Raw genomic sequence first — 194,349 nt, 5'->3', positions numbered from 1 at the left:
GTAAATTAAAGGGGGATTTGTCCCCCTTTTTTAATGACTTTTGTGATTTTAATTATTTTTGTCATAAATATTCATGATTTTTTTAGTACTTTATAAAATTATAAATAATTGTTAGACAGACTCACGTACGGTTTGATAAGGGGGAAGCCTTGAGAGAGGTTTCCCTACTTTATTGCTAAACAGAGAAAGGGAGTATTAATATGAACGAAGCCATTACTACTATGTTAAATCACCGATCAATCCGTCATTTTAAGGACGAGCAGCTAAGTGATGATCAAATAAAAACCATCGTTGCTTGTGCACAAGCTGCATCTACATCTAGTTTTATCCAGGCATATTCGATTATTGGCATTAAAGATAAGGAAAAAAAGCGAAAGCTTGCGGAGATAGCAGGAAACCAGGAATATGTTGCTCGGAATGGTCATCTATTTGTGTTTTGTGCCGATTTAAGCAGACATGAATACATTGGAAAGATGGAAGGGAAAGATGTACTAGCATCGATTGAAAGTACAGAGAAATTTATGGTGGCGCTCATCGATGCGACGTTGGCAGCTCAAAATGCTGCAATTGCTGCGGAATCGATGGGGCTTGGCATTTGTTACATAGGTGGAATTCGAAATAACCTTGAGGGTGTAAAAGAATTATTAAAAACTCCAGAAAGGGTCATCCCGCTCTTTGGCATGACGGTAGGCTATCCTGAGAAAATAAATGACCAAAAGCCAAGACTGCCATTTGAGCATCTTTATCATGAGGAAGAATATGAGCAAGATCAAGAAGTTTATTTGCGGCAGCTGCAAGAATATAATCAACTGATCTCCAACTATTATGTAGAAAGAACAAGTGGGAAAAGGAAGGATACCTGGACGGAGCAAATGGGAAACATGCTTGAAAAGCAAACTCGGATGTATATGAAGGAATTTGTTCAAAAAAATAAGATGGATTTACGATAAAGGGTGTGGTTTTGCTGAGAAGTGTACAGCTTCTACATAAATAGAAAAGGCTGCCCTCATGGCAGCCTATTTTTGTGGAGAAATATTATTTACTGGATCCTGGCTTATCATTATAACCTGCTGTAAAGATAGCTGCTAGAAACGCTACCATAACTAAAACAATTAGAAAAGTTCCCATGCTTATGTAAAGCCTCCTTATTTTTTAAGATATTTCTTAGCTTAGACACATATACATTTATTATAGCCTATCTTAAAAAAATGAAAAGAGCAATATTCCAATCTTTTCATAAAAGAAAAAAGATAGGCAGGAATACTTCAACGTTACGCATGTTCAAGTTCTTTGGTGCATAGAGTATATTAATCGTCTCTGATAACTCTACAGGGGGAGGGCCTTATGGATATCCTAAAAAAAATTGAGATGTTTCGAGAAGAGGAAGAAAAGCTACGTTGGGAAGGGTCATTTGGAGATTACTTATTGTTGTTAAAAGAGAAGCCATGGGTAGCACAATCTGCACATTCACGAGTATACAATATGATCAAAGACGCTGGCATTGAGGAAGTCAAAGGGACTAAGAATTACAATTTCTTTGGGAATCAATTATTTGGTTTAGAAGAGTCATTGGAAAGACTTGTCGAGGAATACTTCCATCCTGCGGCTAAAAGGCTGGATGTAAGAAAGCGGATATTATTGCTGATGGGTCCAGTCAGCGGCGGTAAATCTACTCTTGTTACCATGCTGAAACGTGGATTAGAGGCCTATTCCCATACGGATAGAGGCTCTGTATTCGCCATTAAAGGCTGCCCGATGCATGAAGATCCGCTTCATTTAATCCCACATCATTTACGTCGAGATTTTTATGAAGAGTATGGTATTCGAATTGAAGGAAATCTTTCACCATTGAATATGATGCGCCTGGAGCAGGAGTACGGTGGAAGAATTGAAGATGTGTTGGTTGAAAGAATCTTTTTCTCAGAGGATAAGCGAACTGGAATCGGAACCTTTAGCCCATCAGATCCAAAATCACAGGATATTGCCGATTTAACAGGAAGTATTGACTTCTCTACTATTGCTGAATTTGGTTCAGAATCAGATCCACGAGCCTACCGCTTTGATGGTGAACTGAATAAAGCGAACCGCGGAATGATGGAATTCCAGGAAATGTTGAAGTGCGATGAAAAGTTTTTATGGCACCTGCTATCTTTAACGCAAGAAGGAAACTTTAAAGCTGGAAGGTTTGCGTTAATAAGTGCGGATGAACTCATCGTAGCTCACACAAACGAAACAGAATACCGTTCATTTATTTCGAACAAGAAGAATGAAGCCTTGCATTCCAGGATTATCGTTATGCCTATACCGTACAATTTAAAAGTTTCACAGGAAGAACGAATCTATGAAAAGATGATTAATGAAAGTGACGTATCTGATGTGCATATTGCACCGCATACGTTACGGGTTGCAGCAATGTTTACAATTCTAACCCGTTTGAAGGAACCAAAGAAAGGCGATATTGACTTAGTTAAGAAAATGCGCCTGTACGATGGAGAAAATGTGGAAGGCTTTAATGCCGTTGATGTCAGTGAACTAAAGAAAGAATATCCAGATGAAGGCATGAGTGGAATTGATCCACGTTACGTGATTAACCGAATATCATCAACTATCATCCGTAAAGAAGTACCATCCATTAATGCTTTAGATGTGTTAAGATCCTTAAAAGACGGATTAGATCAACATCCATCTATCACAGCTGAACTACGTGAGCGTTATATGAATTATATCTCGGTTGCGCGGAAAGAGTATGATAATATTGCCAAGAATGAAGTTCAAAAGGCTTTTGTTTATTCCTATGAAGAGTCAGCTAAAACATTAATGGATAATTACCTTGATAATGTTGAGGCATATTGCAACAAAGCAAAACTGCGTGACGTGTTAACAGGTGAGGAAATTAATCCTGATGAAAAATTAATGCGTTCCATTGAAGAACAAATTGGTATATCTGAAAATGCGAAAAAAGCATTTAGAGAAGAAATCCTAATTAGAATTTCTGCCTTTGCCAGAAAAGGTAAACGCTTTGACTACAACTCACATGACAGACTTCGTGAAGCGATCCAAAAGAAATTATTTGCAGACCTTAAAGATGTTGTCAAGATAACCACTTCTTCCAAAACACCTGATGAACAGCAATTAAAGAAAATCAATGATGTTGTTGCCAGATTAATTGATGAACACGGCTATAATTCTACATCCGCAAATGAACTATTACGATATGTAGGAAGTTTATTAAACCGGTAATTGAAATAGGAGGGACTGGCGGAAGGAATCTGCCAGTCTGTTTTTTTCAATAATGGGTTGATAAGTTTTATTTAATAATTAGGCAACACAACAAAGCTCGTCCATTTTTAAAGGTGTAAGCCTAATTGTCAAAATAATTTGTAAATTATTTGCGGCTTCTGCATAGGATAAAGTAATCAACATTATCTGCATTTTTACACTCGGGTTATAGTATGTTTTTTCAAAAAAAATGTGACTCATTAAAATCAATAAAAATTAATAAGGAGGGGTTTACATTGTCTGACAATAACCATCAATATGTAATTTCAAGAGAAGATTGGTCCCTCCACCGTAAAGGCCACGATGATCAGCAACGACATCAAGAAAAAGTCCAGGAGGCAATTAAAAATAATCTTCCCGACTTAATTACAGAAGAAAGCATTATTATGTCCAATGGACGTGATGTGGTGAAAATCCCAATTCGTTCATTAGACGAATATAAAATCCGCTACAATTATGACAAAAACAAACACGTGGGCCAAGGTGACGGTGAAAGCCAAGTAGGTGACGTAGTTGCTCGTGACGGGTCAAGTCAGCAAAAGGGACCAGGAAAAGGGCAGGGCGCTGGGGACCAAGCTGGTGAGGATTACTTTGAAGCAGAGGTTTCATTAATGGAATTAGAGGAAGCTTTGTTTAAACAACTAGAGCTTCCAAATCTAAAAAGAAAAGAAGACCAGGAACATTTAGTCGAAAATATTGAATTCAATGATATCCGCAAAACAGGATTAATGGGTAATATTGATAAAAAGCGGACCATGATGTCTGCATTTAAGAGAAATGCGATGACGGGGAAACCTGCATTTCATCCTATTTATAAGGAAGATTTGAAATTTAAGACTTGGAATGAAGTAATAAAACCAGATTCAAAGGCAGTTGTTATTGCCATGATGGATACCAGTGGAAGTATGGGAATTTGGGAAAAATATATGGCTAGAAGCTTCTTCTTCTGGATGACCCGATTCTTACGGACGAAATATGAAACGGTTGAAATTGAATTTATTGCGCATCATACAGAAGCTAAGGTTGTTACGGAGGAGGACTTCTTCTCAAAGGGTGAAAGTGGGGGAACCATCTGTTCTTCGGCTTACCGAAAAGCCTTAGAAATCATTGATGCAAAGTACAATCCACGTAAATTCAACATTTATCCATTCCACTTTTCTGATGGTGATAATTTAACATCTGATAATGCTCGATGCGTCAAGCTTGTTGAAGAACTAATGAAGGTTTCAAACATGTTTGGTTATGGGGAAGTGAATCAGTATAATCGTCATTCCACATTAATGTCAGCCTACAAGAATATCAAGGATGAGCAGTTCCGGTATTATATTCTTAAGCAAAAAGCGGATGTATTCCATGCGATGAAAAGCTTCTTCCAAAAGGAAGAAAATAAGATGTATGCTTAATATAAAAAGGCAGGCCGCCGAGAGCCTGCCTTTTTATGTTGTATAAGATCCCTCATGATTTGGTAAATAAAATCTCCATCTAAATATCCCTATATACAGGAAAAAATGATAATATTATTCTAATAGACTGAAAATACAGAGTAGTGAGGGAAATATGAATAAGGAAAAATTATATTCTTCAAAGAAATTAATTAAAGAATTAATAGAATCCTTGGAAACTAAGATGCCTAATTCTTCGATTCGAACGGAGATGGAATCAGATTTAAAAAGAGTTTGCAAGGAGCTGGATGTATTAGACGAGGCCATTGATTATAAAAAAATATGTGATGAAATTTATGATGGGATTTATATATCCGATGGGGAAGGAAAAACCTTATATGTTAATCAATCTTATAGCAAAATAACTGGCTTGCCAGCAAATCTTGTTTTGAATAAATATGTTAGTAATCTAATGGAGGAAGGTTTTTTTAAAAATGCCATTACGCCTGACATAATTAGAACTAAAAAACCAATTAATGCCATGGCAGAGATTCGTACGGGAGTAAAGGTATTAATTTCTGGAACTCCCATATTTGATGAGGATGGAAATGTTAAAAAGGTTGTTGTTATCAATCGGGATATGTCAGATTTATTGGAAATGCAAGAAAAGCTGGTTTCTACACAAAATGAAATTGAACACCTGCGAAATCTGCATATTTCTAATAATTTAATTGGTAAGAGTGAGGAAATACAATCCCTTATTCGAATGATCCATCAAGTAGCGAGTTTAGATGTGACCGTACTCATAACGGGAGAGACGGGGACAGGGAAAGAAGTGGTATCTAATGAAATATACATGAATAGCAACAGAAAAGGAAAACCATTTATTAAGGTCAATTGTGCGGCCATTCCTTCAAGTCTCTTAGAAGCAGAATTGTTCGGCTATGAAGCAGGATCTTTTACCGGAGCCTCAAGTAAAGGGAAAGTCGGAATGTTTGAACTTGCCGATAAGGGAACATTGCTATTGGATGAAATTGGAGAAATGCCTCTTGAATTACAATCGAAACTTCTTAGGATTATACAGGAAAAAGAGGTAATACGTGTAGGTGGAACGAAATCTATTAAATTTGATGTCCGCATTCTCGCTGCTACCAATTGCAATTTATATGATCTAGTGAAAAAGGGGAAATTCAGGGAAGATCTTTACTATAGGTTAAATGTATTTCCATTTAGTATCCCGCCGCTAAGAGACCGCACTACGGACATTGAAATGCTGACGAAGCATTACTTGGACTTTTATAACTCAAAGTATAAAAAGCAAGTAGTGCTGGATCATGAGGTATATGACGTATTTAAAGTCTACACATGGCCAGGAAACATTCGTGAGCTGCGAAATATAGTTGAGAGAATGGTTATCGTTTCTGAAAAAAACAGAAATATTCAAGTTGGATTAGCAAAAAAACTATTAAATATACATACTGAAAGCATAGAAAAACCAAACATTGAACTGGGTCTTAAAGAAATTGTGGCAAAAGTAGAAAAAGAGACGATTGAAAAAGCATTGGCGGACTATGGAAGCACAAGAAAAGCTGCGGCAGTCTTAAAAATCAGCCAATCGTCAGTAGTAAAAAAAGCCAAGAAATTAGGGATTCAGATGAGTGAGTAAAAAAGGAATCAAAAGCGATTCTTTTTTTACTCACTCGTTATTTGTGTAAATAATCGGAAAATTTTGTTTTTACATAAAAACCGATGAATTATTTCATCGACTCAATTTAAGGTATATAAAGAAAATCTTTATTCTTGTACATATTTATCAATTGGCACAGAAATTGCATCTATATAAACTGAAATTTAAAAAGTATAGAATGTGAGGGAAAAAATGATGGAAAAATTAATCATTACTGTAGCACCGACAGGAGCAGCAACGACTCGAGAACATACGCCTTATGTACCATTATCGCCAAAAGAAATTGCAGATTCTGTCTATGAATCATGGAAAGAAGGAGCAGCCATTGCCCATATTCATGTTAGGGATCATAAGGGGGATAATACGCTAGAACTTGATACATATAAAGAAGTCATTGACCGCGTTCAAGACAAATGTGACATTATATTAAACTTAACCACTGCCGGTGGAATAGGGATGGATGATGAAGCTAGATTAAGAGTTTGCGAATTAAATCCAGAAATGGCCACCTTTGATGCTGGGACTATGAACTTTGGTCAAGGTGTTTTTCATAATACACCAGTGTTTTTGGAACAACTGGCAGCGATTACAAAGGAACGTCAGATTAAGCCGGAAATTGAAATTTTCGATGTAGGAATGATCCATAACACCTTAAGAATTGCGAAAAAGGGATTAATTGAAACACCATTACACTTCCAATTTGTACTTGGTATTCATGGTGGAATGCCGGCCACACCGAAAAACTTAATGTTTTTAATAGACAGTATTCCTGAGGGATCGACATGGTCAGCCATTGGGGCAAGCAAGGATCAATTAACCATCAATACGATGAGTATCCTATTAGGTGGTCACGTTCGAGTTGGTATGGAAGATAGCGTTTATTACCGCAAAGGAGAACTTGCCACTTCAAACGCGCAGTTTGTTAAGAGAATTACAGAATTGTCCACTGCCTTAGGAAGAGAAGTAGCCACTCCTAATGAGGCAAGAAAGATTTTAGGATTAGATAAATTGAAAAGAAATACTCTGCTAACTAGTGTATCAAATATCCAAAGTCAGAACCTTGTATAAATAACTAAACTTATATTAGGGAGAATAGGGGGATTTATTTTGAATATTGCCATAATGGGGGCGGGTTCTTTAGGAACAATCATTGGAGCATTAATGACAGAGGGCGGGGAAAAGATAGATTTAATTGATATCAATGAAGATCATGTTAATCGGTTAAATCAGTCTGGTGCAAAGCTGACGGGTTTTATCAATAAAACGATTCCTGTTAACGCAATAACACCAATGAATATCAATAAAACATATGACTTGGTCTTTTTATTAACAAAACAGGTCTACAATTATGAATCTTTAAATCAATTAATCCCACATCTTCATGAAAATAGTATTGTCTGTACCCTTCAAAATGGAGTCCCTGAAGAATACGTGGCTTCAATTATTGGTGCAAAAAGGACGGTTGGCGGAGTAGTTGGATTTGGGGCTACATGGAAAGGTCCTGGTGAATCTGAACTAACTACAGAATGGGAGACGGTAAAAAAATATGCATTCGATATTGGTGAGATAGATGGAGAAATTACATCTCGATTATCAAAGATTAAGGCAGTTTTAGAACATGTTGGCTATTGTGAAATTTCATCCAATATTCTAGGTATTAAATGGTCGAAGGTACTAATGAATGCAACCTTTAGCGGGATGTCAGCGGCACTAGGCTGTACTTTTGAAGAAGTTCTCGATAATCAAAGTGCTATGACTAGTTTGGCTCATATTGCCGATGAAACCATTAAGGTAGCACGTGCACATGGTATTGAGTTAGCCAAGATGCAAGGAAAAGATATGGAGTTTTTGGAACTAAAAGATGGACAAACTGTTGCTGAAAAAATGGATTTTTATGAAGAGGTTTGGGGACCGCATAGAAAATTAAAAGCAAGTATGCTTCAAGATCTAGAAAAGCAGAGAAAATCTGAGATTGATTATATCAATGGTTTTGTTAGTAAAAAGGGGAAAGAAGTGGGTGTAGAAACTCCGTTTAACGATTTGGTTGTTCAACTAGTAAAAGAAGCGGAGAATACTAAAAAGGTTCCGGATTTTACAACGAACCTCGTACGATTTGAATCTTTTGGAACTGTATTAAAATAATCTTTTATTAATTTAATAGGAGTGATTATTATGATAGTAGCATTTTCTATCTGGTTGTTTACGATATTATTTTCAATTGGATTTGGAACGTACCTTTGTTATCGTATTGAAAAGTCAGGTGTAAAGCGCTGGGGTGCTTCAGGAAAACTATTTAAATAATAGGGGGGAAGAGAAATGACTTGGTATATAGCTGTTTTTGGCTTTTATATGGTATTTTTGATTTGGTCCTGTTTGCAGAGTTTAAAGAACGTTGAATCGATGTCTGACTTTACAACAGGAGGACACCGGATGGGGCTGTGGATAGGGGTTGGGACCTCTGTTGCGACCTGGGTGAGTGTTGCTTCGGTAATGGGTGTACCGGGATATCTTTATAGCTCAGGAGTAGCGGCGGTCATTGGCTGGGTAGCCGGATGGTTCTTTGGAACAGCATTAATTCCGCTTGTTGCCTATAAAGTCAGAAGACCAAAAACACCTGCTAGGACTTTTCCTGAATACGTTCAAATGAGATATGAGCCTTTTAAGAAAAGCAGTCATTTAAGAACACTGGTTGCTGCATTAATGCTAATTGGTTACTTCGTATTTACCCATTTACAAGTTGTAGGTTTCGGGATTGTATTTTCAACCATAACAGGGATAGATTATAAAATTGCTATTTTCGTATTTCTACTCTTTTTACTCTTTACTAGTATTGGCGGATTCTGGTCTGTTGCCGTTACGGACACTGTAAATACAGTCTTAATCGTTTTAGGGGTAGTTTTGGGAGCAGGAGCTGTGTTAGCAGCAACAGGAGGATTAGAGAATATCTATCACACGCTTTCTACTACAACAAGTCCGACGATTGAAGGGGGAGAAAGTTTAAGTTCAGGTGTCCTTTTATCTCCTGTTGGTACATTCGGATTGGGTGCACTTTTTTCAATCTTTATCTCTAATTCAATGGGAGCAGCTGTATCGCCTCACTGGGTAACGAGGATGTTAGCGCCAAAAAGTGTAAAAGTGGCAATTATGCAAATGGTGTTATCAGTAGTTGTTTTAATTGCTATCTTCCTTCCATTAATTGTAATAGGATTAGGAGCTAAAACGCTCATTCCTAGTATTCCGGCAGGGCAAACTACTGACTATATCATGCCAATCGTAATAATGGAGTACGCACACCCATTAGTTGGTGCTTTAACCTTGGTAGCATTATGTGCTGCGGCAGTTTCTACTGCGAATTCTATGCTGCTGCATTGCGGTACTTCACTCTACAATGATATTTATAAAAACATTTTTCCTGATAAGAAAATAAGCGAAAATACGGAAAGAAAACAACTTAGATATTGTATTTTTGCCCTTGGTATCCTAGCTGTAATCAGTGCAATTAATCCACCAGTATTATTAGCTATGGGATTCACCTATGTTTATGGCGGGTTTGGTGCAGCATTCTTTTTTGTCGTATATTTAGGATTGTATTGGAAGCGTATGAATCGTTTAGGTGCCTATGCAAACATTGTCCTTGGTTCTATCGTTTATGTTGCCGCCAAGGTAATGGGTGCCACTAATCCATTTATTATTGCTTTAGCTGTTGCGTTTGTTGGTGTTATCATTGCTGTCTTTGCAACCAAAAAGCCGCCAGTGGAAGCTTACGAACCATATTTTGAAGTTGACATTAGTCCTTCTACAAAAAAGGTAATCGCAAGGATTCAAAATAGTGGAATGGATCAGGAGGATTACTCAAAACCAACAGCTGTTGGAGAATTTCAAAATAGAACAAATAGGTAAAGTTATGGATATGTACCTATATAAATTTAATTGTTTTGAAAGTGTATGAACGATATATATAGAAAAAATCGACAGGTACAATACCTGTCGATTTTCTATTGTACCTGTGAATTTTCATTTTTGATAAACGAGGTGATAGTTGGAAATTTTATGTGAAAAGTGGTGCCTGCGTTCAATTCACTTTCGACTCGAATAAAACCATTCATAGCACGGACAATACTATAAACGACCATCATTCCGAGACCTGTACCATTCTTCCCTTTCGTTGAATAATAAGGCTCACCGAGTCGCTCAAGCTGTTCAGAGGTCATACCAATTCCTGTGTCCCTGATGCAGATGGTTACATAATCCTTGTTAAAATGAGTTTCAACATATAGATGGCCGCCATTCGGCATCGCTTCAACTGAATTTTTGAGGATATTAATGAAGCATTGACGAAATCTTTGTTTATCCCCTTTAATGAATCCAATTACCGAAAAATCAGTGATAATTTCCACGGAATTTTGATTGGCCATCGGAGTTAAGATGTTAATAATTTGCCTAAGTTCATTTTTAACATTTAGTTCTTCAATAGATACTAAAGAAGGCTTAGCAAATGTTAAATAATCTTCAATGACTCGTTCAGCGGAATTAAGTTCATCCTTTACAATTGAAAGGTATTCTCTACGTTTATGTCTAGGGAGGTAGTCATCATTGAGTAACTGGACAAACCCGCTGGCAGCAGTTAACGGATTTCGAATCTCATGTGAGATGGCAGCACCCATTTGTTCAACGGCTTTTAGTTTTTCCACTTTAATTAATTGATGTTTAATTTCTACACTTTTTTTGATAAATTCAATCGAATAGGCTATAAGACCAATCCCAAGCGGGGGGAGTACCAGGTAGGAAAACAACACATCATACCATGGGCTGCCTGTGTCTTTAAGTAATTCCCCAGCGGTGCTCAGAATACCAAGTATCATACCTAAACAAATGGCAGTGTAAATTCGTCGTTCGGAAGATTGTTTCCAAAACCAAGGTGATAACCGAAAAAAAACAATAGCCAGTGGTACATAAAGTAGGATTGTTCCGAAGAACCCTGAGTCAAGGCCATATAGGCTTCTAATAATTATCAATCCTGCGACAAGGATAAGACCGATTCCGAAGTATAAACCGCCAATGACGATTGGAATGATACGCAAATCGTATCGTGCATAGGGAACAGGAGTATAGGCGAATTGGAGACATATCCATAATAATAGGACAGAAATAATGATGATAGTCGTTTTAGAAAAAGGAAGTGTTCTGCTTCGGTCAAGCCAAATTAAGCAAAAAAGGAGCAATATTATTAAAATAGAAAGATTTAAAAAAAGGTGTTTAGTAATTTCCATCTATTTCACCATCCAATGTGCTTATAGGAAAATTTTACATTCTTCTTCGTATTTATACAACAGAATTTACTAATTATTTAGAATAAATGAATGATATAAGAAGGAAATTGTAGAAATTTGTATAAAAACGGAAGGAATAAACCCCTTCCGTTTTATATTTACAAGGTTGAAATGGTATTCCTTCCGTTCGTTTTGGAAGTATACAAGGAAGTATCGGCTAAATGAATTAAATCTTTTGGCTGCACTTCCGAATTCGGAATGATTGTGGCAATCCCTATACTAATTGTAACGATATCTGATATTTCCGAATTTCTATGTTCAATATTAAGAGACTGAATCTTCTTTTGAAGTAATTTTGCGATATCTATTGCCTTATCCAACTTTGTTTTGGATAAGATTAGGGCAAATTCTTCACCGCCGTATCGACAAAATGTTGAGTATGGATTATTCGCGACAAGATTGTTTATGGCGGAAGAAATGGTTTGCAGACATTGGTCACCAGCAGGGTGACCGTAGGTATCGTTATACTTTTTAAAAAAGTCAATATCAAACATGAGCAGAGTTAATGGTGATTGTATTGAAATTAAGCTAGTCCATTCCTTGTTAAGAATTTCATCAAAATGCCGGCGATTACCTATGCCTGTCAGCCCGTCCATATAAGAAAGCTCACTTAGAAGTTCATTTGCTTTATGCAGTTTCTGTTCACTTTCCTGTAATTTTAGTAGACTAAGGTTTAGTTCTCTTTCAGCTGCATTAGTATTAACAATGTATACCGATAAATGAAAAGCAAAAAATCCACCAATTAAAGAAATAAGATAATGCAGCATTAAAACATTTAAAAGGGTCTTTGAGTCTTCAATATAAATGGCAAAGACAATTGAAATAAAAAATAAACCAATAATATTCATAGAAAATGCTTTTAAGGTTAGTTTGATGTTTAATTTAGAAAACCAGCCACACACGATTCCGGTCAGGAGTGCACTAATGGCTGCAACAAAAGCGGTGTCCGTGATACCGAAGAGAGTAAGCCTTCCTAAAGCAATGATTATAGAAGCAATGATTGCAGGAACACCCCCCCCAAAGGCAGCAGCAACGACAATGGCAAGGTGCCGTAAATCAGCAATAGTAGTAGAATTAATTTGAAAACTAAATACCATTAAGATATTTCCAAGAACCCCATAGCAAATTCCCCAATAAAGCTTTGAAGAATGTGGTGATGAGGGAGATAATGGCATATTTTTAAAAATTTGACCCATCACTGTAAATGATGCTATCAAGATTGTTGCATTGGAAACAAAATCTTTTATCATTCATGTTCTCCTATAATTTGATAAGCTTTATATTACTTTTTTCCTATTTTATTATCCATTTATTATAGAAGAAAAACATTCTCCTGTGAATTGACATATGTATATTTTCTTCAAATAGAATATTTATGCTAGTAACCGAAAACGATATAGATGAATACTTTTAGGGAGGATCTGATGAAAAATAGAGGTAAAGTCATCATCTTATTAGTTTTGATTATTGTTTGTACACCACTTTTTGTAGACGCTCATGTAAAGTGGTTTACAGAAGTTACACCAGAAAAAGAAGAAATTGAACATATCTTATCGCCACTTTTCATGACCATTACCTTATTGGTTGCTGCTTTGCTTGCTGTACTGACTCAGTTATTGCCGCTGCTAGATAAAGTTCCAATTACTAAAAAGATTGATGGGGTACTGGACAGATACCGTACATCCTCTAGGTATATTTTAAAATATGGTACAGCGATTGCATTAATAATTCAGGTTTTAGCGGGGACGATATTTGCACCAGAATTTGCTATCACAAATCAAAACATAAGAATATTGATGTGGATAACGATTATCCTTTTATTAATCCCTATTCATTATGCGACAAAAGCCGGTGCCCTTATTTTATTGGGATTATTTGTTTATCAACTCATCCACTCCGGCTTGTTTCATATGCTAGATTATGGCTTTTATCTTGCTATTATTGGTGTATTATTAGTCGGGAAAACGAAGCTTGAAGATTGGGGATTTCCGTTTCTTTATTTAGGTACTGGATTATCTTTGTGCTGGGTAGCCGTAGAGAAATGGGTCTATCCTGCAATGAGTATGGATATTATTCATCAGCATGCTGTGCCGACCTTTGGTTTTCCTCCGGCAACCTTTGTGGTACTTGCTGCTTTTATTGAATTTGTCGTGGGGTATTTACTAATAGTAGGGATCTTAAATCGCCTCCTGGCCGTTGTACTAACGTTGATTTTTATTTCCACCACCATGCTGTTTGGTGTCACGGAGATTATTGGACACCTGATGATTCATATCGTGTTAATTATCTTTATCATTGAAGGAGTTTCTTTTTACGATCCCCCAATAAAAATACATCGGACAAAAATAGCTCAAATGGTATTTGTATTTTTAAATTTTGTTTTTACATTAGCCACTTTTCTTCTCATTTACTATCGTTTTGCATAGAGAAAAAGCTTCCGTTAAAGGAAGCTTTTCTTTATGCTATCACATAAGAACAGGCACTTTTATCATTTTCTTGGCAGCTTGAATCGCTTCCTTTTTTGCTTTTTCAACAATTTCCGGTACCTTTTGCGGATATAGATCTAAAGCTTCTGCAATGATGGTGTCCATTACCTCAATACCTAGGAATTCAAGCGCAATTCTTAAATAACGATCTCCACATTCTAATTCCTTCATCGGTGTACCTGTGTAAAGGCCACCGCGTGTATTGATATGAATGGCTTTTTTTCCAGCTAGAAGTCCTTTGGGACCATTTGAAGTATGAGCAAAGGTTTTACCAGCAATAAATAAGTTATCTAAGTATGCTTTTAGCACCGCTGGAGAGCTTAAATTCCAAATAGGAGAAACGAAAACATAATAGTCATAAGATAGAAATTCATCAGCAAGGGCATGCATTTTTAGAATTTTCTCTCGTTCACCATCTGTTAACTGATCTAATGTATAACCATATCCAGCTAGTTTGCCTCTTGCAGACACCAATTCTGCATCCATATGTGCAATATCAAATGAAAATAAATCAATTGTTTTTATTTCCATCTCTGGGCATTCTTCCTTGATTGTATTGATAAATACTTCACCGATTTTCAGACCTTTTGATTTTTCAAGTCCTTTTGGATTTGCTGTAATATATAATAATTTTCCCATATAGACACATCCAATCATTTTAGTAACTCTCATACCTTTTATTATAAGAAAAATAACTTGCTTAACTTTTGTAAAAAAGGTGAAGTTCGTGAACATTAAGTGTCGAAACATGGCCATTATTTTTATAAAAATAGGCTGTGTTAAACTAGGCTGTTGATTTGCGCTCCATGGCGCTATGCTTTCCGCGGGCTCGCCCGTGAGCCTCCTCGCAGCTTCGCTCCTGCGGGGTCTCACTCAGCTCGTGCATCCCGCTGGAGTCAAGCGCCCTTCCGCTCCAATCAACAGTATCAATTAACACAGCACAAAAATAAAAAAGAATCGAAAATCACCTTTTGAGTGAATTCGATTCTTTTTTTCTACCTTAACTCTAATAAATAATAAACAGTATAACAAAATAAAAGGCCATAGTTATAAGTCCAACGGGAACGCCAAAGCTTGCCCATTCTTTACTGGTAATATTGAGTTTTCCTGCTGCGATAATATTAGGAATATTACCAGGTATTAACATACCTCCGCTAATAATTAGCCCCATTAAAACTGCCTGAATGGTTGCTTGGTCCATTGCTGGACTAACTTCAGCAGCTGCCAAGGTAGCGTTATCTAAAATAGCGGAAATCATATTTATCCAGTATAGAAGCATTGGGTGAAGACCTAGAATATACTCATTAATTAAAGGTTCAAATCCATGTCCTAGGAAGGTTAGTCCCATTACAAACAAGTAAATTTTAGCGGATCGAATTAATATCTCTTTATAGCTTTCTACCTTTTGGTCAGATGTTAGACCATCAGAGCTTTCTCGTGGTTTAACCAAAAAGATGGTCAATAATCCAAAGAGGACTACCGCAGGAATAACTTCAGGGCCAATCAATTTCAATAAGTAGAAGAAGTCTTCATTTAACTTACTAATTGTAATCGTTGCTAATGGCTCGCCAATCGGTGTTAGGGCTGCACCAAGGCCAATCGAAAAACAGGCTAAAACAGTAAAGCGGATTTCAGATTTACGATCAAGTGGAAGGACATTGATAATAATAACCAGCACAATTGCTGCAATAATTGCCGTAATGATGCTTGAGGCCAGTCCTAGAATAATGACGGTTAATCCGAAGAAAACTCGAGGAGTTAGTAATTTACTTAACCATAGTATTGATTTTTCGAGCTGAGCCTGTCCCCATTTACAAACTAATCCTGCAATCAAGACAGCTAGGGTAATATTAATTGGATCAACTAGAGCTTTTTCAATCAAATGAAGATTCATCATGCCGCTTAACGAAGCAGCTGCAATCCCCATTACAAATAAGAATATTTCTAAATTGTGTTCGACCTTTTTTACTGAAAAGGGTAAAAATAAAACCAAAATTAAGATAATTACTAATCCAATCATTCACACCAAATCCCTTGTCTTTATTGTTTAATTATGTACATAAATCTATTATAAACTTTTATGAATCAGTTTTGGCAGAATATTTGGGGTTTAATTAGTGAATTATCTTAAATTTTCACACAAAGGTCTGTATTTATTTGTCCAGCCTATCAAAATTCGTTAAACTATAGGAGGATCATGTGAAAATATATGTAGGGGTGAGCGCACAATGAATAAAAGAGTAGTAATTACAGGTGTTGGAGCAGTCACTCCTTTGGGAAATGATGCACATACAACATGGAAGCAAATTAAAAGTGGTGTTTCCGGTATTGGTCCTGCAACCCTTTTTGATGTAGAAAAGGTTGACGTTAAGATTGCAGCAGAAGTTAAAGGCTTTGCACCAGAAGAGTTTATGGATAAAAAAGAAGCGAGAAGGATGGGGCGGTATAGCCAGTTTGCTATTGCAGCAAGTCAAATGGCTGTTAAGGATGCAGGGATACAAATAGGAGAAGAGATTCAGCCAGAACGGGTTGGTGTTTGGATTGGGTCAGGAATTGGCGGATTGGCTGAATTCGAGGAACAACATCGGAAGTTTCTTGAAAAAGGTCAAAGAAGGGTTAACCCGTTTACGATACCTATGTTTATTCCGGATATGGCGGCAGGGCAAGTATCCATTACACTAGGTGTTAAAGGGATCAACAATTGTTCGGTTACAGCATGTGCCTCTGGCGCTAATTCTATTGGTGATGCATTCCGCGTGATTCAAAAGGGGGATGTGGATGTAATGATTGCGGGTGGAACGGAAGCCACCATTACCGGGATGACGGTCGCAGGATTTTCAAATATGACCGCACTTTCAAAAAATCCAGACCCGGCCACAGCAAGCAGGCCCTTTGATAAGAATCGCGATGGATTTGTCATTGGTGAAGGCGCGGGTATCTTGGTCTTAGAAGAATTAGAACACGCTTTAGCCCGTGGTGCAGACATTTATGGAGAATTAGCAGGGTACGGAGCTACAGGCGACGCCCACCATATTACGACTCCAGCACCTGAGGGAGAAGGGGCTGCAAGAGCAATGAAATTAGCATTAGCTGACGCTGGAATCAAACCAGAACATGTTGACTATATCAATGCACATGGCACCTCAACGTATTATAATGATTTGTATGAAACGTTAGCCATCAAGGAAGTTTTCAAAGACCATGCCTATAAATTATCTGTCAGTTCCACGAAATCAATGACTGGCCACTTGTTGGGCGCAACTGGGGCAATAGAAGCCATTTTTTCTCTTTTAGCAATCAAGGATGGAATCATCCCGCCAACAATTAATTATGAAACACCTGATGAACAACTGGATTTAGATTATGTCCCTAACGAAGCAAAGAAAAAGGATGTTCAAGTGGTTCTATCCAACTCATTAGGATTTGGCGGTCATAATGCTACTTTGGTATTTAAAAAATTTAGCGATTAAAATTTGCAACCATATCAAAATCCCCAAAAAAAGCTGGAGCTACGATTACTATAATGGCTCCAGCTTTTTTTCTTATAAACCAAGCTTTTTTAAGAAATCGACGGTTTCCTGATGCGCAGGTTTAATCAGTTTTAATAAATTTTTATCTGTTTTTACAAGAGATTTTCCGTTCTCATCTGCAATTGCCCTTGTAAATGAACTACTTTTTTTCACTGTCCACTTTCCTTCTTGAACCTCTAGGCTCAGGTCAATAATGCCAAGCCGGCTGCCAAAGGCCCCTGCCATGACAACTGGTTTTCCTTTGACTTTTCCCTCATCAATATTAACCTTAGGCAATTCCTTGTAAGCGCGCCCCGGAAAAATGCCATGTGAATGTCCGGCTAGAATGGCATCAATTTCTTGAATCTCACTAAGGTAATAGACTGCATTTTCTGTTTCAGGATGGTATGGTTCACTATCAATACCTGTATGCGCGAGAGCGATAATTATATCTGCGCCTTCAGCCTTCATCTTCGGTACGAATTCCTTCGCGGCTTCCACTATCGGCCGCGCAATCACTTTGCCCTCTAGATTTGCTTTATCCCATCGCATAATTTGAGGCGGCATAAATCCTATGACGCCAATATGTAATTCATGACTTTGTCCCTGATTGTCAAGAACATTCCTTTTTAAAATGACATAAGGCTTAAAGTAAGGTTTAATGGCTTTCGCTTTATAGACGGTTGCATTGACAACAGGCATTTTTGGACCCTTTAGTGCACTTTTTAGAAATTTTAGACCATAATTTAGTTCGTGATTTCCGATAGCAATCGCATCATACTTCAGATAATTAAAAGCACTGTATACAGGATGTATTTTTCCTTTTTGAATACCTTTGATTCTCACCAGGTATTCACCAAGAGGGTTGCCTTTTAAATGGTCTCCATTGTCAAACAGAAGGGAATTTACTGCCTCTTTTCTCGCTTGATGAATTAGGCTTGCGGTCTTGACAAGCCCAATCGTATTGTCTGTTTTCGTCTGGTAATAATCATAATTCACTAAAGCAGCATGTAAATCAGTAGTCTCGAGGATTCGTAAATCAACGATTCCATTGTTTTCTGCATGCATGTTAGAAGGAAATAGTGCTTGAGTGATTGCAAACAGAAAGAGTAAAAGGAATAACTTTTTATTATTCATAAACGTCAGCCTCCTCTAAATGATGATTTATGTGTTATTATTTGGCAGATTACAGCTGTTGATACATGAGATTATCCATTAAAAGTACATGCTCGTGTTCATTAAACTGTGACATTGGTCAACGCAGATATGTGAAAAGGTACTTTATAATAAAGTATATAATCGTTATTTATAGAAATGTAATCGTTTACAAAAGAACTCCGTTCAAAGGGGGGCCCTACATTGAATAGAATCACCATCCTAACCGGTCACTTTGGGAGTGGCAAAACAGAGATTGCGATAAATATGGCATTGAATGAGAAAAAGATACATAACAAAACAGCTATTAATGACTTAGATATCATTAACCCCTATTTTCGTTCAAGGGATGTTTCCAATCTTTTCGAGCTGCAGGATATTGAATTAATAGCTCCTGCCAACCGTCTGGCAACCTCAGATTTACCCATTGTTTCGGGAGAAATCTATCGTGTATTACATGATCACCGCTATCGAGTGATTATTGATGCCGGCGGCGATAAAGATGGAGCCATGGCATTAGGGCAGTATTATCATGAATGGAAGCATTTAGAGCCAGAACTTTTATTTGTCTTAAATGCGAACCGTCCATATGTTAGTACCTTAGAAGGAGCGAGGTACTGTATTGAGGAGATTGAAAAGGCGGCACGATTAAAGGTAACGGGAATCATCAACAATTCAAATATCGGCAACGAGACGGGTATGGCTGACATCTTGAGCGGGTATGAATTATGCTCGAAGCTGTCAAAGATGCTTTCAATCCCGCTGCTATACACAACCATCTCTGTGGATTTAAAAAATGAGGCCAATAGTTTTGCAAAAAGCCATCAGGTAAGGTTCATCAAGCGCTATATGAAATTACCTTGGGAAGGATAGGAGTGGTAAAAGGTGGATAAGAGAATTGTTTTTAATGAGGATATTTGTAAATCGTGCGGACTTTGTGTTCAGGTATGCCCAACGAATGTTATTTTTCTAGCAGATTATTTAAATGGAAAAGGCTATCGTCCAGCGGCTGTAACTGATCAGGGCAATTGTATAAGCTGTGCGAAATGTGCTCAAATATGCCCGGATTGTGTCATATCGGTGTATAGACCAGTAAAGGTGCTGCAAACTGTTTAATTTGAAAGGGGCTTATGTATGGGAAAAGTATTAATGAAGGGTAATGAAGTCATCGCGGAAGCGGCGGTCCAGGCAGGCTGTAAATACTTTTTTGGCTATCCGATTACTCCGCAAAGTGAGCTAGTAGCTTATATGGCAAGAAGACTTCCTGAGGTAGGCGGATTATTTCTTCAAGCGGAAAGTGAAATCGCTGCAATCAATATGGTATATGGTGCTGCTGGGACAGGAGTCCGGGTTATGACCTCCTCTTCAAGTCCTGGATTCAGTTTAAAACAGGAGGGAATTTCCTATTTAGTAGGTTCAGAGTTACCTGCTGTTGTAGTTAATATCGTTCGGGGCGGTCCGGGTTTAGGGAATATCCAGCCTGCACAGTCGGATTACTTCCAAGTAACAAAAGGCGGCGGACATGGTGACTATAATATCCCCGTGTTAGCACCCGCCTCATTACAAGAAATTGTTGAATTAACAAATGAAGCATTTGATATCGCCGACCGCTACCGGACACCAGTCATTCTTATGGGAGATGGGATGCTTGGTCAAATGATGGAGCCTGTTGAGTTTGGTGAACGTACACACTCAGAACTTCCAGAAAAGAATTGGGCAACGACCGGAACCCGTGGAGACGGCCCGCGAAGAATTATCACCTCGCTGGAGCTAAATGCGCAAAGCTTGGAAACACGAAATGCAGCTTTGCAGAAAAAGTTTGCGAGAATAAAAGAAAATGAGGTTCGTTACGAAACCTATCAAACGGACGATGCTGACTATATTATGGTAGCTTTTGGCACGGTTGCCCGAATTACGATGAATGCCATTAGTAAAGCAAGGCAGGAAGGTATTAAAGTAGGATTAATACGTCCGATTTCGCTTTGGCCTTTCCCTGAAAAACCGTTCCTAGAAACGAGAGATGTAGTTAAAGGATATATTTCTGTAGAAATGAGTGCAGGGCAGATGGTTGAGGATGTAAGATTAGCTGTTAACGGCCATGCAGAGGTAGACTTTTATGGACGGACAGGTGGAGTAGTTCCAACACAAGAAGAAATTTATCAAAAGATTTTATCTGTAGCGGGGGGATCACGGTATGAGCATGAAAACAGTTTTTAAGAAAACGACCGGTTTGACTGATAACCCTACACATTACTGTCCGGGCTGTACACACGGCATCATCCACCGGCTCGTCGGTGAGGTATTAGAAGAAATGGATATATTAGAGGAAACAATTGGGGTCGCTTCTGTCGGCTGTTCGGTTTTATCCTATGAATATTTTAATTGTGATATGACTCAGGCCGCCCACGGTCGTGCTCCCGCTGTTGCAACAGGTGTGAAAAGGGTGCTGCCTGACCGCTTTGTATTTACTTATCAAGGTGATGGGGACCTTGCGTCCATCGGTATTAGCGAAGTTATTCATGCTGCAGCTAGAGGGGAAAAAATAACGGTTATTTTTGTAAATAACGCTATCTATGGAATGACGGGTGGACAGATGGCACCGACCACGTTAATCGGCCAAAAAACAGCTACTACCCCTTTTGGACGTGATGAAAGTATTCAGGGTTTGCCGATAAAGGTCTGTGAAATGCTGTCTACGTTAGACGGAGCAGCCTACATTGAAAGGGTTTCAGCACATGATGTGCAACATATACAAAAGGCAAAACGTGCGATTCGTAGGGCATTTGAAACACAAAAGAAGGGGCTTGGCTTTTCTATGGTTGAGATATTATCAACCTGCCCGACCAACTGGGGACTTGATCCCTACGAATCCCTTGAGTGGATAAAAGACAATATGATTCCAGCCTATCCTCTAGGCGTTTACAAAAATAAAGAGGGGGCTGAGTAAACATGTTGGAGGAAATCATTATCGCAGGGTTTGGCGGGCAAGGTGTTATGTCGATGGGTCAACTGATAGCATATGCAGGCATGCTTGAGGGAAAAGGTGTTTCATGGCTGCCATCCTATGGTCCTGAGCAACGCGGGGGAACAGCAAATTGTGCGGTGGTTGTATCCGATGAACCCGTAGGTTCCCCGCTAGTCACAAATCCTTCGACAGCTATTGTTCTAAATAACCCTTCCTTTGAGAAATTCGAGCCGCTCGTACGACCAGGAGGAATATTAATGATTAATTCCTCATTAGTGACAAGAGCTTCCAACCGCAGTGATATCGAAATTATTGAATTAACTGCAACTGATATGGCAGCTGACCTAGGAAATGCGAAGGTAGCGAACATGATTTTATTGGGTGCCTTTATCGAACTAACAAAGGTGGTTTCGTGTGACTCCATTATCGAATCATTGAAAAAAGTACTGTCAGAAGAAAAACACCATTTAATTGAGGTTAACAAACAAGCTCTCAATAAGGGGCTTAGTTTAGTAAAAACAGCCTGATTATCATTCAGGCTGTTTTTACATTTGTCAATTAGCTTCAGGTTGTTTTTCCAACCATCCATGTTTAACCATTATATTGTAAGAGATCGCACCTGCCTCCATAGCATGGGTAAATACTTTACTATAGTTTACAATTATATCGGACCTGTAGCTTGAACCTAATGATGCACCATAATAAGTAAGAGCCGCATTTACTAAAAACCCGGCATGAAACATAATCAATTTATCAGAAAATGGACTTACGGTAGAATCTGTAATCTCGTCATCCCATTTCTCGGGTATTGGTAAATGATCCTGTTGTAATAAAGTGTCAAAACTTTCAGCATCTTTCCCTGCTAATTTAACGTTTTTTAACATAAAGTTACGAACATCCTCACGCACCGCCACCTGACTAAAAGCTAAACTTAACGAACTGATGAATCCAGTTTTCGTAGAATTAAAGAAAAGAGTGCTGATTTCCGAACTATTTAGTGCTCTTTTGTCTCCAATTAAATTAGAAATGAATCCTGTCGATTCCATAAACTCCACTCCATTAGGTGAAGGAATGGAAGGAACACTTGTATATTTTGGTTGATTTTTTGCCAATTCCACTATTTTTTGGAACAACTCTTTAGAGGATACTGTGCAATCAAAAAAGTGATCTTGAATGTCTTGACGCTCCGTGTTTGTAACCGCTAAGCCATATGCGGTTATCCCATGGATGGTCATAATATAGGAGTAAAATAGTAGAAATTGGTCAGAAAATAGACGAGGTGCATTAACATTCACGTCATTCTCTGTAAATCCTATAGGGATTTGGAAATTTGCTTTATCTAAGAATTCGGTAATTCTCGTAATATGGCTCTCAGCTAACTGTAATGCAAATTCTAAAATAGGTTTTATCTCATCATTTTCAACGATGTTAAGAAAATATTTGTAAACACATATTGCCATACTATCACCCAAATATTGAAGCCAAAGGGCGGATACTTCTGCAGCGGTCAAGGTATTGGCCTTTGATTTCCTGAAAATTCCCATAGGAAATACCTCCAATTTTACTCATTTTCTATTCTAAGATTAGTTTGTGGTATTGGTATTGAAGTATACAGTTTCCTTATTTTTATTTTAATCTTGAGGAACTCGATTTTCATAATCAGACAAATTATTGTAAACTTAATTCACATAAGCTATTAAGGGGGAAATGAACATGACAAACAGTAATGAAGTCAGCATTAAAAAGGAGTTGTCACTAGAACACCCTGAAGAATTACTCAGCGTATTAAAAGCCCGTTTTGAGAAAAACATGCACCGCCATGAAGGTCTTGAATGGGCTAAAGTCCAAGCAAAGCTGGATGCTAATACTGAAAAACTGTGGTCGCTCATAGAAATGGAAAGAACTGGCGGTGAACCGGATGTTGTTGGTTATGATGAAAAGAAGGATGAATACATTTTTTGTGATTGTTCAGCGGAAAGTCCTATAGGACGCAGAAGTGTTTGTTACGACCATGAAGCGCTAGAGGCAAGGAAAAAACATAAACCAGAAAATAGCGCAATGAATATGGCAGTTGAAATGGGCATTGAAGTTTTAACGGAAGGACAATATCGTGCCTTGCAGAAACTTGAAAGTTTTGATTTGAAAACGTCGAGTTGGGTGCAAACACCTTCTGATATTCGAAAACTCGGCGGTGCCCTTTTTTGCGATTGTCGCTTCGGTCACGTCTTCTTGTATCACAACGGTGCAGACTCCTACTATGGTGCCAGAGGTTTCCGTGGCTCATTAAGGGTCTAAATTTTACACAGATAGATAAATTTGATATTACCTAGAGAAAGTCTTTAATTTCATTCTTCAACTATCGGCGTATTAATGAAAAATTCTTAGCCTAATTCCTCACTTAAAATGTTGAGGGATTAGGCTTTTTATCTATTTATCTATGTAAGTGTTGTTATGTGGATAAGGCATCTCTAGATTATAATAAAAATGTAATTGAGTTACCATTCTAAGGAGGGAAAACAGTATGAAGATAATTGTTACCAGTTTATTTGTACAAGATCAAGAAAGGGCACTGGAGTTTTATACCGAAAAGCTAGGATTTGTAAAAAAGCATGACGTTCCCACCGGAGAATATAGGTGGATAACACTTGTTTCACCAGATGAACAAAACGGTACTGAACTTTTGCTCGAACCGAATGTTCATCCTGCCGCAAAGGAGTATCAAAAGAAGATATCTTCTGAAGGCATCCCAGCAACAATGTTTGGCGTTGCGGATATTCATAAAGAGTACCAGCGATTATTGGAAAAAGGCGTAAAGTTCACTATGGAACCGACAACAATGGGCAATGTCACAATAGCTGTCTTCGACGATACATGCGGCAACCTTATTCAGATAATACAGCAGTAACTAAATGTTATAACTCTTTTTATGGGTTTTTCCTGAAACGATTAGAAATAATAAACAGTGATACGTTTCACTTAATTGAAAATGATTTTCAGTTAAGATATAGGTAAGATGTTACTAGGAGGGAACAAGGATGGAGAAAAATTCAGTTAAAGCCTATCAAGAGTTCAGCGAAGAAAGATTTACAAAACGTATTATTTACAAAAAAGGTGAAACGACAGCGTTTGTGTTAAATTTCATGCCAGGACAACAGCTTCCCGTACATAAGCATCCTGGTGCAGAAGTTTATCTTTACGTAGTCACTGGGACTGGAACCTTCATCATTGATGGTCAGGAAACCCCTGTATCAGAAGCAGATTTAGTTCATGTGGGCGGCGAAGAAGAGCTTGCCTTTAACAATAATGGCAGTGAACCTGTCAGCTTATATGTCGTGTTAAGTAAAGTACCTAGCGAACAATACGCAAAAAATATCTAATGACCAATTATACAAGTGAAGCCAGCCTAATAATCTAAGTAGTTCAGTATTTTGTTCCCCAAAAAGAGGAAAAAGTGTTTTAGCGGAATCATTCATGAGGAATGATTCCCGTAGAAGAGGAAAAAGAGCTTGAGCGGTAATCATTTAAGGGGAATGCTTCCCGGAAAAGGAGAAAGGACTTTAGCGGGGCACAATAAATAACAACCAAATATATATATGAAAAACGAGTATGAAAACATTGCGATTTCACACTCGTTTCTCTATTTTCTCCACGTTATCTGAACAATTTATGATACTAGGCTGGCTTCCTTTTTACCTTCTGTTGAGCTTTATTCTTAAGTCCAAAAAACCACCAGTTCCAATCACCAAACAACTTCATTAAAGCTGGAACCAGAACCATTCGTACGATGGTAGCATCAATGAAAATTGCAATCGCGATGCCGACACCAAGCTGCTTAATCGGCATGACGCCTGTAAAGGCAAAAGCACCTGTCACTACAATCATAATCGCCGCAGCAGAGGTAATGATTTTACTTGTGTATGTTAGCCCCGATATCGTAGCCTCGGTATTATCTCCTGTTTGTAAATAAAACTCCTGAATCCTCGATATCAAAAACACTTCGTAATCCATTGATAGCCCAAAGACGAGGGTAAATACAAAAACAGGTAGGATTAAGGCAATATCTGCAGGCTCTACTCCTAAATGCCCCTGCTGGAATATCCAGACGACAATTCCGAACGTACAGCTAAGGCTTAATATATTCATTATTATGGCTTTAAGTGGAATAAGGATTGAGCGAAAAGCAGCCATTAGAATGAAGAAGGTTGAAACAACAATTAGTAACAATCCATAAGGAGCCTTTTCAAATATCTCATCAAAGATTTCTTGCTCAAACTTTATTGCTCCTCCAAAATGGGTGGTTAAACCCAATTCCCTGTTCGACCAATCAGTAATCCATTCCCTTGCTTTTGAGGAATGGTCCGTAGTTTTTAAATATACCTCAATCAGCATTTTATTATCTCGAATAAAGTAGTCAAGAATAGGAGCTGTCTGTTGCTTTTGTCCAAATAGTAGCAGTTGAGACAATGTTTCCTCGTCCTGAATACCTGTAGCAGAGAATGGAGAATCAACTGTATCAACAAGTTTATCATTTGATAGTTGATCAAGAAAGCTGCTTACTTTCAAAAGATTATTTGGTTCTAATATATTTCCTTTCGTATCAAGCACAATGGATACTTTCTTTTCATTGCGTTTATCTTTTGGAATAAAATGCTCCTCAAAGGTTTCAAATGCAACTCTTGACGGATACTTAGCCGGGAGAGATTCAGTCCCTGGAATCGTCATTGTCATTTGTGCAACGGGTATAAGTCCAGCTAGAAGTATGGCCAGGGCAGCCCCTGCCATGAGGATTGGACGGCGCATCACAAATTTTGCAAACCGATGCCAAATGCTAGTTTTGGTATCCTTTAATCGCAGGATGCTAAATTTATTTATTCTAGTCCCTATCACAGCCAATAAGGCAGGAAGGAAGGTCAAAGCACAAAGGGCAGAAATAAATACAACGGCCATACCGCCTAGAGCAACATTTTGAAAAATATCAATTTTGATAAACCATAAAGCTGACAAGCCAATAAAAACACAAAGCCCAGAAAAAATAATTGACCGTCCGGCCGTTGCAACGCTGATTTCAATTGCTTCCTTAATAGATTTTGTATGTAACTCTTCTTTGTAACGGTTTATTAGTAATAAGGCAAAGTCAATGCTTAAAGCGAGTCCAATCATCGGGACAATATTTAAAATAAAGATGGTCAAATCCGTCCCGTAACTAAAAAAGAACACAGCGCCCATCGTGGTTAGTATCGATACAACCCCGATTACAATCGGAATGGAGGCAGCAATTAGCCCCCCGAAAGCAAGGACTAAGACGAGTAACGCAATCGGTAGTCCAATCATTTCAGCTTTGGCTAAGTCCTCTTGGCTGGCAATATTAAGGTCTTGAACAATAATTGGCTCCCCCGTCATAGTAACGGTTAATCCCGGTTTATTTTTAAGAATCTTATTTAATTGATTAATCTCCGTACTAAGATCCTCTGCTTTTTTATCAAATGCCAATAGACCATAGGCAACTTCGTCCTTTATCATTCCTTCTCTTTCAAAAGGACTTGTTATGCTTTTGGCACCGTCGAAGTCTCTTAAATCTTCAAAGGTCTCTTTGATATATTGATTCCAGTCACCACCATTTACCGTAGGCTCTCTTTCAAATACAAGGATAATGGATGATTTTGCATGTCCAAATTCCTTTTCAAGCAGCATTCTTGTTTCATTATATTCACCTTCGTATTCAAAGCCGTTACCGCTTAATACGGAAGGTAATTTTAAGGCGAAGACCACTGATAGTGCAATGATAAGCAGCCAAAGTGCAAGCACCGTTTTCCGGTGACGGTATATGAGTCCCCCAAGTTTCCCCATTTTGAGACCTCCTTTTTTATAGGTAATTTATCCCTGAACTTAGTATAGCAGAACAGACCAAGAGCAGTGGTTGACTATTTCGTGTCGACGATATTGGACATAGTAATATGATAAGAATCATTCCCTCTTTTAAGAATGAAAATGCAAAAAGGTAAGGGCTGAAAAATGTTCAACACGGATTTTACAAATGTAAAGTTATTTGGGGATTTTCCTCACTTCTTGCTATAATAATAGAAAAATCGGATAAAAGGTGATGAAAAGTGGACCAAGAGAAACTAAGTAAGGTGATTGAAGCAGCAAAACTATATTACTTATTGGATTATAATCAAAACGAAATTGCGAAGAAAATGGGTATTTCGCGCCCTACAGTGTCCCGTTTATTACAGCAGGCAAAGAGTGAAGGAATCGTCCAAATAACGATTATGGACCCAACTGAGGATATTGAAAATTTGGCTTTTCAGTTAGAAAAAAGGTTCAACTTAAAAAAAGTAATTGTTGCATCGATTCCACAATTTGAAAACCATATTATCAAAAATTACCTTGGTGAAAAAGCGGCCATATATTTACATGAGATTGTAAAGGATCATGACATTATCGGAGTAACCTGGGGAACCACGTTATACCATATTGCCGTTGAATTAAAACAGAAATTTGTCAAGGATGTTAAGGTTGTTCAGCTTAAAGGAGGGGTAAGCCATGCAGAAACGAATACATACGCATCTGAAATTCTCTACCTTTTTGGAAAAGCATACAATACTACACCACATAATCTTCCGTTGCCGGCGATAGTGGACCATGTTGTCGTCAAGCAGGCAATGGAGGCCGACCGGCATATTCATAAAATCCTAGAACTTGGCAAACAGGCAAATATCGCAGTGTTCACCATGGGTTCAATTAAAAAGGATTCTTTATTGTTTCAGATGGGATATTTTACAGAAAGTGATCAAAAGGCACTAAATGAAAAAGCGGTTGGAGACATTTGTTCACGTTTCTTTGATAAAAATGGTGAAGTATGTAATGAAAGTCTGAACGAACGAACACTTGGAGTTAAATTAGAGGATTTACGGAACAAAGAATACTCGATACTTGTGGCAGGTGGACCGAATAAAATTGAAGGCATCTATGGTGCATTAAAGGGGAATTATGCCAATGTGTTAATAACGGACCAATTCTCTGCAAAGTTCCTTCTCGATAAAAAATAGATTTTTCTTGAAAAATATTTTACATTTGTTCAAAATGATATTTACAAATGTTCAAAAGTTTTGTTATAGTTAGCTTGTGAAAAGTAACAATAAATGAAATGCTTTTTATATTTAAGGAGGTAACATCTGATGACTAAAAATGTAACTAAAATGATTGATCATACATTATTAAAAGCCGATGCTACAAAGGAAGAAATCGTGAAGTTAGTGGAAGAAGCTAAGAAATATTCCTTCGCTTCCGTATGTGTAAACCCGACTTGGGTAAAAATATCAGCAGATATGCTTAAAGATACCCCAGATGTAAAAGTATGTACGGTAATTGGATTTCCATTAGGAGCGTCTACACCAGAAACAAAAGCATTCGAAACCAAAAATGCGATTGAAAATGGGGCAAATGAAATCGATATGGTGATCAATATCGGTGCACTTAAAGATAAACAAGATGATTTAGTTGAAAAAGATATCAAAGCGGTGGTTGAAGCTGCGAAAGGTAAAGCAATTACAAAGGTAATCATCGAGACCTGTCTATTAACGAAAGAGGAAAAAGTAAGAGCATGTGAACTCTCTGTTAAGGCTGGAGCAGATTTTGTAAAAACCTCTACAGGATTTTCAACCGGCGGAGCAACAGTTGAAGATATCACTTTAATGCGTGAAACAGTTGGACCTGAAATAGGAGTTAAAGCTTCTGGAGGCGTTCGCAGCCGTGAGGATGCACTTGCAATGATTGAAGCAGGAGCTACTCGTATTGGTGCAAGTTCTGGAGTGTCTATCAGTAAAGGTGAAATTTCTCAAAGCAATTACTAATCTTTAGATCTGAGGGATAAAATTGAGAGAAACAGTTTTAGCATTAATTGCTGGTTTAATTGTAGGTGTCATATTTAAATTTATGAAGCTGCCATTACCCGCACCTCCAGTATTTTCTGCAGTAGTTGGCGTTTTCGGTGTTTATTTTGGTGGAGTTATTGCCAGTTGGATGGTTAAATTTTTCCAAGGATAAAGAGGACTATGGAGAGTGAAAATACGATGGATGAAAAACAGCTTATGGAAGAAGCGGTAAAAGCAAGAGAGTTTGCCTATGTGCCGTATTCAAAATTTCAGGTCGGAGCTGCTCTTATTGCAAAGGACGGAAAAGTATTTCGTGGATGTAATATTGAAAATGCATCATATGGAATGACGAACTGTGCCGAAAGAACGGCTTTATTTAAGGCATATTCTGAAGGTGTTACTCAGTTTGACACATTAGTAGTTGTGGCGGATACGGATCGCCCTGTTCCGCCTTGTGGTGCCTGCAGGCAAGTAATTTCAGAGCTATGTGACGCTGAGATGGAGGTTGTCCTTACGAATTTAAAAGGTGATGTTCAAAGAATCCTAGTGAAAGACCTTCTTCCCGGTGCCTTTTCCCCTCAGGATTTAAAATAAAAAGTTGAGACAGGATAAACTATTCTGTCTCTTTTTTCATCCATCTTTAAAAAAAGGAAAAATCTAACCTATCACGAAGGATAATAAGCGTATGATATCATTAAAAGAATTTATGGAGAGGTGAGTGTGGGTAAGTGGAAAAAAAGATTGGCTTTATTGGAGCAGGGAAAATGGCTCAAGCAATGATTGAGGGGATTTTAAAAACAAATCTAATAAAAACAGAAAACATGATGGCTAGTGCAATTTCGGAAAAAACAATTGATAGAATTCAAACCACCTATCGAATAGGAGTTACCAATGATAATAAGGAAGTTGCCAGGTTTTCAGATATCCTATTTCTTGCAGTAAAACCTGACTTGCATTCAAAAATCATTGAAGAGATAAAAAGTGAGATTAGCCAAGATGTAATCATAATAACCATTGCTGCTGGTGTTACATTAGCCGACATTGAACGGGATTTTGGTTATAAAATCAAGAGTGTTCGGACAATGCCAAATACCCCTTCATTAGTGGGGGAAGGCATGAGTGCGATTTGTCCTAATGAAAGTATGAGTGAAAATGAAATCTTGGAGGTAGAGAAGCTTTTCCGTACGTTTAGTAAGACCGAAAGAATGGATGAAAAATTAATGGACGCTATACCGGCAATAAGTGGATCATCACCTGCATATGTGTATATGTTCATTGAAGCGCTGGCAGATGGAGGTGTTAGTCAGGGAATTCCAAGGGATAAAGCCTATCGTTTGGCAGCGCAGGCGGTCCTTGGTGCTGCTAAAATGGTACTAGAAACAGAAAGTCATCCTGGAGTACTTAAGGATAATGTTTGTACTCCTGGGGGAGCAACAATCGAAGCCATATCTACTCTGGAGAAAAACCAGTTTCGCGGGGCAGTTCTTGCAGCGATGGAAAGCTGCACAAAAAAGGTGAAATCGTTAGGTTAATATGTTGTCATGAAAAAGAACCTGCAATGGATTGTAGGTTCTTTCAATTTGGTTCTGGTCTTCTAATAACGGTTATCGATGTCATCAATCCAACAAAAATAATGGTTAATAAAGAGTAGAAGAATTTTTCTAAACCCACTACCTGAATTCCACTAGTAATGACGAGTCCATCAATGAGGAAAATGATGATCCCTATATTAACAGATGTAAACTTGGTGATAATTTGGGCTAGTAAATCTGTTCCACCCGTACTTGTTTCATAGCGGAGCATTAGCCCAATCCCCACTCCGACCAGTATCCCCCCAAGGATCGTACTTGGAAATATGCCAACCTGAATTTTCCCATTCATAAAGGACAGTAAGTCAATACAAAAGGAAGAAATAATAAGCCCATGCAGGCTGTAGTAGAAATAACGCCTTTCAAAGAACCATGCCAGGATATAGAGAGGGAGACTTAAAACAATCATACTAAGACCAGTAGGCCAGCCGTAAAAGTAGTGAATGATTAACCCTAAACCAATCACGCCTCCATCAAGCAGATGATAGGGGACGAGAAACCCATTAACACCGAGGCTTAATAATAAACTACCAATCAGCATCGCAATAACTTTTTGTTTCAATAAAATCACTCCAAACTTGTCCCTACATAAAAAGTATGAAAATGATTATGATTTAAGAAGTGGTGCAAATAAAAAAGAGGATGGAATAACCATCCTCTTGAATCTCCTATTTAAAAGAAAAGATCTAAAATGAAAAAACAGATTGCAGCGATTCCAGCAGAGATAGGAAGGGTTATTACCCAAGTAATCAGCATACGTTGTGCTGTATCCCATTTTACTCCTTTTAATCGGTGTGAGGCACCAACCCCTAAAATACCGGAAGAAATAACGTGAGTTGTACTAACAGGAACATGTAAGAATGTAGCACCAAAGATAACAGCTGCACCAGTCAAATCTGCTGCCACCCCGTTAATTGGTCTAATTTTCATGATTTTACCGCCAACGGTTTTAATGATTTTCCATCCTCCAACAGATGTCCCTAATCCCATTGCCAGCGCACAGGAGAATTGTACCCAAAACGGAACTTCTGCATTCGCACCTAGATACCCATTTGCAATGAGAGCCATCGTGATAATACCCATTGCTTTTTGGGCGTCATTCGTTCCATGTGAATAAGATTGTAAGGCTGCAGTAGCGATTTGCATATAACGAAAATTTCGATTCGTCTTTGCTAAATTTGCATTCTTAAACACTACTTTAAAAATACTGTAAACAATAAACCCAACGACGAATGCTAAGATTGGTGAAAGAAGGAGAGCTTGAATAATCTTCATAAATCCACCGTAATTAAGGGCACCGAACCCAGCTGATGCAAGAGCGGCACCGGCAATGGACCCAATAATTGCATGTGATGAACTGCTCGGAATTCCGTAATACCATGTTAATAAGTTCCAAAAAATGGCTGAAATTAGTGCTGCTAGAATAACTACCGATCCATTTTCAAGCGTAAATGGGTCAACAATATCCTTGGAAATTGATTTGGCTACACCAGTAAACGTCATTGCGCCTACAAAATTCATAATTGCAGCTAACAGAATGGCATGACGTGGTCTTAGTGCCTTTGTAGAAACAGAAGTTGCAATCGAGTTAGCCGTATCATGGAACCCATTAATAAAGTCAAATGCAAGGGCACCAACGACAACTAAGATAATTAATATTTCCATTTGTTTGCTCCTTATGCATTTTTCATAATAATGGTTTCAAGTGTATTCGCAACTGATTGACAGCTGTCAGCAATATCCTCGAGATTTTCGTATATTTCTTTGTATTGAATAATTCGAATTGGATCCTTTTCAACTGTGAATAAATGCTTAATAGACTGACGAAGAATATTATCGCATTTTGATTCATAATCTTTAATTTTGATTGCATGTTCTCTCATTTGAGGGAGTTTCTTATTCGCTAACAATCCCATCGAATCATCGATTTCATGAACACTGGATTTTATCGCATCAACAAACTGAAGCATAAAGTCATCTGCCTGTGTGATTGAATACATCTCAAATAATGCAGCTGTTGCTTCGAGTCCGTCTAATACATCATCCATACTGTTTGCTAGGTGAAGAATATCTTCACGTTCAATAGGAGTAATAAATGCATCATTTAACTGTTTAATGACTTCATGAACAAAGGTATCTCCCTTTGTTTCAATCTCTTTCATCTTCTCTGAGAAAATCTTCAAATCACTAATATTTTTTAATTTATAATCAGCAAAGTAATTTGCACCTTCCTTTAAGTTTGAAGAAATGTTACTTAATAGAGCAGAAAATTTATCAACCTTTTTTGCCATCTTTTAATCCCCCTAAAAATTATGTAAAAAGTTTTTACACTAACGGACAACATTTTACAGAAAATAAACCAAAAAAACATAAAAATTTGACGTAATTTACAAAAACTTAACAAAAGAAAATTCTGAATTTTATCTTGTGGAATTAGCTTTATATATTTTTTTTAATGTTTCCTGTAGAACAATTAATATGTATTAACTGAAATGAGTAAATTTCCTTAGTATGTAAAGTTATAAAATGGGTATTTTAATGGTACAAGACAGTATTGAAAAAATTAATACTGCTTGTTAAGTAAGTGTGATCCTTAAAGAAAGACTAAAAAAGGAGTGTTCTAATGAGTTTCATTTGGGCATTAATCGTCGGTGGAGTAATTGGCTGGTTAGCTGGTCTAATTGTTGGTAGAGATGTTCCAGGTGGTATTATAGGTAATATAATAGCAGGGTTTGTCGGCGCATGGCTTGGTACTTTACTATTAGGAGATTGGGGACCAAATGTTGCCGATTTTGCGATTATCCCTGCCATCATCGGATCAGTTGCACTGGTCTTCTTGTTATCACTTGTAATGAGGGCATTTAGAAAAACAGACAGATAATTGGAAGAGAGGCCGCCCAAAAATGGGCGGCCTCCTTATTTTTGGCATTATAATTGATTTACGTCAATTTCCCTAAAGATAGGTGGAGTATCTATAAATGGAGCATAACAAATGATTTCCTCCCCAGTAATTGGGTGAGTGAATTCTAATTTTGCTGCGTGTAATGCCTGTCGATCGAATAGCGGCTTTCCTCCATATAAAATATCGCCCAGCAATGGGTGACCAATGTGACTGAAATGCACGCGTATTTGATGCGTTCTCCCCGTTTCAAGCCAACACTTTACATAAGAAAAACCGTTTACCTCTTTAACAAGTTGATAATTTGTTGTAGCCTCTTGACCAGTTGGAGAAACTCTTCTCCTAGTTGCATGATGACGATCACGTCCAATTGGCTCCTGTATAGTCCCTCTCTTCTTTTTCAAAGGTCCTTGAACAATAGCAAGGTACGTTCTCTTTAATTCATGTTTTTCGAGCATTCTGTCCAAAATCGCTCCTGCTAAGGCGTGTTTAGCAAAGAGGATAGCGCCTGTAGTGTCCCTATCTAACCGATGTACATGGCGGATTTCAACTTTTTCACCTTTGGAATGCAGATAAAATTGTGCTGCTTGTAAAAGTGTGTTTTTATCGTTTTCGTCATTTGGATGTGTGTTCATAAAAGCAGGTTTATTAAAAACAATCACATGGTCGTCTTCAAATAGCACCTGTATATCATAGAAGAAAGCAGGAATATTCATTCGTTCCCCCTCTTCAAATAATCTAATGAGCACCTTATCTCCTAAATGAAGAGGGGATGTCCAAGAGGCTTTATTTCCATTAACAATCACTCTGTGTTCCATTCGGAATAGATGAGTAAGTTTCTTTGAGACACCCCATTCATCTCGAAAAATTTTCTCTAGGGTTTTTCCTTTCCAGCTTTTGGATGTATTAATTTCCATCCAATTCCCTTTACGTGTCGTTTTTAGCATTTGAACTCCTTATATCATGAGATTTCTCTAAAGTAATGGCGTGGTTATAATTACCACCGAAATTCAGACTTATTTATGCTATCCTTATGTATATATATTACGATAGATTATAGTTATCGCAAAGGTGGGTTACAAGTGAAAATTGTTTTTGCCTCGACACCAGGTCAGGAAGAAGAAATTTGTGGACTTGTGAGGTACATCTATTCCACTGTTTTTCCACTCTATTTTACGGATAAGGAAATTAGTGAGTTTGAACAATTAAAAGTATTGCATACTCCAGATGACTTTAATACATTAAAGGATGCTTTTCAAGTGATGGCAAGTATGCAAACAGTGATTTCCATACTTGAGTCTCCTACTCTTGATGAGCAATATGCAGTTCTATTTAATAAAAATGTTTCAAACCTGCAAGAATTTGGTCTTTTCTTTCCGTTTGAGTATGAACAATTCGTAGAAGCTAAAAATATGAAGAACAGTGTGTTTAGTGTTTATATCAAAGCCGCAAATGAACTCCTTGTATAATTTTTAGAGAAAATGTCTGCAAATGCAGACATTTTTTTTATTATCCTTGAACTTACAGAGAAAAAATATAAAATAAATAGAAGGTGTAAGTTTATTGGGAAAATCAAACAATATGAAATACGGTAAAAAGGGAGGATTTAATAATGGATTGGAAAGAAAATGCAAATAGGTGGATGGAATTTTCAGATTTAAATGAGGAACTAAAACAGCAGCTTGAGGAAATAAAGGAAGATGAAAAACAACTTGAAGAAGTTTTTTATAAAAATTTAGAGTTTGGTACCGGTGGAATGCGAGGCGAGATTGGTGTAGGAACCAATCGAATGAATCTATATACGGTTCGTAAAGCTTCTGCTGGATTAGCTGCATACATAGAAGGCCAAGGTAGTGAAGCAAAACAACGAGGAGTAGTGATTGCCTACGATTCACGGCATAAATCTCCTGAATTTTGTATGGAGGCTGCCAGAACACTTGCGACTAAAGGGATAAAAACCTACGTATTTAATGAATTAAGACCAACTCCTGAACTATCATTTGCATTACGCTATCTAAATGCATTTTCCGGAATTGTTATTACAGCCAGCCATAATCCGCCAGAATACAATGGATATAAAGTATATGGTTCTGACGGTGGACAACTGCCGCCTGCAGCAGCTGACGAAGTAATCACGAAGGTTGACGAAATAGATAATGAATTATTAATCGAAGTAGATACGGAGGAGAACCTTAGATCTCTTGGATTAATTAACACAATTGGGGATGAGATAGACCAAGCCTATATCGAAAAGCTCAAAACGATTTCTGAGAATCCTTCAATTTCAAAAGAAACAGATGTAAAGATTGTCTTTACACCACTGCATGGTACGGCTAATAAACCAGTGCGTCAAGCCTTGACGGCGCTGGGATACACGGATGTAACGGTTGTAAAGGAACAAGAACTGCCTGATCCTGAATTTTCAACTGTAAAAAGTCCAAATCCTGAGGAACATGCAGCGTTTGAACTAGCCATTCGGGATGGTAAAAAAGTGGGCGCAGATCTTTTAATTGCAACAGATCCAGATGCGGACCGCCTAGGCATTGCTGTACGTAACCATGAAGGAGAATATGTTGTTTTAACAGGAAACCAAACTGGCGCCCTATTACTAGATTACATTCTCTCACAAAAGCAAAGCAAAGGGACCCTTCCTTCAAATGGAGTGGTATTAAAAACAATTGTGACATCAGAAATCGGTAGGAAAATCGCCCAAGAATACCAATTACCAACCTTTGATGTGCTGACTGGTTTTAAATTTATTGCAGAAAAAATAAAGGAATATGAGGAATCCGGAGAATTTACATTCTTATTCGGCTATGAAGAAAGCTACGGATATTTAATTGGAGATTTTGCCCGGGATAAGGATGCTGTACAAGCAGCTGTTTTGGCTGTAGAAGTATGTGCCTACTATAAAAAACAAGGTATGTCACTTTACGAAGGCTTGCTGCAGGTATTTGAAAAGTATGGCTACTATCAAGAAGGTCTAAGATCCTTAACGTTAAAAGGAAAAGAAGGTGCAGAACAGATTCAGCAAATTCTAGCTTCCTTCCGTTCAGAGCCAATTGAAAAGCTCGGTGACTTAACGATATCAATGGCAGAAGATTACTTGACTGGCCTTAAGCAAACTTCAAATGGGGAAGAGAAAATCGATTTGCCAAAATCCAATGTTTTAAAATATACCTTTACAGATGGTTCATGGGTTTGCTTGAGACCATCTGGTACAGAACCAAAAGTGAAATTCTATTTTGGAGTGAATAGTAACGGTTTAGAAGAAAGCAGAAGCAAATTACTTGAAATCGAAAAAAACTTCATGAATCTGGTGGACGAAAAAGTCAAAAGGGTAACAGGAAACTAATTTGTCATTAATCATCTAAGTACATCAACATGAAAGGAACTACAACCATGTTAAAAAATCAAATCGCTATTGTAACAGGAGCTTCCAGAGGAATTGGCAAGGAGATTGCTGTTAAACTTGCAGAGCAAGGAGTGAAATTAGCGATAATTGGAAGTTCAGCGCAAATTTCAGAAACTGCAGATGAGTTAAAGAAAATAGGTTTCCATCATGTTCTTCCGATACAAGCAGATGTTTCAAAAGAAGAAGATTTACAGCAAGTGGTCAAGAAAACGATTGAAGAATATGGACACGTAGATATACTCGTTAATAATGCAGGTGTCGGATTCTTTAAATTAACGGAAGAAGTAACCCTTGAAGAGTGGAAAAAGGTGTTTGAAGTAAATGTACAAGGTGTGTTTCTTGCCACTAAAGCTGTTATTCCTCATATGAAGGAACGGAAATCAGGAACGATTATTACCATAGCTTCTGATGTAGCAAGATATACGATAGCTAACGGTTCAGCTTATACAGCTTCAAAATACGCAGTACAAGGATTTTCGGGTTCTGTAGCACAAGAAGTACGTGAATATGGAATTAGAGTAGGTACCATTAATCCTGGCATGGTTGATACCTATTTTGCTGACTCAACACAAGGTTTACCGGAAAAAAAGGATTGGCTTAAGGTTGAAGACATAGCAAACGCTGTGGTGTATATGGCTTCCGCTCCTAAGTATATGCTTATAGATGAAATTGTACTACATCCACTTGTACAACAATATACAATTGCATAACATAAGAAAACGGCTCCTCCTTGAGGGAGCCGTTTTTTGGTGGAATTCTTTGGGCCGGTTGTTAAATATTTCTCAACAAAACTTGTATCCACTTGATTTTTCAGGAAAGACTATACATCGGTAACTCATTATCAGGTTCAACGGTTTCGTTAGCATGGTCGATATAACGAAGTAAAGAATATAAACTTTTTTCAATCACTGAATAGTCACGTTCAAAGTTATAAGCATGCAGGAAATGCTCAATTCTCTTTGATAGAATTTGGTCTTTTGTTCGTACCATAAGTATCAGCAAGTTATCCCATTCAGATCGATGTGTATAATACAAAGCTCGATCATAATCCATTTTATTCATTTGTTTTGTCTCCTCCTTACTAGGAGTTGAAGTTATTTTATGATATTTTGGCGATAACTTTCACAGAAAATGTTGGACAATCCGTCCTAGCGCTGTTTTCAACTTTTACCTGTATAACAAGCAGCGCCAATGGTTATGAAAAGGAGCCGGTATGAAGAAGCTATTATGTATGATGTTGGTATTTTCACTCCAGTTTGGAAATGTCTCCATGGCTAAAGTTGTTGAAACAGATTCCCCTTATACCTATGAGAAATTGAAGGATGATCTTGAAAAGCTCAATCATCAATATCGGGCAGTAAAAGTAAAAAAAATTGGGGAAACACATTTTGGAAGAGACATTTATGCAATAAGGCTTGGAAAAGGAAAGAAGAATATCGTTTTAATTGGAGCCCATCATGGACGTGAATGGATAACAAGTATGCTTTTAATGGAGAAACTTGAAGTGTATGCAGATTTGTATCAAAGGAAAAGAGAATTTGGGATGATTTCAACTGATATATTAAATGATGTATCCATCTGGTTTATTCCTATGCTCAATCCAGACGGTGTGACCATCCAACAAAATAAACTTAACCTGTTCCCTAAAAAGCATTTGAAAGCGCTGGTGTCCATGAATGGTGGTTTAGAGAACTTTGAGCGCTGGAAAGCGAATGGAATCGGCATTGATTTAAATAGACAATATCCAGCGGGGTGGAAGGAACTTACCGATGGTCCGCCAGTTCCCTTTTACCAATTTTATAAGGGGAAGAGGCCACTAGCCGCAAAAGAAATAAAGGCAGTAACAGCATTTATTCACGACATTGATCCTGAAATTGCTGTTGCTTATCATTCGGCTGGTAGAGAGATTTTTTGGAATTATAAAAATGGCAAGCACCTTAAACGTGACAAAAAGATTGCAAAGAAAATTTCAACATTGACCGGTTATCCATTAGCAAAACCACCTAAACATGCCACTGGGGGAGGCTTTACGGATTGGTTTATTACTACCTATCATCGTCCGGCAATGACGATTGAGGTTAGTCCTCTAGTTGGTGAAACTTCCCCGCCTTTATCAGTCTTTAAAACAGAGTGGGAAAGAAATAAATATGTAGGTCTTACTCTTGCAAAAGAAGCAAAGAACTTAAAAAAGCGAAAATAAGCAGAAGACTTGCTGTTTTTTACATCTTGTTTCATCATTCCCGGTTTTTCTTCATACATTGTGGTAAGAGGAAAAGGGGGAATGGCTATGAATGGGGACGATCGCAAAGCTCTAGAATATGCGATTAGTGAAATTACTGAAATTGCTCGGGGCTTTGGCTTGGATTTTTATCCTATGCGATATGAAATTTGCCCAGCTGAAATCATTTACACGTTTGGTGCCTATGGAATGCCTACCAGATTTTCACACTGGAGCTTTGGGAAGCAATTCCACAAGATGAAGCTTCATTATGATTTAGGATTAAGTAAAATTTATGAACTTGTTATCAATTCAAATCCATGTTATGCCTTCTTATTAGATTCCAATTCACTTATCCAAAATAAATTAATTGTTGCACATGTACTGGCTCATTGTGATTTCTTTAAGAATAATGTCCGCTTCCAAAATACCAAACGAGATATGGTTGAAAGCATGGCTGCTACTGCTGAAAGAATTAGAACCTATGAGATACAATTTGGAAAAAAGGAAGTGGAAACCTTTCTTGATGCCGTACTGGCCATTGATGAACATATTGATCCTTCATTAATGAGACCAAAGCTTGCATGGTCACTGGAAGATGAAAGTGAAGAAGAATCACCACAAATTTCTGCGACTCCTTATGATGATTTATGGAAGTTAGACGATAGTGGGAATAAGCAGCCAAGTCAGCCAAGAAAGAAACAATTTCCGCCAAAACCGGAAAAGGACCTATTATTATTTATTGAAACCTATAGCAGGGAACTGACGGATTGGCAGCGAGATATATTAACGATGATGCGTGAGGAAATGCTTTATTTCTGGCCGCAGTTAGAAACGAAAATCATGAACGAAGGCTGGGCGTCATATTGGCACCAGAGAATCATCCGAGAGATGGATTTGACGAGCGGAGAAGCAATCGAATTTGCAAAATTAAACGCAGGGGTTGTACAGCCGTCAAAGACCGGAATAAATCCTTATTACCTAGGAATTAAGATATTTGAAGACATTGAAGAGCGTTATAATAATCCAACAGAAGAGATGATTAGAAGAGGAGTTATCCCAGGCTCTGGCCGTGAAAAGATGTTTGAGGTTCGTGAAGTGGAATCAGATATATCCTTTTTACGGAATTATTTAAACAAAGACCTTGTGATGAGGGAAGATATGTATCTCTTCCAGAAGCAAGGAAGGGACTATAAAATCGTCGATAAGGAATGGGAGCATGTTCGTGACCAGTTAGTAAATATGCGTGTAAATGGAGGGTTCCCGTACATTACCGTGAATGATGGTGACTATTTAAAGAACGGTGAACTTTATTTAAAGCATTGGTATGAGGGCGTAGAATTAGATGTGAAATACCTTGAGAAGGTGTTGCCATATATCCAGCAGCTATGGGGCAGACCAGTCCATATTGAGACCTTGATTGAAGATCGTAGAATGTTATTTTCTTATGACGGGAAAGGCGTTCATCGGAAGTATATGTAAAAAGTAGTTGTGTATGGCAATGCTTCACAAAAAAACACCAATCACCATGGTGTTTTTTTGTTTATGATTATTTTTATGTTTTTTAAGTCATTTATTTAAGAGGATTACGCCGATAGCAATTAGGAAAATCCCAATTATGGAGTATACTGAAATGTTCTGACGTAAAACTATTATAGATAAAATGGTAACAAGAATTGCATTTACCCCAGTTTGAATACCGCCTAGCATGACCGTATTTCCAAATGTTTTACTCCCTTGAATGAAGCCCCAAGCTAGTGCAATGTTCCCCAAAAAAGAAAGCGGAAGAAAATATATGTTAAATCGGATGCTGTCTTTTAAAGTTGGCTGAAAAAAATAAGCAGATAAAATTGGCAATAAGGAAAAAACAGCAGCACCAATTACAATTGCGCCTATTACTAGAAATTTCAAAAGAACACCTCATTTAATCTAAATACTTTATCCTAAATAGTATTGCTTTTTCTTTTTCTACTATTCATTTCTCCTTAAATTAAGGACCACCGCCTTCAGCACTTTTTAGAGCTCAGTACGGGGTGTAATCCACGTTTGGTGTATATATATTAGCGGCATTCCATAATAAATATTCCTTAATTCCCTGAGCATGTAAGGCGCGGATTTGGTCTTCGACTTCTTTCTTCCCATATACCTTATAATTGCCTGCCCCAAGCCAAGAAGCGGTAAAATCCTGTAACCAAGGCCGTGATATTGGAGGATTGGAGATTTGTTTTAGCCTGATATTCTCCACTTTAGCATAGCCCTCAACGAGTTGATACGGCTGTAAATCGGGCTTTGGAATACCAAAAATGGCGGTCCAATGACTTGGATAAATCATCGCAGAAATGACATCTACGTTCTGGGCAATAGTAGTGAAATTCTGGCCAATTCCTGATGCTTCAGGAATGACGGTAGCATTTCCAAAGACATCGACTGAAACCTTCACATTGTAGGGCTTAAGTTTTTCTCTAGCGTATTTTACAAACTCACTTACAGCCGTTACCCTATTCCCTTGAAATGCAGATTTATCGTAGACAAGCTGGTTTTCCACCCTTTCAAACTTCTCAGGGAATCGTACATAATCAAATTGAATTTCTTTGAATCCTAATCTTACTGCTTCTACAGCCAACCCAATATTATAATCCCAAACTTCCTTAAGAAAGGGGTTAGTGAAGGAATCCCCCCGGGCATTTTTCCATACTCCATTAGTGGTTTGATAGGATAAATTTGGGTTCTTATTAGCTAGTACATTATCCTTAAAGACGACAATTCTAGCGATTGGATAAATGTTATTTTTCTTTAACGTATTCATGAGTGAAGATGGTTTTGGAATGTATGGACGGCCAATTGAGTAATAGGGCGATTTTTTTGAAGGAATGAAGGTAAGATTGCCATAATCATCTTTAATATCAATGACCATTGCGTTTAAATCTGTACTATTCACAAGTGAAATCAACTGGCTGAATACGGGTTTATTTGTATTTGGCGCATTTACATAGATACCTCTGATGGGTTCTTGAAATGGTTTAGAAGCTAGAACTATTTCATGGAATGGATGGCCAAAGGATAGCAGAATCACAAATAGGGTTAGCAGATATTTTCTCATAGCAAAATCTCCTTGTTGTTTATTCCTACTAGATTGTGCATAAAAGGTATTTATTATAAGAAAAAGCTATCTTGCATATACAAGATAGCGTGTTTACTAAAAAATCAATTTCAATCCAACTAGGATAAGTCCAATCATGAATCCGCAAACTGCACCATTTACGCGGATCCATTGCAGGTCCTTACCAACATTGTTTTCAATCATGTCAATAAGAGTTTCATTATCCAGTTTTTCTAAGTTCTCCTCAACAAGTTTTCCAATTTTAGCATGATTATTATCGACAAAAATAGAAATTTGATCCTGAATCCAAGTCTCAATTGCTTTGACTTTTTCATCATCTGCTTTCAGGTTTTCAAGTGCCTTTGTTAAAAGAGGGAGGAGATACCCCTCGTAAAAGGTAGGTATTTCGATAAGGAAACTAGCCTTTTGTTTTAATTGTTCAATAAACTCTGTGATTTTATCCTCTAACTGCCATTCTGAAATCATTTGTTCCTTTATGGTATTTAATTCCGCAGCAAGATTTTCATCGGATTTAATATCTTGCAGTTTTGTGTTTATATGAAATAGTAAGGTTTGCCTATTTTGATTAAAAGGGTCACTAAAACTTTTTACTCCTTTTTGAATAAGACCCTGAAGAATACTCCCTAACTTTTCCTCATTGACAATATTCGTAAATGATTTAAGTGCAAATTGCATAAAACCATCTGCTTTGATATTTTCAAGTGCATCTACTGCCATCCTGCCTAGTCTATCCTTAGTACTTTCTTTTTTTGCCCAGTCATCTACTTCCTTAAGGATAAAATCAAGAGCTTTTTCATCATACTTCCTATTTAGCAGTTGATCAATGGCTAGGGGAAGGTAGTTACTTACGTCTATATCTTTAAGCTTTACTTTCAATTCTTCTGTGATTATGGGTGCCAGTTTTTTACTATCAATAGAATGAAGTAAATGTTTTATCAAGTTAACAACAGCGTTTCTCACATGCTGTGCGCTTAGCGAATTTTGTGCTAAATTATATAGCTTCTCGGTAAATGCAATGCTCGATATTTTTTTTCTAATACTTTCTTTGGTCAGCCAATCATTTTCAAGCATTGAAATAATCGCTGCTATAATTCTTTTACGGTTTTTTGGTAATAGTGCTGTATGAGGTATTGGTATACCTAGTGGGTGACGAAATAATGCAGTCACTGCAAACCAGTCAGCAAGTCCCCCGACCAACCCTGCTTCAAATCCCCCTTGAAGGATTATTCCCCATAGGGAATCCTGAAAAGGGAATGTCACAACAAAACCTACTCCCATTACAGCTAAGGAAATCGCCGCTAAGTGCTTCGATTTATTCTTTTTTCTCGACATCTTTGAATCCCTCATTTTTTTACTAAAGTATGCATTGCTAATGCTATTATCTCAATATCGCAAAAAAAAGCAAAAAAAAACTCCTATCATTGTTAGGAGTTTTCCATTTTCCTCGTTTCAGGTCTAATATGCGTAATAAGCCCATCTAGTTCCGTGATATAAAACTGTGTTTCAGGGGCAGATTTCAAATAACTTTCTTGAAGTAATTGGTAATAGTTAACTCTCCGATTTGGGTCAAAGCGCAGCATCGGGTATTCCTTACGTTCCTTTACAAACAAGTCTACTGCTTTTTGTACCATGTCCATTTCTGCAGGGATTTTCTTGTCCTTTTCCTCAAAAAGATCATAGGTTTCCTTAGACATATAATACTTCTTAGAGGGAATCCCACCTAAAATATTTGTCAGTTGTTTAAAATCGATGCTGTTATCATCCTGGACAATTATCGTACGGTATACACCTTTTGGCAGATTATCTGAAAATTGTCTCACAGCTTTTCGAACTTGATCTATGGTGACATCAATTATCGGATAGTCATTCGTTTTAGTTTGTTCTCTTTGTATGCCATACTCTTCCTGAGAAGTATCTTTATCAGGTTTTTTAAAATACTTTTGCACCATTACGTACCCTGTGAGTCCTCCAATAGCTATTCCAATAAAAGTAAATATAACAGTTAACCACGGTTGAAAACCGTATTGGGTATCTAAGAAAGAGCCAAGTTTATAAAACCCAAAGATCGTTAAGGCAATTGTTAACCCAAATACCATATTTAATGAAAGGGCCTTCATTAAAAAGTTTGAAAACTCGTTCCAATGTTGATTGTTAAAATTCTTTTCATTGTTAAGAAATTTTCTAACCTCCTTTTTCATTTCTTCAGATACCTTGTTTTCTTCGAAGAAGGACTCTAAGTATTCACTCTTTGTTTTATCATTATTTTTTAAAATACATGCCGTTTTCTCTGTTTTTCCTTTTGTGTAATGAACGTAAATAAATTTTTCTTCAAAACCCAATTCAAGGTTCTCCGATACTCTGCCTAAGTATTTAGTAAACTTGTGTCTCATATTTTACGCCCCCTTACTATCTTTATGCATAAATGATTGGGAACGGAATGCATCCTCTTTCACTTCCTTCTGTATATCTTTAGCCTGTGCTTTTGCGTCCAAAATCATTAATTTGGCCTCGTGTTCACTATGCCTCATGATTTCCCTGGCGTCTTTTCTAGCTTGGTTAAGAACTTCGGCACTGAGTTCCAGATTTTTCTCTGCTTCCAGCTTATATTGTTCGGTTAATTGAAGCTGATTTTCAATATGTTGTTTTCTACTATCCAAGACACCAACTAACTTTTTGAAAACAAGTTTCTTTAATATAAAGACTAAAACAGTAAAAATAAGAGCTTGGTAAATCATGGTTCCTAAAGAGATGGGAAGTCCGAACAGTGTAATATCACCCAAAATAATTCAACTCCTTTCCTTTCATTGTATTGGTTTGCTTTCCACTATTACTTTCTTATTATTATGTTGGCTGTGTTAAACTAGTCTGTTGATTTGCGCTCCAGGGCGCTATGCTTTCCGCAGGCTCGCCCGTGAGCCTCCTCGAAGCTTCGCTCCTGCGGGGTCTCACTCAGCTCGTTCATCCCGCAGGAGTCAAGCGCCCTTCCGCTCCAATCAACAGGTTCAATAAATCAACAGTATCCTTTAACACAGCCATTATGTTAAGCGGTGAGCAATATAAACCATTGTAAGTGTTACAAATATGTAAGCCTGGATTGCACCGATGAAAACACAAAATGCCTGCCAAATGAGGAGAGGAATAGCAGCTAGTGAAGCAATTGCAAATCCATGGGTTATAGCACCAGCAAGTAGAGCAAGCATTACTTCCCCAGCATATATATTACCAAATAATCTTAGCCCTAAGGTTAAAGTAGTAGCAAATTGTTCCAAAATATTAATGGCAAACAAGGCTTTAAAGGGTTTGAAAAAGCTGTGCAAATAATGTTTAAATCCATGCAGACGTATGTCGATAAAATGGGTGTAGGCAATTATCATAATGGCTAATGTCATTGTGACATGAGCATCAGCGGTTGGGGAGCGCCACCATGAAACGGGGTGTTCTTCAATTGTAATGATTGAAAATGGGACACCTAAAAGATTGGCAATAAACAAATACATTAATAGAGATACCCCAGTAGACAAAATAAATAAATTGTTGTTAGGACCTAATGAATTATTCATGATATCCTTAACAAAGTCCATGATCCATTCCATAAAGTTTTGCAATTTTTTAGGTATACCTTCTGTGAGGTTTCTTGTAGCAATGTAAGCAATTAGAAAGACCATAATCGATGCAACGGTGGTGGTCAAGATGATGGATAAATCGAAGGTTAAATTAAATAATACTACTTGTGGCCTAGAATGTTCCATGATGTCTAACCCCTTTCATATAGTAGGTTAAATTAAGCTTTACTGCTTAAACACTAGGAAATATGTACTAGGTGAGCGCTTTCATTATAGATCTAATTTAATATTATTGCAACATAGTTCACAATTTATTGCTAATTTTCAGAAAAAATAAGTTAGCAAGGTTACAAACAATTTTAATATGTAGTTGGTTATACAATTTATATTGATTGGAATAGTAATAAGCAAAGGAAAAAGGACAGCCAATTAAGATGGCTGTCCTAAGTTGTTAGATGGAGGAAAACTAGTTTATAGCCATAGTTTCCTTAAAAGTTATTTGAATTTCATTTATTTCATCGTTAAAGGATAGGCAGGTTTCAGTATCCTCGAAGAACCATACATCATTTCCTTCTACATAGAAGTTAATCCCATTCATTTCTTTCGTAAAGCCAACATTTGTTGGTGCCTCTGCTGAAAATGCAAGACTAAAGCCCTTGTGTTTTTCACCAAAACCACTGTATTGTGGAAACATTCTTACGGTATTGATCTCGAATTCATTTGTAAACCACTTTGCAGCTTTTTCATCAATTGAAATTAACATATAATATGCACCAACCTTTTCAAAATGGTAATAGCCATAACTAAGATTGAAAACCGGGAAAATTCAAAAGAAAAAAATCATTTCTTATGATATTAGATTAAGGCTTTTTGTTAGAATTGCATGTGACATTTTTCACAAGGATACCTATTATAAGACGGAATTTATAAATCGTTCATATTTCCGCAATAATCATCCTAAAAGGTAAATACTAAAATAAAAATCAATCAGTATTGTTTTAGAATTTGTAACATATTTAAAGTGTTAAAGATGATAAAATATATTTACTACGAAAAAGGAGTTATTCCAATGGAACATAAACTTGATAAATTGACTGAGAACATTTCAGATATAAAAACGTTAATTCATACTTTTAATAAAACCTTAGAAAATATTGAGCACAGACTTTCTCGATTGGAGCAAATGGACAGTATTGAGCATCGAGTAGAGGTTAACCAGATTGACTTGTCAGATATTAAAGAATCATTGCAGCGTATTGAAGAAGTACAGAGCACTGTAGTAAAAGAAATAAAGAATCATTCAGGAAATGGTGCGGATATTCAACATATTAACCGTCGACTGGATTCACACCTCATTAAATTAGCCCGAGCAGAAGAAGATATCATTATCTTAAAAAACAAATAATTACAATAAAAAAAGATCAGAAGTGTAAAAGTCTGATCTTTTTTCATTTAATTGACAGTGAATGTAACCGTTTACAAAATTATTTAAAAAGTGATTTAGCACCTTTAAATAGCAGTGCTACAGAAAAAATAATGATTGCTAAGGCGCCAACGATATCAAAAATTGGACCTAAGAAACTTAAGAATGATACCGGTTCAACGCTCATTAAAGCAAATCCGGAAAGTATAGATGCTAAAAATAAGAAAATTAATTCCATCGTAATTTCTCCCCCCTTTAGTTTAGAATATGTTTTCAAAGGGGGAGGTGATTGGATTATAGAGAAATTATTACAATTATATTACAAAAAAAGGACCAAAATATGATTTTGGCCATTTTTTTTTATCCGTTTTTAAGAAAGAACCTCAGTTTGTGATAAGGAAATTTTATTTTCGCTGGGTTCTTCATCATTGACTTTCTTTGTTACCTCAATATATTTAATGTGATGCTCCTCCATATCGAGTATTTTAAAGCTATATGATTCGTGATGGATGGAGTCTCCTTCTTTTGCTTCATAATTCTCAGTTAATATCCAGCCGCCAATGGTGTCTATATCTTCATCATCAATTTCGACTCCCAACAAGTCATTGACTTCTGTTACTAAAACTTTGGAGTCAATAATATAGTGATGTTCCTTAATTTTACGTATCATGGGAATTTCATCGGAATCAAATTCATCGCGGATTTCACCAACAATTTCCTCGAGAATATCTTCAACCGTAACTAAACCCGATGTTCCGCCATATTCATCCATTAATATAGCCATATGCATTCGATCTTTTTGCATTTTAACAAGTAAATCATGGATAGGAATTGTTTCAATTACTCTAATAATTGGGCGGGTATAATGCTCTAGCGTTTTAGTTGAAAGGGTTTCTTTACTAATTAAATCTGTCACCATTTCTTTAATATTCACTAAACCAATGATATGGTCTTTATCACCATCAATAATTGGATATCTCGTATATTTTTCCTCACGGATTACTTGGAGAAACGTATCTAACGTATCATCTTTCGATAATGAAACGATTTCCGTCCGGGGGACCATAATTTCTTTGGCAATCCGGTTATCAAATTCAAAAATTTTATTTACATACTTAAACTCAGATTGGTTAATTTCGCCGCTTTTATAGCTTTCAGATAGGATAATTCGAAGCTCTTCCTCTGTATGTGCCATTTCGCTTTCAGAGACTGGCTTAAGACCAAAAATGCTCGTTACGATACGTGCTGACCCATTTAATAACCAAATAAAGGGATACATCACTTTATAGAAGAGAATTAAAGGCCGTGACATAAGAAGAGTAATCATTTCAGCTTTCTGTATAGCCAGTGTTTTAGGTGCCAGCTCTCCTACAACAACATGTAAAAATGTAATTGTCGCAAAGGCAATCCCAATGGATAAGATGTGGGAGACACCGTCAGGGATTTCCAGCCCATTAAAAAGGGGAGCGAGTAAATGCTCAATGGTTGATTCCCCAATCCAACCTAAAGCCAGGGCAGTAATGGTAATTCCTAACTGACAGGCTGAAAGATATTCATCCAGGTTTGAAATTACTTTTTTTGCTGAAATAGCACTCGAATTACCTTCTTCAATTAACTGATCAATTCTTGAACTTCTAATCTTGACAATAGCAAACTCTGAAGTTACAAAAAAGGCAGTTAAAGCAATTAAAATGGCTATTATAACCAAGTTAAATATGTCCAAATAAGTTCCCTTAGCTCGTTAAATACGAGTTAAGGAGTCACCTCCTAGTAATTTAAAAAAATTAACTCGTTACATTCAAAAGGGATTTCATCAAGACTGATTTTAGCATCATAAGATTCGTTGTGAATTTCTCTTTTTGCAGATTATCTAATTTTTCAACAACTGGGATTAGACCCACTAAATCATTCTGTAACTGCTGCATTTGCTGTGTTACTTCATCTACATGTTTCTCCACTTCTGAATCATGAATTTTTATGTCTTTCTTCATATCTAGTTTTCTTTTAATCTCGTCAAGCGGGTAATGTAAACTCTTACAATCTTCAATAAACTTTAAATCCCTTAAGGATTCATCAGAATAAATTCGGTAATTAGATTTTGAACGTTCTGCGCTTAATAGACCAATTGATGTATAATAATCAATTGTCCGTTTAGAAACCATTGCGATTTCTGCTAATTCACCGATACGATAGACAGCCCCATCAAATCACCTCGGGTAACTAAATTTAACAACAATTATAGTAAATTACAACTGTACAGTCAAACGTTCTAGTTCGCATATTAGTTGGTATCAACATTTTATGAAAAAAGTCTTGTCTATATGAATTGGAAAATTATAAATTTTCAAAAAATAATTTGAAATAAGCGCCTCCTACATAGGAGACGCAGCTAGAGGTAGTTTAAGTGTAAATACGGTTAATTCTGGAGTTGAAAGACAAGTTAAATCACCTTTATGTTTTTCAATGATTTCTTTACAAACGAATAGCCCAAGACCAGTACCAAGTTTTTTGGTTGTAAAGAATGGCTCGAATATGGTTTTACTTAATTCTGAAGGAATCATTGGACCATTATTGGATATAGAGAGTATTACATGTGTATCATTCTCTATATGACTCTTAATCTCAATAATTGGATTAGAGATTCTATGATGATTTAACACGTCAATCGCATTAAATATAATATTAATGAATACTTGACGCATTTCATCCGCATACCCATAAAGTGTGATTTCATCGACAATTTCTTTTTTGATTTTAACTTTACCGTCTAAAATACTCGGATATAAGAAATTTAAGACTTCATCAATCAATTTATTGAGGTGAAACTGTTCTTTTTCTTTCCCAATTAGTTCTTTTTTAGATAAAAGTAAAAATTGCGAAATCCGGAAATTCAGTTGTTCTAGCTCACTTGAAATAATCTCTAAATATTTCATATTAGGATGGTCAGCCTTAAGCAGCTGAACAAACCCCTGTATGGATGTTAGAGGGTTTCTAAATTCATGTATAAAACTAGATGTCATTTGCCCAAGAAGTGTTAATCGGTCCTGATGAGTTGAATCGATAAACATGGTTTTTTCTTCAATGATTTTGTTTTTAGCTTCTGTATAGTGTGTAACCGCATAATATAGAAATTTATCAAAGCAGTAATTTATTTTATTAATCGATTCCTGAAGGTCTTCCCACTGAAGGTCAGCCTTACTTAGATAGCTGTAGAACACACTTCTGCCAAGATTAACATTATAAACAAAGTCACCTATATTAATATTCGCTAGTGCTCTTTCCTCAGAAATTTCAAGAGCATATTTTTTAATAATCTCTAATAGCTCTTCTTCACTCATTGTATGCATAGTGAGAATAACATTAAATAAAGCAATCCCATTTTCACGTATTTTTTCTTTGTAAGGATCCCCGTTAGAAATGACAATTGAGCTTTCCCACTCACGTACTAAACTTTCTTTATTCTCATCAAAAAAGGCTATTAATTCCGTTTGTACTTCAGATAACATCACAGTTTTCCTCCTAAGGCAGCAATGCCGAACTGACTAGTTATTTTATTATACCATGTATGGAAGTTTATCCTTGTAAAAGTTCTATAAAAATAGTATATTCGTTAATGAAATCAATTAAATATTTCCACAGGGGGAGCTGCTATAAGTGGCTGAGAGTGAACGTTCGAGTTCTGACCCTATGAACCTGTTAGTTAACGCTAGCGTAGGGATGTGGTTTGCCGACTATTAAAGCTAACAATGCAGACAATCCTAACTGTCCTGCATTGTTTTTTTTGTTTTTAAGGCGCCATATAAATTCTTAGGAGTAATACCTGTCGAACGTTCTCCAATATACAAACTATAGGGGGAACATGTATGGAAAAAAAACGTAGTAACACATTATTTTTAGTGGAAGTGGCCGTATTTTCAGCACTTGCTTACTTACTGGATTTAGTTTCAGGGCTTTTATCATTAAAGATATGGCCACAGGGTGGTTCGATTTCAATAGCGATGATTCCGATTTTCCTAATGTCATTTCGCTGGGGTATAAAAGGTGGAATCTTATCAGGATTTTTACTCGGTTTACTTCAATTCATCCTTGGTTTTTCTCAAATTTATACACTTCTTCAAGGAATTATTGATTATGGAATTGCTTTTTCAGTGGTTGGTTTAGCAGGTGTTTTTGCTTCAAAGGTGAAGAATTCTCTGAAGAATAATACAAAAAGCTGGGTTACATTTGTTCTTTTAGGAACGTTTTTAGGAAGTGCCTTGCGCTATCTTGCTCATGTGTATTCGGGTATCGTATTCTTTGGTGAATATGCACCTGCTGGTCAGCCAGTTGCTGTTTATTCCTTTGTTTACAATGGAACCTATATGCTTCCAAGCTTTATCGTAAGCGCAATCCTTGTAATACTCGTCATTAGTGCAGTACCAAAAAAAATGATATAAGAGTTGAAAAATAGAAAAGTCTGTGACTTTTCTATTTTTTTTTCAAATTTTTGTCACAGAATAAGCGATTGTTCAATGGTAAAATGAGGTTATAAATAAAGATAATCATTCTCAATTAACATAGTTAGGGTGATCGTGATGTTCGGCTCGTTTAAAGCAGGAGAAAAAGGAAAAATCATTAATATTTCTAAGGTTGGCCGCCTAGTCCAAAGAAGGTTGTTGGACCTAGGAATAACAGAAGGATCTGAGGTCTGTGTCAAATGTGTTATGCCTTTTGGTGGACCAGTGATGATTGAGTCTTGCGGACAGTGTGTAGGACTCCGGCGCAAAGAAGCGTGTTTAATAGAAGTGGAGAGAATTTAATGGAAATCGCCCTTATTGGTAACCCAAATACAGGAAAAACCTCATTGTTTAATAATCTTACAGGATCCTATGAGTATGTGGGCAACTGGAGCGGTGTTACAGTTGAAAAGAAAGTCGGGGTTTTTAAGAATCATATAGGAAAATTAATTGATTTGCCTGGAATCTATTCCTTGAATCCATTATCAAAGGATGAAGGGGTCGTTACCACTTACTTCTTAGAGGAACAAGTGGACAGACTGTTAAATATTCTGGATGCTTCTCAATTGGAACGAAATTTACATTTGACCTTGCAGCTGCTCGAATATGAGAAACCTGCACTAATTGGTTTGAATATGATTGATGTTGCGAATAATCGCGGGATAAAAATAAATACAGATAAGTTATCCCAGATTTTAGGGGTACCGGTTGTACCTGTTGTGGCAAGAAGTGGTAAAGGCTGTGACACTTTAATAGAAGTAATTTCAACAAGTTCGAACCATTCAAAGGTAAAAAAACATGTCTACTATGGAAAAGTAATTGAGGATGGAATTACCAAATTGAGTATGGAGTTAATAGGAAAAACAGACCATTCACCAAGATGGCTTGCCATTCAACTATTTGAGGGGAATGAATACATCCATCGTTATCTTTCCGACTTAATAGAACCTAATAAACTAGTAACACTCGTTTCAAATTTGGAATCTGCCATAAAAGAGGAAAATGGTAATATAAAATCGCTGGCAAACTATATCTATCTGAAGAGAAAAAAAGTTATCGAAAAAGTTCTAGAGGCATCTGTTCAAAAGGTTAGTACCATTGTTCCCTTGTCTGAAAGAATTGACGCCATCGTAACCAATCGGTATTTAGGAATGCCAATCTTCTTAATATGTATGTATTTGATGTTCATGCTCACATTTGATTGGCTGGGTACTCCATTATCTGATGTCTTGGATGGAATATTAACAGGACCGGTGACAGCCGGTTTTGAAAAACTCCTTGGTGTGATTCATGCTTCAGATTTTATTCATGCATTGATTATTGAAGGACTGATTGCTGGTGTCGGTGGGGTACTGGTATTTGTTCCACAGATATTTATTCTCTTCTTTTTTATTTCCCTGTTAGAAGATTCTGGCTACATGGCTAGGGTTGCCCTAGTAATGGACCGGATTATGGAGTCTGTTGGACTAAATGGAAAGGCATTTATTCCAATGATGATTGGATTTGGCTGTAATGTCCCTGGGATTATGGCCGCAAGAACAATCGAAACACCAAGAGAGAGATTAATGACCATATTATTGACACCACTCATGTCATGCTCTGCCCGATTGCCAGTTTATGCAATATTTGTTGGAGCATTTTTTGTAGGGCATAAAGCCCTGGTGGTATTAAGTCTTTATGTTTTAGGAATTGTTGTCGCATTACTACTAGCAAAAATATTTACTAAAACATTGCTAAAATCAGAAGCATCTTTATTCGTTATAGAATTGCCGCCATATCGCCTCCCGCAGGTACAATCGCTTTGGAGAAGCACCTGGGATAAGGGGAAAGGCTTTGTTCGAAAGGCAGGAACATTCATTTTTGCTGGCTCCGTTTTTATTTGGCTGTTATCGTACGCTGGACCGAATGGATTAAAAGTGGATATGGATGATAGCTTTTTGGCAGCGATAGGGAATTTGTTTGCTCCTGTTTTAGAGCCAATAGGTTTTGGTACTTGGCAGGCTGCCGCCTCTTTAATAACAGGATTCTTAGCTAAAGAAGCAATTATTTCAACGATGAATATTATTTACTTTGTTCCAGAAAATGCGAGTCTACAAGGGTTATTGAGCGATTTTTACACACCGCTGGCTGCCTATAGTTTTATGGTTTTTATACTATTATATATTCCATGTTTAGCAACGGCTGCAACGATTTATAAGGAAACAGGTTCAAAGAAATGGACTGCATTCTCTATCCTTTACGCATTATTTATTGCTTATGTTTTATGTTTGGTCATATATCAGGGCGGTAAACTGTTTGGATTAGTCTAATTAGGTAGGTGTTTTCGTATGATAGCAAATATAGGTAGTTTCATAATAGGCACTGCGATTTTTGGTTATGCTGCTTGGGCATTAGTGAAGTTTATTAATAAATCGAAAAAAGGAAAATGTGCGGCATGTGATCTTGAAAAGACCTGCTCTACCCAAAGTCAATGTGGCATTCCGCCAAAATAAAACGATGAAACTGCTATCCTTAAAACGATAGCAGTTTTTTCTTTTAAATAGAAGGCAACTTGTGTAAAATTACACTAGTAGGTTTTTGAAAGAAGGTCTTTGCATGAATAGGGAAGAAATTATTATGATAGTTTCAGATAAATTGCGATTGATTCGTACAGAAGCAGGCTATACCCAGGATAAAATGGCAGAAATCATTGGAGTATCAAAGAAAACTCTTGTTCAGATCGAAAAAGGCAGGGTCCTTGCAGGCTGGTCCACTGTCGTTACCGTATGTGCTTTATTTAGGGAAACAGAAACCGTCCAATTTCTATTTGGAAATGAACCTCTAGAAGTATTGGAGACTGTTGCTCGAGAAGGAATTGATTATCGGAGAATGAAAACGTTTGGAGGACGAATTTGGTGGCGTGAGGTCGCAAGGAAATACGGATTTATCCTTCAACAGAATATTCTTAGCAAGCATTTTCGAATTCTGGATGACAAACATTATCGGGTATACAGCAGCTTCGACGAAAAACAAGCCAAAATCCGATTTAAAGAATTAACCAAGAACGAATAAGAAAAAGCATTCGAATTTTTTTCGAGTGCTTTTTCTTTTGGATAATTTTTCCCCTTTTAGGGAAAAAGAAAATGATGCCTTTCATTTTGTATTTTATTTATCAGGAGGAATTATGAAAAAGGTAGTGAATAATTGGAAGCGATGGCATATGAACCAATTGATGGTTCTCTCGTTTTCGCTTTTAGTTCTAGGTTTTCTAGGTATCGTCTATGCTTATTCAATGGATTTAGATATTTCTTCACTTAAGAATGAACTGCCCCAGGCAACGGTTTTTTATGATTTGAATGGGGAGGTTGCAAGTAAAGTATCAGCAAATAAAAACGAAGGTGTCCCAATCAATGAGGTACCTGACTCTATGAAAAATGCAGTCATTGCTATAGAGGACCGCCGATTCTATGAGCATCATGGCGTCGACTATATTGGTATAACAAGAGCACTAATCAGGGATATCAAAGCACGGGGCATGGTTGAAGGCGGAAGTACCATTACCCAGCAACTTACGAAAAATACACTGCTTACTTCTCAAAAAACATTAAAGAGAAAAGTAGATGAAGTATTCCTAGCGATGCAAATTGAGCGACAATACAGTAAACAGGAAATCCTTCAAATGTATTTAAACCAGATATATTTTGGTGATGGTGCTTGGGGAATTAAGCACGCAGCACAAAATTATTTTGCTAAGGAAGTTAAGGACCTATCCATTAGCGAATCAGCTTTGCTGGCAGGTTTAATAAAGGCGCCTTCTGCATTGAATCCATATCATCACTTAGAAAAAGCAAGACAGAGAAGAAATCTAGTTTTATTACAAATGAAGAATCAAGGCTATATAACGAATCAGCAGTATGATCACGCATTGGCTGAAAAAGTAATGTTAAATGATAAAGGTGGAGACCCGTTCCGAGGGAAGTACCCTCACTATGTTGACCAGGTCTTTGAAGAGGCGATTAATGTTTATCATTTATCACAGGATGAATTGCTGACTGGAGGATATCAGATTTATACCGAGCTAGATTCTATTATGCAGAATGCTATGGAGAAAACGTACCAAAAAGACGATATATTCCCAAAAGGTACTGACCAAATGGTCCAAAGCGGTGGAATATTAGTTGATCCCAAAACAGGTGGAATTCGAGCGATAGTTGGTGGGCGAGGAGAGCACACATTTAGAGGATATAATCGTGCAACGGGGTTAAAGGCTCAGCCAGGTTCATCCATTAAACCGCTTGCTGTCTTTACTCCTGCCCTCGAAAATGGCTGGAAAATAACTGATATGTTAATGGATGAACCGATGAGCTTTGGTGAGTATGAGCCAAGTAATTACAACCATGAATATGCTGGTAAAGTTCCCATGTATGAAGCAGTAAAGGATTCAAAAAATGTTTCGGCTGTTTGGTTATTGAATGAAATTGGGATTGAAAAGGGCTTAGATTGTGCCAAACGTTTTGGAATACCACTAGCAAAGGGAGATCGCAATCTATCACTTGCACTTGGAGGATTAGAAGGAGGAGTATCTCCTTTGATAATGGCTGAGGCGTATTCTGCCTTCCCAAATCATGGAGTCCGGATGAAAGCACATGTTATCAAAAAGATTGTGGATTCAGAAGGGAATCCCGTTGCAGAATGGAAGGGAAAAAAGGAAAGAGTCACCACTAAAGCTGTAACCGATCAAATAAACACAATGCTGCTTGGTGTTGTAGAACACGGGTCTGGAAAAAACGCTCAAATTCCGGGAAGAGAAATTGCTGGGAAAACAGGCTCAACACAAGTACCAATTGAAGGAGTTAAAGGTGTCAAGGATCAATGGTTTGTTGGTTATACCCCGCAATTAGTAGGAGCATTCTGGGTTGGCTACGATAAAACAGATGAAAAACACTTTTTGAAAACGACTAGCAGTGCGGGTGCAGCCATTGTGTTTCGTGAAGTCATGAAGGAGGCATTAAAAGATAAGCCTTCAACTAGCTTTGATGTCCCACGCATTGATGGGTTGATTCAAGAGAAGCAAGAGGAAGAAATAGAATTGACCCCAGATACAATTGAAGAGCATTTTAATAGAGGTGCGAGAAAATGGGAAGAAAGATGGAAGAAACAAAAGGAAAAGTGGGAAAAGAGATGGAAAAGAATAGGTCCTAAGATGAATCATTAATGTTAAGGCACGAAGCTATTCGTGCCTTTTGTGTTAGAAATTTTAATATTCATCAAAATTATTATAAAATATGAACGATATTAACGCTTTCACGTCTTATACATAAACGTAAAAAAAGAGGGATAGATGGGGGAAAGAGAGGACAAGTGTGATGGATCCGTTAATAAAAAGTGCAAAAGAAGGGGATCATCTTGCATTTGCCATGTTGTTTAAAGAAAATTATCCATTCCTTGTAAAGTATTTAATGAAAATTACAATGAATCCAGATATGGCAGAGGAACTTGCACAAGAAACAATGGCAAAATGTATTCAAAAAATTCATCTTTTTAATGGTCAAAGCAAATTCTCCACTTGGCTGATTTCCATTGCAACGAATGCTTATATTGACCAATGTAGAAAACAAAAGAGAGAAAACAAATGGAAAGGACAAGAAGAAGTATATCGAAAGCTGAAATGGCATTTTGAAAGCCGAAACGAGGAATGGAACGATGCGCTGGAAGCGTTAGGTAAATTACCAGTAGACGTTCGGGTTCCTATTGTGCTGAAGCATTATTATGGCTACTCCTATGATGAAATTGGTGCATGGATGAAAATATCCTCTGGAACAGTGAAATCAAGAGTTCATAATGGAATTTTGGCGGTAAGAAGGGAGCTGAAACTAGGTGAAGAAACAGAAGGTCGTCATACTCGACAACGAACAACAAAATAAACATGACTTGGATGCTATTCACAAAGTGCAAGAAGGGTTGAGCAAGGTGGATCAATTCCCTGTCTATACTCCGGATCTCCAGTGGTTTGAAAGCATGGTACGAAATGAGAAGGAAAATAGTAGAAAAAAATTAAGGAAGGAACTATCCTTATTTCTGATAATCGCATTATTTATCTTAAGTGGAATCATTGTATCTTTTTATCAACTGCCAGTAGTTTTTATTGTAATTCAAATAATTACTCCGGTATTTATTGCATACTATACAATTTCTAGTTTTAGTAGGAAGGTGAAAATCAATGAGTAATGAATTATCGCCAACTGTGATCATTATCGTTGCAACTATCCTATTACTTCAAAGTATTTATTTATTCTTAGATGCTAGGAAACGAAACCACAACTATTGGCTATGGGGAATCGTGGGTCTCATACAAGCTCCAATGCCAACCCTTTTTTACTTAGTGTTTATTCGTAAAATCTTTCGAAAAAGAGCTGAATAATTAGATAGGAAAATTCTGAAAAATGGGAATTGACATTTAAATAATCTGGTGATAATCTAACAAAGGATGAAAAAAAAGGAAAGGGAGGGTTACGAAATGATTGTATTAAACAGCACTTTACCAGCAACTGAATACTTGAATGTAACCTGCTCCATTATGATCTCTTTTTAATGAGTCCAATTTTAATTAGATGATAATCAAAACACAGGTTGCGTTCTTTTTCGTACGTAACGTGTGTTTTTTTGTCTCTTTTTTTAGTTTTGAGGCATACTGCACTATTGCGGTATGTCTTTTTCTTTTGCATAGGGGGGGAACAGGATGTTTTCGGTTTTAAAGAAATTAAGTTGGTTTTTTAAAGAATATTGGAAGCGGTATGTCATTGCCATTTTCTTGTTAATTCTAGTTGGGATCTTAGATGTGGTGCCGCCTAAATTAATTGGTATGGCTATTGATGATATTCAAGTTGGCGAAATGAGTAATGGAAAAATAGTAAAATATGTGGGTTATCTTGTCTTAATCATGGTTTTTTCCTATGGAATTACCTACGTTTGGATGTATAAATTATTCGGCGGGGCATTTCTTGTGGAAAGAAAATTAAGATCCCGATTTATGAAACATTTACTAAAAATGTCTCCAACCTTTTATGAGAAGAATCGAACAGGCGATTTAATGGCGAGAGCAACAAATGACTTAAAGGCAATATCCATTACCGCAGGGTTTGGGATATTGACGCTGGTCGATTCAAGTGTCTGGATGCTTACGCTTATTATTACCATGGGACTACTAATTAGCTGGAAGCTAACGATTGCAGCCATCTTGCCACTTCCGATTATGGCATATATCATGCAAATCTATGGGAATAGAATTCATAAGCGCTTTATGGAAGCACAGGATGCATTCGGGGAGTTAAATGACCGCGTCTTAGAATCTGTTGCAGGTGTTAGAGTTATTCGTGCCTACGTTCAGGAAGAGGCCGATGGCAGAAGGTTCCACCAATTAACAGAGGATGTCTTTCAAAAAAATATCAAAGTTGCCAGGATAGACTCCTTGTTTGATCCAACAGTAAAAGTACTAGTGGGATTAAGCTATATGATTGGTCTTGGTTATGGCGCCTATTTAGTCTTTAATCAGGCTATAACCTTAGGTGATCTGGTTGCCTTCAATGTCTATTTAGGGATGCTAATTTGGCCGATGTTTGCAATAGGAGAATTAATTAATATCATGCAACGAGGAAATGCATCCTTAGATCGGGTCAATGAAACTCTTTCCTTTCAGGAGACTGTAGAGAATCCTGAACAGCCTATTAAGGTTGAAACTCCAGAGAGAATTGATTTTGAAAAGGTAACGTTTCGATATCCTTCATCAAAGGAGGATAATTTAACGAATATTTCCGTTCAACTGCAAAAAGGGCAGACCTTAGGTATTGTTGGAAAAACCGGAAGTGGAAAAACAACATTTATTAAACAGCTATTAAGACAATACCCGCTTGGAAGTGGAGACCTTTCCATCTCTGGCGTTCCGCTTAAAGAGCAGACACTGTACCAAGTTCGTAAATGGATTGGTTATGTCCCTCAGGACCATGTTCTTTTTTCAAAAAGTGTAAAAGAAAATATTCTTTTTGGGAACAGTGAAGCAACCAACAAAGAGTTGGAGAAAGCTATTGACTTATCTGCACTAAGAATGGATTTAGAAATGCTCCCAGAAGGGTTAGAAACTCTTGTGGGTGAAAAAGGAGTAGCGCTTTCTGGCGGTCAAAAGCAAAGAATTTCAATCGCACGTGCGCTAATAAGAGATCCTGAAATTCTTATTCTTGATGATTCTTTGTCTGCAGTAGATGCTAAAACAGAAAAGAGAATCATTGACAATATTCGTGATATACGAAAAGACAAAACCACCATTATCACGACTCACAGAATGTCTGCCGTTCAACATGCAGACCAAATCCTTGTTCTTGATGATGGCAAGATCATTGAAGAAGGAACGCATGAGCAGCTGCTTGCTTCTGATGGCTGGTATAAAGAACAATATTTACGACAACAAGTTGAAAATAATCTTGAAGAGGAGGTGACGGCATGAGTACAGGCAAGCGGCTAACCCAGTATGCCTTAAACTATAAAAAAATCATTATTGCTGCATTATTCATGCTGAGCATTTCCGTTGCTACTGATTTGGCAGGTCCATTCATTGCCAAGAATATTATCGATGAACACATTTTAGGCATCGAGTCGGTTTGGTATGAAACGACGGAGGGGAAGAACACAGCAGAATATAACGAGAAATTTTATAAGAAAGAAAAGAATTTCTCCAATGGTGAAGAAAAGGGGAAAGAAATTAGAATTTTGCAGGTTGGTGCAAAGTTTGTCATGGTGGAAGAAAAGCTTGAATTCGATGGGAAAAGGACATTTGAAAATGGGATAGTAACCCTTCAAAAAGGAACAGAGAAGGTTGAGTATGATGCAAATGAACTTACCAATAGAGAGTTAATGGCGTTCTATCAACTTGAAATCCCAGGGATTATTAAATTGCTGATTATTTATTTCTTTCTTTTAGTGATATCCGCTATTTTCCAATATGGTCAGCGGTTGCTGCTGCAGACTTCTGCAAATCGAATCATTCAAAAAATGAGGGAGGATGTATACGGCCAAATTCAAAGGCTCCCAATCCAATACTTTGATAACCTGCCAGCTGGAAAAGTAGTCGCTAGGATTACCAATGATACGGAAGCCATACGTGAATTATATGTGACTGTTTTAGCCCAATTTTTCACCAGTGCTATTTATATCACAGGAATATATGCGGCCCTATTTATCTTAGATGTGAAGCTGGCAGCCATTTGTCTATTACTTTTGCCAATCCTTTATGGATGGATGTTATTATATCGAAAGTTTGCTTCAAAATACAATCATGTTATTCGGTCTCGAATCAGTGATATCAATGCAACTATCAATGAATCGATTGGCGGAATGAGTATTATTCAAGCCTTTCGAAGGGAAAAAGAGACAGAAAAGGAATTCGAAAAGCTTAATACAGAGCATTTTACCTATCAAAACAAATTATTAAGTTTGAATGCTTTAACTTCACATAATTTGGTTGGGGTTCTTAGAAATCTCGTTTTTGTTGCATTCATTTGGTACTTTGGGGGTCAGTCGTTAAATCCTGCTTCAGTCATTTCTCTCGGAGTGCTCTATGCTTTTGTTGATTACATTAATCGTCTTTTTCAGCCCGTACAGGGAATTGTCAATCAATTGGCCAATTTGGAAACCGCCCTCGTTGCAGGTGAAAGAGTATTTAAGCTAATGGATGAACAGGGAGAGAATGTAAGTGCAGAGCGAATCGAAAGATTTCACGGCAATGTACAATTTGATCATGTGTCGTTTGGATACAAAGAGGGTGAATATGTACTGAAAGACATTCACTTTGAAGCTAAACAAGGGCAGACGGTTGCACTTGTTGGGCACACCGGTTCAGGAAAAAGCTCAATTATGAATCTGCTTTTCCGTTTCTATGATTGTCAAAAAGGGAAGATTCTAATTGATGGAAAGGACATTGCCAGTATAGCTCGCCAAACGATTCGAAATCATATGGGGATAGTGCTGCAGGATCCATACTTGTTTACTGGGACGATTGCCTCTAATGTCAGCCTTAACGAGCCATCCATCACAAGAGACATGGTGGAAAAGGCTTTAAAGGATGTAGGCGCAGACAAAGTCTTTAAAAACTTAGAAAATGGATATGATGAACCTGTGATTGAAAAAGGAAGCACCCTTTCAAGCGGACAGCGCCAGTTAATTTCCTTTGCTAGAGCACTTGCATTTAATCCGGCAATCTTAATTCTAGATGAAGCTACGTCGAGTATTGATACCGAGACGGAGGCCATCATTCAAGAGGCAATGGATGTCTTGAAAAAGGGAAGAACCACCTTTATTATTGCGCACAGGTTATCCACCATTCGGAACGCTGACCAAATCCTTGTTCTAGACCGTGGGAAGATTGTCGAGCGCGGTACACATGAAGAATTGATGTTAGTGAACGGAAAGTATTATCAAATGTATCAGCTTCAAAAAGGCAGTGCTGAATTGGCTGGGTAAAGGTTCACAAAAATGTCACAAATACAGCGATAACCTGTTATTTTTATCACATGTAAAATCCTTTTATTATGATATTTTAAATGTGTTTAAGCTTTTCCATAATAAAGGGGTGGATTAGATGGCAGATTATTCAATTGTTAATGTTATTGGCAGTCTCTTAATTCTTTCGTACTATATTGGTTATATCGTTGTTAAACATTAAACTATAGACAAATGTCTGTAGTTTTTTTCTATTTATTGGGAATATATATGATAGTGAGGTGGTGATAGTTATGGAAAACTTTAGAATAGAAAGAGATACACTTGGTGAGGTCCAGGTTCCAAGTGATAAATTTTGGGGTGCACAAACACAGAGGAGCTTAATCAACTTCAATATTGGCACGGAAAAAATGCCGATTGAAGTAGTATATGCGTTAACCTTAATAAAAAAAGCTGGTGCTATTGTCAATCATCAATTAGGAAAATTAGCTGAGAATAAAAAGAAGGCTATCGTATCGGTTTGCGACCAAATTCTTGCTGGTAAACATAACGGCCATTTTCCACTTGCTGTCTGGCAGACCGGAAGCGGAACCCAAACCAATATGAATGTGAATGAGGTCATTGCAAATCGAGCAAATGATTTGTTAGTGAGTCAAGGAAGTAAAGAGAGGGTTCATCCAAATGATGATGTCAATATGTCGCAGAGTTCGAATGATACATTTCCGACAGCTATGCATATCGCTGCGTACATAAAATTAACGGAGAATTTACTTCCGGCTATTGGGGAGCTAAAGGCTACCTTTTTAAAAAAGGAAAAGGCATTTATGCATGTGGTGAAGATAGGCAGGACTCATTTGCAGGATGCAACTCCCTTGACTTTTGGTCAAGAAATAAGCGGCTGGCGAGCTATGCTCGAAAAGTCTGAAAAAATGGCTGCTGATTCAAGCAGGTATCTACTGGATCTTGCTATTGGCGGCACCGCAGTTGGCACGGGTATTAACGCCCATCCTGAATTTGGGGATAAAATGGCGGTACAGCTTTCAACATTGACGGGTTACTCCTTTCAAGCTTCTTCGAATAAATTTCACGCATTAACGAGTCATGATGAAATCGTCTTTGTTCACGGTGCACTAAAGGCACTGGCTGCAGATTTAATGAAAATTGCCAATGATGTCAGATGGCTGGCAAGTGGACCACGAAGCGGGATTGGTGAGTTAACGATACCGGCTAATGAACCCGGAAGTTCCATTATGCCTGGAAAGGTAAATCCTACCCAAAGCGAAGCCTTAACAATGGTTGCCTGTCAGGTTTTTGGAAATGATGCGACCATCGGTTTTGCTGCAAGCCAAGGGAATTTTGAATTAAATGTTTTTAAGCCGGTCATTATTTACAACCTCATTCAATCCATTACCATCTTAGGTGATAGCATTCGTTCCTTTAATGAAAAATGTGCAACTGGTATTGAAGTAAATGAAGATGTGGTTAAAATGCATGTGGAGCGATCATTAATGCTTGTTACAGCGTTAAATCCTTATATTGGTTATGAGAAAGCTGCTGAGATTGCCAAGTTAGCCTATAAAGAAAATAGCACATTAAGGGAAGCAGCTATCAAAACAGGATATGTTACCCCACAGCAATTCGATGAATGGGTTAAACCTGAAAAGATGATATAGAACATTGAAAGCCCCCTCCGATGATGGAGGGGGCTTAAGCCATATTATTTATTTTTTACTGTGTCTGCTTAAAGATTAGCGTTGGAATCCGCCAAGTTGTTGCTCTGCCATTGCTACAAGACGCTTAGTGATTTCTCCACCGACAGAACCGTTGGCACGAGAAGTAGTATCGGCACCAAGATTTACTCCAAATTCTGTTGCAATTTCATACTTCATTTGTTGAAGTGCTTGCTCCACTCCAGGTACTAAAAGTTGATTAGAGTTGTTGTTACTAGCCATAGTTGAATAACACTCCTCTTAATAATTTTGGGGTCAGTATGGAATTGAACCATATGGTTAAGATAAACCATTGCCACCTTGGCCTAACCCATCTTAAAAGTTATTAGATGTTGGAGATGCTTCATACCTTCTTTTGTGTAGCTGGGTTGTTGCTTGCTTTGTAATATTATTATGATTAAAAATGGACAACTTATTCGAAAGATTTTACTGGTAATTTATTCCGTTACATAGTGCCGTAATAGTAACACAAACTAACCATATACAATAACTTAGAGGGTGAATGGGAATGTCGATATGCCCAATATGCAACGGTTTACGTGAAGTAACTCAATTATGTACACATTGCGGGGAACAAATGCTAGATAGCGGAAGGTTAATGGACTTTTATGATGATTACAGTCCGTATATGGAAATTGATTTGATGAAGATGGAAGACGGTTATCCAGACAGTAACTCAGGGGGGAAATGCCTGCACTTATATCAATGTCCAATCTGTCAAAAGGATGAAGTAATCTTTATTAAAGAATAAATGCAAAAAGGTCCCGCAATAGGAGGGACCTCTTTGTCTATATTCTATTCGTTAGCCACGCGAATACGGGACTCAGTTTCAGCGTCAAAGAAATGACCTTTATTTAAATCAAAAGCTAATTCAAGTGAATCTCCTGGGTGAATGTCAGCTCTTGAATCTAGACGGGCAACGAAGTCTTGACCATCTAAACTAGCGTAGACCATTAATTCTGCTCCAGTTAACTCAGCAACATCAACATTTACGGTGATTTTTGTACCAGTAGATGCTTCAATAAATACAGGCTCATCATGGATATCTTCCGGACGAACACCAAGGATAATTTCTTTACCAACATATCCTTGCTCACGAAGAACTTTCATTTTACCTTCAGGAACAGCGATAGAGATTTTACCAGCTACAAATTTGCCATCTTCAAGTTTACCATTGAAGAAGTTCATTGCAGGAGAACCGATAAATCCGCCAACAAATACGTTTTCAGGCTTTTCATAAACTTCTTTTGGTGTTCCTACTTGTTGAATTAGACCATCCTTCATAACTACAAGTCTTGAAGCCATTGTCATTGCTTCTGTTTGGTCATGTGTTACATAGATTGTAGTTGTGTTTAAACGACGGTGTAGTTTAGCGATTTCTGCACGCATGGCTACACGAAGTTTTGCATCTAGGTTTGAAAGAGGCTCGTCCATTAAGAATACCTTTGCGTCACGGACAATCGCACGTCCTAATGCAACACGCTGACGTTGACCACCTGATAATGCCTTTGGCTTTCTCTTTAAGTAAGCTTCTAATCCTAGAATTTTTGCAGCTTCATTTACACGACGATCAATTTCATCCTTCGGAAACTTACGAAGTTTCAAACCGAAAGCCATATTATCATATACTGTCATATGCGGATAAAGGGCATAGTTCTGGAATACCATTGCGATATCACGATCTTTAGGAGCTACATCATTCACTCTTTTACCGTCAATATAAAAGTCACCTTTTGAAATTTCTTCAAGACCGGCAACCATACGTAAAGTTGTTGATTTACCGCAGCCAGAAGGACCGACAAATACGATAAACTCCTTATCTTGAATATGAAGATTAAAGTCTGTAACTGCTGTAACTTTATTATCGTAAATTTTATAAATATGATCTAATTTTAATTCAGCCATTGTGTAAAACCTCCCTGTTTTGATTAACTTCAGTTTACATGAAAAGGTTTACAAACAATATGGACACACTGCACAAAGTTCCTAAAATGGAATTTGTGCAGTGTGTCCTATTTTTTTTGTTCAAAAAGCAGACAGGCTAAAAAGACGGTAAAAGCACCATAAAAGTCTTTTAATTGGACGCCAGTCCTATCGATAAATTTATCAATTCGGTATTGAAGTGTATTGCGATGAATAAATAATTTCTTTGCTGTTAAACTGGCATTTAAATTATTCTCTAAGAACACTTTTATAGTTGTATATAACTCAGGATCCTCTATGAATATGGATGAAAGTTCCGTATTAACTTTATCTTTAATGTCATCAGGTAAATTAAATGCAACAAAAGCTGGAAATATCTTTTCAAAGGAAGTAATATTTGTACTCGTTAGGTTTTTCTTAGCAAATTCAAAATACTCCTTTTCTTGAATAAAATGGTTTCGTAATTGACTTGAAGCCGGGTAGAGTTTGCCAATATAAAAGGAAACCTTTACATAAAAGTCACTTTCTAGTGTATCAACTATGGAAGTTAACTCACTTTCGGTGAGGGATATTTGTCTTCTTTCTTCGACGACAATCCCATTATGGTCATCTTCCCAAATAATTTGTACTTCATCAGAAAAAAAACCTTTAATGGCCGACTCAATTTCTGTTGGATCAACTCCATGACCTTTAATATGGAATTGGATAAAGCGAAAATTACTTTCACTATTTAGAGTAGGAATTGATCCATCTTTTAACAAAAATTCATGCCATTTTCTAGACAGTGAGCTTAGCGGCATGGATGACATTTTTACTTGTTCATATAGAACTTTTAGAAGATTTAGCTCATTTTCTGTTAAATTTGTTTTTGGAATGGAAAGCCAGTTCTTTTCAGATTGGTCATAAAATATGTAATATTGGTCATAGGTCTGGGTTGGCTGAACAGAAGATAGTACTGAATTTTCGTATAAGGACATGATTTTTTTTAACAAGAGCAACTTCTCCAATATGATGATTTTAAGAATAATACACTAATTATAGCATTAATCTGGCAATCATATTAAAAGGCTAACTCGTGAAGATTTTAACGAGTTAGCCTTTTAAAATTATTCGGTTGAATGATTAGGAGGTTCCTCTTCGGTAAGATTACGGGCTTCTTCAATATTGGTAGTATCATGGCGAGAATGGACGGAACCTCCCGACAATCCTTCATTAATTATTCTGTCAATATCTAGGTAAACTTTGTCTTTTCCTTCATACTGCAAGTCTTTTTTTCCTTTTTCCACAGCTATCATTTCCTTTCCTAATTTTTCTTTAGTTTACGGAAAGGGAAGTATTTCATTCACTCAAGCATTATTCATAAACATGGAAGAGCATGAGCTCATGGATTTGACTCGTTAGTGTGTCAATGTCATCCTGTTCGGGAGTATTGGCAGTCCATTCAATTTTTCCCGTTTGATGATAAATACCTGAATATCTTAGTTTCTTATAGTAAAAGGAAAAATTCCATCCAGGAATATTCTTATTCTCAAATAAAGGCTTATATTGAAAATGTGTCAACATATTATCCATCTCCCTTTATATACTAGTGGTTACTTCTAGCTTAAGGGAAAGAACGAATACATTCCAGTATATTTTTTTCACTTAGTTGTTAGGATCAGTTAGCTGCAGGAACAACTGACAGAGATGGTCAATTTTTTTAGCTTCTATTTCTTTCTCATCAAAACTCATTGGTTTTGAGTTGACTTCGTATATATAATAGTGTCCAGTCTCGCTTATGCCGAAATCTATGGAAAACTCCCCAAAAAATCCAAACTTCTGTGAGAGTGCAATCCCAATTTGTTTGACGACATTTTCAATAAGCAAATCTTGCTCCTTCGTTTGGAATAAGTTATATGGTAATAGCTTTCCCCCTGAAGGTATATGAGTGGTTATCTCCTGCTTTTGGGATTGTCTTATTCCTACTCCTGTAACAATATAGTTGTCATTTTCAGCATGAGCAAGAATGCGTAGATCGAACCGTTTCCCATCATACTTTTTAGACAGTATTTCCTCTTGTGCCAAGTAATTTTTTTCCTTAAGTATGTTTTCCCACTCATTCCAAAAATGATCAAAAGTAATGTATTCATTGCTCCTGCTTATTCCCTTTAAAATGAGCCTTTTCTGTGTATCTAGTTCTAATCGAAAAATCCCATTTCCTCTTGCAGATTGAGCTGGTTTTAAGTAAATGGTTTGAAATTGCAATAGGAAAGTCCATAGTTTTTGTTTTTCAAAGGCAGGGATTGTTGCAGGCAGATAAGAATGAAGAATGGGGTGGTCTTTAAAGAGTTGGTATAGTTCATATTTATCAATAAAGGCTGGATTAAAAAAAGGAATATTTTTATCTTTTAAGTGAGAAAAAAAACCACTATTTTTTATCTCCTCTTCTGACTTTCGAAAGGGTATGCGGTTGTAAACAAGGTCGGGGTAGGGGAAATTAATCCTTTCCCATTCGTTTTTCTCTGGGTTAAACGTGAATCCATCTATTGATTCATCGTGAACCCCGTCAAGTGTAAAGATAAAGCTTATTCCATTAAGTGAAATAAGCTTCTTTTGCAGCTCAATAAAAAGCGAGCTATTCCCACCAATTGTTCCATTCTTTTTCTTTGCAGTTAATATTCCAATGACGGGCTGCATACTTTTGCTCCATGAATTAATGATTACCATTTGATAACTTCCTCAGGATGCAAAATGGCTTGCTCCGTTAAAAAAACTGCAAAAGCCAGTGAAAGCTTACACGTGAGTTTTTCAAAATCCTTTAGTTCCGGGTGGCTGAATATGGATCTGCCTGGCTTGGAATTTGCTTCAAATAACCAAACATCACCATGTTTATCAATTCCTAAATCAAATCCAATTTCGCCTATAATGCCTTCCATATTGTTTGAGATGCTTTTACTTAACAAAAGGGCGGCATTAACAAGCTTTTCAGTATAAAGTTTTAAGTCATCCAGCTGAAAAAGCTCTGACACTGTTTTAACTTCTCCTCCGCTCCGGGCATGGGTGGTTACGCTGCCTTGGCCTGCTAATTTTGCAGCCAAAGCTGTAACATGCCATACACCAGCATCATCCTTATTCGTGTGTATCCGAAAATCAATGGGGCGCTGCTCTTGCCTAAGGAGATGAATTCCTTGCTGAACAAGCATTTTATCTAAATTACGATTAGCTAAAACAGTTTGAAACAAGCCCTCTAAGGAAGAAAATTTTCGGAGCCGGTTCACACCTTCACGATCTTGATAACGGCAATAATATTCATCTTGGGTTTTATCATAAAGGATTTGATGGACACCTAACCCCAGACTTCCATTTATAGGTTTAAGATAGACATGACCATATTTAGAAAGCATGTCTTCTATCAATGAAAAGGACGTAAATGGATGGGTTTCCGGGAGATAGACAGCCACTGTATGGTCCTGCTGTAGTCTTTCATAAATATCTAACTTGCTAAAAAATCCTGGGTTATACCAAGGAATTAGATAGTCCTTTTGCAGGGTTTCCTTCACCTTGACTAATTTGGGATTTCTTTCACTTTTCCGGTTTGGAATGCGATCATAAATAACATGAGGAAAGGGTACCTCAATACTCTGCCAATGGTTATCATGATAAAAATTTCCACTGATTGTACCGTTTTCCCAGTTAATATGTTTTTCACCGAATACAAATGGTATTGCTCCAACATTGGTTTTTACCGATAACAGTTTGGAGAAAAAGTTGGTTCTATCGCCAATCGGCCGGTGAGGGAATGGGGTGAAGCCTGCAGTAAATATTCCAACAAGCGGTCCAATATTGAGAACTTGCTGTTCGACAAATACATGCAATTTTATTGCAAAATCAGGAAAAAGTAAGAGTTCTTGAATCTTTTTGCTTATCACAATACCATTATTTTTCTTTGGAGCAGGTCTAAAGTCAGCTTCAATTGCTTTAGACCCAAAGGCAATTTTTTTTAGTACATTATCTTTTAAGAGCTCTTGAGGACAGTAAACAACTAAATGGCTGTTTTCAGCAATCTCAATGGTATAGCGTTTTCTCATAGTAGCTCTTCCTTTCTTTACGATCTGACTGAGTAAGGTGTTTCCCATAAAGAAGTGGGGCTAAAAATAAGGTTTCTTTTAGATCTGGCTGTGTTTGTAAGACTACCTTTCTCCCAGGCTTTGAATTTACATCGAGAATCCAAAGGGCACCATCCTTTGCCATTCCAATATCAATACCAATTTCAAATAACGGAAGAATTTCACTTTCGAGTATATGTGGAATGTTTTGGGTTATAAAATTTAATTCTGATAAAATATATTCCTTGCTTGCTAAGGTGAGGGAATTGCACCAGTCTGAAAAGTCAACAGCTGAGCCTCCAGCGCTTAAGTTTGAAAGAATACCTCCAGTATTTCCTTGGCGAATAGCCTTTCCACGTTCAACCCAGAGTCCTTGTTCATCTTTTTGAAGTAAAATTCTAATATCAAATGGCTGTGAAGCAGCATTAGATAATTCAAGGTAGGGCTGAAGAAGATATGGCCGGAAGTTTAGTAAGGGTTGGAGCCATTGAAATAATTTTTTCTCATTAGGAAAGATTCTTGAGATGATTTTTTTGTTTTTTTCGGTTTTGACATGGATAGTTTTATCATTTTTCTTTAAATAATAGATTCCATAACCTTGAGAACCATTTATTGGTTTAATAATGATTTTTTTCTGTTTTCGTAGGGCATTTCCAACTTGCGAGCAATCTTTAATAGGCTGTGAGTGAGGCAAATAAGGAACTAATCGAGAATGACGTAAGGTATCATATAATTCTAGTTTATTTGGAAGCCCAAAGCCTAAAAAGGTTATATCCTCTCTGCTTTTTAACCAGGAAACAATGGGGATACATTGTTTTGAATGTTCGTCATCACCATAAAAACAGCGGTCATAAATGATGGAAGGGATGGGAAATTCATCTTCTACCCAACATTGTTTTAATGTATCAAACACTCTCCCTAGAACCTGTGTGGTGCTAGGATTAATGGCAGAAGGAAGAAAGTGATAACATTCCATCCCACAAGATTGACCGCGAGCAGCCATTTCCCGAATATAGGCTGCTTCACTTTCTAAATTTAATGTCATAATTCCAAAGGTAATCATCTATGAATCCTCCATTTCTGAGGTTGAATCTAATGCGAGCTTGGTACAAAACTGAATAATTGCTTTGGCAGATGGTCTTATCTTCATTTGACCATCTTCAAAGTTTTTCGATGGCTTTGAATTGACTTCAATGAGCCAGGGGTTACCTTCTTGATCAATTCCAATATCGATTCCAAGTTCTCCGGTAATTCCTGATGACTTCCTTTCGATAATTGTTGCTGTTTCAATGGCTAATTTTTTCATTTCTGTGATTAACCCCTTTGCATCACTTACACTCATGCTATCTTTTAATGCATTTATGGGAGTCATTATTTCTCCGCCTCTGGCAATATTGGAAACAAACTCATCCTCTGCTGATATTCGGGCAACCAGAGAGGTAGCATTCCAGGTGTTTCGTTGATTTTTATGACACAAGACTCTAAAGTCCATTCCTCTATTTTGATAGGTAAGGAGGGGGATTCCTTGCTGGATAATGTAAATTCTATTGTTCAATAATGGTTTAATATGATGATATATTTCTTCAAAGGACGATAGGACTTGCTTATTTTCTGAGTGTGATTTAACCGAGGAATCTAATATCAAGTTGGTATTCTCTTTTTTTAGTTTGAAGATATTTCTCCCTTGACTTCCATGCACGGGTTTAATAAAAACAGTCTCAAACTTATTTACAAATGCAGCTAAATGATCCTTAGTGAACAGATTTGTGTCAGGTATATAGGATTGGAGATGATTTTCATGGATTAAATGCTCATGAACCTCCCATTTTGAAAGAAAGCGATCATTAAAAATAGGAATACGTAACTCGGCAAGTTTGTTACGAAATAAATGGTACTCCTTGCCAAATTCAATTTTGCGAGAATGAATGCGATTATAAATGACATCAGGGAGAGGGAGATTTGCAGATTTCCATTTCCCATCTTCGAAATAATAACCATGAACAGAAAACTCTGGGTATGAAAATACATATAAGAAACCGCCATTCTCCGTTAATCCATGATGAAGTTCTTCACAAAAGCTATGGATTGAACGGAAATAGGGTTCTTCATTTCCATTATTTTTAAAGTCTGTTACCAGACCAACGACTGGACCCAAAAAAAGTGAATCGATTTCTTCCTTATAAATGGAGTGAAATTTGTATCGTTGTATGGGTAAACAAAAAAGTTGAAATAGATTTTCAGGGAAATGAATCTCGTTAGGAGACATTTCAACTGTCATTATTTTTACTTTCACTATTTTCTTTCCTACAGAAATCTTGATTTCACTCGTTTTGGGCTGTAATTGGCTATAAAGTTTTGAGGACATCTGAACAAAATGATCTGTCCTGTTAACTGATTCCATAGGAACTATTGTGATGATGGGCATAGTCATTCCTCATTTATCGGCGAATATGTGTTTAAATAGGCATTCTTTGATATGGTATCGTATGTTACCGCCCAATAGTTTGTGATACATAATTGCACCCTAGTTGAACATCCTCGCAATTACAAACATAGTTTGTTATAGTTATTAAGATTATTTTCTTAAGAGGAGTGGAATCAATGTCCGTTAATTTATATGATGCAGCTAATGCCTTAGAAAAAGCGATTCGTCAAAGTGATGAATATAAACACTTACAGCAAATGTATAATGAAGTAAATGCTGATCCAACAGCAAAAAATATGTTTGATAACTTTCGCCAAATTCAAATGAATTTACAACAAAAACAAATGATGGGGCAGGAAATATCAGAACAAGAGGTTCAGCACGCTCAATCAACGGTAGCTCTTGTTCAGCAAAATGAAAAAATATCTCGACTTATGCAGGCAGAACAGCGGATGAGCATGATTATTGGTGAATTAAACCAAGTTATTATGAAGCCGCTTGAGGAGCTTTACGGGAATTTATAATAGGATTTTAAAACTTCCGATTCATTCGGAAGTTTTTTCTTTTCTAAACTGCCCTTGTTCTATCTTTCGGTGAAAAATCATAAAAGTGTTATAAGGGTAACTTCACCAAGAACAGGGGGCTCACATAATGATTTATCGTTTGCTTGCATTAAATATTGATGGAACTCTCTTACAGAGCAATGGTAAAATCCATAAGTCAACAAAAGAAGCCATTGAGTATGTTCAGCAAAAGGGAATTTATGTAACGCTTATGACATCACGGAGTTTTCCCTCAGCCAAGAAGGTGGCAAGGGCATTAAAGATAAAGAACCCGCTCATCACTCATCAAGGTGCCTATATTGCAAACAGTCAAGATAAACAAAATCTTGTCCAAAGAATAAACGAAAATATCACCTATGATACAGTCCGTTTCCTAGAGGGAATGCCTTGTCAGATTAGGTTGGTTCATGAACAATTTTCATTAGCAAATAGGTTGAAGTTAAACAACAATTTGCTAGCGAAAACTGTGTTTACATCAGGTGATCCAGTATTTTATTCACAGCAATTTGTTTCGTCTCTAAGTGAATACTTGCATGATCAACCGGTTACTCCGCCGAAAATAGAGGTTTATTTTGAAGAGGAAAGTGATCTTCAGGATGCAAAAAAGGCAATCGAAAAGATGTTTACAGAAATTGAGACGATACAGCTTGACTCTTTGCGATTAGATATTGTCCCAGCAGGTGTCTCAAAGTTAAAGGGTCTCTCTTTTCTTGGAAGCCAACTTGGGATTCAGTTAAAGGAAATGGTGGTTATTGGAGATGGATTAGATGATATTCCGGCTATTGAGGCTGCTGGACTGGGCGTAGCAATGTGGAACGCCGAATTTGAGGTGAAAAGAGCAGCGAACTGGGTAACTAGATCGAAAAATGAGCATGGCGTTGCGTATATGGTTAAAGAACACTTTAGAAAGCAGCAGCCAATTGAGTTTTTAAGGAAAATGAATATTATAAAAAAGTAATTTAGCAGACATCATCGTATCTACGGTGATGTCTTTTACGGTTGTGAATGATTTCCATTATATTGACCTAATATACTTGATTCTGTAAACTTAAAGGAGTTTTAAATAGAAGAAGGTGATTGATAGTGCGTATAAGCATTTTAGGTTTAGATGATGAACGATTTAATCGGATGCTGCAGCTAATCGGAAACTTATTTTTTGAAGAAACACAGATTATTAAAGTTAAAGATGAGACTGCAGATATAATTATAAATTTTTCTTTAGTAGAAAATGACTTTATTCATGTTTCTGCTGGTTTGGAAGATCAAAACGGTAATTCTTATAGAGAGAGCTATGAAAAGGAATTCCTCCAGTCCCAATCAGAAAAGGAAAAGTTCAAACAAATAAAAAATGCAGTTGCTCATGTTTATTTAACACTTTTGCAGAATTGCACAGGAATTACCCAAAAGTGGGGTATCTTAACTGGGATTAGACCAACCAAGCTGTTACACCGGAAGGTTCAAGAGGGAATTCCTCAAGAAATAGCCCACCAGCAATTAAAAGATGATTACCTTATTACAGATGAAAAGATTAATCTCATGCAGCAAATAGTTGACAGGCAGCTGGCAATTGTGCCAGACCTCTACTCACTTCAAAAAGAAGTGAGCATTTATATTGGTATTCCGTTTTGCCCAACAAAATGTGCATATTGTACATTCCCTGCCTATGCAATCAACGGCAGACAAGGTTCAGTTGATTCATTCTTAGGCGGTCTGCATTATGAAATAAAGAAAATCGGGGAATGGCTGAAGGAAAAGGGTGTTAGGATCACCACCGTTTACTATGGCGGCGGTACACCAACGAGTATTACAGCTGAAGAAATGGATATGCTTTATGAGGAAATGTATGCTTCTTTCCCAGAGGTTGAAAAGATACGTGAGATTACAGTCGAAGCAGGTCGTCCCGATACGATTACCCCTGAAAAGGTAGAGGTATTAAAGAAATGGAATATCGACCGGATTAGTATTAACCCACAATCCTATACACAGGAAACCTTAAAGGCCATTGGGCGGCACCATACGGTTACAGAAACAATCGATAAATATCATTTAGCAAGAGAAATGGGCATGAATAATATTAATATGGATCTTATTATTGGCCTTCCAGGTGAAGGTATAGCTGAATTTACACATTCACTTGCTGAAACGGAAAAGTTAATGCCGGAATCATTAACCGTCCATACCTTATCATTTAAGCGTGCCTCAGAAATGACAAAAAACAAGGATAAATACAAAGTGGCAGGTCGAGAAGAAGTAGAACAAATGATGAATCTAGCAACAGAGTGGACAGACAGTCATGGCTATGTTCCCTATTATCTCTACCGTCAAAAAAACATTCTTGGGAATCTTGAAAATGTCGGCTATGCATTTCCGAATCAAGAAAGCATTTATAATATCATGATTATGGAAGAGCAGCAGACGATTATTGGTCTTGGATGCGGCGCAGCAAGTAAATTTATTGACCCAAAGACAGGGAAAATCACCCAATTTGCGAATCCTAAAGATCCAAAAACATATAATGAAAGCTTTGAAGCTTACACAGAAGAAAAAATAAAAATATTAGATGAACTATTCTCGTAAAAAGGATCTCTTGCCTGATAGGCAGGAGATTTTTTTTGAAATCCTTGTTCTTAATAGAGGAAATGTCATAATTATGGAGAATATTTTATAGGATAAGAGTCATAGAATACTACGATTTGAAAACGCTTTCAGTTATGGAGGGGATTTAGCAATGATGCAAACGCCTTTAACAATGACACAGATGATTGAAAGAGCAGAGAAGTATTTTCCAAAGAAACAGGTAGTTTCTAGAACATCCAGCGGCATTCATCGATTTACGTATAAACAAATCGGTGAAAGAACGAGAAGACTGGCTGATAGTCTAAAAAGACTAGGAGTGGAAAAAGGTGATAGGGTAGGAACACTTGCGTGGAATCATCATCGCCACCTAGAAGCCTATTTTGCAATTCCGTGTATTGGCGCCGTTCTTCATACCGTCAACATCCGTCTTGCTCCACATCATATTTCCTATATTATTAATCATGCAGAAGATAGTGTCCTCTTAGTAGACCCAGACATAATTCCTTTACTAGAAAAATGTGCACCCGATTTAAAAAGTGTGAAGGCTTATGTGATTATGACAGACGAAAAGGAACTTCCTGAAACCAGCCTTTCTCCAATTTATCATTATGAAGATTTGTTAGCTGAAGCTAATCCTACTTTCAATTATCCAGAAGATATCGAAGAAAATGATCCAGCAGGTATGTGTTATACCTCTGCGACCACAGGTAATCCTAAAGGAGTCGTATACTCGCATAGAGGAATATTTCTTCATAGTATGGCATTAGGACTGGCAGATAGTGCAGCAATGAGTGAAAAAGACATTGCATTGCCAGTTGTACCAATGTTCCATGCCAATGCTTGGGGGATGCCATTTGCTGCTGTATGGTTTGGGACATCTTTAGTGCTGCCAGGTCCATATTTTACTCCGAAACTACTAGCAGAGTTCATAGAAAATGAGAAGGTAACCATTACGGCGGGTGTACCGACCATTTGGCTTGGGCTGTTAAAAGAACTTGATGAGGGCTCTTATGACCTTAGTAGTTTAAGAGGAGTACTTTGCGGCGGTTCAGCAGCTCCAAAAGGAATGATTAAGGCATTTGAACAACGTCACAAGGTGCCTTTCTTACATGCATATGGGATGACTGAAACAAGTCCGCTGGTGGTTATTTCCACACTAAAAAGCTATCAGGAAAATTTAGATTATGAAGAAAGACTAGAAATAAGAGCAAAACAAGGAGTTCTTGTTCCAGGCTTAAGCATAAAAGTTGTTGGCAAGGACGGAGAAGTATCATGGGATGGCAAGGAAATGGGGGAACTATGTATAAAGGGCCCTTGGATCGCCTCTGAGTATTATAAGGATGAGAGAACACTAGATGCCTTCCAGGATGGCTGGCTGCACACTGGAGATGTTGTGACAATCGACGAGGAGGGCTTTGTGAAAATTGTCGACCGGACAAAGGATTTAATTAAGAGCGGCGGTGAATGGATTTCTTCCGTTGATTTGGAAAATGCCTTAATGGCACATGAATCGGTGTTTGAAGCGGCAGTTGTTGCTGTCCCTCACGAACAATGGCAGGAAAGACCAGTTGCTTGTGTTGTTTTGAAAGATGCCTATAAAGATAAGGTGACAAAGGAAGAATTACTTGAATTTTTAACACCACAGTTCGCTAAATGGTGGTTACCTGATGAAATCTTATTCTTAGCGGAAATTCCGAAGACCTCTGTAGGAAAGTTTTTAAAGATGACACTAAGAGAGCAGGTACAAAAAGAAGTGCAAAGGAAGTAATTTTCGTAAAAGGACAAAGAGGTGCTCTTTGTCTTTTTTGCCGTAACAAATAGTTTTAGTAAATAGGTGTAGTGAAAATTCCATATATTATGAAAATTTATTTTTTATCATACCAATTCAAGCTATAATAGAAATGAGTAAATTAATGGGAGGGGTTTGGCATGAGTATAAACTTTGTAACAGATAAGGTAAAAGTGAGGGTAAACGGCCGGGTTGCAACGGTGGAAATGAATAGACCGGAAGCATTAAATGCACTTGATGTGGACATGATAAAAGGACTTGTCAGCAAACTTAAAGAAATATCGGACTCCGATGATATTGATATTGTCGTTTTGACAGGGAGTGGCAGAGCATTTTCTGCAGGTGGAGACATTAAAACGATGCTGACTGAATTGAGTGAGAGCGAATTCTTCCCGGTAATGGACTGTATTAGCGAATTAATCATTACCTTATACAGTATTCCTAAATTAACCATTAGCGCTGTAAATGGTGCGGCAGCAGGCCTTGGCTTCAGTCTAGCATTGGCCACTGACTACATCATTGCTGACACGAGAAGCAAACTGGCAATGAATTTTATTGGCATTGGGTTAATACCAGATGGCGGTTCCCATTTCTTCTTAGAAAAGAGATTAGGTGAAATAAAAGCGAAGCAAGTCATTTGGGATGGAAAAATGATGAATGCACAGGAAGCCTTAGAACTAGGGTTAATCCAGGAGGTTGCCGAAGGAAATCTAGAAGAAACGTTAGAAGCAAGAATTTCTGATTGGCTGAGTCGGCCAGTTCAGGCAATGATAAAAACGAAAAAAATATTAGCAGATTGTAACCGTCCGCAATTACTTAAGATATTAGAACTAGAAAAACAAGGGCAATTAAATATGCGTCGAACCTTTGATCACCAAGAAGGAATTCGAGCGTTTATTGAAAAGAGAAATCCAAAGTTTATCGGAAAGTAAAAAAAAAGAAGCATTTTTTTGCTTCTTTTTTCTGTTTATAAACTACGAATGGAACAGCAAAAGCTTACCACTTGGTGATGTGCAGCGATGTGTTTTATCTAGTAAATTCTTTTCAGCTACTAGTTTTTCGGCTAATGCCTTTGCAGCCTCATCATGTTCGGCTTGAAACGCTTCATCTACTATTTTTTCCCCGTTTGCTTCAAAGGCGGTTAACTTGTAAGTCCTCATCAAAAATCCTCCCCAAAAGTTATGATATTATAATATTTGCATAATTCTTGATATTTTGCAAAGGTGAAACTTTTTCAGAGGAATTTCGTAGTAATTCTCAAGAGGGGGAATTTGTATGGTTTTAAAACTAGAACATGTAACAAAGCGATTTGGCGAGTTTACGGCAGTTAAGGACTTATCCATAACTATTCCTGAAAAAGAAATGTTTGGATTTTTAGGAGCAAATGGTGCAGGGAAGACAACAACATTTCGAATGATTTTAGGGCTGCTGGATTCAAGTGGTGGCAGGATTACCTGGGACGACAAGCCTATCAATTATTCAACGAGCCATTTAGTAGGCTACCTGCCAGAAGAAAGAGGTTTATACCCTAAATTAAAGGTCAGCGAACAAATTGTCTACCTTGCGAGATTAAGAGGTATGGCTAAAAGTGAAGCGGTTACTGAATTGAAATATTGGCTGGAAAGATTTAAAGTTCCGGAATATGAAAATAAGAAAGTTGAAGAGCTTTCAAAAGGAAACCAACAGAAAATTCAATTCATTGCAGCAGTCATACATAAACCAAAATTATTAATTCTCGACGAGCCATTCAGCGGTTTGGATCCTGTAAATGTTGAAATGCTTAAAGAGGCTGTCCTCTCTTTAAAGGTAAAGGGAACGACCATTGTTTTTTCAAGCCACCAAATGCACCATGTAGAAGAGATGTGTGAGCATCTTTGTATTATGCATAAAGGAACTCAGGTTGTACACGGGTCTTTAAAAGAGATAAAACGTGCTTTTGGTAAAAAGAACCTTGTTATTCATGCGGATTTTCCTTTAGATTCTTTGAAAAGTTACCCAGGAGTGGTTAAGACTAGATCGACAACAGAGGGAATTCATCTGCAAATCGAGGGAGAATACATTGCAGAGAAAATACTAAAAGATATCGTAAACAAAGGATTCATTAGAAAGTTTGACCTTGAAGAGCCTTCTTTAAATGATATTTTTATCGAGAAAGTAGGTGATTCCTATGAATAAATTCTGGATCATTTTATTCCATACCTATTTTAATAAATTAAAAACAAAATCATTTTTGATTACAACCTTGTTGACAGTAGTTATCACTTTAGGGTTGACCAATATGAATAGTATCATAGAAGTTTTTGATAAAGGCGGGGATAAAGATAAGGTGGCTGTTTTAGATGAAACAGGTCAGCTATATGCACCGCTAAAAGAACAAATGAGTGCTTTAAATAAAAACCTTCGACTGACAGAGTTCGATGGCACAGAAAAAGAGGCGGAAAAGGCAGTAGAAGAAGGAGAATATGCAGGATTTGTCCAGCTTCGTTATGATGCAGAACAATTGCCTGAAGCTACATTTAAAGCAATGAGTGTAGCGGATTCATCATTATTTACTGATCTTCAGGCAGGACTTCAACAAATGAAAACGATGGTTGCGGCTTCGAAAATTAATCTAACGGGAGAGCAGCTCCAGCAGCTTTATGAACCAGTTTCTTTTGAGAAAATTGCTCTTGAAGAAAATGCGAAAACGGAGGAAGAATTGAATCAAGCTAGAGGACTTGTTTATGTTCTGCTGTTTGTCATCTATTTTGCTGTTATCATGTATGCCAGTATGATTGCAATGGAAGTTGCTACAGAGAAGTCTTCAAGGGTGATGGAAATCTTGATTTCCAGTGTTTCACCTATCAAGCAGATGTTTGCCAAAATACTGGGAATTGGTCTATTAAGCTTAACTCAGCTGACAGTACTTTTATCTGTAGGGTATTTCTCTATTAAACGGAATTTGTCTTCTCTAGAAGGTGGTTTTTTTGACGCATTTGGATTTGGAAATATTTCGGTGTCAACCATCACATATGCGGTTATTTTCTTTATCCTGGGCTATTTCCTTTATGCAACTCTTGCTGCTTTTCTAGGTTCGTTGGTGAGCAGGATTGAAGATGTACAGCAAATGATTACACCAATGACTTTACTGGTTGTAGCAGGATTTATGATTGCGATGTTTGGTCTAGGAAAACCGGACTCGCCATTTATTGTCATTACATCGTATATACCTTTTTTCACTCCAATGATTATGTTTTTACGCGTAGGTATGCTGAATATTCCAGTTTGGGAAACATTGTTAGGAATTTCAATCTTATTGGGGACTATAGCTTTTCTAGCGGTATTTGGTGCCCGTGTATACCGTGGGGGAGTCCTAATGTACGGAAAATCAAATTCCTTCAAGGATATCAAAAAGGCTTTGCAATTAACAAAAAAAGAATAAAATGTTTAGAGCTTTGTCAAAAAAAGGCAAAGCTCTTTTAATATTTTCTTTCAGTCTAGCTACAGCGCCTAGGGGCTCGGGGTCATAAGCCAATCCGTCAAGAAGGTTCAAGAACAACCTTCTCGCCGGCTCGTCTTATGCCTGTCGCCGCCCCTGGACAAGGCGCTTCCGCTTTTCAGTTAGAACGTGCATTCGTATTTTCGAGATGTTACAATGAAAGAAAACTCACTCCAAAGGAGCTTTATTATGAAACAAATATCATTTATCCATGCTGCTGACCTGCATTTGGACAGCCCAATGGTTGGCTTAAAGAATTTGCCTGCTAACATCCTTTCAAGAGTGAGAGAGAGTACCTTCACAGCTTTAGGGAATCTCACCTCAGCAGCTATTGATAACAACGTCGATTTTGTTATTTTAGCAGGAGATTTATATGATGGTGAAGACAGGAGCTTACGTGCACAATCTCGTTTCCGGAATGAAATGCAAAAGCTTTCACAAAAGGGTATACCTGTTTATGTTATTCACGGAAACCATGATCATTTAAATGGCTCATGGGTACACCTAGATATGCCTTCAAACGTACACTTTTTTAGCAGTGATGTTGAAATGAAAATTTTCCATACGAAACGTGGTGAAAAGGTTCATTTATACGGCTTCAGTTATCTCAAGCGGCATATTCTTGATAAAAGAATAGATGACTATCATAAACAAGAGCCCGCAGATTTTCATATTGGGATACTTCATGGAAATGAAGGCGGCGGTACTGAACACGATAATTACGCACCATTTACGATCAAGGACCTTCAGGAGAAAGATTTTGATTATTGGGCTTTAGGACATATCCATAAACGGACGATATTATCTGAAACACCGCCAATCATTTATCCAGGAAATCTCCAAGGACGTAATAAAAAGGAAGGAGGAATGAAAGGTTGTTACTGTATTACATTGAATGAACTAGAGGCAAGAAAGGAATTTATTGTAACTTCAGATGTGGTTTGGGAAGAAGTTTATATTGATGCTGCTTCGGCACAAAGCTTCCAAGATATCTTTCATTTATGTCAAATTACCATTGAACGTTTTCGTAAAGCTGGTATTGGGACTCTGCTTACATTGAATCTAAAAAATGTTCAATTGGATGATTACCATGAGAAAAGAGTGTTAGATACTGAGCTTCTAGAATTACTACTCGATTATGAAAATGAAGAAGAATCATTTGTTTGGATTGTTCATTTATCCCTAGAGGATAACCAGCAGTTGGATAGAAAAAATTTAATGAAAGAAGCAGATTTTTATTCTGAGTTGTTTGCAACGATTGATGACTATCAGAATCCCGAAGCTGCAATAGCCCCGTTATACGAACATCAAATGGGCAGAAAGTATTTAAAAGGTTTAACAGAAAGTGAACAGAAAGAATTATTGGAAAAGGCTGAGAAACTATTAATTAGCTTATTGTATCAATAGAGAAGGGGGATGATTAGTCTGAAAATTCAAGAAATACATATATACGGCTTTGGTCAACTAAATAATCTGGTCATAAAAGACCTAACTGATTTTCAAGTGTTTTATGGTGAAAATGAAGCAGGAAAATCCACGATTATGGCATTTATTCATGGAATACTTTTTGGGTTCCCAACAAAGCAAACTTCAGAACTTCGCTATGTGCCAAAACACGGAACAAATTATGGCGGGAAGCTAAGAATTTTATTTGATGAGATGGGAATGGCCACAATTGAGCGGATTAGAGGAAAAGCTTCCGGGGATGTTACAGTAACACTTTCGGACGGAACAACAGGAGATGAAACTCTTCTTAAGCAATTACTTGGAAATATGGATAAAGGGTTATTCCAAGCCATTTTTTCATTCAATATCCATGGGTTGCAAAATATCCACCAAATGAAAGGGGACGAACTCGGCAAGTTCTTATTTTCAACGGGTACACTCGGAACTGAAAGGCTAGCGAAGTCAGAGGCAGAACTCCAAAAGGAATTAGAAGCCCGTTTTAAACCAAGTGGAAAGAAGCCTGTGGTGAATGAAAAACTAAAAGCCCTTCACGAACTTAGTGGCGAACTAAAGAAGGCTGCTGCTAAAAATCAAGAATACGATGCTCTCATTTCAGATAAAGAAAATTTACAAAAGGAAGTAGAGAGGGTAAATAATTCTCTGCAGGAAGTAAATGGCGAGGTTGAAAAATTAAATGAATGGCAGAGAATCCATTCACTTGTCAAAGAGGAAATATGGGTCACTTCTGAAATCAAATTATTAGGGGAAAGTTCATTCCCTATTAGAGGTGTTGAACGGCTAGAAAAAGTAAATCAGCTAATCTACCCTTATAATGCTCAGATTTCAAGTTTAATGGATAGAGTGGCTCAATTAAAAAAAGAAGTTGCTCTGATACAACCTGAAAGGCAATTTCTTGCTGATGAGTCCCAAATTCTTGCTGCAATAGAGCAAATTCCAATATATGAAGCGCTGACTTTAGAAAAACAAAAATGTGAATTGAAATTAGTTGATTTAGAAGAAAAAATCTCCAACATAACCGAAAAACTACACCTCCCTTTAAACGAAGAAGAAGTCCTAACGTTAAACACCAATATCTATATGAAAAATCAGGTGGAGCAAATAGCAGGTAAAAAGCAAAAGCTTTTAGAAGTAAAGCAGGATCTTGAAGATAAATTTCGTGAAGAAAAAAGTTCTCTAGAAGAGATAGAAGGAAAAGTTCACAGTGCAGAAATTCAATTAATCTCAGCGCAGGAAAGAGCAAGGCTTGAAAAGTTAGTTGATGAGGAGGGGGAAAAAAGAAAAGTAGAATACGAACTAAAGGCAGTCCAAGATAAAATTGAATATTTTCAACATACACATGAGCAGGACAAAAAAACATTTGCTAAGATAAACAAGCAAAAACAAATTCAATTTCTAACCATTGGTGCGATACTTCTGGTTCTATTACTTTATGGGTTGTTTACTAAGCAATGGACACTAGTAGTTGTTGGTGGATTAGGAAGCTTACTTATTGGTGTCTTTCTTAGTAAGAACCTTACCCAAAGAAATGAAACAAAGATTCATCAGTCTCTAAGTCAGTTGTTGGAAAGTGAAAAAAAGTTAATTCAAAAACTAGAGGAATATAAAAATAGTAACATCCCAGCCATTCAAGAAAAATTGAATCAAGATAATCTTCGGAAAGAGCAGTACCAGCTATTAAAAATAAGGCTAGAACAGCAGCAAACACAATATGAAAAAGTCATCAGGAAATTTGAAGAGTGGGAAATCGAAGCAGCAGAAAATAAGGAAATGTTAGTGAAACTGAGCAGCGAACTTCATATCCCTGAATATATTGCCCAAACATTTTTACTGGAGGCATTTCAGCTAATTGAACAATATAAACTCGTAGGAAGAGAAAAAAAATATTTGCAAGCACGGTTGCAAGATATTAATTTGGAACAGGCAAGTATTGCGGAAAGAATTACATTTTACTCAAATCAATATTTAGCAGATGAAGGTAGTGATTTTTCAAAGATTGCCTATTTATTGCGGAACAAATTAAAGGAAGAGCATGGAAAGGTAATAAAAATACAAGAAAAGCAAGGAAAGCTTGATGATCTTGAGGCAGATTTAAATCAAATGAAACAGGAGAAGAACCATCTGATTTTGGAAAAGAAAAAACTCCTTGATGAAGCAGATGTAGAGGAAGAAGAGGCATTCTATGTGCTTGGTAATAAGGTAGAAAAAAAGAGTAAGCTTATCGAGAGGCTTGCGGATATAAGTAAGCAGGTAGAATATTCATTCCTAGAGGAGGACGAGATAGAAAGACTCTTACATATTCATAATGTAGAAGGTCTATTACTCCACTATCATGAGGAGAAAGAATCGTTTTCCTCCAGACTAATTGAACTGCAGGAAAAGCAAGCAGCAGTTAACTACCAGATTCAAATTCTTGAAGATGGCGGGTCTTACTCTGAAATCCTTCACCACTATAAACAGCAAAAGTTTGAGTTAGAAGAAGCAGCGAAGGAATGGTCTGTTTTTTCTTTAGCTCAAAACATCCTCTCTAAAACGGTTGAAAAATATAAAACCGTCCATTTGCCTAGAATGTTGGCTAAGGCAGAGGAATACCTATTTTTTCTTACGGATGAACAATATGAGCGTATACACCTGCAACAGTCCGGATCTGGGTTCCTAATTGAAAGAAGTGATCACACTTTATTTGAGGCAAATGAGTTAAGTCAAGCTACTGCCGAGCAAGTATACGTTTCTATTAGACTTGCGCTTGCCACTACACTATATGAAAAGTATCACTTTCCAATCATTATTGATGATAGTTTTGTGAATTTTGATGCAGGCCGTACAAAAAAAGTGATGGAGCTATTAACAACACTACAACATAATCAAATTTTATTCTTTACCTGTCATACACATTTACTTCAATACTTTCAACCTGAAAAAGTTCTTAATCTTCATAAAGGGGCAGTCGAAGTAATTTGATAGAGAATGTTATACTTGTACTAATGGGAAGGAGCGAGTTAAATGAATAAAGGAATTCTAAATTATGACTTTGGCGTACAGGTTGATCTGTATTTACTTATCAAAAGTGCCACAAAAGGGATAGCGAGTAATGGAAAGCCATTCCTAACCCTTATTCTTCAAGATCAAAGCGGTGAGATAGAGGCAAAACTTTGGGATGCAAATGAAGAGGATGTAAAGAATTATACTGCCCAAAAAATTGTTAAAATTATTGGTGATACTCATAACTATCGAGGTAAAAGCCAGCTGAAAATTCGCCAGATTCGAAGAACTGGACCGAGTGATTCAGTAAAATTGGAAGATTTTCTAGAGACGGCCCCATTAAGCCAAGAGGATATGAATAGTAAACTAACACAATATATTTTTGATATGAAAAATCCAAACATCCAAAGAATAACCCGTCATTTATTGAAGAAGCACCAGCATGCTTTTTTAGAATATCCAGCAGCGACAAAGAATCATCATGAGTTTGTCTCAGGCCTAGTTTATCATGTTGTAAGTATGCTTGATTTAGCCAAGTCTATTGCAACGCTATACCCTAGTCTCGATAAGGATTTACTTTATGCAGGCGTGATACTGCATGATATGGGGAAGGTTGTAGAATTATCAGGCCCCATTTCTACTGTTTATACAGTCGAAGGAAATTTACTCGGTCACATTACGATAATGGTAAATGAAATCGGAAAAGCAGCTGAGGAGCTGGGGATATCTGGTGAGGAAGTTTTAATTCTTCAGCATCTTGTTTTAAGCCACCATGGAAAAGCGGAGTGGGGGAGTCCAAAGCCGCCATTAATTAAAGAAGCTGAAATTCTTCACTATATCGATAATCTGGATGCAAAAATGAACATGCTTGATCGGGCATTAGAAAGAGTGAAACCTGGAGAATTTACCGAAAGAGTATATGCCTTAGAGAATCGCTCATTTTATAAGCCAATTTTTCATAAATAAAATAACCCAATTGGGTTATTTTTTTTTGAGTACGTATGAATAATTATCTATAACTCGAATATGTTTTATAAAAAAGTGGACAACCACTAATGAAGGGAGCAATAATAAATGTCTATTCCTATTTGGGTATATGCAGTCGTGGTTGGGATTGTAATAAGTGCGTTGATGGCAATCAAAACAGGCAGAGAAGAACGCTTGCTAGAAATGGAGAATATCGAAAAAGAGGGAGAGATTTATTTAACCCGTCTAGAGCAAGAAAAAGAAAGACGTGAAGGGGATAGAGCCACTGCGGAATAAAAAAAGAAGGGACTCGATTTACTCAGAGTTCCTTCTTTTTTGCTTTATTATTGTGCTGGTGCAGTTTGTGGGTCAAGCGCGTTCTTTAAATCTTTATCGCTGATTTTTACTTTTGCGTCCTTTATTTCTTTTTGCATAATTTCGTTAATCTTCTCATTGGTTAATTTTGAAGATTTTAATTCCTTTTCCATTTGTTCTTTCATCTCTTCAAAGGACTTCTTCTCTTTTTTGTCCGTTAATTGAATGACATGATATCCAAATGAAGTTTTAACTGGTGCACTGATTTCATCCTTTTTAAGTGCATATGCTGCCTCTTCAAAAGTAGGGTCCATCGCTCCCGGACCAAACCATCCTAAGTCTCCGCCCGCTGCTTTAGCCGCTTCATCCGTAGAATAAGTGTTGCTTACATCTTCGAATTTCTCTCCAGCATCAAGCTTGGATTTCACTTCTAGTGCTGTCTTTTCATCCGCAACAAGAATATGACGAGCCTTAATTTCAGGCTTATAGTTATCGTAGTATTCCTTTACTTCTTTATCTGTTACTTTAATTGACTTCATAGCAGCTTTTTCTTGCATCATGCCAAGTTTCATCGTCTCTTTAAAAGCTTCTTCATCTGCATAGCCGTATTGTGCTAGTGCAGCTTCAAAGTTTTCTCCAAGCTGTTCCTTTAATTCAGCTACTTTGGCATCTAATTCTTTATCAGTTACTTCGTATTTCTCGGAAAGGACTTTTTCATAGACAAGCTGTTGTAATGCTTGTGCCCCCACCTTTTCCTTCATTGCTTCATAAAGTTCTTCCTGTGTAACATCTCCAGCACTGCTTTCTGCCACAGTAGAACCGTTTTGATTACATGCGCTTAAGGCAATAACCCCGCCAGCTAATGTAAGGGCTAACATCCATTTTTTCATGAGGAACCTCTCCTAAACAGTAAATTCTTGTGGGTTTTTGTCCACAAAGTATACTATAACATAAATGGTAACTACTGCAAAAATATTTCCTGTGTGGTTTACAGAATTTTGGGCATATACCTATCGCGATTTCAGAATTTGTACATACGATACAATGTAAGAAAAAATGAATACTGTTCAACTGCCTATCGGCTAAGCAGGAGATTCTCAGGTGGATTATTACCCAAAATGAAAAAGATGGACTTTTTCATAAGAAAATAAGGTAAGAGCCTAGTCGAAATGAATACAGCTTGAATAGTATATCGTAGAAAATCATAAAGGAGGTATTACGATGAGTGGTGGACACGGATACGGAGCAGGATTTGCATTGATTGTAGTCCTATTCATTCTATTGATTATTGTTGGAGCATCTTGGTTTTAATAAAGGTTAACCCCTGATGCAGACAACAGCTTTACCATCTAAGAAAGGGGAGAATTGTGTGTCTGGTTCTGGATTCCACGGTGGAGGATTTGCGTTAATCGTAGTTCTTTTCATCCTGTTAATAATTATTGGGGCTTCTTGGCTATAACCTGAAGACAAAATAAAAAGCGATGAGAAAATTCTCATCGCTTCTATTTTTTTCTGTTACAAAATAAAGCAGAATAAATTAAGCCTATGTATAGAGTATTTCTACATAGGATGAAATCAGTAATATCGTGACAAGTACATTTATTGTGCGAAACACTTTGTGCTGACGTTCCTCTGGGATATCCTTTTGAATACAAAGGGAATTGGTCATTTTGTTTATATAAAATAAAATAAAAATGGCCAAGACAATATAAAAAATGGAGATCATCAACGATTCCCTCCCTGATGTTCATTTATGTTACTACATTATCAAAAATTCACAAAAAAAGATAGTTAAAACGATTGGTAGAAAAGTAGGAAATAAATTGAAATTGCTGCCAATAAAGTTTTCCAACAGTGTTTACCAAAGAAAAAGGTTTACCTCTGACGTAATAAGGTAAATAATGATTATTAGAAATGTATAAATGTTCGGAGGTCAAAGTGTATGGATAAATATGCTGAATTACAATCTAGAGTGCAGCTTCTTGAATACCACCAAAGGCTGCTTTTAAAAATGTTGTCTGCCCCCAATCTCGAATTCTATAAATTAGTCATTGAAAATGGGATATCAGAACAGGAAGTACAAGCCTTCAAGAAACTTTGTGAGGAAATGAACAAAAAAATGGAAGAACAAAAAGCGGAAGGATTTATTAATTTTCATCCGCTTTTCGATGAGTTTCTATATTCGTTGCCCGCAAAATTCAACGTGAAGGAAGTAATTCAAACTTGTTTAAATCAAAAACTATACGAACCTCTCTTTAGAGAGTTCCATAAATGCCTTTAAACATTAAAGTAGTTCTTTTTCAGTTTTCTCGGACTTCCTAAGCTTACCAGCATCTTCGTTAAATTCTGTTTCGATGTTATGGAAAGAACGCTCAAAAATCTCCATAAAATCATCTCCATAGATATTGCGAACAATGGCCATCATTTCAATAATATCGGGAAACTTTCCATATAGGTCTCTTAACGGTAACGCTCCAGCAAATGCAGCATTGCCGGTTGGCTGATAGGATTCCATTATACGAAGAAAGATATCTTCACCTTCAGGGGTGAGTTGAATATACGTATTCCTTTTGTCGTTCTCTTTCTTTGAAAATTGAAGCAATCCTCTTTCTTCTAACTTTTTCGAAAAATTAAACGCTGTTGAGACATGCATGACCCCAAATTTCGCCACATCTGAGATGGAAGCCCCATTTAAATGGTATGCGATCCAAAGGATATGATGTTCATTGATATTTAAATCAAAAGGCTTTATCCATTGCTGCCAATCTTTCTCAATTGATTTCCACAAGGCTTTACTTAACTGCGCAATACGTTGGCTAAATAGCATCGCTTCTTTCATTGAATACTGTTTCTCCGACATCCCCAATTTCACCTACTTTTTTATTTCTCTATTAACATTATGCCAATAAAGTAAAAATTAATAAAGTGTAAATTCACAAAATTTTTAGAAATTACGTATTTTTCTGCTTGAAATTTTAAAATCTATAAAAATACTTCTTTTATTTTACGTTTTTCTGCCTAATAATTTCAACCTTTTGAATATTCTACATAGAGAAGGACACTAAAACATATGAATGAAAGTATCAACTCTTGTTCTTCAATAGGAGGGTAGGATATGAAAAGCGTAAGTACGATTCTTTTTTTACTTAGTGTATTGCTTTTTGTCGGTGCTATTTGGAATATGGCAGCCTTAAAGAGGCCAGGATTTTATCCACCTAAGCAAGTCTTGAAGAAAAGAGCTTCAGCACTAGCAGGGGGTGGAGGGATTTTTTTGATAGTGGCTATTATACTATCAAGTTTTTAAACAACTATTGTCAGGATTTATAGAAAGAAAAGAACCTTTCTTAGGTTCTTTTCTCTCTGTATTATTTGGAAATGATAATAGATGATGACGACTTCGTTCTTTTGGCAACTGAAAGTGCAACTGGATACAAAATGACCATAATAATTGTATTCAGAGCAATTGCAGGTAAGACACCTGCAGCAAAAAGTGCAGCGAAAGAACTTGGCAGGCCAACAATGAAATGGGCTGCTCCCAAAAAGACAGAACCCGAAACCAATGTCCCAATTGCAGTTAAGACTGCAACACTTATGATCGAATTACGGTATTTCTTTAATGCCAAGAATAAACCAAAAAAGACTAACGCTGTAATGGGCTTATCAATGATATTAGGAATCTGGCCGCCAGGAAAACCAGTTGTTAGTGCAGATAATGCTCCGGTCACAATAGACAAAAGCATAACACTCTTAATTTCTGGAATCAGAATAATTCCTAAAAACATCATTGCAAGCATCATATCTGGTTTAATGGTTAAAAAGGCTGGCATCACCGTGTGCAAGACTACCCCAATTCCCGCCAAAAGTGATAGGACTACTAGATTCTTTGTATTCATTTCTCATCTCTCCTCTGCTGTCTCAGTGTGAAAGGCTCTCACCTTTCACCTAGTGAAAGAATTTCTCTTTCACCTAGCTAATGGTTCCTCCTGTAGTGCGCTAATGCCTACAGCGAAAAACTTTATATCATTATAGCACAGGTATATAAAAATAATAAAGATATAATTTTCAGATAATTTATTCTTTCTCACTAAAAATGCTTACTGATATTTTCTGCCATTTCTTTTAGTGTTTGTGGAGTATAATCGCTTGTATTTGATTTCCAAACTGCACCAAATCCATCTCCTTGACCATAACGTGGTATTAGATGCACATGGAAATGAAATACCGTTTGACCCGCTTGTTCTCCATTATTATTAACTAGGTTTAAGCCGAGCGGCTTATATTCTTCTTTAAGTGCATTTGCAATCTCTGGAACAGATTCGAAAAGGTTTTTAGCGATGTTAGGAGTGAGTTCAAACAAATTTTCTTTATGTACTTTAGGAATGACCAGTGTATGTCCTTTTGTTACCTGGCTGATATCTAAGAAGGCCATAACATGTTCATTTTCAAATACCTTTGCAGCTGGAATTTCACCATTAACTATTTTGCAAAAAATACAATCGCTCATTGAGTAGACAACCCCTTTATTTGTTTGATATCCGTATTTTACCATATGTTTGGGGAATAAAAAAAGAAAGAGACAGGATCCGCGTGGAATCCTGTCCTCTCGAAGGGGACTTGCTTCAATTATACGTTCATTCAGGAATTACGTTTGATAAACACCTCATTTGGCAATATAGTGTTTTTTAAAAACAGTAATTATTGTTCAAGCTGACCATCCCCTATGTGTTTTTAAAGTTTTTCCAACTTATAAAAACGGATGATAATCTGCGGTAAACACCTCATTTATTTTTTTGATAAATAGCTGGTGTTATTTGAACTCTAAATGGTTACCAGGCAACTTGTGCAAAACAACCATCCCCTTATTTGAAACGTTTAGAAGCTACTTGTTTGAAAAGGTTAATGTCTTTGACAGACACCTCATTTCAAAATTTGATGAATCACTTCATCGAGTAGTAGGTGTTTCCCCTTCAAATATTATGATAACCATTTTGATTTCAAATATACAAAAAAAGTAATGAAAATTTGAATTCCTATTTTTATCAACTGCGATTTGGTAAAATGTAAAGTAATTATGATATGGAAGGACGGAGCGCATGTCTTTATTATCGATTGAAGGTCTTACAGGCGGATATACCAGGAACCCTGTTCTAAAAGATGTATCCTTTGAAGTAAACGCAAAAGAATTAGTTGGATTAATTGGACTCAATGGTGCTGGGAAAAGTACAACGATTAAACATATCATTGGTTTAATGGAACCACACCAAGGAGAAGTGAAAATAAATGGACGTACAATAACCGAAGATAAAGAAGCTTATCGAAAAATGTTTACTTTTGTTCCAGAAACGCCTGTTTTATACGAAGAACTAACTCTTGAGGAACATTTAAGATTAACGGCAATGGCATATGGTTTAGATGAAACTACATATAAAACACGAATTGAGAAATTATTAGCTGAATTTCGAATGGAAAAAAGACTGAAATGGTTTCCAGCTCATTTTTCCAAAGGGATGAAACAAAAAGTAATGATTATGTGCGCCTTTTTGGTGCAGCCATCTCTTTATATAGTGGATGAACCATTTGTTGGGCTTGATCCGCTTGGGATTCAATCATTGCTTGATTTAATGAAAAAAATGAAAGAAAACGGTGCAGGGATACTAATGTCAACCCATATTCTTACCACTGCGGAGAAATACTGTGACTCATTTATCATTCTCCATGAAGGAAAAGTTCGTGCAAAAGGGACACTTAGTGAACTCAGAAAGGAATTTTCAATGCCCACAGCTTCATTAGATGATTTATATATCCAATTAACGAAGGAAGAAAAATATGTTTGATGAGAAAAAGCTATGGAAGGACAGATCTGTTCATCGTCTAAAAGAATTGGGCATTTATCTTCGTTACATATTAAATGGTCATCTAGTTGTCGTGCTGCTATTTCTAATTGGTACAGCTGCCTTTTATTATCAAGAATGGATAAGCTCATTGTCACAAGAATTTCCTGTAGAAATTATTATAGCGTTAGTAATAGGGATGTTATTAACACATAGTCCTGTGTATACTTTTTTGCTTGAGGCTGATCAGGTATTTTTGATTCCACTTGAAACAAGGTTAAAGGGATATTTCTTGCGATCTGGGTTAATAAGTTTAATCTTTCAAGGATATATTTTATTAATGGTATTAGCTGTATTAATGCCAATGTATGCACACGTTAGTGCAGATGGTTTTCAATCGTTTTTTATTTTTTTACTGGTGTTATTGATCATAAAAGCATGGAATCTTGCACTTAACTGGAGAATTCACTATTATGTGCAACCATCCGTTTATATTTGGGACATGTTTGTCCGATATTTCATTAATGTAACCTTTACCTTTTTATTATTTAGCAATGCTAATATCCTGTTCTTACTACTATTTGCCTTCATTTTGGCATTTTACTATCAATCCTTTTATGTTAAAACGAAAAAAATGGGGTTGAAGTGGGATTTACTTATTGCACAAGAAGAGAAGCGTATGGCATCCTTTTATCGCTTAGCTAATTTATTCACAGATGTACCGAAATTAAAAGACACTGTTAAAAGGAGAAAGTGGTTAGATTTATTTATTAATTCCATTTCTTTTTCACAGAATAAAACCTATCATTACTTATTTGCTCGGACATTCCTAAGAGCATCAGATTACTTAGGACTTTTTATTCGTTTAACTGTAATTGGAGCTTTAGCGCTGTACTTTATTTCCTTTGGGTGGGGGCAAATGGTTCTGTCGCTCTTGTTTATTTACTTAACTGGATTTCAATTGCTGCCCTTATGGAATCATCACCAAAACAAGCTTTGGATTGATTTATATCCTGTTTCCCAAAAGTACAAAATGGCTGCATTCCATTCCATTCTAAAAACTATTCTCTATATTCAATCCACCGTTTTTACCTTGATTGTTTTGGTAAAAGGGGAATGGATGTATGCATTAGCAGTCCTACTCTCAGGATTATTGTTTAGTATTTTATTTGTAAATGTTTATAGTAAGAAAAGACTAAAAGCATGAATGGATTTGGAAACAACCTAATATTCTTTTGCTAAAGGGGAGTGGGAGCATGAATGAATATGAGTTAAAGGTATACGGTGAAGTGGTTGAGTGGAAAAGAAAATTAACGAGACGTTCAGGGATGATGAATCGAATATCTAAAAAGGCTCAAGGGAAAATAAATGAAATGATCCCGGAAAAGGTCCATGAGGTCATGACAGAAAGCATAAAGGGAATGGTCAAAACCACCTTATTTGGTTCCCAACTCACGACAAACAAAAATCAAGCTGCAGGTATGACCTTAGAAGAACGTGATGAATTAATGAGAAAAAAGACGGCTGTATTTCAAAAGACGGCTCTTGTGGAGGGGGCGGGGACGGGCGCTGGAGGAATCCTGCTTGGTCTCGCCGATTTTCCATTACTGCTTTCCATAAAAATGAAATTTCTTTTTGAAGCAGCTGCTATTTATGGATTTAACACAAAGGAATTTGAAGAACGACTATTTCTACTGCATATCTTCCAGCTTGCATTTTCAAGTGATGATATTCGCCGAGAAACACTAGCTGACATTGAAAACTGGGAAGAGAGAAAGCAGACACTCGTGGAAATGGATTGGCGAAAATTTCAACAGGAATATAGAGATTATATTGACCTTGTTAAGATGTTCCAGTTAGTGCCGGGCATTGGTGCATTTGTGGGTGCATATGCGAATAACAACTTATTGAAACAATTAGGTGAGACTGCGATGAACGCATACAGATTAAGAATCCTAGAAAAAGCCCCTGAACTTTAATAATGTTCAGGGGTTTTTGCATTAATCTTCTTGGTGTATTCTAATAGCTGCAGTGCCAAGTGTTTTTGCAGCGATTAACATTGCAGTCTCATCGATGTCAAATTTCGGATGGTGATGTGGGTAGCCAGAGTCATCGCCAGGAGGTTTAGCGCCTGTGAAAAAGAAGGTGCCAGGTATTTTCTTTAAATAATAAGCAAAATCCTCTCCACCCATTTGCGGCTCAGATTCCTCGATGGTAAGAACCTCAGGAACCTCCTTAGCACTAGTGACTAGAAATTCTGTTTCTTTTGCATGGTTGACGACTGCTGGATAACCTCGTTCATACAAGAAGTTATAGGTGCTGTCAGACAAGTAACAAGTTCCTTTAATAATTCTATCCATTTCTTCTTCAATGTATTGACGTACATCATCGTTAAATGTTCGGACGGTCCCAACAAGCTTTGCTTTATCTGCTATTACGTTAAATGCATTTTCTGACATAAATGTGCCTACTGTAATAACAGCTGACTCAACTGGATTTACTTTCCTGCTGACAATTTGCTGCAGATTTAATACTAGCTGTGAAGCGGTGACTATGGCATCCTTTGTCTTATGAGGCTGTGCACCATGCCCGCCTTTGCCCTGAATATCAATTTCAAAACGATCAGCTGCCGCCATAATCGGGCCTGTTCGATATTGAATAGTTCCTGTGGGTTCACTTGCCCATAGATGAGTACCAAAAATAACATCAACACCTTCTAAGCAGCCATCCTCAATCATTGTGATGGCTCCGCCTGGTGCAAATTCCTCGGCATGCTGATGGATTAAGACATAATTTCCTTCCAGCTCATCTTTCATTTCATCAAGCACCTTTGCGAGGACAAGCAAAGTTGCTGTATGTCCATCATGACCACAGGCATGCATGACTCCAGGGACTAGCGATTTATAAGGTACGTCCTTTTCATCCTGGATAGGAAGGGCGTCAAAATCCGCTCTTAATGCCACCGTTTTTCCAGGCTTTTTGCCGTATACTTTCGCAACAACTCCATTTCCACCAACATTTCCCTTCACTTCTATCCCAAGCTTTTCATAATAAGCTTTAATAAACTGTGCCGTGTTATGCTCTTGAAAGGACAATTCAGGGTGCTGGTGCATAAACCTGCGAATAGATACCATCTCATCATAGTAACCTTCTAATTTTGAATACAATTGATTGTTCATATAAATTACCCCCAACACCAAAGTGGTATTTTCAAACTATTTTAACACTTTTACACTATTATGTAGATTTTTAAGTTTATTTTCTTTATAATTTTATAGAGTTTTGACTGAGAAAGGATAATGTAATCAATGAAAAAAGGAAATCGTTTTACATACTTAATCTTAGGCTTTGCTACTCTAATAGCAATCTATATTTCTATCAAAGTAGCTGCTGGACAGACTTTTTGGATAGATGATAGGATCGCTGATTTATTTGCCTATGTACCAGACGCACTAAATCCCTTTTTTCTATTACTAACTGAATTGGGAGATAAAAAGGGAATCGGTATAGCCGCGTTGATCGTTTTAGTGTGGTTGTTATTTATAAAACGTCACTTCTTGGGAGCCGCCGCTATTGCCTTATCAACAGCACTGGGAAATGAAGTGAATAAGCTATTAAAAGACTGGATTTCACGTCCAAGGCCAGAGCTCGAACATTTGGCACATGTTGATAGTTTAAGTTTTCCTAGTGGACATGCGATGGTTGGATTGATTTTTTACTTTTTTATTGCATATCTCGTTTTAGAAGGTATGAAGTTAGCGGCCGCTAAAAGAATCGTCATCACTGTAACGGTATTGTTGCTTTTGCTAATTGGGGCCAGTAGGATTATTCTTCAAGTTCATTACCCAACTGATGTCATTGGCGGCTATGCATTTGGCTATATTTGGGTGATGCTATCTATATTTATTTACAACTTCTTCAAAAAGAAATTAATAAAGTAACAAAAAAAGAGGCGGAGGCCTCTTTTTTATATTAGGAACATTGCTACTATCGTAGTGACGACAAGTCCGATAACAACAGGAAGTAGATTCCGCCTTGCTAACTCAAATGGGTCAACGTTACAAATAGCGGCAGCAGGTATTAAGGCCCAAGGTACTAGAGTTCCGCCCCCAACCCAGATAGCTGCAATTTGCCCAAGGGCAGTGAGAGTGGCGACACCTTTACCAATTGCAACCGCAAATAAGCCTGCGACAGACCCTGCAAGTGATATTCCAGAAAATCCTGATCCATCTAAACCTGTAATCGCTCCTACTGTGGTTAACGTCACTGCTCCGACCACTTTACTTAATGGAACTACATTGGCTAAGGCAATACCAAGGTCATTCACAATACCTTGAGAACCATCTGGTAAAAAGTCTCCGATAATCTTTCCAAAACCGGCATCACCTAAATAGAAGAAGGCAGCGATTGGGATAACTGGACCAAACACCTTAAACCCGAAGGTAAATCCTTCAATTAAATAGCTTGTTGTTTTTTCGAGACCCTTATTTTTATGGCTGACCATGGTGATAAGCAGAAGGATAAAAATTGATGTTCCGCCAACTAATGCAGTCGCGTCACCGCCAGTCAGGTCAAGGATAAACATAGCTGCAACGTCGATGACGAATAATATCGGAATAAGAATGGCAAAGAATCGCTTTTGGCCAATTGTTAGGAGATTTTTCTCGGATGTGGTTTCTTCATTTGTCTCCATTGGAACATATGGAGTTGGTTTTAAAACTCCGTTTTTCATATCTCTTTTGAGGAAATAGAAGGCAGCTATTGTCGTTACAATCCCCATTACAAATACTAAGGGTATACTAGCACTGATGACATCACCAATTGGAATTCCAGCAGCATCTGAAGTTAACTTTGGTGCAGCCTGTATGACAAAGTCACCTGATAAAGCGATTCCATGTCCGAATAAGTTCATTGCCATCGCAACACCCAAGGCTGGAAGTCCCGCTCGTAAAGCAACCGGAAGGAGCACTGCTCCTAGAAGGGCAACAGCAGGAGACGGCCAGAAGAACCAGGAAATGACCATCATTAAGATACCAATGGTCCAATATGCGAGTGCAGGGTTACGTATTAATTTTGTAAAAGGCGAAATCATAACATCGTTTATCCCGGTAGAAGTTAAGGTTTTGCTCATGGCCACAATTATGGAAATGACTAAGATGGTTGACAGCAGCTCTGTAATCGCATAAATAAAACTGTTGAAAATACTACTGACGGAACTGCTTAATGATCCTGTTGCCGTAATGGCAATCAAGAATATCCCGACGATACAAATAAGTGTAGTATCTCTTCGTTTAACCATAAATCCGATAATAAGAGCAATAAAGACAACATATATCCAATGGAGAGCTGAAAGCTCAATAAGCATAAAATGACCCCCTTTCATCTTCATCCATAGGGCGAAAGATGGGTATTCGCCCTTTCGGATGTAATACAGAATATGAATCTGCATTAAAGTGGTGAAAGAGTTTTGATGAAATAATAACGTAAAAACGACTTTTTTTTGACACTTATCATCGTTACCTATACACAAATAGGAATAACCGATATAGTGAAAAGAGTGCGATGTACTCTATGAAGTTTTTAATTTTTTGCTACATATATTAGAATATAATTAGACATGTCTTTCGAAAGGTGGATTTATTTAGATGACGAAGCAAATCAACGAAACATTTTTAAAAGCAGCAAGAGGGGAACAGACTGACCACGTACCAGTTTGGTTTATGCGTCAGGCAGGTCGCTCTCAGCCAGAATATAGAGAGATTAAAGAAAAATACTCTTTATTTGAAATTACTCACCAGCCTGAACTTTGTGCGTATGTAACCCGCCTCCCAGTTGAGCAGTACAATGTTGATGCGGCTATTCTATATAAGGATATTATGACTCCGCTGCCAGCGATTGGAATGCAGGTTGAAATAAAATCAGGAATTGGTCCTGTTATTGATAACCCAATCACTTCCTTAGCAGATGTTGAAAAACTTGGCGAAATTCATCCTGAACAGGATGTACCTTATGTTTTAGATACGATTAAATTATTAACTCAAGAACAATTGTCTGTTCCGTTAATTGGATTTTCAGGGGCTCCTTTTACACTCGCAAGTTACATGATCGAAGGCGGACCTTCTAAAAATTATAATAAGACAAAAGCTTTTATGTATTCTGAGCCGAAAGCATGGTTCGCTTTAATGGATAAACTTGCTGATATGATTGTTACATATGTGAAATCACAAATTAAGGCAGGAGCGAAAGCGATTCAAATCTTTGATTCTTGGGTTGGTGCCTTGAATGTTGAAGACTACCGCTACTTTATTAAGCCGGTCATGAATAGAATCTTCTCAGAATTGAAAGAAGAGAATGTTCCACTTATTATGTTTGGAGTCGGAGCGAGTCATCTTGCTTTAGAATGGAATGACCTTCCACTTGATGTCGTTGGATTGGACTGGCGTTTGCCAATTAAACAAGCAAGAGAATTGGGCATTCAAAAAACCGTTCAAGGTAATCTTGACCCAGCAATCCTTTTAGCACCATGGGAAGTGATTGAAGAAAGAGCTAAAGCCATTCTAGATCAGGGTATGGCGGAGGGGGGCTATATCTTTAACCTCGGTCATGGGGTATTCCCATCCGTTAATCCTGCCACTTTGAAAAGATTAACATCGTTCATTCACGAGTATTCTGCAACAAAGGGCAGCAGATAAATTATCTTCAAGTGTTAATATTGGTAAGATTGCTGTTTTTTTGGCACAATATAATATGCATAAAAAAAGAGGGCCCTAAACACTTAGCGGCCCTCTAAATCCGAATGAGGCCATTTTTTAAAGGGACAAGGTCTTATGATTAGGATAGGGCAACAAGACTTAATAACGAGGTGCGGATGATGACTAAAAAGAAAATGGGATTACTCGTGATGGCTTACGGAACCCCATATCATTTAGATGACTTAGAACGATACTATACACATATAAGGCACGGCAGAAAGCCTACTCCAGAAATGATTGACGAATTACGTGGGCGCTATGAAGCAATCGGCGGTATATCACCACTTGCAAAAATTACAATCGAGCAGGGAAACAAACTAGAAGAACATTTAAATCGGGTCCAAGATGAAATAGAGTTTAAAATGTATCTTGGCTTAAAGCATATAGAACCATTTATCGAGGATGCTGTTAAGGAAATGCATGCAGACGGGATTAAAGAAGCTGTTAGTATTGTCTTGGCACCGCATTTTTCAACGTTTAGTATTAAATCTTATAATAACAGGGCAAAGGAAGAAGCGGACAAACTTGGTGGCATGAACATCACTTCTATTGACAGCTGGTATGATGAGCCTAAATTTATTACCTACTGGGCAGAAAAGATAAAAGGAATTTATGAGCAAATGCCTCAAGAAGAAAAAGATAACGCTATGATGATTGTCTCAGCTCATAGTCTTCCAGAGAAGATTTTACAATTTGGGGATCCTTATCCAAACCAGCTTCAAGAAACAGCTGATTTAATTGCAAAGCAAGCCGGAATAAGTAACTATGCGATTGGCTGGCAAAGTGCAGGAAATACTCCCGATCCATGGTTGGGACCAGATGTACAAGATTTAACTCGAGAATTAGCGAAAGAACACCCATATAAAGCATTTGTCTATGCACCTGTTGGTTTTGTTTGTGAACATTTAGAAGTCCTCTATGATAACGATTACGAATGTAGAATTGTTGCTGAAGAAGTAGGAGCAAGTTATTATCGTCCTGCAATGCCAAACGCTAATGACGATTTAATTGATGCAATGTCAACGGTTATCTTAAAAAGATTAGCCATCTGATTAGAATTGCAAAAGAAAGAAGGGTGACATCCGTGGCGGAAGAAAAACAGAAGGTAGCCATTATTGGGGGAGGAATTGCAGGCCTTACTGCAGCCTATTACCTTCAAAAAAACATAAATGAAAAACAGCTGCCTTTCGAAATCATACTTATTGAAGCATCTCACCGTCTCGGAGGTAAAATGCAAACAGTGGTAAGGGACGGTTTTACCATTGAAAGAGGTCCTGATTCCTTCCTTGCAAGAAAAGTGAGCATGATTAGACTTGCAAAGGAAGTAGGAATGGAGGAGCAATTAGTTTCTAATTCAACAGGGAAATCCTATGTTCTTGTCGATGACAAGCTTCATTCAATGCCTGGGGGTTCGATAATGGGAATTCCAACGGAAATAGGGCCATTTATTACAACAGGGTTATTCTCCATCCCAGGGAAGGTCAGGGCAGCTGCAGATTTTATTTTACCGAAATCACCAGGTAATATTGATCAGTCTTTAGGTCAATTTTTTCGGAGAAGGTTAGGCGATGAGGTGGTAGAGAATCTTATAGAACCTTTATTATCGGGTATTTACGCTGGTGATATCGATCAAATGAGTTTAATGTCTACCTTTCCGCAATTTTATGAGGTGGAACAAAAACATCGGAGTCTTATTTTAGGGATGAAAAAGACAACGCCTGCAAAACCGAAAGCACCAGAACCTGCCGAGAAGAAAAAGGGTGTTTTCTTAACCTTTAAGTCGGGTCTGCAGTCTTTTGCTGAAGCGATTGAAGCAAAAATAGACCCTAATTCCATTCTCAAAGGGCATCGGGTCGATAAAATATCAAAAACAAATAAGCAGTATGAGCTTTATCTAAATAACGGTGAAAAATTGGTTGCTGATTGTGTTGTTGCAGCAACACCACATAAAATCACGCAATCAATGTTCTCAGACTATCACTTTTTTGAACCTTTTAAGTCAGTCCCATCCACATCTGTTGCCACTGTGGCTCTTGCATTCCCAGAAGAAGCCATAAAAAAGGATATAGATGGAACAGGATTTGTGGTTTCTAGGAATGGTGATTATTCTATTACTGCCTGTACTTGGACACATAAAAAGTGGGAACACTCTACTCCGAAAGGGAAAGTGCTGCTGCGTTGTTATGTAGGAAGAGCCGGGGAAGAAACAATCGTAGAACTTTCAGATGATAGGATTATTAAGATTGTACTTGATGATTTAAGCAGGACAATGGATATTGGAATGGAACCTGATTTTGCTATCGTTTCTCGCTGGAAAGATTCTATGCCGCAATACATCGTGGGCCATAAACAGCGCCTTGAGACCATTAGAAAGCATATTAAATCTGAACTGCCTGGAGTCTTTTTAGCTAGTGCATCATTCGGCGGTGTCGGACTTCCTGATTGTATTGACCAAGGGGAAGAAGCAGTAAAAGGTGTATTAGAGTATTTAAATGTAAAATAATAAACCAGAAGCTGTTGCAATAATAGCTTCTTTTTTTATAAATAAGGAGGGCATAAAGTTGAAGTTGACAGTTATTGGCTTTTGGGGTGGATACCCAAAACAAAATGGTGCAAGTTCTGGATACTTACTTGAACATGAGGGATTTAACCTATTAATCGATTGTGGCAGTGGAGTGCTTGCGAAAATGCAAAATATTATTGAGCCTGAAGAACTCGATGCTGTATTAATCTCCCATTATCATCCAGACCATATTGCAGATATAGGTGTATTACAGCATGCCCGCCTAATTCAGGGTTTTTTAGGGAAGAGCTTTCCGACCTTGCCTATCTATGGACACTCTTATGACGAAACAGAATTCGCAAAATTAACCTATAAAGAAATCACGAAGGGAATTGCCTATTCGCCGAATGCTGTTCTTACTGTCGGACCATTCCAGGTTTCTTTCTTAAAAACAGATCATCCAGCACCCTGCTATGCAATGAGAATTGAAGTAAATGGAAAGTCACTCGTATATACAGGTGACAGCTCCTTTAAAGAGGAATTTATCGAGTTTGGTAAAGATGCAGATTTATTGTTATGTGAATGTAATTTCTATCAGCATCAAAATGGGAAGCCTGCAGGTCATATGAATAGCACGGATGCAGGGAAATTCGCAGCAAGTGCAGGTGTTAAGCAATTAATTCTAACCCATCTTCCACATTACGGGGATATATCTAAGCTTATCAGTGAGGCTAGTTCTGAATATACTGGTATAATAAAACTTGCGAATGAATTTCAAACCATTTCACTATAAGAAGGGGAAGGATAGTATGTTATTTATCGATAATAAAGGCATCACCGATCCACGTATAAATCTCGCTATTGAAGAGTATGCCTTGAAAAATCTTGATATCAATGAAACGTATCTATTATTTTACATAAATGAGCCATCGATTATCATTGGCAAAAACCAGAATTCAATAGAAGAAATAAATACTGAGTATGTTGAGAGCAATGGTATACATGTGGTACGCAGATTGTCTGGAGGTGGAGCGGTATATCACGACCTTGGCAACCTTAATTATAGCTTTATTACAAAAGATGACGGAGACAGCTTTCATAATTTCCGCAAATTTACAGAGCCGGTTATTGCTGCATTGAAACAGATGGGAGTAAATGCGGAATTAAGCGGCAGAAATGATATTTTAGCTGAAGGCAGGAAAATATCTGGTAATGCCCAATTCTCAACAAAGGGCCGTATGTTCACCCATGGAACGCTTCTGTTTAATTCCGAAATGAATCATATTGTCTCCGCTTTAAGGGTAAAAAAGGATAAAATTGAATCTAAGGGAATCAAGTCAGTCCGCAGCAGAGTGGCTAATATTTCAGAATTTTTGACAGAGAAATTATCAGTTGAAGAGTTTCGTTCTGCCTTGCTGAAGTTTATTTTTCAAGGCGAAGAAGTAACAGAGTATGTGCTTACGGAAGAGGATTGGGAGAAAATTCACCAGCTGTCTAAAGAACGCTATCAAAATTGGGATTGGAACTATGGAAAATCGCCAAAGTTTAATTTCCAGCATTCACACCGTTTCCCTGTGGGGCAGATTGATGTTCGATTAGATGTGGATAAAGGTGTTATTGAAAACTGTAAAATATATGGTGACTTCTTTGGTGTTGGTGATGTAAGTGAAATTGAGAATAAACTTAAAGCTGTTCGCTATGAGAAGAACGAGTTAGAAGCAGCACTTAGAGATGTAGACACAACCTTTTATTTTGGAAAAGTAACCAAAGAAGAATTTATCAACCTTATTTATTAGAGTTGCACGGTGAACTATTCACCGTGTATTTTTTTTGCATTCTGTTCAGGAAGGTGATGCAGATTAGGCATAAATTCTTTTCATAAAACATGTGAAATACGTAAAAATTCCATACAAAACTCAAATTCCTTCATAATATATAGGGCGTTCATCTTTGTCAGGGGAAATAGGAGTGAGGATAATGAGGACGATTATATTTATTGGTTTGAATAAATCCGGATCAAGTAGAGAGGCAGTAAAAGCGGCAAATGAATTAGGGTATTATACAGTTGTTTTTACCAATCAGGAAAAGCAAATCCAGCAAAGAAGTGAGTATAAGGATGTTCATCAACTGACTTTAGTGGACCTTAGCAATATTGAAGAAATAATAAAACAAATTGAACGAATACTGAATCGTGGAAATGAAATAATGATTATTACCAGTTTTGTCGCAAAGTTCGTTCAAACAGCTTCAATGTTGGCTGACATATACTGCGAAAACTATTTATCAACGGAAGCTCTTGCTATTATGGAAAATAAAGAAAAAACTAGATTATTTTTTACAAACCAATCCTTTACACCCAGCTTTACGTTACTAACAAAAGATATGTCAATGCCTTATGATCTAGCTTACCAGAAAGTAAAGTTCCCGGTGGTAGCGAAGTGTGCTACTTCCACTGGCTCAAAGGACGTCATCTTTGCAGAAAATATGAGGCAACTAGAAAAAAACGTAAATAAGCTGCGTTCCAATAATCCAAGTGAAACCATCATCATTGAAGAATATGTGGAAGGTGACCAATATTTAGTAGAGGTTCTGGTCAGCAACTGGATGATTCTTATTGGTGCCGTCATTAAACAAGAAATTACAAAAGGGAAACGATTTATTGTAACAGGATACGGGGTATTGGCAGAAGTACCGCGACATCTAGAAGCAAGTTTACTGGATTTAATTGAAACAATCGTGTCCTCTTTAGAGTTTCAAAATGGTGCCTTTCATTTGGAACTAAGATTGACAGAGGATGGCTGGAAACTAATCGAAATAAATCCTAGAATTTCTGGTGGGGCAATGAACAAGATGATTCATGCTGCTTTTGGTTATAGCTTAGTGGAGGAAACACTAAAGTTGTTAATAGGAGAGATTCCTTCATTAGTAAAGGTAAGAAACCATTATGTTTTTACACAGTATGTCATCCTTGAAAATAAAGGCATTTTAGAACAGGTAACAGGCAAGGGAAGGGCTGCAGCTACACCTGGTGTGGAAGAAGTATATGTCAAGCCAAAGAGAGGAACATATGTAACCCCTCCTTTATCAATGGGGCAACGTTATGCTTATGTAATTGCCAAAGGAGATACGCTTGAAGAGGCAGAAAATAGTGCAAAGCAGGCAGCGAATGAGATTACCTTTCACTTAAGAAGAGAGTAAAAAAGATCCCCACACTGGTTTATGGGGGTCTTATCGTTTACTTGTATTCATTATTTTTTAAGCTTGTTGCTTAAAAGTCCAAGCCTTCTTAATTCCTTAGAATAAATTATGAGTGAATAATAAACTTCAAAGTGTAAATGACCAGAATATCCAGATTTTTCGAATTAACCTTATTGGTTTGTTCCGAGGAATTTGGCTGTTTTTAATTAGGAAGGGGAAACAAATAAAATGCGTGTTTCTGCTGGGAAATGGACAAAACATAAATTGATGTTGGAGGATGAAAAGCTTGCTGCCTTTTTGCCTGATACACAATATTTGGATAGAACCTCCTTATCTATAATGTTAGACAAATATAATCAAATCATGGTAAAGCCGTGCCACGGTTTTCAAGGGAGAGGTATTATCCAAATCTCTTCATTATCTGATGAAAGCTTCGAACTTCATATTGAACGCAGGAAATCATACATGAGCAAAAAAGAGAACATCTACGATTACTTAAAAGAGAATTACTTTCCAAGAAAAAGACAACGGTATATCGTCCAGCAAAGAATTCCACTTGCAACAATAAATAATAATCAATTTGATGTTCGGGTAATGGTACAAAGGAAAAAGGATTCTTTGGAATGGGTAGTAACGGGTAAACTTGCTAGGGTGGCAGCAAATAATTTTGTTGTTACTAACGTAGCAAAAACAGTTTTATCAGTAGAAGATGCTATAGATAATTCACTGATAAACAATGACAAGATGAAAGATATTGTCGCTGATTTAGAGGAGGTTTCCTTGTTAATTGCGAAGAAATTAGCAAATTCCTATACCCAAAAACGTGTATATGGAATAGATCTGGGTATTGATTTAGATGGGAAGGTCTGGATTATTGAAGCAAACCTAAGACCTGCTGTTTCCATGTTTAAATTATTAAATGATGGCTCTTATGAAACCATTAAATCTTATAAAAAGGGATGAAAAATGGCTATGTTTATCATCTGCCTATACCTTTTAATGAGAATTGAATATAAATTATGGTAAAGGTCCTAATTACCTATTTATATTAGGAGGCGGAGGAAATAGGATGAATTCGGTTGGTGTACTGCTTTCTAAAAGGGAATGGAGTAAGTTACTTAGCCAAAAAAACAAAAAGGACGAAATTTGGCATATGTATGCTAAGAAGGGTAGAGAGTTAGGCCTTAAAATTCAATTCTTTACACTTACTGATATTTCTCTCGAAAGTTTAAAAACACAAGCAATTGAACATCAAAATAATTCAATGAAAAAAAAGGATACAGTTGATATCCCATCAATTATTTATAACCCAACAATATTTTATAAAAAAAAGAATATCAAAAAATTAAGGGAACTTTCTAATCACCCTAAATTTCAAGTCCTTAATGAGCACCATATCATAAAGAAAAAGGAATTATCTGCATTAATAGATTCATATTCTGATATCAAAATAGATATTGAGGAAGAAAACGACGCTAACAATACTTTATTTACTTTATATGTAGTAGGTCAGAAAAAGTTAAATAATAAATGGAAATCCCCGATTATGTACGCAAAAGATTCTAACCAAAACTTTTACTTTATAGAAGAAGCATCAATGGATGTATTATGGGAGTGCAGCCTAAAGGTTTTAGATATCATCCACTTTTATTACCCTGGAATTTTCGAGATTGGCATTGTATTTTCATTAAATAAAAATGGTGCCTATTCTTTAAGTTCAACCTGTTCAATCAATACCATTGTTAAAGACATTTTTGGATGGAACACCAAGATTTCTGAGAAAATATGTAAATTCCCATTTAAGGTTGCTAAGGAAATACTACAACAAAAGTATTCTCACGATGGTATCAGTAATGAATATAGCCTGGCCTATCCATCACAACCAACCAAACTTTTATCAACTCCAGAATCTGAAGATAACCAGATCATGCTTTCAAATGAGGAAAGTATTCATCTCTGGATTAAATTGAAGGAGTTTCAGGACGAGCAAATGTGCCTGAAAATACCAATGCATCAGTCAAAATTAATCACTAGTGACCAAATCTCCCTTCAGTTTGGAATTAAAGAACAAATATGTAAACTTGACAACATTGAAAGTGATTTTCGATTAAACCGCAATTCATTTACCAATCCTGCAGAAGTATATATTTCTAGTTCTCTTTTAAAGAAGCTGCATATCCCTATAGACTTGATATATCAGTTGAAAATATCAAAAGATAAAATAATTATTGGTCCTTCCATTGGGCTGTTGCTAGGGGAAAACAATCAACTATATAATCCAACCTATATGGAAAAGTACTCTGACCGTTTGGGGGAATATGAGAAATTTGGCGGCTTAGTAATGGCCTTTTCCACCCGTTCCATCGATTGGGAGGAAAAGATAGCCTACGGGATGCTGTATGATCCAACTCAAAAAAAGTGGAGATATGATTCTGCACCGATTCCAGCTGCCTTATACCGAAGGAATTTCCATCAAAATCTTGATAGGGTTAACCAGCTAATTGAAATGACCCATAAGAATTTATTCAATTCCCATTACTTTAAGAAATCTGATCTAATTTTATTAAAAGATGAAACTGAAATTCGTAACCACGTCCCGGCCACCCATCTATTGAAAAAAATCGATGAATTAATTGAATTTATTCGGGATAGGGAAAAGGTTATATTAAAGCCCGTTAGCCTTTCACGAGGGCGAGGCATCTTTATACTAGAAAAAAATCCAAAACAAGATGGTGGGTATATTTTATACGATCATCAAAATGAAATTCTACGCCGACATTTGATTCCAAATAGTAAAGGATTAGAGGAAATGTTAAAGGAGTTGAAAATATTAAATAAGCAATATTTGTATCAAACCTACATTCCGCTTCTAAAAATATATAACCGCCCCTTGGACGTAAGAGTTGTTATGCAAAAATATGATAAAAATAGCTGGAAATGCTCCGGTATCGAATGCAGAGTTGCCGGTGAAAATGAGGTGTTAACGAATATTGCAAGAGGCGGAGAAGCTATGACCTTGGAGGAAGTAGTAATTGGTTCAGGAATTAATCAACCATACGATAAGATTTATGAGAGTATTATAAATCTGTGTCAGAAGTTCTGTAATTTAGTAGATATAAAGGACGAACATTATGCAGAATTTGGTTTGGATATCGGCCTTGATCAAGAGGGGTTTCCATGGATTATTGAGGCAAATATTTTTCCGAGTTTTAAAGGCTTTAAAGAAATGGACTATGAAATGTATTCGAAAATACGCACTCAGCCTATTTTTTATGCTGTTCATATACAAGGATTTAGCACCGGATCTTAGAAATAAGGGAGATTAGAAAAATGAATACTCCAACTGTTGGAATATTAGTAAGTGGGTTGATATACAGTGGAATTAAGAATAACAGATCTTATCTTGAGGAAGTCGGTTTTTATGAAGAAGCCTGTAGGCAATATGGGCTTAGTCCTTGCATATTTAGGATAAAAGATATATCGCTTGAGACAGGTCAAATTAATGCGTTAGTAAAAGGTGTTATGGGAAAATATGAATTAAAAGTTATTACCATCCCCAAAGTTATTCATAATCGTGGCCTTTATTTTAGAAAGGATTTAAAGATAAAGCTAAAAAATCTTCAAAAATTGGGGGTTATAATTTTTAATGATAGGAATCGTTATGGAAAATGGGATGTTCAAGAAATATTAATGAAAAATGAAGAATTGCGGCCCCATTTGCCTGAAACGAAACGAGCAAGTTCGTTGAATTTCACAGAAATGCTAAAGAAGCATAAACAGCTAATGATTAAGCCAAATAGCGGAAGTCTAGGCAGCGGGGTCGTTATGGTGGAAAAAAGAGATAGTGAACTTTGGGAAGTTTATTATAACCAGCGGAGAGAGGCATTTGCTAACGATTGGCCAGAAATTATTCGTAAGAAGGTTTCAAACAAAAATTACATTATTCAGGAACGAATTCAGCTTGCGCAGTTTCAAGGAAACCCTTTTGATTTACGTGTTTCTGTCCAAAAAAATGGATTAGGAGAGTGGCAGGTAACAGGTGTGGTTGGTAAGGTGGCAAAAAAGGGGAATTATGTAACCAATGCTGCAAAAGGTGGTACCTGTAAAACGCTGACTGAATTATTAAGCAATTACTCTGACTGGGATTTCAACGCAGTCTATCAATCTATTGAAGACTTATCAATAAAAGCGGTATCTGAATTAAATAAGTATTTCCCTAACCTAGCAGATGTTGGGCTGGATATTGGTTTAACCAATGAAGGTTTTCCCATGTTTATTGAATGTAATGGCCGTGCTTTTCGAATATTATTTGAAAAGGCTCAAATGTATGACGTATGGAAAGCAACATATACAACACCAATCAGTTATGCACGGTATCTTATTGATTCCAAGATTGATGAGGATTAATTTTATGAAGACTCTCAATGGGATGTGATTTATTTGCAAGGTATCGGTATGCTCCACTTCCGGAAAAATCCTGTAGATGTGAAAAAGGCGTATCCCTTTGCAGCTGTTGCGAAAATGGAGGGTGTTCACTTTTTTTACTTTTCATTTAATAATGTGGATTTTGACAATATGAAGATTAATGGGTGGATGTACGAGGAAGGGAAATGGATTCAAAAACAATTTGATTTCCCTGCTGTTGTGATAAACAGCTGTAATCCAAAAACAGAGAACCAGTCTAGAATATTAAAGAAGTTAAAAAAACATGCCATTTTTACAAGCTTTCCTGTAGGGAACAAAATGAAAGTCTATAAAAAGGTAAAAAAAGCAAAAGTGTTTGCCTCTTATCTAATTCCCTCCACTACTCTACTCAAGCCAGAAGAAATTATTTCATTTCTAAAAAATCAACCGAGAGCCGTAATAAAACCTTTATCTGGAAATCATGGGAAAAAGGTGTTTTTTATCGACAAAACGGAGGCACAGTATAAAGTAACAGAAGGATTCACCATCATGAACATGAATGAGGAAGAACTTAGCAGATACTTTCAGCCAATTATTACGGCACAAAAGTTTCTGATGCAGCCTTTCATCGAATGTAAAACAAAAAATGGTCTTACTTATGATTTTAGATTACATGTTCAAAAGAATGGTAAAGGGAAATGGGAAATCACCTTAATATATCCTCGAATAAGTGGAAATGCAAAAATGATAAGTAATATTAGTAGTGGCGGCTACCGAGGAGAATTAGCCTCCTTTTTAGAAGATGAATTTGATGAGGATGCGAAAAAGGTAAAAGAAAGACTTGAGGACTTTGCTTTAACCTTTTCTGCTCATTTTGATACGTTATATGAACATTCCTTTGATGAGCTTGGTATAGATGCTGGTATTGATGCAAACCAAGGGCTGTGGTTATTTGAAGTCAATTGGAGACCAGGTTCAAAAAATAGGGAATTTGACGTTGCCAAACGCCTTATTCCTTATTGTAAATATCTTTTATATGAAAATAGTATCCCATAAATGAAGTACAAAAAAAATAATGCAAATGTTTTGAAAAGCCCTAACCGTTATTATTTCGGAAATAACAGTTGTAGGGCTTTTTCTTATGTTAAAACAGCGTTGTCTGTTATGCGAGGTGAGGAAGTAGAAATTTGTATCTTTTTGGAACTTTAGGCTTGTATACTTAAATTCCTTTAAATATAATATATTTAGAAAATTGTTATTATTAAGTGAATGAACATTCATTCACAAGGGGAGGGAAATTATGAATTTATCATCAAAACTTCAGGAAACTGCAAGAGAGTCAGCCAGCAAAACTGCTTATTATTTTATGGGCCAAGGAACTACATATGCTGAATTGGATGGGGCGATTACAAAGTTTGCTTCTGGGTTAGAAAAATTAGGAGTAAAGCAAGGAAACCATATTGCTTTATTACTTGGTAACTCACCGCATTTTATTATTGGATTATATGGTGCATTACGGTTAGGAGCTACAGTGATTCCCGTTAATCCAATTTACACACCAGATGAAATTGGATATATAGTAAATAACGGTGACGTAAAGCTTGTTGTCGCACTGGATATGGCCATCCTGTTAGCTGAAAAAGTACATCCTCTATTGCCTAAGGTTGAGAATTTTATATTCTGTGAAACTAGTGATAATGGAATTGCTAAGCATAATATTGAATCACTTACCCTTTACCCTAAAATGAAATCGTTTACAAATGTCGTTGCTTCAGGTGACCTCTCCTTTGAAGGACCTGATTTGCAGGATGATGATACCGCCATTATTCTATATACCTCTGGAACCACAGGGAAACCAAAGGGTGCAATGCTTACGCACAAAAATCTATTCAGCAATGCCAGTGATGTCGGTGATTATTTAAGGATGAACAATCAAGACCGAGTCATCACGACTCTTCCTATGTTCCATGTATTCTGCTTGACGGTAGCTTTAAATGCACCATTGTTAAGTGGAGCAACCTTATTGATTGCGCCTAGATTTAGTCCAAAGGAAATATTTGATTTGGCAAGAGAGTATGAAGCAACTGTTTTTGCTGGAGTACCGACCATGTATAATTTCCTTTTTCAATATCCAGAAGCTAACCCAGAGGATTTCAAAACATTAAGGTTATGTATTTCTGGAGGTGCCTCCTTACCTGTTGCACTGCTTAATAATTTTGAAAAGAAATTTAATGTCACTGTATCAGAGGGGTATGGTTTGTCAGAGGCCTCGCCGGTTACCTGTTTTAACCCACTGGATCGCCCGCGTAAGGCTGGATCTATTGGAACGTCCATTCTTCATGTGGAAAACAAAATAGTCAATGAACTAGGAGAGGAGCTTCCTGTTGGAGAAGTTGGTGAGTTAATTGTTTCTGGCCCAAATGTCATGAAAGGCTATTATAAAATGCCAGAAGAAACAGCCGCAGCCTTACGTGATGGCTGGCTCTATACAGGGGACTTGGCAAGAATGGATGATGAGGGCTATTTCTATATCGTTGATAGAAAGAAAGATTTGATTATTGTTGGCGGGTATAATGTTTATCCTCGTGAGGTTGAAGAAGTCCTCTATAACCATCCTGATGTTGTGGAAGTGGCTGTACTCGGGGAACCAGATTCAGAATTCGGTGAATCCGTGAAATGCTATGTTGTGAGTAAGAATCCGAACACAACCGAAGAGCAATTCCTAGAATATTGCAGGGAGCATTTAGCGAAGTATAAAGTTCCTTCTTCAATTGAGTTCTTAGAAGAACTTCCTAAAAACACAACTGGTAAAATCTTGCGAAGAGCTTTAAAAACTCAAATTACTCAGACCGTATAAAATCATACTGGATATTAGAAATAAAACATGGCTGAATCCTAGCCATGTTTTTTTATTTCATTCTATTTGAAAATTTGATAAAATTTATTTTTGAACATACGGAGAGAAGGGGATTAAGTTGTCGGAGGTTGCTATCGGGAAGGAATCATCTGAATTTAAAAAGGGCCTGCAGGCAGGGATAAGCATTGGGATTGGCTATTTTCCCATTGCATTGACTTTTGGTCTCCTTGCTAAAACAACGGGACTATCTATATATGAATCTGTATTAATGAGTATGATTGTATTTGCAGGCGCTTCACAATATATTTCATTAAGTCTGATAGCCTATGGGACTGGGATAGTTGAAATTGTTTTAACAACCTTTATCGTAAATATTCGCCATTTTCTAATGTCGACAACTTTAAATGAGAAATGTGAAGATGACACTCTAGGGAATAAAATGCTATATTCCTTTGGAATAACGGACGAAACATTTTCAGTCGCAGCGACCAAAGATGGGACTGCGACGACTGGGTTCATGTTAGGTTTAAATTTGTTGGCGTATTCGAGCTGGGTTATATTTACTGGGGTTGGTCATTTGATAGGGGCAAGTCTTCCTCAAACATTACAAGAAAGTATGGGAATTGCCCTCTATGCGATGTTTGTGGGACTCTTAGTACCATCTTTGAAAAAAAGCAGTAAGGTGTTATTTCTAGCAGTACTTGCCGCAATCTTTAATTCGATTTTTACGCTGGGCGGCGTGATGGCACAAGGATGGTCAATTGTGGTTTCAACGATTCTGTCTGCTGTTTTGATGGAGCTGATTGAAATGGTGAAGGCAAAGCATTGGGGTGTTAACGATGAAAAGTGAAATTCTCTGGATGATTATTGGGATGGGTTTAGTTACATATATACCGAGAATGCTGCCGTTCGTATTGTTTAAAGGTAAGGAGCTTCCACCGTTTATCCAAGGGGTGCTAAAAAACGTTCCATATGCAACATTGGGTGCATTAATTTTCCCGGCGATTCTTTTGCTGCAAAAGGATGATATATGGTATGGAATAGCAGGTGCTGCCGCCGCATTTGCTGCAGCTTTCTTAGGGGCAAATGTCATTATTGTGGTTTTAGGATCTATAACAGTCCTTGCCCTATATTCATATTTTCTTTAAGTCGGTAAATCCGGCTTTTTTTAGTGTTCTAAATATTATCTTTTTAACTAAACTATATATAGGGAGGTTGTACAAAAAGGAGGGACAACACATTACATGGTTAGGAAAATGGGATTCTATGCGGTTTTAGCCTATATATTATATGGATTATTTTTTTACTGGTATTTATTTCACTTCGCAGATACAAGCCTGCCTTTTGAATATCAAGGAACAAAAGCAGATCCAGCCACTTTTTTAAATGGTAGAGAGTTAATGTTGAGTGAAGAGTATTCGAAAATAAGGAATTTGTTATTCTTTCTTTCCACACCATTTGAATGGCTTTTCTATTTTTTAATTTTATTATTTGGATTTTCGAAGGCATTTAAAAAATGGGCAGAGAGTTCGTCGAAGTATAAGCTTCTGCAAACTGCTATTTATCTTATATGGCTTTCATTTTTTGCTTTTGTAGCGACATTCCCTTTAAGCTATATTAGTTATTCCTTGTCTAAAGCGTATAATATCTCAACACAAAGCTTTGCATTATGGATGAAGGAAGAGCTAATTGATTTTTGGATTAATTATGGAACGTTACTAATCATTGTTCCGGTATTATATTGGCTGATGAAAAAAAGTGTAAAACGCTGGTGGCTCTATGCTTGGGCGTTGTCGATACCTTTTACACTGTTCATGATGTTTTTACAGCCGGTAATTATCGATCCTTTATATAATGACTTTTATCCTTTGAAAAATAAAGAATTAGAAACAAAGATATTGGAATTAGCAGACAAAGCTCAAATTCCTGCAGAACATGTCTTTGAAGTGAATATGTCTGCTGAGACAAATTCATTAAATGCCTATGTAACTGGTATTGGCGCAAATGCAAGAATCGTATTATGGGACACAACCTTAAATAAATTATCAGACGACCAAATTTTATTTATCATGGCACATGAAATCTGTCACTATGTTGAAAATCATATTTATATTGGAATAGCCTTGTATTTATTGCTTTCACTGTTAGGTTTATATCTGACCCATCGAATAATGAATTGGGTGATTGCACGTTTTGGAAAAGAACTAAAAATCCCAGATGCAAAAGATATCCGATCCCTGCCACTTTTTTTCATGATACTTTCGATGTTACTGTTTACCGCCAGTCCTTTTTCAAATTTAATTTCTCGGTATGAGGAAACACGGGCAGATAGATATGCAATAAATATGACCGGGAACCCTGACGCTGCCATTACTTCTTTCCAAGAACTAACCCGCTCAGGCTTAAGTCAGATCAATCCGCCATTCTTGGTGAAGATTTTCCGTTACAGTCACCCTACTATGCTCGAACGAATCTCTATGCTCGAAGAATATGAAATAAAAATGAAGAATAAATAACCAAAAAAGGAATGGAAAAGGAGAGTTTTCTCCTTTCTCATTCCTTTTTTTTATGTGTCTTTACGTCCCAAAGCGTTTATTTATCTCTATAAGCTGTTTGGATAAAAGGTAAAAGTCTTTTTTATCCCGATGGTCAATGGCACAATCAATTTTTTTTAGCAGTTTTTCTTTTTCAACCGTTAATTGAATTTCTGATAAGAGCATATCAATGTATAAATCCTGGACAAAGTTCTCTTTCCGTTGACGTTTCATGGCACCAAGTTTCATTAATTCCGTGTATGATTTCTCATTCATCAAAATCACCTCAGATGCTTTTTAATATTATATGGATTTTTTCTGATAATATCAATAAATATTTATAATTTTCTGACATATATTTTTGTAAAAACTTTGTGAATATATTCGCAACAATTCTGAAAAATAAATAAACCATGAATTAATCATGGTATGATGGATAAAATTGCTAATGGAGTTGAAAATATTGAAGCTGAAGCAAATTGAAGAATATGAGGTTAACCCATTTACAATGTTCATAAAGCCCATCGTATATGGCTGTAAAATTTATTCAGAGGTCATTGAAGTAGAAGATGAATTCTTATCCCCTTTTAAACCGCTTGATATTATCAAGAATAGTTGTGAGTATTATGGATGTGATTATGAAGGTCGCCGGAATGGTACAAAACAGTTAGTCGGTTATGCACATAAAATTCCGATTGCGATTGATCCCACCAACCGCATTTTTTTCTTCCCTACCACATCACCAAACCGCCAAGAGTGTATTTGGATTTCGCATGAACATGTAAAAAAACTGGTTCGAATTAATCCTCAAGAAACTTTAATCCTTTTTAATAATAATCAATCATTTGAATTACCTGTTTCATGCAGTTCGATTACTTCTCAACTGGAGAGAACATCGTATTTAAGGACAAAGTTAATGCAAAGAATTGAATATAATGAACGAAAGTCATTTTATTTATTGCAGCGTCCAAAGAACCTGGAGGCTTCAGAAGAATCTTTCGAATATGGTAAAAAGAAAATTAAGAATAAACATTAACAGCTTATTGAGATGGGTGCTGTTTTAAATAATAAAACTCCATTAATTCTTGAACTTTATTGCGTATTCTTGGATTAAAGTAATTATGAGCCTCTTCATAGCCTTTATATAAAAACATATACATGGTAAAAGCATCATCCCGTTTGGTTTCGATTACTTTGAGGTTATTCTTCTTCATATATTGTTTAACTTCTGCTAATTCCCTTTGAATGATTTTCATGGTTTCTTCAATTAGTGCTATATAAGGTTTTTTTAATTTAAATGGACTCTTCTCCACAACAGACAAATCCCGATTTAAGATAATTAATACCATTGGCAAATAAATGGCTTTTTCCATTATATTACGATCATCCTCTGGAATTCTGGTCATCCTATCTTTGGCTCCTTTCTGCAATAGGAACAAACGTTCCTTTTTATCATACAAAAATCTTGTTGAAAACGCAATGCTAAAAAGCTTGCGTTTTTTATTTGCAAAATTTGGTACTTGTATGAGAAAGTTTTTGATAGAAGGATATTAACTCGGGGAAAATGAATTATATATAGACACATGTAAAAGTACATTAGGGATTTAAAATAATACATAGATGGGTGAGTCGACGATGAGATATGAAAAACATAAAAGGAAAAAAAGAAAATCGACATCTATATTATTAGTTCTGCTGCTCCTATTTGGTGCAAGTGCAGGTTATGTTTATTATCAGTATAAACAAGGAGTAAATCAATCTTTAGAGAAAATTAATAATGAGAATGTAGAAAATAATATAAATGAAAAAGTGTTCACCTTTGAAGGGAAAAAGGGTCAATATGGGGCCACCAATATCCTTTTATTAGGTAGTGATGCAAGAGAAGGTGATAAAGTATCTCGAGCCGATACAATCATGATTGCTCATTATAATGAAGACAAAGGAAGCTATAAATTAACTTCCATCATGAGAGATATCTATCTAAGTATACCTGGTGAGGGTAAGCATAAAATCAATTCCGCCTTTATGCGTGGAGGGCCAGAGCTTATGAGAAAAACAATCAAGGAGAACTTTGATATTGACTTACAGTATTATGCGATAGTTGACTTTCAAGGTTTTGTACAATTGGTTGATGAAGCTTTTCCAAAAGGAGTAGAAATCAACGTTGAGAAAAGAATGGAAGAATACGTTGATGTACCACTAGAACCAGGTTTGCAAAAGTTAAATGGGGATCAAATGCTTAGCTTTGTACGATTTCGGCATGATGCTATAGGGGATTTTGGCCGAGTTCAACGACAACAGCAAGCACTTCAGGCGATTGGAGAGCAACTTTCAGGCATTCAAACAATTCCAAAGCTGCCAAAATTAGTAGGGGTTGTCAAACCCTATATCAATACAAATATGGATACAGGCGATATATTATTTATGGCAAAGGATTTCTTTGGAAAAGACAGAGGAAGTATTGAAACCTTTAGAATCCCTATTGAGAATGGTTATAGAGATGCAAATATAAAAGGGGAAGGTGCTGTTTTGGAGTTAGATTTAGAGGAGAATAAAGAGGCTTTTCACCAATTCCTAACTCAGTAAGCAAACTAAACAACACAAAGCATGAAAGTAAGGAGTAATCATATGGACTTTGAAGCAATCAAGGCATGGTTCACACTAGAAAATATCATGGACTTAATTCAGGAGTATCGATCTTTTGGACCATTTCCAGGGATAGTGCTGCCCATGCTTGAAGCATTTTTACCGTTTCTGCCGTTGGTATTATTTGTAATGGCGAATGCAAGTGCTTTTGGGCTATGGCTCGGTTTTCTATATTCTTGGCTGGGGTCTTGTTTAGGGGCATTACTACTCTTTTTACTTATAAGAAAATATGGGCAAAAAAGAGTATTTTCATTTTTTTCAAAACATCCAAAGGTTAGAAAGTTGATGGATTGGGTTGACCGTCACGGTTTTGGTCCTCTCTTTTTGCTGCTATGTTTCCCGTTCACACCTTCAGTGGTTGTGAATATTGTAGCGGCGCTTTCAAAAATCAGTATATACCAGTATATGCTTGCCGTGGCAATTGGCAAAATGGTAATGATTTTCACCATGAGTTTTGTAGGATATGATCTTCGTTCATTGATTACTCAGCCTTACCGCACAGCAGTAGTTTTTTTAGTTATTTTTATTCTTTGGTATGTTGGAAAAAGAATTGAAGTAAGATTGAATAAGAGTATGGAAAATGACCATAATGAGGAGATAAATAGAGGGAAAGAATTGAAGAAAAGGAGGAGCTAAAAATAATGAATATTGAATGGAAAAAAGAGGGGATTGAATGGATTAAGGCTTTTGCAATTGGAATTATTATTTTTGCTTTTATACGAACATTTTTCTTTTCTAACTATGTTGTTGAGGGAGAATCCATGATGCCTACCCTCCAGGATGGAAACAAATTAGTAGTCAATAAGCTAGGTTACCAAGTTAGTGATTTGAGTCGTTTTGACGTCATTGTATTTCATGCCAATGAGAAAGAGGATTTTGTGAAACGTGTTATCGGCCTTCCAGGGGACAAAATTGAATTTAGAGACGATCAATTATATATCAACGGACAAAAGTACCAGGAACCGTTTTTATCTGTTTATAGGCAGGAAATACCTGGAATTAAACTCACAGGTGATTTTAGTTTGAAGGAGATTACAGGAGAAAGTACTGTACCAGAAGGAAAGTTATTTGTACTTGGGGATAACCGCTTAGGCAGCTGGGACAGCAGGCATTTTGGTTTCATCTCTGTCAGCCAGGTTGTTGGAAAAGTAGACCTCCGGTACTGGCCGCTTAACGAAATGGATGTACAATTCTAAATATAATCGAAACCTGAGAGTACGATGGATATCGTCTCTTTTTTTTATATAAAAAATTACCATAACTGGTTTAAATCTATGAGAAGTGTTCCAAACGTTTGTGCTCCTTTTGTGATAAAATGAGTGTATGAAACGATAAGGGGTAATCGGAAAGCGGGGTAGAAATATGTCATTAAGAATGATAACTGGAAGGTCGGGAAGCGGTAAAACTCAAATGTGTATGAATGAAATACAAGACCGGCTGCTGGATAATCCAGAGGGAGCACCGATTATTTATATTGTTCCAGAACAAATGACGTTTCAGGCAGAGTATGTACTGGCGACGAATCCCATACTTGGTGGAATGATTCGTGCACAAGTGTACAGTTTCTCACGATTAGCTTGGAGAATATTGCAGGAGACCGGCGGTATAAGCCGGTATCATCTTAGCAGTGTTGGAATAAGCATGCTCATTCGGAGAATTATTGAAGATAAGAAAGACCAATTAAGATTATTTCAGCGTGCAGCTGACAAAAACGGTTTTGTTCAGCAAGTTGAACAGATGATTACTGAATTTAAGCGATATTGCGTTACACCAGAAGAGCTGATACAAGAGGCTGAAAAGAACATTGGAAATGGTGAAACAGCTTCAAGAGCCTTGAAGGATAAACTGAACGATTTAGAAATTATTTATCGACAATTTGAAGATGAAGTCTTTGGAAAATACATCGATTCCGAAGACTATTTTCGTTTGCTTTCAGAAAAGATTTCAGTATCGGCTTACTTGAGAGATGCCGAAGTTTATATAGATGGTTTTTATAACTTTACACCACAGGAATACTTAGTCATAAAGGAATTAATGAAACATTGCCCGAGAGTGACGATTACAATGACGACGGATCGAGATTCCATTACTGCACCTCCAGATGAATTAGAATTGTTTCGCTTGTCGACGGAGGCAAGTTACTCCATTCAAGAATTGGCAAAATCTGAAGGAATTGATATAGAGAATCCAACCTTTCTATCTTCTCAACAAAAATGGAATAATCCATCTCTAAGTCATTTAGAGAGGCATTTTGATACTAGGCCAGCTTCCCCTTATTATGGACAAGCGGATATTCATATTGGTCAAGCAGCTAATCGTAGAGCAGAAATTGAGGGGATTGCACGCGAAATTCTCCAGTTGGTTCGGACTAAGAATTTTCGCTACAAGGACATAGCGCTATTGATTAGAAATGGCAGTGATTATCATGAAATCGTAGAGCCTGTTTTCTCCGATTATCAAATTCCTTATTTTATTGACCAAAAAAGGACCATGCTGAATCATCCGCTGATTGAATTAATAAGGTCAACCCTCGAAGTCATTCAGTCATTTTGGCGATATGAGCCTGTGTTTAGGGTAATTAAAACAGAATTATTATATCCACTTCAAGAAAATCCAGATAAAATGCGGGAGAAAATGGATAGGTTAGAAAACTATGTCCTCGCATATGGAATTAAAGGGAGTAAATGGACGAAAAAAGACCGTTGGACGTACCGCCGTTTCAAAGGATTAGAATTGGAAGCTAATGTCCAAACAGATGCTGAAAAAGAAATGGAACAACAACTGAATGAATTAAAGCTAATGGTATCAGCCCCAATCCTGCGCCTATCTAGAAGGCTGAAAAAAGCAGATTCAGGGAGAAAGCTTTGTGAAGCAATCTATTTATATTTAGAAGAATTAGATATTCCTTCAAAGCTAGAAAATTTAAAAATAGAAGCAGAACAAAAAGGCAATCTTGTAAAAATGCGTGAGCATGAACAAGTCTGGAACGCATGTATTGATCTTCTAGATCAGTATGTTGAAATATTAGGGGATGAAAATGTTTCTTTAAAGTCATTCTCAGCTATTTTAGAAGCAGGGTTTGAATCGCTGTATTTTTCACTTATTCCGCCAGCACTAGATCAGGTAATAATCGGAGATTTAGAAAAATCTAGATTAACAGATATTAGGGCTGCCTTTGTTGTTGGGATAAATGAGGGAATATTACCTGCTAAAATTGCTGATGAAGGGATATTATCTGATGAAGAGCGTGAAATGTTAATAGCTGCTGATTTAACAGTGGCACCCAGCAGTAGGACACGTTTATTAGATGAGAACTTTATAGCCTACAAAGCACTAACTACACCTTCAGAAGCTCTTTATGTCAGTTACCCGCTTGCAAATGATGAGGGAAAAGCATTAATACCTTCTTCGTATATTAAGAGATTGAAAGACATGTATCCTGAAGTAGAAGAGCATTTTTTTGGTACAGATCCTGCTGAGTTAACTGAAAAGGAGCAGTTAAACTTTGTTACTAACCACAAAACAACACTGTCCTTCTTAACCTCACAGCTTCAATTGAAAAAACGTAATTATCCCATATCAGACCTATGGTGGGATGTATACAACTTTTATATCACAAATGAGTGGAAGACAAGGGCAGAAAAGGTATTCTCCTCTCTCTTTTATACCAACCAGACCGTCAAGCTATCAAAGGAAACGGCGGATGAATTGTATGGTGATAGTATTCAAGCAAGTGTTTCAAGGATGGAACTGTATAATGGCTGTGCCTTTTCTCATTTTGTACAACATGGGTTAAAGCTCCGTGAACGCCAAGTATTTCGTCTGGAAGCCCCTGATATTGGTGAGCTATTTCACGCAGCCTTAAAGTATATATCTGACTTTGTAAATGAACAAAAACTTAGCTGGGATTCTCTTTCAAGTAAGCAATGTGAAGATCTTGCTAAGGAGGCAGTGAATGCTTTAGCGCCAAAGCTCCAAAATGAAATACTGCTAAGCTCTGAGCGGCATCATTATATAAAGCGTAAATTAGAACAAATTATTACAAGGGCTTCTCAAGTATTAAGTGATCACGCAAAAGTAAGTGGCTTCTCGCCTATCGGATTAGAGTTGAGTTTTGGAAAGAATGGCAAGCTTCCGCCATTAACGTTTTCATTGAAAAATGGAAAACGAATGGAATTAGCTGGCCGTATTGACAGAGTAGATCAGGCAAAAGGTGAAAATAACAATACCTATTTACGTGTCATTGATTATAAATCGAGTGAAAAGGATGTTAATTTAAACGAGGTATACTATGGACTTGCTCTCCAAATGTTAACCTATTTAGATATCGTCATTACGCATTCGGATGAACTGATAGAAATGAAAGCAAGTCCTGCGGGAGTCCTTTATTTCCATGTTCACAACCCGATGATAAGCACGAACAAATTGCTAACCGTTGAAGAAATAGAAAAGGAAATCATGAAAAAATTCAAGATGAACGGTTTAATGGTCGGTGACCAGGATGTCATCAAACTAATGGACCAAAGTCTTGAGTCAGGTGACTCACAGATTATTTCAGCGGGTATTAAAAAAGATGGCAACCTGACGAAGAAGTCAAAAGTAGCAAGCCTAAATGAATTTGATGATCTAAGGAATTATGTTCGAAACCTCTATCAAACTACAGGGGATGCTATAGTGGACGGCCAAGTTGAAATCGCCCCTTTTAAACTGAAAGATAAAACACCTTGTACATTTTGTTCCTACAAATCTGTTTGTCAATTTGACGAGTCAATTGAAAATCATTACCGAATTCTAACACCACAGCCTAAGGAAACAATCTTTGAATTAATCAGAAAGGAGGCAGGTGTAAATGAGTAATTTTGTAATACCTCCCAAGCCAGCCGGTGCAACCTGGACGGAAGACCAATGGAAAGCCATTATGGAGAAAAATAAAGATATCCTTGTTGCAGCAGCAGCAGGTTCTGGTAAAACGGCTGTCTTGGTAGAGCGGATTATCCAAAAAATTCTTTCGGAAGATGACCCGATTGATGTCGATGAATTATTAGTTGTAACATTTACGAATGCATCTGCGGCTGAAATGCGTCATCGAATTGGCGAGGCATTGGAAAAGGCGATAAATAAAGAACCAAAATCAAGGCATTTGCGCAAGCAGCTAAGCTTATTAAATAAAGCATCCATTTCGACCCTGCACTCCTTTTGTATGGAGGTTATCCGAAAATACTATTATCTCATTGATGTGGATCCAGGTTTTAGAATTGCTGACGAGACTGAGGCACAACTAATTCGGGATGAAGTAATGGATGAGCTGTTTGAAGAGGAGTATGGAATAAAGGATAATGAGCCATTTTTTCGGTTAGTTGATTCCTTTACAAGCGACCGGAGCGATATTGCTTTAATGGATATTGTCCGGGATATTTATGATTTTGCTAGGTCGAACCCTATGCCTAGTCATTATTTACAGTCCATGATTGAAATGTATGATACTACTAAGGTAGCAAATCTTGAAGAATTACCTTTTATACAAGCACTGTTGTTTGATATTCAGCTGCAACTAGAGGGCGCTAAGGAAATGATAGAGCGTGGGTTGGAAGTAACAAAGCTTCCAGGCGGTCCGGCGCCAAGGGCAGAAAATTTCCTAGATGATCTAAAGGTAATTGATATGCTTATCAAGGCAAATCGCGATTCATGGTCAGCACTTTACAATGCTATGCAGACATGGTCTTTCACGAGAGCAAAACAAGTGAAGGGGGACCACTTTGATAAAGAGTTGACTGAAAAGGCTCAAAAATTACGTGATAAAGCAAAAAAGAAAATCCAGGATATCAAAGAAGAGCTTTTTTTAAGAAAGCCAGAAGGCTATTTACGTGATATGGACCAAATGCGCCCTCTAATCGAAACTCTTGTCCATTTGGTTATTGCTTTTTCTAATCGATTTGAGAAAGCAAAACGGGAAAAGGGATTGGTTGATTATGCAGATTTGGAGCACTATTGTCTAGCCATCTTAACAGTGGAAATCAGCTCAGATGGAGTGTTTCTCCCCTCAGAAGCTGCATTAGCCTATAGAAACCATTTTAATGAAGTATTTGTTGATGAATATCAGGACGTCAATATGGTTCAGGAAACCATCTTAAGGCTTGTTGCAAAAGAAGATGAAATCAATGGGAATCTGTTCATGGTCGGTGACGTCAAACAGAGCATTTATCGGTTTCGTTTAGCAGAACCAAATCTATTCTTGGGAAAATATAATCGTTTCAGGCAGGACGGCAATGGGACTGGATTACGAATTGATCTTGCACGTAATTTTAGAAGCCGGAAGGAGGTTCTTGAAGGGACGAACTATCTATTTAAACAAATCATGGGTGTAAGAGTAGGAGAGATAGAATACGATGAAGCCGCTGAACTCCGGCCTGGCGCACCATACCCTGAGGATGAACCATTTCCAATCGAACTATTGTTGATAAATCAAACTAATGATGGGAAGGAATTGCCATCAGAGGCTGCTGAACCAGAAACGGAGACACTACCTTCTGAGTTTGATGAGGTGGATTTAGAAAAATCGCAGCTAGAAGCTAGGGTGATGGCTTCAAAGATTAAACAATTAATTGAAAATGAAACAAAAGTTTATAATCCAAAAACAGCATCATCCCGTCCAGTAATGTATCGAGATATGGTAATCCTGCTTCGTTCCATGACGTGGGCACCTCAAATAATTGAAGAGTTCAAACAACAAGGAATCCCGATTTATGCTAACCTTTCCACTGGCTATTTTGAAGCAACTGAGGTTGCAATTATGATGTCGTTGTTACGGGTAATAGATAACCCGTTCCAAGATATTCCATTAGCTTCAGTCTTACGCTCTCCAATCGTCGGGCTAAACGAGGAGGAACTTGCTCAAATTCGTCTGCATAACAAGGGAACGTTTTGGGAGTCTCTTAAGAGATTCTGTCAGAGCACACCTACAGAAAAAAACGAACAGGTATACGAAAAGGTCCGGCGTTTTTATGATTATTTGGATGAATGGCGTTCCATGGCACGCCAAGGGTCACTTTCAGAACTAATCTGGCAGCTGTACCGGGATACACAGTTTTATGACTTTGTAGGTGGGCTGCCAGGCGGGAAACAGCGGCAGGCAAACTTGCGTGCTTTATACGACAGGGCAAGGCAATACGAGCAGACTTCATTTCGAGGGTTATTCCGCTTTTTACGTTTTGTTGAGAGAATGATTGAAAGAGGAGACGACCTTGGAGCAGCCAGAGCGCTTGGGGAGCAGGAAGATGTTGTTCGGATTATGACCATTCATAGCAGTAAAGGGCTTGAATTTCCAGTCGTATTTATTGCAGGATTGTCGCGAAACTTTAATATGTCTGATATCCGTAAACCATATATGCTCGATAAAGAGTACGGTATAGCTGTAAAATATGTAAATATAGAAAAAAGAATCTCTTACCCATCTTTACCTCAGATTGCTTTTAAGCGCAGAAAGAAAATGGAAATGCTGGCAGAAGAAATGCGCGTTCTATATGTTGCCCTAACTCGGGCGAAAGAAAAGCTTTATTTAATTGGTACAGTGAAAGAAGCAGATAAAAAAATTGAACAGTGGAATGATGTAACTACGAATACAGATTGGCTGCTCAAGGATTATGAAAGAGCAGGTGCAGCCTGTTATATGGATTGGGTTGGGCCAGCGCTTATTCGGCATCAGGATAGTCAAGAATTCAGAAAATCTGAAAATCCACTTGTTCCAACGGAGATTACCTGTCACCCTTCAGCATGGAAAATGACAGTAATGAGCGCTGAAGACGTAAAAAGTCAAGAAGTCATTAAGAAACTGGAGACAGACTCCTTACTAAAACAGGTAGAAATGAAGGAAATGATTCCGATAACTTCTCCCTTTGGAGATGAAATTAAGTCTCGCTTAACATGGGAATATTCCTTTGCCAATGCCTCGACACATCGCTCGAAGCAATCCGTTTCAGAAATGAAACGTCAGCGGGAAATGTCTGATGAGCAAAGTGGTACCGAATTGCTTAGTAAGTTTAAAAAATCAATCACAAAACGTCCTAAGTTTATGCAGGAAAAGTCCTTAAGCCCTGCTGAGAGAGGGACTGCCCTCCATATGGTGATGCAGCATGTTGATTTGACCAAACCTGTTACGACAGAGAAGGTTGAGTCCCAAGTAGAACGGATGGTTAATGATGAACTGTTAACAGTTGAGCAGGCGGAGGTCATTAATCCCCAGCTTATTGTGGAATTTTTTGAGTCGGATTTAGGCAAAAGGATTATCAACGCAAAAGTGGTTAATCGTGAAATACCCTTTACTCTTTCATTGCCTGCATCAGAAGTTTATCCAGCATGGAAGGATGAAGATGAATCTGTTTTTGTCCAGGGAATTATCGACTGTGTTTTTGAGGATGAGAATGGACTTGTTCTTATTGACTTTAAATCAGATGGCATCACTGATCGATACAAGGGTGGATTTATTCAAGCTAAACCAATACTCAAAGAGCGCTACCGATTGCAAATCAATTTATATACAAAAGCATTGGAACAAATCTGGAAGCGAAAAGTCAATGAAAGATATTTATTCTTCTTTGACGGGGCTCATATTTTAAAGCTAGAAAAATAAAAAAACGACATAAACCTACTGTGGTTTATGTCGTTTTTTAATTATTTCCTCCGATTGGCTGGTCGAGCAAATTAGCGTCAAGTACATTGGTACCGCTTATTCCACTGGCTGTGAAAATAATCCCTCCGGTATTAAAGCCCCCAGAACCTGCATTTGTCTTTGAAGCACTTTTTGGAGAGATATAGACGGTATCACCGAATTGTACAACTCCACCACTTACATTTACAATTTGAACGGGACCAATTATCGCTGGCATTTTAATACATCCTTTTCTTCACTAAAGCTTACTAAACATGTAATAGTGTATTCAAAAGTATTTGTCATTGTTCATCATCTTTATGGAACAGCTGCCGGATATGTTTAACCCTGGCTTCCATAGAGACATTTTCACTGTTTCCAACATGAAGGATGGCGGCAGAAGACATTGCGAGGATAGAAATATGATTGACCTTTATGACAGGAAAAGGATTATGAGTAGACATTGTTATTTTTTCGTTGATGGGCAATAAAGGAATTGGTTCTGAAAAAACAGGATACTTTGAGAAATTTCCTTCATTGCCATAAAACAAATCAGCTTCCCGTTGTACAGCTAAGGCGCGTGAAAATCCATTAATGATACGGGAATCTCCCAGTTGAATGGTAGTGGCAAAGGAGGCCGAGTTCACTTTAATGGCATTTACTGCAGAAGTTCTCTGAAGCATATTCTTAAGCCTCCCTAAAATAATGGAACAAACGGCCCGATAATAAGTGATTCTGCAGGAGTGTCAAAAGTGGAGGCCAATTGAATGGTTTGAGTGTCGCCAACCAATACGAGTGAAGAACTTGCTACTCCCAAAATTCGAATGGTATCTACTTGGAGGTCACGATTATATACTTCAAAGTTCATTTGTGTGTATTCATTCCTTTCACGTTCTCCGGTAAATGATTAATAAATATTAAAATACCTTTTCTGATTTCCTGTTTAATTAATTCAATAATACTTTCATCATTATTACCTTCACCTTCACCTTCACGGTGAATAGCTGCAGAATTTTGGAGATGATAATCAACCCTAGCTGGAAGCTGCTTCAAGATATCTTGTTTGATAAAGTCTAAATAGGAGTCGTCTAAACTTACATTTAATTGATTTTGGGTTTCCTTAAATAGTGCTGACAGGTCGGTTTCTAAATACTGATAAATAGATTCTTCTATTTTCATAGACCGCTGCATTTGTGCCTTAGGATGTATTGGTGAATTTATTGATTGATTTTGAACAGCAAAATCTTCAATTCCTGCCAAATCTGATGGGTTAAGCCCAATGTTTAAGGTTCCATCAAGAGTTTCAACCTTCAATTGATCGAATTTATATTCAATCTTATCTACCTTAATGCTAGGCTTATCCTTTAATTGCTTTATTTCATCCTGTAGTTTTTGAATGGTCTGCTCCAGAGTGGCAATTCTATTTTCCTGTGTTTGCAAAGTCAATTGGACCCATTGAAAAAGTTGTGAATAATCCTGATACATACCATCACCTCACTGTTTAGCCTCTTCCCTCCCAGCTCCGCTTAAAGGTACTGCAACACTGCTAGATTGCCCATTTGTTGTTTGAGTACCTCCTGCTGACGGTGCTGGACCTTTAAAACCGCCCGTATTATATAGATATGAAGCAGGTTTAATGATTCCTGCGCTGCCAATTTGCAGAACAGAAGAATTTGTAATACTGTTAATTTTAATAAAGTTTATTTGAATGGATTGCTGGATATAAAAATTCATTAAAAAACCAACCTTTCCTTAGGCATTAAGGAAGAATCCTTGATCAATACCATCAGAATCATTTGTGTTTGTGTTACTTAAATTATTATTATGAACAATTAAACTTTCGCCTGTATTAAAGGACCCAGCTCCGGAGAAAGTTTTTGCGGATGAAAAAGGCATGATTTTATAGACATCTCCAATATGAAAAACTGCACTGGTGCCAAGTGAAATAACTTGTGCAACTCCTACAATCGCTGGCATAAACAACACCCTCCACCTGATTATCTCTTACTATCGTATGTATGGGGTGGTGTAATGTGATTCATTCGCCCAATAAAAGTAAAAAGGGATTTAAAAAAAGTCTTATAGATGGATGTTGGGAAAATAATAGAATTAGGTATATTTACCTATATTTTTATTTAAAATAGTATATTAGTAGGATATGAGATAATAGGAAAAGGACTTATGATGTGTTTAAGAGGTCAGTCGGAAAAAAACACTGATTCTCGATAAAGGCAAAACTGGTGAAAATCAGTGACGCAAAGCTAAAGGGGCTAAGGTGCAACTGCACTACGCCAGCCAGTTACCGAAAGAACAGGGTGTTTTACGTATGCTACAGCAATATACATAGGTATTTCTGTATATATTGTTGTACAACATTGTTAACCCCCCTTTCGGTAAAGGCGGGGTTATTTTTTGCAATTTTCAACCCTGCCAAACCGATCATTTCTCTATGTTTTGTGATCAAAGCGATTTTTCAAAAAAACAAGAATAAGGCGGGTGGCATTGTATGGGACTATTAAAACAGATTGAACAAAATAATCAGGGAAAAGGTGCAGAGAACAAATTGTACCTGTCAAAAAGGCTGGGGAATAGAAGGTATTCATGGAAATCTCTAGAACTGCAGGATTTAATCCGTAACGAGACCGTGTCAAAGGAAATGGCTCTCTTCCTTTGTACATGTGTTAAAGCTAGATTAAATATTCTAGTGAGCGGAGGGACAGGAGCAGGAAAAACAACCCTTGTTCATGCACTTTCCACTTTCATTCCAATTGAGGAAAGGAATATGATTGGAGATATTCGTGATAAGGATGGACGTGAAATACTCCAGAAAGATAGTAACGGAAATGATGGATTTCTTGTAACAGGACACGCTAGCAGTCCAGGTAATGTGATTGATCGCCTGGAGATCATTGCCTATCTTGAAGGGATAAGGCCTATCAAGGCGATAAGGGAACAAATCGCTGGTACGATTGACATCATTGTCCACCTTTCACGATTAAATGATGGAAGAAGAAAAGTTACGAAGATAACAGAGGTTCAGGGAATTGCTGGGGATAATATCGTGCTAAGAGATATTTTTTCTGTTAATCTTCTTGAAGAATCTTATTAGCATTCAGCTTTTATTTAGGATTTTGGAATGGCCTATGGTATGATAGTGTTGCTAAAAGCAATGCATACATAGGAGGAAGAACAAATGATTCATGGTCACGTTACAGCCTGGGTTTTGGCCCTAATTTTATTTATTGTTGCAATATTTTTACTAAAAGGCGGAAAAGAAAAGGGCGCTAAAATTGTTCAAATGATACTGCGTGTTCTTTATCTGCTCATTATTGCAACTGGTGTTGGGCTAATATTCATGCTGTCCAATATTGATATGTTGTATATATTAAAAGCAATCGTTGGAATATGGGTAATAGGCTTATTTGAAATGATCCTTAGTAAGGTTGCACAAAATAGAAAGACTTCAATTTTATGGGTACAATTTGTCGTTGCATTCTTACTTGTCTTATACTTAGGTTTTGACAAATTACCTATGTCCATTTTTAATGTATAATTTTGCCTAAATAAAAGAGCTGCCGGGTTTTCCGGCAGCTCTTTCTACGCTTAAAAAAGGATGACAATTAGTGCAAATAGTTTTACTATTTAAGTATGGGGAGAGGAGTGTTTGATATGCTGGTAAGAATATTTGCGAATCTCCGGGAAATTTGCGGCGGAGTTGGAGTAGAGGTTAACCCAGATGGTCAACGTGTTATTGATGTGTTAGATAAAATGGTTGAGATGTTTCCAGATTTAAAGAATGAAATATTTACTCCTGAAAAACAACTGCTTCCATTTGTTCATGTTTTTATAAACGGAAGAAATATTATTCATTTGGAGGGTCTTGAGACCATTGTAAAAGAAACCGATCAATTTGCATTATTTCCTCCAGTTGCTGGTGGTTAAGATGCCAGAGCAGGAATTGGAATTTCGTGGTATCAATCGGAAGCATCTTGGGATGTATTTTGAAGAGTTAGGGGGAAAACAATTGACAGATAATTTCCCCTACATTTATAAATCTAATGAATGGTGCGGGGAAATAGTTAGGGAAGAGGAGATTTCCATTACTTCTACATTTAAAGTCAATTCGGTACATATTCGGTTTCATGCTTCAGAGGAAATGACGCTTAAGGAGCTTATCAAAAATTATCGGGTGAAGACCAGGAGGATAGGCGGATAGTTAATTTCAAATAACAAAAGGCTTCTGCAAAATGCAGAAGCCTTTTGTTTCATTATACCAACTGATTTTCCGGATCGATAATTTCAAGCTCACGAAGTTTTGCTTGTGTAACTTTTCCTTTTTCCCAGCCGCGTACTTGATAGTACTCTCCAAGCATGATATCCATTCTGCTAACTTCCCCGGCACTATTACCAGAGGCAGGCTCTTCCGTAAATCGTTTTGGAAGATAGTCGTCTTCTTCCTTATCGAATCCTGCTAGGTTATTATAATAACGCTCAAGATTATATATTCTTTCTCCGGCCTTCATTACATCATCAGCGGTCATCGGAACACCAGTCATTGCACTGTATTGTTCAGCATAATGCTCTGCATTTTCAGAGAAGGATGAAAACTTACAGATATTCATAGAATCAGAGAATGCAAGCATATCTTGGAATATTTTTAATAACTCACCTTTACCTTCGGGCTTAAGGCGATCTGTTGGCTCTGGAATACCAGCGATCTCACTCGCAACCGTATATCCGCGTAAATGACAGGCACCGCGGTTACTTGTTGCATAGCCAAGACCAATCCCTTGAATTCCACGTGGGTCATAGGCAGGAATTGACTGTCCTTTTACAGACATAGAAAGCTCAGGTGCGCCCCAAGAAGCTGTTGCTTTTGCAGGGCCCTCTGCAAGGAGACCGCCAAATCCTTCACGGTATACAATTTTCTTTGTTAGGTCTATCATGGAGTCGGCATCGCCCCAGATGAGTTCCTCTGTAATTAGTCCCTTTTCATAGGCTTCCATCGTTACAGAAAAGCAATGGCCAAGCTCAATCGTATCAAGCCCATACTCATTACATTGGTCAATCAGATAGGAAATGGCCTGTGCATCACTTAATAAACAGTTTGAACCAAGTGACCAGGAAGATTCGAATTCAAAGCTTTCGACTCTTGTTTTATACTTGCCATCCTTTACTTCTACTTCAATTTTGCAGCCTACAGGACAGGCGTGGCATGTATTGTTTTTAACAAGCAAATGTTTGTTTACATATTCACCGCTGTGCTTTTCTGCTTCATCCCAATGAGTAAACTGAGAATTCTTGGTCGGAAGGGCGCCAACCTCATTGATGATATTGGTTAAAACGTTGGTCCCGTAAACAGAAAGACCGCCTTTGTTTGGTGCTGTTAAGCCGCCGTCAAGAATTGCCTTTACTGCCTTTTTATTCGCTTCTTTATACTCTGTTTCTAATTTAGGCTGAGGCATATTACCTTTTTGAGCTGCTTTAATTACAACCGCTTTCAATTTTTTATAGCCTGCAACAGCGGCTGTTCCGCCACGTCCAGCAGCTCGGTCATGCTCGTTAATAAAGGATGCGAACTTAACTGTGTTTTCACCGGCTTGCCCAATCGTCATGACACTAAGGTCTTGTTCACCGTATCTAGCCTGCATGGTTTTAACGGTTTCTCTTGTTCCTTTACCCCATAAATCAGACGCATCACGCAGTTCCGCCTTACCATCTTCGATATAAAGATAAACAGGCTTATCACTTTTACCTGTAAGAATGATATTATCGACCCCTGCCCATTTTAAACGTGCTGCGGTCCATCCTCCCATATGAGAATCTGTAACGGTTCCTGTTAACGGAGACTTCGTAACAACACAAAGACGTCCACTCATGGAAGATCGTGAGCCAGTTACAGGACCAGTCATAATACAAAGCATGTTTTCAGCTGATAATGGCTCTACTTCAGGACCATTATCAAGTACATACTTAACTCCGAGACCACGGCCGCCAATGTACTTTTTTGCATCATCTTCATTAATAGGTCTGTAATTAATCTCACCCGCTGTTAAATCAACTACTACTTCTTTGTTTTTAAAACCGCCTAAATTCAAAGTTTCTCCCTCTCTTTCATTAATAAATTGAAGCTTCTCTCCTATTATAGTAAAAAAAAGTAATAGGATATTCCTCTCAAAATTAATAAATAAACCCAATTTCTATTATACAATTATTTTTATATATTTAATATTTAAAGTTTTCTAAATTTCAATTAAAATTAACGTAGATTATGTGGCTCGTTAGTATGTTATTACTAATCTAGAAAAGAGGACAACAAATGGACGATTTAGGACGATACTCAAGACAAATTCTTTTTTCCGGAATAGGGGAAGAGGGACAGAAGAAATTGCTGAAAAGCAGGGTGGCTATTGTCGGTGTCGGAGCACTTGGAACAGTATGTGCCAACCATTTGGTCCGGTCGGGTGTGGGGTACATAAGATTAATTGATAGAGATGTAGTTGACCTTTCAAATTTACAGCGTCAATCATTATTTAATGAAGAAGATGTTCAGTTAAATCTACCAAAGGCAGTTGCAGCGGGGAAGAGGCTGAATACTATTAACTCTACTGTTACAGTTGATGCTGCTATCACAGATTTAAATCTTGATAATGCTGAGGAATTATTAGCAGGGGTTGATTGTATTGTAGATGGAACGGATAATTTTATGACCCGCTACTTAATCAATGATGTTGCAGTTAAGTTTGGAATTCCTTGGGTCCATGGGGCAGCAGTTAGTTCAAGAGGGATGTTTGCCGTTATTAAACCTGGAGAAACTCCATGCTACCGCTGTCTATTTCCACATATCCCAGATGGCAGGGGAGAGACCTGTGATACGATTGGTGTGTTATCACCAATAACAGATATCGTCGGTTCCTTTCAAGCTATGGAAACGATAAAACTACTAATTGGTGCCGCCACAAGCTCTAACCTGGATCAAATTGATGTATGGGATACTGACTTATTTTCAATGGATATCAGTGAAGGGAGAAATCCACAATGTCCGACATGTGTAAATCGTCAATTTGACTTTCTAGATCGTTTATCCAGCCAACAGGAATCTTATAGTTCTCTTTGCGGAAGAGATACCGTGCAAATTTATTTTAGAGAAAAGCGTGAACGAGATCTAATAAAACTTAGTGAACACCTAAAAAAGAGCGGGACAGTCAACGGAAATCAATTTTTACTTCGTTTCTCTCCTAATCCAGAAACCACTATCGTTCTATTCAAAGATGGTCGAGTACTGGTACATGGTACAAACGATATCGTTAAAGCAAAATCGCTTTATTCGAAATATATAGGAAACTAAAAAAAGGTGTGCTTTTCATTCAAATGAAAAACACACCTTTCTATTATGAAATCATCTTTTCGATAACCAACCGTTTTCCTGTATTTAAGGTGAATTCAAAGCGATCATTTACCTTTTCAAAATAACAAAAATGGTGCTGAACATTACAAATTTGTTCCTGATTATCAAAAACAATAAAGTTTACCCCATCTCTTCGATTATCATCTGATAAGAAAGATAGGTGATTGTAACAATAGATACAATCATAGATAGAAAAATCTAAAGAGTTTAATGTTGTAACAAATTGAAAAAAGGCATCATCATTCATTCCCTCTAAAAGTCTTTCCAATGAGTAGATTAAATGCTTTCTTATTCTAACCAAATCATGGTCACGAAGCATAATGATTTCATTTCCACTTCGTATCTTCCCAGATTCAATTAAAATTCCTTTCTTCCATCGATTAACACGAAATATTTCTATCTCCTGTTGAAGAAAGTCATCGAGCATCGCTGCTTCTTCTGTTTCTTCATCAAAAAATATCCATTGATCACTTATTTGTTCAACTGCTCCTTCGTTATAGGCCCTCAGTTGAAAGTCTAAAAGTTTAATTCTTTGTTGTCGATTCATGTTTAACCTCCGTGCCTAATACTTCATTTTCTTTGTAGACATCTTTGTCAGATTTTATAACTTGTTTATCTTTAATTTGGACAATTTACCAAATAAATTGGGCTGAATACTATAAAACATGTAACGTTTATCCAGCTGCTAAACTGGAGAGAGGAGTTTTTATTATGTGCGGAGTAACAGGATGGGTTGATTTTACAATTGATATGAAGAATGAAAAGGATACATTAGAAAAAATGGCGAATACCCTTGCGAAAAGGGGGCCAGATGAGACGAACCTTTGGACGAATACTCATGTTGGATTTGGTCATAAGCGTCTAATTGTAGTTGACCCTGAAGGGGGAAGACAGCCGATGACTAAACAAAAAGATGGTATACAATATACAATTTGTTACAATGGGGAGTTGTACAATACTGAAGATATCCGCAAAATCCTCCTTACTAAAGGATATTCTTTCAAAGGTCATTCTGATACAGAAGTTCTGTTAACTGCCTATATAGAATGGGCAGAAGAGTGTGTAAATCATTTAAACGGTATCTATGCTTTTGCCATTTGGGATGAAAAGAGAGAGCAGCTTTTTATCGGACGGGATCGATTAGGCGTAAAACCGTTGTTTTTTACAGAATTAAAAAAAGGAATTGTATTTGCTTCAGAAATAAAGGCAATTCTAGCAAACCCTGGAATGAAAACAGAGCTAGAAAATGAAGGGCTTGCTGAAATTTTCGGTTTAGGGCCATCAAGAACTCCTGGATCTGGGATTTTTAAAGGCATTAAGGAACTGCGGCCGGCACACGCCATGACTTTTTCAAAACAGGGCTTAAAGATATGGCGTTATTGGAATGTAAAGAGTGATGTGCATAAGGAAACTGTAGAAGAGACCGCTGAAAGGGTGCGCTATTTGGTAACAGACGCTGTAACAAGGCAGCTTGTTTCCGATGTTCCGCTTTCTACCTTCTTATCAGGAGGGCTTGATTCAAGTATTATCACTGCTATTGCTGCACAAGGATTTAAACACCAAGGTAAGGGTCAGCTTCATACGTATTCGATTGACTATGAAGGAAACGATCGCTTTTTTAAAGCAAACGAATTCCAGCCAAATGCGGATGAGAAGTGGATTAAAATTGTGACAAGTGAGTTTGATACAAAGCACCATTTTAAAACAATTTCTCAAGAACAATTAGTGAAAGACTTAACAGAAGCAGTTCATGTTCGTGATTGTCCTGGTATGGCTGACATTGATTCCTCCTTGCTTTGGTTCTGCAAGGAAATAAAAAAGGACTTTGTTGTTAGTCTTTCGGGTGAGTGTGCCGACGAGATATTTGGTGGATATCCATGGTTTCACCGAAAGGAAGATCTAGAGAGACCAGGTTTCCCTTGGATGCGTTCAGTGAATGAAAGAAATAATTTGTTAAGATCCGATTGGCAGCAAAGATTGAAATTAAAGGATTACGTAATTGAAAAGTATAAGAAAGCCGTTCAAGAAACTCCAAAATTGGAGGGAGAAAGCATCGAAGAAGTAAAACGGCGAGAGCTCTTTTATATTAATATGACACATTTTATGACAACGCTACTTGACCGTAAAGATAGAATGAGTATGGGAGCAAGTCTAGAAGTCAGAGTTCCTTTTGCAGACCATCGTCTTGTTGAATATGTATGGAACATTCCATGGGATGTAAAAATGGTACATGGCAGGGAAAAGGGGATTTTAAGAAAAGCATTTGAAGGGGTTATTCCTGATGAGGTGCTCTATCGTAAAAAAAGTCCTTATCCAAAAACACATAATCCAGGATATACACTTGCCGTTCAACATCAATTGAAGGAGATATTAAAGGATAAGTCATCAGTACTTTACGAATTATTTAATCGAGATTTACTAAATGAACTGGTAGAATCCGGTGGTAATTCCTTCAAAGAACCATGGTTTGGTCAATTAATGTCAGGACCACAGCTATTGGCCTATTTTATTCAATTAGATATATGGTTTAAAGATTACAATATCAATATAGTAAATGCATAGACGTTTATAGTTGGATTCACAACTTTATTAGATTAAAATGAGTGTATGGAAGGGGATTGAAGATGAAAAAAACCTTGATTACACTCATTTTATTTTGTACTTTTATTGTTTCAGCAGTGCCAGCTTACGGGGCAAAAGAAAAGGAAACAAGGGAATGGCAGGATGAAACTGTTTATTCCATAATGGTGGATCGTTTTTTTAATGCTGATACGAAGAATGATACTGATGTTAATACTCTAGACCCTTTAGCCTATAATGGCGGAGATTTTCAGGGAGTTATAGATAAGCTGGATTATCTTAAGGATATGGGCTTCACAGCAATCCGGCTAACATCTATATTCGATAATACTGCTGGTGGTTATCACGGCTATTGGGTAAATGACTTTAAAAAGCCCGATGAGCATTTTGGCACGTTAAAGACCTTTAAGAAACTTGTTCGAGAAGCACATCAACGCGATATGAAGGTAATCATTGATTTTGTAACCAATAATGTCTCTAAAGAACACCCATGGGTGAAAGATGCAACCAAGCAGGATTGGTTCCATGTGAAGACTGAAATTAATAATTTGACAAATCAGGAGGAAAGAGAGAATGGATGGGTGAATGGTTTGCCTGACCTTAATCAGGACAACCCTGAAGTCAAAAATTATTTAGTAGATGCTGCTAAGTGGTGGATAAATGAGACAGATATAGACGGATATAGTCTTCCCGAGGTAAATCATGTCCCAATAGCCTTTTGGAGTGAATTTTCAAAAGATGTAAAAAATGAAAAAGATAACTTTTTTCTTTTAGGGATTACCTCTATGAACAGTGAGGTAGACTTTGAAGGATTTAAAAATGCTGGTATTGACAGCCTAACGAATTATCAACATAGCGGAAATTTAAGAAAGGTCTTCGCAACTACCAATCAATCTTTTAGTGAGTTAAGTGACAGTAAGAATCAGGAATTGCAGCCACAATTTTTTGATAATGAAATGACTACAAGGTTTACGAGTGATATCGTTAAGAATAAGCATTTTCCAGGTGCTCGTTGGAAGACAGCATTAACCTATACTTATTCTACTCCTGGAATCCCTGTTGTCTTTTATGGCAGTGAAATTGCATTAAACGGCGGAGAAATTCCAGATAATCGGCAGCCAATGAATTTTCGGACAGAAAAGGAACTCATTGATTATATTACGAAGCTCGGTGAAGTAAGAAATCAGCTTCCTTCTCTGACGAGGGGAAGTATGGAAATGCTTTATGAAAAAGATGGAATGGCTGTTTATAAACGTGTCTATCAAGATGAAACTGCGATTATTGCCGTTAATAATACAAGTGAATCTCAAAATGTTACGTTAAACAAGGAACATATTGAAGGTGGAAAAGAACTTCGAGGTATGCTTAATGGAGACCTTGTCAGGAGTACGGATGATAACCAATATGATCTTATTATTGACCGTGATGAGTCAGAAATTTATGTGCTAGCCAATAAGAGCGGAATTAATCTAACGCTAATAGGTTCACTAGTGGTTGTCTATCTCTTATTTACTTTATTCATTATAAAAGTTCGGAAAAGAAGAAAAGAATAACGAAAAAAATAACGAAAAAAATGCGGTACTTCCTAATTGGAAGCATCGCATTTTTTCTAGGGGTAGTACCTACCCATTAATGATTTTCCCGCCGTTTACATGAATGATTTGGCCGCTTACATAGGAAGAATCATCAGATGCGAGATATACATAACTTGGGGCAAGCTCATAGGGTTGACCTGCCCTGCCCAAAGGGGTATCGGTGCCAAAGCTTACGACTTGGTCTTCAGTGAATGTTGAGGGAATAAGCGGTGTCCATATCGGACCCGGTGCGACGCCATTTACTCTTATTCCTTGTGGTGCAAGTGATTTAGCCAGGGAGCGAGTGAAGGTAACAATCGCACCTTTCGTAGCAGAGTAATCCAATAGTTGCTCATTCCCTGCATATGCAGTAATGGAGGCTGTATTAATAATAGTAGCATCCTTTTTTAAGTGGGGAAGCACCATTTTAGACATATAAAAATAGGAGAAAATATTGGTTCGGAATGTTTTCTCCAGCTGTTGAGAGGTAATATCTAACAGACTTTGCTGCGGATGCTGTTCTGCCGCATTGTTGACTAAAATATCAATTTTTCCAAATTGCTCATATGTTTGATTTACAATATCCCTACAAAAATCTTCATTGCCAATATCGCCGGCAAAGAGCAGGCATTTACGGCCTTCTGCTTCAACAAGCGCTTTTGTTTCTTCTGCATCCTTATGCTCCTCTAAGTAGGAGATGGCAACATCTGCACCTTCTTTAGCAAAATAAATGGCAACTGATTTACCGATTCCACTATCCCCGCCAGTAATAATAGCTGTTTTCCCAGCTAACTTCCCAGCACTTTTGTAGTTGGGGTCAACGGACACGGGCCGAGGATTCATTTCACTTTCAATACCAGGCTGATGATTTTGGTGTTGTGGTGGGAAAGCCTTCTTTTGCTGCTGTTGATTATTGTTGGTCATTTATTCTACCTCCAAGGATATTTACCATTTTAGTTTGAGGAATATGCACGAAAATATGAGCAAAATAAAAAAGGGTGAAAAGGAATATTCCTTTTCACCTAGTGAAAAAAATTTTCTTTTCACCTTTTAGAGCCTTATTATCTGTAATTAATAAATTGAACATCGACAGTTAGGTCTGCTTCTCGTACCAACGAAATAATCTTTTGTAAATCATCACGATTTTTTCCGCTCACTCTGACTTGGTCGTCTTGAATTTGGCTTTTCACCTTAACACCGCTATTTTTAATAATGGTATTAATTTTTTTTGCATTTTCTTTATCAATTCCTTGAACGAGCTTTGCTCTTTGACGAACAGTCCCGCCGGATGCTTTTTCCATTTTGCCATAGTCAAGATTCTTAACAGGAACACCTCTTTTGATTAGCCTGCCAAGCAAGACGTCTTTTAACTGGTCCATTTTAAACTCATCATCTGAAACTAGTACAAGTTCTTCTTTATCTAGTGTAACCTCACTTTTGCTGCCTTTAAAATCATATCGGGTTTTAATTTCCTTCATTGTTGCAGTAATTGCATTATTGACTTCCGTAAATTCCACTTTGGATACAATATCAAATGATTCATCTTTGGCCATAGTAATAATACCCCCAATATATTTTTTAATAACGGTAAGTAGTTCTGCTAAAGTTTCCCTTTATGGCTTCATTATAGTAAAATATAGCAAGTCAAACAACCCTATGGATAACATAGGAGAGAAAAGGTGAGTTAATAATGTCTTTACAAGAACTTATTGGTCAAACTGTTACCTTAACGGTAGCAAGAAAAGCTGAATTTGGCTATTTTTTAACAGATGGAAACGAAGATGTTTTGTTGCATAAAAATGAGGTTGACCGAGAATACGAAGAAGATGAATCCGTTGAGGTGTTCCTTTATGTTGACTCAGAAGGCAGGACATCCGCCTCTACAACTATACCTGAAGTAGCCATTGGCAAATATGCGTGGCTTAAAGTAGTCGATTCCAACCCACATGTTGGAGTGTTTTTAGATATTGGGATTAAAAAGGATTTATTATTGGGGATTGATGATCTTCCCGTCCATAAATCAGTCTGGCCTAAGGCAGGGGATTTGGTTTATGTTACTTTAAGAGTGAACAATAATTATCTTTTATATGCTAAGCTTGCAACTGACCCTGTCATAGAATCAATTTCTACACAGGCGACTAGAAAAGATTTTAACAAAAATATCCAGGGGCATATCTATCGTACAGCAAAGGTTGGCAGCTGGATTTATACCATTGAAGGCTATAAAGGCTTCATTCATGAGTCTCAAAGACGTATAGAGCCACGGCTGGGGCAAATGGTAGAAGGAAGAATTATTGATGTCAAGGAAGATGGGACGGTAAATGTCTCTTTACTTGCAAGAAAAGAAGAATCTCAGGACCTTGATTCAGAACGTGTTTTTGAGTATTTAATGAGCAGAAATGGTGCGATGCCATTTAGTGATAAAAGCATGCCAGAGGAGATACAAGACCGTTTTCAATTAAGTAAAGGTGCATTTAAGCGTGCCCTTGGGAAACTCATGAAAGATGGCCGAGTATATCAAGAAGGAAGCTGGACTTACTTGAAAAAAGATTAGTAAATAGGATACATACTCTTATTCAAAATGACGGACACTAACCCTGAAGGAATTTTGAAAGGGGTATTTATATGCCACATACATCAGATAATGATAAAAAAGCCCAAGACAATAATGCATTAAGACATGAGAAAAATATGATGCGTGAAAAAAATCGTCAAGCTGGTAAAAACCAATACTCGAAAAAAACAGATCATAAATAATAAACAAGCGGGGAGCTTCCCCGCTTGTTTTAATGTATTAAGATGGCTGTTTATTTAAAAAGAAAATGGCAATTGCACCAGGTCCAGTATGGGCTCCAACAGCCGATCCAATGGAGGAAACGAAAATATCTTTTGGATGCAATTCTTCCGCAATTAGTGTTTTCACTTCTTCAAGTGTTTCTTCCGTATCGGCATGACTGATACCAATTATTTGATCACTAAAGTTTTCACCACGTTCTTGCATCAGTTCAACTATACGACGATAAACCTTCTTTTTTCCTCGTATTTTTTCAATTGGAACGAGCTTCCCGTCCTCAACATTCAGGATAGGCTTGATATTAAGTAACCCACCTAAGAATGCTGATGCCTTTGAAACACGGCCGCCCTTGGCTAAATAATCTAAGTCCTCTACCGTAAACAACTGTTCCATATGCTGGCTGCGAAATAACACATCGTTTAAAATTTCTTCCTTAGAAACATTTTCGGCTGAAAGCCTTGCAGCTTCTTTTACGACAAGCCCAAAACCAAGAGAAGCACATTTTGTATCGACAATCGTTAAATTTAAATTTGGATATTTTTCCTTTACTTGGTCAAGAATCATAACAGATGTCTGATATGTACCAGATAGTGCTGAAGAGAAAGCAATATAGATTCCATCTTCATTATTTTCAGCCATTTTTGTAAAGACTTCCTCAAATAATAATGGAGACACCTGTGACGTTTTAGGAACATCGCCCGCACGTATGGCGTCATAGACAGTTTTGGGATCAATGGTTTGAACATCCTCATATTCTTGTCCTTGAACCTGCACCTTTAGTGGAAACAATGTCACGTTATGCTTAGAGTAAAAATCTTTTGGTAAATCGCATGCGCTGTCTGCTAGTATTTTTACCGGCATGAAGCTCACCTGCTTTCAAGCTAATATAGTTAGTTTCAGTTTATCGGTTTCACTTCAAAAATACAATTATCTGCTTGGTTATGACATTAAAAATAAAAGGAGATGGTGCTTTTTGTTATGGCAACAAACCAAAAAATCAATAATTGTAATTGTAGGTGCATTTCTAAATGCGCTGGCTATAAATTTATTTTTAATTCCAGCAAATGTTTATTCTAGTGGATTTACTGGGATAGCACAATTATTATCGAAAGTATTAAGTGAACAAACCCCCTTAAATATATCAATGGGATTTTTATTACTCCTGCTAAATATACCTGTAGCAATTTTAGGATGGTTGAAGGTAGGTAAATCCTTTACCATTTATAGTTTTTTAAGTGTGGCTTTATCATCACTATTCTTAGAATTAATTCCCATTACACAGGTTTCAAAAGATATTCTCCTTAATGCTGTATTTGGCGGGGTAATTTTAGCAGTTGGTGTCGGAATTACGTTGAAATGGGGAGCTTCAACTGGCGGCTTAGATATTATTGCAATGGTTTTATCAAGGATGAAAGATAAACCGATTGGCAGCTATATGTTTATTTTAAACGCATTTATTATTATTACAGCTGGTTTTTTATATGGATGGGAAAAAGCCCTTTATACGATTGTTTCCTTGTATGCTTCAACAAGAGTAGTGGATGCTATCCATACGAGGCATGCTAAGCTTACAGCGATGATTATTACCAAAAAGGCAGATGAGCTAAAGGCAGCCATTCATTCGAAGTTAGTGAGAGGAATTACATTGATTCCTGCAAAAGGTGCCTTTTCAAATGAACCGAGAGACATGCTGATGATTGTTATTACTCGTTATGAGCTATATGACTTGGAACGTATCCTTGCTGAGGTTGATCCAAATGCCTTTACTAATATCATTCAGACAACTGGAATTTATGGATTCTTTAGGCGTGAATAAGGAGGGAGGAGAAACGTGAAAAGCGTTTTATGTTTAATTTTGTTTTTGTTTCCCTTTAGTTTAAAAGGAGCAGCAAATAATGGTGAAAACGATTATCCCTTTCAATTTTCCGTTACACCTATTGCTGGACATGAAAAGCTGGAATTCGAGATCCTAATCAAAAATGAAGGGGATTACCCATTAAGTTTTGAGTTTCCTACCTCTCAATATGTTGAGATTTCTGTGGCAAACCCATCTGGGCATGAGGTTTATCGATATTCAAAAGGACGATTTTTTTTACAGGCTTTGCAAACGATTAAAATTGCCCCTTATCAAACCTTTAGTAAAGTGGAGAAATGGAATTACCAAGAAGATGGGCAAAGAGTTCCTGAAGGACAATATACCGTTACTGCCAGTCTTTTATCAAGAAAACTAAATGACCATCCTATAAAAAATAAACAAAAAACAATTAGCAAGGTAAAATTCAATCTTCCAGGAGAAGGTACGGTTACCACGAAGCGTTCATGATGACAAAAATCAGAGGAAAAATAAAAAAGTGGTAACCATGAAGCCTTCTGGACTTCCTGATAGAAATGGAAAAGCTGGCACGCTAGTATGGACGTGCCAGCTTTTCTGAGATTATTTCAATTGCTCAAGCTCATTTTGCATTTCTTGCAGCTGACTTTGTTCTGCGACTGTTGAATTAGCGTATGCAGAACTTAATGCATTTTTCGCTTTAGAAACCACAGAATTACGTTCAGCAGGGTCGGCCGTTTTCGCCATCTCAACAAATCTTCTTGCTTCTTGGAACAACTGGTTTCCCATAGTTATATTCCTCCAAGCGAGGAGTCACGCACATTGGACATTTTCTGGGCTTCCGCTTCAGCATAGGTCATGTGGTAAGGAATACGTTCAGCGTGCTTACTGACAGTATCTACTCCTTGCTGGACAAAGCGTTTTGATTTGTTTCGTTTACCCATTGCAATCCCTCCAATTTGGTGAGCTTGGTGTGAAGCAGTGTTAACTGCCTTACAAAAATAGTATGCTCAAATCAGAGCTTTTCATTTAGGTAAACAATGGTGAACCACTTGAATTATTTTATATTTAACAAATCTGACAAGTATACGCCGATTCCGTCTTCCTCATTCGTAAGAGTTACTTCATTTGCAATATTTTTGACTTTATCAATCGCATTTCCCATGGCTACACCACGACCTGCATATTCCAGCATTTCTAAATCATTATCTTCATCGCCAAATGCGATAATTCTTTCAGGTGGAATGTTGAAGTATTCGGAAGCCTTTTTTAATCCAACAGCCTTGCTTAAACCTGTTTTGATGATTTCAATTACATGCCATGGTGCCGCCCAGCTGCGATGATCTATTACCTCAGCATGGACGTCTGACAAATGCTGGCGTATTTGATTTAATTCATCTTCCTCCGTATGAATTAACAAACTAGTTGGGGAGTCTTTTAAAAAATTTCGCAAATCACCTGTCGTTACATTGGGATTCCCCATTCCAAAAATATCTAACAGTTTTTCGTCATGATAGTGGAAATAAACATCATCGATGACCTCGGCAATAATATTATGAAGTTTAAATGAACGGCATGCTTCTACAATATCTTTGGCTACTTTTAAGTCCAGAGGATCATGATAAAAACCCCAGCTAGAATTCAGTGGATGATGCATGAAGGCACCATTAAAGTTAACAATTGGCGTGTCTAACTTCAGTTCGTGATAATAGGGTTCACTTGAACGATAAGGTCTTCCTGTTGCAATCATTACCACGTGACCTTGTTCTCGAGCCTTTGTTAAAACGTTTTTCGTCTTATCAGAAATCGTTTTATCATCTTTTAATAAAGTTCCATCTAAATCCAGTGCAATTAAATGTTTTTCTGCCATATTGACTCCTCTTTAATTGTTTTAATATTTCATAAGTCTAAGCTTTAGATAATTACTAAATGAAATGTTACACTACAACTATGAATTTTCTTTATTGGTTGAAAATCAAATTGTATAAATACTATGTTAACAATTTTATACCTTACCTGTAAAAAAATTCACTTCATAGGAATTAGAAAGTAGATATAATTATTTTGTCCAGGAGGTTCTTCCTAAGTGATTATCGTAGAAAAAAGTTTACTGAAAAATAATCCTCATCTACATATAGTAAATAAGAGTGAACAACAAAGAAAGCTTCCGTTCATCATTTTTAATCATGGATTTACCTCAGCCAAGGAGCACAATCTCCATTACGCCTATTTATTAGCGGAAAAGGGATTTCGGGTCATCTTACCAGAAGCAATCTACCATGGTGAAAGAGGGCAAGGCTTAACTGAGAAAAATTTATACAGTCATTTTTGGGAAATTGTCATTAAGACTATCCATGAATTAAATGATTATAAGGAATACTATGTTAATGAGGGATTAGCAGATCAAGAGCAAATTGGACTCGCAGGAACTTCAATGGGAGGTATCGTGACCTTGGGTGCTTTAACTAAATATAAATGGGTTAAAGCAGCAGTCAGTTTAATGGGGATGCCAGCGTATGAAGATTATTTAAAATGGCAATTAGAACAAATGAAAAGCCTTCGCATTAGTCTTTCTTTTACAGATGAGGAAATTGAAGAGCAATTATCGTACCTTCGACCATATGATTTAAGTCTTCAACCAGAAAAGTTGGAAAATAGGCCATTATTATTTTGGCATGGACAAAAAGATCCAATCGTACCCTTTCACTTAACGTATCAATTTTATCAATCGATAAAAGGAAATTATCAGACACCAGCAAATATTCATTTTATCAGCGATGAACAAGCTGATCACAAGGTTTCGAGAGAAGGTTTAAAAGCCACTGTTGAATGGTTCGAGAAACATTTATTAAAATAAAAGGAGTGTTTATAAGATGAATGAAGAATTAAAAGAAAATATCATGGGTGCATTAGAATTGGTTATAGATCCTGAATTAGGCGTGGATATTGTAAATCTTGGTTTAGTATATGATGCTGAGATGGATGATGAAGGAAACGTAACGATTACGATGACGTTAACGTCAATGGGCTGCCCGCTTGCAGGAACTATAGTAGACCAAGTAAAAAGAGCGTTAGCAGATATTCCGGAAGTAAAAGAGGTAGAGGTTAATATCGTGTTTAACCCGCCATGGAACAAGGAAATGATGTCCCGTTATGCAAAAATCGCTTTAGGAATTCGTTAAGAGATAATAAAACAGCAGAGTTTCTGCTGTTTTTTATTTTGGCCCTTCACAAAAAGGACATATAATATTGGACGTAATGTGAGGTAGTTCACTTATCCATAGTGGAATCCCCTATATAATACGGGTAATAAGGCTGTTTGGTTTTGTTGAAATGGCCGTTTTAGGAGGCGTTTCATATGGCTTTTGGCCGAGATTTTAATAGAGATCCATTTATCGTAATTTGGGAACTTACACGTGCATGTCAACTTGCTTGTTTACATTGTCGTGCAGAAGCTCAATTAAAAAGAGACCCACGTGAACTATCATTTGAAGAAGGTAAGAACTTAATAGATCAAATATACGAAATGAATAATCCAATGCTTGTATTTACAGGCGGTGACCCATTAATGAGACAAGACGTTTTTGATATTGCAAAATATGCAGTTGAAAAAGGCGTTAGAGTGTCCATGACACCAAGTGCGACACCAAATGTTACAAAAGAAGCCATTGAAAAGGCGAAAGAAGTTGGTCTTTCACGCTGGGCGTTTAGTATTGATGGGCCAACAGCTGAAGTTCACGATCACTTCCGTGGTACTGCGGGATCCTTCGACCTTACGATGGAAAGAATTAAATACTTACATGAACTCGAAATTCCAATCCAAATCAACACAGTAATATCAAGATATAATATAGAGTACCTTGATGAAATGGCAAAAATGGTTGAGGATTTAGGCTGTGTACTTTGGAGTGTCTTTTTCCTTGTTCCAACAGGCAGAGGTCAAGAGTCAGATATGATTTCACCTGTTGAGCATGAGAAAGTGTTCAGATGGCTATATGACCTAAGTAAACGGGTTTCCTTTGATATTAAGACAACCGCTGCCCAGCATTACCGTCGTGTTGTTATTCAACAAAAGATGCGTGAAGCAAAAGATCAGACAGATGAGATAAATTATTTAAGTGCTTTAACAGAACAGGGATTAACAGGATCAATTGACGGTCTGGGACGAGCACCTAAAGGTGTTAATGATGGTAATGGATTTGTCTTCATCTCACATATTGGGGACGTATACCCAAGCGGCTTATTACCTGTGAAAGCAGGAAATGTTCGTGAAACTCCGATAGCGGAGATTTATCGCGAGTCACCAATTTTTAAATCGCTAAGAAATCCAGATCTCTATAAAGGGAAATGTGGTGTTTGTGAATTCCGCCATGTATGCGGCGGTTCAAGGTCAAGGGCTTATGCAATGACTGGAGATTACCTAGAAAGTGAACCATTCTGTGTTTATATTCCAAAAGCCATGAGAGAAAAACAGGCACAATCATAATCAAAATAAATGGAAGCAATCATTTGTGATTGCTTCCATTTATTTATTCAATACTGCAATATACGGCTGGGCAATTTTCACAGCCAATTTCATCTTTTAAATATTGAAGATCTAAAATAGAAATCTTTCCCTTTTTGATACTTATTTTTTTATCTTTTTTCAATTCACTTAGGATACGATTTGTACTCTCTCTTGAAGTTCCGCAAAAGTTTGCAAGTTCCTGATTCGTTAATGGTAAATCAATTAATATTTCATTTTCTTTATGAATACCATAGCTATTAGACATCCGAATTAACGTAGAAAAGAGTGCTCCACGTTTGCCATTTAAGACAAGGTCACGAAATTTTGTCTGGGTTTTACGGAAATGGTCACTCATCCATTTCATAAATTCAAAGGCCAGCTTACTATTTTGAAATATTTCACTTTCGATTACATCTTTTTTGATAGCGACGATTTCACCTTCCTCTAGAACTCTAGCACTTAGTAAATACCTTGGATTGTCCGTAAAAAGTGTTAATTCTCCACAAATATCATTTTCGCCACATATCCTTAAAGAGAGTTCACGTCCATCTGAAGTAATTTTACTGATTTGAATCTTTCCAGAGATAATAATATATAGTTCTTCTGCAAGCATACCTTCTTGGAATAGATAGGATCCTCGTTCACTTCTAATTTTCCGATCAGCAAATTTAAGTAGTTCTTTAATTTCTATGGAATGGGTTGGTTTAATTTTAGTCAACATGTATTCTCACCTCGAGGGTATTGTTTGTCCTTTAACTTCAAACTTTGTTAGTCTTATTTTAACGTAGGTTTTGAAGTTTTTACGGAGTAAACAATGACAATATAGTGAAAACTCCCTGATTTAATGTTCAACTGTAAATAAATCTTCAATGATTGCATTAATAAATAGTAAAAGAAATGTTATGATAGTGAATAAAGTAACAGTATTTTTTATTAATCGTTGGTACACTTTCAGTATATTATTCGCTTTTAAAATAATGGAGTTGATATGAATGGAAAAGACCATTATTAAAGATAAATTAGATCGCCCTCTACGTGATTTAAGAATCTCAGTAATTGACCGTTGTAACTTCCGCTGTCAATATTGCATGCCAGCCGATCAATTTGGTGATGATTTTGAATTTCTGCCAAAAAGTGCGCTTCTGACATATGAGGAAATCGAGAGGATAGCAAAGGCTTTTATTAGTGTTGGTGTGGAAAAAATACGTCTAACTGGCGGTGAGCCACTTCTTCGTAGAGATCTTCCAATATTGGTAGAAAAACTTTCACAGATTGAGGGTTTAAAAGATATTGCATTAACGACGAATGGAGTTCTTCTTCCCAAACTTGCTGATAAGTTAAAAAAGGCTGGTCTTAAAAGAGTCAATATTAGCCTTGATACCTTAAATGATGAGTTGTTTGGGAAAATTAACGGTCGTGGTGTTGGCACTCAGCCTGTCTTAGATGGGATTGAAGCAGCTAAGAGGGCAGGACTCAAAATAAAACTCAATATGGTCGTTAAGAAAGGCCTCAACGATTCGGAAATCATCCCAATGGCTGATTTTTGTTTAAAAAATGGTTTGGAGCTCCGCTTTATTGAGTATATGGATGTAGGTTCTTCTAATGGCTGGAAGATGGATGATGTCATCACCAAAAAGCAAATTTATGAAGTATTAAAAGAGCACTATCAATTAGAGTCTCTTGACCCTGCCTATTTTGGCGAAGTCGCAAAATTATATAATTATCAGAACACAGATGTTAATGTTGGATTTATTTCTTCTGTCTCAGAATCATTCTGCAACAGCTGTACACGTTCACGACTTTCTGCAAATGGACAAATTTTCACTTGTTTATTTAATGGGAATGGTCATGATATTCGAAACTTTATGAGAAACGGTGCTACAGATGAAGAATTAAGGAAACGAATCTCTGCTATTTGGAATAATCGAAGTGACAGGTATTCAGATGAAAGAACCGAAGAGACAGCAAAAAACCGCAAGAAAATAGAAATGTCCTATATCGGCGGCTAACCTCTCTTTCTCAAAAGAGAGGTTTTTTTACATAGAAAAAGAGGCTGAATTATTCAGCCTCTTTAAACATTTAATTAATATATCTAGGGAACAAGATATTATTTTCTAAATGAACATGCATAAATGTTAATCCTTCTAGTTCTTCTAATCGCTTGTATACTAATGTGTATGTTCCGCAAGCATCAGCTGGAAGCGCATAATCAGATGTAATCGCACGAATCTGTCTAAGTATTTCACCTGCATGATCATGTTCCTTTTCAAGCTCAACAATCATATTAATCGCTTCTTCACGATTTTCAACCGTACCATCAGCAAGTTGCTTGATTAAAGGAAATACAATTGCTTCCTCTTTAGCCATATGTTCCATTAATTCTTTTTTGAATTCATAAAAAAGCTCATTAACCTTTAAAAGTTCTGGATGACTATCGCCATGAACACGAGAAACCTTGGTAACATAAGGGCTAAGCAGTGATAATTCTTCTTCAGATGTACGGTGATAATAGGTGATAACATGATCGATGATGGTATTTGACTCTGATGCAGTCCAAACCTCTAAGTCCGTTTCAGTGGAACTGTACTTTTCAAATACTGCTTTTAATTCATTCATTAGTGCTTCTTCATTTAATCCATTTGCTGCAATGGCCTCGGAAAGTGGGATATTACCTCCACAGCAAAAGTCAATTCTGAATTTCTTGAAAACATCACTCGTTTTTGGTAATTCATTTACGATATCTTTAACCAATGTATTTGTAGAAAAAGGGAAAGTAATCATATTTTCCTCCTAATATTTTTGTTTGCTGTTTCTAATTTCTACCTTAAGGATAAGGTATTCCATTGAAAAAATGGGTGACCTGAATCACACATTCAAAAGTATTTATTATTTTTTATGTTTAATGGTGTGATGTTTGCTATATTAGAGACTTTTAGATAGGCTTATAATGAAATATGTATAATATTTATTTACATAGTATTTGTTTCCTGCAGGAGTTGATGGAATGTTAGAGAGAAGAAAACCAATCCCGATTGGGGATGCAGTAAAAAAAATTATGGAATTTCAGTTAAGCGGTAAAACAGAATTTGTATCAATCGATGAAAGTTATGGACGTTTTTTATCAGAAGACTTAATCGCAACAAATGATGTCCCTCATTTTGATCGAGCACCTTATGATGGCTTCGCTGTCCGGTCTATAGATACGAAGGAAGCTTCCATAAATAATCCAGTAGAATTTAAAGTTGTAGATCATCTTGGTGCGGGAATGACGTCATCTAAGACAATTAAAGAATATGAAGCGGTTCGAATTATGACCGGAGCGATGATGCCTGAAGGTACAGATGCAGTGGTCATGTTTGAAATTGCAAAAGACTATGACAAAAATGGGACACCATATATGTCGATAAAACGAAGCTTTAAAAAGGGAGATAATGTTTCCTTCCGAGGAGAAGATGCCAAAGAAGGTGAAGTCCTGGTTAAAAAGAGCACATTAATAAACCCTGGTATACAAGCAATGCTGGCTACATTTGGCTACCACCAAGTTCCTGTTGCTAAAAAACCGATTATTGGTTTATTTGCGACTGGGACGGAATTGCTGGAAGTGGATGAGGAATTGGTACCTGGTAAAATCCGAAATAGTAATTCACATATGATAGCGGCTCAAATTCAAAGGGCTGGTGCTATTGTACATTATTATGGTAAGCTACCTGATGTCTTTGATACTTGTTTCACTGCAGTAAAAAATACTTTAGAAAAAGTGGATATACTCATCACAACGGGTGGCGTTTCTGTTGGGGATTTTGATTATCTTCCTGCGATTTATGAAAAGCTTGGCGCTGAGGTGTTATTTAATAAAGTGGCAATGAGGCCAGGAAGTGTAACAACCGTTGCTCAATTAGAAGGGAAACTACTGTTTGGTTTATCAGGAAATCCTTCTGCCTGTTATGTTGGTTTTGAGTTGTTTGCTCGACCAATTATTCGTACCATGCTGTTTTCTACTAGGCCTCATCTTAGAAAAGAAAAAGCGGTTCTAGAGGTTGATTTTCCAAAAGCTAACCCATTCACAAGATTTGTCCGCAGTGCATTTTCAATAAAAGATGGCAGATTAAGTGCGACGCCAAGTGGATTAGATAAATCTAATATTATCATGAGCCTTTCAGGAGCTAATTCTCTGATGATTCTTCCAGGAGGAACAAGAAGTTTTAAAGCTGGGGATGAAGTGGATATCCTGTTGCTTGAAGACCCTGCTGGCAGTGAATGGCCTTGGTAAAGCCAATCATTTATCAAGTTGTAGGATACCAAAATAGTGGTAAAACCACTTTTATATTAAAACTTATTGAGGTATTAAAAAGTGAAGGAATAAAAAGTGTTACCATCAAGCATCATGGACATGGTGGAAGGCCAGATGTTGTTCCCCAAAAGGATTCGACAAAGCATCTAAAAGCTGGAGCACTTGCTGCTTTGGTGGAAGGCGATGGGAGACTAGTCCTGCAAGCGGATGAATCCTTTTTGACTCTTGACGAACAAATTAGATTTATGGACTTTTTTAAGCCAGATATTATCTTAATCGAAGGTCATAAAAAGCAAACGTACCCCAAATTACTGATTCTTAGAAACGAGAACGACCTTTCACTGATTTCCAATGTAACGAACATTAAGGCAGTTCTAGTCTGGACTCATGCTTTGATAAATGTGGTCAGGGAACAGTTGGAGGTTCCCGTATTTCATATATTTGAGGAAAATGCAATGACAGAAATCTCGAAAGAATTAATAAAACTTGCTCATGTGATAGGAGAAATTGGTAATTAAAAAAATCGGTCAAAGTGACCGATTTTTTTAATCTATTTTACAAATTTCTGTAGAACAGTCCTCACAGTCAATTTCGTTTTTGAGATAATCTAAATCATGAATGGTGATGGACCCTTTATCAATTGAGATAATACCTGCTTTTCTCAAATCACTTAGCAAACGATTGACTACTTCCCGTGATGTTCCGCAAAAATTTGCCAATTCTTGATTTGTTAATGGTAATTCAATCAGAATACCTTGATTGGTATTTATACCGTAACTATTAGTAATTCGGATGAGTGTTGAATACAATGCACCTTTTTTGCCATGTAGGACAAGGTCTCTAAATCTGGTCTGCGTTTTTCGATACTGCATACTCATCCATTTCATAAATTCAAGCGAGAGTTCATTGTTGTTTGCAAGCTTCGACTCAAGAACATCCTTCATAATAACAGCTACCTCGCCGCTCTCAGCAACGCGGGCACTTAATAAATACTTAGGGGCTGGAGAAAATAAATCCAGTTCTCCAATAAAGTCTCCTCTTGAACACATTCTTAGTGTGAGTTCACGGCCATCAGGGATAATCTTGCTGATTTGAATGATTCCACTTTGAACGATATATAGTTCAGTACCTGCGGAACCTTCCTGGAACAGAAAAGTGCCTTTTTCAATTTTCTTCATATGGTGAACCGTTTCAAACAGTTGTGTTAACTTTACAGGTATTTCTTTTATTGACTGCATAAGAATAACCACCTTTAAAGGGGTAGATAATACTATAATTATATTGAAAACTAAGCTTATATATCAATGATTGTGGCATAAGTTCATACAATCGTCAAAATTAAACTATTTCATAATTATTCCTTTAATGACCCTCAGATTAAATGGAAATAATAAAGATGTACATGAAAAGGAGGGACAAAAATGGGTCAAAATCGTCAGTTTAAATCTGGACAAAAGGCACCAAATAATGGTGTGTATATAGAAATTGGTGACACAGGCTCTACTGTTAACAATCCAAAGAAAATAAAACTTAAAGCAGGAGACAAGTTTCCTGAATCGTCAAACGACGAACGCATTTGGACTTACCAGCGTAAACCTTAATACATTTGTAAAAGTCATCCCCAGCGGATGGCTTTTATTTTATATTTGAGTACATATTCGTATATAATAAATTTATAAAGGTCAATAATGGTCAAAGGAGTGAAAAGGATGGATTTAAATCGTATGACAGAGCGGTTGCAAAAGGGAATTATCGATGCCCAGTCCCTAGCTATAAAAAACAGCCATCAAGAGGTAGATGAACTTCATTTATTCTTAACACTTCTGCGTCAAGAGGATAGTTTATTAAAAGCTATATTAGAGAAAGCAGATATTCGAACAGAAACCATAGAAAAAGCTTTGCAGACTGCCCTTAATAAAAAGCCGCAGGTTACTGGAAGCGGTGCTGAGCACGGAAAGCTCTACATTACGTCCAAGCTGCAACGACTTTTTGTTACTGCAGAGGAATTTGCTGCAAAGTTTTCTGATGACTTTATTTCTATCGAACATATTTTATTAGCTGCTTGCTACGATAAAGATTCGGAAATGGGAAAAATAATAAAATCGAATGGAAAAACAGCGGAATATATCCTGTCCGCAATTAAGGAAATAAGGGGGAACCAAAGGGTGACATCACAAAATCCTGAGGCTGTTTACGATGCGCTCAATAAATATGGAAGGGACCTTGTGGCCGAAGTAAAGGCAGGCAAACTAGATCCTGTAATTGGAAGAGACGCTGAAATCCGTCATGTTATCAGAATATTATCGAGGAAGACAAAAAATAATCCTGTATTGATTGGGGAGCCTGGAGTAGGAAAAACTGCCATCGTTGAGGGGCTGGCCCTGCGTATTGTAAGAAAAGATGTTCCAGAGGGGTTAAAGGATAAAACCATTTTTTCATTAGACATGAGTGCACTTATTGCGGGAGCCAAGTTTAGAGGTGAATTTGAGGAAAGATTAAAAGCAGTATTGAATGAGGTAAAAAAAAGTGAAGGACAAATCCTGTTATTCATTGATGAGCTGCACACCATAGTCGGAGCAGGAAAAACGGATGGGGCTATGGACGCTGGGAATATGTTAAAACCAATGTTAGCTCGTGGTGAGCTTCATTGTATTGGGGCAACTACACTTGATGAACACCGAAAATATATTGAAAAAGACCCAGCACTTGAACGTAGATTTCAACAAGTACTTGTTCAAGAACCTAATGTGGAGGACACAATCTCCATTTTACGTGGTTTAAAAGAAAGATTCGAGGTTCACCACGGTGTCAAAATCCATGACCATGCACTTGTTGCAGCAGCTACATTATCAGACCGGTATATTACTGACCGCTTTCTGCCTGATAAAGCGATAGATTTAGTAGATGAGGCATGTGCGTTAATCAGGACTGAGATTGATTCGATGCCAACAGAACTAGATGAGGTAACGCGCAGGGTGATGCAGTTGGAAATAGAAGAGGCAGCCTTAAGGAAAGAGCAGGATGATGCAAGTAAAAAAAGACTTGAGTCCCTTTTAAAGGAGCTTGCTGAGTTAAAGGATCAAGCAAACAGCATGAAGGCTCGATGGCTCCATGAGAAACAAGGAATACAAAAATTGCAGGAAAAAAGGGAACAGCTAGAGAAACTTCGAAGAGAACTACAGCAAGCTGAAGATAAATATGATTTAAACCGTGCTGCTGAGCTTCGACATGGTCAAATTCCTTTGGCAGAAAAAGAATTATTGGAGCTAGAATCAGGCGCATCAAATAATGAACGGCTGCTTCGTGAGGAAGTGACTGGAGAAGAGATATCGAATATCGTATCAAGATGGACAGGAATCCCACTTTCCAAATTGGTCGAAGGAGAGAGAGAGAAACTACTTCGATTAGAGTCCATATTACACGAAAGAGTAATTGGACAAAATGAAGCGGTACAATTGGTTTCAGATGCAGTTCTACGTGCACGTGCCGGCATTAAGGACCCAAACAGACCGATAGGGTCATTTCTCTTCTTAGGGCCAACCGGTGTTGGAAAGACAGAGCTTGCAAAAGCCCTTGCTGAGGCTCTGTTTGATAGTGAAGAGCAAATCATTCGTATAGATATGTCTGAATACATGGAAAAACATGCTGTCTCAAGGCTAATCGGAGCACCTCCTGGATATGTAGGGTACGAAGAGGGCGGGCAGCTGACTGAAGCGGTCAGAAGAAGACCTTATTCCGTTATCCTTATGGATGAGATTGAAAAGGCTCACCCTGAGGTATTTAACATTCTCCTGCAGGCACTTGATGATGGAAGAATAACAGATTCACAAGGAAGAACAGTGGATTTTAAAAATACAGTTATCATCATGACCTCCAATATTGGATCTCATTTTCTACTGGAACGTAATGAAAATGAAGTTGAAATATCAGAGGGTACTAGGGAGAAGGTTCTTGCTCAATTAAAAAGTCATTTTCGGCCTGAATTTTTAAATAGGGTAGATGAAACGATACTATTTAAACCTTTATCGTTAACTGAAATAAAGGATATTGTCGTCAAAATGATGAAGGAGCTTCAAATCAGGTTAAAGGAACAGGAAATTGAAATTACGATTTCTGACAGTGCCAAAGAGTTCATTGCTGTAAATGGCTTTGATCCAATCTATGGAGCAAGACCATTAAAGCGGTTTATCCAAAGGAATATCGAAACAAAACTTGCACGGGCTATCATAGCTGGGAAAGTTCTTGATCATTCGGTGGTGAGTGTAACAATTGAAACTGGTGAATTAACGATAACCATTGGATAAGGAAGGAAAATAAAAAGGTCATCCAGATTATGGATGACCTTTTTATACGAAATTAATGTTTTTCTACAGGTTCATTTGGAAGTACTGCTGAAGCAATAACAATTAAAATGAAAACACCAACAGAAATAATGGCCCCTGATTTGAAGTCGAAAACTCCACCTTCTGTCATTGAACTAACTACATATGAAAGCATTTGCACTAAAACAAACGCCCAGAAAAAAGTCCAAAAGTATCGCACTATCTTTCACCTCTACCCTATTTATCATCTCTAATAATATTACCATACGCTTTTCAAATAATAAACGCAAAAATTGACATTCATCCATTCGCTTAAATTTGATGATAAAAACTGGGATTGTTTCCGATTTGCTAGGCTATTTTCCCTTTCATATCATGTGAAATCACATACAATATTTTGAGGAAATATGTAAAAGGAGATTTAGCGATGGAGAACCGGAATTTTCAGATGGATACCCAGTGGAATATCATCCATTACCCTGAAAAGCCCACAGGTTTTGGAATTTTAATAATTGGAGATGAAAGACATTTTGTTGACGAAAGCAAATGCTTTTGGAGTCAAAATGAAGGAAAACTGGCCATTATCAACCAATTGAAAGAATCAGGATATACTATTTTTTCCTCAAATTTGTATGGGCGAAACTGGGGAAGTGATCAAGCAGTAGACCTTGCACAGAGGCTGTATCAACAAGTAATTAGAAGCGAGATTCTTAATAATAAAGTTCACCTAATCGCAGAAGGTATGGGGGCTCTTGTAGCTGTCAGATTAATGGAGAAAATGCAAGGGCAACTAAGATCAGTCGTTTTATTAAATCCCATTCTTTCATTAAAAAAACATATCGAACTTGAAAAGGAACATAAGTTTTTTTACAAAAAATTAATGCGGGAAGTGACTGCTGCCCATAAGATAGATCCACTTTTGCTTGTGAAGGAACTAGAAAGCATGGATGATGAAGTGAAATTGCAATTTGGTGTACCGATAAAGATTATCCATGTTATGGCGAGTGGGAAATCCTATAATCAATCCAAACAGTTACAACATTTACTGGCTAACACAGATATTAGCCCAACATATATAGTGCCTGAAAAGAAGCAACAACTTGGAAATATGATGAAAAAGTTTTTTAATCAGTTTGAGAAAGTACTATGACACTTCCTCCCCGGATGAGATATATTTCTGAATAAAGCCGCATAGGATTCAATAATGAAGCTCGGGGAGGCAGGAAGTGTAATGGACAAGGTCGTAATGATTGGAGTATTTGACTTTGTGAATTTTCATGTATGCAAAGCATTACTGGATAAAGGCATAGAAGTAAGGGGAGTACAAATTGAAACAGAAGATGAAAGTGATATCCTCGTTGAGAAAAGATTAGAAATTGGCCGAAATGCTAACTTTACTGAGGTTTCATTAGGGGATATTTCAAATGATTCAAACGAAAACGAGGCGATTGTACTCTCTGTTTACGACCTTTATATGCGATATAAGGAAGAATACTTACTAAATGAAAACATGTTACTCAAGTTAATAACTAAGAACCAATGGGAACCAATTGTTATCCTAGTACCAAGCCAAATGTTAAGCGAAGACATTGATTCAAAGGCTGAGGAAATTATCGAAGATTTCATAAATAGGATCAAAGTTCAGAATGAAAAAGTTCATTTACTCTATTTACCAACACTATATGGACCATGGCAGCCTGATACTTTTATGTTTCAATCGTCTATTTTATCGGAAATGAATAGAGGAAAACCTTTTAGAGGATTACGGGAGGAGACAGGTGATGCCTTGTTTGTTCAGGATACAGCCAAATTATTAGTAGAAATCATCGAAAACCATGAACCTGGAAGGTACCTACTCCAAAGTGGAAAGAGTAATCAATGGGATAAATGTGCAGCATTCCTTCGAATAAACGAACAAGAATCAAACCGCTTAATGAAAATAAAGGAAGAAAATTTAACAAAAATGATCGTTACTAGCACTCTTCCAATATCCGTTGGCTTGGCCAAGCAAATAGAACATGCGCATCGAATATATAGTAAATAAAAGTAAAAAAGCTGCCATAAAGGCAGCTTATTTTTTATTCAAAAATCCTTGTACAAAAGGATAAACCATCTGAAATAATGGTTTTAAATTTTGGGAGGAATCCCTCAATTTGCTTATGTTTTCGATTATAGATTCAATATCAAGTGAAGATGAATTGTTGTCAGTGTCACGATGGTGACTGCCTCGTATACTCTCTCTTCTATCACCAAACATCATTCTTGAAAAGCGGTCATCCTGATGACTTTCTTTTCCCATAAAGTAAGCTCCTCCTTTTACTTATAATTCTCCATTTAGATTATGAAGTTTATGAACAGATGGTATGGACATATGCGGGGGCTGGTGATTTAATTGTTGCTTAAATACACTTTTATTTGATAAAATTAGTACCAAGTCATAATAATTGATAATAATTAAAGATGAATTATATAAGGAGATGATTCCTTGAACGCTGGAATTGTTGGAATTGGAAGGTATTTACCAGAGAAGATAGTAACAAATGCAGATTTAGAAAAAATGGTGGATACATCAGATGAATGGATTCGGACACGAACAGGCATTGAAGAACGCCGTATCGCAGATGATAATACAAAGACTTCTGATATGGGGCTTGCAGCTGCACAAAAGGCAATTGAAGATGCAGGAATCACGCCGGAAGATATCGATTTAATTTTGGTCGCAACCGTAACTCCAGATCAGCCCTTCCCTTCCGTTGCGTGTATGCTTCAAGAGCGGTTAGGTGCGAAAAAAGCTGCAGCAATGGACGTTAGTGCAGCCTGTGCAGGTTTTATGTACGGTATTATTACCGGAAAGCAGTTTGTTGAATCCGGAGCTTATAAATATGTTCTAGTAGTGGGTGTTGAAAAACTTTCAAAGATAACCGACTGGAATGACCGAAACACTGCAGTACTATTTGGAGACGGTGCTGGTGCTGTCATCGTTGGAGCGGTTTCTGAAGGTAGAGGAATTCTATCGTTTGAACTGGGTGCAGACGGTACTGGTTCTAAACATCTTTATCAAGATGAGTATATTATTATGAATGGACGGGAAGTCTTTAAATTTGCGGTTCGACAGATGGGGGAAAGCTGTGTCCATGTTCTCGAAAAGGCAGGACTGACAAAAGATGATGTTGATTTCTTAATCCCTCACCAAGCCAATATTCGGATTATGGAAGCCTCAAGACAAAGGTTGGAACTGCCGGTTGAAAAAATGTCAAAGACAGTTAATAAATACGGAAATACTTCCTCTGCGTCTATTCCGATTTCTCTCGTCGAGGAAATAGAGGCTGGAAAAATCAAAGATGATGACCTTATTGTTATGGTAGGCTTTGGCGGTGGATTAACTTGGGGTGCCATTGCAATTAGATGGGGTAAATAAAAGGGTAGTTAACTATACCATGAAGTGTATTAAAGGAGATGTCACAAATGGAAAAGCGCAGAGTTGTGGTTACAGGTCTTGGGGCGGTTACCCCGCTAGGACTCGATGTTGAAACGACGTGGAAAGGGATTATTGAAGGGAAATCTGGTATTGGACCTTTAACAAGAGTGAATGCAGAGGAGTATCCTGCTAAGGTTGCCGCACAGATTAACGACTTTAATCCTGAAACTTTTATGGATAGAAAAGAAGCAAGAAAAATGGATCGTTTTACTCAGTATGCGGTTGCATCAGCACTCATGGCTGTTGAAGATTCAAAATTAATGATTACTGATGAAAATGCGGACCGTATTGGAGTGTGGATTGGCTCAGGGATTGGCGGAATGGAAACATTTGAAGAACAGTATGAAGTTTTTCAAAAAAGAGGGTACCGCAGGGTAAGTCCATTCTTTGTACCGATGCTAATTCCAGACATGGCAACAGGTCAAGTTTCGATTAGACTAGGTGCAAAAGGATTTAATTCTTGTACAGTAACAGCATGTGCAACAGGAACGAATTCAATTGGTGATGCCTTTAAAGTCATTCAGCGTGGTGACGCTGATGCCATGATTACTGGTGGAGCGGAAGCGCCAATTACAAAAATGTCAGTAGCTGGCTTTTGTGCGAATACAGCTCTTTCGACAAATCCTGATCCAAAGAGTGCGAGCAGACCATTTGATAAAAATCGTGATGGCTTTGTTATCGGTGAGGGTGCTGGTATCATAGTTCTTGAAGAGTTAGAACATGCATTAGCCCGAGGTGCAAAAATATATGCTGAGATTGTTGGTTATGGTGCAACAGGTGATGCATATCATATAACAGCACCTGCCCCTGGCGGTGAAGGCGGTGCACGTGCGATGAAGATGGCGATTAACGATGCCGGACTAAATATTGAAGAAATCGATTATATTAATGCTCATGGAACAAGTACGGAGTATAACGATAAATTTGAGACACTGGCAGTGAAAGAAGTTTTTGGAGTCCATGCATACAATCTCGCAATCAGTTCAACCAAATCAATGACTGGTCATCTTCTTGGAGCAGCTGGTGGTGTTGAAGCAATCTTTACTGTACTTGCAATGAAAGAGAGCATTCTACCTCCAACCATTAATTATGAAACAGCAGATCCAGAATGTGATTTAGATTATGTTCCAAATGCGGCTCGCCAAAAAGAAATTAAAGCAGCAATGAGTAACTCGCTAGGCTTTGGCGGCCACAATGCAACGATTGTCTTCAAAAAATATGAAAAATAAGCAGCCTGACCAGGAAATAATCCTGGTCGGCTTTTTTTCTATATTCGGACAACCAACCCGAACCACTTTTCATATCATTCATAAAATGTAAAAAATGATATGTTTTGGAGTGAGGATATGGGTATCATTCGAACAGATAAGTGGCTGGAGGAGGAGTTTGATCGTCCGACTAAAATATGCGAAAAGCTCCTCCCTGATTTTAAAGGACTAAGTGCTTCAAAAATTTATAATCAATTAATCGAGTTTGGAATGTATCGGCCATCTAGAATGACCAAAGAAATTTTCACTTCCTTGAAAGATAATAATGTTTGGGAAGAAGTAGAAAAATTTTTTCATGTTTATAAGAGGAAATGGGAAGGACCAGATATCCCAATCTATCTGTTTCCAATTGGTCAAGATAGAAGCTTCTTTTCCCGACAAACAGAAAAGGTTAAAGGAGGAGTCTCCTACCCAGATAAAATGTTTCTATTTCTTTCAAGCCGTATAACCTCTAAAGAGTTAGAGGCGCTATTTGTTCATGAATACCATCATATTTGCCGATTAAATAAACAATCTAAAAGATTCGAAGAGTATACCTTGCTGGATTCAATCATAATTGAAGGTCTTGCGGAGTACGCTGTTTTAGTCCACTGTGGGAGAAACTATTTAGCTGATTGGTGTACACTGTACAGTGATACCGAACTGGAAAAATGGTGGGAAACTTATTTGAATGACAATTTGGATTTGAAAAAAGGTTCAAGAAAACACGATGATTTATTATTTGGAGAAGGAAGATTTCCTAAATTGCTTGGGTACGCAGCTGGTTTTAAAATTGTGGAAGATTATTATAAAATCCATTCTTACTCTACAAAAGTATCCTTTACTTTACCAGCAAAGAAATATTTACTCGCTGAAGATATCCAATCTAAAAAAGGCCGAAAAAAATAGGCTTTTTTTTTATACATTCCAACTCAGGAATAAATTAACTTATGTCTGCCCATACTGATTGACAAACAGTTTCTTGAAGTGAGGGGTTGTACAATGTTGTATCTTCATGATGTTTGGGTAAATTGGTTTGAAGGTGAAGAAAACGGATATAATGTGTGCCACTTTCATGAATGGCGCAAAGATGACGGTGTTGAGCTGTTAGACCAAGCTCCTTTGTTAAAAGTTGAACCGATTCTCTTTAATTATATTGAGAACGATCTCTCAGAGTTACCTCAACAGCTTCTAGATGATATTTTTCAAAAGGCCTATTTAAGAAAAAACCATGAAAGAGTTCAACTCGAGTACTGCTTTGTGGTGACAGATGGAGTGGGGATATTAGCCGTCGATACAATTGGTTATTCCATACCAATTAGAAAGAGCAGGTTAATTCCAAGGCAAGAGCAGCTAGTGTATGAGATGATTGCAGCGCACGAGGCAAAACAATATCATTTTCAAAAGAGTTCAATGGATAAGGATTTTCATATTTTATCACCTGAGCCTGAATTGATGACTGGACTGACACGAAAAGAGCGTCAGCTAAAGCAGCTTTTATTTATGGCACTAGATCAATTACATACATCAAAGAATGAAGCGGAAGTTCGATATTGGTTTACTGAATGGTGTCCTGAGCGATATTCAGCCATTCAGGAATTGAATTTTGAAAGTGCTTGGCAGCAGTTGTTTGAGGAAACAAAATATGGTTGGTCAAGACGTCATGAAACATTTTGTGAAAATCTAATAAAAGGTCAGCCATTTTTTGAAAAGCTATGGGAAATGGAGCATGGACCTAAAGTAAATTAAAAAACACGGCCGCAATTGATATGCGGCCGTGCATTTTTTTATCTTCTCTTTCTTCCTAGTCCCATTGCATTTTCCATTTTTTTAAGGGTTTTGCTGGCAACTTGGTTTGCCTTTTGGGCACCTTCGTCTAAAATCCTGTCAAGTTCGCTGGATTCCATTAAGTGATTATATTTTTCTTGAATCGGCTTAAATACATTTACAACTACATCAGCTAAATCACCTTTGAAATCACCATAGCCCTTACCGTGATACATTTCTTCAAGCTCTGGGATTGTCTTATTGGCTAGTATGGAATAAATAGAGAGTAAATTAGATATTCCAGCCTTATTCACATTATCAAATTTAACAATTCCTTCTGAGTCTGTTACAGCACTTTTAATCTTCTTCGTAATCTGGTTGGGTTCATCTAATGGTGTGATAAATGCTTTTTTATTTGGATCAGATTTGCTCATTTTCTTGGTTGGTTCCTGCAGTGACATAATTCTTGCACCAACTTCAGGTAGACGAATATCAGGGATGGTTAAAATCTCTCCATATTTTCTATTGAATCTTTCCGCTAAGTCGCGGGTTAATTCCATATGCTGCTTCTGGTCATCTCCAACAGGGACTAGGTCGGTATTGTATAAGAGAATGTCAGCAGCCATTAATGGAGGGTAGGTTAGTAAACTTGCTGAAACTGCATCTTTACCTGATGACTTATCCTTAAATTGGGTCATTCTCTCCAATTCACCAATATAAGAAATACATTGCATCATCCATCCTGCCTGCGCATGTGCTGGAACTTCTGATTGGATGAACAAGGTAGCTTTCTCTGGATCAATACCAACAGCCAGGTATAAGGCAGCTAAGCTGCGGATATTTTTTCTAAGCTCTAAACGATCCTGTGGGACAGTAATGGCATGTTGATCAACGATACAAAAGTAGCAATTATAATCATTTTGCAATTCAACAAATTGCATCATAGCTCCAATATAATTTCCTATTGTTATCGTACCACTTGGCTGAATTCCTGAAAAAATTGTTTTCATGACCGATTTCCTCCTAAATATATATATACAAAAAAAACCATTCGTCCCCACAACGATAGGGACGAATGGTTCGCGGTACCACCCTAAATTACTCAAAAGAGTCACTCATTTCCAGCCATCCTAAAAGACAGTCTGGTATCCTTTTAACGCAAGGAAAACGTCTTTTCCTACTATCAATAATAGAGGTTCAGAAAAGAAGCTCAAAAGTCCATTCGGTATTTTTCCGTGTTTGTTTCCACCAGCCACAAACTCTCTGAATCGGTTAAAAATACGTACTACTCTTTATCATCGCTAAAGCTAATCATTTATTTATATCTATTATAAATAAATATATACTGGTAATCAAGTCAGTTGCGTGTTACTTCTTCTTTCCACCTACGCTTTTCCATCCTGTTTGGAACCTCGCACTTTGTTCAACGAATTCAGAACGGTTTTTACCTCCGAAGACCTTTTCACCGAATCCATTCGTTATTACACCCATAAATGCAGTAATACCAATAATAAGAATTGCAACCATTGTTAAATCAGCTATGTACCCACCCATGATAAAACCTCCATTTTACAAATCAATCATTATGATTAACCGGTTTGTATTGTAAAACCCCTTATGTTCATTTTAAAAGAACTTGCCGGTTATTAAAAGAGGGAAAAGAATAAAAAACGATATTATTACAAAAAAATGAATGCGTTTTCAACCTTATGAATTTAATTGAGAAAATTATTCGTAATTTTAGCTTCACTACTATCTGTGAAACCTACAAAAAAATAATGATTAAAGCGAAGATTATATTAGATTATTTGTTTTTGATGACAAGATTAAAACCTTTTGAAATAATGAAACCTTTTTGCGTTATATTCGTCAAATATATTGAAAACTAATAATAAACCTTACTAATTGGACATTCAATTAATTTTGAAAAAGGGATACCTTTTTTAGGAACAGTGGTGTATAATTAATGATATAAATTACTTATTTATAATAATTTTAATCAAGCGATTTACTATAGATTTAGATGGATAGTAATTAAAAGAGGAGTGTGGAGACGAATGGTAACATTATACACTTCACCAAGTTGTACATCATGTAGAAAAGCAAAATCATGGCTAGAAGAACATGAAATTCCATATACTGAACGAAATATTTTCTCTGAGCCATTGTCAATTGAAGAAATTAAAGAAATTCTTCGAATGACTGAAGACGGTACGGATGAAATTATTTCTACACGATCTAAGACTTTTCAAAAATTAGATGTAAATCTAGACACAATGCCATTGCAAGATTTATTCGAATTAATTAAAGCTAACCCTGGATTATTACGTCGCCCTATTATTATCGACGAAAAGCGCTTGCAGGTTGGCTATAATGAAGATGAAATTAGACGTTTTCTTCCGAGGAGAGTAAGAACTTTCCAATTAAGAGAAGCTCAGCGCATGGTGAACTAAATTAAAACGATAAAGCCTTCATTATGAGGGCTTTTTTCTATTCTTGATGCCAATTAATTTGAGATTTCTCTTTCATTTTGTTACAATGTAAGGAATATCTAATTAATAGGCAAATTAATGGTTTTTGCAATTAAAGGTTATTTTATTTCCCAAATTAATACTTTTATCATAAAATGAAAGTACAAGGATTATATTCTTTTTTACACTACAATAATTCTTTGGGAAATTGCTAAAAGCATTGTCTGCTGGGGGTATTTTGTCCCTTCAATATGGAAACGGAAGGGAGAGGTAAAGATGGAAATCGAACGAATTAATGAGAATACAGTAAAGTTTTACATCTCTTATGGTGATATAGAAGAACGAGGCTTTGATCGTGAAGAAATTTGGTACAATCGGGAGCGAAGTGAAGAACTCTTTTGGGAAATGATGGATGAAGTCCATCAAGAAGAAGAGTTTGTTGTGGAGGGACCTCTGTGGATCCAGGTGCAGGCGTTAGAAAAAGGACTGGAAATTCTTGTAACGAAAGCACATGTTTCAAAGGACGGACAAAAGTTTGAGCTTCCAATTCCAAATGAAAAATTAAAGGATTTGCCTATTGATGGCAATATTGAAGATATCTTGGATCAGCATTTCAATCCTGGACATCGCGACGATGATGAACTTATTCTTGAAGAAGAGTCTTTAGAATTTTTAATTGCTTTCAAAGATTTTGAGGACGTCATTATGTTGTCAAATCGAGGCGGACTTGATGATTTAATCACTGTATTGTACAACTTTAATAATAAATATTATTTATATACTGAGTTTCCTGAAGAATTGTTTGAAGAGGACGAAATAGATGATATCCTAAGTATCTTATTAGAATATGGTTATGAAACACAATTAACTATCCATCGAATTCAGGAGTATGGTAAAGAGATAATTGCTGAAAATGTGTTTGCTGAAATAAGAAAACATTTCAAATAAACGTACCGATTTCTACTATTGAAATCGGTATTTTTTACATTGGATTTATTAACAATGGCGGTGATGAGGCTGAAAAACACGGTAAGGGTTGTTCTATTTATAGTAGGTTTATCCGTACTTTCGTTTTTCTTTAAGCAATATTTAGATGGCGGTATTTTCGGTTTTTTAAGCCTCCTAATTTCGCTGTCTGTCATTTTTATTGCATTTGTTATTTTCTTGGAAAACCGACATCCGACTCAAACGATTACTTGGCTGGTGGTTTTAGGAAGCTTTCCTTTAGTTGGCTTTTTCTTTTATTTACTATTTGGGAGGAATTATCGCAAGGAGAAAATGTACCGGAAGAAGTACTTTCTTGATAAACAGGCTTTTTTAACTGTGGAGGGTGAAAATGACCCACGAAGTGAAGAAAAACTTAGTTTAATGGGGGAGCACCAGGCTAGGCTCTTTTCATTGGCACAAAAGTTAGGGAACAGCCCCATTTCATTTGACACGTCAACAAAGGTATTAACAAATGGGGAGGAAACCTTCCATCATATTCTTGAACAAATAAAGAGAGCCAGACATCATATCCATATCGAGTATTATATTGTCCGTGATGATGGTATTGGGCAAGAAATAAAAAAGCTATTAATTGAGAAAGCTGCGCAAGGGGTAGAGGTTCGATTCCTCTATGATGCAGTAGGGTCCTGGAAATTATCAAAGAAGTATATTAATGATATGAAAAAGGCTGGGATTGAAACGGTTTGTTTCGGACCTGTTAAACTGCCATTTTTAAATAATAAATTTAATTTCAGAAATCATCGGAAAATTATTGTGATTGATGGAATGATAGGGTTTGTCGGCGGGCTTAATATTGGTGATGAATACTTAGGAAGGAATCAAACCTATGGCTACTGGCGAGACACCCATTTGATGTTAAGAGGGGAAGCCGTTCGATCATTGCAGCTGATTTTTTTACAAGATTGGTATTACATGACCAATCATAGCTTCTTAACGGCAGAATATTTGTCTCCGCAAATAGATGAAAAAAATCATGGTGGGGTTCAGCTAATTGCTGGGGGTCCGGATAATGAATGGAGTGTAATCAAAAATATTTTTTTCTCGATGATTACCTCTGCTAAAAAGTCTGTTTGGATTGCCTCACCATATTTTATCCCTGATGAGGACATTTTTTCTGCGATAAAAGTAGCTGCCCTTAGTGGGATTGATGTGAGATTGCTTGTACCTAACCGGCCTGACAAACGAATTGTCTTTCATGCCTCACGTTCCTATTTTCCAGAGTTATTAGAAGCTGGTGTTAAGGTTTATGAATATGAACGCGGGTTTATGCATAGTAAAATCGTCATTGTTGATCATGAACTTGCCTCTATAGGGACTTCAAATATGGATATGCGCAGCTTTCATTTGAATTTCGAGGTTAATGCCTTTTTATTTCGGACAAAAAGCACCCAAAAATTAGTGGCAGAATATATAAATGATTTAGAATACGCAAAGGAGCTTGAATTAGTCTCATTTAGGAAAAGGCATATTGGCTTACGGTTAATTGAGTCAACAGCAAGGTTACTCTCACCGCTTCTTTAAGTTCACAAACTCGTCAAATTGGCGAGTTTTCTTTTTGAATATTACAGGATTTTCTCTAAGGGACAACGAATGTAAGAAACAAAAGGAGGCTGAAATTCATTTGTTAAATGCTAAAACGAGATCAGGAACAACATTTAGCTTAGGTAATAATTATGGAAGGGAGAATCTGTTGTCTCTTAGGAACACGGAGAAATTTTTTTGTCCAGTCTGTGGGGAAGCAGTTTCTCTTAAATTAGGAAATCAACGAATTCACCATTTTGCTCATCGAAGCGGTACGGTTTGCAGGGATATCTATGAAAGTGAAACAATCTATCATATGGAAGGAAAGCTCCAGCTCTACCAATGGCTTAAAGGTCAGCAAATCCCTGTAGAATTAGAATATTTTGATTCAATCATCGGGCAGCGCCCAGATATCGTGTTTCATTATGGTGGAAACAAATACGCATTGGAATTTCAATGTTCGCCCATAACCGAAGAGATATTTATAAAACGAACGGATTCCTACTATCAACAGGACTATATCCCACTTTGGATTATTGGCAGTAAGCAAATAAAAGCAAAAAGGAGTAATGTTTTCACACTGTCAAACTTCCATTATTTCTTTTTAAGAGAGACAAAGGGCAGACAGTTGATACTTCCTTCTTATTGTCCCGAAGAAAAACAGTTTCAAATCCTCACTTCAATTCTTCCTTATTCAATAAAGAATACAATCGCAAATTCCCTCCATTTTTCTATCCAAAATGCTGGAATTGAAGATATATTAAAGCCCAAATGGATAGCTCATTCAAACTTCTCTAAATGGTCAAACGAAATTGAGAGATTTACTATGAATTGGTCCCTTCATCCTAGTCCGGACCAAAATCGTTTTCTTCGCGAGATTTATCGTCATAACCTCAACCTATATTTGCTTCCACCAGAATTCGGTTTACCCGTTCATCATTCTCTTCTAATCCAAACACCTGCAATTGTCTGGCAAACCTATTTGTATTTAGACGCCCTGGAGGACCTATCTCCCAATGATCTTATTAATCTAAAAGAGGTTGAAAGAAATTTTAACAATAGAATAAAAACCAAGGAGATTACGTTAAGGACTTTGCCTCAGATTCCAAAGGAAACATTTTTTTTAGCGGTAAAAGAGTATTTTCTTCAACTTGAGAGACTTGGAATACTACTAAAACGAAACGATACGATGTATCAACTACAAAATAGGATTTACATCCCAACATCAAATCGAGAAAAGGAAGAAAGAAGGAACGAATTTATTCGAAAAAATAAGACCATCCTAGCAAAAACATAAATGAAATAGTACTTTAGGGCATAATATAATGGGTAAATCTTATTAATAATAAAGGAAATCGTATGAAAAAGGAGAATATAAAAAGGGTTAAATAACTTTTCGTAACTCGAAAAAACGAATGGAGGAAGAATTATGGCAAATGAAGCTGCAGTTAAAGCATTGCCTGCAAGAAACGATATACCTGTTGAAGATACATGGAAATTAGAGGATATCTTTTCAAGTGACAAGGAATGGGAGCAAGAGTTTCAAGAAGTAAAAAACCAAATTTCTGGGATTAAGGAATTTGAAGGGAAACTTGGAGAGAGTGCAGATACGCTTTATAAGGCGCTTCAATTTCAAGATAAGCTTCTTGAAAGAATTGGTAAGCTTTATACATATGCACATATGCGCTATGACCAGGACACGACCAATTCTTTTTACCAAGGATTAGATGATAGGATGAAAAACCTTTACTCTCAAGCGGGCAGTCAATTAGCATTCATTGTCCCTGAAATTCTTGCACTTGAGGAAAGTAAGGTGAATGGATTTTTAAAGGAGAAAGCTGAATTAAAGCTTTATGAACATGCCATTGAGGAAATTAACCTTCAAAGACCACACGTTTTGTCTGCAGAGCAGGAAGCCTTGTTAGCTGAGGCAAGTGAAGTGATGGATGCATCTAGTAATACCTTCGGGATGCTAAATAACGCTGATTTAAAATTCCCGTCTGTTAAAGATGAGAATGGTGAAGAAGTTGAAATTACTCATGGACGCTACATCCGATTCCTTGAAAGTGGAAATCAAGATGTTCGTCGAGACGCCTTTAAAGCTGTTTACGAAACGTATGGAAACTTCCGAAATACCTTTGCCAGTACGATTAGCGGCAATGTAAAAAAGGATAATTTTAACGCAAGAATCAGAAAATATGATTCTGCAAGGCATGCGGCACTTTCGGCTAATAATATTCCTGAAAGTGTTTATGATAACTTAGTTAACACCATAAACGATAATTTACATTTATTGCACCGCTACGTTAAACTTCGGAAAAAAGTATTAGGTGTAGAAGAATTGCATATGTACGACTTATATACACCTTTAGTAAAAGATGTGAAAATGGAAATTCCATATAAACAGGCAGAGGAGCTTGTTGTAAAAGGGCTTGCTCCATTAGGGGAAGAGTATTCACAAATCTTAAAGGAAGGATTTGAAAACCGCTGGGTAGATGTGCACGAGAATAAAGGAAAGCGCAGTGGAGCTTATTCTTCTGGAGCTTATGGCACCAATCCTTATATCCTAATGAATTGGCAGGATAATGTGAATAACTTATTTACATTAGCGCATGAATTTGGCCATTCCGTTCACAGCTACTATACGAGAAAGAATCAACCATACCCGTATGGAAACTATTCAATTTTTGTTGCTGAAGTAGCCTCAACCTGTAATGAAGCACTTTTAAATGATTATTTATTGAAAACGATTGATGATGAACAAAAAAGAATCTATTTATTAAATCATTATTTAGAAGGATTCAGAGGTACTGTATTCCGTCAAACCATGTTTGCAGAATATGAGCATTTAATTCACCAAAAGGCTCAAAATAATGAGGCGCTGACAGCCGATTTACTTACGAGTGAATATTACGCATTAAATCAGAAGTATTTTGGTGATGAGGATATTGTGATTGACGAAGAAATCGGCTTAGAATGGGCTAGAATTCCTCATTTCTATTACAATTATTATGTATACCAATATGCTACCGGCTTTAGTGCAGCAACTGCATTAAGTAAGCAAATCCTAGAGGAAGGTGAGCCTGCTGTAAAACGCTACATCGATTTCTTAAGTTCTGGAAGCTCTGACTACCCAATTGAAGTTCTTAAGAAAGCTGGAGTCGATATGACCAGTGCTGACCCAATCAAGGATGCATGTAAAGTATTTGAAGAAAAATTAAATGAATTAGAGCAGTTATTATCATAATGAGTCAAAGGGTTGGTACGAAAATGTACCATCCCTTTAAAAACCTCTAAATCTTTTTCTATTATTCAAATAAAAAAGAAGAGTAAATATACCTATGAAAAATAGCGGTATGCTGATAAATAGTGGGAATACCTTCATCAACGCTAAGACATGAAGGCTAAATCCACAAAAGATAAAGAGAATCATGAGGATAACAGGTAAACTTTTCATACTATATTCCACCTTTTTAAATCTCGTGTTTTGACCTAGTACTAGTTTATTGTCCAAAATAGGTATTTATGATTTTGACAATTATGTGAAATAACACACAATCACATTGTCACGTGGATGCATCACGTGATATATTCTATACGTGAAGTTAGTCACAACAAACATATACCCCTTTGTTTGACCGTGAAAAATTTCTCCCATCCCCTTTGTTCGTATAAAATAGAAAAAGACCTTGCAGTTTGACTGCAAGGTCTTTTCACATGTAAAAAATCACGCCGATTAAATCTAATCTTCAACATAACGCCAAAATGTCCCATACTTTGCCGGAAGCTGTTCCACCTTTTGAAGTAGAAGCATTTGTTTCATTTCCCGCTCTACTTGAGAAATGGACATATTGTAAACTACTGCAATTTCTTTAGAAGCCACTAGTTTAAAATACTCAAGAAATTTCTCTAAAGGAGGGGGCTGATTTTTTTCAGGCTCTTCAGAAAGCATTTCTTCAAGAATTTGGACATAGACCTCATACGGGTAGGGCCCAGTAATTTTTATGCCTTCATCCTCTGCATTCTCGTTAAAAAATACAAGTGTCGGTATTTCTTGTACCTCCATCTCGGTAGTGATTTTTAGGTCACACTGGAATGCTTTAGCTGCACTTTCAGAATGAAAATCGGATATGAACTCCTCTACGTCTAAGCCCGCATTTCTAGCACAGGATGTTAACACTTCAATGTCGGAGATGTTTTGTTTATCTATAAAAAGTTTTTCTTGTAGCTTGCGTAGAAACCGTATACCTGCTCGTCTTCCTTGCAGCTCAGCTGCTTTTATTGCAACAGAGGCTATATACGGGGAAGATACTGGATTTTCTAACCAAAGGCTTCCGTCACAGGACATCCCTGACCTGCTTGCTGTCTTTTCCCATAACTCCGCAATCACTTCAAAATTTTTCTTTTTGCTGACATTTAAATTTGTGATACGACCACTTAGAACATGTTTTAAGGAAAAATATCTGCCATATTCAATATGCAATTTTTTTAAGATAGGCTCAAGTGCCCAACACTCAGGGCATAAAGGATCGATGAACATATATATTTCAAGCGGCTTCTTGTCATAACTGTAGGAGTTTGGCTTTGAAGTGTACCCAGGATAACTCACGAAATTTCACCCGGTATCTCACTGTCATCAGGCTTATTAATCATGTGCTGAGCAGTAAGATAGAGCCTTGAATAAAATTCATCCCTTAACGGACCCTCTAAACCAGTCTTGTCCATCGCTTGTGTCATGCATGAAAGCCATGCTTTTGCACGAGCAGGAGTAATGGGAAAAGGCAAATGTCGTGCACGCATCATCGGATGACCATGCTCCTCCGTATACAAAGGTGGTCCTCCCAAATATTGTGTTAAAAATTGCTTTTGTTTTCGGGCAATTTCTGAAAAGTCATTTGGAAAGATTTGAGCAAGATCAGGATGTTGTGCAACTAAACCATAAAAAGTGTCCACAAGGCGATTTAGAGTATCTTCGCCAAGTGCCTCATATGGAGTAGGCTTTTTCTCATTCATGTTGACAACTCCTTTAAATATGTTTGTATCCTTATTTTATCAATGCCAATTTCATATCTCAAATAAACCGCTTATAATTTTTGCTGGTAAAACCGAGCAATCTTATTTTGAGTTTTTCGAATGGGTATCTCATATTGCTTGAGTAGTTCTTGGAAAACAAGCTGCCCCGTTTGAAAATCTTCCACTTCATATTCAATCTCATAGTCTTCTTTTTCTAAATAAAAGCTATGATCCAATACAAGTAAACCCTCTTTGTAGGGGAATTCAGCCCTTTTGGTTGTGAGAAATCCAAAATATAAAATATTGTTAAAAGCAATATTTAATTGCTCTAATCTTTCTTGAACGATTCCCTTAGGAAATATCTGCTGTTTAATTGCTGCCTCAAATTCATTTGAGGATAAATGCTGTGTCGTTTCTAAAAGTCCAACAGCAGCAGGTTGTTTTAATGTTAATTCAAAACCATTCATTTTTTCTCTGACTCTTAATGCAGAACCTAAATTTTTTAATGAAAAATCAGGTGTGTCAAAGTAATGATTTGATTGCTTGACAATATCTTTCTCCTCAACATTAAATGTCTTAAGAAGATTTTCATATTCGACTTTAGTTAGTAAATTCTTAAATTCAATCTCAATTGTCTCTGCCATTTACGGTCCATTCCTTTCCAAACATATTTTTATTGTATCCTAGCTTTAAGTTAAACCGCAATTCTTGGGAGAAATGGATAGATTATGATAAAATAAGGGAGTGAATAGTGGAGGTAAAAAAAGATGAATAAAAGAATAAACATTACTAAAGCAAACTTTTTGGATAGTAAATTATATTTACATGCAAGTGAGCCCATTAGTGGGTTAAGCCCCGCAGAACAAATTCTTGTTGATTCTAAAGAATTTTCTTTTGTTTATTTAATGGAAAATCAAGAGGGGTATACATATATCGACATGAAAGAACCCATTTGGCCATTGTTAAAAAAGGTAATGGAACAATCAATTCCCGTTTGGATTCTTTCCCGGGATACACAATTGGAATTAACTAATTTCTATGAGGAACTAACTGAACTAATAAACAACATAAGAGGCAATAGTAATTATGGTGCAGAAATGGTCACGAAAGTAGAAGAGATTTTTTAAACATAATATAGTTGTCATTGGGGTGGAAGGATGAAGCATTGGGACCAGTTTTTAGCTCCATATAAACAGGCAGTGTCTGAACTGAAAATTAAATTAAAAGGGATGAGAGGGCAATTTGAGCTAGATTCCAGCCATTCACCTATTGAATTTGTGACGGGGAGAGTTAAACCAATTGCCAGTATCCTTGATAAAGCAAATCAAAAAGGTATTCCCCTAGATAAATTGGAAGAAGAAATGCAGGATATTGCTGGAATGCGAATCATGTGTCAATTTGTGGATGACATTCACCTAGTTGTAAGCTTATTAAGAAATCGGAATGATCTTCAAATTGTTGAGGAACGGGATTATATCTCACACAAAAAGACAAGTGGATATCGCTCTTATCATGTAGTTATTATGTATCCTGTTCAAACCATTCATGGAGAAAAAAAGATTCTTGCTGAAATACAAATAAGAACCTTGGCGATGAACTTTTGGGCAACAATTGAACACACTTTAAGTTATAAATATAAAGGTATTTTTCCAACTGATATTCAAATGAGGTTGCAGCGAGCTGCAGAAGCAGCATTTCGATTAGATGAAGAAATGTCGTTGATTCGCGGTGAAATCCAAGAAGCCCAAGCGTTTTTTACAAGAAATAAAGAGTTTAAACAAGAAGAGAAAAGCTGATAGTGCTTACGTGAATTTTAGTATAAGGAGTATACGATGATGAAATTTGCCATTACATCCAAAGGAGATCAAAAGTCGAATATCTTAATGCACAAGATGAGAACGTATTTACTTGACTTTGATCTTATTTACGACGAGGACCAACCAGATATTGTCGTCTCAATTGGAGGCGACGGGACACTCCTATATGCTTTTCACCGATACAGCAGCCGCTTGGATAAGACCGCTTTTGTTGGGATTCATACGGGACATCTTGGGTTTTATGCCGACTGGACACCTGATGAAATCGAAAAGCTGGTCATCGCAATTGCCAAAACACCGTATCAGGTTGTTGAATATCCATTAATTGAAGTAATCATTCGTTACCAGCATGCAGGTAAAGAATCTAGGTATCTCGCACTAAATGAATCAACGGTCAAAAGTGTGGAAGGGACATTGGTTATGGATGTGGAAATTCGCGGGCAGCACTTTGAACGGTTTCGAGGTGATGGTTTATGTGTCTCCACACCATCTGGCAGTACAGCCTATAATAAAGCACTTGGAGGGGCTATTATCCATCCATCGATATCGGCATTACAGGTTGCAGAGATGGCTTCAATAAATAACCGCGTGTTTCGAACGGTTGGATCACCGCTCATTCTGCCATCCCATCATACTTGTATGCTGAAACCGGTTAATCGGGTGGATTTCCAAGTAACGGTTGATCATCTTACTTTACTTCATAAAGATGTAAAATCAATTCAATTTAGGGTGCCAGATGAAAAAATTCGCTTTGCCCGTTTCCGACCATTTCCTTTTTGGAAGAGAGTCCATGATTCTTTTATATCAGACTCAGACTAATTCGGAGGAAACTCAGATGAAATCAGGTTTTCAACTTCAGTGGGTAGTTAATAAAGTGCAAGCAGGTAGAATAATTAGAGAAGTCCTGAAAGAAGAGGAAATATCACGTGTTGCCCTAACGGATATAAAATTCAATGGCGGGAAAATTCTTGTAAATGATATGGAAGTAAATGTTCGATATATGTTAAAAGAAGGAGAAGTCCTAACTGTAATTTTTCCACCTGAAAACCCAAGTGAAGGGGCAGCAGGAGAAAAAATTCCATTGGAGATTCTTTTTGAAGACCAATATTTATTGGTTGTAAACAAACCTGCAGGTATGAGTACCATTCCATCGCGAGAACATCCCACAGGCAGTCTGGCAAACGCCTTGGTAGGATACTATGAAGAAATTGGAATAAGAGCTACCTCTCATATTGTTACCCGTTTGGACAGAGATACTTCTGGGATTGTTTTAATAGCGAAGCACCGGCATGTTCACCATCTACTTAGCAAACAACAGAAAAAAGGTAATGTAAATAGAACATATGAGGCATTTGCTGAGGGAAACCTTCCACTTGGGAAAGGTTCAATTGAGGAGCCGATTGGAAGAAAGCAAGAAAGTATTATTGAAAGAGAGGTACGCAGTGATGGGCAATATGCATGTACCCATTATCAAGTACTCAATAGGTATAAAGAGTTTACACACGTTGAATTACAGCTAAAGACTGGGCGAACACATCAAATTAGGGTTCACATGTCTTTTTTAGGATACCCATTATTGGGAGATGGCCTATACGGAGGAAACCAAACGCTGATTAATCGGCAGGCGCTACATTGTAAAAGGATACGTTTTTCCCACCCATTTAGTGGGCAGGATATGAATTTCACATCAGGCCTTCCTTTAGATATGAATGAATTAGTAAAAGGCTGACTCCTAAAGAAGTCAGCCTTTTTGCGTTTTTTGGTGATTTCCTAGGAAATATGTCGATTGTTTTAGGATATATTACCCCTTTTTTAAGCAAAGTCTTTAAATTTTTCTTCTATGTATGGCATAGTAGAATCTACAGAAACTATTTCTAACTCTGGGTACCGAAGTGCAGTTAACTTACCGCCAAAAACAGCTCCCGTATCAATATTATAGGTATTATTGATAATTCTTGGTTCTTTTACGGGTGTGTGACCGTATACGATTATAGATTTACCGGCATACTCCTTAGCCCAATCTCTTCTTATGGGAGAACCATCAGGGTGTTTTTCACCAGTAATATCTCCATAAAGGACAAACGTCTTCACTTTTGAGTTTGATTTACCGATAAGTTCTTCTTTTATCCCAGCGTGTGCAATTACTAGCTTATTTTGATCTAATACTAAGTGAAGCGGCGACTTTTCATAAAGTTCAATGAATTTCCTTTTAATGGATTGCTGTTCTTTCCGTGGAAGTGATTTGAATTCTGCGACAGTTGTTTCAAGCCCATGGGTTTCCTGAACTTTATTACCAAGAAAGTAACGATAAAGTTTATTACAGTGGTTTCCGGGAGTGTAAAATGCCTTCTTCTGTTCTAAAACAAGACGCCATACTATTTCTGCTACCTTCAGAGAAGAAGGACCACGATCCGTTAAATCGCCCACAAAACCTAACAGTCTGTTTTCGGGATGAGACGGGATTCCGTCTACCCAGTGGTAGCCCAATTTCTTAGTTAATGCTTCCAATTCTGGCAAACAGCCGTGTATATCTCCAATGATATCAATTTTCATGGAATATTCCCCCTTATATTTATTTTTTGTTTGTTTTGTAATTTTTATAAAAAGAAATGAAGGAGGTCATTTATGGAACAGCATGCTTCTATAATATCTTTACTGGTGGTAGTAACGGTTGCGTTTGTAACCCCCCTTTTACTGCACCGTTTAAAATTAAATTTTATTCCCGTTGTCGTTGCAGAAATTATTATGGGTCTTGTGATTGGAAAAAGCGGCTTAAATGTAGTTCATGAAGATATGTGGTTAACAACGCTCTCGACACTTGGATTTATTTTCCTCATGTTTCTAAGTGGATTAGAAATTGATTTTACTGCCTTCACAGGAGGAAAGAAAAAAAATACACTTCCAAGCGGTAAAAAAGAACCGAACACGTTCATGGTTTCATCTATCATCTTTATTGGTATATTTATTTTTTCACTCGGGTTATCCTATTTGTTTGTATTTGCAGGTTTTATAGACAATGCCTTTTTAATGACACTAATTATATCAACTATTTCTCTAGGTGTCGTTGTACCAACATTAAAAGAAGCACATCTGATGAAATCAAACATTGGACAAATCATTTTGTTGGTTGCAGTGGTAGCTGATTTAGTGACCATGATACTTTTGGCCATTTTTGTGTCTATTTATGACCCTGGACAGGGGAATACATGGCTTCTACTCATATTGTTTGCTGCTGGTATTTTGTTGTATTTTGTTGGCAAACGTTTTAAAAATCGACCCTTGCTTGAATCAATGTCAAAAGGGACCGTACAAATCGGCACCCGTGCTGTATTCATGCTCATCATCGTTTTAGTTGGACTCTCAGAAACTGTAGGTGCAGAAAATATCCTAGGAGCTTTCCTAGCAGGTGTATTGGTTTCTCTCTTATCCCCAAATCAGGAACTAATCCATAAATTAGATTCCTTCGGTTATGGTTTCTTAATCCCAATCTTTTTTGTAATGATTGGCGTGGGGCTGGATGTCTGGTCTTTATTTGCGGATAAAAAACTTTTGTTATTAATACCACTCTTACTAGTAGGACTTTTGCTTTCCAAGATTGTTCCAGTTTATTTATTGAAAATCTGGTATGATACAAAAACTGTTCTTGCTTCGGGTTTCTTACTTACGTCTACTCTATCGTTAGTCATTGCAGCGGCGACAATTGGTGAGCGGATGGAGGTCATTACTCCAGAGATGAGTGGGACCCTCATACTCGTTGCGGTCATTACCTCCATTTTTACGCCAATAGCCTTTAAGAAATTATTCCCAAAAGAAGTGGCTGCAAACCAAAATGTAAGGATTGCATTTTTAGGTGCAAACCAAGTTACGCTTCCTGTCTCAAGGGAACTAAAATCAGGCTTATATGATTCAACGCTATACCATACAAGAATGGAAAAATCAGATAAACTAATTTCTAATTCATTATTTGATATCGTTGAGATTTTTGATTTTTCGTTGGAGACAATTGAGAAGAATAAGATTTTTCAAACGGATATTGTCGTCATTTCCACTGGCCAGGATCAGACAAATGCTACATTGGCTATAAGGGCTAAAGAAATGGGTGTATCCAGGGTAATTGCTCGAATTGAAAGTCCCGAATTTGAGCAAAGTCTGAAAGAAAATGAAATTGAAGTTTTCTCATCCTTTATGTCAACAAAAACATTGCTGCGTGCATTAATTGAAGCTCCAAGTGTTATGAACATTTTAACCAATCAAGAAAGCTCACTATATGAAATTAGAATGCAAAATGAGTATTACGACGGAATGACTTTAAGAAGGTTCCCGTTTACAGGTGATGTTATCTTTGTTCGTATATTTCGGGGAAAGGATTCTATTGTACCTCACGGTGACACTGAGTTGCTCCTAAATGATCGTTTGATTGTGACTGGGTCAAAGGAGTATGTGGATGAGCTAAAAAGGGAATTAGAATTCTAGGGAATAACCTTGAGAAAGCTGATACTTTTCATTTGTTAGTAAATAGTGTAAACTTAGTACCAAGTACTAATAACTAATATAATGGATAGAGTGGGAGGACTTTTTCTATATGAATCTTTCTTTAACTGGAAAAACCTATGTAGTAATGGGGGTAGCAAATAAACGTAGTATTGCATGGGGAATTGCACGTTCACTGCATAATGCAGGCGCACGTTTGGTCTTTACCTTTGCAGGTGAAAGACTTGAAGGAAATGTACGTGAATTAGCGGAATCGTTAGAAGCGGAAGGGACCTTGGTTCTTCCTTGTGATGTAACGAATGATGAAGAAGTGGCTAAATGCTTTGCTTCAATTAAAGAAACAGTAGGTACGATACATGGAGTTGCACATTGTATTGCTTTTGCGAACAAAGAAGAACTAAAAGGCGAATATTTGAATACGACAAGAGAAGGTTTCTTATTAGCACATAATATCAGCTCCTATTCTTTAACTGCTGTGGCAAAGGAAGCTAGAGGGTTAATGTCAGATGGCGGTAGTATTGTTACCTTAACCTACCTTGGAGGAGAGCGCGCATTACCAAATTATAATGTTATGGGTGTAGCGAAAGCATCTCTTGATGCCAGCGTTCGCTATCTTGCAGCTGATTTAGGAAAAGAGGGAATTCGTGTGAATTCAATCTCAGCTGGTCCAATTAGAACATTATCGGCTAAGGGTGTTGGCGATTTTAACGAAATTACAAGAGTAGTCGAAGAGAGAGCTCCGTTACGAAGAGCAACAACAACTGAAGAAGTTGGCGATACTGCTTTATTCCTTTTCAGTGACCTTTCAAGAGGAATCACAGGAGAAAATATACACGTTGACTCAGGTTACCACATTTTATAATTGTAATGCCCGCTAAGTAATTAGCGGGCATTTTTCTGTTCTAATTTTCATGAACGGGTATAGGCAAACTGCATACATATAGAATGTAGGGCTAGGTAAATGGAGGTGAATTGGATGGAGAAAAAGACTAAGCGTGGGCCGGTACTTTACGTCTCACAGACTTTTCTAGATACACCTATGAAAAATATGCAGGAAGTTTTTACAAACAGGCAGGAGGTTCAGCTGCCAATTGAAGAACCACAGCTAGAGGAGGAAAACAACAGGGAAAGCAACAAGGAAACTAACAAGAAAAAATTCTTTGAAGTCTCACTGGCTAAAGCAGAAATACCTAAAGAGGCTAAAGAACCTAAAGAAAAAGAAAAAGAAATGAAATACGGCAACAGTATTCAGCCAAAACAAGATAAACCCCGTACATTTAACAAAGTAAAAGGCTTTAGAGAAATGGACCTTATGGAGCGTTTAGAATACCTAGAAAATTTCCCTAAAGCATTACCGCCAGTTCCTTGCGTCTTTTATACGGAAGAAAAGAATTTACAAGGATATTTAGTTGAATACAATGATCAGGATGTTACGATTCGCTTTCCAAATCAAACAACAGAGACTATATTATTAAAAAACTTAAAGGATGTCATGATGATTGGCATAAAGAGGTAAAAAAAGTAAAAAAAAGCCAGCCGAGTTATCGACTGGCTCATTTTATTTCAAAATAATTAGTCACATAGACCAAGATCTACGTCAGCAATACATTGTATTGCACAGAAACAATTTAAGTCAACTGTGATACAGTCATTGCTGGCGCGGAAGCGTTCAACCTGACAAACTCTCTCAAGGTTAATACAGCATCTGTCTCCGCCGGCAACAAGGTTAATTGGGATAAAGTTCCCGCCTTCTCTGCGCCCTGGAATCAGAACACGAAGCGTTGCACAACAATTATCAAAAACATCTTCTACGCGGAAGAAAATTGATACACATGCATTGCCTTCGCCGCTAAAGAATGCGTGGAATGGTGAACCATCAGCGTTTTTTAATACAAACACACGAGTATCAGCCCGATCTCTTCTTGCTGGCGATACAAGTGAACCAAGTGGTTCCAAGAAACAACTTGGACAATCTACACATTCATCATCTAATACAGCATTGTCCTGGATATCTTTTATTGCACGAACAACATCACATACACAGCCATTGCTGCTCCGTGAGTCACTATTTCTGCCACAACCCATTAATTACTCCTCCTATCCGTGATATATATCTTACATTACTAACATATTTAAACAGGACCAATTGGGTAACGGACAAACGCCTTTTTGACAAAAATTAGGCTGATTAAATGGAAAAGGAGAGAAAAAAGTGAACATTGACCTTTTAACTTTTATATTATTAGGATTAGCCTGCTTCCGATTAACAAGGCTTATTGTTTTTGACAAAATAACTGAATTTCTAAGACAACCATTTTTTGATGAAATCGCAGAAGAAAATGAAGATGGTACTGTAGAGGTGTATTATCTTCCGAAGAGTACACCCATTAAAAAATTTATTGGCGAGCTGCTAAGCTGTTATTGGTGTACGGGGGTGTGGATTTCAGCAGGAGTAGTAACTGGATACTTCTTTTTACCTGCCTTATTCGTACCAATTATTCTCGTATTTGCTGTTGCGGGTATGGCGGCATTTTTAGAAGCTGTTGTTCAGCTTTGGATATAAGCGAAATAAGCTAAAATGGTTGTACGCCCGAGACAAGTTATCTATTTCTAACATATCTTATTAGTAGTAGTAATAACGATATGGGAGTGGTAAAAAGGGTGAATATTGATAATAAGAAAACGCAAACAACAAAAACAACACAAACAAAGAAAATTACTAAGAAAAAAGGCTGCGGCTGCGGTAAAAAAACTCAAAGATAATTGTTAACTGCCAGAATTTAATGGCAGTTTTTTTTTGTCACTTGAATCCAAAAACAAAAGTTACCAGAATCAAGTCATATTTTTGGTTATTCTCGAAAAAACTATATGAGAGTGATATTTCTATAATTCGGATAAGGGAAGGAAAATAAATGGTCTACATAATTCGGCTAATATTATTTGTATCAATTTTTTTAATGAGCTCTTGTAGTCAGGGGCAAAATGAGAAGGATAGCCAACTGGCTCTCATAAAAACGACCAATCCTAACCCGACTGTTACGGAGGAAAATAAGGGCCAGGACAATGCAGAAAAAATTGAAAAGGAAGTAGAAAGTTTCGATGAAATTTATGATGTTGCAGTTGTAAAGGGGAAAAAGGATACGCTTGTTGTCTATAAAGTGAAGCATATGCATCGGTTCAACATGAAAAAAGTCGAAAAGGATCTAAATAAAATTCTAGAAAAAAAATATCCTAAGGAAAACTTTACAGTGTCGAGTGATTATAAGGTATTTTTAGAAGCTGTGCGCCTAGTTGAGAGGAAGAATAATGGAAAACTTTCTGATAAGAAGGCTGAAAAACGTTTTAACGAGATTGTTAAAATGACATCAGATATGAAGTAAGAAGGGATGAATATCAATGGCGAGCAAGCAGAAAAATATGACGCCCCAACAGCAAAAATATCAGCAGCTCCAGCAAAAGCATGAACTAAAACGACCTGTCCTAAAGAATTGTATAAAGGCGTTTTGGGTAGGTGGATTAATATGTGTTGTTGGGCAAGCAATTAGTTATTTTTACATTTACTTTTTTAATTTCACAGAACAGAGTGTCGGCAATCCGACAGTAGCTACAATGGTATTCTTGTCTATGCTGCTAACAGGATTTGGTGTCTACGATCGCCTTGGACAGTATGCCGGAGCTGGGAGTGCGGTGCCTGTCACCGGATTTGGAAATGCTGTTATATCTGCCGCAATTGAGCACCGAACAGAAGGATTTGTGTTAGGTGTTGGCGGGAATATGTTCAAGCTTGCTGGCTCCGTTATTCTTTTCGGAGTGTTCTCTGCGTTTGTTGTTGCATTAATTAAAACGCTGTTGGGAATGTGGGGGGTTTTGTAATTGTTAAAAGGGCATCAATCTTGGGTTTTTAATAACCGGCCAATGATAGCAGCAACAGGTGTTTCCGGCGGTCCCTTCGAGGCAAATGGAAACCTAGCCAATGACTTTGATATCCTGCATGAGGATTTATGGATGGGGATGGATTCCTATGAAAAAGCACAAAGAGTTATGCTGGAAGAGGCAGTTAGAACCACTTTAGCAAAAGCAAAATTAGAGAAAGAACAAGTTGAATTTTTATTTGCTGGAGACTTAATTAATCAAATAACGCCCACTAGTTTTGCAGCAAGAACCATGCAAATTCCTTATTTTGGCCTTTTTGGAGCTTGCTCAACATCAATGGAAGGATTGGCATTAGCATCCTTTGTTGTCAATTACCAGGGGGCAAGAAATGTGTTAACCGGAGCCTCAAGCCATAATGCTGCTACTGAAAAACAGTTTCGTTATCCAACTGAGTATGGAGGACAGAAGCCTCCTACGGCACAATGGACAGTTACAGGTGCAGGGGTTGGCCTGATTACACAAAATAACCCTGGGAAAAAGCTGCCTGTCATCACCTCAGCAACAATTGGAAAGGTAATTGATATGGGATTGTCTGATCCTTTTAATATGGGAGGAGCTATGGCGCCAGCGGCGGCAGATACCATCATGGCTCATTTTCGTGATATGGAACTAGACCCCTCTTACTATGATTTAATTATTACAGGTGACTTGGGCAGAATTGGACATGATACTGCCTTTGAATTACTAGGCAAGAGTGGTCTTAAATTAGAACGGAAGCAATTTCAGGATTGTGGTCTATTACTTTATAAGGATGATCAGCCGGTTCAAGCTGGGGCAAGCGGTGCTGGTTGTTCAGCTGTTGTTTTATATGGTCATTTACTAAACCAGATGCAGCAAGGAAGGTATAAGCGGATATTAGTGGTTGCAACTGGGGCGCTTTTGTCACCACTTAGTTTTCAACAAAAAGAATCGATACCATGTATTGCACATGCGGTGGCCATTGAAATGAATGAAGAGGGAAGGTAATTCTGATGTTAGCAATGTTTTTTTGGGCATTTGTGGTTGGGGGATTAATTTGTGTGATTGGACAACTTCTATTTGACGTTGCTAAGCTTACACCTGGCCATACGCTAAGCTTATTAGTAGTGGCAGGTGCCATATTAGATGGATTCGGGCTGTATGAGCCATTAGTGGATTTTGCCGGTGCAGGTGCAACTATACCTATCACAAGCTTTGGTAATTCCTTAGTCCATGGTGCAATGCAGGACGCAGAAAAGCACGGACTTATAGGAGTTTTAACTGGCATGTTTCAAGTTACCAGTTCAGGTATCTCAGCGGCAATTATTTTTGGATTTATTGGTGCATTAATCTTTAAACCTAAAGGTTAAGAAAATTTCATAGGTTGTCTGTAGCATGTCGCCTAGTACACTTTGATGCCATATCTCATATGTTATTAATGAGACTTACAAAGTGAGGTGACACTCTATGTTCTATGGATATGGCGGCTGTGGCTACGGCGGTGGATATGGCGGCGGTTCAACTTTTGTTTTAATCGTCGTATTATTCATTCTTTTAATCATTGTTGGTGCTAGCTTTTATTAAAAATAGCATTGACGAGAAAAGGTTGGCCATCAGGTGGCCAGCCTTTTTCTTTTTAGTTATTCTTTTTTCACACTTTTATCCCGCCTTCATACAATAACAGTAGCCTATGAAGGAGCGTGATTTTTACCATGGATAATGGTTTCTTTAAAAATGTGGAAAAGAAAACTGGCGTTAATATGAAAGATATTCTTGAATTAGCGAATTCCTTACAAAATGCGAATTTTAAAGATGAAAAGACCGTTCGTAATGTTATCCGCCGAGTTTCGCAAATTGCAAATAAACCAGTAAATAGAGAAACAGAAGATAAAATTGTGCAATCTATCGTTAATGATGGAAAACAGCTTGATTTCAATACCATTTCAAAGATGATTAATAAGAAATAACGAAAGAAGACCTCTTTCCATGATGGAAACAGGTCTTTTCATTATTTTTTCCTTTTTTTCATTAAAGGTGTTAGGAACCGCGTAGAGTTAGCCTTTTTGCCTCTTCGATTCTGAGGAACAGAGATAAGAAGCTCCTGTTTCGCTCGTGTCATCGCAACATAAAATAGTCTTCTTTCCTCTTCTAGTGCCGCAAAATCGCCATTTCTCGAGCTATCCAATGCGTAATCATGCGGCAGACTGCCGTCGACCGCTCCAATAATATATACGTGTTTGTATTCTAATCCTTTTGCCCGATGGATCGTACTTAGACTAATGGCGTCAGGGAAATGTTTACTTAAATTTTTGATTTCCTTGTTCATCGCAGACATATGCTCCGTATGTGACAGGAAGGCTTGAATACTCGAAAAGCATTTTGCTGCAACCTTTAAATCTTTTAAATCATCAGATCCTTTATCTTGATTCGATTCAGTTCCTCGTTTTTTCAAAAAGTCAAGAAAACCCAGGTCTTTTTCAATGGTTTCGATTGACTTAGAAGGGGAGGCAAATTTCAACGAACGAATCAGCTGCACGGCCTTTTTTAATTTCTTTTCTTGAAAAGCATGTTTTGTTTTTAAATGGGAAAGCGCCTCTAGATAAGTACAATCCTTAAGTATACTTTCTGCCTTTATATCCTTTATTGCCGTCTGACTTAAAAAAAGAGCAGGTAAAATATCAGCTAATGCCTGATTGTCATCTTCATCTAAGCTTATTTTTAGAAAGGAAAGAACGCTCTTTACAATACGTCGTTCATAAAAAGCCTCTGAATCCAAATCTATTTTAAAAGGCAGGTTCGAACTGGCCAGTCGTTCAAACACGGCCCTAGACCCTGCATTAGTACGATATACTATCGCAAAATCTGATGGTTTTGCTCCTTGCACAATTTTCTCTTGAATATCGGTTACAATCATCGTTGCTTCTTCCTCTTCATCAAAAGGAAAGAAGAGGACAGGAGAGGTACCAGATTCAAATTGTGCTTTCATTTTCTTATATCTTCTACCCTTATTCTTCATTATCATTTCATTGGAGGCAGAGACAATTTCATGCGAGGAACGGTAGTTTTGTTCGAGTGAGACCAATTTTGCATAAGGAAAGTCCTTTTCAAACTCTAATAGATAACTAGGGTCACTACCTCGGAAGGAATAGATAGCTTGATCATCGTCCCCAACGGCACAAACATTTTTATGCTTGCCTGAAAGCAGCTTAATCAGTTCATATTGAACTTTATTGATATCTTGAAATTCATCAATGAGAAAATAATGAAAACGATTCTGGTAAAGTTCAAGCAACGAAGGATTGGTACTCAGCAGCTGATAGCAGCCAATCAGCATATCGTCAAAATCAAATAATCCTTTATGTGCTTTATATTCCTCATATTTCTTATAAAGGAAGGCGGTTTTTTCCTCCCAATCAGTCAGCGGCTTCACTTCATGAGGAAATAGGAGTGAATTCTTCCAAAAGCCAATTTGCTGAAGTGCTAAATCATAAGCAAATGCCTTCTCAGATAAATCGATTTCCTTACCAGCCTCTTTCAAAATCTTATCGCGCTGCCATTCCTTCTTCAACAGCCGCTCTCCGGACCAATTACTCCCCTCATGGTACACAAGAATACGATAAAAAATACTATGGAAGGTGCCTGTCACCAATTTATTAATTTGTCCCTTGTTCATCTGCGGATACGTAGTCAGACGATTTTTCATTTCACCAGCAGCTTTTGAGGTAAAGGTGACGAGCATGATGGTGCTCGGGTCAATTTTTTTTACATTTAACATATAAGCAGTACGTGCTGTGAGTACACGTGTTTTTCCGCTGCCGGCACCAGCAAGGACGATTAATGAGCCTTCAGTTTCAACAACAGCAGCTGCTTGACTTTTATCAAGTATGACTCCTTGTCCTGCCAGTTGACTTAGATAGGCGTCTTGTTCAATATGGTTGACCCCTTCAGTTTTAATAAATGGAAGGGAGCATTCGATTGTTTTTGCTGGACGGAATAACCCGATACTTTTAGTTGTTTCAATAATAGTTCTTCCTTGGGGGATACGAAATCCATTCCGCTCAACCATTACGGGTTCTTTCTCTTCGATAACAGGTTCCGGGCATGGATGTTCAGGAGATTTTATATGATAAAAATAAGGCTGCTCGAGTATACCAAGGAATAACCGTACCTTTTCATTACAGACAGGGCAGGATAATTCACCGTTTTTTCCCTGCAAATATAATAATTGATATTGTTCTCTACCTATTTGGTCAAGAACAATCCTTTGATTTTGATGCATAGCAGTTTTCATTTTTTAGCCTCTTTTTTTAAAAAATACGACAAACTCTATCATAGCAAAACTAGTACCTATCGAAAAGGGCACATATCGATAAAAGAAATGAAAAAGCACTTGCCACTTAAGGGCAAGCGCTTGAAATTAAATTTTTTTAATCATAGTTTTATGAGGTATTCCAGCGTCTAGGAATTCTTCGGAAACAACCTCATAACCGAGACCAGCGTAAAATGGGATAGCGTGTGTTTGAGCATTTAACTTTAATTTATGTAGATTTTTTTTGAGTGCATATGCTTCAATTTCTCTCATAAGGGCTTTTCCAGAGCCAGTATTTCTAGCTTCTTTTAATACACAAATTCGTTCTACCTTTCCGTAGCCATCGACAACACGGAACCTGCCGGCGGCAATTGGTGAATCCTCATGGTAGGAAACAAAATGCGTGCATTCATCCTCATGTTGATCAATTTCTTCTTCGGCAGGGACATTTTGCTCGTCAATAAAGACAGTTCTTCTGACAGAAAAAGCATCTTCAAGTTCTTTTTCATTTTCTACAACTTTTGCATTCATAGGTGATTATTCCTTTCCTAGGCGAAATGTTTCATAAACCGTCCATGAACCATTTTCTAACTGATAGAGTAAATGGAAGCGGTCAACACTTTCTTCATGATCGAATCTTTTCATTCTTAATGAGCCATAAACATCTGAATGCTCATCATTTGAAAGGTCCTGACCAATCGTTATATGTGGAACGAAAGCATATTCTAAATTTTGCTCACTAAATTCTTGATTGATTTCATGATGTAATAGATTTAACTCTTCAGTTGGCTCTACTTTAAAATAAATAACATTATTTACTGGCTGAAATGAACTGATTTTTGTTGTTTTTAATGTAAACGCATTGGTATTGCGTGCGATTTGCCTTAATTTATCAGCAAAGTGGACAACATCCTCTTCCCTTGCTTCAAATGCATTCTTCAACGTTAGGTGTGGAGTGATGAGTGAATAATGCGGGTCATAACGCTTTCGATAGGAATTAGCTAAATCCTGTAGTTTTTTTGATGGAAAAATAACAACCCCAAATTTCATTTGTCTAACCTCCATTTAACAAGAATTTTACTGTGATTTGTCGGTGCAGTCATGGACCTTCCTGATATTATAGCAAATATTCAAAAAATATGAAAACCTTATCATTAGCTAAAACATCATCTTTAAGGCTCTTTTTAAGTCAGGCTGCCAATATGTCCATGTATGGTCGCCTTCGAATTCATCATAAAAGTATGTAATGGACTTGCTAGTAAGAAGAGTCGAAAGCTTGCGATTTGATTTAAGAAAGTCGCTTGTTTTACCGTTAGTGGTTTTGACTTCAGTTTCCCCCGTACCAATGATGTGATAGATTTCTAAAAGTTCAGTTTCAGTAAATTTTTGGACAGAATCCATTACCTGGTCATCAACATATGGTGATTGTAATAACACTTTACCAAAGGTGTGCGGATACTGGAGAGCGGTCATTAATGATGCGGTAGCTCCTAGTGAATCCCCGATTAGCGCCCTAGTTGAACCCATCTGATAAGTTGGAAATTTGTTATCTAGGAACGGAACTAATTCATGTGCTAAAAAGCGAATGTATTGTTTGTTTTGTTCTCCAGCAGGGTGATATTTCCTGCGGCGATCCTCCACATCCTTATAGGGTATCCCAATGATGATTAAATTTTCAATTTCCCGCTCAAAAAGATACTCATCCGCTAATCGTCCAATTCTGCCAAGTTGAAAATAATCTCTGCCATCTTGGGCGATTAACAGTGAGTATTTATATAATGGTGAGAAATTTGCTGGTAAATAGATTAGAAGCTGTATTTCTTCTCCGAGCTCATTACTTTTAATACTATGTTCTTTAATTGTGCCTTTTGGTATCTCCATGCGACAAATCCCCCAATGTTCGATTGATACAACTGCATTTTATCATAACATTGTTAGAATTGCTCAAGTGGAAAGTGAAGTTTATATTGGGGGATATATTAGTGTAGGAATCGTTTGTTAGAGTGAGGATTTGGCATGATAGATAATATATTTTCCTTACGAAAGGTCCGAACCTGTTTCCGTAAGAGACAATAAGCCCGAATGTACTCATCATTCACTTCTTTCACAAGTAATTTCCGTTGTGAAATCTGCTGGTCCCCAGATAGGTAAATCATTTCCAATGGAATATTTTCCTCTATAGAACGTAGTAAAAGCCCTTCCATGTTAATCCCGCCTTTCTGATATTGTATACTATTATTATATCCGAACGTCAGTTCTTTATTCAAGTTATTTTAGAACGTATGTTCCTTAATAAAACTATTGACATTTTATGAGTTTTTACTATAATTATATTTGTAGCTTAATACGACTTGTTAGCTCAGTGGGAGAGCACTTCCTTGACAGGGAAGGGGTCGTGGGTTCGAATCCCTCACAGGTCATTCCATTTTTTAGGGCTGAAACCTTGATTAATCAGGGTTTCAGTTTTTTTGTATATTTTTTTTAGTACTGACATTTTACTAAAGTGAACAACCTGTATAGTTAGTGGAATAAACACCATTTATCTCGAAATAAAAAAATCCCCAAAAAAGGGGAATTATCTTTGATAAGGTGCAATTTATTTTACTGATATTGACTTAGACCTCTTTTGAAAGCAACTAAATGATTTTGGGAAGCCTCACCAAGTTGTTTCATTACAACTTTAACATCTTGAGGAATATCAGATATTGATGTTAATTTATTATACATAGCTATGTTGTCAACTTCTCCTACAACACCACTTTGAAAAGCCTCTTTTAAAGAACCAGGTTCTTTTGTATACAGTTTTGCATTGTCTTCAGGAACCTTAATTTTGTACTTTTCAAATAAAGAAAGAAGTGCTGAAATATGTCTTTGTTCCGCTGACTTAATTTGTGCAAAAGGTCTAATGGAACCGAATTTTGCAATAATAGTATCGTATCTAGCTTGTGCAAGATGCTCATCTTGAATTGCGTAAGTTAAAGCTTTTTCTAAAGTAATAGATGAATCCTGAAGTGCTCCTTTAGCCCCGTAATTTTGTGGAAGTTGAGTTTCAGCACTTGCTTCAACATTATAAAAGGCAAAAAGAAAAAGAAAGCCCATTATAATAATGTTTGGCAATCTTGTTAGTTTCCTTTCCATCACACATCCCCCCCTCTAAAGTTTTCTTATTTATCTTTCTCAAAATCCTTTTTTAAAACACAAATTTTTTAGACTTGCACTACATATTTGTGTTTTCCATAAAATAATTGGTATAAGAATTGAGGTGGAAATATGGAATTTAAAAGACCGGACGATATTTTAGTAGACTGTGTTCTTCCTTTTTGTGCTCAAACAACGGATTTTGCTCCATTATTTGTGGCTGAAGCTTACGACAATGTAGAAAAGAAAATAAAAGAAATTCGTCTGGAAAGTTATCGTGGAAAATGGGTGATCTTATTTTTCTATGCTAGTGATTTCACTTTTGTTTGACCGACAGAGTTGGCAGCGGTCGCTGCTATTTATGATCAACTGAAGTTTCTGAATACAGAAGTCCTTGCAATAAGTACAGACAGTGTATATTCTCATAAAATTTTTACTGAGGTTTCTCCCTCTGCGTCAAAAGTGACGTTTCCACTTTTAAGCGACCGAACACATAAAATTAGTAAAGCATTCAGAGTATTAAACGAGAAAACGGGAGCTGCATTCAGGGCAACCATCATTATAGATACAGAAGGAACTATTGTTACAAAATTTCTAAACCCTTTAGAAGTTGGTCGAAATGTTTACGAAATTATAAGGGTAATTCAAGGAATACAATATAGTAGAAGCACTGGAGAAGGTGTCCCGGCTAATTGGGTCCCAGGGCAACCTGGAATTATTAGGGATCCAAAGTATATTGGTAGAATTTAGGGATTACTCAATAATCTTCAGTATGCTTTTAATTTGAAATAGAAATGAGTAGTTGAATTAATATTATACATTTTCGTTCTACGACAATCGGACGCGATTCTTAAAAAGGATCGCTTTTTTTATTCAATAAACGGGTGCATTTGTTCAATATCCTCAATTTTAAAAAAAGCCATTAGGTTCCTAGGAAATCAGGATATCGTCTCTTTTGAGGTATAAAGAGTATATAAGGGTATAAATTAAAAAGGAAAGCAAAATTAAGGAGGAGGAAGCAATGAGTATCGGAAAAGAAATAGAAAAAGAGAGAGACAACATACCAACACTCGATTCGAAGTATATTCAGCAGCATTTAGCAAATGAAAGAACGTTTTTAGCTTGGATTAGGACTGCTATTGCAATCATTGGAGTGGGTTTCTTAGTTACGAATTTACATTTTAATATGAAAGAAAGTCTTTCTCCTGTTGGAGATTTACTTGCAAATATGATAGGAATTGCTTCAGTTGGTATCGGAATCAGTACAATCATTATGGCAACCGTTGTTTATCTAATAAAAATCAATACGATTAATAACCAAACATATACAGCATCAAAAAAATATATTATTACTCTTAGTGTATTTATAATTGTTATTGCCTTATTATTTGGTTCATATTTCTTACTTATATAATATAAATTCTCATATCTATTGAGGGCAGACCCATAGAATACTAGGTTTTTTAATGGACTTCACAGTAATTATGAAGGAATTGTGAACAAGTTAAAAAGAGTATTTACAATATTTTTTTGTGGTTTATAATACCCATATAGGTATAAACCTAGTGGGGTATATCTTAAGGTTGAATTTAAAAATAAATATAGTTTATATACAAAGATACTCAATTTGGAGGAGATGTTATTATGACTAAGAAAATTATCATTGTTGGTGGGGTTGCTGGTGGAGCGACAGCTGCAGCAAGACTAAGAAGAATAAGTGAAGACGTAGAGATTGTTCTTGTAGAACGTGGAGAACATATTTCATTTGCAAACTGCGGTTTACCTTATTATATCGGTGAAACAATTAAAGACAGAAGCAAACTATTAGTACAAACAGTTAAAGGAATGTCGGAACGATTTAAACTAGATATTCGAAACTTAAGTGAAGTAATGAGCATAAATCCTGGAAAGAAAAGTGTTATGATAAAGAATCTACAATCTGGGGAAGTTTATGAAGAAGCTTATGACAAATTATTGTTATCTCCTGGAGCAAGACCAATCGTTCCTCCTATTCCTGGATTAAGTGAAAATACAAATTTATTTACGTTAAGAAATATTCCTGATACGGATAAAATCAAAAACCATGTAGATAACAATAATCCAAAAAGGGCTGTTGTTGTCGGTGGTGGATTTATTGGAATTGAGATGGCCGAGAACCTCGTTGATCGAGGAATCCAAGTGACACTTATTGAAATGGCCAATCAAATAATGGCACCAATTGATTTTGAAATGGCGAGTATTTTACACACTCATTTAAAAGAGAAAGGTGTTCAGCTGATATTAGAAAATGGAGTCCAATCATTTGCGGAACATGGTAAGAAAGTAATCCTATCAGATGGAACGGAAATCCAAACAGATATGACCATACTATCAATTGGTGTTAGACCAGAAAATGAATTAGCAAAAACAGCAGGACTGGAATTAGGAGAGCGTGGTGGTATTGTTGTTAATGAATTCCTTCAAACTTCTAATGAAGATATCTATGCTGTTGGGGACGCAGTAGAAGTTATTGATTATATTAGTGGTACCAAGGCGATGATTCCATTAGCTGGTCCTGCAAACCGACAAGGGCGTATTGCTGCAAATAATATGATGGGCAAATATGAGAAGTACCAGGGGACATTAGGTACCTCGATTGCAAAGGTGTTTGACTTAACGGTAGCGGCAACTGGAAACAATGAGAAAACATTAAAGCGTTTAGGTGTTAACTACGAGGTTGTTCATATTCATCCAAGTTCTCATGCGGGATATTATCCAGGCGCGGCACCAATTGCCCTAAAATTAATTTTTGATAAGGAAACGGGAAAAATCTTCGGTGCTCAGGCAGTAGGGGCAGATGGTGCTGACAAGCGAATGGACGTAATTGCTACAGCGATTAAGGGTGGTTTAACAGTAGAAGATTTAACGAATTTAGAATTATCTTATGCACCACCATTTTCTTCTGCAAAAGATCCCGTTAATATGGCAGGCTATGTGGCAACGAATATTATGGAGGGGGAATTAGACCATATTCAATGGCACCAGGTTGATCAAATCGTATCAGAGGGCGGAATTCTAATCGATGTTCGTGAACCAATGGAACGTGAATTTGGTTTTATTGAAGGCTCCATTAATTTCCCTCTAAACGACCTAAGAACAAAATTAGATGAAATCCCAAAAGATAAGACCGTTTATGTAAGCTGTCAGGTAGGATTAAGAGGATATTTAGCAAGCCGGATTCTAAAAAATAACGGTTATCAAGTGAAAAATGTTGATGGTGGCTGGAAAACTTATTCGTCCGTATATGGAAGCAATATAAATAAAAATGTTGAAACAAAAACAAACGACCTTGGTGAGACAGAGTTAGTAAAAGAAAATGAAATAAATGTAGATTCTGTAGTAGATGTTAGTGGTTTAACATGTCCAATGCCGGTCATAAAATTAAAAAAAGGCATTGATTCATTGGAAAGTGGACAAGTCATAGAGCTACATGTAACAGACCGTGGCGCTTTAAATGACCTTCCAGCATGGTCAAGTAATGCAGGACATACCCTTTTAAAGACAGAACAAGAAGAAAAACTTATTAAATTCTGGATTAAAAAGAAATAAATCAAAAGCATGACTCAATCATTGGAGTCATGCTTTTTTTATTTGACATTAAAAAAGAAAAAATATGGCAGGCGGGATATTGACGACAAAGGGTGATAATAAACGAGAAAGGAGGGAAATAGATGGAAGTTACTGTTAATAAGGTGTTGGATGCTAAAGGTTTAGCATGTCCGATGCCTATTGTTAAAACTAAAAAAGAAATGACTAGCCTTGAACCAGGGCAAGTAATAGAAATACAAGCGACAGACAAAGGATCAACTGCTGATTTAAAAGCTTGGGCACAAAGCACAGGCAACCAATATTTAGGTACAGTAGAGGATAGCAATATTTTAAAACATTATCTTCGTAAAGCTAGTGCAGAAGAAGAAAAAACAGAAACAAAACACCCTGATGTGGTTAGTTTAGATGATCTTCTAAAAAATTTAGATGGAAATGAGAAAATTACTGTTCTTGATGTTAGAGAACCAGCTGAATATGCTTTTGGTCATATTCCTGGTTCCATAAATATACCTCTTGGGGAATTGGAGCATCGGTTTGAGGAAATACAAAACGCTGAAAATCTACATGTAATATGCAGAACAGGAAACCGAAGTGACTTAGCAGCTCAAAAACTAACAGATAAAGGCATTAATTACGTAAAAAATGTGGTTCCTGGAATGAAGGATTGGACAGGACCTGTTGAAACGAAACAATAAATTCAAGGAGGTTAAAATCATGAGAGTAGCAATTATTGCCGCGAATGGCGGAATGTTCGATGCCTATAAAGTCTTCAATATTGC

General features: G+C 37.1%; 205 protein-coding genes, 1 tRNA gene, 2 riboswitches and 1 other annotated feature (1 of these 209 only partly in view). Of the genes, 132 read left to right on the top strand and 74 right to left on the bottom strand.

Annotated elements, in window-relative coordinates:
- Nucleotides 1-200: 200 nt before the first annotated feature.
- The 8 genes from nfsA (at nt 201) to M3189_RS03485 (ending at nt 10,248) form a co-directional block, all read left to right on the top strand.
- On the top strand, nt 201-950 hold the full coding sequence (nfsA, locus tag M3189_RS03515) for an oxygen-insensitive NADPH nitroreductase (protein ID WP_251631992.1): 750 nt from the start codon (nt 201-203) through the stop codon (nt 948-950).
- Between the two features lie 394 nt (nt 951-1,344).
- Nucleotides 1,345-3,240, top strand: a complete 1,896-nt coding sequence (locus tag M3189_RS03510; RefSeq protein ID WP_251631991.1) for a PrkA family serine protein kinase — start codon at nt 1,345-1,347, stop codon at nt 3,238-3,240.
- Nucleotides 3,241-3,515: 275 nt separating this feature from the next.
- Nucleotides 3,516-4,682, top strand: coding sequence for a sporulation protein YhbH (yhbH, locus tag M3189_RS03505; RefSeq protein WP_251631989.1), 1,167 nt, complete (start codon nt 3,516-3,518; stop codon nt 4,680-4,682).
- 154 nt (nt 4,683-4,836) lie between these two features.
- Entirely contained in the window at nt 4,837-6,327 is a 1,491-nt protein-coding gene (locus M3189_RS03500) for a sigma-54 interaction domain-containing protein (RefSeq protein ID WP_251631987.1), read from the top strand.
- Nucleotides 6,328-6,540: 213 nt separating this feature from the next.
- Nucleotides 6,541-7,416: a 3-keto-5-aminohexanoate cleavage protein gene (locus M3189_RS03495; RefSeq protein WP_353057387.1), complete on the top strand. Its 876-nt coding sequence runs from the start codon at nt 6,541-6,543 to the stop codon at nt 7,414-7,416.
- Nucleotides 7,417-7,455: 39 nt separating this feature from the next.
- Nucleotides 7,456-8,490, top strand: coding sequence for a ketopantoate reductase family protein (locus tag M3189_RS03490; protein ID WP_251631985.1), 1,035 nt, complete (start codon nt 7,456-7,458; stop codon nt 8,488-8,490).
- A 30-nt stretch (nt 8,491-8,520) separates the two neighbouring features.
- On the top strand, nt 8,521-8,649 hold the full coding sequence (locus M3189_RS26820) for a hypothetical protein (RefSeq protein ID WP_285889314.1): 129 nt from the start codon (nt 8,521-8,523) through the stop codon (nt 8,647-8,649).
- A 15-nt stretch (nt 8,650-8,664) separates the two neighbouring features.
- Nucleotides 8,665-10,248: a sodium:solute symporter family protein gene (locus M3189_RS03485; RefSeq protein ID WP_251631982.1), complete on the top strand. Its 1,584-nt coding sequence runs from the start codon at nt 8,665-8,667 to the stop codon at nt 10,246-10,248.
- A 95-nt stretch (nt 10,249-10,343) separates the two neighbouring features.
- Here M3189_RS03485 and M3189_RS03480 read toward each other — a convergent pair whose 3' ends face one another.
- Complete coding sequence (locus M3189_RS03480; protein ID WP_251631980.1) at nt 10,344-11,618, bottom strand: sensor histidine kinase; 1,275 nt, start codon at nt 11,616-11,618, stop codon at nt 10,344-10,346.
- A gap of 158 nt (nt 11,619-11,776) precedes the next feature.
- Nucleotides 11,777-12,928, bottom strand: coding sequence for a GGDEF domain-containing protein (locus M3189_RS03475; RefSeq protein WP_251631977.1), 1,152 nt, complete (start codon nt 12,926-12,928; stop codon nt 11,777-11,779).
- A 174-nt stretch (nt 12,929-13,102) separates the two neighbouring features.
- On the opposite strand from M3189_RS03475, the gene M3189_RS03470 reads away from it, so the two are divergent.
- On the top strand, nt 13,103-14,104 hold the full coding sequence (locus M3189_RS03470; protein ID WP_251631968.1) for a DoxX family membrane protein: 1,002 nt from the start codon (nt 13,103-13,105) through the stop codon (nt 14,102-14,104).
- Nucleotides 14,105-14,143: 39 nt separating this feature from the next.
- Here M3189_RS03470 and M3189_RS03465 read toward each other — a convergent pair whose 3' ends face one another.
- Nucleotides 14,144-14,803, bottom strand: coding sequence for an FMN-dependent NADH-azoreductase (locus M3189_RS03465; RefSeq protein ID WP_251631966.1), 660 nt, complete (start codon nt 14,801-14,803; stop codon nt 14,144-14,146).
- A gap of 367 nt (nt 14,804-15,170) precedes the next feature.
- The gene (locus tag M3189_RS03460) at nt 15,171-16,184 is read right to left on the bottom strand and encodes a DUF1646 family protein (protein ID WP_251631964.1); all 1,014 of its coding nucleotides are present in this window, start codon (nt 16,182-16,184) and stop codon (nt 15,171-15,173) included.
- A gap of 208 nt (nt 16,185-16,392) precedes the next feature.
- Here M3189_RS03460 and fabF (M3189_RS03455) point away from each other — a divergent pair, with 208 nt between their 5' ends.
- Nucleotides 16,393-17,634, top strand: coding sequence for a beta-ketoacyl-ACP synthase II (gene fabF, locus M3189_RS03455; RefSeq protein ID WP_251631961.1), 1,242 nt, complete (start codon nt 16,393-16,395; stop codon nt 17,632-17,634).
- A 72-nt stretch (nt 17,635-17,706) separates the two neighbouring features.
- Here the strand turns inward: fabF (M3189_RS03455) and M3189_RS03450 are convergent, their stop codons facing one another.
- Nucleotides 17,707-18,810, bottom strand: a complete 1,104-nt coding sequence (locus tag M3189_RS03450; RefSeq protein ID WP_251631959.1) for a metallophosphoesterase — start codon at nt 18,808-18,810, stop codon at nt 17,707-17,709.
- A 222-nt stretch (nt 18,811-19,032) separates the two neighbouring features.
- Between M3189_RS03450 and M3189_RS03445 the strand changes: the two genes are divergently transcribed.
- Genes M3189_RS03445 through M3189_RS03425 form a run of 5 tightly spaced genes read left to right on the top strand, consistent with a single transcriptional unit; the run spans nt 19,033 to nt 22,320 of the window.
- Entirely contained in the window at nt 19,033-19,701 is a 669-nt protein-coding gene (locus M3189_RS03445) for a hypothetical protein (protein ID WP_251631957.1), read from the top strand.
- Between the two features lie 12 nt (nt 19,702-19,713).
- Nucleotides 19,714-19,944: a 4Fe-4S binding protein gene (locus M3189_RS03440; RefSeq protein WP_251631956.1), complete on the top strand. Its 231-nt coding sequence runs from the start codon at nt 19,714-19,716 to the stop codon at nt 19,942-19,944.
- Nucleotides 19,945-19,962: 18 nt separating this feature from the next.
- Complete coding sequence (locus M3189_RS03435; protein WP_251631953.1) at nt 19,963-21,045, top strand: 3-methyl-2-oxobutanoate dehydrogenase subunit VorB; 1,083 nt, start codon at nt 19,963-19,965, stop codon at nt 21,043-21,045.
- Entirely contained in the window at nt 21,023-21,775 is a 753-nt protein-coding gene (locus tag M3189_RS03430; RefSeq protein WP_251631951.1) for a thiamine pyrophosphate-dependent enzyme, read from the top strand. Before M3189_RS03435 ends, M3189_RS03430 begins: the two co-directional genes overlap by 23 nt.
- A 2-nt stretch (nt 21,776-21,777) precedes the next feature.
- A complete protein-coding gene (locus M3189_RS03425) occupies nt 21,778-22,320 on the top strand; it encodes a 2-oxoacid:acceptor oxidoreductase family protein (protein WP_251631949.1) in 543 nt (180 codons plus the stop codon).
- Nucleotides 22,321-22,347: 27 nt separating this feature from the next.
- Here the strand turns inward: M3189_RS03425 and M3189_RS03420 are convergent, their stop codons facing one another.
- Nucleotides 22,348-23,337, bottom strand: coding sequence for a DUF3231 family protein (locus M3189_RS03420; RefSeq protein ID WP_251631947.1), 990 nt, complete (start codon nt 23,335-23,337; stop codon nt 22,348-22,350).
- A gap of 169 nt (nt 23,338-23,506) precedes the next feature.
- Between M3189_RS03420 and M3189_RS03415 the strand changes: the two genes are divergently transcribed.
- The 3 genes from M3189_RS03415 (at nt 23,507) to M3189_RS03405 (ending at nt 25,170) form a co-directional block, all read left to right on the top strand.
- Nucleotides 23,507-24,088 carry a DUF4256 domain-containing protein gene (locus tag M3189_RS03415; protein ID WP_251631946.1) on the top strand — a complete coding sequence of 194 codons (582 nt, stop codon included), beginning with the start codon at nt 23,507-23,509 and terminating at the stop codon, nt 24,086-24,088.
- A gap of 226 nt (nt 24,089-24,314) precedes the next feature.
- Nucleotides 24,315-24,698: a VOC family protein gene (locus M3189_RS03410; protein WP_251631944.1), complete on the top strand. Its 384-nt coding sequence runs from the start codon at nt 24,315-24,317 to the stop codon at nt 24,696-24,698.
- Nucleotides 24,699-24,828: 130 nt separating this feature from the next.
- Nucleotides 24,829-25,170 carry a cupin domain-containing protein gene (locus M3189_RS03405; RefSeq protein ID WP_251631942.1) on the top strand — a complete coding sequence of 114 codons (342 nt, stop codon included), beginning with the start codon at nt 24,829-24,831 and terminating at the stop codon, nt 25,168-25,170.
- A 295-nt stretch (nt 25,171-25,465) separates the two neighbouring features.
- On the opposite strand, the gene M3189_RS03400 is transcribed toward M3189_RS03405, so the two are convergent.
- Nucleotides 25,466-27,640: an MMPL family transporter gene (locus M3189_RS03400; protein ID WP_251631941.1), complete on the bottom strand. Its 2,175-nt coding sequence runs from the start codon at nt 27,638-27,640 to the stop codon at nt 25,466-25,468.
- 260 nt (nt 27,641-27,900) lie between these two features.
- Between M3189_RS03400 and M3189_RS03395 the strand changes: the two genes are divergently transcribed.
- From M3189_RS03395 to proC, 5 genes are all read left to right on the top strand, one after another.
- Nucleotides 27,901-28,842 (top strand): sugar-binding transcriptional regulator, encoded by a 942-nt coding sequence (locus tag M3189_RS03395; RefSeq protein ID WP_251631937.1) that lies wholly within the window; start codon nt 27,901-27,903, stop codon nt 28,840-28,842.
- Nucleotides 28,843-28,971: 129 nt separating this feature from the next.
- On the top strand, nt 28,972-29,646 hold the full coding sequence (gene deoC / locus M3189_RS03390; RefSeq protein WP_251631935.1) for a deoxyribose-phosphate aldolase: 675 nt from the start codon (nt 28,972-28,974) through the stop codon (nt 29,644-29,646).
- 22 nt (nt 29,647-29,668) lie between these two features.
- The gene (locus M3189_RS03385) at nt 29,669-29,839 is read left to right on the top strand and encodes a XapX domain-containing protein (protein WP_251631933.1); all 171 of its coding nucleotides are present in this window, start codon (nt 29,669-29,671) and stop codon (nt 29,837-29,839) included.
- 26 nt (nt 29,840-29,865) lie between these two features.
- Nucleotides 29,866-30,261 carry a cytidine deaminase gene (locus tag M3189_RS03380; protein ID WP_251632081.1) on the top strand — a complete coding sequence of 132 codons (396 nt, stop codon included), beginning with the start codon at nt 29,866-29,868 and terminating at the stop codon, nt 30,259-30,261.
- Nucleotides 30,262-30,395: 134 nt separating this feature from the next.
- Entirely contained in the window at nt 30,396-31,199 is an 804-nt protein-coding gene (gene proC, locus M3189_RS03375; RefSeq protein WP_251631931.1) for a pyrroline-5-carboxylate reductase, read from the top strand.
- A gap of 43 nt (nt 31,200-31,242) precedes the next feature.
- On the opposite strand, the gene M3189_RS03370 is transcribed toward proC, so the two are convergent.
- The 3 genes from M3189_RS03370 to M3189_RS03360 form a co-directional block, all read right to left on the bottom strand.
- Nucleotides 31,243-31,797 carry a YitT family protein gene (locus M3189_RS03370; RefSeq protein WP_435368053.1) on the bottom strand — a complete coding sequence of 185 codons (555 nt, stop codon included), beginning with the start codon at nt 31,795-31,797 and terminating at the stop codon, nt 31,243-31,245.
- Nucleotides 31,798-31,928: 131 nt separating this feature from the next.
- A complete protein-coding gene (locus tag M3189_RS03365) occupies nt 31,929-32,921 on the bottom strand; it encodes an inorganic phosphate transporter (protein WP_251631926.1) in 993 nt (330 codons plus the stop codon).
- Nucleotides 32,922-32,932: 11 nt separating this feature from the next.
- The gene (locus M3189_RS03360; protein ID WP_251631925.1) at nt 32,933-33,547 is read right to left on the bottom strand and encodes a DUF47 domain-containing protein; all 615 of its coding nucleotides are present in this window, start codon (nt 33,545-33,547) and stop codon (nt 32,933-32,935) included.
- 332 nt (nt 33,548-33,879) lie between these two features.
- On the opposite strand from M3189_RS03360, the gene M3189_RS03355 reads away from it, so the two are divergent.
- The gene (locus tag M3189_RS03355; RefSeq protein ID WP_251631923.1) at nt 33,880-34,137 is read left to right on the top strand and encodes a GlsB/YeaQ/YmgE family stress response membrane protein; all 258 of its coding nucleotides are present in this window, start codon (nt 33,880-33,882) and stop codon (nt 34,135-34,137) included.
- 47 nt (nt 34,138-34,184) lie between these two features.
- Here M3189_RS03355 and M3189_RS03350 read toward each other — a convergent pair whose 3' ends face one another.
- Entirely contained in the window at nt 34,185-35,102 is a 918-nt protein-coding gene (locus M3189_RS03350; RefSeq protein ID WP_251631920.1) for an RluA family pseudouridine synthase, read from the bottom strand.
- A gap of 135 nt (nt 35,103-35,237) precedes the next feature.
- Here M3189_RS03350 and M3189_RS03345 point away from each other — a divergent pair, with 135 nt between their 5' ends.
- The 3 genes from M3189_RS03345 to M3189_RS03335 all read left to right on the top strand — a co-directional run bounded on the left by M3189_RS03345 (nt 35,238) and on the right by M3189_RS03335 (nt 38,280).
- Complete coding sequence (locus M3189_RS03345) at nt 35,238-35,624, top strand: YhcU family protein (protein WP_179161126.1); 387 nt, start codon at nt 35,238-35,240, stop codon at nt 35,622-35,624.
- 143 nt (nt 35,625-35,767) lie between these two features.
- The gene (locus M3189_RS03340; protein ID WP_251631918.1) at nt 35,768-37,510 is read left to right on the top strand and encodes a phospho-sugar mutase; all 1,743 of its coding nucleotides are present in this window, start codon (nt 35,768-35,770) and stop codon (nt 37,508-37,510) included.
- A gap of 47 nt (nt 37,511-37,557) precedes the next feature.
- Nucleotides 37,558-38,280 (top strand): SDR family oxidoreductase, encoded by a 723-nt coding sequence (locus tag M3189_RS03335; protein ID WP_251631916.1) that lies wholly within the window; start codon nt 37,558-37,560, stop codon nt 38,278-38,280.
- Nucleotides 38,281-38,380: 100 nt separating this feature from the next.
- Here M3189_RS03335 and M3189_RS03330 read toward each other — a convergent pair whose 3' ends face one another.
- On the bottom strand, nt 38,381-38,632 hold the full coding sequence (locus M3189_RS03330; RefSeq protein ID WP_251631914.1) for a YhdB family protein: 252 nt from the start codon (nt 38,630-38,632) through the stop codon (nt 38,381-38,383).
- 151 nt (nt 38,633-38,783) lie between these two features.
- Here M3189_RS03330 and M3189_RS03325 point away from each other — a divergent pair, with 151 nt between their 5' ends.
- Nucleotides 38,784-39,770, top strand: coding sequence for a M14 family zinc carboxypeptidase (locus M3189_RS03325; RefSeq protein ID WP_251631912.1), 987 nt, complete (start codon nt 38,784-38,786; stop codon nt 39,768-39,770).
- Nucleotides 39,771-39,857: 87 nt separating this feature from the next.
- Nucleotides 39,858-41,270, top strand: a complete 1,413-nt coding sequence (locus M3189_RS03320) for a SpoVR family protein (protein WP_251631910.1) — start codon at nt 39,858-39,860, stop codon at nt 41,268-41,270.
- A gap of 87 nt (nt 41,271-41,357) precedes the next feature.
- Here M3189_RS03320 and M3189_RS03315 read toward each other — a convergent pair whose 3' ends face one another.
- The 7 genes from M3189_RS03315 to M3189_RS03285 form a co-directional block, all read right to left on the bottom strand.
- Nucleotides 41,358-41,699 carry a hypothetical protein gene (locus tag M3189_RS03315; protein WP_251631909.1) on the bottom strand — a complete coding sequence of 114 codons (342 nt, stop codon included), beginning with the start codon at nt 41,697-41,699 and terminating at the stop codon, nt 41,358-41,360.
- 112 nt (nt 41,700-41,811) lie between these two features.
- Nucleotides 41,812-42,888, bottom strand: coding sequence for a putative glycoside hydrolase (locus M3189_RS03310; RefSeq protein ID WP_251631907.1), 1,077 nt, complete (start codon nt 42,886-42,888; stop codon nt 41,812-41,814).
- A gap of 96 nt (nt 42,889-42,984) precedes the next feature.
- Nucleotides 42,985-44,241, bottom strand: a complete 1,257-nt coding sequence (locus tag M3189_RS03305; protein ID WP_251631904.1) for a DUF445 domain-containing protein — start codon at nt 44,239-44,241, stop codon at nt 42,985-42,987.
- Between the two features lie 92 nt (nt 44,242-44,333).
- Nucleotides 44,334-45,299, bottom strand: a complete 966-nt coding sequence (locus M3189_RS03300; protein WP_251631902.1) for an AtpZ/AtpI family protein — start codon at nt 45,297-45,299, stop codon at nt 44,334-44,336.
- A 3-nt stretch (nt 45,300-45,302) separates the two neighbouring features.
- Nucleotides 45,303-45,689, bottom strand: coding sequence for an ATP synthase F0 subunit B (locus tag M3189_RS03295; RefSeq protein WP_251631900.1), 387 nt, complete (start codon nt 45,687-45,689; stop codon nt 45,303-45,305).
- A gap of 255 nt (nt 45,690-45,944) precedes the next feature.
- Nucleotides 45,945-46,658: a F0F1 ATP synthase subunit A gene (gene atpB, locus M3189_RS03290; RefSeq protein ID WP_251631898.1), complete on the bottom strand. Its 714-nt coding sequence runs from the start codon at nt 46,656-46,658 to the stop codon at nt 45,945-45,947.
- Between the two features lie 280 nt (nt 46,659-46,938).
- Nucleotides 46,939-47,235, bottom strand: coding sequence for a HesB/YadR/YfhF family protein (locus M3189_RS03285; protein WP_251631895.1), 297 nt, complete (start codon nt 47,233-47,235; stop codon nt 46,939-46,941).
- 306 nt (nt 47,236-47,541) lie between these two features.
- Here M3189_RS03285 and M3189_RS03280 point away from each other — a divergent pair, with 306 nt between their 5' ends.
- Nucleotides 47,542-47,877, top strand: a complete 336-nt coding sequence (locus M3189_RS03280; RefSeq protein WP_251631893.1) for a hypothetical protein — start codon at nt 47,542-47,544, stop codon at nt 47,875-47,877.
- 79 nt (nt 47,878-47,956) lie between these two features.
- Here M3189_RS03280 and M3189_RS03275 read toward each other — a convergent pair whose 3' ends face one another.
- From M3189_RS03275 to M3189_RS03260, 4 genes are all read right to left on the bottom strand, one after another.
- Nucleotides 47,957-48,133 (bottom strand): hypothetical protein, encoded by a 177-nt coding sequence (locus M3189_RS03275; protein WP_251631891.1) that lies wholly within the window; start codon nt 48,131-48,133, stop codon nt 47,957-47,959.
- Between the two features lie 132 nt (nt 48,134-48,265).
- A complete protein-coding gene (locus M3189_RS03270) occupies nt 48,266-49,618 on the bottom strand; it encodes a hemolysin family protein (RefSeq protein ID WP_251631889.1) in 1,353 nt (450 codons plus the stop codon).
- Nucleotides 49,619-49,679: 61 nt separating this feature from the next.
- On the bottom strand, nt 49,680-50,081 hold the full coding sequence (locus M3189_RS03265; RefSeq protein ID WP_353057389.1) for a MerR family transcriptional regulator: 402 nt from the start codon (nt 50,079-50,081) through the stop codon (nt 49,680-49,682).
- Between the two features lie 186 nt (nt 50,082-50,267).
- A complete protein-coding gene (locus tag M3189_RS03260) occupies nt 50,268-51,401 on the bottom strand; it encodes a histidine kinase N-terminal domain-containing protein (RefSeq protein WP_251631883.1) in 1,134 nt (377 codons plus the stop codon).
- 122 nt (nt 51,402-51,523) lie between these two features.
- Nucleotides 51,524-51,630: riboswitch (TPP riboswitch) on the top strand.
- A gap of 128 nt (nt 51,631-51,758) precedes the next feature.
- On the opposite strand from M3189_RS03260, the gene thiT reads away from it, so the two are divergent.
- The 12 genes from thiT to fumC all read left to right on the top strand — a co-directional run bounded on the left by thiT (nt 51,759) and on the right by fumC (nt 64,531).
- On the top strand, nt 51,759-52,331 hold the full coding sequence (gene thiT / locus M3189_RS03255; protein ID WP_251631881.1) for an energy-coupled thiamine transporter ThiT: 573 nt from the start codon (nt 51,759-51,761) through the stop codon (nt 52,329-52,331).
- Nucleotides 52,332-52,469: 138 nt separating this feature from the next.
- Complete coding sequence (locus M3189_RS03250; protein WP_251631879.1) at nt 52,470-52,694, top strand: FeoA family protein; 225 nt, start codon at nt 52,470-52,472, stop codon at nt 52,692-52,694.
- Nucleotides 52,694-54,700: a ferrous iron transport protein B gene (gene feoB / locus M3189_RS03245; protein ID WP_251631877.1), complete on the top strand. Its 2,007-nt coding sequence runs from the start codon at nt 52,694-52,696 to the stop codon at nt 54,698-54,700. The genes M3189_RS03250 and feoB overlap by 1 nt, the downstream gene beginning before the upstream one ends.
- An 18-nt stretch (nt 54,701-54,718) precedes the next feature.
- Nucleotides 54,719-54,883 carry a FeoB-associated Cys-rich membrane protein gene (locus tag M3189_RS03240; RefSeq protein ID WP_251631875.1) on the top strand — a complete coding sequence of 55 codons (165 nt, stop codon included), beginning with the start codon at nt 54,719-54,721 and terminating at the stop codon, nt 54,881-54,883.
- Nucleotides 54,884-54,986: 103 nt separating this feature from the next.
- The gene (locus M3189_RS03235) at nt 54,987-55,442 is read left to right on the top strand and encodes a helix-turn-helix transcriptional regulator (protein WP_251631873.1); all 456 of its coding nucleotides are present in this window, start codon (nt 54,987-54,989) and stop codon (nt 55,440-55,442) included.
- Between the two features lie 112 nt (nt 55,443-55,554).
- Nucleotides 55,555-57,585, top strand: a complete 2,031-nt coding sequence (locus M3189_RS03230) for a transglycosylase domain-containing protein (RefSeq protein ID WP_251631871.1) — start codon at nt 55,555-55,557, stop codon at nt 57,583-57,585.
- Nucleotides 57,586-57,736: 151 nt separating this feature from the next.
- Complete coding sequence (gene sigY, locus M3189_RS03225; RefSeq protein WP_251631869.1) at nt 57,737-58,294, top strand: RNA polymerase sigma factor SigY; 558 nt, start codon at nt 57,737-57,739, stop codon at nt 58,292-58,294.
- Nucleotides 58,248-58,598, top strand: a complete 351-nt coding sequence (locus M3189_RS03220; protein WP_251631866.1) for a YxlC family protein — start codon at nt 58,248-58,250, stop codon at nt 58,596-58,598. The genes sigY and M3189_RS03220 overlap by 47 nt, the downstream gene beginning before the upstream one ends.
- Entirely contained in the window at nt 58,591-58,791 is a 201-nt protein-coding gene (locus M3189_RS03215) for a sigma-Y antisigma factor component (protein ID WP_251631865.1), read from the top strand. Before M3189_RS03220 ends, M3189_RS03215 begins: the two co-directional genes overlap by 8 nt.
- A 318-nt stretch (nt 58,792-59,109) precedes the next feature.
- Nucleotides 59,110-60,867 carry an ABC transporter ATP-binding protein gene (locus M3189_RS03210; protein ID WP_251631863.1) on the top strand — a complete coding sequence of 586 codons (1,758 nt, stop codon included), beginning with the start codon at nt 59,110-59,112 and terminating at the stop codon, nt 60,865-60,867.
- Nucleotides 60,864-62,879, top strand: a complete 2,016-nt coding sequence (locus tag M3189_RS03205; RefSeq protein ID WP_251631861.1) for an ABC transporter ATP-binding protein — start codon at nt 60,864-60,866, stop codon at nt 62,877-62,879. Before M3189_RS03210 ends, M3189_RS03205 begins: the two co-directional genes overlap by 4 nt.
- Nucleotides 62,880-63,151: 272 nt before the next feature.
- On the top strand, nt 63,152-64,531 hold the full coding sequence (gene fumC / locus M3189_RS03200; protein WP_251631858.1) for a class II fumarate hydratase: 1,380 nt from the start codon (nt 63,152-63,154) through the stop codon (nt 64,529-64,531).
- 75 nt (nt 64,532-64,606) lie between these two features.
- On the opposite strand, the gene M3189_RS03195 is transcribed toward fumC, so the two are convergent.
- On the bottom strand, nt 64,607-64,810 hold the full coding sequence (locus M3189_RS03195) for an alpha/beta-type small acid-soluble spore protein (RefSeq protein WP_095248511.1): 204 nt from the start codon (nt 64,808-64,810) through the stop codon (nt 64,607-64,609).
- 286 nt (nt 64,811-65,096) lie between these two features.
- Between M3189_RS03195 and M3189_RS03190 the strand changes: the two genes are divergently transcribed.
- Nucleotides 65,097-65,339 (top strand): hypothetical protein, encoded by a 243-nt coding sequence (locus M3189_RS03190; RefSeq protein WP_251631855.1) that lies wholly within the window; start codon nt 65,097-65,099, stop codon nt 65,337-65,339.
- Nucleotides 65,340-65,383: 44 nt separating this feature from the next.
- Here the strand turns inward: M3189_RS03190 and M3189_RS03185 are convergent, their stop codons facing one another.
- The 8 genes from M3189_RS03185 to M3189_RS03150 all read right to left on the bottom strand — a co-directional run bounded on the left by M3189_RS03185 (nt 65,384) and on the right by M3189_RS03150 (nt 73,021).
- On the bottom strand, nt 65,384-66,493 hold the full coding sequence (locus tag M3189_RS03185) for an ABC transporter ATP-binding protein (RefSeq protein ID WP_251631853.1): 1,110 nt from the start codon (nt 66,491-66,493) through the stop codon (nt 65,384-65,386).
- A gap of 107 nt (nt 66,494-66,600) precedes the next feature.
- Nucleotides 66,601-67,488, bottom strand: coding sequence for a PucR family transcriptional regulator (locus tag M3189_RS03180; protein WP_251631851.1), 888 nt, complete (start codon nt 67,486-67,488; stop codon nt 66,601-66,603).
- A 129-nt stretch (nt 67,489-67,617) separates the two neighbouring features.
- Nucleotides 67,618-67,806, bottom strand: coding sequence for a hypothetical protein (locus M3189_RS03175; RefSeq protein ID WP_251631844.1), 189 nt, complete (start codon nt 67,804-67,806; stop codon nt 67,618-67,620).
- Between the two features lie 58 nt (nt 67,807-67,864).
- Nucleotides 67,865-68,074: a YheE family protein gene (locus M3189_RS03170; protein ID WP_251631841.1), complete on the bottom strand. Its 210-nt coding sequence runs from the start codon at nt 68,072-68,074 to the stop codon at nt 67,865-67,867.
- 81 nt (nt 68,075-68,155) lie between these two features.
- Complete coding sequence (locus M3189_RS03165) at nt 68,156-69,217, bottom strand: YheC/YheD family protein (protein ID WP_251631838.1); 1,062 nt, start codon at nt 69,215-69,217, stop codon at nt 68,156-68,158.
- Nucleotides 69,211-70,578 carry a YheC/YheD family protein gene (locus tag M3189_RS03160; RefSeq protein WP_251631836.1) on the bottom strand — a complete coding sequence of 456 codons (1,368 nt, stop codon included), beginning with the start codon at nt 70,576-70,578 and terminating at the stop codon, nt 69,211-69,213. Before M3189_RS03160 ends, M3189_RS03165 begins: the two co-directional genes overlap by 7 nt.
- A complete protein-coding gene (locus M3189_RS03155; protein ID WP_251631833.1) occupies nt 70,556-71,659 on the bottom strand; it encodes a YheC/YheD family protein in 1,104 nt (367 codons plus the stop codon). Before M3189_RS03155 ends, M3189_RS03160 begins: the two co-directional genes overlap by 23 nt.
- Nucleotides 71,660-73,021, bottom strand: a complete 1,362-nt coding sequence (locus tag M3189_RS03150) for a YheC/YheD family protein (RefSeq protein ID WP_251631831.1) — start codon at nt 73,019-73,021, stop codon at nt 71,660-71,662. It lies immediately after the preceding gene.
- 176 nt (nt 73,022-73,197) lie between these two features.
- On the opposite strand from M3189_RS03150, the gene M3189_RS03145 reads away from it, so the two are divergent.
- The 5 genes from M3189_RS03145 (at nt 73,198) to M3189_RS03125 (ending at nt 78,882) form a co-directional block, all read left to right on the top strand.
- Nucleotides 73,198-73,545: a YlbF family regulator gene (locus M3189_RS03145; protein ID WP_251631829.1), complete on the top strand. Its 348-nt coding sequence runs from the start codon at nt 73,198-73,200 to the stop codon at nt 73,543-73,545.
- A gap of 127 nt (nt 73,546-73,672) precedes the next feature.
- Entirely contained in the window at nt 73,673-74,542 is an 870-nt protein-coding gene (locus M3189_RS03140; protein ID WP_251631827.1) for a Cof-type HAD-IIB family hydrolase, read from the top strand.
- 125 nt (nt 74,543-74,667) lie between these two features.
- A complete protein-coding gene (locus M3189_RS03135) occupies nt 74,668-76,161 on the top strand; it encodes a coproporphyrinogen III oxidase (RefSeq protein ID WP_251631825.1) in 1,494 nt (497 codons plus the stop codon).
- 151 nt (nt 76,162-76,312) lie between these two features.
- Nucleotides 76,313-77,929, top strand: coding sequence for a long-chain fatty acid--CoA ligase (locus tag M3189_RS03130; protein ID WP_251631823.1), 1,617 nt, complete (start codon nt 76,313-76,315; stop codon nt 77,927-77,929).
- Between the two features lie 161 nt (nt 77,930-78,090).
- Complete coding sequence (locus M3189_RS03125) at nt 78,091-78,882, top strand: enoyl-CoA hydratase (protein ID WP_251631821.1); 792 nt, start codon at nt 78,091-78,093, stop codon at nt 78,880-78,882.
- Between the two features lie 42 nt (nt 78,883-78,924).
- On the opposite strand, the gene M3189_RS03120 is transcribed toward M3189_RS03125, so the two are convergent.
- The gene (locus M3189_RS03120; RefSeq protein ID WP_251631818.1) at nt 78,925-79,110 is read right to left on the bottom strand and encodes a YhzD family protein; all 186 of its coding nucleotides are present in this window, start codon (nt 79,108-79,110) and stop codon (nt 78,925-78,927) included.
- Nucleotides 79,111-79,225: 115 nt separating this feature from the next.
- Between M3189_RS03120 and M3189_RS03115 the strand changes: the two genes are divergently transcribed.
- From M3189_RS03115 to M3189_RS03090, 6 genes are all read left to right on the top strand, one after another.
- On the top strand, nt 79,226-80,125 hold the full coding sequence (locus M3189_RS03115; RefSeq protein ID WP_251631816.1) for an ABC transporter ATP-binding protein: 900 nt from the start codon (nt 79,226-79,228) through the stop codon (nt 80,123-80,125).
- Nucleotides 80,118-81,371 carry an ABC transporter permease gene (locus tag M3189_RS03110; RefSeq protein WP_251631814.1) on the top strand — a complete coding sequence of 418 codons (1,254 nt, stop codon included), beginning with the start codon at nt 80,118-80,120 and terminating at the stop codon, nt 81,369-81,371. Before M3189_RS03115 ends, M3189_RS03110 begins: the two co-directional genes overlap by 8 nt.
- Before the next feature lie 246 nt (nt 81,372-81,617).
- Entirely contained in the window at nt 81,618-82,835 is a 1,218-nt protein-coding gene (locus M3189_RS03105) for a metallophosphoesterase family protein (protein ID WP_251631812.1), read from the top strand.
- Between the two features lie 9 nt (nt 82,836-82,844).
- Entirely contained in the window at nt 82,845-85,853 is a 3,009-nt protein-coding gene (locus M3189_RS03100; protein ID WP_251631810.1) for an ATP-binding protein, read from the top strand.
- A gap of 42 nt (nt 85,854-85,895) precedes the next feature.
- Complete coding sequence (yhaM, locus tag M3189_RS03095) at nt 85,896-86,840, top strand: 3'-5' exoribonuclease YhaM (protein ID WP_251631809.1); 945 nt, start codon at nt 85,896-85,898, stop codon at nt 86,838-86,840.
- 108 nt (nt 86,841-86,948) lie between these two features.
- A complete protein-coding gene (locus M3189_RS03090; protein WP_251631807.1) occupies nt 86,949-87,137 on the top strand; it encodes a sporulation YhaL family protein in 189 nt (62 codons plus the stop codon).
- A gap of 47 nt (nt 87,138-87,184) precedes the next feature.
- Here the strand turns inward: M3189_RS03090 and M3189_RS03085 are convergent, their stop codons facing one another.
- Entirely contained in the window at nt 87,185-88,045 is an 861-nt protein-coding gene (locus M3189_RS03085; protein ID WP_251631804.1) for a peptidylprolyl isomerase, read from the bottom strand.
- Nucleotides 88,046-88,376: 331 nt separating this feature from the next.
- On the opposite strand from M3189_RS03085, the gene M3189_RS03080 reads away from it, so the two are divergent.
- Both M3189_RS03080 and M3189_RS03075 read left to right on the top strand, forming a co-directional pair.
- Nucleotides 88,377-88,466 carry a YjcZ family sporulation protein gene (locus M3189_RS03080; RefSeq protein ID WP_179158254.1) on the top strand — a complete coding sequence of 30 codons (90 nt, stop codon included), beginning with the start codon at nt 88,377-88,379 and terminating at the stop codon, nt 88,464-88,466.
- 58 nt (nt 88,467-88,524) lie between these two features.
- Nucleotides 88,525-88,614, top strand: a complete 90-nt coding sequence (locus M3189_RS03075; RefSeq protein ID WP_133370735.1) for a YjcZ family sporulation protein — start codon at nt 88,525-88,527, stop codon at nt 88,612-88,614.
- An 84-nt stretch (nt 88,615-88,698) separates the two neighbouring features.
- Here the strand turns inward: M3189_RS03075 and M3189_RS03070 are convergent, their stop codons facing one another.
- The gene (locus tag M3189_RS03070; RefSeq protein ID WP_251631802.1) at nt 88,699-88,881 is read right to left on the bottom strand and encodes a hypothetical protein; all 183 of its coding nucleotides are present in this window, start codon (nt 88,879-88,881) and stop codon (nt 88,699-88,701) included.
- Nucleotides 88,882-89,097: 216 nt separating this feature from the next.
- Here M3189_RS03070 and M3189_RS03065 point away from each other — a divergent pair, with 216 nt between their 5' ends.
- The gene (locus M3189_RS03065) at nt 89,098-89,436 is read left to right on the top strand and encodes a DUF1878 family protein (RefSeq protein ID WP_251631801.1); all 339 of its coding nucleotides are present in this window, start codon (nt 89,098-89,100) and stop codon (nt 89,434-89,436) included.
- A gap of 3 nt (nt 89,437-89,439) precedes the next feature.
- Here the strand turns inward: M3189_RS03065 and M3189_RS03060 are convergent, their stop codons facing one another.
- Nucleotides 89,440-90,015 carry an HTH-type transcriptional regulator Hpr gene (locus M3189_RS03060; protein ID WP_251631800.1) on the bottom strand — a complete coding sequence of 192 codons (576 nt, stop codon included), beginning with the start codon at nt 90,013-90,015 and terminating at the stop codon, nt 89,440-89,442.
- 255 nt (nt 90,016-90,270) lie between these two features.
- On the opposite strand from M3189_RS03060, the gene M3189_RS03055 reads away from it, so the two are divergent.
- Nucleotides 90,271-90,459, top strand: a complete 189-nt coding sequence (locus M3189_RS03055) for a hypothetical protein (protein WP_251631799.1) — start codon at nt 90,271-90,273, stop codon at nt 90,457-90,459.
- Between the two features lie 61 nt (nt 90,460-90,520).
- Here M3189_RS03055 and M3189_RS03050 read toward each other — a convergent pair whose 3' ends face one another.
- Both M3189_RS03050 and M3189_RS03045 read right to left on the bottom strand, forming a co-directional pair.
- Entirely contained in the window at nt 90,521-91,048 is a 528-nt protein-coding gene (locus M3189_RS03050; RefSeq protein WP_251631798.1) for a tryptophan transporter, read from the bottom strand.
- 191 nt (nt 91,049-91,239) lie between these two features.
- Nucleotides 91,240-91,659, bottom strand: a complete 420-nt coding sequence (locus M3189_RS03045) for an HIT family protein (protein WP_251631797.1) — start codon at nt 91,657-91,659, stop codon at nt 91,240-91,242.
- Nucleotides 91,660-92,248: 589 nt separating this feature from the next.
- Here M3189_RS03045 and M3189_RS03040 point away from each other — a divergent pair.
- The 3 genes from M3189_RS03040 to M3189_RS03030 are packed head-to-tail and all read left to right on the top strand — an operon-like array spanning nt 92,249 to nt 94,965.
- Entirely contained in the window at nt 92,249-92,989 is a 741-nt protein-coding gene (locus tag M3189_RS03040; protein ID WP_251631796.1) for an ABC transporter ATP-binding protein, read from the top strand.
- Nucleotides 92,982-94,193, top strand: a complete 1,212-nt coding sequence (locus M3189_RS03035; RefSeq protein ID WP_251631795.1) for an ABC transporter permease — start codon at nt 92,982-92,984, stop codon at nt 94,191-94,193. Before M3189_RS03040 ends, M3189_RS03035 begins: the two co-directional genes overlap by 8 nt.
- Nucleotides 94,194-94,242: 49 nt before the next feature.
- Nucleotides 94,243-94,965 carry an EcsC family protein gene (locus M3189_RS03030; protein WP_251631794.1) on the top strand — a complete coding sequence of 241 codons (723 nt, stop codon included), beginning with the start codon at nt 94,243-94,245 and terminating at the stop codon, nt 94,963-94,965.
- Nucleotides 94,966-94,986: 21 nt separating this feature from the next.
- On the opposite strand, the gene M3189_RS03025 is transcribed toward M3189_RS03030, so the two are convergent.
- Nucleotides 94,987-96,165 carry a M20 family metallopeptidase gene (locus tag M3189_RS03025; RefSeq protein ID WP_251631793.1) on the bottom strand — a complete coding sequence of 393 codons (1,179 nt, stop codon included), beginning with the start codon at nt 96,163-96,165 and terminating at the stop codon, nt 94,987-94,989.
- Nucleotides 96,166-96,294: 129 nt separating this feature from the next.
- Between M3189_RS03025 and M3189_RS03020 the strand changes: the two genes are divergently transcribed.
- Nucleotides 96,295-96,927, top strand: a complete 633-nt coding sequence (locus tag M3189_RS03020; protein ID WP_251631791.1) for a phosphatase PAP2 family protein — start codon at nt 96,295-96,297, stop codon at nt 96,925-96,927.
- A 26-nt stretch (nt 96,928-96,953) separates the two neighbouring features.
- Here the strand turns inward: M3189_RS03020 and M3189_RS03015 are convergent, their stop codons facing one another.
- Nucleotides 96,954-98,351, bottom strand: a complete 1,398-nt coding sequence (locus M3189_RS03015; RefSeq protein WP_251631789.1) for a hypothetical protein — start codon at nt 98,349-98,351, stop codon at nt 96,954-96,956.
- A gap of 280 nt (nt 98,352-98,631) precedes the next feature.
- Here M3189_RS03015 and hemE point away from each other — a divergent pair, with 280 nt between their 5' ends.
- From hemE to M3189_RS02945, 14 genes are all read left to right on the top strand, one after another.
- Nucleotides 98,632-99,678, top strand: coding sequence for a uroporphyrinogen decarboxylase (hemE, locus tag M3189_RS03010; RefSeq protein ID WP_251631787.1), 1,047 nt, complete (start codon nt 98,632-98,634; stop codon nt 99,676-99,678).
- 179 nt (nt 99,679-99,857) lie between these two features.
- A complete protein-coding gene (gene hemH, locus M3189_RS03005; protein WP_251631786.1) occupies nt 99,858-100,790 on the top strand; it encodes a ferrochelatase in 933 nt (310 codons plus the stop codon).
- A gap of 32 nt (nt 100,791-100,822) precedes the next feature.
- On the top strand, nt 100,823-102,241 hold the full coding sequence (gene hemY / locus M3189_RS03000; RefSeq protein WP_251631784.1) for a protoporphyrinogen oxidase: 1,419 nt from the start codon (nt 100,823-100,825) through the stop codon (nt 102,239-102,241).
- Nucleotides 102,242-102,299: 58 nt separating this feature from the next.
- Entirely contained in the window at nt 102,300-103,034 is a 735-nt protein-coding gene (locus M3189_RS02995; protein ID WP_251631782.1) for an MBL fold metallo-hydrolase, read from the top strand.
- A gap of 16 nt (nt 103,035-103,050) precedes the next feature.
- Entirely contained in the window at nt 103,051-104,037 is a 987-nt protein-coding gene (locus M3189_RS02990; RefSeq protein ID WP_251631780.1) for a lipoate--protein ligase, read from the top strand.
- Nucleotides 104,038-104,218: 181 nt separating this feature from the next.
- Nucleotides 104,219-105,439 (top strand): ATP-grasp domain-containing protein, encoded by a 1,221-nt coding sequence (locus M3189_RS02985; RefSeq protein WP_251631778.1) that lies wholly within the window; start codon nt 104,219-104,221, stop codon nt 105,437-105,439.
- A 228-nt stretch (nt 105,440-105,667) separates the two neighbouring features.
- On the top strand, nt 105,668-106,402 hold the full coding sequence (locus tag M3189_RS02980; protein WP_251631777.1) for a YheC/YheD family protein: 735 nt from the start codon (nt 105,668-105,670) through the stop codon (nt 106,400-106,402).
- Nucleotides 106,403-106,508: 106 nt separating this feature from the next.
- Nucleotides 106,509-108,749 (top strand): YheC/YheD family protein, encoded by a 2,241-nt coding sequence (locus M3189_RS02975; RefSeq protein ID WP_251631775.1) that lies wholly within the window; start codon nt 106,509-106,511, stop codon nt 108,747-108,749.
- Between the two features lie 20 nt (nt 108,750-108,769).
- Nucleotides 108,770-109,846, top strand: a complete 1,077-nt coding sequence (locus tag M3189_RS02970) for a YheC/YheD family protein (RefSeq protein ID WP_251631774.1) — start codon at nt 108,770-108,772, stop codon at nt 109,844-109,846.
- 33 nt (nt 109,847-109,879) lie between these two features.
- Nucleotides 109,880-110,899, top strand: a complete 1,020-nt coding sequence (locus M3189_RS02965) for a YheC/YheD family protein (RefSeq protein ID WP_251631773.1) — start codon at nt 109,880-109,882, stop codon at nt 110,897-110,899.
- A 244-nt stretch (nt 110,900-111,143) separates the two neighbouring features.
- Nucleotides 111,144-112,700 (top strand): fatty acid--CoA ligase family protein, encoded by a 1,557-nt coding sequence (locus tag M3189_RS02960; RefSeq protein WP_251631772.1) that lies wholly within the window; start codon nt 111,144-111,146, stop codon nt 112,698-112,700.
- Between the two features lie 118 nt (nt 112,701-112,818).
- Nucleotides 112,819-113,550 carry an AzlC family ABC transporter permease gene (locus M3189_RS02955; protein ID WP_251631771.1) on the top strand — a complete coding sequence of 244 codons (732 nt, stop codon included), beginning with the start codon at nt 112,819-112,821 and terminating at the stop codon, nt 113,548-113,550.
- On the top strand, nt 113,540-113,848 hold the full coding sequence (locus M3189_RS02950; protein ID WP_179158275.1) for an AzlD domain-containing protein: 309 nt from the start codon (nt 113,540-113,542) through the stop codon (nt 113,846-113,848). The genes M3189_RS02955 and M3189_RS02950 overlap by 11 nt, the downstream gene beginning before the upstream one ends.
- A 96-nt stretch (nt 113,849-113,944) precedes the next feature.
- A complete protein-coding gene (locus M3189_RS02945; protein ID WP_251631769.1) occupies nt 113,945-115,216 on the top strand; it encodes a M48 family metallopeptidase in 1,272 nt (423 codons plus the stop codon).
- 60 nt (nt 115,217-115,276) lie between these two features.
- On the opposite strand, the gene M3189_RS02940 is transcribed toward M3189_RS02945, so the two are convergent.
- Nucleotides 115,277-115,510 (bottom strand): IDEAL domain-containing protein, encoded by a 234-nt coding sequence (locus M3189_RS02940; RefSeq protein WP_095248569.1) that lies wholly within the window; start codon nt 115,508-115,510, stop codon nt 115,277-115,279.
- Between the two features lie 187 nt (nt 115,511-115,697).
- On the opposite strand from M3189_RS02940, the gene M3189_RS02935 reads away from it, so the two are divergent.
- A complete protein-coding gene (locus M3189_RS02935; protein WP_251631768.1) occupies nt 115,698-116,270 on the top strand; it encodes a competence protein ComK in 573 nt (190 codons plus the stop codon).
- Nucleotides 116,271-116,274: 4 nt separating this feature from the next.
- Here the strand turns inward: M3189_RS02935 and M3189_RS02930 are convergent, their stop codons facing one another.
- A complete protein-coding gene (locus tag M3189_RS02930) occupies nt 116,275-116,640 on the bottom strand; it encodes a hypothetical protein (RefSeq protein WP_251631766.1) in 366 nt (121 codons plus the stop codon).
- Between the two features lie 229 nt (nt 116,641-116,869).
- Here M3189_RS02930 and M3189_RS02925 point away from each other — a divergent pair, with 229 nt between their 5' ends.
- The 5 genes from M3189_RS02925 (at nt 116,870) to addA (ending at nt 126,506) form a co-directional block, all read left to right on the top strand.
- The gene (locus M3189_RS02925) at nt 116,870-117,820 is read left to right on the top strand and encodes an LCP family protein (protein WP_251631764.1); all 951 of its coding nucleotides are present in this window, start codon (nt 116,870-116,872) and stop codon (nt 117,818-117,820) included.
- A 42-nt stretch (nt 117,821-117,862) separates the two neighbouring features.
- On the top strand, nt 117,863-118,516 hold the full coding sequence (locus tag M3189_RS02920) for a TVP38/TMEM64 family protein (RefSeq protein WP_251631756.1): 654 nt from the start codon (nt 117,863-117,865) through the stop codon (nt 118,514-118,516).
- 5 nt (nt 118,517-118,521) lie between these two features.
- Nucleotides 118,522-119,076, top strand: a complete 555-nt coding sequence (lepB, locus tag M3189_RS02915) for a signal peptidase I (RefSeq protein WP_251631755.1) — start codon at nt 118,522-118,524, stop codon at nt 119,074-119,076.
- Between the two features lie 166 nt (nt 119,077-119,242).
- Nucleotides 119,243-122,737, top strand: a complete 3,495-nt coding sequence (addB, locus tag M3189_RS02910) for a helicase-exonuclease AddAB subunit AddB (protein WP_251631747.1) — start codon at nt 119,243-119,245, stop codon at nt 122,735-122,737.
- On the top strand, nt 122,730-126,506 hold the full coding sequence (gene addA, locus M3189_RS02905) for a helicase-exonuclease AddAB subunit AddA (protein ID WP_251631744.1): 3,777 nt from the start codon (nt 122,730-122,732) through the stop codon (nt 126,504-126,506). The genes addB and addA overlap by 8 nt, the downstream gene beginning before the upstream one ends.
- A gap of 37 nt (nt 126,507-126,543) precedes the next feature.
- Here addA and M3189_RS02900 read toward each other — a convergent pair whose 3' ends face one another.
- From M3189_RS02900 to M3189_RS02875, 6 genes are all read right to left on the bottom strand, one after another.
- Nucleotides 126,544-126,762, bottom strand: a complete 219-nt coding sequence (locus tag M3189_RS02900; protein WP_251631743.1) for a spore germination protein — start codon at nt 126,760-126,762, stop codon at nt 126,544-126,546.
- Between the two features lie 64 nt (nt 126,763-126,826).
- A complete protein-coding gene (locus M3189_RS02895) occupies nt 126,827-127,207 on the bottom strand; it encodes a spore germination protein GerPE (protein WP_251631740.1) in 381 nt (126 codons plus the stop codon).
- A 14-nt stretch (nt 127,208-127,221) separates the two neighbouring features.
- The gene (locus tag M3189_RS02890) at nt 127,222-127,392 is read right to left on the bottom strand and encodes a spore gernimation protein GerPD (protein WP_251631739.1); all 171 of its coding nucleotides are present in this window, start codon (nt 127,390-127,392) and stop codon (nt 127,222-127,224) included.
- The gene (gerPC, locus tag M3189_RS02885) at nt 127,389-128,009 is read right to left on the bottom strand and encodes a spore germination protein GerPC (protein ID WP_251631737.1); all 621 of its coding nucleotides are present in this window, start codon (nt 128,007-128,009) and stop codon (nt 127,389-127,391) included. Before gerPC ends, M3189_RS02890 begins: the two co-directional genes overlap by 4 nt.
- A 9-nt stretch (nt 128,010-128,018) precedes the next feature.
- Nucleotides 128,019-128,258, bottom strand: coding sequence for a spore germination protein GerPB (locus M3189_RS02880; protein WP_251631735.1), 240 nt, complete (start codon nt 128,256-128,258; stop codon nt 128,019-128,021).
- A gap of 18 nt (nt 128,259-128,276) precedes the next feature.
- Nucleotides 128,277-128,501: a spore germination protein gene (locus tag M3189_RS02875; RefSeq protein WP_251631733.1), complete on the bottom strand. Its 225-nt coding sequence runs from the start codon at nt 128,499-128,501 to the stop codon at nt 128,277-128,279.
- 243 nt (nt 128,502-128,744) lie between these two features.
- Nucleotides 128,745-128,831, top strand: a riboswitch (cyclic di-GMP riboswitch).
- 199 nt (nt 128,832-129,030) lie between these two features.
- On the opposite strand from M3189_RS02875, the gene M3189_RS02870 reads away from it, so the two are divergent.
- The 4 genes from M3189_RS02870 to M3189_RS02855 all read left to right on the top strand — a co-directional run bounded on the left by M3189_RS02870 (nt 129,031) and on the right by M3189_RS02855 (nt 130,740).
- A complete protein-coding gene (locus tag M3189_RS02870; RefSeq protein ID WP_251631731.1) occupies nt 129,031-129,633 on the top strand; it encodes an ATPase, T2SS/T4P/T4SS family in 603 nt (200 codons plus the stop codon).
- An 84-nt stretch (nt 129,634-129,717) separates the two neighbouring features.
- On the top strand, nt 129,718-130,077 hold the full coding sequence (locus M3189_RS02865; RefSeq protein ID WP_251631729.1) for a YisL family protein: 360 nt from the start codon (nt 129,718-129,720) through the stop codon (nt 130,075-130,077).
- A 116-nt stretch (nt 130,078-130,193) separates the two neighbouring features.
- A complete protein-coding gene (locus M3189_RS02860) occupies nt 130,194-130,466 on the top strand; it encodes a ubiquitin-like small modifier protein 1 (protein ID WP_251631726.1) in 273 nt (90 codons plus the stop codon).
- 1 nt (nt 130,467) lies between these two features.
- Complete coding sequence (locus M3189_RS02855) at nt 130,468-130,740, top strand: hypothetical protein (RefSeq protein ID WP_251631724.1); 273 nt, start codon at nt 130,468-130,470, stop codon at nt 130,738-130,740.
- Nucleotides 130,741-130,792: 52 nt separating this feature from the next.
- Here M3189_RS02855 and M3189_RS02850 read toward each other — a convergent pair whose 3' ends face one another.
- On the bottom strand, nt 130,793-132,622 hold the full coding sequence (locus M3189_RS02850; protein WP_251631722.1) for an aldehyde ferredoxin oxidoreductase family protein: 1,830 nt from the start codon (nt 132,620-132,622) through the stop codon (nt 130,793-130,795).
- A gap of 221 nt (nt 132,623-132,843) precedes the next feature.
- On the opposite strand from M3189_RS02850, the gene M3189_RS02845 reads away from it, so the two are divergent.
- Nucleotides 132,844-133,872, top strand: coding sequence for a ThiF family adenylyltransferase (locus M3189_RS02845; protein ID WP_251631720.1), 1,029 nt, complete (start codon nt 132,844-132,846; stop codon nt 133,870-133,872).
- 43 nt (nt 133,873-133,915) lie between these two features.
- On the opposite strand, the gene M3189_RS02840 is transcribed toward M3189_RS02845, so the two are convergent.
- Nucleotides 133,916-134,479 carry a DUF2777 domain-containing protein gene (locus M3189_RS02840; RefSeq protein WP_251631718.1) on the bottom strand — a complete coding sequence of 188 codons (564 nt, stop codon included), beginning with the start codon at nt 134,477-134,479 and terminating at the stop codon, nt 133,916-133,918.
- Between the two features lie 164 nt (nt 134,480-134,643).
- Here M3189_RS02840 and asnB point away from each other — a divergent pair, with 164 nt between their 5' ends.
- A complete protein-coding gene (gene asnB, locus M3189_RS02835; protein WP_251631716.1) occupies nt 134,644-136,494 on the top strand; it encodes an asparagine synthase (glutamine-hydrolyzing) in 1,851 nt (616 codons plus the stop codon).
- 62 nt (nt 136,495-136,556) lie between these two features.
- The gene (locus M3189_RS02830; RefSeq protein WP_251631714.1) at nt 136,557-138,065 is read left to right on the top strand and encodes an alpha-amylase family glycosyl hydrolase; all 1,509 of its coding nucleotides are present in this window, start codon (nt 136,557-136,559) and stop codon (nt 138,063-138,065) included.
- A 69-nt stretch (nt 138,066-138,134) separates the two neighbouring features.
- Here the strand turns inward: M3189_RS02830 and M3189_RS02825 are convergent, their stop codons facing one another.
- On the bottom strand, nt 138,135-139,010 hold the full coding sequence (locus M3189_RS02825; RefSeq protein ID WP_251631712.1) for an SDR family oxidoreductase: 876 nt from the start codon (nt 139,008-139,010) through the stop codon (nt 138,135-138,137).
- A gap of 137 nt (nt 139,011-139,147) precedes the next feature.
- Nucleotides 139,148-139,639: a YajQ family cyclic di-GMP-binding protein gene (locus M3189_RS02820; RefSeq protein ID WP_251631704.1), complete on the bottom strand. Its 492-nt coding sequence runs from the start codon at nt 139,637-139,639 to the stop codon at nt 139,148-139,150.
- 137 nt (nt 139,640-139,776) lie between these two features.
- Between M3189_RS02820 and M3189_RS02815 the strand changes: the two genes are divergently transcribed.
- Nucleotides 139,777-140,640 (top strand): CvfB family protein, encoded by an 864-nt coding sequence (locus M3189_RS02815; protein WP_251631702.1) that lies wholly within the window; start codon nt 139,777-139,779, stop codon nt 140,638-140,640.
- 71 nt (nt 140,641-140,711) lie between these two features.
- Nucleotides 140,712-140,843, top strand: a complete 132-nt coding sequence (locus M3189_RS02810; protein WP_081810752.1) for a DUF3941 domain-containing protein — start codon at nt 140,712-140,714, stop codon at nt 140,841-140,843.
- Between the two features lie 37 nt (nt 140,844-140,880).
- Here the strand turns inward: M3189_RS02810 and M3189_RS02805 are convergent, their stop codons facing one another.
- Nucleotides 140,881-141,741: a DegV family protein gene (locus M3189_RS02805; RefSeq protein WP_251631700.1), complete on the bottom strand. Its 861-nt coding sequence runs from the start codon at nt 141,739-141,741 to the stop codon at nt 140,881-140,883.
- 112 nt (nt 141,742-141,853) lie between these two features.
- Here M3189_RS02805 and M3189_RS02800 point away from each other — a divergent pair, with 112 nt between their 5' ends.
- Together M3189_RS02800 and M3189_RS02795 are read left to right on the top strand one after the other, a co-directional pair.
- Nucleotides 141,854-142,696 (top strand): YitT family protein, encoded by an 843-nt coding sequence (locus tag M3189_RS02800; protein WP_251631699.1) that lies wholly within the window; start codon nt 141,854-141,856, stop codon nt 142,694-142,696.
- A 15-nt stretch (nt 142,697-142,711) separates the two neighbouring features.
- Nucleotides 142,712-143,203: a BsuPI-related putative proteinase inhibitor gene (locus M3189_RS02795; protein WP_251631697.1), complete on the top strand. Its 492-nt coding sequence runs from the start codon at nt 142,712-142,714 to the stop codon at nt 143,201-143,203.
- Between the two features lie 111 nt (nt 143,204-143,314).
- On the opposite strand, the gene M3189_RS02790 is transcribed toward M3189_RS02795, so the two are convergent.
- The 3 genes from M3189_RS02790 to M3189_RS02780 all read right to left on the bottom strand — a co-directional run bounded on the left by M3189_RS02790 (nt 143,315) and on the right by M3189_RS02780 (nt 144,581).
- Nucleotides 143,315-143,500 carry a DUF3813 domain-containing protein gene (locus tag M3189_RS02790; RefSeq protein ID WP_095248599.1) on the bottom strand — a complete coding sequence of 62 codons (186 nt, stop codon included), beginning with the start codon at nt 143,498-143,500 and terminating at the stop codon, nt 143,315-143,317.
- Between the two features lie 2 nt (nt 143,501-143,502).
- Entirely contained in the window at nt 143,503-143,655 is a 153-nt protein-coding gene (locus M3189_RS02785) for a hypothetical protein (RefSeq protein WP_179292599.1), read from the bottom strand.
- A 113-nt stretch (nt 143,656-143,768) separates the two neighbouring features.
- Nucleotides 143,769-144,581, bottom strand: a complete 813-nt coding sequence (locus M3189_RS02780; RefSeq protein WP_251631695.1) for a Cof-type HAD-IIB family hydrolase — start codon at nt 144,579-144,581, stop codon at nt 143,769-143,771.
- Between the two features lie 216 nt (nt 144,582-144,797).
- Between M3189_RS02780 and M3189_RS02775 the strand changes: the two genes are divergently transcribed.
- The 3 genes from M3189_RS02775 to M3189_RS02765 all read left to right on the top strand — a co-directional run bounded on the left by M3189_RS02775 (nt 144,798) and on the right by M3189_RS02765 (nt 147,197).
- A complete protein-coding gene (locus M3189_RS02775; protein ID WP_251631694.1) occupies nt 144,798-145,568 on the top strand; it encodes a prolyl oligopeptidase family serine peptidase in 771 nt (256 codons plus the stop codon).
- 16 nt (nt 145,569-145,584) lie between these two features.
- The gene (locus tag M3189_RS02770; protein WP_095248602.1) at nt 145,585-145,893 is read left to right on the top strand and encodes a metal-sulfur cluster assembly factor; all 309 of its coding nucleotides are present in this window, start codon (nt 145,585-145,587) and stop codon (nt 145,891-145,893) included.
- A gap of 176 nt (nt 145,894-146,069) precedes the next feature.
- Complete coding sequence (locus tag M3189_RS02765) at nt 146,070-147,197, top strand: TIGR04053 family radical SAM/SPASM domain-containing protein (protein WP_251631692.1); 1,128 nt, start codon at nt 146,070-146,072, stop codon at nt 147,195-147,197.
- Between the two features lie 43 nt (nt 147,198-147,240).
- Here M3189_RS02765 and M3189_RS02760 read toward each other — a convergent pair whose 3' ends face one another.
- Nucleotides 147,241-147,939 carry a Crp/Fnr family transcriptional regulator gene (locus tag M3189_RS02760; protein ID WP_251631690.1) on the bottom strand — a complete coding sequence of 233 codons (699 nt, stop codon included), beginning with the start codon at nt 147,937-147,939 and terminating at the stop codon, nt 147,241-147,243.
- A gap of 271 nt (nt 147,940-148,210) precedes the next feature.
- Here M3189_RS02760 and moaA point away from each other — a divergent pair, with 271 nt between their 5' ends.
- Nucleotides 148,211-149,227: a GTP 3',8-cyclase MoaA gene (gene moaA / locus M3189_RS02755; RefSeq protein ID WP_251631688.1), complete on the top strand. Its 1,017-nt coding sequence runs from the start codon at nt 148,211-148,213 to the stop codon at nt 149,225-149,227.
- Between the two features lie 70 nt (nt 149,228-149,297).
- Here moaA and ric read toward each other — a convergent pair whose 3' ends face one another.
- Nucleotides 149,298-149,999 (bottom strand): iron-sulfur cluster repair di-iron protein, encoded by a 702-nt coding sequence (gene ric, locus M3189_RS02750; RefSeq protein ID WP_285889306.1) that lies wholly within the window; start codon nt 149,997-149,999, stop codon nt 149,298-149,300.
- A gap of 223 nt (nt 150,000-150,222) precedes the next feature.
- On the opposite strand from ric, the gene M3189_RS02745 reads away from it, so the two are divergent.
- Together M3189_RS02745 and mobB are read left to right on the top strand one after the other, a co-directional pair.
- Nucleotides 150,223-151,488 (top strand): molybdopterin molybdotransferase MoeA, encoded by a 1,266-nt coding sequence (locus M3189_RS02745; RefSeq protein WP_251631686.1) that lies wholly within the window; start codon nt 150,223-150,225, stop codon nt 151,486-151,488.
- Entirely contained in the window at nt 151,476-152,027 is a 552-nt protein-coding gene (mobB, locus tag M3189_RS02740; protein WP_251631685.1) for a molybdopterin-guanine dinucleotide biosynthesis protein B, read from the top strand. Before M3189_RS02745 ends, mobB begins: the two co-directional genes overlap by 13 nt.
- 27 nt (nt 152,028-152,054) lie before the next feature.
- On the opposite strand, the gene M3189_RS02735 is transcribed toward mobB, so the two are convergent.
- A complete protein-coding gene (locus M3189_RS02735) occupies nt 152,055-152,747 on the bottom strand; it encodes a Crp/Fnr family transcriptional regulator (RefSeq protein WP_251631683.1) in 693 nt (230 codons plus the stop codon).
- Nucleotides 152,748-152,930: 183 nt separating this feature from the next.
- Between M3189_RS02735 and M3189_RS02730 the strand changes: the two genes are divergently transcribed.
- Nucleotides 152,931-153,110: a YjzC family protein gene (locus tag M3189_RS02730; RefSeq protein ID WP_251631681.1), complete on the top strand. Its 180-nt coding sequence runs from the start codon at nt 152,931-152,933 to the stop codon at nt 153,108-153,110.
- Between the two features lie 108 nt (nt 153,111-153,218).
- Nucleotides 153,219-155,813, top strand: a complete 2,595-nt coding sequence (gene clpB, locus M3189_RS02725) for an ATP-dependent chaperone ClpB (protein WP_251631678.1) — start codon at nt 153,219-153,221, stop codon at nt 155,811-155,813.
- Nucleotides 155,814-155,865: 52 nt separating this feature from the next.
- Here clpB and M3189_RS02720 read toward each other — a convergent pair whose 3' ends face one another.
- Nucleotides 155,866-156,051 (bottom strand): YjzD family protein, encoded by a 186-nt coding sequence (locus M3189_RS02720; protein ID WP_251631677.1) that lies wholly within the window; start codon nt 156,049-156,051, stop codon nt 155,866-155,868.
- A 207-nt stretch (nt 156,052-156,258) separates the two neighbouring features.
- On the opposite strand from M3189_RS02720, the gene M3189_RS02715 reads away from it, so the two are divergent.
- Together M3189_RS02715 and M3189_RS02710 are read left to right on the top strand one after the other, a co-directional pair.
- Complete coding sequence (locus tag M3189_RS02715) at nt 156,259-156,981, top strand: hydrolase (RefSeq protein ID WP_251631674.1); 723 nt, start codon at nt 156,259-156,261, stop codon at nt 156,979-156,981.
- Between the two features lie 81 nt (nt 156,982-157,062).
- Nucleotides 157,063-157,875, top strand: a complete 813-nt coding sequence (locus tag M3189_RS02710; protein ID WP_251631672.1) for a hypothetical protein — start codon at nt 157,063-157,065, stop codon at nt 157,873-157,875.
- Nucleotides 157,876-157,902: 27 nt separating this feature from the next.
- On the opposite strand, the gene M3189_RS02705 is transcribed toward M3189_RS02710, so the two are convergent.
- Nucleotides 157,903-158,130, bottom strand: coding sequence for a hypothetical protein (locus tag M3189_RS02705; protein WP_251631669.1), 228 nt, complete (start codon nt 158,128-158,130; stop codon nt 157,903-157,905).
- Between the two features lie 186 nt (nt 158,131-158,316).
- On the opposite strand from M3189_RS02705, the gene M3189_RS02700 reads away from it, so the two are divergent.
- The 4 genes from M3189_RS02700 to M3189_RS02685 all read left to right on the top strand — a co-directional run bounded on the left by M3189_RS02700 (nt 158,317) and on the right by M3189_RS02685 (nt 162,305).
- Complete coding sequence (locus M3189_RS02700) at nt 158,317-159,249, top strand: beta-ketoacyl-ACP synthase III (protein ID WP_251631667.1); 933 nt, start codon at nt 158,317-158,319, stop codon at nt 159,247-159,249.
- Between the two features lie 47 nt (nt 159,250-159,296).
- A complete protein-coding gene (gene fabF, locus M3189_RS02695; RefSeq protein ID WP_251631665.1) occupies nt 159,297-160,538 on the top strand; it encodes a beta-ketoacyl-ACP synthase II in 1,242 nt (413 codons plus the stop codon).
- Between the two features lie 117 nt (nt 160,539-160,655).
- Complete coding sequence (locus M3189_RS02690; protein WP_251631663.1) at nt 160,656-161,465, top strand: DUF2268 domain-containing protein; 810 nt, start codon at nt 160,656-160,658, stop codon at nt 161,463-161,465.
- Nucleotides 161,466-161,558: 93 nt separating this feature from the next.
- Nucleotides 161,559-162,305, top strand: coding sequence for a YjbA family protein (locus tag M3189_RS02685; RefSeq protein ID WP_251631661.1), 747 nt, complete (start codon nt 161,559-161,561; stop codon nt 162,303-162,305).
- Nucleotides 162,306-162,343: 38 nt separating this feature from the next.
- On the opposite strand, the gene trpS is transcribed toward M3189_RS02685, so the two are convergent.
- Together trpS and M3189_RS02675 are read right to left on the bottom strand one after the other, a co-directional pair.
- A complete protein-coding gene (trpS, locus tag M3189_RS02680; RefSeq protein WP_251631659.1) occupies nt 162,344-163,333 on the bottom strand; it encodes a tryptophan--tRNA ligase in 990 nt (329 codons plus the stop codon).
- A gap of 54 nt (nt 163,334-163,387) precedes the next feature.
- Nucleotides 163,388-163,631 (bottom strand) — a binding site (T-box leader).
- Nucleotides 163,632-163,691: 60 nt separating this feature from the next.
- A complete protein-coding gene (locus M3189_RS02675; protein ID WP_251631657.1) occupies nt 163,692-163,877 on the bottom strand; it encodes a hypothetical protein in 186 nt (61 codons plus the stop codon).
- A 503-nt stretch (nt 163,878-164,380) separates the two neighbouring features.
- Between M3189_RS02675 and spxA the strand changes: the two genes are divergently transcribed.
- The 5 genes from spxA to pepF all read left to right on the top strand — a co-directional run bounded on the left by spxA (nt 164,381) and on the right by pepF (nt 170,570).
- Nucleotides 164,381-164,776, top strand: coding sequence for a transcriptional regulator SpxA (spxA, locus tag M3189_RS02670; RefSeq protein ID WP_045519743.1), 396 nt, complete (start codon nt 164,381-164,383; stop codon nt 164,774-164,776).
- A 294-nt stretch (nt 164,777-165,070) separates the two neighbouring features.
- Nucleotides 165,071-165,742: an adaptor protein MecA gene (mecA, locus tag M3189_RS02665; protein WP_251631655.1), complete on the top strand. Its 672-nt coding sequence runs from the start codon at nt 165,071-165,073 to the stop codon at nt 165,740-165,742.
- Between the two features lie 69 nt (nt 165,743-165,811).
- On the top strand, nt 165,812-167,323 hold the full coding sequence (gene cls / locus M3189_RS02660; RefSeq protein ID WP_251632077.1) for a cardiolipin synthase: 1,512 nt from the start codon (nt 165,812-165,814) through the stop codon (nt 167,321-167,323).
- Nucleotides 167,324-167,423: 100 nt separating this feature from the next.
- Nucleotides 167,424-168,620 carry a competence protein CoiA gene (locus M3189_RS02655; RefSeq protein WP_251631653.1) on the top strand — a complete coding sequence of 399 codons (1,197 nt, stop codon included), beginning with the start codon at nt 167,424-167,426 and terminating at the stop codon, nt 168,618-168,620.
- A 132-nt stretch (nt 168,621-168,752) separates the two neighbouring features.
- Complete coding sequence (gene pepF / locus M3189_RS02650; RefSeq protein ID WP_251631651.1) at nt 168,753-170,570, top strand: oligoendopeptidase F; 1,818 nt, start codon at nt 168,753-168,755, stop codon at nt 170,568-170,570.
- A gap of 495 nt (nt 170,571-171,065) precedes the next feature.
- Here the strand turns inward: pepF and M3189_RS02645 are convergent, their stop codons facing one another.
- From M3189_RS02645 to M3189_RS02635, 3 genes are all read right to left on the bottom strand, one after another.
- Complete coding sequence (locus M3189_RS02645) at nt 171,066-171,932, bottom strand: ClpXP adapter SpxH family protein (RefSeq protein WP_251631649.1); 867 nt, start codon at nt 171,930-171,932, stop codon at nt 171,066-171,068.
- On the bottom strand, nt 171,929-172,336 hold the full coding sequence (locus M3189_RS02640) for a globin (RefSeq protein ID WP_251631648.1): 408 nt from the start codon (nt 172,334-172,336) through the stop codon (nt 171,929-171,931). Before M3189_RS02640 ends, M3189_RS02645 begins: the two co-directional genes overlap by 4 nt.
- Before the next feature lie 71 nt (nt 172,337-172,407).
- Nucleotides 172,408-172,980 carry a CYTH domain-containing protein gene (locus M3189_RS02635; RefSeq protein ID WP_251631646.1) on the bottom strand — a complete coding sequence of 191 codons (573 nt, stop codon included), beginning with the start codon at nt 172,978-172,980 and terminating at the stop codon, nt 172,408-172,410.
- A gap of 123 nt (nt 172,981-173,103) precedes the next feature.
- On the opposite strand from M3189_RS02635, the gene M3189_RS02630 reads away from it, so the two are divergent.
- Genes M3189_RS02630 through M3189_RS02615 form a run of 4 tightly spaced genes read left to right on the top strand, consistent with a single transcriptional unit; the run spans nt 173,104 to nt 175,882 of the window.
- Nucleotides 173,104-173,463: a hypothetical protein gene (locus tag M3189_RS02630; RefSeq protein WP_251631644.1), complete on the top strand. Its 360-nt coding sequence runs from the start codon at nt 173,104-173,106 to the stop codon at nt 173,461-173,463.
- A gap of 30 nt (nt 173,464-173,493) precedes the next feature.
- Complete coding sequence (locus M3189_RS02625; protein ID WP_251631642.1) at nt 173,494-174,132, top strand: GTP pyrophosphokinase; 639 nt, start codon at nt 173,494-173,496, stop codon at nt 174,130-174,132.
- A 39-nt stretch (nt 174,133-174,171) separates the two neighbouring features.
- On the top strand, nt 174,172-174,972 hold the full coding sequence (locus tag M3189_RS02620; RefSeq protein ID WP_095249773.1) for an NAD kinase: 801 nt from the start codon (nt 174,172-174,174) through the stop codon (nt 174,970-174,972).
- A 16-nt stretch (nt 174,973-174,988) separates the two neighbouring features.
- Complete coding sequence (locus tag M3189_RS02615) at nt 174,989-175,882, top strand: RluA family pseudouridine synthase (protein ID WP_251631641.1); 894 nt, start codon at nt 174,989-174,991, stop codon at nt 175,880-175,882.
- An 83-nt stretch (nt 175,883-175,965) separates the two neighbouring features.
- Here the strand turns inward: M3189_RS02615 and prpE are convergent, their stop codons facing one another.
- The gene (prpE, locus tag M3189_RS02610) at nt 175,966-176,706 is read right to left on the bottom strand and encodes a bis(5'-nucleosyl)-tetraphosphatase PrpE (protein ID WP_251631639.1); all 741 of its coding nucleotides are present in this window, start codon (nt 176,704-176,706) and stop codon (nt 175,966-175,968) included.
- Between the two features lie 72 nt (nt 176,707-176,778).
- On the opposite strand from prpE, the gene M3189_RS02605 reads away from it, so the two are divergent.
- From M3189_RS02605 to M3189_RS02595, 3 genes are all read left to right on the top strand, one after another.
- Nucleotides 176,779-178,626 carry a monovalent cation:proton antiporter family protein gene (locus tag M3189_RS02605; RefSeq protein ID WP_251631636.1) on the top strand — a complete coding sequence of 616 codons (1,848 nt, stop codon included), beginning with the start codon at nt 176,779-176,781 and terminating at the stop codon, nt 178,624-178,626.
- A gap of 109 nt (nt 178,627-178,735) precedes the next feature.
- Nucleotides 178,736-179,506 carry an enoyl-ACP reductase FabI gene (gene fabI / locus M3189_RS02600; protein WP_251631634.1) on the top strand — a complete coding sequence of 257 codons (771 nt, stop codon included), beginning with the start codon at nt 178,736-178,738 and terminating at the stop codon, nt 179,504-179,506.
- Nucleotides 179,507-179,620: 114 nt separating this feature from the next.
- Nucleotides 179,621-180,160 carry a CotO family spore coat protein gene (locus M3189_RS02595; RefSeq protein ID WP_251631632.1) on the top strand — a complete coding sequence of 180 codons (540 nt, stop codon included), beginning with the start codon at nt 179,621-179,623 and terminating at the stop codon, nt 180,158-180,160.
- Nucleotides 180,161-180,216: 56 nt separating this feature from the next.
- Here M3189_RS02595 and M3189_RS02590 read toward each other — a convergent pair whose 3' ends face one another.
- Nucleotides 180,217-180,729, bottom strand: a complete 513-nt coding sequence (locus M3189_RS02590) for a CotY/CotZ family spore coat protein (RefSeq protein ID WP_251631630.1) — start codon at nt 180,727-180,729, stop codon at nt 180,217-180,219.
- A gap of 127 nt (nt 180,730-180,856) precedes the next feature.
- On the opposite strand from M3189_RS02590, the gene M3189_RS02585 reads away from it, so the two are divergent.
- The 7 genes from M3189_RS02585 (at nt 180,857) to M3189_RS02555 (ending at nt 184,502) form a co-directional block, all read left to right on the top strand.
- Complete coding sequence (locus M3189_RS02585) at nt 180,857-181,207, top strand: DUF1360 domain-containing protein (protein WP_251631629.1); 351 nt, start codon at nt 180,857-180,859, stop codon at nt 181,205-181,207.
- 349 nt (nt 181,208-181,556) lie between these two features.
- Nucleotides 181,557-182,024, top strand: a complete 468-nt coding sequence (locus M3189_RS02580; RefSeq protein ID WP_251631627.1) for a YhcN/YlaJ family sporulation lipoprotein — start codon at nt 181,557-181,559, stop codon at nt 182,022-182,024.
- Nucleotides 182,025-182,040: 16 nt separating this feature from the next.
- Complete coding sequence (spoVAC, locus tag M3189_RS02575; protein ID WP_251631625.1) at nt 182,041-182,517, top strand: stage V sporulation protein AC; 477 nt, start codon at nt 182,041-182,043, stop codon at nt 182,515-182,517.
- Nucleotides 182,518-183,543: a stage V sporulation protein AD gene (gene spoVAD / locus M3189_RS02570; protein ID WP_251631622.1), complete on the top strand. Its 1,026-nt coding sequence runs from the start codon at nt 182,518-182,520 to the stop codon at nt 183,541-183,543.
- Nucleotides 183,544-183,548: 5 nt separating this feature from the next.
- Entirely contained in the window at nt 183,549-183,905 is a 357-nt protein-coding gene (spoVAE, locus tag M3189_RS02565; protein ID WP_251631621.1) for a stage V sporulation protein AE, read from the top strand.
- 97 nt (nt 183,906-184,002) lie between these two features.
- A complete protein-coding gene (locus tag M3189_RS02560) occupies nt 184,003-184,119 on the top strand; it encodes a YjcZ family sporulation protein (protein WP_179158343.1) in 117 nt (38 codons plus the stop codon).
- Nucleotides 184,120-184,247: 128 nt separating this feature from the next.
- The gene (locus M3189_RS02555; RefSeq protein ID WP_251631607.1) at nt 184,248-184,502 is read left to right on the top strand and encodes a stage VI sporulation protein F; all 255 of its coding nucleotides are present in this window, start codon (nt 184,248-184,250) and stop codon (nt 184,500-184,502) included.
- 41 nt (nt 184,503-184,543) lie between these two features.
- Here the strand turns inward: M3189_RS02555 and M3189_RS02550 are convergent, their stop codons facing one another.
- The 5 genes from M3189_RS02550 to M3189_RS02530 all read right to left on the bottom strand — a co-directional run bounded on the left by M3189_RS02550 (nt 184,544) and on the right by M3189_RS02530 (nt 189,048).
- Nucleotides 184,544-186,826, bottom strand: coding sequence for an ATP-dependent helicase (locus tag M3189_RS02550; RefSeq protein ID WP_251631605.1), 2,283 nt, complete (start codon nt 186,824-186,826; stop codon nt 184,544-184,546).
- Between the two features lie 126 nt (nt 186,827-186,952).
- Nucleotides 186,953-187,375: a GNAT family N-acetyltransferase gene (locus M3189_RS02545; RefSeq protein ID WP_251631603.1), complete on the bottom strand. Its 423-nt coding sequence runs from the start codon at nt 187,373-187,375 to the stop codon at nt 186,953-186,955.
- Between the two features lie 6 nt (nt 187,376-187,381).
- Nucleotides 187,382-187,894 (bottom strand): YjcG family protein, encoded by a 513-nt coding sequence (locus tag M3189_RS02540; RefSeq protein ID WP_251631601.1) that lies wholly within the window; start codon nt 187,892-187,894, stop codon nt 187,382-187,384.
- A 108-nt stretch (nt 187,895-188,002) separates the two neighbouring features.
- Entirely contained in the window at nt 188,003-188,725 is a 723-nt protein-coding gene (locus M3189_RS02535; protein ID WP_251631599.1) for an alpha/beta hydrolase, read from the bottom strand.
- A gap of 98 nt (nt 188,726-188,823) precedes the next feature.
- A complete protein-coding gene (locus tag M3189_RS02530; RefSeq protein ID WP_251631591.1) occupies nt 188,824-189,048 on the bottom strand; it encodes a hypothetical protein in 225 nt (74 codons plus the stop codon).
- A 144-nt stretch (nt 189,049-189,192) separates the two neighbouring features.
- On the opposite strand from M3189_RS02530, the gene M3189_RS02525 reads away from it, so the two are divergent.
- Nucleotides 189,193-189,264 (top strand) — tRNA-Val (locus M3189_RS02525).
- A gap of 181 nt (nt 189,265-189,445) precedes the next feature.
- Here the strand turns inward: M3189_RS02525 and M3189_RS02520 are convergent.
- On the bottom strand, nt 189,446-189,982 hold the full coding sequence (locus tag M3189_RS02520; RefSeq protein ID WP_251631589.1) for a ferritin-like domain-containing protein: 537 nt from the start codon (nt 189,980-189,982) through the stop codon (nt 189,446-189,448).
- A 132-nt stretch (nt 189,983-190,114) separates the two neighbouring features.
- On the opposite strand from M3189_RS02520, the gene M3189_RS02515 reads away from it, so the two are divergent.
- The 5 genes from M3189_RS02515 to M3189_RS02495 form a co-directional block, all read left to right on the top strand.
- A complete protein-coding gene (locus tag M3189_RS02515; protein WP_251631587.1) occupies nt 190,115-190,732 on the top strand; it encodes a peroxiredoxin in 618 nt (205 codons plus the stop codon).
- A gap of 271 nt (nt 190,733-191,003) precedes the next feature.
- Nucleotides 191,004-191,396 carry a YidH family protein gene (locus M3189_RS02510; RefSeq protein ID WP_251631586.1) on the top strand — a complete coding sequence of 131 codons (393 nt, stop codon included), beginning with the start codon at nt 191,004-191,006 and terminating at the stop codon, nt 191,394-191,396.
- A gap of 230 nt (nt 191,397-191,626) precedes the next feature.
- Nucleotides 191,627-193,570, top strand: a complete 1,944-nt coding sequence (locus M3189_RS02505) for a CoA-disulfide reductase (RefSeq protein ID WP_251631584.1) — start codon at nt 191,627-191,629, stop codon at nt 193,568-193,570.
- Nucleotides 193,571-193,692: 122 nt separating this feature from the next.
- Nucleotides 193,693-194,265: a sulfurtransferase TusA family protein gene (locus M3189_RS02500; protein WP_251631583.1), complete on the top strand. Its 573-nt coding sequence runs from the start codon at nt 193,693-193,695 to the stop codon at nt 194,263-194,265.
- A gap of 19 nt (nt 194,266-194,284) precedes the next feature.
- Nucleotides 194,285-194,349, top strand: the start of a protein-coding gene (locus M3189_RS02495; RefSeq protein ID WP_251631581.1) for a DsrE/DsrF/DrsH-like family protein. Its footprint extends 325 nt past the window's final position; the window shows 65 of its 390 coding nt (coding positions 1-65); its start codon is at nt 194,285-194,287; the stop codon falls past the right edge of the window.

Source organism: Neobacillus niacini, assembly GCF_023715415.1.
Taxonomy (GTDB): domain Bacteria; phylum Bacillota; class Bacilli; order Bacillales; family Cytobacillaceae; genus Neobacillus; species Neobacillus niacini_C.
The sequence above is the reverse complement of the archived record's forward strand: the minus strand, read 5'-3'. Positions and strand labels throughout refer to the sequence as shown.

Excerpts from the sequence above, each read along its gene's own strand:
- nfsA (WP_251631992.1), top strand. The coding sequence starts at position 201 with ATGAACGAAGCCATTACTACTATGTTAAATCACCGATCAATCCGTCAT.
- M3189_RS03510 (WP_251631991.1), top strand. The coding sequence starts at position 1,345 with ATGGATATCCTAAAAAAAATTGAGATGTTTCGAGAAGAGGAAGAAAAG.
- M3189_RS03500 (WP_251631987.1), top strand. The coding sequence starts at position 4,837 with ATGAATAAGGAAAAATTATATTCTTCAAAGAAATTAATTAAAGAATTA.
- M3189_RS03495 (WP_353057387.1), top strand. The coding sequence starts at position 6,541 with ATGATGGAAAAATTAATCATTACTGTAGCACCGACAGGAGCAGCAACG.
- M3189_RS26820 (WP_285889314.1), top strand. The coding sequence starts at position 8,521 with ATGATAGTAGCATTTTCTATCTGGTTGTTTACGATATTATTTTCAATT.
- M3189_RS03485 (WP_251631982.1), top strand. The coding sequence starts at position 8,665 with ATGACTTGGTATATAGCTGTTTTTGGCTTTTATATGGTATTTTTGATT.
- M3189_RS03480 (WP_251631980.1), bottom strand. The coding sequence starts at position 11,618 with ATGGAAATTACTAAACACCTTTTTTTAAATCTTTCTATTTTAATAATA.
- M3189_RS03475 (WP_251631977.1), bottom strand. The coding sequence starts at position 12,928 with ATGATAAAAGATTTTGTTTCCAATGCAACAATCTTGATAGCATCATTT.
- M3189_RS03470 (WP_251631968.1), top strand. The coding sequence starts at position 13,103 with ATGAAAAATAGAGGTAAAGTCATCATCTTATTAGTTTTGATTATTGTT.
- M3189_RS03465 (WP_251631966.1), bottom strand. The coding sequence starts at position 14,803 with ATGGGAAAATTATTATATATTACAGCAAATCCAAAAGGACTTGAAAAA.
- M3189_RS03460 (WP_251631964.1), bottom strand. The coding sequence starts at position 16,184 with ATGATTGGATTAGTAATTATCTTAATTTTGGTTTTATTTTTACCCTTT.
- fabF (WP_251631961.1), top strand. The coding sequence starts at position 16,393 with ATGAATAAAAGAGTAGTAATTACAGGTGTTGGAGCAGTCACTCCTTTG.
- M3189_RS03450 (WP_251631959.1), bottom strand. The coding sequence starts at position 18,810 with ATGAATAATAAAAAGTTATTCCTTTTACTCTTTCTGTTTGCAATCACT.
- M3189_RS03435 (WP_251631953.1), top strand. The coding sequence starts at position 19,963 with ATGGGAAAAGTATTAATGAAGGGTAATGAAGTCATCGCGGAAGCGGCG.
- M3189_RS03430 (WP_251631951.1), top strand. The coding sequence starts at position 21,023 with ATGAGCATGAAAACAGTTTTTAAGAAAACGACCGGTTTGACTGATAAC.
- M3189_RS03425 (WP_251631949.1), top strand. The coding sequence starts at position 21,778 with ATGTTGGAGGAAATCATTATCGCAGGGTTTGGCGGGCAAGGTGTTATG.
- M3189_RS03420 (WP_251631947.1), bottom strand. The coding sequence starts at position 23,337 with ATGGGAATTTTCAGGAAATCAAAGGCCAATACCTTGACCGCTGCAGAA.
- M3189_RS03415 (WP_251631946.1), top strand. The coding sequence starts at position 23,507 with ATGACAAACAGTAATGAAGTCAGCATTAAAAAGGAGTTGTCACTAGAA.
- M3189_RS03410 (WP_251631944.1), top strand. The coding sequence starts at position 24,315 with ATGAAGATAATTGTTACCAGTTTATTTGTACAAGATCAAGAAAGGGCA.
- M3189_RS03405 (WP_251631942.1), top strand. The coding sequence starts at position 24,829 with ATGGAGAAAAATTCAGTTAAAGCCTATCAAGAGTTCAGCGAAGAAAGA.
- M3189_RS03400 (WP_251631941.1), bottom strand. The coding sequence starts at position 27,640 with ATGGGGAAACTTGGGGGACTCATATACCGTCACCGGAAAACGGTGCTT.
- deoC (WP_251631935.1), top strand. The coding sequence starts at position 28,972 with ATGACTAAAAATGTAACTAAAATGATTGATCATACATTATTAAAAGCC.
- M3189_RS03380 (WP_251632081.1), top strand. The coding sequence starts at position 29,866 with ATGGATGAAAAACAGCTTATGGAAGAAGCGGTAAAAGCAAGAGAGTTT.
- M3189_RS03370 (WP_435368053.1), bottom strand. The coding sequence starts at position 31,797 with ATGCTGATTGGTAGTTTATTATTAAGCCTCGGTGTTAATGGGTTTCTC.
- M3189_RS03365 (WP_251631926.1), bottom strand. The coding sequence starts at position 32,921 with ATGGAAATATTAATTATCTTAGTTGTCGTTGGTGCCCTTGCATTTGAC.
- M3189_RS03360 (WP_251631925.1), bottom strand. The coding sequence starts at position 33,547 with ATGGCAAAAAAGGTTGATAAATTTTCTGCTCTATTAAGTAACATTTCT.
- M3189_RS03355 (WP_251631923.1), top strand. The coding sequence starts at position 33,880 with ATGAGTTTCATTTGGGCATTAATCGTCGGTGGAGTAATTGGCTGGTTA.
- M3189_RS03350 (WP_251631920.1), bottom strand. The coding sequence starts at position 35,102 with ATGCTAAAAACGACACGTAAAGGGAATTGGATGGAAATTAATACATCC.
- M3189_RS03340 (WP_251631918.1), top strand. The coding sequence starts at position 35,768 with ATGGATTGGAAAGAAAATGCAAATAGGTGGATGGAATTTTCAGATTTA.
- M3189_RS03335 (WP_251631916.1), top strand. The coding sequence starts at position 37,558 with ATGTTAAAAAATCAAATCGCTATTGTAACAGGAGCTTCCAGAGGAATT.
- M3189_RS03330 (WP_251631914.1), bottom strand. The coding sequence starts at position 38,632 with ATGAATAAAATGGATTATGATCGAGCTTTGTATTATACACATCGATCT.
- M3189_RS03325 (WP_251631912.1), top strand. The coding sequence starts at position 38,784 with ATGAAGAAGCTATTATGTATGATGTTGGTATTTTCACTCCAGTTTGGA.
- M3189_RS03320 (WP_251631910.1), top strand. The coding sequence starts at position 39,858 with ATGAATGGGGACGATCGCAAAGCTCTAGAATATGCGATTAGTGAAATT.
- M3189_RS03310 (WP_251631907.1), bottom strand. The coding sequence starts at position 42,888 with ATGAGAAAATATCTGCTAACCCTATTTGTGATTCTGCTATCCTTTGGC.
- M3189_RS03305 (WP_251631904.1), bottom strand. The coding sequence starts at position 44,241 with ATGTCGAGAAAAAAGAATAAATCGAAGCACTTAGCGGCGATTTCCTTA.
- M3189_RS03300 (WP_251631902.1), bottom strand. The coding sequence starts at position 45,299 with ATGAGACACAAGTTTACTAAATACTTAGGCAGAGTATCGGAGAACCTT.
- atpB (WP_251631898.1), bottom strand. The coding sequence starts at position 46,658 with ATGGAACATTCTAGGCCACAAGTAGTATTATTTAATTTAACCTTCGAT.
- M3189_RS03285 (WP_251631895.1), bottom strand. The coding sequence starts at position 47,235 with ATGTTAATTTCAATTGATGAAAAAGCTGCAAAGTGGTTTACAAATGAA.
- M3189_RS03280 (WP_251631893.1), top strand. The coding sequence starts at position 47,542 with ATGGAACATAAACTTGATAAATTGACTGAGAACATTTCAGATATAAAA.
- M3189_RS03275 (WP_251631891.1), bottom strand. The coding sequence starts at position 48,133 with ATGGAATTAATTTTCTTATTTTTAGCATCTATACTTTCCGGATTTGCT.
- M3189_RS03260 (WP_251631883.1), bottom strand. The coding sequence starts at position 51,401 with ATGTTATCTGAAGTACAAACGGAATTAATAGCCTTTTTTGATGAGAAT.
- thiT (WP_251631881.1), top strand. The coding sequence starts at position 51,759 with ATGGAAAAAAAACGTAGTAACACATTATTTTTAGTGGAAGTGGCCGTA.
- M3189_RS03250 (WP_251631879.1), top strand. The coding sequence starts at position 52,470 with ATGTTCGGCTCGTTTAAAGCAGGAGAAAAAGGAAAAATCATTAATATT.
- feoB (WP_251631877.1), top strand. The coding sequence starts at position 52,694 with ATGGAAATCGCCCTTATTGGTAACCCAAATACAGGAAAAACCTCATTG.
- M3189_RS03240 (WP_251631875.1), top strand. The coding sequence starts at position 54,719 with ATGATAGCAAATATAGGTAGTTTCATAATAGGCACTGCGATTTTTGGT.
- M3189_RS03235 (WP_251631873.1), top strand. The coding sequence starts at position 54,987 with ATGAATAGGGAAGAAATTATTATGATAGTTTCAGATAAATTGCGATTG.
- M3189_RS03230 (WP_251631871.1), top strand. The coding sequence starts at position 55,555 with ATGAAAAAGGTAGTGAATAATTGGAAGCGATGGCATATGAACCAATTG.
- sigY (WP_251631869.1), top strand. The coding sequence starts at position 57,737 with ATGGATCCGTTAATAAAAAGTGCAAAAGAAGGGGATCATCTTGCATTT.
- M3189_RS03215 (WP_251631865.1), top strand. The coding sequence starts at position 58,591 with ATGAGTAATGAATTATCGCCAACTGTGATCATTATCGTTGCAACTATC.
- M3189_RS03210 (WP_251631863.1), top strand. The coding sequence starts at position 59,110 with ATGTTTTCGGTTTTAAAGAAATTAAGTTGGTTTTTTAAAGAATATTGG.
- M3189_RS03205 (WP_251631861.1), top strand. The coding sequence starts at position 60,864 with ATGAGTACAGGCAAGCGGCTAACCCAGTATGCCTTAAACTATAAAAAA.
- fumC (WP_251631858.1), top strand. The coding sequence starts at position 63,152 with ATGGAAAACTTTAGAATAGAAAGAGATACACTTGGTGAGGTCCAGGTT.
- M3189_RS03195 (WP_095248511.1), bottom strand. The coding sequence starts at position 64,810 with ATGGCTAGTAACAACAACTCTAATCAACTTTTAGTACCTGGAGTGGAG.
- M3189_RS03190 (WP_251631855.1), top strand. The coding sequence starts at position 65,097 with ATGTCGATATGCCCAATATGCAACGGTTTACGTGAAGTAACTCAATTA.
- M3189_RS03185 (WP_251631853.1), bottom strand. The coding sequence starts at position 66,493 with ATGGCTGAATTAAAATTAGATCATATTTATAAAATTTACGATAATAAA.
- M3189_RS03180 (WP_251631851.1), bottom strand. The coding sequence starts at position 67,488 with ATGTCCTTATACGAAAATTCAGTACTATCTTCTGTTCAGCCAACCCAG.
- M3189_RS03175 (WP_251631844.1), bottom strand. The coding sequence starts at position 67,806 with ATGATAGCTGTGGAAAAAGGAAAAAAAGACTTGCAGTATGAAGGAAAA.
- M3189_RS03170 (WP_251631841.1), bottom strand. The coding sequence starts at position 68,074 with ATGTTGACACATTTTCAATATAAGCCTTTATTTGAGAATAAGAATATT.
- M3189_RS03165 (WP_251631838.1), bottom strand. The coding sequence starts at position 69,217 with ATGGTAATCATTAATTCATGGAGCAAAAGTATGCAGCCCGTCATTGGA.
- M3189_RS03160 (WP_251631836.1), bottom strand. The coding sequence starts at position 70,578 with ATGAGAAAACGCTATACCATTGAGATTGCTGAAAACAGCCATTTAGTT.
- M3189_RS03155 (WP_251631833.1), bottom strand. The coding sequence starts at position 71,659 with ATGATTACCTTTGGAATTATGACATTAAATTTAGAAAGTGAAGCAGCC.
- M3189_RS03150 (WP_251631831.1), bottom strand. The coding sequence starts at position 73,021 with ATGCCCATCATCACAATAGTTCCTATGGAATCAGTTAACAGGACAGAT.
- M3189_RS03145 (WP_251631829.1), top strand. The coding sequence starts at position 73,198 with ATGTCCGTTAATTTATATGATGCAGCTAATGCCTTAGAAAAAGCGATT.
- M3189_RS03140 (WP_251631827.1), top strand. The coding sequence starts at position 73,673 with ATGATTTATCGTTTGCTTGCATTAAATATTGATGGAACTCTCTTACAG.
- M3189_RS03130 (WP_251631823.1), top strand. The coding sequence starts at position 76,313 with ATGATGCAAACGCCTTTAACAATGACACAGATGATTGAAAGAGCAGAG.
- M3189_RS03125 (WP_251631821.1), top strand. The coding sequence starts at position 78,091 with ATGAGTATAAACTTTGTAACAGATAAGGTAAAAGTGAGGGTAAACGGC.
- M3189_RS03120 (WP_251631818.1), bottom strand. The coding sequence starts at position 79,110 with ATGAGGACTTACAAGTTAACCGCCTTTGAAGCAAACGGGGAAAAAATA.
- M3189_RS03115 (WP_251631816.1), top strand. The coding sequence starts at position 79,226 with ATGGTTTTAAAACTAGAACATGTAACAAAGCGATTTGGCGAGTTTACG.
- M3189_RS03110 (WP_251631814.1), top strand. The coding sequence starts at position 80,118 with ATGAATAAATTCTGGATCATTTTATTCCATACCTATTTTAATAAATTA.
- M3189_RS03105 (WP_251631812.1), top strand. The coding sequence starts at position 81,618 with ATGAAACAAATATCATTTATCCATGCTGCTGACCTGCATTTGGACAGC.
- M3189_RS03100 (WP_251631810.1), top strand. The coding sequence starts at position 82,845 with ATGATTAGTCTGAAAATTCAAGAAATACATATATACGGCTTTGGTCAA.
- yhaM (WP_251631809.1), top strand. The coding sequence starts at position 85,896 with ATGAATAAAGGAATTCTAAATTATGACTTTGGCGTACAGGTTGATCTG.
- M3189_RS03090 (WP_251631807.1), top strand. The coding sequence starts at position 86,949 with ATGTCTATTCCTATTTGGGTATATGCAGTCGTGGTTGGGATTGTAATA.
- M3189_RS03085 (WP_251631804.1), bottom strand. The coding sequence starts at position 88,045 with ATGAAAAAATGGATGTTAGCCCTTACATTAGCTGGCGGGGTTATTGCC.
- M3189_RS03080 (WP_179158254.1), top strand. The coding sequence starts at position 88,377 with ATGAGTGGTGGACACGGATACGGAGCAGGATTTGCATTGATTGTAGTC.
- M3189_RS03070 (WP_251631802.1), bottom strand. The coding sequence starts at position 88,881 with ATGATCTCCATTTTTTATATTGTCTTGGCCATTTTTATTTTATTTTAT.
- M3189_RS03065 (WP_251631801.1), top strand. The coding sequence starts at position 89,098 with ATGGATAAATATGCTGAATTACAATCTAGAGTGCAGCTTCTTGAATAC.
- M3189_RS03060 (WP_251631800.1), bottom strand. The coding sequence starts at position 90,015 with ATGTCGGAGAAACAGTATTCAATGAAAGAAGCGATGCTATTTAGCCAA.
- M3189_RS03055 (WP_251631799.1), top strand. The coding sequence starts at position 90,271 with ATGAAAAGCGTAAGTACGATTCTTTTTTTACTTAGTGTATTGCTTTTT.
- M3189_RS03050 (WP_251631798.1), bottom strand. The coding sequence starts at position 91,048 with ATGAATACAAAGAATCTAGTAGTCCTATCACTTTTGGCGGGAATTGGG.
- M3189_RS03045 (WP_251631797.1), bottom strand. The coding sequence starts at position 91,659 with ATGAGCGATTGTATTTTTTGCAAAATAGTTAATGGTGAAATTCCAGCT.
- M3189_RS03040 (WP_251631796.1), top strand. The coding sequence starts at position 92,249 with ATGTCTTTATTATCGATTGAAGGTCTTACAGGCGGATATACCAGGAAC.
- M3189_RS03035 (WP_251631795.1), top strand. The coding sequence starts at position 92,982 with ATGTTTGATGAGAAAAAGCTATGGAAGGACAGATCTGTTCATCGTCTA.
- M3189_RS03030 (WP_251631794.1), top strand. The coding sequence starts at position 94,243 with ATGAATGAATATGAGTTAAAGGTATACGGTGAAGTGGTTGAGTGGAAA.
- M3189_RS03025 (WP_251631793.1), bottom strand. The coding sequence starts at position 96,165 with ATGAACAATCAATTGTATTCAAAATTAGAAGGTTACTATGATGAGATG.
- M3189_RS03020 (WP_251631791.1), top strand. The coding sequence starts at position 96,295 with ATGAAAAAAGGAAATCGTTTTACATACTTAATCTTAGGCTTTGCTACT.
- M3189_RS03015 (WP_251631789.1), bottom strand. The coding sequence starts at position 98,351 with ATGCTTATTGAGCTTTCAGCTCTCCATTGGATATATGTTGTCTTTATT.
- hemE (WP_251631787.1), top strand. The coding sequence starts at position 98,632 with ATGACGAAGCAAATCAACGAAACATTTTTAAAAGCAGCAAGAGGGGAA.
- hemH (WP_251631786.1), top strand. The coding sequence starts at position 99,858 with ATGACTAAAAAGAAAATGGGATTACTCGTGATGGCTTACGGAACCCCA.
- M3189_RS02990 (WP_251631780.1), top strand. The coding sequence starts at position 103,051 with ATGTTATTTATCGATAATAAAGGCATCACCGATCCACGTATAAATCTC.
- M3189_RS02985 (WP_251631778.1), top strand. The coding sequence starts at position 104,219 with ATGAGGACGATTATATTTATTGGTTTGAATAAATCCGGATCAAGTAGA.
- M3189_RS02980 (WP_251631777.1), top strand. The coding sequence starts at position 105,668 with ATGCGTGTTTCTGCTGGGAAATGGACAAAACATAAATTGATGTTGGAG.
- M3189_RS02975 (WP_251631775.1), top strand. The coding sequence starts at position 106,509 with ATGAATTCGGTTGGTGTACTGCTTTCTAAAAGGGAATGGAGTAAGTTA.
- M3189_RS02970 (WP_251631774.1), top strand. The coding sequence starts at position 108,770 with ATGAATACTCCAACTGTTGGAATATTAGTAAGTGGGTTGATATACAGT.
- M3189_RS02960 (WP_251631772.1), top strand. The coding sequence starts at position 111,144 with ATGAATTTATCATCAAAACTTCAGGAAACTGCAAGAGAGTCAGCCAGC.
- M3189_RS02950 (WP_179158275.1), top strand. The coding sequence starts at position 113,540 with ATGAAAAGTGAAATTCTCTGGATGATTATTGGGATGGGTTTAGTTACA.
- M3189_RS02945 (WP_251631769.1), top strand. The coding sequence starts at position 113,945 with ATGGTTAGGAAAATGGGATTCTATGCGGTTTTAGCCTATATATTATAT.
- M3189_RS02940 (WP_095248569.1), bottom strand. The coding sequence starts at position 115,510 with ATGAATGAGAAATCATACACGGAATTAATGAAACTTGGTGCCATGAAA.
- M3189_RS02930 (WP_251631766.1), bottom strand. The coding sequence starts at position 116,640 with ATGACCAGAATTCCAGAGGATGATCGTAATATAATGGAAAAAGCCATT.
- M3189_RS02925 (WP_251631764.1), top strand. The coding sequence starts at position 116,870 with ATGAGATATGAAAAACATAAAAGGAAAAAAAGAAAATCGACATCTATA.
- M3189_RS02920 (WP_251631756.1), top strand. The coding sequence starts at position 117,863 with ATGGACTTTGAAGCAATCAAGGCATGGTTCACACTAGAAAATATCATG.
- lepB (WP_251631755.1), top strand. The coding sequence starts at position 118,522 with ATGAATATTGAATGGAAAAAAGAGGGGATTGAATGGATTAAGGCTTTT.
- addB (WP_251631747.1), top strand. The coding sequence starts at position 119,243 with ATGTCATTAAGAATGATAACTGGAAGGTCGGGAAGCGGTAAAACTCAA.
- addA (WP_251631744.1), top strand. The coding sequence starts at position 122,730 with ATGAGTAATTTTGTAATACCTCCCAAGCCAGCCGGTGCAACCTGGACG.
- M3189_RS02900 (WP_251631743.1), bottom strand. The coding sequence starts at position 126,762 with ATGCCAGCGATAATTGGTCCCGTTCAAATTGTAAATGTAAGTGGTGGA.
- M3189_RS02895 (WP_251631740.1), bottom strand. The coding sequence starts at position 127,207 with ATGCTTCAGAGAACTTCTGCAGTAAATGCCATTAAAGTGAACTCGGCC.
- M3189_RS02890 (WP_251631739.1), bottom strand. The coding sequence starts at position 127,392 with ATGAACTTTGAAGTATATAATCGTGACCTCCAAGTAGATACCATTCGA.
- gerPC (WP_251631737.1), bottom strand. The coding sequence starts at position 128,009 with ATGTATCAGGATTATTCACAACTTTTTCAATGGGTCCAATTGACTTTG.
- M3189_RS02880 (WP_251631735.1), bottom strand. The coding sequence starts at position 128,258 with ATGAATTTTTATATCCAGCAATCCATTCAAATAAACTTTATTAAAATT.
- M3189_RS02875 (WP_251631733.1), bottom strand. The coding sequence starts at position 128,501 with ATGCCAGCGATTGTAGGAGTTGCACAAGTTATTTCACTTGGCACCAGT.
- M3189_RS02870 (WP_251631731.1), top strand. The coding sequence starts at position 129,031 with ATGGGACTATTAAAACAGATTGAACAAAATAATCAGGGAAAAGGTGCA.
- M3189_RS02865 (WP_251631729.1), top strand. The coding sequence starts at position 129,718 with ATGATTCATGGTCACGTTACAGCCTGGGTTTTGGCCCTAATTTTATTT.
- M3189_RS02860 (WP_251631726.1), top strand. The coding sequence starts at position 130,194 with ATGCTGGTAAGAATATTTGCGAATCTCCGGGAAATTTGCGGCGGAGTT.
- M3189_RS02855 (WP_251631724.1), top strand. The coding sequence starts at position 130,468 with ATGCCAGAGCAGGAATTGGAATTTCGTGGTATCAATCGGAAGCATCTT.
- M3189_RS02845 (WP_251631720.1), top strand. The coding sequence starts at position 132,844 with ATGGACGATTTAGGACGATACTCAAGACAAATTCTTTTTTCCGGAATA.
- M3189_RS02840 (WP_251631718.1), bottom strand. The coding sequence starts at position 134,479 with ATGAATCGACAACAAAGAATTAAACTTTTAGACTTTCAACTGAGGGCC.
- asnB (WP_251631716.1), top strand. The coding sequence starts at position 134,644 with ATGTGCGGAGTAACAGGATGGGTTGATTTTACAATTGATATGAAGAAT.
- M3189_RS02830 (WP_251631714.1), top strand. The coding sequence starts at position 136,557 with ATGAAAAAAACCTTGATTACACTCATTTTATTTTGTACTTTTATTGTT.
- M3189_RS02825 (WP_251631712.1), bottom strand. The coding sequence starts at position 139,010 with ATGACCAACAATAATCAACAGCAGCAAAAGAAGGCTTTCCCACCACAA.
- M3189_RS02820 (WP_251631704.1), bottom strand. The coding sequence starts at position 139,639 with ATGGCCAAAGATGAATCATTTGATATTGTATCCAAAGTGGAATTTACG.
- M3189_RS02815 (WP_251631702.1), top strand. The coding sequence starts at position 139,777 with ATGTCTTTACAAGAACTTATTGGTCAAACTGTTACCTTAACGGTAGCA.
- M3189_RS02810 (WP_081810752.1), top strand. The coding sequence starts at position 140,712 with ATGCCACATACATCAGATAATGATAAAAAAGCCCAAGACAATAATGCA.
- M3189_RS02805 (WP_251631700.1), bottom strand. The coding sequence starts at position 141,741 with ATGCCGGTAAAAATACTAGCAGACAGCGCATGCGATTTACCAAAAGAT.
- M3189_RS02790 (WP_095248599.1), bottom strand. The coding sequence starts at position 143,500 with ATGGGAAACCAGTTGTTCCAAGAAGCAAGAAGATTTGTTGAGATGGCG.
- M3189_RS02785 (WP_179292599.1), bottom strand. The coding sequence starts at position 143,655 with ATGGGTAAACGAAACAAATCAAAACGCTTTGTCCAGCAAGGAGTAGAT.
- M3189_RS02780 (WP_251631695.1), bottom strand. The coding sequence starts at position 144,581 with ATGGCAGAAAAACATTTAATTGCACTGGATTTAGATGGAACTTTATTA.
- M3189_RS02770 (WP_095248602.1), top strand. The coding sequence starts at position 145,585 with ATGAATGAAGAATTAAAAGAAAATATCATGGGTGCATTAGAATTGGTT.
- M3189_RS02765 (WP_251631692.1), top strand. The coding sequence starts at position 146,070 with ATGGCTTTTGGCCGAGATTTTAATAGAGATCCATTTATCGTAATTTGG.
- M3189_RS02760 (WP_251631690.1), bottom strand. The coding sequence starts at position 147,939 with ATGTTGACTAAAATTAAACCAACCCATTCCATAGAAATTAAAGAACTA.
- moaA (WP_251631688.1), top strand. The coding sequence starts at position 148,211 with ATGGAAAAGACCATTATTAAAGATAAATTAGATCGCCCTCTACGTGAT.
- ric (WP_285889306.1), bottom strand. The coding sequence starts at position 149,999 with ATGATTACTTTCCCTTTTTCTACAAATACATTGGTTAAAGATATCGTA.
- M3189_RS02745 (WP_251631686.1), top strand. The coding sequence starts at position 150,223 with ATGTTAGAGAGAAGAAAACCAATCCCGATTGGGGATGCAGTAAAAAAA.
- mobB (WP_251631685.1), top strand. The coding sequence starts at position 151,476 with ATGGCCTTGGTAAAGCCAATCATTTATCAAGTTGTAGGATACCAAAAT.
- M3189_RS02735 (WP_251631683.1), bottom strand. The coding sequence starts at position 152,747 with ATGCAGTCAATAAAAGAAATACCTGTAAAGTTAACACAACTGTTTGAA.
- M3189_RS02730 (WP_251631681.1), top strand. The coding sequence starts at position 152,931 with ATGGGTCAAAATCGTCAGTTTAAATCTGGACAAAAGGCACCAAATAAT.
- clpB (WP_251631678.1), top strand. The coding sequence starts at position 153,219 with ATGGATTTAAATCGTATGACAGAGCGGTTGCAAAAGGGAATTATCGAT.
- M3189_RS02715 (WP_251631674.1), top strand. The coding sequence starts at position 156,259 with ATGGAGAACCGGAATTTTCAGATGGATACCCAGTGGAATATCATCCAT.
- M3189_RS02710 (WP_251631672.1), top strand. The coding sequence starts at position 157,063 with ATGGACAAGGTCGTAATGATTGGAGTATTTGACTTTGTGAATTTTCAT.
- M3189_RS02705 (WP_251631669.1), bottom strand. The coding sequence starts at position 158,130 with ATGGGAAAAGAAAGTCATCAGGATGACCGCTTTTCAAGAATGATGTTT.
- fabF (WP_251631665.1), top strand. The coding sequence starts at position 159,297 with ATGGAAAAGCGCAGAGTTGTGGTTACAGGTCTTGGGGCGGTTACCCCG.
- M3189_RS02690 (WP_251631663.1), top strand. The coding sequence starts at position 160,656 with ATGGGTATCATTCGAACAGATAAGTGGCTGGAGGAGGAGTTTGATCGT.
- M3189_RS02685 (WP_251631661.1), top strand. The coding sequence starts at position 161,559 with ATGTTGTATCTTCATGATGTTTGGGTAAATTGGTTTGAAGGTGAAGAA.
- trpS (WP_251631659.1), bottom strand. The coding sequence starts at position 163,333 with ATGAAAACAATTTTTTCAGGAATTCAGCCAAGTGGTACGATAACAATA.
- M3189_RS02675 (WP_251631657.1), bottom strand. The coding sequence starts at position 163,877 with ATGGGTGGGTACATAGCTGATTTAACAATGGTTGCAATTCTTATTATT.
- spxA (WP_045519743.1), top strand. The coding sequence starts at position 164,381 with ATGGTAACATTATACACTTCACCAAGTTGTACATCATGTAGAAAAGCA.
- mecA (WP_251631655.1), top strand. The coding sequence starts at position 165,071 with ATGGAAATCGAACGAATTAATGAGAATACAGTAAAGTTTTACATCTCT.
- pepF (WP_251631651.1), top strand. The coding sequence starts at position 168,753 with ATGGCAAATGAAGCTGCAGTTAAAGCATTGCCTGCAAGAAACGATATA.
- M3189_RS02640 (WP_251631648.1), bottom strand. The coding sequence starts at position 172,336 with ATGAATGAGAAAAAGCCTACTCCATATGAGGCACTTGGCGAAGATACT.
- M3189_RS02635 (WP_251631646.1), bottom strand. The coding sequence starts at position 172,980 with ATGGCAGAGACAATTGAGATTGAATTTAAGAATTTACTAACTAAAGTC.
- M3189_RS02630 (WP_251631644.1), top strand. The coding sequence starts at position 173,104 with ATGAATAAAAGAATAAACATTACTAAAGCAAACTTTTTGGATAGTAAA.
- M3189_RS02625 (WP_251631642.1), top strand. The coding sequence starts at position 173,494 with ATGAAGCATTGGGACCAGTTTTTAGCTCCATATAAACAGGCAGTGTCT.
- M3189_RS02620 (WP_095249773.1), top strand. The coding sequence starts at position 174,172 with ATGAAATTTGCCATTACATCCAAAGGAGATCAAAAGTCGAATATCTTA.
- M3189_RS02615 (WP_251631641.1), top strand. The coding sequence starts at position 174,989 with ATGAAATCAGGTTTTCAACTTCAGTGGGTAGTTAATAAAGTGCAAGCA.
- prpE (WP_251631639.1), bottom strand. The coding sequence starts at position 176,706 with ATGAAAATTGATATCATTGGAGATATACACGGCTGTTTGCCAGAATTG.
- M3189_RS02605 (WP_251631636.1), top strand. The coding sequence starts at position 176,779 with ATGGAACAGCATGCTTCTATAATATCTTTACTGGTGGTAGTAACGGTT.
- fabI (WP_251631634.1), top strand. The coding sequence starts at position 178,736 with ATGAATCTTTCTTTAACTGGAAAAACCTATGTAGTAATGGGGGTAGCA.
- M3189_RS02595 (WP_251631632.1), top strand. The coding sequence starts at position 179,621 with ATGGAGAAAAAGACTAAGCGTGGGCCGGTACTTTACGTCTCACAGACT.
- M3189_RS02590 (WP_251631630.1), bottom strand. The coding sequence starts at position 180,729 with ATGGGTTGTGGCAGAAATAGTGACTCACGGAGCAGCAATGGCTGTGTA.
- M3189_RS02580 (WP_251631627.1), top strand. The coding sequence starts at position 181,557 with ATGGTCTACATAATTCGGCTAATATTATTTGTATCAATTTTTTTAATG.
- spoVAC (WP_251631625.1), top strand. The coding sequence starts at position 182,041 with ATGGCGAGCAAGCAGAAAAATATGACGCCCCAACAGCAAAAATATCAG.
- spoVAE (WP_251631621.1), top strand. The coding sequence starts at position 183,549 with ATGTTAGCAATGTTTTTTTGGGCATTTGTGGTTGGGGGATTAATTTGT.
- M3189_RS02560 (WP_179158343.1), top strand. The coding sequence starts at position 184,003 with ATGTTCTATGGATATGGCGGCTGTGGCTACGGCGGTGGATATGGCGGC.
- M3189_RS02555 (WP_251631607.1), top strand. The coding sequence starts at position 184,248 with ATGGATAATGGTTTCTTTAAAAATGTGGAAAAGAAAACTGGCGTTAAT.
- M3189_RS02550 (WP_251631605.1), bottom strand. The coding sequence starts at position 186,826 with ATGAAAACTGCTATGCATCAAAATCAAAGGATTGTTCTTGACCAAATA.
- M3189_RS02545 (WP_251631603.1), bottom strand. The coding sequence starts at position 187,375 with ATGAATGCAAAAGTTGTAGAAAATGAAAAAGAACTTGAAGATGCTTTT.
- M3189_RS02540 (WP_251631601.1), bottom strand. The coding sequence starts at position 187,894 with ATGAAATTTGGGGTTGTTATTTTTCCATCAAAAAAACTACAGGATTTA.
- M3189_RS02535 (WP_251631599.1), bottom strand. The coding sequence starts at position 188,725 with ATGGAGATACCAAAAGGCACAATTAAAGAACATAGTATTAAAAGTAAT.
- M3189_RS02530 (WP_251631591.1), bottom strand. The coding sequence starts at position 189,048 with ATGGAAGGGCTTTTACTACGTTCTATAGAGGAAAATATTCCATTGGAA.
- M3189_RS02520 (WP_251631589.1), bottom strand. The coding sequence starts at position 189,982 with ATGGAAAGGAAACTAACAAGATTGCCAAACATTATTATAATGGGCTTT.
- M3189_RS02510 (WP_251631586.1), top strand. The coding sequence starts at position 191,004 with ATGAGTATCGGAAAAGAAATAGAAAAAGAGAGAGACAACATACCAACA.
- M3189_RS02505 (WP_251631584.1), top strand. The coding sequence starts at position 191,627 with ATGACTAAGAAAATTATCATTGTTGGTGGGGTTGCTGGTGGAGCGACA.
- M3189_RS02500 (WP_251631583.1), top strand. The coding sequence starts at position 193,693 with ATGGAAGTTACTGTTAATAAGGTGTTGGATGCTAAAGGTTTAGCATGT.